We start from the raw sequence: 230,686 nt of genomic DNA on the forward strand, positions 1-230,686 counted from the left end.
TATCGCAATCATTAGATATTAAGCCACCAATTGTAACGCGTCATATTCAAATGTTAGAAGCAGCAGGTATCGTTGGAAGTGAACTAATCGCAGGACAAAGGGGGCAGCAGAAAAGATGTTTCCTACAGCTGGACAAGATGGTTTTAGATTTTACATTGCCGTCACAACAAGCAATATTGGATATTACGGCTAATCAAGGAAAACGGTATGAGGTTGATGTACCGGTAGGGATGTATACTACATATGATGTGAAACCAAGTTGTGGCTTAGCTTCCCAGACGACTATGCTTGGTATGTGTGATGATCCACGATATTTCGCTGATCCTATTCATCGCGATGCAAGCATAGTTTGGTTTAGCTCAGGATATGTAGAGTATCGCATACCGAATTATATGATCTACAATGATCAATTATTAGCGCTTGAAGTTGCTTTGGAAATATGCTCGGAAACGCCATGCTCATCTTCACAAATGCTGCCATCAGATATTGTATTCAGTATTAATGGAACGGAAATTGGTGTGTGGACCTATCCTGGTCGCTTTGGCAAAGAGCAGGGGGTATTTACTCCTAGTTGGTGGTACAAAGATATTCAGCACGGCATTATGAAGCATATAAGGGTGACAGAACAGGGCTCATTTATCGATGGCGTGCAGTTATCTGATATAACGATTTCCGATCTTAATATTGATTGCGATAAAGAAATATTATTGAGAATTAGTTGCAGTAGCGATGCGAAAAATTGTGGTGGGGTTACGATATTCGGTGAAGGTTTTGGTAACTATAATCAACATATTCAAGTAGCGTTACAATGTAAGTGATAGATTACGATCAGCGTTCTTATTATGAGACTGCAAACAAACTAGTTGAAAAACTTTGTTAAATTAGGATGAACTGATGAAATCTCTACATCGACAAAGGTGGTTCGGAATAATTTATTCCGAATCCCCCTTTGTCGAGAACTCTAGCAATGTATGAAATTCATACATTGCTAGAGTAATTATGGAAGAGGTAATGTTTGTACGTAATGTTCAATAAGCTCGAGCGCTTTTTCTGGATGTGGCGCATCAGCACGAATACCGACAATTAATTTGGAATGTGCGATTGGCAAATCTTTATTAAGTGAGCTGTCTGTTAGGTCGATCGCATAGATATGTTCCTCGATGATCACATTATTTACATCGGTTAAAGCAGCAGTAATAGCATACTTACTATCTAGTACATCGCTCAGTGATGTTACTTCTTCAAGTGGTATTAATATCTCTTGTGGTGCGATATAGTTGAACATCGCATCATCTACAATGTAGAGATCGGGCGACTCTGCTAAAAGCATGACAAATGCCTTCTGTATATAAGCGTGTTGCATAGCTTGATCTTCTGGAACATAAATAATATCAGTTTTAACTCTTTGGAACTCTGGGAAATCAGCGAGGAATTTAGCATTTGTAGACTCGAAGGACTTATCTTCACTCGTGTCAAAATAGTTACCTAAAAACGACATTTGAACATCAATCGGCGGTAAGCTAGCTAAGTATCTTTTCTCTTCTTGCTTGTCTATGAAAGCGACAACACCGTATATTATGGCAATGATAAGACCGATGGCAACATAGGTATGTATTTTATAATAGCGCCAAAAATGGTCGAATTTCTTTGCTTGTCCAGCCATTTTTTTATACTTTCCGTATTCTTGCTCTTCGAAGGCATCGGTATATTTCTTTGTTTCGTAATCTAATATCGTACGGTATGCTTCAGTTATTTTGTGAAAATCAAAATCAGGATCATTACTTCGTTCTTCTGCCGTTTGTTTGGAACGGGAACGATCTTTGCGTAATAAAGTAGAGTATCTTTTTTCTACTAGATCTTTATCTGCAAATGGTTCAAGGCCTAATTGCTCATAGGCCAGCTTAATGTCTTCCATTGTGTCACCCCTAATAGTAATTGCTCCATTGCTTATTTATCATATTTCATTTAGTATACGATATTTTGTAGCAGGAGTACATTTTTCAATCTAATATTTTCTACTTACTATATTATATGTTGTCGAAATTTGAAAACGCTATTATATAATACGCTAATGTTAGGACATCGGTTGCATCCGTTTACTATATAAGGATACAAATAAACACAAAAGGATTTTCACGAATAGGTTATACTATTGTTATGAAATACGATAGTAAAGGATGGTATGGTAGCAGATGTTTGATCCAACAGTTTTTGAAAATTTGAAAATAGCTTTTGAAAACCAACTTTATGACCTAGATAATGTGGATGATGTTATTTCTATAATAGATCGGAAAGACAATCTTGATCTTGCGGTAATGTCGCGTACATGGACGCTTACTTTCATACTGACCCAATTGGAGCTAGACCAAGTTCCAATCTCTGCTGAAATTGTATTGTCGAGCTCAGTACAAGATTTGGCGGGTGAAATATTAGAACAGGCAGCAGCATATCCAGCTTGTAATTTGCTGCTGCGGTTTCATTGCCTGATCGACAATCCACTTGAACAATGCCCAAAAATAGAGCGTGCGATTCGCGAGATTTGGGAACGAGATATGGTACCACATCAATTATTAAGTTCGATGTACGACACCGAATTGCACCCCATTGAAGGTTCATCGATATGGTTACCGATCGTCTATCGTAATACGATAGAACTCCCTTTCAACCGTCGTATTAATGAGGATCAGATGGAAGATATTGAGCAGTTGATTCAATATACAATAAATACACTTGAAGCTGTAGGACACGCTGTGCTATAGTAGCTGATGATAAATGAATAGGAAAATCTGGCGTTATGCTACTTTGGTATAATGTAGCCAGGAGAGGTTCGCGAACTCCCTCGATAAAAAACTAGACGAAACGATTGCTATTATCTGGTAAAAGATAATAAGCGTCGTCGTTTTGTGTTCGGCGTGTATTGCCCATTAGGGGTAATGCTCGCCTTTTTTAGTTGCCATTAGGGGAAAAGATGCTGAAATATAATAAATAAGAAAATTTTTAGTGTATGCTTCCGATGTAACTTTCCGTTGCAAGGAAGTGTAATCAAGAAGTAAACGAAAATTTTTTAGGAGGATTATGATGTTACACGAAGAGAAGGCTGTTGTTGTATTTAGTGGTGGACAGGATAGTACGACTTGTTTGTTCTGGGCGCTAGAAACCTTTGCAGAGGTTGAAGTCATTACATTTAACTATGGTCAACGTCATATGCTAGAGCTTGAATGTGCAGCTTCTATTGCGCAGGAGCTAGGGGTTAAGCAGCATGTACTAGATATGGGGCTATTGAACCAGCTTGCTCCTAATGCTTTAACACGATCAGATATTGATATTGAAACGAAGGATGGCGAGCTACCGAATACTTTTGTTGATGGTCGTAATTTGCTATTCCTTTCTTTTGCGGGCATTGTGGCGAAAGGGATCGGTGCAACGCATATTGTGACGGGTGTTTGTGAGACTGATTTCAGTGGCTATCCTGATTGTCGCGATATATTCGTGAAATCATTGAATGTTACATTAAACCTTTCGATGGACTATCCATTTGTGATCGATACGCCTTTAATGTGGTTAGATAAAGCTCAAACCTGGGAGATGGCTGATCAGCTTGGCGCGTTTGAATTTGTACGTGAGCGTACATTAACATGCTACAACGGAATTCCAGCAGATGGTTGCGGGGAGTGTCCAGCATGTGAACTTCGTCGTAGAGGGTTGGAGCAATATCTTGAAAGACGACAAGTAACTGAGGCTGGAGGTGCAAAGTAATGCTACAGCAAATATATCCTCAAGTCGAGCATCCCTTTGAATATGAGCTCAATAAAGATTTTCAATTCGCTGCTGCTCACTATGTACCTTCATCCAAAGCGGGGCAATGTCAGCAGATGCATGGGCATACGTATTTTGTTAATGTGACGGTTGCTGGTGATCAATTAGATGATACAGGTTTTCTTGTCAATTTTTCATTTATCAAAAAGCTCATTCATGACCGTTACGATCACACATTACTGAACGATCATAATAAAGATTTCAATAATAATGAACCTAACTATTTTCCTACTACGGAAGTCGTTGCACGTACTATTTATGAGCTTGTTAATGATTTCCTAGCCACAACAGATAATAAGGCAACTTGTGTGCAAATATTTTTACGTGAAACACCAACAAGCTACTGTATCTATCGTCCGCGTAAGTTATTGCGTCAGTTAAATGCGGCTGGAGGTATACGATGAACGCTGTACGTACCATTCCTGTACTTGAAATATTCGGTCCTACTGTACAGGGAGAAGGGATGGTTGTAGGGCGAAAGACGATGTTTGTCCGAACAGCAGGCTGTGACTATCGTTGTAGCTGGTGTGATTCAGCATTTACATGGGATGGCACAGCGAAAGATGAGATCCAGCAACTATCTGCTGGGCAAATTATTGTTTCATTAGATGAACTTGCTGGTGATGCGTACGATCATGTCACGATCTCTGGAGGAAATCCTGCGCTATTGCCGCAGCTAGATTATTTTATTGATGAGCTTCATGAGCGTGGGAAGAAAGTTGCACTAGAAACACAAGGCAGTCGTTGGCAGGATTGGTTTGTAAACATCGATGATATGACGATTTCTCCAAAGCCGCCTAGCTCGGGGATGGAGACGAATTGGGAGAAGCTAGATGAGATTGTAAGTAAACTAGTTGAGCATGGCTCGCATTTCTGTTTGAAGGTCGTTGTGTTCGATGATGCTGATCTTGCGTATGCCAAATTAGTACATCAACGATATGCTGGTGTTCAATTCTATGTGCAAGCTGGTAACGGTAATTTGACGGAGCAAGAGCCAGCGCGTATGCTGCCTTATTTGCTAGAGCGTTATGAATGGTTGATTGAATTAACGATGGCTGATAGCCAGTTGAACGCGGTGTATGTGCTGCCGCAGCTACACACCTGGATATGGGGCAACAAAAAAGGCGTTTAGAGGTAGTTCAAAAAGCGGACTTTGATAACGATGAGTATGCTGACGTAGCATATTCGACTTCGCATCTGAAACGAACTTGGAAAGTACGGTTCGCGTGTACGTAATCATGTACACTTGCGCTTCCGCCTTTCTCAAGTAGCGTTTCACCTGCTTGGTTCTGAAAGCCCACTTTTTGAACTCTCATTGTAAAGGGTAGTTCAAAAAGCGGGCTTTGATAACGATGCGTATGCTGACGTAGCATATTCGACTTCGCATCTGAAACGAACTTGGAAAGTACGGTTCGCGTGTACCAATAACGTACACTTGCGCTTCCGCCTTTCTCAGGTAGCGTTTCACCTGCTTGGTTCTGAAAGCCCACTTTTTGAACTCTCATTGTAAAGGGTAGTTCAAAAAGTGGACTTTGATAACGGTGTGTATGCTGACGTAGCATATTCGACTTCGCATCTGAAACGAACTTGGAAAGTATAGCGTAATCTTCCGATGTATGTTTCTTGCAGAAACATTGTAGGTTCGCGTGTACCAATAACGTACACTTGCGCTTCCGCCTTTCTCAAGTAGCGTTTCACCTGCTTGGTTCTGAAAGCCCACTTTTTGAACTCTCATTGTAAAGGGTAGTTCAAAAAGTGGACTTTGATAGCGATGTGTATGCTGACGTAGCATATTCGACTTCGCATCTGAAACGAACTTGGAAAGTATAGCGTAATCTTCCGATGTATGTTTCTTGCAGAAACATTGTAGGTTCGCGTGTACCAATAACGTACACTTGCGCTTCCGCTTTTCTCAAGTAGTGCTCCATCTTCTCGGTTCTGAAAGCCCACTTTTTGAACTCTCATTGTAAAGGGTAGTTCAAAAAGTGGACTTTGATAGCGATGTGTATGCTGACGTAGCATATTCGACTTCGCATCTGAAGCGAACTTGGAAAGTATAGCGTAATCTTCCGATGTATGTTTCTTGCAGAAACATTGTAGGTTCGCGTGTACCAATAACGTACACTTGCGCTTCTGCCTTTCTCAAGTAGCGTTTCACCTGCTCGGTTTGCGAAAGCCCACTTTTTGAACTTTTATTTGAAGTTTCGAGCATTTGATCGCTCGTGTACTCAAACAGTACACATTGCTGGGTTTTGTTTCATTGTTCAAACGTAGCGCACTCGGCGTCGAATATGAAGTGAATTGATACTTTCGAGGAATGTTTCTTCCAGGAACATTGTATATCCGCGTGTACTAATTACGTACACAGGGCTGTAACGCCAAAATTGGTGTTACAGATCGAGAGTGTCTCCGAAAGTGTGGCTGTAACGCCAAAATTGGTGTTACAGATCGAGAGTGTCTCCGAAAGTGTGGCTGTAACGCCAAAATTGGTGTTACAGATCGAGAGTGTCTCCGAAAGTGTGGCTGTAACGCCAAAATTGGTGCTACAGATCGAGAGTGTCTCCGAAAGTGTGGTTGTAACGCCAAAATTGGTGCTACAGATCGAGAGTGGTTCCGAATGTTTAGCTGTAACGCCAAAATTGGCGTCACAGTGACAATTTACTACGAACAGGGTTTGAAGTATCATCGTATCTGAAGTGAATTTATGCAGATATAACATAATGAAAGCAGGGGTTATTAATGGAAGGCAGAAAAAAAGAAGAGCTTGATCGTATTACATTGCTTGGCAATCAAGGTACGCAATATTCGTTTAATTACACACCGGAAATACTTGAATCGTTCGATAATAAGCATCCAAATCGCGACTACTTTGTTAAATTCAATTGTCCTGAATTTACGAGTCTATGTCCAATTACAGGGCAGCCAGATTTTGCAACGATCTACATTTCTTACATTCCCGATGTAAAGATGGTAGAGAGTAAATCATTAAAGTTATATTTGTTCAGCTTCCGTAATCATGGCGATTTCCATGAAGATTGCATGAATATTATTATGAACGATCTTATCGAATTAATGGAGCCACGTTATATTGAAGTGTGGGGTAAATTTACGCCACGTGGTGGTATTTCGATCGATCCGTATACGAATTGGGGTCGTCCTGGCACGAAATATGAACAAATGGCTGACTATCGTCTGTTGAATCATGATCTATACCCTGAGAAAATTGATAATCGCTAATCGCGGCTTATATCGTTAGTATAATTAGGTCGAAGTCCCTCCTAAATTAATAGTAACTGAAAATATGAGGGGGGCGACGATCATTTCTAATGTAAATAAAGCATTATATACGACATCTTAATCGACTTAGGCTAAGCTTTGGCAATCCTGCAATTGTTGAAGCTTATTTATGTGAAAAAGGTGTACGACCTCTTCACTTGCATAAATAAACATCTATGGGATATAATGAGATCGTATGTTCTGTTATGTCCGAGGTTTTTGTAAGGGACGAGTATTAAATGAAAATATGTCTGCATAATTCGCGAAATGTTCATCATTTTGTCATAATTCCCAAAAAAAATTCAAGTTATATTAGTTATAGGTTGAGCAGATTGGGTATTGTTAGGTAATATAGAAATTAGACATTATGAGTATAAAGGGGAGCACTTTGCAATGCAAAAATGGATTATGTTCACATTAGTATCAATTGCTACAGTTATGGCTGTAAGTTTACTTGCTTTCGGCTTACCAGATAAGCCAAAAGATGAAACAGCAGATCTACCAGAAGGCGTAGAACTAATGAAGATTATTGCTGCAGATGATTTTACGTTTAACCAAGAAGAATTTACAGCTAAAGTTGGCGAAACTGTTAGAATGAAGTTCTCTAACAAGAGCGGTCTACACGGTATTGATATTAATGATCTAGTTGACGTTGATGGTGTGGCAATATCTTTGAACAAAGAAAACCCAGAAACAGATGTGACATTTGACGAACCAGGTGAATATCTAATTGAATGTAATATTCCTTGCGGACAAGGTCACTTAACAATGACTGCAAAGCTGATTATTACTGCAGCTTAATAAGGTAGAAGTAGAAGAGGCTGTCGAGTTGATCTCGACAGTCTTTTCTGTCGAAATGGTATATTCGTTGCCGAATCAACTCTAGCATAATCTGCGTGATCACAAGCATTATAACAATACCCAGCAACGTGTACGGTATGAGTACACGAGCGGTCAATATTAAGCACGAAGCTTCCAAAAAAGTTCGTTAACTGAGTTTTCACTTCCAATAGAGGTTCAAAAAGTGGGCTTTCAGAATCGAGAAGATGGAGCGCTACTTGTGGAAGGAGGAAACGCAAATGTACGTTATTGGTACATGCGCGCACCGGACTTCCCAAGTTCGCTTCATATTCGATGTCGAATATACTACCTGCGTTACTTCGTTATCAAAGTCTACTTTTTGAACTTCCTCTAAAGTAGATAGTTGTCGGCTAGAAGCAACATAGGGTATCATTAGACTAGTACTAGCGTCATATAGACGTAATTATCGTGAATTTTAGGAGGCAATCTCATTGATTACACACATTGTATTTTTTAAGTTAAAGGATAATAGCCCTGAGAAAGTGGAAGTTACTGCTGAAGTGCTTCGCAATATGGAAGGTAAAATTGAGCAATTGAAATACATTGAAGTTGGAGTAGATATTATCCACTCTGAACGTTCATACGATATTGCACTTATTACGAAATTCGATACTATGGCGGATCTTGATGCATATCAAGTGCATCCCGTTCACCAAAAGGTGATCGAGCATATGAGCACTGTGCGTGAATCTTCTGTAGCAGTTGACTACGAAAGCTAAGAGGTAATTTATGCGCGATGTATATGAAATGGCCACATATCTTGTTATCATTATTGTAAGCTGTATTGTGATGGGAGTTTGGCTAAAGCGTAAAGCGAAAAAGAAAAATAAGTCTAACAACAATTAATGACTTGCTAGAGGCGGTGAATTTGTGTACTTCGTCAATCATGAACAAATAGCTGTTCGGCTCGCGACAATTCCGACGCTAACTGCATCAATGGAACAATTAAATGAGCAATGGGATGGCGCGGCACTACAAGCATTAGCGCAAGAGCGAGCATTACATCTAGCGATAGAAATTGTAACGGATATTGGTAGCTACCTGATAGATGGTTTTCTGATGCGCGATGCAAGTAGTTACGAGGATATTATAGAGATTACTAGTGGCGAGGGTGTCTATCCAGAAAGTATGGTTCCGGATCTATTGGAATTAGTACGTCTTCGCAAGCCGCTTGTACAGGATTATTATAAATGGAAAAGTTCAGAGTTACATCCGTTATTAGGGAAGCTACCGGCTGTATTAATTGGCTTCAAAGCAGCGGTCGAGCAGTATGTTGAGAAAGAGCTAGCTTAATAGATTAGCTCGTATTGCAATGGAAGCGAGGTGGGCAATAATGAAGCCGACGAGTTCAACCCGTGACGCTATACTGTACAAATTACGTAGTCAAGGGCGAATGCAAATTAGCATATTATCCCAACAACTTCAGCTGACAGAAATGGCGATACGAAGACATTTACACGAGTTAGCAAAGCAAGATTATGTGCAAATTATTTCAGTGAAGCAAAGTATGGGGCGGCCAAGTCATGCTTATGAGCTAACGCGTAAATCTGAAGAACTGTTTCCGCGAAATTATCATATGCTTACGGTTGACCTGCTTAGTGAACTAGATAATAATCCTGAAACTGCACCATATATCGATATGATGTTTCAAGGGCGTAAGCGTAAGCTATTAGATCGCTATGAAGCTAGAATGAGGCAGAAGGATTTGGCCGAGAAGGTTGATGAGCTTGTTGCTATTCAGAATGCTGGCGGTTATATGGCTGAAGCGAAGCGGGATCAGCATTACTACTATATCGAAGAATACAATTGCCCGATAAAAGGTGTTGCAGATCGTTATCACCAAGCATGCCAATGCGAGCTAGAGTTGTTTCAGGACTTACTTGGAACAAAGATAGAGCGTACGGAATGTCTAGCTAAAGGTGGAACGAAATGCAATTATCGTATTCAAATGTCCAGTAACGCCGTAGCTGAAGCTTGAAGCTAAGATGAACAGCGCCTACACATTGCGCTAGAAATAGATAAAGAGTAGCAGCCAAAAGTCATGGAATGATGACGAGTTGGGCGCTGCTCTTTTTTTACTTTTTCTCTCCGGAATCCGTGCTCCTGCACGAAACAAAGCAAAAAGTTACCTTATTCCCTCCCAAACCCATGCTTTCGCCCGAAACAAAGCAAAAATTTACCTTATTCCCTCCCAAACCCATGCTTTCGCCCGAAACAAAGCAAAAATTTACCTTATTCCCTCCCAAACCCATGCTTTCGCCCGAAACAAAGCAAAAAGTTACCTTATTCCCTCCCAAACCCATGCTTTCGCCCGAAACAAAGCAAAAAGTTACTTTATTCACTCTCAAACCTATGCTCCCGCCCGAAACAAAGCAAAAAGTCACCTTGTTCTTCATCCCTGCACCTTCGCCTTAGCAGAGAGAACTAATCACACCCTCCGCACTAGCAATTAGTTCTCGGAGCAGCCTCCACATATTGGGTTAAAAACATGTACATGAAGTAGCTACTAATACTGATTTGAAAAATAAAATAAATTGTTGTGTCAACACAAGCCCATTCTGCTTATAATGTGTTACGCGAATAGGCATATGTCTAGTTAATAGAAAAATGGTTGCAAAAGTGTAATCGATGACTATGTCCAAATTTATCGGTATGAGGAGGAGCTATGTTAACGATTGAATATAGTATTTGGATCGCTACAGGAGCCTTTGTCATTCTCGTTATTGCTTTAATTGTGACATTACGATCATTAGTTGTTCGTATGAACGTATTAACAGCAACTGCGACTGATATGAAGCAAGACATTAGTAGACTTTCACTTGAGTGCAGTATTCTCATTCAATCAACGGATGAGACTGTTAAGGCAATCTCGAGCAGCGTGCAAGCCGCACAAGGAATTGTTCAGGCAACAAAACAGATTAGCCAAACGATTGAACATACTGCTGCAATGGTAGATGAGGTAACAGGTAAGCTTTCACATCGAGCATTGAAGTATGTGCAGCAAGAGAAGGCTGAGCGTCAAGTAGAGGATGCTATACAATGGGCTGAGCTAGCGGTGTCTGCGTGGCAATTATGGCAGGGTAGTTCAAAAAAAGGACTTTGATAACGATGTGATGCGTTGTAGCGTAGTCGACATCGCATCTGAAATGAACTTGGAAAGTATAGCATCAGCTTCCGATGTATGTTTCTTGCAGAAACATTGTAGGTTCGCATGTACCAATTACGTACACTTGCGCTTCCGCCTTTCTCAAGTAGCATTTCACCTGCTCGGCTTGCGAAAGCCCAATTTTTGAACTTTCATTGGAAGTTTCGAGCATTTGATCGCTTGTGTACTCGTACACGTTGCTGGGTTTTGTTTCACAGCTTGTGGCAAGTAAAAAAAAGATGGGGAGTGTTAACGATGAAATTAACGAAACGTGGAACAGCATTTTTGGCAGGAATCATTACGGGTGGGGTAGTAGGTAGCGTAACGGCGTTATTATTCGCACCGAAAAGTGGCAAAGAATTGCGTTCAGATATTAAAGTAGGAGCGGAAAAAGTTGCGGAAGTAACGGTGAAGGCAGTTGATCATGTAACAGAAACGGTCTATGAAACGAGCAGACAACTTGAGGATCGCACGGTGAAGTTCGTGTCAGAAGCGAAGCATGGTGTGCAAAATATTATGAGCGGCAGGAAGCAAATTTGTCATACGACCGAACAGGAAGAGCCACAGCAAGAAATTCCTCATAATTAATTCTTGCATATTAAAAGGCAATAATTAATACTACTTAAGGGCAGAGTCAAGAACGGAGAAAGCGGTGGAATTGTGCAACGACCAATAGCAGTGTTAGATTCTGGTGTAGGTGGTTTAACGGTAGTGAAGGAATTGATGAAGCAATTGCCGCAAGAAGAAATTGTCTATTTCGGCGATACACTTCGTGCACCTTACGGGCCAAGATCCAGCGATGAAGTTATGCAGTTTACGAAGGAAGTTGTACAATATTTACTTCAGTATGATCCGAAGCTTGTCGTCATTGCATGTAATACAGCAACTGCAGTAGCGCTTGATCATATTCGTGCGAGTCTTTCAATTCCGATTATTGGCGTGATCGAGCCTGGTGCTAGAGCCGCACTTCGTGGCACAAAGACAGGTTATATTGGGGTAATCGGTACAGAAGGTACGATTAAGAGCAAGGCTTACGATCAAGCACTGCTTCAGCTTGCGGAAGATATCCAGATTGTAAGTGAGGCATGTCCAGCTTTCGTTCCACTTGTAGAGAAGGGTGAGTATGAATCAGCCAAGGCATACAAGATCGTATATGACTCCATTATGCATATGCGTTCATATCCAATTGATTGCTTAATATTAGGCTGTACACACTATCCATTTCTAGCGGATACGATTGCCGAGGTCATGGGAGAAGCAGTTACACTTATTCATTCTGCTGAAGAAACAGCGATAGAAGTCATTGCCATATTGAATAAGCAAGGTCAACACGAGCAAGTTGAAGCTAATAATGAACATAATACAAGCGTGACGACAAATTCATTTGTAGATAAGACTGTAGATGATGAGTTTTCCAATATAACACTGGAAAAAAGCGAGATTTGCTTTGTATGCAGTGGAGATCTGATTAAGTTTCAAGCTATAGCAAGGCAGTGGCTAGCCGAAGAACTTCGATCTTATGAGCCACAATGGATAAATAGCGTGAATAATATTCATTTATAATAATATATAAAAGCAGGGGGTAGTTTTGGGCAAGATGCCCAGAATTATCCCCTCTATAATTTCGCAACGGAAGTTCATAATGATTAACTAGCTAAAAGTCCAGTACGCAATCGCATAAATAGTAGGATATACTAAATAACATAAAAGATGGAGAACATAACATGAAATTAACTCAGTAAGTTTATGCTTACGTAGTTACTTTTCATATGCAAGAAGTATTCCATTATCCCAATGAAAAGTTTTAGGAGCGATTATATGAGAAAATTATTGTCACTTGGACATTGGAAGCATACGTTCCAATTAATATATAAAATTATTACTTCTCCGACGGTAGCGTTATGGGAGAAAGGTTTGTTTGTTATACCTGTCCTTATTTATTGGATTGCACCTGATTTTATGCCGTTTCTACCCGTTGATGATATCGCATTTACAATGATTATTGCAGAATGGTTTGCGAGTAGAATGGCTAAGAAGTATAATATAACAAGATAGATCCATGTTTATTACATACAACTAAAGGAGCGGACAAGCAATGAAATGCAAAATTTCTCGTAACGCAGCAAAAATGTTGAAGGTTGAATTAGACAAGCCAGAAAGTGCAGGTAAGCTATTACGCGTATTTGTTACTCATGCCCATGGCGATCATGCCCATTATGGTTTAGGCGTTGATGAGCCTACAGATAAAGATGTCGTTGTATCGACGGATAGTGGAATTGATGTTATTCTAGAAAAAGATAATGAGTTTTTGGATGGTATTCGTGTAGATTATTTCTATGCGCCAGAGGAAGGCTTTGAGATTTCAAATCCTTCAAAAGGTAATCACGGGGACCATTAATCGGAATATTAAGTATAATGGGAAATGGGAAGAGGAACGATGGCGACGAATGACATCAGAGTCTGTGATGAATGCAGACATATGAAAATGAAGACGACAGTTGCAAAAATAGAGAAGCTTGCACCGAACGCTGAAATTAGAGTAGGCTGCAAATCATATTGTGGACCATGCAAAAGAACTCCATTTGTATTCATTAACGGTCGATACATTAAGGGTGCAACTGAAGATGAAGCGATCGAAAAAGCGTTGGTTTATCTGAAAAAATAATAGCGTAGCATAAAGTCCTTCACTTAAATGGTTGTCCATAAGCTGAAGGACTTTTTATCTGCCGATAGAGAGCGAGCGTAAAGATGAATAGAGGCTGGTACATTAGTGGGTTTGTTAGTATTCTATGTGCAATCATTATATTTCAGCTAATGTGGCTGCCTGCTTCTTTCTTTTTTGCGAGTGGAAAGGAATGGATACAATATATTGATCAATTATATTATGTGGTTAATCTCATTCCGCTATGCTGGATCATTGGCGCGATATGGCGGAGTATGCAGAATGTACAACGTAGTCTAGGCGTAACGATATTACGGATCATTGTAATGATCGGATCAGTGACGATGATCGTCATTCTAACTCAACCATTACAGTATTTGCTATTGCTTATTGTTGTAGCGATGATCACGGTCGGCTGTATTATTGGGGAGTTACTATGGTGTGCGATCATTGCTATGCGAAGTAATAAATACAGTAGAAGTCATACTATGATGCGCGCTGATCAACCGAAACCAACATATCGTTCAATCATTCAACTGATTGTGTTATACGGCATTATTCTGCTCGTACTGCTCTGTCCAACTGGTTATAATGTGACGTACCCAGGGATGACGATGAATATGAATACATATGCTACAATTGGAGAGCCGTCTTCAGAGAACAATGGAATTATTGAAGGTGTGCTTGTATTCGAACGACCTGCGTTTCCGGTTGATTGGCTCTACGCAGCAATGTTTCCTGCTTACAAGATGGAAAAACAAGCAGAAAACGAGCCAAGTATATCTGAAACATACAGTCAAGTCGCAGCGATGAAGACGAATGCGAATCAGCTTGCAGCTGCAGTAGCATGGGAACGCGCTGGTCTAGGTGAGGCGATTATTTATGATGGAGTTCAAGTGATGGCTATCGTAGCGAATTCGCCAGCAGATGGAGTCATTCAAGCAGGTGATATTGTTACTCGAATTAATGGAGAGCTATTACACGATGCTGCAGCACTCATTACGTATATGAGTTCACATGTAGTCGCGGGCGATGAGGTTCAATTAGAGTTGCTACGAGATGGTCAGCCTGCGAATTATACTGTTTCTACTATTGCATCAACGGATGGGGATAATAGAGCAGTGCTTGGCGTAGCTGTACAAAATGCGTATCGTACAGAGCTGGAGGAAGAGCTTACCTTTCAGTCATACCTTGCTCATGCTGGCGGACCATCGCATGGCGCGATGCTAACGTTAGCTTTTCTCGACCAACTAACAGAAGGTGATCTAACCGGTGGGCTGAAAATAGCGGGCACAGGTACGATAGAACCGGATGGAACAGTTGGTATGGTAGGTGGGATTGCACAGAAGGCTTATGCAGTGAGTCGCACGACAGCTGATGTGTTTTTCGTGCCGACAGATGGGATGGATGAAGCGTTTTTGTCGGCGCCAACGCTCAATATTGTGGCTGTAACTTCATTTGAAGATATATTGCTGTGGATAGAAGAGCACCAACCTAATACAACATTGTAATGAAACAATTGGGATAAATCGGAATTTATAGCGTAATGTAAGTAGTGTAACTACATAAGAATTCAATAGAAAAAGGGATGCGACGAGACGATAGCCAGGCTGATCATCTCGTCGCATCCCTTATTTATTTGGTTTTCTATTTATTACGAGGTGGCAACGGACCAAAGAACTGTACTAAGTTACATTGAATTCGACCATTGTAAAGCTTACGTTTTTTGTCTGCTATTTTGCCCATATAATGTTCAACTTCAAGAGAAGGACTGAATATGAAATGTGACCAAGTTGGATAATAAAGTGATGCTTTACCAAGTTGACGCAGCGCTAATTCCGCTTCAGTCTCATCACCAAGTCGCTCACCGTATGGAGGGTTAGAGATTATAACACCATAGTCTCCTTCAGGCTTAATTTTAGCTACAGGTAAGACATGTAGCTTAATTTCTTTGCCGAAGCCAGCACGACGAACTGCTTGCGTCGCAATATCAATCGCATGCGGATCAATATCAGATCCTGTAATTTGCAGCTTAACATCGTCCTTAACAGAATCTAATGCCTCTTCACGAGCTTTCTCCCAAATTTCGCCTGGGATGTTGTCCCATGCTTCACTATCAAAGCTACGGCGCGTCCCAGGTGCGATATTCCAAGCTTGCATAGCAGCTTCAATAAGAATAGTGCCTGATCCACAGAATGGGTCATATAGTGGACGGTCAGGCGTCCAACGAGATAGTGAAATAATAGCAGCAGCCATCGTTTCACGTAGTGGTGCGGCTGTTGCCGCAATACGATAACCACGTTTATGCAATCCAGAACCTGAGGTATCGATCGTCAGTAATGCTTCATCATTCAGTAATGTTACTTCGAGAACATACAGTGGACCGTCCTCTGGAAACCATTCGGTATTATGCTTTTCTTTCAATTTCTCTACGATTGCTTTTTTTACGACACCTTGTACAGCCGGTACGCTTGTTAGCTGTGATTTGTGAGAGCGACCATTGACAGGGAACTCCGCATTAGCAGGTAACCATTCATCCCAATTAAGTGCTTTTACCCCTTCAAATAAGTCATCGAAAGTCGTCGCTTGAAATCTTCCCATATTAACGAGTACACGACCAGCGGATCGTAACCATAGATTTGTACGAGCAATATCAAGGAAATCACCTGTAAAATTAACTCGACCATTCTCCGTTTGTGTATCTGTATATCCAAGCTCTTTCAGTTCACGAGCTACAATTGCTTCTAGTCCCATTGGAGCAGTAGCGATTAAATTCAGTTTAGCCATCTGTTAACACTCATTTCTTTTTTCTATTAGCTTATAATCTTATAAAGATATTGTATCTTAAATTAGCTTAATTACAAAGTGATATGCTAATAATAGCGCTTCTTGTCACAATGCCTTTAAAATCATACAATAAAGTGTAGGCAAAAATATAGCTTTTTGCATAAATATTTAAAAATGAAGGGAAATATTATTGTGAACATAGAAGAACAGTATATAGATGGTTTATTCGAGCGTGATGAAGTACTAGAAACGATTCGTGAAGGAACAGTAGCGCAAGGCATGCCCGACATTGCCGTAGCTGATGGATATGGGAAATTACTAACGATGCTCGTAGCGATGAATCGAGTGACGAACGCATTAGAAATCGGAGCTTTAGGTGGCTATAGTGGTGTCTGTCTTGCTCGTGGATTGCAAACAGGAGGTCAGCTTACTTGTCTTGAGTTACTACCTCAGTATGCAGAAGTTGCACAAAAGCATGTGACAGAAGCGGGCTTTGGTCATTGTATTAGCTATAAAGTTGGCGATGCAAAGGCTAGCTTGGAGGAGTTATATCAATCAGGACAGAAATATCAACTGTTCTTTATTGATGCTGATAAGGAAGGGTATCCGATCTATTTGGAGTATGCGATCAAGATGGCAGATCCAGGTGCATTAATTATAGCCGATAATATATTACTACGTGGTCGTACAGTGAATGAAGCGAAGCAAGGTCCAGCAGTTCAAGCAGTTCGAGCATTTAATAAGCAACTCGTGAGCGATCCTCGATTAGAGAGCACACTTCTGCCGGGGTATGATGGGTTAGCGATTGCGAGAGTGAAGTAAATATCGAACAAAGCTGGTTATAATGTGAAGTGTGTAATTACACCACTGCTATATAGTTCATATTTAGAAAAGGTAATCCTAGAAATGGTGAAAAAAACTATTCGAGGATCACCTTTTTATTGAGTAAGCTTGTATTTTGGATAATAGAATGACTGCCACGGTTAGGTATTCATAACATAGAACATAGGAGGATGACATGTCCTGGAGCAAATTGAAGCAACAACTGGAGAGTTTTCTCAGTCCTACGTTACATGGAAGGGTCGAATATCGTTCAACTAGCTACCGTTATTTACTTGATAAAGCGGGAATTTGTTATATTGCAGTAGATAAAAAGAATATACTCAATATGAGTGATAAAACGTCATTAATTAAATGGTATCAGACGGATCTGGAAATTAAAAATGATCCAGCTATCCAAGTTCCGATTACCAATGAAGAAATTGAAGCTGTTAGAAAAGATACAAAGGGGCTAGTTCCGGAGGATCGTCTAAAAGTAATTGCGAGAAGTAGAAAAATATCAGAAGTTGCCAAGGAGCTTCTGTCAGCACAGTCAACATTAAGTAAATCGAATTTTGTTGTTGTAGCTAATAAATTTTTATCCATGTCCATAGAGGAAGGTATAGAGAGCCCTGATATCTTATTGAACATTCTAGCTTTGGTGGATAGACGAGTTGGAAAAAAACGAATTTTGAACATGTCCGAGAAGATGAAGTTAAAGCATCCGATTGTGCAGTATTTTTATGAATTACGGCTTAGTACGTTTTGAATATCAATAACTGACCTTATGTCTATGGTGAAAACAATGATTTGGGAACGACATTCACATAAGAATAGAAGTTTATACAGTTCTTTTCACATTCACACACAACAAAGGAGCTAAGTAGCGAGTATGCTACTTAGCTCCTTTCAATTTCCACTCGGTTTCGGTTGCTGTTTATGTAAAAGTGCAAACCATACCCATACACCATTAAGAGTCATAAGAATTGCCGAAGCGACAAACAATCCATGAATACCAATCCATCCTGAGAAGAATCCCCCTGCAATAGGAGCGATAACATTTCCTAGACTAATCATACTGCTATTGAAGCTATACGTTCGCGTTGTCATTCCAGCAGGTGAGTATTTTGCTAGCAAAGAATTAACGGTTGGTACTAGACCTCCAAGGAAAAATCCGAGGAAAAACCTAGCGATAAGCAATTGCCATACCGTATTTGCAAGTGCTTGCGGAATGAAGCTAACTGCTGAACCGATAAGACAACACGCTAATATTTTTTCAGAGCCGATACGATCACCTAATTTGCCTAATATAGGTGAGGCGAGCATATTAGATAAGCCTGTAGCCGAGGCAACTAATCCTGCAAGAAAAGCAATATTAGCAGCATGAGGACTTAATTGCTGTATATAAAGCGGAATTAATGTCATCGGGCTCATATTTGCAAATTGAATGAGCAATGTAACAGCAAACAATGCAGTAATTTGTGGAATAGATATAATTTTTTTGAAACCTTCCATAACGCTCATCTGAACTTCAGTCGCAGCTTGCTTACGATCAAATTTTTCTTTGACAATGAACAGCGAAAGTAGTGAAGCGATAAATATGGAAATTCCCGTTACATAGAAAATTGGGCGATAGCCGATAGAGTCTGCAAGAATTCCACCAATAAGTGGACCAAGAATTGTACCTGCAATTCCTCCAGATTGCAGCGTTCCCATAGCGAATCCTAACTTATTCTTTGGTGTAGTAGCAGAGACTAGTGCTATAGATGCTGGATTAAACCCTGAGATTACGCCGTTAAGTAAGCGGAGTAGCAACAAATGCCATGGGTTTGTTGCGAACCCCATAAGAACCATCACGATTGCCATACCGAATCCAGAGCGAAGAAGCATTAACTTACGCCCGTAACGATCGGACAGCTTTCCCCATAGTGGCTGAAATAAAAACGCAGTAATGAAATTACCTGCAAAAATAACACCAGCCCATATTCCTATTTCATGAGGATCAGTGACACCGAGCTCACTTTGCAAATACAGCGTAAGAAAAGGCATGATCATGGTCATTCCAGCCATAACTAAAAATTGACCAAACCATAAAACGACAAGATTCTTTTTCCATTGTGTCATGTATATAGTATAGCATGTTTGAAAATTATTATTTATGTACGGTAGAAAAAGAGAAGTGTCATGGGATTGTCATACGTAGTCAGGATGAAGAGTTGTTAGATAATAACAAAAGGGGCATAATAAAAGATAGAGATTAATACATAGAGAAGAGGTTTTAGCAATGGCTTATAATGACCTGTTCATACGTGCTTGTATGAAAGAAGAAGTTGAACGTATACCTGCATGGTATATGCGTCAAGCTGGTAGATATGATCCCGAATATCGTAAAATCAAAGAAAAATATACACTTCTCGAAATTTGTAAGCAACCAGAATTGGCTGCAGAAGTAACATTGCTGCCAGTTAAAAAGCTTGGTGTTGATGCAGCAATTTTATATTCAGACATCATGAATCCGGTAGCCTCACTCGGGATTGACTTTGATATTGTAGCCAATGTCGGACCGGTCATTCATAATCCGATACGATCAGCTGCAGATGTGGAAAAGCTAAAGCCAATTGATGTTGATAAAGACTTATCCCATGTGATTGAAACGATAAAAATATTAGATCGTGAGTTAGATGTACCGTTAATTACGTTTGCAGGTGCTCCGTTTACGATCGCTAGTTATCTCATAGAAGGTCGTCCTTCTAAAAATTACTTAAAAACAAAACAATTAATGTATAGTGAGCCACAAGTATGGCATCAATTGATGGACAAGCTTGGTGACATGGTCATTACGTATTTACGCGCTCATATCGCAGCAGGCGGTAAAGCGTTCCAAATATTTGATAGCTGGGTAGGCGCGCTTTCTCCTGCAGATTTTAGAGTATATGTGTTACCGACGATTGAACGGATTTTTGCTGAGCTTGATGATATTGTACAGCCGAAAATTTATTTCCCTGGTGTAGCTTCGGGTGAATTGCTACCTGAGCTATCCAATGTGAAGACAAACGTTATTGGCCTAGACTGGCGTGTTTCGATTGCCGAGGGACGTAGAAGATTGGATCACCAATTTGCGGTACAGGGTAACTTAGACCCTACGATTTTACAAGCTCCGCAGCATATTATTGAGCAATATGCGGCAGAAATTATCGATCAAGGAATTAAAGAACCAGGCTTTGTATTCAATTTGGGGCATGGATTATTCCCAGAAGCATCACTTGAAAAGCTGAAGGAGCTTACTGACTTTGTTCATAGTTATTCAGAGCAGGCTATTGCAAGGTTGGTCAAATAGTATCCCAAGCAGCAACAAAAAGTTTAGTTAATGCTTCCGAAGTAACTTTTTGTCTCAAAGAAGTTATATCTGGTAGCAACAAAAAGTTTGTAGAAGGAGCAAGTGAATGGTACAGCAAAAAATAGGTGTGTTAGTAATGTCGTACGGTACTCCCCAATCTCTAGATGATGTAGAAGCATATTATACGCATATTCGTCGTGGACATGCTCCTACAGCAGAACAACTGAAAGAGCTAACTGATCGCTATGAAGCTATTGTGGGCGGCGTATTTCCATTACGTGAAAATACGAATGCGCAAGTCGCAGGGTTGCAAAAAAGACTGAATGAGCTTGCAGCAGACCGCTACGTTTGCTATCAAGGCTTAAAGCATGCAGCACCATTGATCGAAGACGGTGTAGAGGAAATGGCCCAAGACGGCATTCAACAAGCGATTGGTATTGTACTTGCACCGCATTATTCTGTGATGAGTGTTGGCGGCTATGTAAAGCGTGCGAAAGAAAAGGCAGCTGAACTAGGTATTAAGATGAAATTCGTCCAGTCGTACCATTTACATCCTAAACTTATCGAAGCGCTAACGGCCAGAGTGAGTGATGTATTTGAACAGCTGGCGCCATTGCAAGGGGATAAGCCGGTTAAAGTGTTATTCAGTGCACATAGCTTGCCTGAGAAGATTAGAGAATTAGGCGATCCTTATGAGCAGCAATTGCTACAAACATCAGAAGCGATTGCTGAAAATACGGAAATTGAGGATTGGCAATTTACTTGGCAAAGTGCAGGTCGCACCCACGAGCCGTGGTTAGGTCCGGATATATTAGATACGATGGAGCAATTGGCTCAAGAAGGCTATAAAGCGATTTTGTCAGCACCAATTGGTTTTGTATCGGATCATCTTGAAGTGTTATACGACCTTGATATTGAAGCAAAAGCAAAAGCGGAGCAGCTTGGCGTAGCATTTAAGCGGATCGCTATGTTGAACACCGATCCATTATATATGGAAACATTAGCAGAGTCTGTTATTACAATAAGTGCGCAACTAGGGAAGGACTGACAAAATGCGGAGTGCAGAAACGATTGATACAGTTGTCGTGATAGGCGGAGGGATCAGCGGGCTGAGCTCCGCTTTTTACTTGCAAAAATTAGCAAGAGAAAGTGGTCAGGAGATTCGGATTGTACTTGTTGAAGGTGAAGATCATCTCGGCGGTAAAATTAATACGCTGCAAAAAGATGGATTCGTTATTGAAAAGGGTCCAGATTCTTTTCTTGCTCGTAAATTAGCTATTATTGACCTCGCGCATGATCTGGGCATAGAGGACGAACTAGTAGCAACAAATCCGAATGCTTCAAAAACATATATTATGAATAAGCTACATTTACACCCTATGCCACCAGGCTTAGTACTAGGAATACCGACAGACATCATTCGGTTTTTGCAAAGTGATCTCATTAGTCCTGAGGGGAAGCTTGCAGCGTTGGCTGATCTATTAAAAGAAGCGACACCAGCAGAGCGAGATGAATCACTTGGTGGTTTCCTCGCTAGACGGATTGGTACCGAGCTTGTTGCCAAAATTGCTGAGCCACTACTTGCAGGAATCTACGCAGGGGATCTATACAAGTTAAGTCTCAATGCAACATTCCCGCAATTTGCCCAGTCGGAACAGCAATTCGGTAGTGTCATTGTTGGTTCCCGTCATAATAAGCGTGTAGCAGATGCACAGAATAACGGTAAAAAGCCAGTGACATTTATGACGTTCCGTAAAGGTCTCGTCACAATGGTAGATGCGTTAGAGAAGGCATTGACTAATATTACGATACAACTCAATAGTAAAGTGGAGCGGTTAGAAAAGTCGGCAGACGGCTATATCGTTCATCTACAAGGTGGAGAACAATTACAGGCCAAAGGTGTTATTATGACCACGCCTGCCTTTGTATCTAGTGAGTTATTGAACTCTTATATTAATACTGAAGCGCTTGCTAATATTCGTTATGTATCTGTCGCTAATGTAGTGATGGCGTTTGACAGAGCTAGCTTTGGTGTGGACTTCGATGGATCGGGATTTTTAGTTCCTCGTTCTGAAGGTTTGCACATTACGGCATGTACTTGGACGTCGAATAAATGGTTACACTCCTCACCTGGAGATAAAGTATTATTACGATGCTATGTTGGACACTCTGAGGATCAACAGTCAGTTAAACTCGATGATGAATCATTAATTGCTGCTGTTCGTGAGGATATTAGAAAATCAGTTGATGTAACAGCAGAGCCGATATTTACTGAGATTACTAGACTTAATCACTCGATGCCACAATATCCGATTGGTCATGTCGATGCGATTAGAAATATGCGGATCGAGCTGAGTGACCAGCTACCAGGAGTATGGGTAACAGGTGCAGCATTTGATGGTGTAGGATTGCCAGATTGTATTCGCCAAGGTAAAGCAGGCGCACAAATTATGCTAGACTATTTAGAAGAGATTGCAATACGAAAGTAATAAGATAGAATCACGAAGAGAGCTAGTTTATTCGTCATGTAGTAGAATGATGAATCAGCTAGTTTTTTTGCGTCAAAAATAATTTATTCTACTTCGATAGATGGACTGAGAATTAAGCAAATTAGAAAATATTAACTCAGACTGCCAAATAAACGATATAATGAGGGAAGTTCTGGAATATATGAATCTATTACATAGGTAAAGGAGTTCTCTTATGTCTTTATCGAGAATGGAAACGAAGCAGCACGAGCAACAACGCCGAACAGGAAATAAAAGAAAAAGGCGTCGATTATGGCTTCTGAATACGACGATACTAGCCATTATAATTATTGTCGTTGCCGTATTTTATCGTGGAGATCAGCTTTGGTCTACTGCAAAAGAGCAAGTTAGTAAATTGTCGATGTTCAAAGAAGCGACAAAGAATAGTGCTGCCGACAATGCTGTAACGATTAACGAGGAAGTCAAGCCGAATGATTCGCTAGCAGATGGTAATGAAGCTAATGATGAGGGTACGATTGTAATTGAGGATGGTCCAGTCATCGACAACACGCCAATCGAAGCTACACCAATGATTGATCAAGATGAGCTGACACCGATAGAAATAGCTTCTAGCACGGTCAATCTAGCCTTTGTCGGAGACATTTTACAAGGGGAATATATTAATGGTTGGCTACAGCAAGAAGGATATAGCTATCCTTTTCAGAAAGCATTATTACATCTAAGCTCAGCTGATATTACTTCGGGAAATCTAGAAATGCCGATTACAACACGAGGCATAGCCCAAGATAAGACATATGTATTTAAAGGAGCACCAGAAGGACTTCAGGGTCTTGTTGATGCGGGGATAGATGTCGTTTCATTAGCTAACAACCATACGTTAGATCAAGGCGTTGAAGGTATGCTTGATACGATTACTCATTTGGATGAGTACGGAATTAAGCATACAGGTGCAGGTAACAATGATACGGAAGCTTATACACCTGTTATTCAAGAGATTAATGGGATTAAAGTAGCTTATCTTAGTATTAGTCATGTTGTGCCTGTTCCAGAGTGGAAAGCGAATAAGTATACTGCAGGTGTTGCTGAAGCATACGACTTAACTCGGGCAATACAGGCTATTGAAGAAACTGAGAAATTAGCCGATGTGACGATACTAATGATCCATTGGGGAATAGAGCGGAAAAGTAAGCCTACTGAAGCACATTTGCAAATGGCGCGACAACTGATAGATGCTGGAGTCGACATTATTGTCGGAAGCCATCCGCATGTATTGCAAGGCTTTGAACAATATAATGGAAAATGGATCGCATACTCATTGGGTAATTTTGTATTTGCTTCACATCCAAAGGGAAAACAAGCGGAAACAGGAGTATTAAATGCGACATGCAATATTAATGCGGAATGTGAGATGACGTTTTATCCGATGAAAATTGTCAATGCACAGCCTACACCAGTAGAGGATGAAGAAGCTGAAGAAATACTCCAATTTTTACAGGATGTATCTTTCGGTGGTGTTACTATTGATAAACGTGGCAAACTTTCAGTAAAGTGAGGATAAATTCGTGGTATCAATCGTTTCAGAATGGTGGATAAGAATCGTTCTAGGTTTATTAGGCAGTGGACTAGTGGGCTATACTGCATATCGAAAGCAATCATTATCTTTATCAGGTATGTTGTCGGCAATTGTGATGGGAACGGGTTTTGTATTATTTGGAGAGCCAATCTGGTTCTCGTTATTAATCGTATTTTTCTTAAGCTCAACAGTATGGTCTAAGTGGAAGCGTTCTGTAGCTAAGAAGCGGGAAGCCGAGGCTAGCTATGAGAAAAGTGGTAGACGTGACGCAGGGCAAGTATGGGCCAATGGTGGAATAGGCCTAATGCTCTGTATTGGAAATGCGATTATACCACATGAAGGCTGGTTATATGCTTATATTGGCGTCATGGCTAGTGTAACGGCAGATACATGGGCAACGGAAATTGGTGCACTAAGTAAAAGTGAGCCAATTTCCGTTATTACTTGGAAGCGAGTACGAGCAGGTACAAGTGGTGGTATAAGTTGGCTAGGGAGCTTAGCGTCATTAGCAGGGGCTACATTGATCGGAATAGTTAGTAGTCTCTACATACAGCTTGATTACCGTTATATCGTAGCGGGAGCGATTGCAGGCTTTGCAGGAGCAATGGTTGACTCGATCATCGGCGCTAGGCTGCAAGTAATGTATCGCTGTGAAATATGTAACAAAGTAGTTGAACGTACAACTCATTGTAGTACTGAGACGCGATATTCACGAGGGCTAGCATGGATGAACAACGATCGGGTTAATGGCATATCAAGTATAATAGGTGGATTAGTTGCTATATTGCTTATGGTTATGATGATTCAATAATAATTAAGAATAAGCATCAACAGTGGGAAAATACAACATCTCAGCTTGATTATTTCTAAATCAAATCCTTGGTGGAGAAGAGGGATAATTAATGGTATTTTTTCTTATTGCGGTACCTATTATAGCTATGATCTGGTTCGGGTTGAGTTTTGTTATATTGCAGAAAATTATAAGACGTGACGAACTGACGAAAGCAGATATTCCTATGAATATTTGTATAGCTTCTATACTATTTGGGATATTGGTGTTTGCTTTATTTATGGCGATATTATCGAATGTGTAAATGAATCAAAACAAAAGGCTTCCGCCTTATGTTCTCGCGAGTTGCGAAACATAAGGTGGAAGCCTTTTTATAATGCAGAGTTTATTTAACTAGCTCTTCCATTTGCGTAATAAGATCTTCGAACACGCTCATCGCCTGTTGAATTGGTTCTGGAGAAGACATATCTACACCAGCGCGTTTCAAAATCTCGATCGGATAGTCACTGCCGCCACTCTTTAGGAAGCCAAGATAGCGTTCAACCGCTGGCTCGCCCTCGTCAAGAATTTGTTTGGAGAAGCTTGTTGCAGCAGAGAATCCGGTTGCGTATTTATAGACATAGAAGCTTGTGTAGAAATGCGGAATTCGTGCCCATTCCATCGCAATATCTTCATCAACTTTAACACCTTTACCATAGTACAAGACGTTTAAGTCGTAGTAGATGCTGCTTAAATCTTCAGGTGTTAATGATTCGCCTTGCTCTGTACGCTCATGAACAATTTTCTCGAACTCTGCAAACATCGTTTGACGGAATACTGTTGTGCGGAATTGATCAGCATAGTACGTAAGCAGATACAACTTCTCTTTGGGATCTGTTGATTTCTTCAGCAAGTAATCCATAAGTAGTGCTTCATTCAATGTCGAAGCAACTTCTGCTAGGAAGATCGGATATTGCGCATCACGATAATTTTGTGCTTCATCTGAATGGTAAGAGTGAAGGGCATGACCCATCTCATGCGTCAACGTGAACATACTATTCAAATTATCATTGTGATTCAATAGTACATATGGATGTGTACCGTAAGCACCCCAGCTATAAGCGCCACTACGCTTGCCTTCGTTCTCATATACATCAATCCAACCGCTATTTAATCCTTCTTTCAATACAGTTAAGTATTGCTCGCCAAGCGGCTGTAAGCTTTCCTCGACAATCTCTTTGGCTTGGTCATATGTAATTTTCATATCGAACTCATCGACTAATGGAGCGAATAGATCATACATATGTAACTCGTCTACACCAAGCAGTTTTTTGCGAAGCTCCATATAACGGTACATTAATGGTAAACTTTCATGAATCGTGTCGATTAGATTTGTATATACAGTAGTAGGCACATTATCACCATACAGGTACATATCTAGCACAGAATCGTATTTTCTTGCTTTTGCATAAAATAGATTTTTGTTCACATTGGCGCTAAATGTTGCACCAAGTGTGTTTTTCAATGTGCTGTAAGTCGCATATACCGCTTTAAATGCTTCACGGCGAACATCACGGTCTTTACTTTCAAGAAATTGAATGTAAGTACCATGCGTTAGTTCAACTTCAACACCTTGTTCATTTTTCACTTTAGGGAACTTCATATCGGCATTATTCAACATACTGAAAATATTGTTTGGCGAAGAGCTAATGCTGCCGACTTGAGCTAGTAATGCTTCTTCAGCTTGTGATAGAATATGAGCCTTTGAACGCTTCATTTCTTCAAGCGAATGACGATATTTCTTCAGCTGTTCATTATTAATTAATGCATCTAGTTCTTCGTTAGATAATGCAAGGATTTCAGGAGTGACGAAAGATAATGCTTCACTCGCTACGACGTTAATTTTACGAGCTTTTTCAGATAAAGCTTGATACTTTGTATTCGTCATGTTTTGATGCAAACGCATATTAGCGTATACATATAAGCGCTCAAGTGAGATGGACAAAGTATCTTCTAGCTCGAAGCAATTATTAATTTCTGCAGCGGAAGAAAGCTTACCTTGGAAGGCAGCGAATTGTGGGATTAATGCTTTTACTTGTTCGTATTCTTGATCCCATGCTTTCTCGCTTTCAAAGATATGTTCAAGCGTCCACTGGAATTCGGGTGCAACCTCTTCACGTTTAGGTACAGTACTCATACTATTCCTCCTTAGATCCTTTTTGGATTGACTTATGTACACATCGCTGGAAGCTTGCAATGTCGTCGATTGGAGCAATGCTACCAGCGTAATGCAACAAACTAATTTGGCAACTGTTAACTTATTCATAGGTTCACCTCAGATAGCATATATACCCATATACTATTTCCGAAATGAACAAAACTATGCGCAAGTTGGGGACTATTCAATATACTGACCTTGAACAATCATAATTTGTGGTCTTCACTTAGATTATGTGCCTAGAGTGAATAAAGAATATACAATAATGAAAAATGCGAATCCAATCATCACGATTGCAAACAAAGCTAACCATTTCTTTATTCGAGCTGGAATGGTATCCTTATTCATCACTAACACTAAACCTAAAGCAATGGCAACAATAATGAAAATAAGACTAATCGATGGATCCATATTACTATTCACCTCCGTTATCAAGCATGAGAATGAATTGCGATACCATTAGACATTACGGAAGTTATCGAGAATTGCTTGTCGTTCATCTTCGCGCCCAACAAAGTCTTCGGCACGGAAGCGATTTTCAGCCCAATGAAGCATTTCAGGACGACTAATGAATTGATATCCTTGTTCACCCCACTGATCGGATATTTCACGAATAACAAGAGTTTTTCCTTGGACTTCGACTGTGAGCATATTGTATTTATCGCTTTTGTAAATTACATGTTTTTTGAACATAATGATCTCTCTTCCTCATTGAAATGCGTTAATATTAACATCATAGCTATTATTGAGGTGACAATCAACAAAAGACAGTGAATTTACTAGTAATTCGTAGGCATAACTTTATATCATCACCAATATAATAGAAAATATTCATAAATTGTAAAAATTGCAATCAATATGGATTAATCGTATAATGACCGTATTCACTGTAATTGCAGTGGTCAATTTTAGGAGGTTGTTTATTTTGAAAGGTACAGTAAAATGGTTTAATGCAGAAAAAGGTTATGGTTTCATTCAAGCTGAAAATGGTGAAGATGTATTTGTTCACTTCTCAGCGATTCAAGACGAAGGCTTTAAGTCTTTAGATGAAGGACAATCGGTTGAATTTGATGTTACTGAGGGCAATCGCGGTGCACAAGCAGCGAATGTTATTAAGTTATAATAGATCGAAAATCGAGTGAATTTAAGTAAAGAGGGCTGCTGCCATCAGTTATTGATGGTAGTAGCCCTCTTTTTTAGCTAACGTTCTGCGTATTTGACATTGTAGAGGAAGAATCCGATTGCTCCTACAATAGCAAACGCGGTGGCGATTTGATAGAAAAGTTGATGACCAAAGCTGGCATAGATTTGTCCGCCTACTAGCCCACTCATACTACCTGCTATACCCATCCATACAATGGTGAATATCGCTTGGCCTGAGGCACGAAATTGGTCAGGAAGTAGCCGAGACATGTAGCGCAGCGCCGTTGTGAAGTAAATACCAAAGGTAATGCTATGCATTAGCTGAGTAACAACGACCCATTGTGGCTCGGTAATCGATGAAAGCAGAAACATCCGCAGCGCATACATCATGGACGCAAAAATTAATAATGGTATCTCCTTGAACTTGTCTCCGTATTTACCTAATAGAAAGAGGACGGGGATTTCGCTCATTGCTGAAATTAACCATGCTAGTCCAACGAATGAATCAGAAGCTCCAATCTGACGAAGGGTTACAGCAAGAAATCCTTCATACATACGGTGTGCTGTCGAGATGAAAAAGAGTAAAATGAAAAAGTATACTACTTTAGGTTGTTTTATTATCGTAACTAGTCCAGAAAAATCGAATTTCTTCGAGCTGCCATAATAATCTTTAATAAATAGGGTGCCAATTATTGAGGCGGCAATCGTGATAAGCAGCAGATTCAACGTCTGGCCAGTCCCAGCTTCTTTCAGGATTAGACCGAAGCTATAGGCACTTAAAGCAAAGCCCAATGAACCAAATATGCGAACTAAAGCATAGGGGGTACCCGTATACTTACTGGAAAGTAATATTAAACTATCATTTAACGGATTAATGGGAGTTTGGCAAAAATAGAATAAGGTCATAATGAAACAAGTAATGGAAAAAGAATCAACCTGATGTAATAATCCAATGGCAATAAATTGGAAAATAAATAAAATACGAACTAATTTCACAATCGTTTGATTTTTGTCGCTAATGAAGCCGGTAAACATATTTGCAAAGATAGAGATCATCGGTCCTATAGAGTAGAGAAACCCAATTTGGCTGGCGTTATAGCCTTTATCAAGAAAAAATAACGGTAAAAAGCTAACGACTAAAGCTTGTGTAGAATAAGATATAAAGCTGTAACTTCTTAGAGCTAGAGTCTCACGCTTCGCGTTGTGACTGGGGTGACTAACTGAGTCTTGCATGCTTGCGTTCACTCCAATATGATTATAATTAAGCAATTGTAAATTAACTATAACAGAAATTGTGTAGGATGATGGCTAGATTATTGCAGTAATTATATGTTACATTACATGTAGATGATCTCTTATAGAAGTTTGCACTTTTCATCTGCATGTGCTGATCTAATTGATCAAGGAGGTGCATTGGGATTCTTATCACTAAAAGTCGAAGAAAGGCACCTAATGGTGCCATTAGATTAATGCATCGTGTGTACAAATATGTACTCCCAGATGTGGCACAAGAGCTAGAAAAGCTTAAAAACCGTGCAAAATTGATACCTGATCCAGAACTTAGAATGCAAGCCCTTAATAGTATTCAAGATAAGAAATTTCATTGTCAGGGCGGTGGCGTATACGCCGCAGCTAATTTGCAATATCGTACAGTTTTAATTCCGCTAATTGTAGCGCTGCAAACGATTAGTGATTATTTGGACAATTTGTGTGATAGAAGTACATCACTAGACGCTGAAGATTTCAGGATGCTACATCAATCAATGTTAGATGCTGTAACGCCAGGTGCTACATTGAAGGACTATTATGCATATCGTGAGGAAAAGGATGATGGTGGATATTTGCATCATCTCGTTTCACAATGTCAACAACAAATTAAGTTGTTACCTTCCTATAGTGCTGTGCAATTTCATGTTATTCATTTGGTATCATTGTATGGTGACTTGCAAGTGTACAAGCATATTGCTAAAGATCTCCGTGAGGAGAAATTGCTAGGTTGGTGGGAAGAACATAAGTTTGAGTATCCACATTTGCAGTGGAATGAGTTTGCGGCAGCATCGGGATCTACTTTAGCTATGTTCATGCTTTTTCTGACTGCTACAGAAGAGGGAATTACCGAGGAAGATGGTATAAGAATCAAAAATATCTATTTTCCACATGTGTGTGCATTACATATTCTACTTGATTATCTTATCGATCAAGAAGAAGATAAGGTAGGCGGAGATCTGAACTTTTGTAATTACTATGAAAGTGAAGCTACACTTGTTGACCGTATCGCTACGATAGTGAATCGAGCTAGGAAGGATGTACAACAGCTTCCTGCATCGGGCTTTCACCGCTTAATTATAGAAGGCTTACTTGCTTTATATTTGTCAGATCCGAAAGTGCAGCAACAATCTGATGTTCGTAAAGTATCGAAGCAACTTATGAAGAAAAGCCCATTAACTCGATTATTCTTTTTTGTGAATAGTGTGTGGATACGTAAGCAACAGGCTTAATATACAAAAGAGGAAGTTCAAAAAGCGGGCTTTTTGAACATTTACCTTAAGGAAATTGGAGGAAGATTTATGTCATCAGTCAAAAAAATTGCAGTGTTAACTAGTGGTGGAGATTCACAAGGGATGAACGCAGCCGTACGTGCTGTCGTTCGTAGTGCTATTTTCCATGGTATTGAAGTATTTGGAGTACAACGTGGTTATCAAGGGTTATTGAACGATGATTTGCGTCCAATGGATCTTCGTAGTGTTGGTGATATTATTCAACGCGGAGGTACGATCCTGCAAACAGCTAGATGTAAAGAATTTACAACGGCTGAAGGTCAACAACGCGGTGCGGAGATTTTGAAAGCAAGAGGAATCGATGGTCTAATTGTTATTGGCGGAGATGGTTCTTACCACGGAGCAAATAAATTAAGTAAATTAGGAATTAAAACGATGGGTATCCCAGGTACAATCGATAATGATATTCCATACACAGATTTCACAATTGGTTTTGACACTGCGGTTAGTGTAGTTGTTGATGCGATTAATAAAATCCGTGACACAATGTCTTCTCATGAGCGTACTTCTGTTGTGGAAGTAATGGGACGTCATTGCGGTGATATCGCACTTCACGCAGGACTTGCAAGTGGTGCAGAAACAATTATCGTGCCGGAAGTTCCATATGATCTTACGGTAGTAGCTGAACGTATGAAGGCAAATTTTGAAAAAGGTAAACGACATAGTATTATTATCGTTGCTGAAGGCGCTGGGAAAGGCGAAGATGTTGCGCAAAAAATTACTGAAATTAGTGGTATTGATGCACGTGTAACTGTACTTGGTCATATTCAACGTGGAGGTACGCCAACTGCACAAGATCGTATCCTTGCAAGTCGTCTAGGTGATTTTGCAGTGCGACAGCTTATGGAAGGTGTTTCAGGTAAAGGCTGTGGCGTTGTTAATGGCGAACTTGTTATTAATGATATTGATCTAGTTACAGCAACGAAACGCCCATTCGATATGGAAATGTATGATTTAGCACTTCGATTGTCTCAATAATTTTTCTGTGAAAAACGAAAAATCCTATGCCGCACTTCAGGCATAGGATTTCTTTATTATTCAAGCAATAAGCGAAGTTCATTCCAGTTAATGCAAAATAGTACTCGTTTGACCTCGGCAAATACTAAATTGTACAATTTCCATTGCATCTTCAGTATCAAGCAGCTCGATGCCATCACGTAATACAATTTTCGTATCTAGTTCCTGGTTGGTCAAGAAGTTAACTAATTCAGGTGCTAGACGTTCTACAATTGTTGCAAGTGTAACAGTTTCGATATCCATTCAACAACACCCCAATCGTTAAAGTGTTACTCGCGAAAGAAAACTACATCTCGAAACAATTGATTAGAAGCGGAAGTTCAAAAATCCTGCTTTTTGAACATACACCGGAAACGTCTTTAGTATATCATAACGCTGACGATAAAATACAGAAAGTTCAAAATATAGGCGGTAAATTGTGCTATCTTTCCTTCATCTTTTGAAACTCCCCAAGCACGCCTACCGTCTCGACAATGGTGACAAATGCTTGCTTATCAACGGAATGAATATTCTTCTTCAGTTCAGAAAGCTCGTATCTAGTTCTAACGGTCATCAGCATATCGCGATCACTAGATGTATATGCACCTCTCGTTTTAATTATCGTTATTCCTCTTGGGTGTGATAATAAAATTTGCAGCATTTCTTCAGTACGAGTTGTAATAATAAATACGGTAACCTTTAGATGCTTAATATGAATACCATCGATAAGCTTACCAACACAGAAAATTGCTACAAGAGAATATAGCGCAAGCTCCCAATTGTGCGTGAAGAGTATATGCATAGCGATGACCAGTGCATTTAGTCCAGAAAGTATAACACCTATAGGCATATCTTTCTTTTGCGTAATGATGGAAGCGATAATATCGAATCCACCTGTAGAGCCACCGCTTCTGAGAGTGAGTCCACTTGCAAAGCCGACGACAATACCTCCAAACACGGATGCAAGTAAAATATCATCTGCCAGAGCGTATACCGGTATAACTTGCATAAATATCGTTGAAGTAATAACTGAGTAAATACTCCATACGACAAATTTTTTGCCTAATGAGAACCAGCCCCATATTAATATTGGTAAATTAAGTGCTAAGTAAAGCCAACCGATGTTGCTATTGCTAATATATCCGATAAGCATGGCAACACCTGAAACGCCTCCGCTAAGCAGTTGGCTTGGAATGAGCAGCATATTAAAGCCGAAAGAAAGGCAAGCTGAACTTAGCGTGAAGATAATGAGACGCAATAAAAATTGTTTTTTGTTGAAATTAACTACAGTCATTGGCACTCGCTCATTTCGTTATGTTATATTAGTTATATTATAGTATAGGTAACAAACCGCAACTAGTATTCATGTAGTAATCTGTGCTATAATAGTAAAGACGTTTTTTTAGAGGCTTTAAAATAGAAGGAGTATGAGAAAAGTTTGAAAACATTTGCTGAATTTGGCTTGGAACCTAAAGTGTTACAAGCAATTACAGAGCTTGGATTTGAAGAGTCAACACCTATACAGGATAAAGCGATTCCGATTGGATTAACTGGTAAAGACTTGATTGGCCAAGCTCAAACAGGAACGGGAAAGACAGCGGCATTCGGGATTCCGCTTATTAACAAAATTCCGGTTAGCGAAGTGCGCATTGTCGCGCTTATTATGACCCCTACACGTGAGCTTGCAATACAAGTTTCAGAAGAAATCGGAAAGCTTACGAAATACAAAGGACTTCGTTCATTGCCGATTTATGGTGGACAAGAAATTGGCCGTCAAATTCGTGCTTTGAAAAAGAACCCTCAGATCATTATTGGTACACCTGGTCGTCTACTTGACCATATTAACCGTAAAACCATTCGTTTGGATGATGTTCGAACTGTTGTACTTGATGAAGCGGATGAAATGTTGGATATGGGCTTTATGGAGGATATTCAAAACATCCTTAAGCAAGTTCCAGCAGATCACCAAACAATGTTGTTCTCAGCTACAATGCCTGCGAACATTCAACGTCTTGCACAACAATTTTTACGTGAGCCTGAACATGTGTCTGTTATTCCCACACAAGTAACTGCACCGTCCATTGAACAATCGTACATCGAAGTTCATGAACGCCAAAAATTTGAAGCGCTAAGCCGCTTGCTTGATATGGAGTCTCCAGATCTTGCTATTCTATTCGGTCGTACAAAACGTCGTGTAGATGAACTTAGTGAAGCATTGCAAAAACGTGGATACAGTGCAGATGGCCTTCATGGTGATCTATCTCAAAATCAACGTGACGCAGTAATGCGTAAATTCCGTGACGGAAGCATTGATGTTCTAGTTGCTACTGACGTAGCAGCACGTGGACTAGACGTTTCAGGCGTAACGCATGTTATCAACTTTGACCTTCCACAAGATCCTGAAAGTTATGTACATCGTATCGGTCGTACTGGTCGTGCAGGTAAAGAAGGTAAAGCTTGGTCATTCGTAACACCTCGCGAAGTGGATCATTTACACTTTATTGAAAAGGTTACTCGTCAAAAAATGGTTAAAAAACCTTTGCCAAGCTTAAGTGAGGCAATTGAAGGTAAGCAACGTATTACTGCTGAACGTGTAATCGAATTAGTCGATAATGATGATGTTGCAGAATACAAAGGTCTTTCTATCCAATTACTTGAGCAATATGATTCTGTGCAATTACTTGCTGCAGCAATGAAATTGCTTACTGGGGACAAGAAAGAAATTAATGTTGAATTAACTCCTGAAGAACCGCTTCGTGCGAAAAAACGTAGACCTGATGTTCGTTCAAGTGGTCGTCCGTTCAATCGTTCTGGTAGTGGATCAGGTGGTTCAGGTGGCGGTTACCGTGGTGGTAACAGCGGTTCAAGAGACCGTCGTCCAGGTGGCGGCTATAAAGGTAATAGTAGCGAAGGTTCTAAAGATGGCGCGCGCGGTGGCTACGGTAAACGTACTAGCAGCAGCAGCAGTGAAGGTCGTTCAGAAAACCGTCGTCCTCGTCCAAACACAACAACTAGTAATGAGTAAAATCGGAAAAGTCCGTGCTGCCTAGCGGGCAGCACGGACTTTTTCTACATATTATTTAGTAACTAAATTAATTAACAACCACCAAAGCCAAATCCACAGCCAAGAGTACAAGCGATAATTACAAGAAGAATGAATAATACTAAAATTCCAGCGAATGAATTATTTTGATTACCACAGTTTCCGTATGATGCGTTGCCCATGTTAGCAACCTCCTTTAAGTTTTCTTGTTGGGGAACATACCATATACTATGCTATAGTTGCTAATTGGATTAGACGGATACCTAGATTACTCATTTTTGGGCATAATTATTGAATTTTACTTGGTAATGAAAATGGAGGCGTATTCAATGGAACCTAGAGGCATAATGGGTGGCTTATATCGTGCATCTGAATGGATTATGAGACTATCCTGTATTAACTTACTGTGGATATTATGTGGTTCTCCATTCTTTATATTTTTGGCGATGAGCTTACTATCCATGTTAAATGGCGGCGTACCTGAAGATCAGCTGCTTAGTTTTGTACAACAAACTTCAATATTGTTGGCGATATTAGCACCGTTCACATTTTTCCCAGCTACAGCTGCGATGTTTGCCGTTGCTCGTAAATGGGTAACAGGTGATGGGGATGTACCATTGTTTAAAACTTTCTTCCGAGGATACAAAGAAAACTTTAAGCAAAGTATGTTGACTGGAATTGTTTATTCTATTTTAATTGTCGTGCTAGTAGTAGATTATTACTTCTTCTTTAGTAGTGCTGGCGGGAAAATTGTTTCTAGTATTTTCATTGGTCTTATAGTTTTGGTTGTTATTTCTATGTTAAATTTCTTCTCTATGTTAGTTCATTACCATATGAAGACTTTTCAATTAATTAAAAATTCGATTCTAATTACGATCGGAAAACCATTCCGTTCGTTATCAACTGCGATCTTATGCGGAACTGTACTATATATTAGTGTGTTCACTCAATTTACTTGGCTGTTAATCTTTTTCACGGGTAGCATCATTGCGACGATCGCTTATTGGAACTTCAACACGATTTACAATAAGCTGCAACAACAACTAGATGATATGAAGAAGAGTGAAGAAGAAGAGCCTGAAATTACTGCAGAGCTAGATCGTGAAGATTTAGTGAAAACAGATTATAAGGATTCCAAATAATTACAAGCTATTCTTCGTTTACTTTTTTGTTAATTCGGTCTATAATTACAATACATCCTGCGGTGTTCGTAAAGGCTCTTCGTTGTTTTGAACCATTGGCTGTTTCGAGGGAGCTCGAATTTTTGTACTGCTGACATGCCCTGCACATGGGATCTCAAATGTATAAATGAGGGCACCCACCTGCTTAGAGCGGGTTCAGAAACATTTGGGCTTAACGGCATTGCGGGTATTTATTTGTAGATCGAGAGCGATTAACTGGTGACTACCAGTGAAAGCTCTTTTTTCATAGGTGGAAACATGTTATTATGGATGAAAGCGTAGAGATAAGAGGGGGAGATCTTAGTTGTTAAAGCGTACCTTAATCGGAATCATTCGTAGCTTTGAAGGAACGGGTGATAGAGTTAAAGATCCAGCACTGAAATCACATCTATATAAGCTTTCTAAAGATAAAGCTTGGGATGAAGTGGTTTCCGTTTTGAAAAAAATGCAAGGATACCGTCTATTACACGAGGTTCAATCTGTAGGGGAAATTGTGCTTGAGAAACGTACAGTGTTTGGAAGAACGATGGATATTACTGTTTCTGTAATTGGTGTAGATCCATTACGTTCTGCAGTTGATATCTATTCGGCATCTCGTGGCTCATTAGGGGATTTAGGTTCTAATTATCGAGTAATTATGGATATATACCGAGTGTTAGACAAAAAGCTAGCTGCTTATAAATTGCATAACAACTAATGAAAAAGCGAGGAAGGTGATTACCTTCACTCGCTTTGTTTTGAGCAAAGACCAATTAAGTAAGTTGCTTAGCAGCAGCTAGGGCAGCTTCATAATCTGGGTGGTTCGTCATTTCACTTAAATATTCAACATATTGAATAACATTATTTTGATCAACAACAAAAATAGAGCGCATATCGATAGCGAATTCCTTAATGAATACACCGTAAGCAAGACCGAAATTGTTATCTCTGTAATCGGATAATAGGATGACATCATTAATGCCTTCAGCACCACACCAGCGTGCTTGTGCGAATGGTAGATCTGCACTTACAGTTAGAATAGCAACATTGTCGCCTAGCTTAGCTGCTTCTTCGTTAAAGCGGCGAGTCTGAGCTTCGCAAACACCAGTATCGATGGAAGGAATAACACTAATAAGTTTTACTTTTCCAGCAAAATCTTCAAGTGAAACAATTTCACCAAGTGACTTGTTAAGTTTGAAATCTGGAGCTTGGTCGCCAATGTTTAATTGAGGACCAACTAAAGTAAGAGGACTACCTTTAAATGCTGCAACACCAGTACGTTCTTGAGACATATTAGAATTTCCTCCTTGGATTAAGGTTAACTACGTTCATATTATAAGCCTTCATGCATCACCTTGTCCAATTACGTTAAAGGAAGTGTTTGTTTCTATGATATTTTTGAGGTATGAAAGTTTTCGTGGATATCTGAAAAGTTTTCCAGTAACTTCGACGATTGTTGCCCTTTGTACAGTGTACTTTCTGTTTATATTCATTATGGGTGACCTAACTAACATGTTTGGATATGGAGTTTTTTATGCACACCCTATAGACAATCCATTTGGCTTGGACGAGCCGTGGAGATATGTCACTTCTATTTTCATGCATGCAAATGGAATGCATCTCATCCAAAATATGATCATGTTAATCATAATGGCTCCACCGCTTGAACGTATTATGAAAAGTGGACGTTACCTCATCTTCTATCTTCTGTGTGGTATTGGTGGCAACTTTATTTCAGCGAGTGTTAATAATCTTGTGGGTGATGTGGGCATAGATGGTATACATATAGCTGTTGGAGCATCTGGGGCAATCTATGGTGTCTTAGGAGCGTATCTGTTTCTAGTTGTATTCCGCAAGAAATGGCTTGATCCTGCATCGATTAGGACCATCTATTGGATTGTAGGTACTGGTATTGTCTTTTCGCTTGTATATCCTAGTGTAGACTTCTGGGGGCATGTTGGAGGCTTAATAACGGGTTTTGTGTTATACCGATTGTTTGATCGAATACATGTAAAAAAGAGAATAGGATAAAAGTGGAGTAGGAGAGATTGTAACTTATGGAATTGCGACAGCTTTATTACTTTGTAAAGGTGGCACAAAAGGAACATGTAACGCAGGCTGCTGAAGAGCTACATGTTGCGCAATCGGCGGTGAGTAGGCAAATTCATCAGCTAGAAGAAGAGCTTGGCGTAAAGCTCTTTGTGCAAAAAGGACGTAATCTACAATTAACACCTGTAGGTCAATTGTTTCTAAAGCGTGCAGATGAAATCTTACGTGAACTAGACCGTGCCGTGCAGGAAGTTCATGAGTTTCTTGATCCAGAAAAAGGTGAGATTCGGCTAGCGTTTCCTCACAGCTTAGGTATTTCTTTGGTGCCACAAGTAGTAGCTGCCTTTAGACAACACCATCCTGATGTAAAGTTTAGATTCCGACAAGGAATGTATCCTACATTAATTCGTGATCTAGTTAAAGGTGATATTGATCTGGCGTTTATCTCTCCAGTGCCTAATGAACAAGATCAGGTAACGGGCAAAGTATTGATTACTGAAGAACTTTTTGCGATCTTGCCGAGTAATCATCGTTTGGCTGACCGGGAAGAAATCCGTCTAGGTGAGCTAAAGGATGATCAGTTTATTGTGTTTGGTGAAGGGTATTCTTTACGACCTATCGTCATGAATGCCTGTGAAACTGCTGGATTTACACCGAATATTGCGTTTGAAGGCGAAGAAACAGATACTATTCGTGGACTTGTTGCTGCCGGAATGGGGGTAAGTTTATTGCCTAAAATGGCGGTTGAATTTGTTGCCCCAATTCCGATTGCGATCGTTAAAGTAATAGATCCAATCGTTACTCGAAATGTTGGGATTATACATCGGACTAATGAAAAGCTGCCACTTGTAGCAAAAGTATTTTATAATTTTCTTATGACCTACTTCGCACGAAAGCCATAATAATAATCGATAATACGTAACGAAAATCAAAGAGCAGCTATTGCCCTGGGGCAATAGCTGCTCTTTGATTTTCGTTTATAATGGTGCGATATTATTCGCGGTTTTGCGTAACGATCATAACGTAACGGATTAGCTCTAGTAGTGAAAGTAGCGCTGCTGCAACATATGTAAGAGCGGCAGAGTTCAATACTTTAGCTACTCCTTTTTCTTCATCGCTGCGAATGAATCCCTCTGATATCATAACATCACGTGCTCTGTTACTTGCATTGAACTCAACAGGTAATGTAATAAGTTGGAACAAAACAGTACAAGCGAAGAAAATAACACCAAGCTGAGCAAGGCCTAACATATTGAATAGGAATCCAGCGATCAATAGAAATGGCGCTACACCGGACGCGAAATTAACGATTGGAAAGATTCTGTGACGTGCAACTAGAAAAGGATACGATTCTTTATGCTGAATGGCATGCCCAATCTCGTGACAAGCAACTGCAATGGCACTAATTGATGTTTCGTAATAGACAGGCTCAGATAGTCTTACGACCCGATTGATTGGATCGTAGTGGTCTGTTAACGCTCCAGCGACAGGCTCAATTGGAATGTCATGCAATCCATTGCTATCTAGCATACGACGCGCTGCCTGGTAACCAGTCAAACCGCTAGAGGTTGGAACTGTTGACCATTTTTTGAATGTACCCTTTACTTTGAATTGGGCCCAGATGGTTAATCCAAAGGCTAGAATAACAAGAAATATCATCATAATAAATTCCTCCAAGTTCAAGATGAATACGTTACATAAGTGAGCTTTTGTTCATTAATAGCATTAACGCTTCTATACAAGCTGCCGTTTGCGGCAGCAATCGAGTATAAAGATGTTTTGCTTGTAGTGGCTTAAGTTGGTCTAGAACGGGCTCTAATTGCTTAACCTCACGTTGAAGCACGGAGAGTTGTTGTTCCAGTTCTGAAAGCTTCAGACTTAAGTCTTTTTGGGAAGTAATGCTTTCCCATTGCGCCAAAATCTCTTTTATCTCATCTAACGTATGTTTATCTTTTTTCAATGATTCAATACGTTCTAATCGCTGTAAGGTTTCAATATTATACAATCGATATTTATTATCTGTGCGCATAGTAGGTAGAATGAGTCCGATAGATGTATAGTAATCAATCGTTCGAGAGCTTATATTTGCAAGTTTCGAAAGCTCACCAATTCGATATAATATTGCTTCATTCAAAAAAAACACCGTCCTTATTCGTAGCCTCTCTACCAATTTTAATAGTAAAGGGTGGTTCTCGTCAAACGTCTCTTCATATTCATCTTAAATTTAACTATCTATTACATTTAAGTCCACGAAAGAAACTCTTCCGATTATGTTCCCAATAGCTATAAAGTGCAATAGGAGTTCCTTAGAAAACAGAAAAATTATATTGGAAAATGTAAGATAATGAAGGGTTTGATGACATTAAATTGTAAAGGTGTATTAAAGTGCAAACATCAGTACATATAATATATTCTCTGATCACTCCGATAAGCATACAATAACATTAATTCTTACGAAACATGTTAGATAACATTACATCAGATTGAAGGAGTGGTTGTTATGATTAAAAAAACATTACTGGCTTTAGGATTAATATCGATGGTCTTCCCGCTTGCAGCATATGCTTCTGAAGCAGACATCAGTAACCTTACTATGGGATTAGATTCACTTTGGATCATGCTGGCCTTTATTCTAGTACTGTTAATGCAAGGTGGATTTATTCTACTTGAAGCTGGTTCCACTCGAATGAAAAATGCTGGGCATGTTGCAGGTAAAACAATGTTCACAGTAGCTTTGGCAGCCATTGTGTATTGGGCAGTTGGTTATGGTGTAGCTTTTGGTTCAAGTGGTGTGAATGGGTTTATGGGTTGGGGTGAATTTTTCTTCTCCCCAGCAACAACAGTTTTAGAAGGGGAAAGTTTTCCAACGGCAGTATTCTTCTTATTCCAATTAGCGTTCGCTGCAATTTCGCTTTCGATTGCTTGGGGTGGTTTTGCAGAAAGAGCTAAATTAGGCTCATATGTAATCTTTACATTATTTTATGTATCCTTTATATATCCGATTGTTGCTCACTGGATCTGGGGCGGCGGCTGGTTAGCTCAACATGGTGCACAAGATTTTGCAGGTTCGACAGTAGTTCATTTATCTGGTGCAGTAGCGGCTTTAGTTGCAACGATTTTACTTAAACCACGTATCGGTAAATTCAATAAGGACGGTTCTCCAAATGAAATACTAGGGCATAATCAAGTATTTACAGCGCTATCAGTTCTTCTATTATGGGTAGGTTGGTTCGGTTTCAATGCAGGTTCAACTGTAGCGATAGGCGATGGTTTTTTCGCATACGTGGGCTTCACTACGATGATTGCTGCTGGTGCTGGTGGTGTGGCAGCACTGTTCATCTCTTGGGCAGTAAGTGGCAAAGCGGACATTACATCAATGCTTAACGGTATACTGGGAGGCTTGGTAGCCATTACAGCGTCGTGTGCGTTCGTAGACCCTTGGGCGGCTAGTGTTATCGGTCTTATCGCGGGTGTACTTGTATTCTATAGTGTGAAGATGTTTGAAAAACTTAAAATCGATGATCCGATCTATGCATTATCAGTTCACGGTATGGCTGGTATCTGGGGTACGCTTGCTAATGGTATCTTCGCTACTCAAGAACTAGCTGAAAAAGTTGGTGTTGGTCAAGGTGGTTTGATTGATACAGGTAGTTTCAAGCAACTGTGGGTACAAATCGAATCAGTTGTGTTCGCTGGTTTATTCGTAGCACTTGCTTCATTCATCGTACTTGGTGTTATGAAAAAAGTAATGGGCTTCCGTGTTACAGAAGAGCAAGAGATTGTTGGTCTTGATTTATCTGAACATGGTGCATATGGATATCCTGAGCAATTAACTAAAACTGAAAAAGCATAATACGATATAGGATAACTATGATTGGATAAGGAGTCGATAATGTTGGTTCCTGCTAAATTAGCTAAGCTGAAAGAAGAAATTTCAAGTGCGAAAAATATAACCCAGCTACGCGGCTTGAGAGATCGATTTCAACAATCAACACGGCATATAGAACAAACGCATGGAGCATACGACATTGAACGATGGAATGTTGAAATCAATGATGTACATGATACTTTGATTAGAAAAACAGTGGCATTAGCAGAATTAACAATGGTAGGAGAGGGCTTAGGGCCCCCTCCTACCTCATATTCATATGTACTACTTGGTAGTGGTGGTAGAAGTGAGCAAACATTAGCAAGTGATCAAGACAGTGCTCTAATTTATGAGGATACGTTGCATAGCGAGGAAGTGAGGAGTTATTTTATCAATTTCGCGCATCGAGTGGTAGATATGCTGATGCAATTAGGCTATCCGCCGTGTGATGGAAAAGTGCAAAGTAATGAATTGATGTGGTGTCAATCCGTATCGGAGTGGAAAAACAAGCTAGAAAATTGGTTTACAGATGCCAGTTGGGAATCGATTCGCTATTTACTTATATTTGCCGATGGGAGATGTATTGCCGGTAACGATTTGCTTTTTAATACTATTCGTGACTATTACCGATTAGGTTTAGTTCGTCATGTTACTATAATGGAACGAATGATTGAAAATACAGTACAGCATCAAATGTTAGTGGGGATTTTTGGTCAATTGATTACAGATCGCTATGGTGCTCATGTCGGCAGTATAGACATCAAATATGGCGCCTATTTACCTATTGTCAATTCTATTCGTTGGTTAGCACTGCGTAACAATATTTCCAGTACATCTACGCTAATTCGAATGGATCATTTGGTTGACAAAGAAGTCATCTCGGTACATGAATATGATCAATATAGAGCGGCTTTTTTGCAGATGCAAAGCTTACGGTTGAGAGCAGGGCATCATTTGGAAGCGGGGTATTATGAAGGCAATAGCAAGCTCAATCCAAAGAGGTTAGATCCAGATGAAATTCGAGATCTTAAGAAAAACTTGAAGATTGGCAAAGACATTCAAAAATATGTGTCAAGGGGATTGGGTCGGATAAAGTAGGACGGTGTAAACGATGAAAGAGCCCAATAGCGTTGGCAGAATGTGGAGTCTGTATCGAACAGGTGGCTTTACGCCAGCTATCGCTTCCATGTTTGGAGCTCAAAATGCCCAACATATGGCGCAAATTCGAAATATGAATCGCGAACAACGCGGTATATCGGCACTTGAAACGACATTAGAAAGCTTAGAAATTGTGGTGTTTGATTTGGAAACAACGGGATTCAGTCCAACTAACGGTGATGAAATTATTTCGTTCGGAGCAGTTATTGTTCGTGGAGGTGTAGTAATGGAAGAAGAAAGCTTCTATTCATTAGTTAATCCGGAACGTTCTATTCCTCCTGCCATTACGCAATTAACAGGTATTAGCAATGAAATGGCGCAAGCTGCTCCCGAGCTTATCCAAGTATTAAGTAATTTCATGTCCTTTATTGGGAAAAGAATACTTGTTGCACATGCATCAGGGCATGATAAGCAATTTTTGAATCAAGCATTATGGCGAACTTCTAAGACAAAATTGAAGCATAGAGTCATTGATACGATAATGCTAGCAAAATGGCTTGAGCCTGGACTTGGTCAATATGATCTCGATACATTATTACTTCGCAATGACATTCCAATCGCCAATCGCCATCATGCACTAGCAGATTCCATTCAAACGGCAAAGCTGTGGAATAAATATGTAGAAAAAATAGTTTCTAAAAAAAACATTGTGACACTAGGCGACATGTACGCCTATTTAAGTCAACATTAATGGATAGTCCTTCATTCCAGTGGTCGGCAGATGCTGATACATGCGCAAATGCGGGCTATCTTTTTGTTTATAACTAACGATACACAATAAATGTCCACTTTGGTCATCGAAACCTAGTAGATCGGAGGAAGAAGGAATGGCCTCTTCAGTCGGATGGGTGTGAAAATATCCGATCAATTGCAACTCGGCACGCTGAAGCTCATATAAAGTATTAATCCAAGCTTGAGGCTGAAACGAAAAATAGTGTACCGGGTTAGGATGATCGTTAATGATCGGAATGAATGTATCGATATGATTGCCATTACTGCCATTACTGCTAGCTAATATGCCACATGCTTCATACGGGAGCTGGGCAAGACCATAACTAATTATTTGCTTATAGCATGTTGAAGTCATTGTAAGATGCTGCAATATATTCACCTCTAGTTTTATTATTGAACATTAGTATAACGATCACTTGGTCTGTTAACAATAGAGTTATGTTCATCATTCTGCTATATCGTTATCTTGTTGCCGGTTGCAACTCATGATAGGATAAGAATAGAGTACTGTCTAGAGGAAAGGGACGACATGAAAAAAATATATTCCATTATTGTTGTAGCGTTGTTGCTTGCGAGTTTGGGGATTTATAATTACATAGATGGACGTCAGTCGGAAGCGATGGTCTCTAATGGCGGCGTATCTCTACAGGATTTCAAGCCTAAAGCAGGACAATTATCACCGACTCAACAACTGCCTGATCTGAATGATCAAATCATTAGTTTTGGCTCTGCGCAACCCAAGCTGCAATTAGTTAATTTTTGGGCATCGTGGTGTGGTCCTTGTGAGCTTGAAGCACCGGATTTACAAAAAATTCATGAGAAGTATAGTGATTCTCTTGTTCTATATGGTGTAAATGCTACTCATAATGATCGTGAGCGACAAGCGAGACAATTCGTAGAAGATTATAAGTTTACGTTTGATATTTTATTTGATCGCGAAGGCGAGATTACAAATTTATATAAAGTGGGAACATTTCCAACAAGCTTCTTAATTGACCAAGATGGTGTTATTCGTGAACGTATTAACGGAGTCATTACGCTAACAGAATGGGAAAGAATTATTGAGCAATATATGTAATCTAAAAGGGTTGTCTCATTGTCATTTACAAATGATATCTGAGACAACTCTTTTTTTATGGATGAAACAAAGGGTGACATTTATAGACGATGATGAATAGGCTAATGCATAATTTTGTAATAAGAAGGTGGATATTATGGGAACTAAGATTGGCCAGCCCATGATTAAGATCCGAAGTGAACACGATATTGTCATTATACTGGTTCTGTTTTTTTCGGCTTTATTTGTTTTATCAGCAGTTTATTTCACGGTTCCAATTATTGATGAATTGAAATTAGCTTGGAATATTAATAATGTTGAAGCGGCATGGAGTAGTTCTGTATTTTCTATTTGTTTTGCTGTAGGTTGTCTTATATACGGACCAATCTCTAACTACTTCGGTCGTAAGCCAGTTATTGTTATCGGTTTAATTTCATTGTCAATTATTACGATATGTTGCTATTTTGTGAAAGCGTACGGGGAGTTTCTATTATTACGTGCATTACAAGGTGCTGCAGCAGCAAGTTTTTCTCCAGTGGCACTTACTTATATTGCTGAACGGTTTACATTACCGAAGCGAGTACTCGTCGTTGGGTACATTAGTATGGGATTTCTACTAGGTGGAATTATAGGGCAACTCATAGCTAATTATTTTGCGACTTATCATTACTGGAAACAACTATATAGTTGGATGGGGATCATATATGGCTTGCTAGCAATAATTGTTTTCATATGGTTACCGAACATCGATCGTAGATCGAAAGATAAAATGAGGATTCGTCATTTTAAAATTAATCAGTTAGTGAAGCGAGCAACACTGGACAATACTCTAGAACGTATTGTTATTGCCCTAGAAGTCTTTCGGAATAAAAGGTTGTTATTGGTATACGTAATTACGTTTACGGTCTTATTTGGCTTTGTAGGCTGTTATACGATCTTCGCAAATGTGTGGCAATATCAATTATCAAGTACTCAATTACTGTGGTTTCGTGCGTATGGTGCAATTGGTATGTTAATTTGTCCATTTGTACGATTTATCCCATTGTCACTTGTAATGATGTTGCGACTTGCTTTATCACTAGCTATACTAGCTCTTCTGCTATTGACTTTTGAACAACAATTGAGTATCTATATATTGATTAGTATCGTCTTTACCTTCTCTATTGCATGTATTGTTCCGATTGTCATTTCTTTAGTTGGAATTTATGGACAGTTACATCGTGGATTATCGACATCGATATATACATTTATTTTATTTCTTGGAGCAGCACTGGCACCAATTGTTGCAACTAATGTCGTCAATAGTTCTTATCGAGAGTTTTCATTTATATTGTTTGCCCTATCCTATGGGATAAGTCTAATTTGTGCGATGCATTTGCCAAGGTTGAGCTATAAGTAGATGGATTAGTGGAAGTCAAACCATAAAAAAGCTTGAATCTCTTTGATGAGATTCAAGCTTTTTATGTTATAGATTTGCAAGTCCAGCATGTTCTAGGGAAGCATTAGGCAGTGAATGAATATGAGCTTTTTCCAAACTGATTAATGCATAGTGGAAGCTGTCAACGATCGCAGCCCAGCTTGCATCAATAACATTGCCGGATAAGCCCACGGTATTCCAACTATTCAGCTTACCAGTTGATTCAATTAACACGCGAACTTTAGCCGCAGTTGCATCTTTTTCATCAATAACACGAACTTTATAATCAGTCAGATGAACATGCTCAATATCAGGATAATGCTGAATAAGCGCTTTACGAAGTGCAGTATCAAGTGCATTAACAGGTCCATTTCCTTCGGCAACGGTATAGATCTGTTTTCCATCAACAGTAATTTTCACAATAGCTTCAGAAATCATAACATCGTTTTTATTATCACTATGGATCTTGTAAGAATCTACTTGGAATGCAGGCTCCCAATCACCGAACGCTTTGCGAAGTAACAATTCAAGCGAAGCATCAGCAGCTTCAAATTGATATCCTACATGCTCTAGTTCTTTAATATGATCCATAATTTCTTTGGTTTTTTCGTTATTAGCATTAATATTAAGTCCGAGAGCAGACGCTTTAGCAATGATATTACTTTGACCAGCAAGCTCAGAGACGAGTACACGTTGCTTGTTGCCTACTAATTCAGGCTGAATATGTTCGTAAGTTTTTGAATCCTTCATAATAGCGGATACATGAATGCCGCCTTTATGGGCGAACGCAGCATTGCCGACGTAAGCTTGACCAACAGGCATGTGAACGTTGGCAATTTCACTAATATAACGAGCGGTATTCGTTAACGTACTTATTTTATTGTCGGGCAGACAATCATAGTTCATTTTCAACTGTAGATTAGGAATAATAGAGCATAGATTTGCATTGCCACAACGCTCACCATAGCCATTAATTGTACCTTGAACTTGAGTAGCGCCAGCACCAACGGCAGCAAGTGTATTGGCAACAGCTAACTCACAATCATTATGAGTATGAATACCAATCGGCACATTAAGCTCGGCTTTCACACGAGCAACAATCTCAGCGATTTCATTCGGAAGAGTTCCGCCATTCGTATCACAGAGAACTAGCCAATCGGCACCGCCTGCTTGTGCGCTTTTCAATGCTGCAATTGCATATTCAGGATTGTTTTTATAGCCATCGAAGAAATGCTCTGCGTCGTACATTGCTTCCATACTATGACGCTTCAGAAATGCGAATGAATCTTGGATCATCGCTAAGTTTTCTTCAAGCGTTGTTTGCAAGGCAATATGTACATGGAAATCCCATGCTTTACCGACTAGTGTTGCTGCAGGAACGCCGGACTCAATAATTCTGAGTAAACTAGCATCGTGTTCGGCAATACTATTTTTACGACGAGTACTTCCAAAAGCAGTCAGCTTGGCATTCAAATTCAACGATTTTACACGCTGGAAAAATTCAATGTCTTTTCCATTGCTACCTGGATTTCCGCCTTCAATATAGTTAACTCCTAAAGAGTCGAGCTTTTGAGCGATTTTAAGTTTATCATCTGCGGACAGGCTAATACCTTCACCTTGTGTACCGTCGCGCAGCGTCGTATCGAAAATAAATATTTTAGATGACATAATTAAGATTGACGCCTCCTTAAATGCTATATTTAAGTATTATAGCACTATCTCCATTTTAAGGGGTAGTTCAAAAAGCAGACTTTAATAACGAGGTGAATTTTTATCTATATTGACTCAAGCGAAATGGTTGTCTATTCTGATAATATAATATAATGATCGGTTTGCATACTTGTTATAATGATGGCGGTGAAATTAATGGAGCATGTTAATGAATATTATCCAGCAAAAGGGAGAGTAATTTTGCATTTAGATATGAATGCTTTCTATTGCTCCGTACATGAAGCGGAGGAACCGGAAATCTATGCAGGGAAAGCAACAGCTGTGGCTGGAAGTGTAGAGAAGAGGACTGGAATTATTGTTACCTGTTCCTATGCTGCTAGAAAACTTGGTATTCGTACAGGGATGAATGTACGAGAAGCGCTACGCATTGACGCAAACCTTATTCTAATTAGTCCGGACTTTGATTTGTACCGTCGATATTCAAAGGGGTTTATGTCGATTGCAAACCAATATACACCACTTATCGAACAAGTTTCCATTGATGAATGTTATCTCGACATTACTGGCTCGAAGTTATTTGGTACGCCACTTCATATTGCGGAAATGATGCAGGAGCGAATTAAACAAGAATGGAATCTTCCTTGTTCGATAGGAGTTGCCCCTAATAAATTATTAGCAAAGATGGCTTCTGATATGAAGAAGCCGAACGGGATTACTGTGTTACGTCGCAGAGATGTACCACAAATATTATGGGAAAAGCCCTGTGTTGAACTATTCGGAATTGGTCAGAAAACAGCAGAGAAGCTAAAAAAACTACACATTCATACGATCGGTGAACTTGCCAAAACGGAGGAGTCTTTATTACTTAAGTCTTTTGGCGTGATGGGTGCATGGATGAAGGATGCTGCTAACGGCATAGATCATAATGAAGTGAAGGCGGAACGGGAACTTAATAAGTCGATCGGACACACGACAACATTACCAGCAGATTTGACGAATAGCGAAGATATTAATCGCGTATTACTCAACTTATCAGATCAGACATCAAGAAGGTTACGCCATCAAGGGCTTGTAGCTGGAACGATACAAGTAACGATTCGAAAGCCTGACATGGCAACGATTACTCGCTCGTATACAATGGATACACCGACTCATAATATGGAGGAGATTCATAAGCAAGCATTACGATTGTTCGCGCAGCATTGGCGATATGGTGATCCTGTGCGCTTATTAGGTGTGACGTTGCAAAATTTACAGCCTTTACAATCATCTGCGATCCAGTTGGATCTGTTTAGTTATAATGAAGAACCGAAGAAGGAAGCACTTACGAAAGTGATGGACAAATTACGCGATAAATTTGGTGAAAGTGCTATATTGACGGCAGGGATGTTAAGTGATGATCCTTCCAGCCTCATTCGCGACAAAAAAAATCGTGGTACATCTCTTCAAAAACTCGAAAAAAATGATGAAAATAACGATAAAAGTAAGTAAGCAAATTAAATATTTTTGTGTTATAATGTTTTTTGATATATATACAGCTTTTTTTATTTTGCTTTCTGTGATTGAACTAGGAGGGAATGGCATTGGCTAAGTTTACTTGGGTTGATAAAGACACTTGTATCGCATGTGGTGCTTGTGGTGCAACTGCTCCCGACATCTATGATTACGATGACGAGGGTTTAGCAGAAGTTATTTTTGAAGGTGACGCTAACAAAGGGATTACTGAAATCCCTGAAGATATGTTTGAAGATATGCAGGACGCTTGTGATGGTTGTCCAACAGATTCTATTCGCATTGCTGACGAGCCCTTCAACGCTTAATAATATAGCGTAAAGTAACAGCCCTACTTCGCTTGCGAGGTAGGGCTGTTCGTATGTATACATATTATTAATTATGAGAACACAATAAGCAGTACAGAAATAATGATTACGACAACAACTGTAACGCCAACGGTCCAGAATAGAGCCTTTTTGTTAACCTCTTCTTTTGGTTTTACTTTCATTGTTGCTGGTTTGCGTTTAGGTGCGCTCATATTCATTCAACCCTTCTCTATCTTTATTGGAATACATGTGTGTCTATTGTAATGCTTTTAAGTTCGACTGGCAATATGATAGCGTCGTCATTGTGTCAATTCAGTGTAGAATACTTTCTTTTTTGTGTTAAAAAGGATACAATTATTGTTATAGCGGTGATACTGAAACGGAGTGGACTAGATGTTATATAGTAAAGTATTAAAACCTTTTTTCTTTAAGATGGACCCTGAAAGGGCACATCATCTTGTAATAGATGGACTTGCAATGGGAAGTAAAGTGCCTGGCGCGCTGGCAATTATGAATGGAATGTACGGTGTGAAGCCTTCAGCTCAATTGAAATCGAATGTATTGGGCTTAACTTTTGAACATCCTGTAGGCCTAGCTGCCGGTTTAGATAAAAATGGTGTATCAACAGATGGTTTTTCTAATATTGGATTCTCATTTGCTGAAGTAGGGACGGTTACTCCAAAGGCTCAAACTGGAAATGAACAGCCGCGTTTGTTCCGTTTGCCACCAGATGAAGCGCTTATTAATCGTATGGGCTTCAACAATGAAGGTGCCGAGGCAATGTCCAAATCACTGCAACATCGTAAACAACATAAAATGCCGATTGCTGTAAATATCGGAAAAAATAAAGTTACTGCTAATGAATTAGCGTATGAGGATTATTGTTCTTGTATTCGAACATTATATGATGATGGAGATTTCTTTGTTGTCAATATTAGCTCACCTAATACGCAAGGACTACGGGACTTGCAGCATGGTAATGAATTACATAACTTGCTAGTTCATGTTTGTGAAGAGATGGATATTCAAGCGCGTAAGCGTAAAGCTCCTGTCAAGCCGATATTTGTGAAGATTGCCCCTGATATGACCGATGAACAGCTAGAGCATACGGTTGCAACGATCCAGAATAGTCAAATATCTGGTATTATAGCTACGAATACAACATTATCGCGCGATGGACTTTCGCATCAGAATCAAGGGGAAACTGGTGGATTAAGTGGAATACCATTACGGGATCGTTCCACTGAAGTGATTCGCAAAGTGTATCAATTAACGAACGGAAATCTCCCAATTATCGGTTCAGGTGGAATCTTTACTGCTCAAGATGCATACGATAAGATTCGAGCTGGTGCTTCATTGGTAGAAATATATACTGCATTAATTTATAAAGGACCTGAAGTGTTGCGCGAGCTGACAGATGGTTTAAAAGAATGTCTACGTAGAGACGGCTTTAGTAATATTGCTGAAGCAATTGGTGCAGAACATCGATAAAACAGGAGGCGGCCAAATGGATGGCAGAGATTGGAGCCTATTTTTGCAGCCGTACGAGCAAGCGGTTGAAGAGTTGAAGGTAAAACTGAAAACGATGAGATCAGAATTAAAGGCTAGAGAGGATTACACGCCAATTGAATTCGTTACGGGACGTGTGAAAAGAATTTCTAGCATTCTCGATAAAGCAAAGCTATTGAATGTTAGTGAAGATCGACTGCATCTTGGAATAGAGGATATAGCAGGAATTCGTATTATGTGTCAGTTCGTAGATGATATTTATCGAGTAGCATCACTTATTCGTACGCGTAAAGATTTGAAATTAGTATATGAAAAAGATTATATTACTAATTATAAGGAAAGTGGTTATCGTAGCTACCACATGATTATAGAATATCCAGTGCAAACTGCGCTCGGACATACTCTTATATTAGCTGAAATTCAAATACGTACATTAGCCATGAATTTTTGGGCGACAATTGAGCATTCCTTGAATTATAAATATAAAAAGGCATTGCCTGAAGAAGTTCAACAACGTCTGCAAAAAGCAGCAGAAGCCGCATCTCAGCTAGATAATGAGATGACTAGTATTCGTAAGGAAATTTTGGATGCTCAGACGACTTTTGAAGATAATTCGAATGTCGTATCGTCCATACTTTGGGGCATTCAAAAATTATATACATTCCACGAGGTACGCTTAGCTGCGCAATATCAGCATAAGTTCAATGAATACTATGATATCGAAGATTATTGGGCATTAGAACAGCTATCGCTAGATCTTGCAGCAGAAATCGCGAAGGCCAAAAAGAATCAAAATCCATAATCTTTCCTGTTCGCTCATTATGCGAACAGAATTTGCTATGTTATATAAGAAAAAGCACCGCTTTGGCCAATATGGCTGAGGCGGTGCTTACTTTTCGTTATGGTTGCTTATATTTTACGTTAATCGCTTGCTTAATTTCGTCTAATGAACTACCGCTGTCCGACATTTCTATGACCATTTCCATCTCATGCTTACATACTCCACATGTTGTACTATGATCAGTCCATGTCACCGATCCGTCATCGGCAGGATGCTCCGCCCAATAACACCTTAGAAGTGAATCATGTGCCTCATCTGTCTCAGTACCGTCCATACAGCCACAATAGCAAGGAAGATCACCCATCATATGGGCATGTTCTCCAACATGACTATATAACTCAGAAGTAAGTTCTGTATGATTACTTAGGAAAGTAGGTAGTTCATCTGTTGCAGCGGTTGTTTCCCATGTTTCTGATCCAACCGTATGAATATGCTCTTCCTTGTCCATACCGCATGCTGCTAATAATGTAATTAGTGCGAAACCTACTAGAAATAGATACATGAATGAAGATGAATTACTTTCTTTCGATGGTGTGTGATTTGAATTTGTCGTTTGTTCAGTAGTTTCCATTATGAAACCTCTTTACTTATTATATTTTTCGAAAAATGCTTGGAAATCGCTAAGTGTAGCTCCTTCTGGAGAGCCCTCTGCCACGATACCACCTACGAGACGTTCAACTTCAACGCCATCTTCAAAAGCAATAAGTGTTGGTGTATATTCCACACCGTATTTCGCTTGATAGTTAGGGGATTCTAATAAGTTGAATTGCGGTAAGTCCATACCTAATTCATTAACGATGGGCATGATTTTCGGCGTTGTGTCTTTACAGTAATTACAGCTTGCTGAGAACATATAGACAACAAAATCTTCTTTATCCACTATCTTTTGATCTAGTTCTTCGGGTAAAATAATATTCTGGTAATCCGGATCGTTAAGTAATGCACGTGTTGCAGCATTGAGATCACTAGTAGGCTTATTATATAACGGGTTGTCCTTTTCTAGCTTTCCAATTGCAAAAATCCCTACTAGCAGTACTACAATAATTCCGATGTAGACGAATACCATGTTTGATTTTTTTTTCTTTTTATTATTCACTTTATGATTCCCTCCAACGTGTTTTTCAAGTACTTGTAAGTAATAATGTTACTTACTTACTTTTTTATATTATACACGATTTTATACGTAGATGAAATATTTCTACACTATTGGAGGAAACTACATGTACGTTCTCTCCAGAAATGAATTATGAAGCCATATGCTATGGGAATCGTGTATACTTACAATCAGAGGGTATATCTTCATTAGCGGGCTTGAAAGTCGTGCGTGCTGGCTGGTATATCGGCGAACTGAAAATGAAGGTTCGTACCTTCTCATCCACTAGCAATGGGGATACGCAAACAGGAAGCGATTAGAAGTGTTAACTTTGAAAGTGCTGCTGATTTGTTACCCCGTTATTTGAAAGGTGAAACGATATTTATTCAATCAGATCAGCTCACAATAAAGGATGGGGCCAAACAAAATGGCTACGTATTGATTTGTTTAGATCATTGTCCTGTAGGGTTTGGTAAATATGTAGATGGTATGATTAAAAATGAACTTCCAACAGGATGGAGACTGATATAGTGTTAGAAAAATTAAGAATAGACAAGCTACTTTCTCATGCAGGCTACGGTACGCGTAGTGAAATCAAAAAGGCAGTAAAAGCAGGTCGTGTATTCATTGATGGTGTGAAAGTTAAAGATAGTGGGATTATAGTTCAACCCAATACTCAAATGATAAAATTTGATGAAGAGCAGGTACAATATCGCTCAACAATTTATCTTATGTTGAACAAGCCTCAAGGGGTTATCTCAGCGACTGAAGATGGTCGCGAACGAACTGTAATTGATTTGTTGTTACCAGTAGATAAGCTGTTAAGTCCTTTTCCTGTAGGTCGTTTGGATAAAGACACGACAGGATTACTATTGCTAACGAATGATGGCCAGTTAGCCCATGAGCTACTGTCTCCGAAAAAACATGTAAATAAGACATATGAGGCTTTAGTGCTGGGGGAAGTTACTGAGGCAGACAAGATCGCTTTCGAGCAAGGTGTAACGTTTGATGATGGCTACGTGACTAAGCCTGCACAACTTACGATCCTCGATGGGTCACTGACTGATGAAGGACAATGTACTAGAATTCAGCTTACAATTACAGAAGGGAAATTTCATCAAGTAAAGCGAATGTTTCGGGCTGTAGGTAAGCAAGTATTAACTTTAAAACGATTGAGTATGGGACCATTATTATTAGACGAAAACTTACCTTTAGGTCAATATCGTGAACTAACGGATCAAGAAGTAGATTTACTCAGGCAGCATCGTGGAATAGGGAAATAATTTATGTCAAATATAGTTCCCATTTATTTGACATAAATTATAAATTAGTCGATAATTGTTAAGTGATATTGCTTAAAAGTAAATCGAGATACTTTGATGGTGCTAGAGTAATAGAAGGAAGGACTATAGTAATGAATTCAAGTTTGACAAAAAAGAATAGTATGATCCCTGAACTTTCGATAGTGAGAGCGATAGCGATTATTGGAGTATTATCCGTTCACTCGACATCGGTTGCGGTAAGTACTGGAATGATAGATTCTAATTTGTTTTTTCTATACAATTTCGCTAATATCTTTTTGAAATTTGGTACTACAACCTTTATTTTCTTAAGTAGTTTTGTTTTATTTTATAATTATTACTCAAGACCGATTACAAAGCAGTTAATAGGAAGCTTTTACAAAAAGAGAATGCTATATATTATTGTTCCATATATCGTATTTTCACTGTTTTATTTCTTCCTTAAATACTATCTTGGCTCAGCGGACCTTTCGATTGGTGAACTATTAACTAAGCTAGGGAATCAATTACTTAATGGAAATGCTCATGCTCATTTGTACTTTGTCTTTATAAGTATTCAATTTTATATTATGTTTCCACTTTTTCTATGGATTTTTCAGAAGAAACCGAAACTTACTAAATGGCTAATTGTAATTGGGATTCTCATCCAATGGAGCTTCATACTTATTAATAAGTATGGGTTGGAAACGCCAGTGCTTAGAAGAGGTAGCTGGTCATTGAGCTATTTCTCTTATTATTTCATGGGTGCATACATTGGAATCTACTTTAATGAGTTAAAACGATGGATCTTCGTAGCGAAGGATAACGTCACAAAAAAACGACTAACGATCTGGATTTCTACACTGTGTCTATGGCTAATTGCAGGACTATATCACGTCTATATTTACTATCAAATTCGTCAACATTCAACTAGATATAATACGACATGGATGGATTTCGTATGGAATGCACATGCACTATTAACAGCTATTGTGTTGCTACAACTCGCTTTTATATTGTACCGCAAGCTACCAAGTTTTATACGAGGATTCGTTACCCAATTGGGAGACTTTTCATTCGGGATTTATCTTTTCCACCCGTTCTTATTATTGATTTATCGTAAAATACCTCCAGTAACAGGTAATATCTATGTTCATCATCTTTGGTATTTAGGTGGATTTATAGTAGCATTAGTAGGATCATGGGTGATAGTTAGCTTATTCGCTAGATTTGTTCCGCATCATTGGATAGTGTTCGGCAAGTTACCGAAGATCAAACGTAAGAAGACCTTGATAGAGAAAGAACAAGGAGTTCAATTATAGAAAAGAATATGGAGTGGAGAGCATTGAGTAAACGGAAAATATCGATTATTGTTCTTATTGTCGCAATTGTAATTGTTTGTATTCCAAGTGTTTATGCTAGTCAAATGAAAAAGGATAAAATATATTATAAAAACAAAGTTATTGTCCTTATGTATCATCATATTGATAGAACAGAAAGCGGAGCAACGATTTCACCAGCTAGATTTGGCACTCATATGAAATTACTAGCTGAGAAGGGCTATAATGTTATTAGCATTGAGCAATTTGCTGAATTTATGAAGAAGAAGGAAAAAGTACCTAATAACGCGGTAGTTATTACATTTGATGATGGCTATGATAGTTTCCGTCAATACGCGGTGCCTATTATGGATAAATATAATATGGTAGCAACTCACTTCATTATTGGTAAAAGTTCTGATCTGCATAATGTCAAAACTGCTCACTTGACGTGGGAAGATATGCGGGATATGAAACAGGCTGGCCATAGCTTCTATAGTCATACATATGACCTCCATGATTACGGTCCACTTAATGAAGATGCAAGTAAAACAGGTCCAAAGCTATCTAATCCTTTATACTTAGCGGATAAAGGAAGAGTAGAGACAGATCAGGAATATCTAGCACGTATAACTGAAGATTTATCACTGATTGAGAACCGTTTGAAAGAAGAGTTGAATAATGAGTATCAGATAATTGCCTTCCCTTTTGGTTCATTTAATGAAAAATCCAAAAAGGTACTGTCTGATCTTGGTGTCTCATTATTCTTGACGACTCGTCCAGGAATTAATAAGCCTGGAAGCGACGAAGTATATCGTATCAATGCTGGAACACCGAAATTGACAGCGAACAAGTTTTTAGAAAGACTTAAAGAATTTCACAACTAATTATCAGTAATGATGTACGTTAAAAACAGTCTAATGCGGAGGATTATCCTTGAGCGTTAGACTGTTTTTGTTGTTGGGATACGATGCTTAATACTTCTGCGGCAAAAAAATCTAGTAAAGTAGGAATATATTAGAATCTGAACGCATTAAATATAAGAGATTCACCACTGAATCAGTGTGGATACTACTTATACATGTGGAGGAAAATATAATGGCAAAAAATAAACGAGGAAAATTATTATATAAACAACCTCAACGCAGTCGAGGTATTTGTCCGATTTGTCTAGCTACGAGAATAAAGCTACTTGAGACTCAGAAAAAATCAGACGGTACAGTGCTTAAAGTGTGTAAACGTTGTGTGCATGCATCCCAAGCTAGAGTGGAAGCTGCGCTAGATGTGACTGCTCCAATTGCATTCCGCAGAAGACATAAGACAGTATTTCATCAGTTGAAAGCGCAGTAATCAACATAAGCATTAAAGAACTAATCACTTTAATGGAAATATAAAGCGGGCTATCCTATCGTCATGACAAATGATGGGGTAGCCCGCTTTAAGTTGAAACCTATATTAGTGGATAAATTTGAAGTTTATTCCAAATGGATGATCTAGATCATGAAGTTACGTAATAATGGTCCAATTGTTCTCAACATGGGCATGAATAACTGGATGCTCTCGTAAGTAAGTAGCGATCACTTCTGTCATATCAATCTGCATATCAGAAATAACAGGACAGCTTGAAAAATAAGGGAAGTTTCCTGCTCCTGTAGCACGATAATTATTCATGACTACGTGGAAGATTTCCATAGGTTCAATCGGAAGTTCGTTAATTGTAGCTTGAACAATTCTAGAACCAATCGGCTTCGATATATCTATCGTATAGTTAATCCCTTCCCACATATCATAATTGTAAGGTTGTGCTTTAGGGTAAAGGAATGAAGGAGCTACAGTAATTTCCCCATTTTCCAATGAGAAATAGGAAGCACATTGCTCTAAAGCTAATAATAACTTTTCCCCTGTCACAGCAAGAACTTTAAGTGTGTTCGGATATATATAATTTGTTACAATATCACGCATTGTAACAATTGGCTTAAAGCCACCTGGTTGATCGTGAAATAATGAAGTGCAAGAGATTGGAGCACCTGTAACATCCATTTGAAGCTGTTGAAGAAACTGTACGTATGGATGCTTATGAATTCGTACATCCAATGCATTCTCATAGAGCATAATTCCTTGAACAGTAGCAATTGGTTCGTCGAGCCATTGTTCTGTCACATTATGCAAGTCAATTACTGAAGCTACAACTTTAGGATGAAGATGGTCGTATTCATCAATCGATATTAAAGTCGGTTCATGATGAATTTGAATAACTTTATCTTTCTCGATCGTCAAATCTAACATAATCCGACCTACTTTTACCGCTCTCGATCCAGGCTGCACAATTGATTTTCCATAAGCTTTTGTGCTAATCTCACGATGTTGGTGTCCAGTAATTAATATATCAAAATCAAGTTGTTGCAACATCTGAAAGCCTTGATTCTCGCCAGAATCAGTTTCCTCTAATTCTCCGGTCTCTAATGAATGTGAAAACCCACCGTGATAACTAATAACCGATACATGTACTTTTTCTTGCTCCTTCATAACCCCAAGCCAATAAGTCACTGATGACAACGCATCATCAATTTGCAGTCCTGTTAAATGAGCAGGATCTTCCCAAGTCGTAATGAAATGTGTCGTTACGCCAACGACTCCAATACGTACGCCATCAACTACAAATATTTGATAAGGCTTAACCCAATTTGTGCCATCCTCGTTTCTAATATTACAGCTGAGCCAAGGGAATTTTGATTGTTCAATGATGCGATTTAAATTATCCATTCCATAATTGAATTCATGATTTCCGAATATTGCTGCATCGTAATCAAGTTCATTGACAGCTTGAATAATTGGATTGGATTCTAACGGGCGATAAGCTTGTTGGAAATAGGTAAGTGGACTTCCCTGAATAAGATCACCGTTATCAATCAATATGGTTGGATAGGAGGAACGTAGCTCTTCTATTCGGGTGGCTAATTGAGCAAGACCAAGTGGCTCATGCACACCACGGTATGCTGTAGGCATCATATATCCATGAACATCACTTGTAACGAGTAATTGAATCTTGTGTGACGACATTCGTTCACCTCTTAGTTCTTTATTGAATATGAAATGTTCTTCTAATTATAAGATCTAAAGTTGATCACACCTTAATTTTACAAAAAAATATTATTTATTATGAATGTCCTAATATTAATCAAAAATTAAGATGGGGATGACATTCCGCTTACAAATAATTGTTATATTACTCTAGTATTAGAAAACTAGGAGGGAAATATCGATGAGAAAATTAGGAATCGGATTAAGCTTATTAATGATTATTGTATTGTTAGCGGCATGTGGGGGCAATAACAACGGAACTGCTACAAATGGAGGAAAAGACAAAAAAATAGATAAGCTATCTATAAGCTTCGTTCCTTCTCGCGATCCACAAGAAATCATTACGGCAACTGAGCCTTTGAAAGAATTATTGAAAACGGAACTTACCGCACAAGGTTATGAAGTAGGGACGGTGGATATTACAGTAGGAACGAACTACGAGGCTGTAGGAGAAGCGTTATCCGCTGGAACGACAGATGTAGGATTAATTCCCGGCGGTACTTACGTGCTTTATGATGACGGTGCAGAAGTAATTCTCACTGCAACACGTGCCGGACTAAATAATGATTCAGATAATCCGGTAGATTGGAATAAAAACGAACCGACAGAAGGAACAGAAGTACAAGCTACTTCCTATCGCGCGTTATTAATCGCTGGTCCTTCAGAAAAAGGTCAAGCATTAGCGGCAAAAGTTAATGCTGGAACAGCTTTAACTTTTGAAGATTTGAATGATGTCTCATGGAATGTTATGTCTTCATCTTCTCCTGCTGGTTACATTTATCCGGCACTATGGTTGCAGGAAAACTTTGATAAAACGATTACTGATCTTTCTAAAGTTGTCCAAGCAGATTCATATGCAAATGCATTTGCCCGATTAGCTCTAGGCCAAACAGATGTAATGGTCACTTATGCGGATGCTAGACGTGACTATGTTGACACATGGAATTTAGAATATAATCGCAAGGCATCGATATGGGAAGAAACTGATCTAATAGGGGTAATGCCGGCGATTTATAATGACACAATTAGTGTAAGTAAAAACTCGGCAATTATGAATGATGATCTAAAGGCAGCACTACAACAAGCATTTATTAATATCGGTAATTCGGAAGCAGGGAAAGAAGTCATTGCGATCTATAGCCATGGTGGATATCAGATTGCAAAAGATAGTGATTACGACAATGAGCGAAAAGCACAAGAGCTTGTACAACAATTGCAGTAGTAGGATCTATTAACTTAATACTAGGGGGAAATGAGAACGATACTATATGTTCTCATTTTTTCAATGATTGGAGAGTCAAATAATGATCCAATTTGATCATGTTAACAAGCAATATCCGAATGGCTACCAAGCGTTAAAAGACATAAATCTATCCATCGAACAAGGAGAATTCGTAGCCATAATCGGATTATCTGGCGCAGGGAAATCTACATTGTTACGTTGCATAAATCGTATGCATCACATTACGGATGGTTCTTTGAAAGTGAACGGTACGGAAATAAAGCAGCTTAAAGGAATAGAAATTCGTAAGTTAAGACGTAGTATCGGCATGATTTTTCAATCTTTTAATTTAGTGACTAGAATTTCAGTAATCAAAAATGTGTTGGTAGCTTTTGTTCCTGAGATATCTTGGTGGAGAAAACTTCTTGGCGTATTTAGAGAGGAAGAGAAAAAGAAGGCTTTGATGGCTTTAGACCGGGTGTCTATACTTGATAAAGCTTTCGTCCGAGTAGACCAGCTATCAGGTGGGCAACAGCAACGAGTTGCACTTGCAAGAACGTTAGCACAGCATCCGAGTATTATACTTGCTGACGAGCCAGTCGCATCATTAGACCCGATCACTGCCCATCAAGTCATGGATGATTTCAAAAGAATCAATGAAGAGATGAATATGACCATACTTATTAATATTCACCATGTTGATTTAGCGCTTGCTTATGCGTCTCGTGTCATTGGTATTCGCGCAGGTCAAGTCGTATTTGACGGAACTGCTTCAGAGGTGAATGATGAGGTGTTGCAATATATTTATAACGGGAAAGTTGAGGAGGGGGCTTAGCATAGCATGCAAAGTAGTAAGTTGTTAACTAGAACGATTACTTTACCTAATGGAAAAGTCGTATATGAACGTCGTTCATTATTTCTATTATATCTCATTGTTTCGTTAGTTCTGATCTATTACTCGATTCAATTAACAGGCTTTAATATGGAGATTTTATTGAGGAGAATTCATGAATTTTTTGTTATTCTTCGAGATATGATTCCACCGACTTGGGGGTATATGCCACAATTATGGACACCACTTATTGCAACGATCAAGATGTCACTTTTTGGCTCACTACTGGGTTCATTATGTGCTCTGCCACTTGCAATATTAGCTTCAAGCAATATTAATGGTCTGAAGTGGCTATCAATAACGATGAAGTTCATACTCAGTTTGCTACGGACTCTTCCTACATTAGTCGTTGCATTGATTGCTACATTCGTATTTGGACTAGGAACAATGGCAGGTACTGTTGCTATTTTTCTATTCTCTATCGCTTATGTAGGGAAATTATTATATGAACAAATTGAAAATGCAAATATGGGCGCATATGAAGCGATGCATGCTATGGGGTTAACGACAGTTCAATCGTTCCGTTATGCGATATTTCCACAAGTTCTCCCGAACTATTTGTCTACATCTCTATTCTGCTTTGAAGGCAATGTTCGATATGCGGCAATTCTTGGTTATGTAGGTGCAGGTGGTATTGGATTAATGTTGAAAGAAAGTATAGGGTGGAGAAACTACAGTAACTTGGGGATGATTCTTATTATGCTTGTTATAACAGTATATATTATTGAGTCTATTAGTGAATATTACCGCAAAAAACTGACGTAGGAGAAACGCAATGAATGCGATTGATAAGCAATACTTAAATCGGCCGACGATGACTTGGATGCAAATTGTCTCAACGCTTGTTGTAGTTTTATTATTTCTTTGGTCGACATCAGCAATACAATTGAATAATTTGACGGCGAATGGGCTTGAAATAGCAGAAAATATATTGAAAGGTCTAGTTAATCCAGACCTTGATCTACTTTTTAACTTCACGCAAAAAGGTGTCCCATATTTGTTGCTGGAGACGATGGCAATTGCTTTACTTGGTACGATTGTTGGGGGCGTACTAGCGATACCACTTGCGTTTCTATCAGCATCTAATATCGTTCCCAAGCCAATATCCATTATTGTTCGATTTATATTAATAATCATTAGAACGATACCTGCAATTGTGTACGGACTTATGTTCATTCGTGTTACAGGTCCAGGTCCGTTTACAGGTGTACTTACTATGTCACTGACAAGTATCGGTATGCTCTCTAAATTATATGTTGACGTTATAGAGGATCTTGATACTTCAGTATTAGAATCAATGGAATCAATCGGCTGTACGACCATTGAAAAAATAAGGTTCGGCATTATTCCGCAGCTAACAGCGATGTTTCTATCTATCTTTATATATCGCTATGATATGAATTTACGGGATGCAGCGATACTCGGAATAGTAGGAGCGGGTGGTATCGGAGCTCCTTTAATTTTTGCTATGAATTCATATCGTTGGTCTGAAGCTGGCTCAATACTCATTGGCCTAATGATACTGATTCTAATTATTGAAATGATATCTAATAAAATAAGAACAAAACTAGTCCAAGGCTAGTTAACTTAATGCGCCCTTACGATTTCATGGAATGTATCAATTCTACATGAAATTGTAAGGGCGTATTTGCATTATGGGTCTCTTTATGATTCTATTTGCATGGTTCCGTAGACAAGAACGAGTGTTTTTTGTGTTTGGCTTATTGCTGAATGGTATAAGCAGCAATTTTCTGAAAAAGTTTTGGTCGTAACGACATATGTTATATCAGCATTAATGATAGTTACTTTTTTTACAAAGCCAGTATTTTTTCAAGTGCTTTACTTTAACGTATTATATATTGGTATTGCTTTAGTAGCTTATTTTATCGTGTTAATTATGAGAGGATTCTTCACTGGTAGTAAGCGTGATTTTGTTAATATGGTAGGATTAATTCTTGTAAGTGCAGGTTCATTGAACGATTCCTTAATTCAACTTAATGAAACACTAGATGAAACGGTTAATCGTCGAACGGAGGAATTGCAGAAAGCGAATGAATTGTTAGAGAAGCAAGCGTTGCACGATGGCTTGACTGTTATCTATAATCGACATCGCTTTAGCCACACAAAATAATAGGGATGCCTTCTCACTCTTCATTACGAAGCTTGAGAAGGCATCCCTATTTGTATTATTTATTTACGGCGAGTGCCGCTACTTCTTGAACTGCTTCTACCGCCAGAACGTCCACCGCTTGAACGATTGCTACTAGAGCTATCACCGCGCGAGCTAGTGCTGTTACGAGAAGAACCATATGATTTGCCACCAGAAGGCTTAATACCTTGAGCAAGCTCTAGATCAGATTTTGAAATGCCCCAAGGGTTAGTATTGTCTTTGGCTCTTGGCTTAGACGCTTCAGAAGAGGCTGATGCAGAAACCGGGCGAGGGAATACTTTACCACTCCGTTCCGCTGGTCCTTTGCTATTGCGCTCAGCAGATCCTCTGCCAGTGCGTTCTGAAGATCCTTTACCGCCTTTGTTGAAGCGATTAGAATCGTTTCCATTACTACGACCTCTAGACTCATAGCCGCTACCAGGTTTGCTCTTTCTATTACGGTCACGAGAGCCTTGACGATCTTCGCTATATTGACGCGGAGCAACTTCAAGTCCATCAACTCTACGAAGTGGTAATCGAGCTGAAATACCACGTTCGATCGCTTCAAGCTTCAATCTATCATGTTGTGTTACGAAAGTAATGGCAGTGCCAGTATGACCAGCACGACCAGTACGACCGATACGATGAATATAACTTTCAGCATCTAGTGGAATATCGTAGTTGTATACATGAGATACACCTTCAACGTCTAGTCCACGAGCAGCAACATCAGTAGCTACTAATATTTGCAGTTTCATATCGCGGAACTTCTTCATAACTTGTTCACGCTTCGCTTGTGTCAAATCACCATGTAACTCATCTGCATTATAGCCTGCATCCTGCAAAGCTTCTGTGAGCTTTTTGGCACGAAGCTTCGTACGGCAAAATATAACTGCAAGAAAAGGACTGGCCGTTTGTAATAGATGTAGAAGAGCATCCTGCTTCTCGCGATCTGTTGTTTCGATAGCACGCTGCTTAATGTTATCAAGCGTTACGCGCTCTGATTTAATATGAACGTTGATAGCATTTTTCGAATATTGTACCGCTAATTTGCGAATTGCTTCTGGCATAGTTGCCGAGAATAGCATCGTTTGTCTTGCTTTTGGCGTCTGCATAATAATGGACTCTACCTCAGGAAGGAAACCCATATGAAGCATTTGATCGGCCTCATCCAGTACAAGGTGAGAAATTTTACCGATATTGATACTACCTCTTCGCATATGGTCCATTAGTCGTCCAGGTGTTGCAACGATAATATGAGGTGCGTTTTTCAGTCTTTTTACTTGAGCGGCAACATCTTGTCCACCGTAACAAGCAAGTACAGTAGAGCCAATGCTGCTCGCAAGTTTTTTAACTTCGGCAGTAATTTGAATAGCTAATTCACGTGTTGGTGTAAGAATTAATGCTTGGACATGATCCTTGTCGGGGCGGATCAACTGTAGAATAGGAAGTGTGAAAGCTAATGTTTTTCCTGTTCCTGTTTGTGCTTGGGCAATCATATCTATACCATTGAGTAGTTCAGGTATAGCAGTCTTTTGGATAGGAGTCGGCTCGATAATTCCTTGTAGCTTTAACTGCTCCGCAAGCTGCTCTGCTACTCCTAATTGGGTAAATGAATTTGTCATTAATTGATATCCTCATTTCTACTTATCTTTTGATAGTATACCAGTTGTAATCAAGAAGTGCATCATATGCTTTCATATGGTATGCTAAACTATAGGGATTTTTATGCGAATAATAAGAATCGACAGATTTAATGAGTAACTTTTCTGTTTTTTTGAAGTATTATTGTAGGTGGAGAAGAGTATCAAGAGGCGATGAAAAGTTAGCTATATGCTTCCGTAGTGACTTTTCATTACAAGAAGAGTATCAAGAGGCGATGAAAAGTTAGCTATATGCTTCCGTAGTGACTTTTCATTACAAGAAGAGTATCAAGAGGCGATGAAAAGTTGTAGGAGGCGTTATGTATCGCTTTTGGTATTACCAGAGCTGAATTAGAAGGCTGGAAAGCGGCTGTTGAACAAGGTCATATCGCGTATTTGACGCATTATTGGCTAGATGAAAGATTTCCTGAAGCGCGAACGGTTACGAAGGTTGGCTGTAAGGACATTTCCAAATTAGTCGCTTGGTGTGAGCATTTTCAATTGAATCCGCTATACATTCATTATAGAGACCGCTACCCGCATTTTGATTTAGTTGGACCGTATCAGTATGAGGTGTTGAAAGCCGTTGGATTGCATGATCATATTTCCCGTTTTCATCTACATAAGAGCAATGAATAAAATGTGGAAAATAAAATTGGAAAGTTTGGTGTAGCATATGTTCTACCGAATCTCTCAAGTGGCCTTAGTAGCAGTGCTTACCTGTTTGGCGGGAATTAACTATACGTGGTATTCATGGTTTGATTATATGCTTTTAGGTATAGGTAAAGGCTTTTTATTACAAAGCTTAACGATATGGGGCTATGCCTCAATAGTGCTTGGAATTCTAGTGTTTGGGACATTGGCGTTTCGTAAGGTGATTAATGTTATTATGATCGATAAGCCATTAGAAATATTTATGGCGATTATATTTGTTATTCAATTGCCAATATTAAGCTTATGGTTTATGGCTGTAATTATGCAAGGGGCAGAAGCTTTAATCGGAGTAGTGGTACATTCTACTTTATTAATAATGATTGGATACAGGTTTTTGACAAGTCACCGTACACCTCGAAAACAGAAAGATCAGCAACAAGAAGAGGCAAGCGACTTGACACTATAGTATTCGATTTATATAATCAGATTATCTGTAAATATGTAATGCGTAGATGAGGAGTAGTACAATCGATATCAAGATCCCAGAGAGCCGGCAGTTGGTGCAAGTCGGTACTTGATCGAACGGAACTCGCCTCGGAGCAGTGTATGAATGTGATCTATAAATACACCGTATACCTGCGATAAAGGTGAAAAGTGAGTAGTAGATCAAGTAGATCACTACTAACTAGGGTGGTACCACGTGAGCATATCCTCTCGTCCCTAGCGTTAATCCGCTAGGGATGAGAGGATTTTTTTATAGAAGATGCTTCAAAAAGCGGATTTTGATAACGATGGTTATGCTGACGTAGCGTATTCGGCATCGCATCTGAAACGAACTTGGAAAGTACGGTTCGCGTGTACGTAGTAATGTACACTTGCGCTTCCGTCTTTCTCAAGTAACGTTCCACCTGCTCGGTTCTGAAAGCCCACTTTTTGAAGCTTCCATTGAAGCCTCGTGCTAAGGCTGGTCGCTTGTGTACTCGTGCCGTACACCTTGCTGGGTATTGCTTTGTTGACTGAAAAGATACGTTATAAACAAAAAGATTAGCGAATGCTTGCGATGTAACTTTTCATTAACTGAGAAGTTACATCGTGAAGACAATGAAAAGTTTTAGGAGGAATTCACAATGAATACAGAGCAATCACGTAATGGATATAGTCCGTTAACGATTGAACCAAAGTGGCAACAATATTGGGATGCCAATAAAACATTTAAGACGGGTGAAGATAAAGATAAGCCTAAGTTCTATGCACTAGATATGTTCCCTTATCCATCAGGATCAGGTCTACATGTAGGGCATCCTGAAGGTTACACGGCGACAGACATTATGTCTCGCTACAAAAGAATGCAAGGCTATAACGTCCTTCATCCAATGGGCTGGGATGCATTCGGCTTACCTGCTGAGCAACATGCTTTAGATACTGGCCAACATCCTCGCGATATTACGTTTGTAAATATCGATAATTTCCGTCGTCAGATCAAATCTCTAGGCTTTTCGTATGACTGGGATCGTGAGATTAGTACTACGGATCCTGAATATTACAAGTGGACACAATGGATTTTCATCCAACTTTACAATCGTGGTCTGGCTTATGTTGCAGAAGTTCCAGTTAACTGGTGCGAAGCGCTTGGTACGGTTCTAGCCAACGAAGAAGTTATCGATGGTCTGAGCGAACGTGGTAATCATCCAGTTGTTCGTAAGCCAATGCGTCAATGGGTATTGAGAATTACAGAATATGCTGAACGTTTACTTGAAGATCTTGAAGAGCTTGATTGGACGGAAAGTATTAAAGATATGCAGCGTAACTGGATTGGTAAGTCTACTGGTGCGGAAGTGACTTTCCCAATTGAAGGCTACGATGAATCACTAGTTGTATTTACAACTCGTCCAGATACATTATTCGGTGCAACGTATTGCGTATTAGCACCAGAACATGAGTTAGTTGCTCAAATTACTTCTGCTGAGCAACAAGATGCAGTTAAAACGTATCAAGAGCTAGCTTCGCGTAAGAGCGATCTTGAGCGTACAGATCTTGCCAAAGAAAAAAGCGGTGTATTTACGGGGGCATATGCAGTAAACCCTGTGAATGGAGCTAAAGCTCCGATCTGGATTGCTGATTATGTTCTTGCAGGATATGGTACTGGTGCAATTATGGCTGTTCCTGGTCATGATGCTCGTGACTATGAATTTGCCAAACAATTTGACCTTCCGATTATCGAAGTTGTATCTGGTGGCAATGTAGCTGAAGAAGCTTATGCTGGCGATGGTCCACATGTTAACTCTGATTTCTTGAATGGTCTTAACAATGCGGATGCGATGGCGGCAATGATCAAGTTCCTTGAAGAGCATGGTAAAGGGGCAGCAAAAGTAACGTATCGTCTACGTGATTGGTTGTTCTCTCGTCAACGTTATTGGGGAGAGCCGATTCCAATTCTTCACCTTGAAGATGGCACGATGAAAACTGTTCCTGAAGATCAATTACCATTATTGCTTCCAGATATGGATGCAATTAAACCATCAGGTACTGGTGAGTCACCACTTGCTAACGTAACGGAATGGGTGAACACGATTGATCCAGAGACAGGTATGAAAGCACGTCGTGAGACGAATACAATGCCTCAATGGGCTGGTAGCTGCTGGTATTACCTTCGTTATATCGATCCGAAGAACAATGAGCAGCTTTGTTCGCCTGAGAAGCAAGCGGAGTGGCTTCCAGTTGATCTATATATCGGTGGCGCTGAGCATGCTGTACTTCACTTGCTGTACGCCCGTTTCTGGCACAAAGTACTATACGATATCGGGATCGTAAATACGAAGGAGCCATTCCAAAAATTGGTTAACCAAGGTATGATCCTTGGTACTAATAATGAGAAAATGTCCAAATCTCGTGGTAATGTTATTAATCCCGATGAGATTGTTAATGAGTATGGGGCAGATACACTACGTATGTACGAAATGTTTATGGGACCGCTAGAAGCAACAAAGCCATGGAGCTCTAATGGTGTTGAAGGCTCTTACCGTTTCTTAGGTCGTGTATGGCGTCTATTCGTAACAGAAGGTGGAGAGCTTAATCCACGTATTTCTGATGATGCGCAAGCTAGTGATGCATTTATGCGTACATGGCATCGCTCGATTAAGAAAATTACTGATGATATGGATCATTTACGTTTCAATACGGCGATTAGCCAAATGATGATTTTCGTTAATGAGGCATATAAAGCAGAAGTTCTACCACGTAAAGCAATGGAAGATTTTGCGCAAATGATTTCACCACTTGCTCCGCATATATCTGAAGAACTATGGGAATTGCTTGGACACACAGGTACAATCACATACCAATCGTGGCCAACCTATGACGCAGCTTGGACTGTTGACCAAGAGGTCGAGATTGTTGTTCAAGTTAACGGTAAAATTGTCGAGCGTCTGTCAATCGCAGCTGATCTTGATCAAGCAGCGATGGAAGCAGAAGCAAAAGCGTTACCGAAAGTTGCAGAACTGATCGAAGGCAAAACGGTTCGTAAAGTTGTTGCAGTAAAAGGTAAGCTTGTTAATATCGTAGCTAATTAGTACAAAAAGAGATGGCGGACAATAATTATTGTCCGCCGACCTCTTCTTTATCAAATGTTTGATTGACTACTTCTAAATCCTCGTAATATTTGGCGTGTGTCGTCCTAATTAACTGATTGAAAATGCCAGTTGTTTCTTTGTTGAGCATATGGAGTGCCTTTGCAGTAATTCCACCAGGCACAGCAACCCGCTTTTGAACCTCTTCTGTGGTCATACCACCTTCAGTAAGGAGTAATCCTGTCCCAAGCAGCATATTGCTGGCAATTTTCATTGCCCCTTCTCTTGAAATTCCAGTTTCCTCCACCGCAGAATCAATAAACTGTTGCAGTAAAAAGGCGAAAAACGCAGGGCCACAGCTTGAAATATCCGAAACAATTCTAGTATAGCTTTCCTCAATTTTGATTGGCTCACTTATATAAGAAAGTAATTTTTCTAATTTTACTCGATAGCTCTCTTCGATTTGCTTCCCATAAATACAAAGCGTAGCGCCACTCCACATTTTATTCGTAATGCTCGGTATTATTTTGGCTACTCTACAATTTAATTCTCCTTCAAGATGAGATAATAGAACAGGACTCGTAATGGAAACGATAATTTGCTCCTCATGCACATAAGGCTTAATTTCCGAAATTACTGTGGCGAATTCATGAGGCTTAATGCATAAAAACACAATGTCAGTTTCACAGACAACATGTACATTATTACTTTCAACTTCAATACCGGGGTATTTATATGCTAATGCTTGAGCTTTCGCTATACTTCGATTGCTTACTTTAATTTGTATCGGTTCAACTGCTTCCGATAAAATAAAAGATTCAATCAATAGGCTCCCCATACTTCCTGCTCCGATAAATCCAATTTTCATCGCGATAACCTCCTAAAACTTTTCGAACGAATTATATTTACTTCTATGCAGCGAAAAGTTACCTCGTAAGTATAAGCAATTGTGAACGTGACGAAAGCTCTATTCTTTTATTTAACGTATTCCCTATGGCTTGTATGTTATGTCAATAAATAATGACAGAAGGTTGTGATTGTATTGAAACAAGATGGAACAAATATGTCACCATTAACATTTATCATGATCGGAATGCTCGTAACGGGGTTATTATTAGTAATTGTTGCGATTTTTGTGCAAGTTTCTGGAAATGAAAAAGTGGATGATGTATCGTTAACAGTTCTAATCGAAGAGCAAATTAAGGGGCAAGAGGAAGCTATTGGCGAACTTATATTGAATAAAGCGGATAATGAGGAACAACTAGCTGACCCTACAGCTAACAGAGCGGTAAGCGTAGAACAAAGCAATAGTGCAATAACTGATGTTGATTCTACGACAAATTCAACGAACACAAGCATTGTTGTAGAAGAAATAATAAGCGCACCACAATCTAATAAAATAGATATCAATACAGCTACAGTCGACCAACTACAACAGTTGAAAGGTATTGGTCCTTCAAAAGCAGCCGCGATTATTGCAGATCGAGAACAAAAAGGGAAGTTTAAAAATATTGCTGACATTAAACGAGTGAAAGGTATTGGCGAAAAACTTTATAGTGGAATAGAAGAAAGTATTGTAGCAGAGAGATAGTTCGGTCATAATGGAATTGGAAGCAGTTACAAAAAAAAGTTTACGCTTACGAAGAGACTTTTTATTAACTTAAGAAGTTATTCGAGAAGCGACAAAACGTTTAGGAGGAATTATTTATGACTGAAGAAAAGAAACTTTCCCTTGAAACGATATCGGTACACGGTGGTCAAACGATTGATCCAACAACGATGTCACGTGCAGTACCAATCTATCAAACGACATCTTATGGATTCCGAGATACAGACCATGCGGCTAATCTATTTGGACTTGCCGAGTTTGGTAATATTTACACACGAATTATGAACCCAACATCAGATGTATTCGAAAATCGTGTAGCGCAACTTGAAGGCGGAGCAGGTGCGCTAGCGGTTTCTTCTGGACAAGCAGCGATCACATATTCAATCTTCAACATCGCTGGTGCAGGAGATGAAATCGTATCAGCAGCTAGTTTATACGGTGGTACATACAATTTGTTTGCCCATACATTTAAAAAGTTAGGTATTACAGTGAAGTTCGTCGATCCATCTGATCCTAACAATTTCAAAGCTGCAATAACTGACAAAACAAAAGCTGTTTTTGCAGAAACGATCGGTAATCCGAAAGGCGATGTTATTGATATCGAAGCGATAGCAGCGGTTGCTCATGAGCATGGTATTCCGCTTATTGTAGATAATACATTCCCAAGTCCATATCTATGCCGTCCGATTGAACATGGCGCCGATATTGTCGTTCATTCTGCTACGAAATTTATTGGAGGTCATGGTACATCTATTGGTGGTATTATCGTTGACAGTGGTAAGTTCGACTGGGCAGCAAGCGATAAGTTCCCAGGGTTGAATGAACCAGATCCTACCTATAACGGCATTGTATATACAGAAGCGCTTGGACCAATCGCTTATATTATTAAAGCTCGTGTGCAATTGTTGCGTGATATGGGGGCTGCATTATCTCCGTTCAATTCATTCTTGTTATTACAAGGTCTTGAAACATTACATTTGCGTATGGAGCGCCATTGCTCGAATGCACAAGCAGTAGCTGAGTATTTGGAAGCACATGAAGCGGTTGAGTGGGTGAACTATCCAGGCTTACAAAGTCATCCTTCCTATGAATTAGCTCAAAAGTATTTACCTAAAGGTCAAGGGGCAATTATGACTTTTGGCATTAAAGGCGGCATAGAAGCAGGTAAAAAATTAATTAATGCCGTTGAACTATTCTCTCATCTTGCTAATGTTGGTGACTCTAAGTCACTTATTATCCATCCTGCTAGTACGACGCATCAGCAGTTGAGTGCAGAAGCACAAGCAGCAGCAGGTGTTGAGGCCGGAATGGTCCGTCTTTCTGTTGGTACGGAAGGTATTCAGGACATTATCGCTGACCTAGAGCAAGCAATTGCAGCAAGCCAACAAGCGTAGTCATTGCTTCGGTTACTTTCTTTGCAAAAATGTTCGCTCAGCGCTTATAATAGAGCAATATATTATAGTGCACGTTCAAAAAGTGGGCTTTCAGAACCGAGAAGATGAAACGCTACTTGAGAAAGGCGGAAGCGCAAGTGTACGTTATTGGTACACGCGAACCGTACTTTCCAAGTTCGTTTCATATTCGATGTCGACTATGCTTCATGCATGACTTCGTTATCAAAGTCCGCTTTTTGAACATCCTCTTATAGTGGACATGCAGCAGGGGAAGGAAGATTATTATGTTGGTCAATAGTAAAGAATCGGTCCGTAAAGACTGGGATACCTACTTTATGGACATCGCCTATATGGTTTCAACTCGTTCAAGATGTCATCGTCGTCATGTGGGATCTGTACTTGTTCAAGGCAAGAAGTTATTAGGAACTGCTTATAACGGTGCTCCGATGGGAGTGGAAGATTGTGAAGAAGCTGGTTGTATGATAATGGAAGAATATGAGGTTGTCGTTGATGATCAAGGTATTGAGCAAATGATCAAAAAACAACGCTGCATCCGCACCATTCATGCTGAACAAAATCTACTGCTGTTCACTGATCGGATAGACCGAGAAGGTTCAGTCGTCTATGTGACGGATCAACCATGCTGGACATGTGCTAATATGCTTGCGAATAGCGGAGTTAAAGAAATCGTATATCATCGACCGTATAAAAAAGATGATATTAAAGTTCGTCACTTAATGGAGCAAGTAGGAATTCTTTTCCGCTGTCTTGATCGCTATGAGCCACCTGCACATGCTGCGATGGAAATTCAGCAATAATACAATTATATTTTGTAATAGGAAGAACCTAATCACTACTCTTTGGAGTGGCTGATTAGGTTCTTTTTTTGTTGGGAGGCAAGGGTCAATGATGAATACACGACCAATTATAGTGATTACAAGTTGCTGGTTGCTTGGGAATATAATAATAAGTAGCTTCAATACTAACATTGCTCTTCTTTGGCTGGTAGCTTTTCTAATCAGCGTAATTATTGCAGTATTATTCCGTCAATGCACAACTATTCTGGCGGTGATATTAATCGCTTGCTTCGTAGCAGGAGCGGGTCAACGATATATTGTTGACCTACATAACAAAACTCAACTAGCTGAAGAGTGGAATGACAGTAATATTGAAGCATTTGAAACGAAAGTGATCGGAACGATAACATCAATAGTGGAAATTGATGGTGATCGGGTATCGTTTGATCTGCTATCATCTCAACTATATCGGACGGGTCAACTAGTACCTAATAATATGACTGAAAAGTTTAAAGTGTACGTAACATTAGAAGCAGAGGAAGAACTAGTTATTGCAAAACAATGGAAACGAGGATTGACGATCCAATTAATAGGTGAAATATCGCGTCCGGCCACAAGCAATAATGATGGCGGATTTGACTATAGAAAATATCTTAATTACAGTCGTATACATTGGTTGTTCAAAAGTAAAGGAATACAATCGTTGCAACAGCTTCCAGAAGATAAAAGATTTTCTACTCCTCGCTTTAAGGCAATGATAGATGACCTACGAATTATCGTTAGTGCGCCCCTTGACGAACTTTTTCCGAAGCAACAAAGCGGCTACTTAAAGGGACTAATATTAGGAATTCGCGAAGAACTTGATCCCGAACAATTCCGTCAATTTTCCACGCTTGGATTAACTCATATATTAGCGATATCAGGGCTGCATGTTGCCGTATTTATGTATATGGTCACAGCGATGCTACGGATTTTTCGATTCAGCAAAGAACGGATAATATATGTTCTACTTATCATTATTCCACTATATGTTGCCATAACGGGGGCTTCTCCATCTGTACTGCGAGCCGGCTTAATGGCGATGCTTGGACTTATTGCCGCTAGAATGAATATATTGAAAGATGGGCTCCATTTAATAGCTATCGTAGCATTAGCGCTCGTTATCATTGATCCATATATGATCCATAATATTAGTTTTCAATTATCATTTATCGTTACGCTTGGACTTATTATAGGTGTTCCTGCACTAAGTAAAGCTTTGCCACGAACGAAAAAAAGTAAATGGTTGATGGATACATTATCTGTAACTCTCGTTGCCCAGTTTGTGTCATTTCCGCTTACGATATATTACTTCAATCAATTTCATCTACTTTCTTTTCTAGCTAATCTCGTTCTAGTACCCTTTATTAGTTTTATTGTTATGCCATTAGCGAGTTTTGTTATGATAATCAGCCATATTCATCTTGCCATTGCAAAGCCGTTCGTATTAATCGTCCAATGGTGTAATCATGCTTCATTCGAAATTGTCGCATGGCTTAGTAAAGTACATCAACTACATTTTATATGGGCGACTCCACCGATTTGGTGGATTATTGGATGGTATACATTACTGTTATCGTTTTTTACGGTATTACAAACGCAGTATAGTAAGCTAGTCGATGAAACAAAAACAGCGAATGAAACGAATAAAGTGACTGAGCCGCTACATGGTATTGATGAGCTTGAAATTCTGTTTCCAATGAGAAAGACATCATACTGGCACAGACATCGGAAATTAATAATGCTCATACTTTTAACTGTAGGTTTTCTAGTTTACGCATATGAACCATTAATGTTTAGTCGCTCTGCTTATGTAAGCTTTTTGGACGTCGGTCAAGGGGATGCGAGTTATATACGCACTCCTTCGGGGAAACATATATTAATTGATGGCGGAGGCACGATACAATTTGGCAAAGAAGAATGGAAGCTACGACAAGATCCATTTGAAGTAGGGAAGGATGTTCTCGTTCCACTGTTAATGAAGCGGGGAGTACATCGCTTAGATGTGCTTGTTATATCACATCTTGATTCTGATCATATTGGTGGTTTGATCGAAGTATTAAGGACCATACCGGTTAAAGAAATATGGTGGAATGGCAGCTATAAGGATACGAAGGATATTGAGCGCCTATTTACACTTATTACAGAGAAAGATATTACTTTGCGAAGTCCGATTATGGGAGAGCAGATCGAACTTGATAAAGCAACTAGTATTGAAATTATTTGGCCGTCAAAAGAAAAAACAATGACGTTACCAATAATTACCGATCAAAATGAGTATAGCCTTGTCTTTGTGATGCATCTATTCGATCATACATTTTTGTACACTGGAGATATTGGAGAGCAGGCAGAAGAGAGTATTGTTAATCATTTATATAAAGGTACGGATCAGCTCAACAATATTTCAGTTATGAAGGTCGCACACCATGGAAGCAAATATTCTACAAGCTATAATTGGCTTTCCTATTTTGAGCCGAGAGCGTCTATCATCTCAGTTGGTCGGTACAATGTATACGGTCATCCTAATCCATTAGTATTATCTCGATTAGAACAATATAATTCTCTTATTTGGCGTACAGATCAACTCGGAGAGGTGAAGCTTCGGGTTGCAAATGACGATATCTATTATGTGGACTGGAAATAAGAAGTGTACGGGAGTCGTTATATTTGATATGCTTTTATGGAGTGTTTTTAAAGGTTGTTCAAAAAGCAGACCTTTTGAGTGTCCACTTTTAGGTCAAAACTGAAAATTAGCTGAAAATAATAAATATATTTCATAAAAAATTATAATTATTGCAACCTTCTTTTCTATTGTTCCGTCAATAAGGTTGCATGAGAGGGGGAGCTTTCGCGTGGTAGAGCCTTCACTGATTAAAGCTGCTCAATCGGGAGACCGAGAAGCGTTAGTCACTCTTTTGCGAGAGATCGAAAACCATGTGTATCGAACCGCATATTATATATTGAACAATGAGCAAGATGCGTTAGACGCTTCGCAAGAAGCATTGATTCGCATATATACTAAAATTGAAACATACGAAGAAAAAGCTCAATTCAAAACATGGGTTCAACGCATTGTAACTAATATTTGTATTGATAAGTTCCGTAAAACTAAGCCAACTATATCTATCGATGAGCATGAAATTGTTTTTCAAGATAAAAGTTGTGTTGAGCATGATGTAATGTCAGGTTTTGCAATTGAAGAAATTAAACAAGCCATTGATCAATTACCGGAACATCATCGTACAGTCGTAATTTTAAGGTATTTACAAGATTTCTCATATAATGAGATTGCTGCATCGCTTGATTTACCCTTGAATACTGTAAAATCTTATTTATTCCGCGCAAGGCAACAGCTACAACATTTACTTCAAGATTATCAGAAAGGTGGTGTAAGAGGATGAATTGTACAGAGGTTGGTGAATTGATGCAACGGAATTTGGATCGCGATTTGAATGAGCTAGAACTAGAAACATTAATGGCTCATTTAAGCGACTGTGCACAATGTACAGTTCTATTCGATAAATTAGCGTTATTGTCAGGAAGTTTAGAGCAATTACCTCGTGTAGTCCCTTCCATCAGCATTGTTGATGCTATATTGCCAGAACTTGAACGAATTGATAAAGCAAAGGCTAATTCATTAATTGTAGCTAAGCAAAGACGTACAAGATGGTTAACTACAGCTGGAAGTATAGCGACTGCTGCGGCGATTATTGTACTGATGGTCAATTTGAATGGCACACCTACTTCGAATAATGCATCTATTGCTGATTTGGCGATGAAAACGGGGCACCCAAATGAGACGGCTAACGATCTAGCGCCTGCAAATTTATTTGTAACTACTGGAGAGAAGGAAGAAGCTGCAGATAGCTCATCTGAGAGGTTAAGATCAACAGATGCGGTTGAGCAATATAGTATTTCATCGGGTGCAGTTTATGATGGATTTAAAAGTATTGGGGAACAATCGATAGAGGATAATCCTATTGAAGATGGTACGTCCTATACTTCGACATTTCCTAGCATTAATAACAATAGCGCTGCAGAAAAAACTCCTGGTGCTACAACTGATCCAGTTTTACCTGAGCAAGTAGACTCATTAACAGAAAACATTGATAAATTAGGCGGTTTGAGTGAGTTTACGGTGAAGGTTCAAGATCAGACGGGTTATGATGCCGATACTGATGCTAATACTACAACGATACCACAATATTTTAGTATCGATGAACAGGTATATTTACAGTTCGAAGAGCATACAATAGCGTTGTATGAGACAAGTTCGCAGCAAGTGTTACAACAATGGGAGTTACCGCAACAAGGCTTGTTTGAATTTATCCAATGGGAAAATGAAGGAAAGAGTTTTACTTTCCAAGTTACGGATGAAACAGGAGAAATTACTAGTTATACATGGGAAATAAGTGAACGACAGTAGTCACACAAAAGAACTACCGTGCGTATATTACACTATGTCAAAGTCTACGACAGGGAATCTACCGTCGTATGACCATTCTATAGCTAGTACCATGGAGCTAGCTAAGAATGTTAACATAATAACAAAGGGATGTTTTCATTGTTATGAAACATCCCTTTGTTTTGTGCTGTAATAGTATGGCAAGAAGCTGGAGCTGAAATATGAAATTAGACCGATTGTTAGCGATCGTAATTATGCTATTAAATCGCAATATTATACAGGCAAAGGAGCTGGCTGAGCGCTTCGAAGTTTCGATCCGTACCATTTATCGGGATATTGAAGCGATTAATCAGGCAGGTATTCCTATTGTCACTTATCAAGGGATGAACGGAGGCATTGGGCTTGCTGAAGGATACAGGCTCGATCGCAATGTATTAACTAATGATGAATTAGCTGCTATTATTACGGCGCTGCGGGGCATGTCCAATTCATACATTAGTGATAGCAATGAACGACTAGTTGAGAAGATCAATAGTATTGTTCCTTCAGCACAGGCAGCGGAGTTTAAGTTAAAGTCGGATCATCTATTGATCGATCTTTCTCCTTGGGGAGGTTCGGTACGTCTTGAATATAAGCTACAGCTAATTAAGCAAGCGATCGAGCAATTTAATCGTATGACCTTTGCATACTCCGATGCGAATGGAGAGCTAACAACTCGAATCGTCGAGCCATATACGCTCGTGTTGAAGGGAAGACATTGGTATGTTGAAGCGATTTGCCTGAAACGTGGTGAATTTCGGCTGTTCAAACTGCTTCGCATGAAAGAACCAACGCTGTTGGATGAAAGCTTTACAAGAGGTACAGCGCCTTCAAGAGAGAACAGCTTTGGTCAAAAATGGATTTCTCCACAACAATCAATTCAAATTACACTGCGTTTCCCTTCTCATCGACAGTTTGTCGCTGAGGAATGGTTCGGTGTTGAGGAGTTGCTCTTTCAGGAAGATGGAACGATTATTGTTAAGCCAAATTTCCCTGAAAACCAATGGCTGTATAGCTTTATATTAAGCTTTGGTGCTGATGTTGAAGTCGTTGAACCACTCCATCTACGACAAATGATTTACAACTATGCGAAGCAAATAACAAATATATATGAATCAACGAAAGAAACCTGACAGATAGCTGTCAGGTTTCTTTCGTTATACTTACATTATAAGTGGTAATTCAAAGTTTGTTCTTTGAACTACCATTATAACTAAAGAGGAGTGCAGAACATGACACAGAAGGCTAACAATCAAGTGGAGTCTAACAAGCAGGGAGGTTGTTTCGAGCCAGTACGTATTGAACATAAGGGCAGTATGAGCTTGGCAGGGATTAGCGTCGTTACAACGAATGCAGATGAGCTTAGCGGAAACGGACAGCTTGGATCGCTATGGACGAAGTTTTACGCTGATAATATTAGCGCGCTACTGAAAGAGGGGGCTGACGATCACGCGATTTACGGTTGCTATACGGATTACGAGAATGGTGCTGCAGGACGATATCGGCTACTCATTGGTATGAGAATTCATAATGCAGCCGATAAGCCAGTTGGACTAGATGTTGTTACAACTCCCGCAGCAAAATACGCTGTATTTACGACGTCTTGGGGTGCGATTCAAGAGGTTGTGGCTCAGGCATGGGTTGCAATTTGGCAATGGTCGGCGTCATCTAGTATGAATCGTACATATACTGGAGACTTTGAATACTACGATGAGCGCTGTGCCGATCCAACTAATGCGCAAGTTGATATTTATATTGCAATTGAGTAATCTAGTTGCTATTAATCAATAAAGAAGAGCTATCCCACGTCGTAAATATTGATTGCGTGGGATAGCTCTTTACTTATTAATGTCGCGGATAGCTTTGTTCATACTATCAAAGCTAATTGCTCCAACCTGCTGTTTTCGTATAATACCCAGCTCATCCAAAATGAATGTTGTTGGATAGGCGTTTACTCTGTAGCTCTTACTAGCTACGCCTGCTTCGTCCAATAGGATAGGGAAGGTTAGTTGTTGTTCGTCCACATATCGCTCAATGTCCGCTATATTGCGCTCTTGACTCGTTACATTGACCGATAATATGACAACATTATCTTCTTTATAATGTTCATAGAGCTTCTCTACATGGGGCATTTCTGCTTTACATACACGGCACCATGTTGTCCAAAAATTAATGATAACCTTTTGTCCGCGATAATCTTCCAAATTTACAACATTCTCTTGTAAATTAGTAAGCTGAAAGTTAGGCGCGCTTTGATCTGTTCGAATACCTATGACTGCTTGGTTCTGTTCATCTACAATTTGATTAGACGTTTTCTTCGAGAAGCGACCGTCTTGGATCTGGCCATGTATCATACTACCTACTAAGCCAATAACAAGAGCGAGTGAAAGTAGCTGCACAGTGTAGCGTGCAGTCATCTTTCGCTTTGAATTTTCTAATAATAGTAATAGCACGACCGAAAGTAGAAATGCTACATAGTGAATAAGCTGAGTAGAGCTAGACAATACAAGCTGTGCTCCGAAAAAGATTAGTGACCAGCCTGCAAGCATGATCACGATAGAGGCAGCTGTTTGGCGAGTACCTGCAATACGCTGATAGCGGTAGCCCATATAGCTTATTGCAACGAACGTAGCTAGCCAGATTCCCTTCGTACCTCCATCGAAAAATAGTAATGATTGAGGATAACGAATGACGCTCATCGGATCGAAGAGAAGAAGACTGCCCTTCCAAATCATTATCCATAAGAAAATGGAATTCCAAGCATACGATAGCAGTAATTCCCTGTCTACATTACCTCTGCTTCTAAGGCGTATGGCTAGCACTCCAGCAATTCCCGCCATTAAATATACGAGTAGGTCCATATTTAATACTAAAGGACCGAGCTGCAGATTTGGCATTTCACACTCTCCCTTCTTCGATGGCATATCCGATTATTAATCATCCTTCATCGGCTGTGTATCCGATCAATACGCTCTTTGTTATAGTCACAAACGAAACGTTTGATCAATCACTTAGCGGCTCATTGTCTGAAAATAAATCTGGGTCTTTCTGCAGCATAGTAGTTAATACATCGGTAAGCTTCACAGTGTCGCATACCCACATCTCAGCATCACCAAATTCAGCTAGATAAATCGCTCTTTGCTGCTCAAGAATTCCTTCTACTTTCCAAAAATGCTCTGACCAAGGTAAGCCATGGTGTCTGCGAGATGGTACTTCTATTTCTGTTCCATCAGGTAAAATGGTATATAGCATTTCATGACCATCTGTGAGTCTTCCTGGTATATCAACCCATTCCTCGATTCCATGAATGAATGTATTTCTTTTTTGGTCTACTCCGACTAATAATATTTTTGCTTTCCGATCTAGTAGCTTGCCCCATGCTGATTCGCGATGGCAAGGTGTATCGAACCGCTCGTCACCTGCCACGAATGAAGCTGCATCATGACCTAAAGCAGCAACGGAATGGGTTGGATGGTATGACCGAAGTACATTTTCGCGCTGGCGAAACAGTTCAGGCAGAATTCCTACACATACGGGAGATGATTCTACATAGAATCTAGGATTATTTGCGTTAATATCGGCCCATGTATGGGTTGGCAAAACAAGTAGTCCCTCCTGCATATATTGTGACAGTGCATCGAGAACGGTATCTGCTCCGTTTTCAACGTCACCGATACTTTTCATCGAGGAGTGCATGAGCACGGTACCCAATTTATCAATACCTGCCCGTTCAAGTTGTTCGATCAAACTATGTTTCGTATGCATTTCAATTCCTCCAATGTATAAAATAGTGAAAGCCTCGCTACCATTATACCTAATTATGCCGGTACAAACGACCTTCATTATAATAGATAGATTGAAAGAAAGCTGCTAGTTCAGCAGAATAGATCAATGATTGCACTTTTAGTTGGACAATGTTACACTTTGTGTCGATAAAACGAATGCTATAGCGTTTCCGCTATTGAATAGTAGGTTGTTATTAGCCGCATTTATATAAGAAAATACATATTTAGGTGGTGATCAGGTGGATGCAAAAGATGTAATCAAGGATGTTCAAAATGGCAACTATAAACCATTTTATGTTGTATACGGAAAAGACCGTTATCGTATGGAGCAGTTTATTGAATTGGTGAAAAACAAAATATTCACTATGGAAGAGCAGGGTATGGGGATTATTAAGTTTGATACATCGGAGACGCCATTGGAAGAAATTGTACTAGAGGCAGAGTCTCCATCATTCTTTCTTGATAAAAAGCTCATTATTGTACGTGATAGTTCAATTATGTGTGCTGCAGTTAAGGAAAGTAATAAGATAGAGCATCGTGCAGATTCTTTATTGAAGTATATGGAGTATCCGCTAGAAAGTTCTATTATTATTTTTGCAGTATACGCTGAAAAGCTAGATGAACGTAAAAAGCTTGTGAAGCAGATGAAGGAAAGAAAATGTGTTGTTCATTTTCCGGAGCTAGATCATACTCAATTGAAGCAATGGCTTACGAAACTAGCTAGTGATCAAGGGAGAGTCATGCGAGTTGAAGCTGCGGAGCTATTGATTACCCGTGTTGGTGTATCGATGCAGCAGCTTTCACAAGAATTGAATAAGCTATGTCTGCATGTTGGTGAAGATGGAACGATTACGGAGCAATTAGTGGCACAGCTAACAACGACCACTGTAGAAGAGGATGTATTCGCGCTAGTCGATGCTATCGTCAATATTAAGCTAACGGATGCACTTTCTATGTATCACCAATTATTAATTCGTAAAGAAGAGCCGATCAAGCTAGTTGCCTTAATTGCTCGCCAATTACGAATGATGCTTCAGATTAAAGAGCTAGAGCAGCACCACTATAGCCCGCAGCAAATGGCAGGCATTATTGGTGCCCATCCATATAGTGTAAAGCTTGCAGCTGAGAAGGCACGACATTATGAAATAAAGCAATTAGGTTTGCTATTAAGTTCATTAGCTGATCTAGATTATGGGATGAAAACAGGTCAAGTGGATAAGGCGCTGGGGTTGGAGTTGTATATTCTTTCACTAGGAAGCGCATATCGCATGCAATTCTCTTCTAGATGAAGTTCAAAAAACGGGCTTTGATAACGATGAAACGCGCTGTATCTTATTCGGCATCGAATATGAAGCGAACTTGGGAAGTCCGGGTCTCGTGTACCAATAACGTACACTGGAGCTTCCTCCTCCCTCAAGTAGCGCTCCATCTTCTCGGTTCTGAAAGCCCACTTTTTGAACCTCTATTTGAAGTTTCGGGCATTTGACCGCTTGTGTACTCGTACCGTACACGTTGCTGGGTTTCGTTTCATAGCTTCTTTGCTAACGTAGTATAGTCGGCGGCGAATATGCCCCCATCTAATAGATAGCAATTAAAAATAAGCATAAAAAAATCCTCTCCTTGAATAAGGCGAGGATTTTATCGTTCATTAGCTATTATGCTTGAGCGCTAAGAGCGTTCAGTCTTTTAGCAAGACGAGATTTTTTACGAGCAGCAGCATTTTTATGAATTAGGCCTTTAGTAACAGCCTTGTCCAATTTTTTTGAAGCATTGATCAAAGCAGATTTAGCTACTTCAACATCAGTGCCTGCGATTGCTACATCAGCAATTTTAACTACAGAACGAAGTGCAGAACGTTGAGAAGCGTTCAAAGCGCGACGTTTTTCATTCGTTTTAACACGTTTAATAGCGGATTTAATGTTTGGCATGGAATTCACCTCCTAGACTAGTCAAGCGTTTCTTTCCAGAAACCTTATCAACACAACTTAAAATATATTATCATGATGGATTCTAAAAAGCAATAGCAGGGCGGTTCTTAATCAATAATTTCAATATTGCATGAAAAGGATATAGATCGCTAACAATATGTTTATTACGTATTGTAGGGTATGCTTCCGATGCTACTTTTTGTTACAAAGAAGTATATCCGAAAGATACAAAAAGTTTTGGGAGGGAAAATAATGAGTTCAATCGATATGCAGCAATATAATGTCCGAACGGATCTCGCATTAGAAGCTGTTGAGATGGCAGTTGAGCTAAGTGGTGATGCGATTACCGGTGTTGAGATGGAAACGGTTGAGGATGATGGGATTAAGATTACTAGACTACATGTTCAGGATCAGGCTGGTTCTGATGCAATTGGGAAAATGATCGGGCATTATGTCACTCTTGAGGTGCCAGAATTACGCAATGGGGATACTACATTACAGGATCGAGTTGCGACATTTATGGCAAAGGAGTTTGAACAGTTTCTCATTCGTTTAAACATTCCAAAAGACGCAAAAATACTTATTGTTGGACTTGGAAATTGGAATGTCACACCTGATGCGCTAGGTCCGGTCGTCGTAGAAAATGTGATGGTGACGAGACACTTCTTTGAATTAATGCCTAGCGATGTTGCACCTGGATATCGACCTGTAAGTGCAGTCTCGCCTGGGGTATTAGGTATTACTGGTATTGAATCCAGTGAAATAGTGAAAGGGATTGTCGATCAATCGAAGCCTGATGTCATTATTGCAATTGATGCTCTCGCTTCTAAATCGATTGAACGAGTAAATACGACGATCCAAATTGCAGATACGGGGATTCATCCTGGTTCAGGGATTGGCAATAAACGAAAAGGTCTTACTTACGAGACGCTGGGCGTTAAGACGATTGCGATAGGGGTGCCAACGGTTCTCTATGCAGCTACTATTGTAAATAACACAATTGATCTAATGCGCAAGCATCTCTCCGAAGAAAATGGGGATAATGATCGCATATTTGGTTTATTGAACAAGATGAGTGAAGTGGAACGGCTAACACTTGTTAAAGAGGTATTAGATCCAATCGGACACAATATGCTTGTAACGCCGAAAGAAATCGACGAATTTATCGAGGATATTGGAAATATTATTGCGAGTGGATTGAATGCCGCTTTGCATGAAGCGATTGATTCTAGTAATGTAGCAGCCTACACACATTAATCTAAAGGAAAGTTAAAAAGTGGACTTTGATAACGATGCGTATGCTGACGTAGATTATTCGACGTCGCATTTGAAACGAACTTGGAAAGTACGGTTCGCATGTACCAATTACGTACATTTGCGCTTCCGCCTTTCTCAAGTAACGTCTCAACTGCTCGATTCTGAAAGCCCACTTCTTGAACTCTTATTGAAAGCAGAAAGTTAAAAAGTGATTACCGTTGTAAATGAAAAGCGACCAAAAGCAATAGCTGTATGCTACTGTTTTTGGTCGCTTTTTTGGTTTGCGCATCATTGTGAGAAAGCCACTAATGAAAGATTTTGTTCTACTATATTATGTTGTTTCATAGAGTGTTAATAGATTACTAGACAATGTAGTAGAGAGAGAGGGAGACCTATAATGGAAAAAAGATTGACGATTCCACGCCATGAACAAGATTGGAACGAATGGAATGAAATTTGGAAGCATACAAAGCGGTTCATAATATTGGTATTTCTGACAATGCTTGCTGTTGTTGTCATTGGCGCAGGGGCATTACTACGAGTTAATTTAGCAGAAGCGAATACTCAAACGGAATCTGGACTTACTCTTCAAGTGGAAAATCAATATGTACAAGCAGTGCTAGCTGAGGAGTTACCTATATATGCTTCATATCAACCGACACAATTATCTTTAATGGATCAACTAGGTCAATGGCTATTAGAACAAATGTCAGGTAGCAGAGTAAGTGATCCTAATATAGCTGCTATTGACGATCATCGATATACTGATCATGGGCTTGACCAACAGCAGATGAATGATCTACTTAACGAATGGAACGAACCTAATAATAGCGGCGACATTGAAGCCATTACACCTATAGAATCAACAGTACAACCAAGTAACACTACTCAGGCGGAAAATGATGACAGTGTAGTGTTTATCTATCATACGCACAATCGTGAGTCGTGGACTAATGAGGTTGAAGAAGGAGAAAGCAATGCTAGCTCTAAATCGAAAAATATAACTTTAGTCGGTGAGCGTTTAGCAAAGCAGCTTGAGGAACGGGGAATGGGCGCAATGGTGTCTAATACCGATTATCCAACTACCATTCCTAATTATGAATGGAGTCACAGCTATAAATATTCGAAAAAGACGGTAAAAGAAGCTATTGCTAGTAATGATAATCTCAAATACTTCTTTGATCTGCATCGCGATTCGCAATCCCGCAAATATACAACGGTAGATATTGATGGAGTTAGTTATGCCCAAGTATATTTTGTTATCGGGGAACGTAATCCTCATTGGAAAGAAAATGAAGCATTTGCTAAGCAGATGAATGAAAAAATAGAGGAGAAGTATCCAGGTTTATCCCGAGGTATATTAGGGAAAACTGCTGCTACTGGTAACGCGGAGTACAATCAATCTCTTGCCGATCAAAACGTATTGATTGAGGTGGGTGGTGTAGATAATACGCTAGAAGAATCATACCGTACAGCTGACGTGCTTGCCGAAATCATCGCTGAATTATATGAAGAAAGTAAAAAATAGCTGGGATTGACAATGGATTAGAAGGGATGGGTGAACGAAATGTTTCGAGGTAAAGCTTGGAAATGGCTATTAGTAGGAAGTGCTATGACAATTATCATTCTTTATATGTTGGAAATGACTACAGCAGGCATCGAGCGTGTATACGGACCTTTAGCTCCATTACAATCGGTTGGGCTGCAACCCAATGAAGCGTATCAAGCTCCAACTACGATTACTGAGCGTTTAGAAACGACCATCATTGATCCTTCACTTTCGCCCATTGATCAAGAGATTGCCGCACTAGAACAAGAAGTAGCTCGCTTGAAGAAGCAAACTTTGGAAAATGAAAAGATGCAGCTGCAATCACAATTACTTCTGAATGAAGCTGCGCAGCAACCTGCTGTTAACCGTCTAGCTGATACAACTTCGGGCGTACTGCAGAATGCATCTAGTTCTGGGATGCAGTACATCGCCCAGCTATTCAGCAAAGTCATAAATTAGGTAATTCAAAAAGTGGACTTTGATAACGATGATTAGCTTCGGAGTTTATTCGACGTCGAATATGAAGCGAACTTGGAAAGTATAGCATAAGCTTCCGATGTATGTTTCTTGCAGAAACATTGTAGGTCCGCGTGTACCAAACACGTACACTTGCGCTTCCGCCTTTCTCAAGTAGCGCTCCATTTTCTCGATTCTGAAAGCCCACTTTTTGAATTTTTATTGGAAGGGAAGTTCAAACCTTCATTGAAAGTTTCGGGCATTTGGCCGCTTGTGTACGTGCCGTACACGTTGCTGGGTACATAGCTTAGTTAGCGGCGAATTTGAATAGAAATTGGATATATTTCAATTAAGCGATATTCTTCCAGAATATCGCTTGAAAAGTTTTCAGTCTTGTCCATTGATGTACCTTACGCTTACTGTTATAATAGGTTGATTGATTTCATACAAGGAATGTGTGGGGGTTTAGCATGACCGACGTTCGTGAAAGACAGAAGAAAATTAGAAACTTTTCTATTATCGCTCATATTGACCATGGTAAGTCAACATTGGCAGACCGATTATTAGAAATGACGGGTTCGTTAACTTCCCGTGAAATGCAAGCTCAGTTTCTCGATAATATGGATTTGGAACGTGAGCGCGGAATAACAATTAAATTACAATCTGTTCGTTTATCGTATCGTGCAAAAGATGGAGAAGATTACATTCTTAATCTTATTGATACGCCAGGGCATGTCGATTTTACATATGAGGTTTCACGTAGCTTAGCTGCTTGTGAAGGGGCATTGTTAGTCGTGGATGCGGCACAAGGAATTGAAGCTCAAACTTTGGCCAATGTATATTTGGCATTGGATAATAATCTTGAAATCCTTCCGGTTATTAACAAGATTGACTTGCCAAGTGCAGAGCCTGAGCGTGTTAGGCAAGAGGTAGAAGATGTTATCGGGATTGATGCTAGTGAAGCTGTACTCGCTTCAGCAAAAGCAGGAATCGGAATTATTGAGATTCTTGAGCAAGTTGTTGAGAAAGTACCAGCGCCTAATGGTGATCCTGATCTACCGTTGAAAGCACTAATCTTTGACTCGCATTATGATCCTTATAAAGGTGTCATTGTAAATGTACGTGTAATGGACGGTGGAATTAAAGCAGGTCAGAAAATTCGCTTTATGGCGACAAAAGCGGAATTTGAAGTGCTCGAGGTTGGCGTATTTTCTCCAAGAGCTACAGTTATTGATGAATTACGTGTCGGCGATGTAGGTTTTGTTATAGCGGGCGTTAAAAATGTTAAGGATACTCGTGTCGGTGACACAATTACTAATGCAAGTAAACCTGCATTAGAGGCCTTGCCAGGCTATCGTCGGATTAATCCGATGGTATACTGTGGTCTTTATCCGATTGAATCTACAGATTATAATGCACTTCGCGATGCGCTTGAAAAGCTTGAACTTAACGACGCATCATTACGCTATGAACCAGAATCTTCAACAGCGCTAGGTTTTGGATTCCGTTGTGGTTTCCTTGGACTATTGCATATGGAGATCATTCAAGAACGTATTGAGCGTGAGTTCAATATCCCGTTAATTACGACGGCGCCGAGTGTTATTTACCAAATCACGTTAACTAACGGTGAGCAGTATAATATTGACAATCCATCTAACTATCCAGAAGTTGGGAAATTAGATCATGTCGAAGAGCCTTATGTTAAAGCGAGTATCATCGTTCCTAATGATTTTGTGGGAACTGTTATGGAACTTTGTCAAAACAAACGCGGTGAGTTTGTTAATATGGAGTATTTGGATGAAAACCGAGTTACGATCATTTACGAAATGCCGTTAGCAGAAATTGTATATGATTTCTTTGATCAATTGAAATCAGGTACGAAAGGCTATGCATCATTTGACTATGAGCTGTCTGGCTATCGTCGCTCTAATCTTGTGAAGATGGATATTATGTTGAACGGAGAACAAGTTGATGCATTGTCTGTCATTGTTCACCGTGATCGTGCCTTCCATCGCGGACGCATCATTTGTGGCAAGCTTAAAGGGCTTATTCCAAGACAAATGTTTGAAGTGCCTATTCAAGCTTCGATCGGAACGAAAATTATTGCTCGTGAAACAGTAAAAGCGATGCGTAAAAACGTTCTTGCAAAATGTTATGGCGGTGACATTAGCCGTAAACGTAAATTGCTAGAGAAGCAAAAAGAAGGTAAGAAACGAATGAAGCAAATAGGTAACGTTGAAGTGCCTCAAGAAGCTTTCATGGCTGTTCTGAAGATCGACGAGGATTAATGGAATAACATATACTTCATTGTAAGCTGAAGTAGCTATTGAGGGTTGCCCAATCGTCGTTTCGAGGAGCGATAATGGGCGGCCCTTTTTATATTTTAAGTGAATGCTTACGAAGCTACTTTTCGTTTTGCAAGAAGTAGTTTATGAAGGTTAACGAAAAGTTTTAGGTGAATGCTTACGAAGCTACTTTTCATTCGCTTGAAGAATAACAAGAAGTTTCATGAAAAGTTTAAGTGAATGCTTACGAAGCTACTTTTCGTTTTGCAAGAAGTAGTTTATGAAGGTTAACGAAAAGTTTTAGGAGGGTAGCATATGCAACCGATACCAGAAGCGTTATATATTCACATCCCATTTTGTACGAATAAATGTCACTATTGCGACTTTACTTCCTATATATTGAAGGGACAACCAGTTGACGCTTACTTAGATGCGTTGGAGCTTGAGATGCAACGAACAGTGGAAATCTGGAAGCCAGAAACAATCAAAACCGTATTTGTTGGTGGTGGTACACCTACGGTATTAACACCGCCACAGATGGAGAAGTTTCTTGCTTCTGTAAGACGTTGGTTCCCACTTGCTAATGATGTAGAATTTTCGATGGAAGCTAATCCAGGTACAACGGACAAGGATAAGCTACAAGCGATGTTCGATGGTGGAGTCAATCGTCTTAGCTTTGGCGTACAATCATTTGATAACGAGCTGTTGAAGCGGATTGGTCGTATACATGAAGTAGAAGATGTCTATCGTAGCCTAGAAAATGCGAGGGCAATCGGTTTTACGAATATGTCGATTGACTTAATGTTTGGCTTGCCTGGTCAAACTGTGGAATTATTAGAAGATAGTGTGCGTAAAGCATTAGAGCTTGATTTGCCGCATTATTCACTTTATAGCTTGAAAATAGAAGAAAATACATTGTTCCACAAGCTTTATGAAAGTAATCAACTCGTACTTCCTCATGAAGATGATGAGTTTCAGATGTTTCTACTATTGATGGAGCGGATCAAAGAACGTGGCTATAAGCATTATGAAATTAGTAATTTCGCTAAGCCTGGTTTTGAGAGTAAACATAATTCTACCTACTGGCGGAATGAGCCTTACTACGGGCTAGGTACTGGTGCGCACGGCTATGTCAACCGAGAACGTCATGTTAATATTAAAGGCGTACAGCCTTACATTGAAGCATGCAAAACGAAGCTACCTCGTCTAGATCAATTTGAAGTATCTGAGCAAGAAGCGATGGAAGACTTTATGATGGTTGGCTTAAGACTGGCTGATGGCGTGAAATCCTCCGTTTTCCATGAACAATTCCCTAATGAGACACTAGAACATCATTTTGGAACGATAATCAAGGATCAGATGGAAAAAGGGCTGTTAGAACGTGTAGAAATACAAGATGATGCGATCTATCGATTGACGGATAAAGGTTTGCTGCTGGGTAATGAAGTGTTTGCTGCATTTCTTGAAGATCGGGAATAAAATAGTGAATAAATAGGATTGCATAATCTTCCGAGATGATGTATATTCATTCATATTGACTGTATAATTATGAATGAGTATTTTTTCGGAGGTGAAGGCAGCTATGCAAACACTACATGTATTATGTAGAAATGCGACATCGAATGATGTTGATTCTTTGTATCAATTAATTAAAGGTTACGCTGAGAAAGGAATTATGCTGCCTCGTTCGAAGGAAGCGCTAATTCGTAGTATAGATACGTTCGTTGTAGCTGAAGTAGACGGGAAATTTGTAGGATGCGGAGCATTGACAAGACTTGGTGAAGACTTAGTAGAAATTCGTTCATTAGGTATGACCGAAGGCTATAAAGGATATGGCATCGGCGGAAAAATTGTCGACAGCCTCATTGAAAATGCGCAAGCCCAAGGCATTAGTAAAATTATGGCCTTAACATATGCAGTATCTTTCTTTTTGAGAAATGATTTTCATGTTGTTGAGAAAGAGATTTTTCCTGAAAAGGTTTGGACAGATTGTATGAACTGTCCAAAGCTTCATGCATGTGATGAAATCGCAGTCATGAAAAAAATACTATAAAATATTAAGATAAATGCCAAATCGACTTGACAATAATCAGACCGATTTGGTATTTTTGTATTAACGATTAGCACTCGGAGTTGATGAGTGCTAACGAAATGGTTATAATAGAATTATCAGCCTAGTGAATGGAGGAATGTGAAGTGCTAACAGAACGACAAAGGTTGATTTTAAAAGCGATAGTGGATGACTATATCCGATCTGCTGAACCGGTCGGATCAAGAAGCATTTCCAAGCGCGATGATATTGGTTACAGTCCAGCTACCATTCGTAATGAAATGGCGGACCTTGAGGAACTTGGATTTCTTGAACAACCACATACATCTGCAGGCCGTATTCCTTCAACAAGAGGTTACCGTTATTATGTAGATCATCTGATTAATAAAACTGAGACTTCGGAAATTGATCATTCCGTCATTCGCTCTTTTGTAACTGATGAGATGAATCGTATGGAACAAGTTATTCAGCATGCAGCACTTGTATTGTCTAATTTAACGAATTACACATCGATTTTACTTGGACCTGAATTATTTACTAATTCATTACAGCATTTTGGTTTAATACCATTAACCGATACGTCCGCAGTCGCGATTATAGTGACGAATACGGGACATGTTGAAAATCGTACGATCCAATTGCCTCAAGGGTTATCGATGGACCAGCTACAGCAGGTTACTAATATTTTGAATGCTAAGCTTGCAGGAGTGCCGCTATTCCATTTGAAAGCAAAACTTTATGCTGAAGTAGGTCAGGAATTAGAACGTTATGTAGGCCATTTTGAAGGCTTACTTAATGTCATCGATGATGCATTGAAACAAGGGGACGAGCATCGCGTATTTATGAGTGGTGCAACGAATATGCTAATCCAGCCTGAGTTCAAGGATGTTGATAAGATTAAGACGATTCTGGATATGCTAGAGGAGACACCTACAGTCATGAAGCTGTTTTCTGCATCTCCACAAGGGATACAAGTTCGCATTGGATCTGAAAATGATCATATAGCCATTACAGATTGTAGTTTAATTACGGCAACTTATGCGCTAGACGGAAATGTGCTTGGAACGATTGGAATTCTTGGCCCAACAAGAATGGAATATGAAAAAGTAATTCGTTACTTAGATCTCATTTCCAAAGATGTGGGTACAGCAATGAGTCGTTGGTATAAATAAGTAGGTCCGAACTAATTCAAGGAGGTGATAGGGTGAGTACGAATGAGCAAACAAAAGAATTCGTTGATACTGCTGCTGAGCAGATCGATTCAGATATGAATCATGATGAAGTAAATGAGACTACCCAATATGCTGCTGAAGAGCCGCAAATTAATGAGGTGACTGAGGCAGATTCGCAAACAGCTGAGTTGCTAGCGCAATTGGATGAAGCAGCGCAAAAATTACTTCGAGTTCAAGCAGACTATGATAATTTCCGTCGTAGAACTCAAAAGGAAAAAGAAGAGCTTGCGAAATATGCATCATCTAAATTAGTCGAAAATTTACTTCCAACTGTTGATAATTTTGATCGAGCTATTGTAGCTTCTGCTGCTAATCAAGACTATGATGCTTTGGCAAAAGGTGTAGACATGATCTTCCGTCAGCTGATGACAACAATGGAAGCTGAAGGCTTAGTGACGATGGAAACGGTTGGTCAACCATTCAATCCTGAATATCATCAAGCAGTTATGACTGTAGAGACTGATGAATATGAAGAGGGAATTATCGTTGAAGAGCTTCAAAAAGGATTTATGATTAAAGACAAGGTAATAAGACCAGCAATGGTAAAAGTAAGCGGGTAAGGTAGTTCAAAAAGCGGACTTTGATAACGATGAGGTTGCGTTGTAGCTTAGTCGCGTCGAATATGAAGCGAATTTCGAAAGTACGGTTCGCATGTACGTAATCATGTACACTTGCGCTTCCGCCTTTCGAAAATTAGCTCCATCTTCTCGGTTCTGAAAGCCCACTTTTTGAACCTTTATTGGAAGCTTCGGGCTAAAGGTTTTTCGCTTGTGTACTCATGCCGTACACGGTGCTGGGTTTCGTTTCAACGTAGTTTTTGAACCTCTATTTGAAATAAAGTGCTTTAAGAAATATACAAAAAAATTAGATTATGCTTTCGAAGTAACTATTTGTTACAAAGAAGTTACGTCGTGAAGCCACAATAGTGTAGGAGGAATTTAAAATGAGTAAAGTTATTGGTATTGACTTAGGTACAACAAACTCTTGCGTTGCGGTTATGGAAGGCGGAGAAGCGGTAGTAATTCCAAACCCAGAAGGTAGTCGTACGACTGCATCTGTTGTAGGATTCAAAAAAGATGGTGAGCGTATTGTAGGTGAAACTGCAAAACGTCAAGCGATTACTAACCCTGATCGTACAATTATGTCTATTAAGCGTCATATGGGTAGTAACCATAAAGAAACAATTGATGAAAAAGAATATTCTCCTCAAGAAATTTCTGCAATCATTTTGCAAAAGCTTAAATCTGATGCAGAAGCTTATCTTGGACAGACTGTAACTCAAGCAGTAATTACAGTTCCTGCTTACTTTAATGATAGCCAACGTCAAGCTACGAAAGATGCTGGTAAAATTGCTGGCCTTGAAGTACTACGTATCGTTAACGAGCCTACTGCAGCAGCACTTGCATACGGTATGGAAAAATCAGAAGATCAAACGATTCTAGTGTATGATCTAGGTGGCGGTACGTTTGACGTATCTATCCTTGAACTAGGCGATGGGTTCTTCGAAGTTAAAGCGACAAGCGGTGACAACATGCTTGGTGGTGACGACTTTGACCAAGTAATTATTGATTATATCGTTGCTGAATTCAAAAAAGAACAAGGTGTAGACCTTTCTAAAGATAAATCAGCTGTACAACGTCTTAAAGACGCTGCTGAAAAAGCGAAAAAAGAACTTTCTGGCGTTGTTACAACGACAATTTCATTGCCGTTTATTACGATGGTAGATAGCGTTCCTCAGCATTTAGAGATGAGCTTGACTCGTGCGAAATTTGAAGAAATTTCTGCTGAACTTGTTGAGCGTACAATGGTTCCAGCTCGTCAAGCATTGAAAGATGCTGGTTTGTCTACAAGTGAAATCGACCGTGTTGTACTAGTTGGTGGATCTACTCGTATTCCAGCTGTACAAGATGCAGTTAAAAAACTTATCGGTAAAGACCCTCATAAAGGCGTTAACCCGGATGAAGTAGTTGCACTTGGTGCAGCTGTTCAAGCTGGTGTTTTAACTGGTGAAGTGAAAGATGTTGTACTTTTAGACGTAACTCCACTATCTCTAGGTATTGAAACAGCTGGTGGTGTGTTTACTAAAATGATCGATCGCAATACGACGATTCCAACTAGTAAATCTCAAGTGTATTCCACATATGCTGATAACCAGCCTGGTGTAGAAATTCATGTTCTACAAGGTGAGCGTTCAATGGTAGCAGGTAACAAAACATTAGGTCGTTTCCAATTGAATGATATTCCTCCAGCACCACGTGGAGTACCGCAAATCGAAGTTACATTTGACATCGATGCGAACGGTATTGTTAATGTTTCTGCACTTGATAAAGGTACAGGTAAGAGCCAAAACATTACAATTACATCTTCTGGCGGTTTAAGCGACGCTGACGTTGAAGCAATGATGAAAGAAGCAGAACTTCATGCTGAAGAAGATAATAAACGTAAAGAACTAGTTGAAGCGAAAAATAGCGCTGACCAACTTGTATATCAAACAGAGAAAACATTAAAAGATCTTGAAGGTAAAGTTGACGAAGCTGAAGTAGCTCAAGCGAACGAAGCAAAAGAAAAAGTTGTAGCAGCTCTTGCTACTGACGAGCTTGAAGCGATCAAATCAGCTACTGATGCATTGATGGAAATCGTGCAACAATTGTCTACAAAGCTTTACGAACAAGCAGCGCAGGCTGAAGGTCAAGGCGAACCAGCTCAAGAAGAAGGTTCTGCAAAAGGTAAAGATAATGTTGTTGATGCTGACTATGAAGTGGTAGATGACAACAAGTAATAAGTAATGGGTGAGAGGTCGAGGTGGGCTAACCCTACCTTCGACCTCTCTCTGCTTGTTACCTGTGAACACGATGATTATGCGAACAGATAACAATATTGCACTCATATTAATAGAATAGGTACGGAGGTGAGATCAGTTGGCAAACAAGCGCGATTATTATGAAGTGCTGGGAGTTGGTAAAGACTCCTCGGCAGATGATGTGAAGAAGGCGTATCGTAAATTGGCGCGTCAATATCATCCGGACGTTAATAAAGAAGCGGATGCTGAGACGAAGTTCAAAGAAGTGAAAGAAGCTTATGATGTACTAAGTGATGATGGCAAACGTGATACGTATGATCGTTATGGTCATGTTGATCCTAACCAAGGCATGGGCGGCGCAGGTGGCGCTGACTTCGGTGGTGGTTTTGGAGATATATTTGATATGTTCTTTGGTGGTGGAGGTAGACAACGTGATCCTAATGCCCCACAACGTGGTAATGACTTACAATATACGATGACTATTGAATTTAAAGAAGCCGTATTTGGTAAGGAAACTGAAATTACAATTCCACGCACAGAAAATTGTGACCCATGTCATGGTTCAGGTGCGAAGCCAGGGACATCACCGAAAACATGTTCGACATGTCATGGTTCTGGACAACAAGAAGTGGTTCAGAATACACCATTTGGTCGTATTGCTAATCGTCGAGTATGTCAAACTTGTCGTGGAACTGGTAAAATTATTCCAGAGAAATGTACAACTTGCCAAGGCGAAGGTCGTGTGAAGAAGCAACGTCGTATTAAAGTTAATATTCCTGCAGGTGTTGATGAAGGTTCTCAAATTCGCATTAGTGGCGAAGGTGAGGGCGGTTCAAAAGGCGGCCCAGCAGGTGATCTATATATCGTTCTGCGTGTGAAGAGTCATGAATTCTTTGATCGTGAAGGCGATGATATCTATTGTGAAGTGCCGATTAACTTCGTGCAAGCTGCATTGGGTGCTGAGATCGAAATTCCGACATTGAATGAACGAGTTAAGTTGAAAATTCCAGCAGGCACGCAAACAGGCACATACTTCCGCCTAAAAGGGAAAGGTGTACCTAAGCTTCGCGGAATAGGTGCTGGTGACCAGCATGTGAAGGTTACGGTTGTCACGCCAACTAAGCTATCAGATGAACAGAAAGAATTGCTTCGTCAATTCGGTGGTTCTAGCGAACCAGCTACAGTGACTGAAGAACATCACGAATCGATTTTCGATAAAATGAAAAAAGCATTTCGTGGAGAGTAATCAATCCAAATAAGGGAGAGGATTCTGTACCTATACGTAGGTAGAGGTCCTCTTTTTTCTTTCTATGTTAATCTGACTACACAGTAAAGATGAATAAATTCGTTTCGATGTGCGCCAATCGATAATTCGGGTGATCCAAGAGTCTTTTACGAATGCACTAAAGCATGGAAAAGCATCGGAAATTGAGTTGGTGCTCCATTTTACTGCATCAACTTTACGTGTTGTCATTCAAAATAATGGAAATCCTTTGGATAAAATGGAGTATGGGTTCGGCCTGACCACAATGAAGAATCGGATAGAGATGCTGGGAGGCACCTTTTCAATCTCTGCCCTGGCGATCGCTGGCACTGAAATCAGATGCGAAATACCACTGAAAGGGGTAAGTTGTATGCCTAATATCAAAGTACTCATAGTTGATGATCAGGAATTGATCCTTGAAAGTCTCAATATAGTACTAGGGATAGAAGACGACATCGAGGTTGTGGGATTGGCTAAGAATGGTGAAGAAGCCATCATCTATTGTGAAAAATTCCAACCGGATATCGTCCTTATGGATATAAATATGCCTATTATGGATGGCGTTGTGGCAACCGAGAGGATCAAACAACGATTCCCGTTAACGAAAATTATTATTCTGACTTCGTACAAAGAGGTTGATTACGTTCTGGCAGCGTTAAGCCACGGAGCTGAAGGCTTCCTGCTCAAAGCTATCCATCCCAAAAACCTTATAGCCGGCATACGGGTGGTTCACACAGGCGGCACATTGATTTCGCAAGAAATGGCAGACAAGATGATTAAAAACTTGCTGAAAAGTGGTATTCCATCGACTATGGATACAAGGGCCTTTGAACCCGAATTGCTTGAGAGAAACAATGAGTACGGACTCATTACCCGCGAAGTCGAAGTTCTTCACAAGCTGACACCGTAACGGATGTCAGCTTTTTTGTTGATGTAGATTACCTGTCCGATGGTGTGAGAGGTCGGGGCTAGTCGTCCCCATTCTAATAATCTATTTCGCTAAAGTCATATGACCATGATATGACTAAATGGCACTCCTGATATATGACTTTTTTAAAGTATAGTATGATTTGTTACCGGTAATATCGAAATATGAATAGAGATCCTGTAAGAGGAAGAGGAGAGATTATTTATGATGAGAAAGACTAATACACCCGATAATGAGGTGCTTAGCAGTAAGAGAATATCTAAGTTTGTTTCGTTCTTTCAATTCCCTCTCATCTGGATGCTTGTGGGAGCGCTTGGTATCGTCCTCGCCAATGTGACATTCAGCTTGTTTTCCGAAGATTCAAAAGCACTAGGGTCCTTCGTACTGACACTTGTCGGAAGCGTTGTTGCAATCGTTCTCTATTGGCTCGTAATGAAATTTCTGGCGCAGCGTCTGGTTACTGAACTTCTGGTACAACGTGCGGTATCGGAAGCAATTTCCGGTGCTGTCGTCGGTCTGATCTTTATCATCGTTTCAACGGTTCTCATCATCTCATTTGGTGGCTATTCATTCAAATGGTCACCCGAAAACGCTGGCTCTGTCGTTCTGCCTATCATCACCACAGCACTTAGCGCTGCCTTGGTAGAAGAGTTGATCTTTCGGGGGCTTGCCTTTCAAGCAATTGAAAAAATGTGGGGAAGTTGGATTGCATTGGCCGTGACATCCCTCTTCTTCGGGATCGCTCACCTCGGCAACCCCGGAGCTACAATTTGGGGAGGTTTCGCTATTGCCATTGAAGCTGGTGTATTGCTAGGTGCAGCCTTCCTTTGGCGGCGCAATGTTTGGTTTATCATTAGCCTCCATTTCATTTGGAATACAACGGTGGGACTCTTAGGTATCCCCGTCTCGGGGCATCCCTCCTCCGGTCTCTTCACGGTCGAAGTTACGGGCCCGGCCCTTCTCACTGGAGGCGAATTTGGTCTTGAAGCTTCGATAGTACCCGTCATAATCAGTCTGTTTATTGCCATCCCTATGCTGATCTTTGCTCGCCGCAAAGGGCATCACGTATCTCTCCGTCATGATCGAAAGTAACATTCGAACCCGTTGGAAGTAATTATGTACGGTGTTGACTATTCTCCCGAAATGTTAGGTCTTTTCGGAATCGTTGTGACAAACGTGAATTACATTAAACATGATTTTAAATTCATTCCCTGCGTGCAATCTTAGCTTTGATTTGGATTTGTCGGTTCCGGTGTTGATGTTGGCGTTGTTGTTGAGCTGACTGGAGGCTTGGTCAATGTAACCGGGATCTTATTACTTTCATCGTTTTTCACATCGTTACCGAATTGTGTCTTCAGGCCGTTCACGGCGATGACTGGTGTCTTGGACGTATTTAACTGGAAGCCATCATGCAACTTGATAATAATCGTTTTCTTGTCTTCAGACAGAGCAAAGCTGTCCAACTTGGGATTTAACGCCACTCCGTTGATCGTAATCTTAGACAGGTCGATAGAGTCTACATCGATGCCCACTGTCAGATACCAAAGTTAACTAATACCGTATCATCAGACTTAAAAAGATTTGTCTGAATACCGTATCCCGTTTCTGGAAATTAACTCTTGTGGCGGGGGTGCAGTATTTTGAATATGTATTATAATGGAAGAGCACATGCCTTAGATGAAAATTAAAAAGATGGATACGATCCAACTTTAAGGAGCGGTTACATGCGCAGAAAGATTTCAAAAATATTAAAACGTAGCTTGTTAATCATCATTATAATAGCTGTACTAGGTTTGGTATTTCCTACATGGACACCACAAATTAAAGGCAAGAACAGCATCAGTGTACTAGATCAGGTCCAAATCAACGGTGCAGGACATGAGATCATGATTAGAGGAGTCGATCGGAGCAATCCGATCATGATCTTTGTACATGGAGGTCCAGGCGTCTCCGAGATTCCGTATGTGAGAAAATATCAGGAAGAGCTTGAGCAGTATTTTACTATCGTTCATTATGATCAGCGCGGAAGTGGGAAGTCTTATCATTTTTTTGAGGACTATTCGAACCTGAGAACCGATTTACTTGTTGATGATTTACTGGCATTAACAGATTATGTTACAAAGAAATTAGATCAAGATAAAGCTCTGCTGATTGGACATTCGTTCGGAACCTATATTGGGATGAAGGCTGCTGCTAAAGCGCCAGATAAATTCCAAGCATATATAGGAATAGGACAAATGGCTGATACGATTCAGAGTGAGCTGGATGGCTTGGAATACACCATTGAACAGGCAAAGCAAGCGGGAAATTTGGATGATGTGGAAAGCTTAGAGCTTCTTCGAGACCCCATCGAACGAGGGGAGCAGTACACACCCAGAAATCTTGTTCGAAAATATGGCGGTGCAGCTAGACTCATCAACGATAACCAGGATTATTACTTGGGGTTACTGCTGAATCCTGAGAATAATGGGCTGGATGTGATTCGCTCAATCAAGGGGATATCCAATTCACAAAAATCCTTGATTAAGGAAGTATCAACTAACCATATCACCGATATTGTTGAGCGCTTGGAAATACCCACTTATTTTGTTATGGGACAATATGATTACATGACATCTATGGAAGCGGCAAAAGATTACTTCGATATACTAGATGCACCAGTAAAGGAATTCGTACGATTTGAAGAATCAGCTCATTATCCGCAGTTTGAGGAGAAGGAGCGCTTTGTTGAATGGATAATGAGGTTGGGTTTTTAGGTTATTAGTCATTGGTCAATGGGCGGAAGAGGAAAGGGGATGCGTAGCGACGTATCGTCGCCGCAGTCACCCTATCCTGCACAACTTCGACATTCAGTGAATAGTTATACCAAGTTGTAAAGGTTTCTTTCCATCCCCAGCACATTCGTAGGAGCGGAGAGTAATCCTTCGCTTACCCTACTATCAGATGGCGTCTCTTATTCAATGTTGAAACTCTTTTATTCTGATAACTAGAAAAGCGAAGATCATGAGTCAGATGTAGCTTGTTTCCCGCTGCAAAGTCTGCTCCAGACACTTCAAGAGGTTTGGTATCTTCAAACGTTCTAACTGTTTCGAAGCCTCCAGTAGCAAGCAGCCCGCGCCTCGCCTCCTCCTTACCGCCGAATGTACCGTCCGGAGCGTTCTCTAGCAAGCCTAGATCGAGCGCCTTCTGGACATATCCAGCAGCCCAATTGGAGTCGATTCAACTTTCTCCTCGATACCTAATCCTCGAACTAGGAATGTGGCCAATTGCTCCTTATTCACTAAGCCCTCTGGGTTGAACTCTCCATTACCCATACCACTCGTTATTCCCGCCGCATGGATCGCCTCAATATAAGGCAGCGTAGGATTGTCTACTTTTACGTCACTGAACGACGACTTCCTTGGAGTAGTATCAACTTTCAGGTCAAAAATAAGCGCAGCTACCCTTGCAAATTGGGCCCGATTCATTTCGTCATTCAGTCCGAAAGTGTTATCGGAGGAACCTAGGATGATACCTGCTGAAATCATCGCATCGAACTTCGCCTTCGTAGCCGCATCTAAATCTTTTAGATCGGTAAAAGCATTGGGATCCGTCGGCCGTCCAAAATAAGAAACATAAAGAGATTGAATAACTTCTGCTTCTGCTGCTTGAACCGGTGTTACAGATAAACATAAGACCAATGCCATGGAGCTTAATACCGTGCGTTTAAACATAACCAACCTCCTCATTTTAGATAACTCAAAAATCATTCTTCTTATAATAGCAAAATACCAATGTACTTTTCTTAATGAAATCTTAATGAATTCTTAATGCTTGTTATAAAATATGTATTTCACTATTTATTATTGTTATGATTTGATCATGATTAGGATTGGTTTCATGTCACTTACGAAGGAGGAATGATCCACCATTATTAAAATTTTAATTGTAGATGATGAACCCGAAATTCGTCAGTTAATTCGAATACATTTAGAACAAGCAGAACTGTCAGTCATTGAAGCCAGTTCAGGACGACAAGCTATTCAATTGTTACAGAAATATACGATCGAATTATTGATACTGGACCTCATGATGGATGATGGCAACGGGTTTGAGGTGCTGCAATATTTACGAGAAGCAAATACTAAAGAACGTCATATATGCTCATACTATAGTTGAACAGAAAATTTACTTCAGGTTCACTTAATTAAGATGAGAAGTTTGCTCGTCGATTATGGGAGGGCATCGTATGTATGACGAAAAAAATGAAATGAAAAAAGTTAATTTCGGAGATTTGCCTGTTAATTGGGATGAAGAAGAGTTTGCAGAAGAATTGACAGTGGAAGATCACGAGGATAGCCGTTCATTAGATGTGAACAGAAATAGGGTTAGTGTGATAGTGCGAAAAACTAATAAAAAGTTGTAACATAACGACCTACAAAAAAACATTTCCCAGTATTATCCCCTTATGGTAGACGGTGAGAATAAAGTTCGGATAAGATGGACTTAACACTGTTAACTATAGGGGGATTTTTTATGGATAAGAAGAATGTGATCATTGTATTATTAGTTTTGAATCTAATAGTAATGTTGTATTTCGGCAATTCTCTCGGAAAAAAAATCGGAAATTACCAAGCACAAACTAGTGCAGACATGAACTTTATGCAAAATAATATGATGTCATTAGAAAACAGAATTATTAACGGTGTAGGTAACGAGCTAAGGGCTCAGACAGACAAGATTTCCCAGGTTGACTATACGGTGCTGGATGTTGATCCCGTGCAGAAAAAGGTACAGATCGAGTTAAAGGTCACTTTAAAAGAGGTGGCGCCATTAGCCGAAATTTGGATTTCTTATAGTGCTCAGGATGATGATCAGCAGAAGGAAGTTGCTTTAGTTGAGCAAAGCGGGTTGATTTATGGGACCAAGCTAGACGTTTCCCTTGAACATAATTACCAATTCGATGTGTGGGAGAAAAGTGCTACAACAGGGCAAAAGCAATTGAATGTTTCTGAGCAACAACTTCCGCTATATGATGAATTCTACACAAATCGAGTTACGATGAACGGTGGCGGAACGGCGATTTTACAAGATCAACAGGAGACGTACTTCGCATTTACAATCAATGATTTGGGAGTTAGTGGAACGGAAATGGAACAAGTGCTTATTCAAGTATGGAAAGATAATGTGCAGTATGATGAGGTCGATGTGACCAAGCGAGTAGAACAACGCGCGGCCAATTACGCCCAGATAGAAGATAAATATAAGGTTGCGCTTGCAGGTGGGCTAATTGAACAATCCGTTAGCTTGGAGCAGTTCGCGATCGACAACGGATATAAACCTGATCTCAGCGATGTAGACAACAACTTAAAATATTCCTATACGCATGCCATCATATTCGCGGAGGACTACCCAGAGTTAAAGCTAGATGCGGAATCAGCCAAACAACTTAGCAGTCGATTAATTATCAAGTTCAAGGACGGATATACGTATACAGAGTACTAAACTACTTATTCATAGTGACGATAATCATTCTCAATGTCAATCGAAAAAGAATAAGATACTCTTTCAATATTTCTAGCAAGCCTTTGTCAAGAGCATCTAGCTGTTGTACAATAGAGATTAGGCTTACTGTAATTTGCCGTAAAAAGATGGAGGTTTACATAATGAAATGGTATGAACTAACGATTGCAACAACTGAGGTTGCAACTGAAATGATATCGAATTTTTTGCATGAGCATGGTGCAGGCGGCGTCTCAATCGAAGAGTCTGAAAATATGAATAAACCTCGTGATACGAAGTATGGTGAGTGGTATGATCGTGCGCTTAATGATATTCCTGAAGGTGTAGCTATTCTAAAAGGCTACTTTACAGAAGAAATCGATATGGATCAGCTTATTGCAGACATCACACCTCGTGTAGAGGAACTTAGAGAATTTGGCATCGATCCTGGTAATGTCGAGTATAGCTACTTGGAAGTTGATGATGAGGATTGGGCTAATGCGTGGAAGGAATATTTCCACCCGATTAAAATTACAGATCGAATCACGATCAAGCCAACCTGGGAGCAGTATGAGGCTTCCGAAAATGAACTAATTATCGAGCTTGATCCAGGAATGGCCTTTGGAACGGGTACACATCCGACAACATCACTTTGCTTGAAAACACTTGAAGCCGTCATTAAAGGTGGAGAGGAAATGATTGATGTAGGAACGGGGTCAGGAGTGCTAGCTATTGGAGCGTTGAAGTTAGGTGTGAAAAATGTGCTAGCTCTAGACCTTGATCCAGTTGCCGTATCAAGTGCGATCGAAAATATTAGCTTGAACAATTTATCCGATCGTGCAGAGGTGAAGCTTAGTGATCTGCTAGGCGTACTTGAAAGTAAGGATAATACCGATGAATTAACAGTGAAACTACCGGTTGATCTTGTTGTAGCAAATATATTGGCAGAGATTATTATGTTATTTGTTGATGATGTATTTGCAGCGTTGAAACCGGGGGGGATTTATATTGCATCTGGTATTTGGAAAAACAAAGAAGAATTAGTGGAACAAGGATTAATTGCAGCAGGATTTGAAATTGCCGATAAACATCGCGATGAGGATTGGCTTGCTTTCGTTGCTCGTAAGCCACAGGTGAACTAATGAATTTTAGTAATTATCCGTTTGACGAACTTCCGTTTATCGTATTAGTTTTACTTATTGCATTTACTGTACATGAGTTCGCTCATGCATATACTGCTTATAAATTTGGTGATGACACGGCTTATCGTGAAGGGCGTGTCTCACTGAATCCAATGGTGCATTTGGATTGGTTTGGCTTCATATTAATTCTTATTGCTGGGTTTGGTTGGGCTAAGCCGGTACCTGTTAGAGCTAGTCGCTTCAAAAACCCTCGGGTCATGAGCGTTATCGTGTCACTAGTTGGACCGCTCAGTAACTTAATATTAGGTATTATTTCGATTATTGTTTATGTTGTTTTTATAAAAACAGGGTGGTTATTTGCAGGGTCTGAAGGCGTTACGAATGCAATTTCGTTATTTTTTTTGAAAATGATTCAATATAACTTTTTGCTATTCGTATTTAACTTAATTCCATTGCCACCACTTGATGGTTATCGAATTGTATCAGAATTTCTACCATTACGTACACGCTTCAAATTGGAACAGAATGCTCATTGGGGTTCAATTATATTTTTATTAATGGTATTTATACCACCTTTGAGAGCCGTTACCATTAGTCCTGTATTAATGCTAGGGGAGAACATGAGTGTTAATATATATATTTTCTTTATGTCTATTTTATAGAGGTTGTTCAAAAAAATGTGAACATGCACTTATAGATGTTTAGTAAATGAATGAACTGTGAGCATCGGTATATATATTGATTAAAGGATGAATGAAATGCAAAGATATTTTGTAAGTAAAGAGCAGTTCGTGGATAATGGCATTATCATTCAAGATGAAGATGCTCATCATATCATTCGTGTCATGCGGATGAAGGAAGGCGATCAAGTTATTGTAAGCGACGGACAGGAGCGAACGGTTCTAGCGGAAATTACAGAGCTTGAAGCAAAGCAGGTTCAGCTTACGGTTGTTGAGTCACTACCACTTGATGCAGAGGCAAAGTGGAAAGTTTCGATAGCACAAGGACTGCCGAAGGGCGACAAGATGGAATTGATTGTCCAGAAATGTACTGAAATAGGCGCATTTTCGTTTATTCCATTTGAATCTGAACGAGTCATTGTGCAATATGATCGTAAGAAAGAAGCCAAACGACTTGAGCGTTGGAGCAAAATTGCCAAAGAGGCAGCTGAGCAAGCGCATCGAAATAGCGTTCCGACGATTGCCGAGCCATTGAGCTGGAAGCAACTACTTAATAGTTTTGATTCATACGATCTTGTTCTATTCTGCTATGAAAAAGTAGATGGAGATGGTCAAGGTATTCATCTAAGAAATGTACTGCTACCATTCAAAGAGCAATGTATAGCCGATGGTATAAGTTCTCCGACTGTATTGCTGATTGCTGGTCCAGAAGGTGGATTTGCCCAGCGAGAGGCTAGTCAAGCTGAAAGTGCAGGAGCTAAGCTAGTAGGGTTAGGGAAAAGAATATTGCGTGCTGAAACAGCGGGAATAGTTGGACTATCCTGCGTACTATATGAATCAGGTGAGATGGGGGGCGTGTGACCTTATGTCAACGGTCGCATTTTATACGCTAGGCTGTAAAGTAAACTTTTACGATACAGAGGCAATTTGGCAAGTTTTTAAGGACAATAACTATGAGCAGGTTGAATTTGAATCAACCGCTGATGTATATCTGATTAATACTTGTACTGTAACGAATACTGGTGACAAAAAAAGTCGCCAAATCATTCGTCGTGCAGTTCGTCGTAATCCTGATGCAATTATTGCTGTTACAGGTTGCTATGCTCAAACTTCTCCAGCGGATATTATGGCGATCGAAGGCGTCGATCTTGTTATTGGTACACAAGATCGCGATAAAATAATGACGTATGTGAAGCAAATTCAAGAAGAGCGCCAGCCAGTTAATGCTGTCCGCAATATTATGAAAACTCGTCATTTTGAGGAGCTTGACGTGCCGAACTTTACGGAACGCACACGAGCATTTCTGAAAATACAAGAAGGCTGTAATAACTTCTGCACATTCTGCATTATTCCATGGTCACGTGGCTTGTCTCGTTCTCGTGAGGCCGGGACGGTTATCGAACAAGCGAAGCAATTAGTCGCTTCTGGTTATAAGGAAATCGTACTGACTGGCATCCATACTGGTGGGTACGGGGATGATATGGAAGATTACAATCTAACACGTCTACTATGGGATTTGGATAAAGTAGAAGGTTTGGAACGTATTCGTATTAGCTCCATTGAAGCTAGTCAGATTGACGATGAGATGATTGAAGTATTGAACAAATCAACAAAAATGTGCCGGCATCTACATATTCCACTTCAAGCGGGTGAGAATAGTGTCTTAAAGCGAATGCGTCGTAAATATACAACGGAGCAATTTGCAGATAAAGTGAGACGGTTGAAAGAAGCGATGCCTGGCGTTGCGATTACAACAGATATTATTGTTGGCTTCCCAGGTGAAACGGATGAGTCATTTGAAGAGGGCTATCGCTTTATGGAAGAGCTAGGTTTTTCCGAGATGCATGTATTCCCATATTCTAAGCGTACAGGAACTCCTGCTGCACGTATGACTGATCAGGTTGATGAAGAAGTGAAAAATGAGCGTGTCCATCGTCTCATTGAACTATCAGAAGAGATGCAATTGAAATATGCGCAGAAGTTTGTAGGGGAACTGTTAGACGTTATCCCTGAACGAGAGCATAAAGGCCATGAAGGTAGAGGTCTAATTAGCGGTCATTCTGATAACTATATTACTGTCGTATTTGAAGGATCAGAAGAACTTATCGGTCAAATTTGCCGCGTAAAAATAACTGAAGCAGGCGTGAACGAATGTAAAGGTCAGCTTGTTCGTGTGCTAGATAGTTACGTAAATGAGAATGATGCACATAAAATCGCTGCTCAGGCATAATAGATTAAGGATTTCTTATGGACTTCTTGAAGAGAAGGAATAAGGAATCCTTTCTTCTCTTTGTAGAGGTTGTTCAAAGTCCGCCTAGTCGAGGCGTTTGAACCATTTCAGATAACAAATCGGTAATGCGATGAATGAACAGATGATGTTGAATAACGTTTGTGCATGTGCGATCGCTGTTGCTATAGAGGTTGTCGTCCACATTACGGCAGTTGCAAGTATGTCGATAAATGGGAAGAATAGTAATGCTCCTCCTATATTAAGAACGAGATGCGCTATAGCGACGTATCGACCCCCTTTTGAACCGCCAAGTGAGGCGATGATCGCAGTTACACATGTACCTATATTACAACCTAGAACGATTGCAATACTTAGATCTAGCGGGAGTACACCAAGTGCGGCAATCCCCATAATCATACCGATGACAGCTGCTCCACTATGGATAAGTGCTGTTAGTACTGCGCCCGATAGTATGCCCCACCAAAGGGTAGTCTGCGCTTGTGCTAGAAACCAATGAAATAATTCTGAGCTTTGAATAACAGGTCCAATTCCTTGCATAACGGTTAATCCAAGCAGTAGCGTACCAAACCCGAATAATACAATGGAAAGTGATCGGATAAATTCGCTGCCTTTCCATTGATATAGTGAAGGTATAATGCGATACTCGACAAGTAGAACTGTGATCCCCCAAAGAATAAGTGCACCAATCATTAACGGTTTGGCAAGGTGATGAATATTTAGTCCTATTAACTCAGTCGTTAGGCATGTCCCGATATTAGTACCGAGAATAATGCCTAAAGTGCGTGAGAAGGGAAGTAATCTGCTATTAACGAAACCAATCGATAACACCGTTACGGCAGTGCTACTTTGTAAGAAGGCGCTACTTGCAGTGCCTAGCATAAGACCATGAAGTGGAGTACGAGTAGAACGCTCTAAAAGGCGTAGAAAAGTAGGTCCACCTAAGCGGAATAATGCTAATTCCATTAATTTCATCCCACACATAAAGATTGAAAAGCCTAAAACACTATGAAAGATTATGGCGCTTATCATGTCCCGTTTCCTTTCACTAACATATTGTCATTGATTTAACGTATGCGAAAAAGTAGACAAGCATGACAAGGTTGAGATAAAAGCAAAATGCAGCATTAATAACAATTTGTAAACACGAGAGGAACATATACAATGGCAAATGCAATTGTGAAATTAATTAAAGCACGTAAAAAGAGAATAGAAGAAGCTCATCCTTGGGTATATGCAAGTGAAATTGAACAAGTAGATCAGGAAGGTCTTGAACCTGGTAGCTTGGTAGATGTCGTTGCCCATAATGGGAAATATTTGGCGACAGGATATTGGAACCCTGCTTCACAAATTACAGTACGTATCGTTTCCTATGAATCTATTGAGACAATGGATCAAGCCTTTTTTGTAGAACGACTTACTCGTTGTAAAGTACACCGTGCTCGTTTTGTGAAGGATCAAGATTGTCGGTTAGTATATGGCGAGGCTGATTTCTTACCAGGTCTTATCGTCGACCGTTTCGAAAATGTATTAGTATTACAAATTTTGTCTTTAGGTATGGAAAAGCATAAGGAAGCACTGATCGCAGCTCTGATTGAAGTGTTTCAACCAAAGGGCATTTATGAGCGTAGCGATGTAAGTGTTCGTAAGCTTGAAGGATTAGAAGAGCGCACAGGTGTTATTTATGGTGAATGTCCTTCGATTGTTGAAATTAGTGAAAATGGTTTATTGATGGAAGTCGATATCGTTCAAGGTCAGAAAACCGGCTATTTCTTCGATCAACGTGAAAATCGTGCATCACTTGAGCCGTTAATGAAAGGCTGGGGAGATCGTAGTGGAATTGCGCTCTCAACGCTTGAGGATGGTCGTACTGCACCAGTTAATCGCAATGGAAAAGAAGTTACATTCCCCTATTGGGATGGTGCAACCGTATTAGAATGCTTTGCGCATACAGGAAGCTTCACATTGCATGCTTGCAAATATGGTGCCAAACAAGTCACTTGCTTAGATGTATCCGCACATGCGATTGATACGGCAAAGCGTAATGTTGAACGTAATGGTTTTACTGATCGTGTAGAATTCGTAGTTGCCGATGCATTTGAATATTTACGTACACAAGTTAAAGGGTTAGATGATCGCAAACAGCGTGCTAACGGCGGTGTTGATACATCGAAAAAGCTGGAAAATGAAGGACGTTCATGGGATGTAGTTATTCTTGATCCGCCAGCATTTGCAAAAACTCGTTCTGCAGTTGAAGGAGCAAAGCGTGGCTACAAAGATATTAACCTACAAGGACTTAAGCTTGTGAATGAAGGTGGCTATCTTGTAACAGCAAGCTGTTCATACCATATGCGACCCGAATTGTTCCTTGAAGCGATTCAAGAAGCGGCCAAAGATGCTGGTAAAGTACTGCGCCTCGTAGAATGGCGTGCAGCAGGCAAGGATCACCCACAAATTTTAGGCGTAACTGAAAGTCATTACTTGAAGTTTGCAATATTTGAAGTAACTTCAAAACGTAATTAATATAAAGGTTCAAAAAGATGAGATAATGAAACCCAGCAACGTATACGGTACGAGTACACAAGCGGCCACGCCCGAAGCTTCAAATGAAGGTTCAAAAAGTGGGCTTTCAGAATCGAGCAGGTGAAGCGCTACTTGAGAAAGGCGGAAGCGCAAGTGTACATGTTTGGTACACGCGAACCTACAATGTTTCTGCAAGAAACATACATCGGAAGCTTATGCCGTACTTTCCAAGTGCGCTTCACCTGCGATGCTGAGTATGCTACGTCAGAATACGCATCGTTATCAAAATCCGCTTTTTGAACTACCTATATAGGGAGGGGGAGAGAGAATGTCTATTAGATTCGTATTAGGCCGTGCAGGAAGCGGTAAAACACATTACTGCCTAGAACAAATAAGAAATGAATTAAAGAGCGACCCACTCGGTTCTCCCCTCATTTTACTTACGCCAGAGCAAGCTTCATTCCAAATGGAATATGAATTAATTGATCAAGGTGAACCTCAAGGGATGCTGCGAGCGCAGGCACTTAGCTTTCGCAGACTTGCGTTTCGAGTGATGCAGGAAACGGGTGGTACTGCACTTGTTCCGATTACAGAGACGGGTAAGCATATGCTTCTATACAAACTTGTTAATCGCTATGCCTCTGAGCTGCAATTATTCAAAAACAGCGAAGATCAAGCGGGCTTTATTGAGCGGCTAGTTAATATGATTACAGAGTGGAAGCGGTATGGCGTTTCAGCGGAGCAAGTGCAGCAATTAATTCAGACTGATCAATCTGATTACTCTCAGCTGCTGCAGAAAAAACTACATGATATGGGCTTGCTTTATGCGCATATGGAGCAAGAGCTTCTGCAAAAGTATGTGGATTCTGAAGATTACTTATCGTTTATGGTTCAAGGATTACCACATGCTAGCTCGCTCAAGGGCTGCCGTGTATGGGTAGATGGCTTCCATGGTCTAACGCCAACGGAATATGAAGCGCTTGGCGCGCTAATGGCTAATAGTGCCCATATGACGATCGCATTGACACTTGATCGTGAGTATGGCGTTGATGAACCAATTGATGAATTGAATTTATTCCATCAAACTGCGGAGACTTATCAAAGGATTACGCAATTAGCCGAGCAGTATGGGGTTGAAGTTGAAGAGTCGATCATTCTAGAACCTACTTCAGCTTCTAGATTTGGAAATGTAGAGTCACTTGCTTTTCTCGAGAAAAGTTACGGTACTCGCAAAGTATACCAACCATCGGAAACGCAGCAGAATGAAGGTATAGCTATTCAATTAGCAGCCTCGGCCAATCGACGTACTGAAATTGAAGAGATCGCTCGTCAACTATTAATTCAAGTCCATGAACATGGTTATCGTTGGCGCGATATGGCCGTATTAGTACGGAATCTAGAAGGCTATAGTGATTATATTGAACTTGTTTTCCGTCGTTACCAAATTCCATTCTTTATGGATCAGAAGCAGAAAACATTATATCATCCGTTTGTTGAATTTATTTCATCTGCTTTGGAAAACATCGTTCATGGTTGGCAATATGATGCGATGTTCCGTTGTATTAAGACGGAAATGTTATTTCCACAAGATGAATCGATCCCTCGTGAATGGTTTGATATATTAGAAAATTATGTACTCGCTTCCGGTATTAATGGCTGGAAATGGAATGATACGAACTACTGGAAGGCGTTAGCCACCGTATCACTCGATGAAGAAGAAGAGACGGCTTATCATATATCAGATAAAGCGCAACGTGAATTAGATATTTCAATAGCTGCTAGAGGATGTATTATGCCTCCACTTGAGCAGTTAGCCGAGAAGCTGGCACAAGCAAGTAATGTGCGGCAAATGTGTCAGGCGTTATATGAATTACTTGATTATGCACAAGTCGCGCAGCGGTTAGAGCGTTGGAGTGATGCAGAGCATGAACGTGGCAATTTGATGATGGCTCGTACACATCGCCAGCTTTGGGGTAATGTGATGGGGCTATTAGATGAACTCGTAGAGCTAGCAGGTGACGAACAAGTTTCAACGGAATTATTTGCCGGAATGATTCAAGCTGGATTAGATAGTCTACAGTTAGCATCTATACCGCCAGCAATGGATCAAGTTGTGATTGGCACGATGGAGAGAACTCGTCTATCGAATGTGAAGGCATGCTACATTATCGGAGCATCAGATGGTGTATTGCCGATGAGGATGCAAGAAGATGGCTTATTATCTGAGGCAGACCGTGAGCAATTAGCTACAGATGGACTTGCTATGGCACCTAGTTCTCGCCGTAAATTGCTTGATGAACGCTTCTTGATCTATCAAATATTAACGAGAGCCTCCTCTAAGTTATGGATAAGTTATCCGCTAGCAGACGAAGAGGGGAAAAGTATTCTACCTTCAGAAATTATTCGCCAAATGCGTTATCAGTTTCCGATGGTACATGTTCAGCATATTGCAATTGAACCTCATTTGACGATGAGTGAGCAAGACCAACTTGCCTTTCTAGCTCATCCAGATGCGGCAATGACATATCTAATCGTGATGCTGCGTGAATGGAAACAAGGGAAAAAGCTCCCTCAACTATGGTGGGATTTGTATAATTGGTATGCGATACGACCACAATATGCTCCCAAATTAGTAGCGTTGCTTCGTTCGCTACAGTTCCAAAACATTGAATTGCCCCTGCAAATAGAAACGGCTAGAGGGTTATATGGTGCACAAATGCGAATGAGTGTGTCGCGCGTAGAACGCTTCGTCTCATGTCCATTTCAGCATTTCTCGATCTATGGACTACGTCTCAAGGAACGGAAGCAGTATCGGCTAGAGGCGCCTGATATGGGGCAATTATTCCATGCTGCGCTCGGTAAACTTGCCAATCAACTCGGTAGTAGCTGGGGTAGAATGTCTCAAGATAAGGTGAAGCAAGAAGTTAGTCTTATCGTTGATCAGCTAGTACCTAGACTGCAATCGCAAATATTATTAAGTAGTGAGCGATTCCGATATATCGCACGTAAATTGAAAGAAATTGTGATGCAAGCTGCGATTATGCTTGGCGAACATGCGGGACGCGCAGAATTTAACCCTGTAGGTACGGAAGTTGATTTTGGACCAAATGGTAGCATGCCTTCCTTGCAAATAAAGCTTGATAACGGCAATGTATTAGAAATTGTCGGTCGCATTGACAGAATAGATGCCGCGCAGAGTGATCAAGGACTTTTGCTGCGTGTATTAGATTATAAATCTAGCAGTCAATCGTTGAAGCTAGATGAAGTCGTTCACGGTTTATCCCTGCAAATGTTAACTTATCTTGATGTATTGATGACGCATGGTGAAGGATGGCTGAAGCAGAAAGTATCACCAGCCGGAGTTCTATATTTCCATGTTCATAATCCACTACTACAAGTGAAAAATAGAATTAGCAGTGATGAAGCAAATGAGCTTATGTTGAAGCGCTATAAGATGAAGGGTTTATTGACTGCTGATACAACCGTTGTACGCATGATGGATAGTGAGCTAGAAACAGGTTATTCGCAAATTCTTCCTGTTGCGGTGAAGAAGGATGATAGCTTCTATAGTAGTGCATCGGTTGTTAGTCATGATCAATGGGATACGTTACGTGGATTTGTGAAAGGGAAGATCAAGAATATTGGACAAGACATTCAAGCTGGCGTCGTTTCTATTGAGCCTTATCAATTAGGAGATCGAACACCTTGTCAATTTTGCGACTATAAAGCAGTATGTCAGTTTGATCCAATGATTGAAGGAAATCATCATCGTAAATTAGCTAAAACGTCTGAGGATGAGATTTGGCGTGAGTTAGGGGAGTGACTGTAATGAGTGGACAATCATCGGCGAATGCACCTCGCTGGACAGATGAACAGTATGAAGCGATCGTGTCTGATGGATCTAATATATTAGTAGCTGCGGCGGCAGGTTCTGGAAAAACAGCCGTATTAGTGGAGCGGATTATTCGAAAAGTCGCTTCCAACACTGACGTCGATCGCTTACTTGTTGCTACGTTTACTCACGCGGCAGCAGCAGAGATGAAAGATCGTCTGAAAATTGCATTGGAGAAGAAATTGGAGGAAGAACCCGATTCTGATCATTTGCGCAAGCAGCTGGCATTGATGGGGAAATCGTCCATTACAACGCTCCATTCCTTTTGTATGGAAGTGATTCGCAAATATTATTCATTGATTGATCTTGATCCCGGCTTTCGGATTGCCAACGAGACGGAAATTGAATTAATTCGTGCTGATGTGATGAATGAGCTATTTGAGCAGCGTTATAGTGATGTGGATGGAGCGGGAGGTGGAGATTTTCTTAGGCTAGTTAATAGCTATGGTGGAGAGAAAGGTGATGATCCACTATTTCAGCTTGTGGAACGGCTTTATCTATTCTCGCGATCGCATCCGTGGCCAGCTCAGTGGCTTAACGATACACTTAAGCCTTATCACATTTCGAGTATCGATGAGCTAGAACAAAGTGTATGGGTGCAACAAATTACGGATGATGTGCATTTGAAGCTTGAAGGAGCGATAAGTGCTTTCGAGCAAGCACTATCATTAACAAAGCTACCAGCAGGTCCGTATGCGTATGCCTCAACTTTCGAAGCTGATATTGAAGTGATCACAGCATTGCAACATCAATTGCAACAGCTGCCTTGGCGAGAATGGGCTGATCTATTCGCTAACGTTCAATTTGCAAAATTAGCACCGTTGCGCGGGAAAGATCATGATAAAGATTTGCAAGATCGCGCCAAAAATTATCGTGAGCAAGGGAAAGATACAGTTCAATCGATTGCCAGCGATTACTTTGGAAGAAGCGCAGAGCAATTTCTAGAAGAGTTAACGGAGCTTGCTCCGCTAATGAAAGCATTGGTAGCGCTCATTCATGACTTTAGTTCGGCATTTGAAGCGACGAAACGTGCAAAAGGATTGCTTGATTTTGGTGATCTAGAGCATTACAGTCTAGCTATTTTATTAGATAAAGCGTCAACTTCAGAACGTCTCATTCCATCAGAAGCGGCAAAGGATTATCAGCAGCAATTTGATGAGATATTGTTGGACGAATATCAAGATACGAATATGGTACAGGAAACCATTGTACGACTAATTGCTAATCAGCACATAGGAAATCGCTTTATGGTTGGCGATGTGAAGCAAAGTATATATCGTTTTCGCTTGGCAGAGCCTAAGTTGTTTCTAGAGAAATATAAGAAGTATAGCGCGGAATCAGCCTCTACTACTGAGGGTGGAAAACGCATTGATCTTGCTCGTAATTTCCGTAGTCGCTCACAAGTTGTTGATGCAGTGAACGAAGTATTTCGAGCGATAATGAAAGAAAAAGTAGCTGAGATGGAATATGATCATCGTGCAGAGCTTGTGCACGGTGCTACTTATTATGAAGCTCCAATATCAATGGAGCAATGCAAAGTTCAGCTTACAATCATTGATCGTGGAGAGCGTGTTGCCGAGGAACAATCGAGTGAGCAAGATGAGCGATCGGATAGTTCTACTGCTGAGCAGGTAGAAGAATTGAATGTTGCACAACTAGAAGCACGCTATATCGCGCAACAATTATTAGCGCTGCGAGAACAACAAAGTATGGTTTTCGATAGTAAATTAGCATCTTATCGTCCTATGAAATGGCGCGATACCGTGATACTATTGCGCGCCACTTCAGCATGGGCGCCCGTCTTTCTTGAAGAGTTACAATTAGCAGGGATACCTGCCTACTCTAGTATTGGAAGTGGCTATTTCGAAGCGATTGAAGTACAGACGATGTTATCTTGCTTACAAGTTATTGATAATCCCTATCAAGATATACCACTAGCAGCAACTTTACGTTCACCGTTATTCAGTCTAACCGCTGAACAATTATCGCAAATTCGAATTCTTTCCATGGAACGGAATTTCTATGACGCGATTATCCATGCAGCTGGAAGTGATAACTATGAACTAGAAGGTCGTCAGAAGTTGTCTTTCTTCTTACATAAGCTTGAGCAATGGCGTAATCGTGCACGCGAGGGCTCGCTATCTGATCTGCTTTGGTTGATCTATGAAGAAACAGGATACTATGATTTTGTAGGCGGTCTTCCAGCCGGAGTGCAACGGCAAGCGAATTTACGAGCACTACATGACAGAGCACGCCAATATGAGGCTACTTCATTCCGAGGGCTGTTCCGTTTCTTGAAATTCATTGAGCGGATGCGTGCGAATGGTAATGATCTTGGTACTGCACTGGCAATTGGTGAACAAGAAGATGTTGTAAAGATTATGACGACACATGCAAGCAAAGGACTGGAATTTCCGATTGTGTTCGTTGCAGGTCTAGGTAAAAAATTCAATGAACAAGATTTGAATGCTTCATTTCTCTACCATAAGGAATTAGGCTTCGGTCCGAAATATGTTGATTCTACAATGCGCATTAGCTATCCATCATTGCCCTATTATGCGATTCGACGTTCAATGAAAATGGAATTGTTAGCTGAAGAAATGCGCATATTGTATGTGGCTTTGACGAGACCGAAAGAAAAGTTGTACTTGCTTGGGACAAGTGGTAGATTACCGAAGCAACTACCGAAATGGAGCTCATCACTAGCTACTGACGGCACATTACAACAATCTAGTATTGCTGCCGCATCTTGCTACTTAGACTGGATTGCACCGCTAGTTGCATCAGAATTGCAATTATCCGCAGACGAGCCAATGAAAGGGCCAGTCGTTAGTCCTCTAGACTGGATCGTATCTATTGTGGGTGCTGAGTCACTTATTATAATGGACGATGCTGAAGCTGAGACAGCTTCAGATGATGAGCTTGTAAGAACAGAGAGAATGACTGCCCTGCAAGTGTTAGCTCAGTTAGATGATGTTGTTGAAGATCAGCAATTGCGTGCTCAGTTGGATCGAGAATATGCTTATATCGGGGCGACGACGATTGGCTCGAAGGCATCGATTACAGAGATGAAGCGACTTCAGGCTGCCTTTGCAGAGCAAGCGGAAACGTTCTATGAAGCAGGTAACGGTATAGTTAAAGATGGAACTAGCGATGGAACTAGTAATGAAAATGGTGCCGGAGAACATACTGGAGCTACTATAGCAAAAGAGTATACACTACATCTTGAACGACCATCTTTTATGGAAGCCAAAAAGATTACAGCTTCAGAAAAAGGTTCAATCAATCATTTGATGATGCAGCATATTCCGTTGACATTGAATATAGATGAACAAGTAATTAAGCAAAGTATAGAGCGAATGTTACATTTGCAAATTATTACGATGACCCAAGCTCAAGTTATTAACATAAAGGCAATTGCAGAGCTATTTCAAACGGAGCTAGGCTATCGTATGCAGCATGCTACTTGGCTGAAACGAGAGCTTCCATTCAGCTTTATGTTGCCTGCACACGAAGTTCATCGTAATATGGATGTAACGATAGTTAACGAAAAAGTATTTATCCAAGGTATTATTGACTGTATATTTGAAGATGAACGTGGTCTAGTATTAGTCGATTATAAGACGGATCGCATATTTAATGGAAATTGGGCAGAGCAGGCAGAAGTACATCGTTTCCAATTAGAAATGTATGCTCGTGGCTTAGAGATGATTTTGAATCGTAAAGTTGATGAGATTTATCTGTTCTTCTTCGACGGGGGCCAAGCTATACAATTATAGTATTAAGTATTCACAGTAATCGGAGGGAAAAAAGTGAGTCAACAGATTTCAGAAAAGCAGGTTGAACCAACAGGGAAAAAGCCAATTGCATTGGCAGTAACGTTAGTTCTGTTAGTAGTTTGTGCAATGCTTACTGTTTTGTTTGCAACAAAAAATATGAGTTATGGTCAAGATCAAAAAGTCGAAACTGGCAAACATATTTTTGCTCATTTAGCTACGATCAATGAGAAAAACACACTGCTGCTTCAGTACAATTACGACATTGTAGATTTTTCATCAGAAGATTATAAGCTGGCAAGATTAACGGCAGAACATGCTATTCCGCTAGTGGTTGAAGTGAAACAAGAACTGTCTCAATTAATTGCAATTGCTCATGATTATGAAAAAGCTGCTTTTACTGCTCAAGCTACAGAGGAGCTTCAATGGATGACATTAACTGAACAGCATCTACGATCGATTTCGAATCAAGAAGGTGAGCTTACGCAAGCGGAGCTTGATGAATTGAATGCGATAATTGATGGATCTGAACTTTTATTTCGAATTATAAAAAGCTTTAACTTTAATGTTGAAGGCAACAAAAATGCGATGATCAGATTAGCTAACGGTTTTGATTGGATTGAGCAAGTCCAGGCGATCGAGCAATATGTCAATGTTGAAGCAGTACAATAAAATCAACTAAACTAGATGTATAGGTTACATAATGATAACCGACAATAAGGAGGGAAAAACAATGGATTGTTTATTTTGTGAAATTATAGAAGGTACGATTCCTTCGACTAAAGTATATGAAAATGAGCATGTACTTGCGTTCAGAGACATTTCGCCGGTAGCACCTACCCATATTTTAATCATTCCGAAGAAGCATATTGCTACGATGAATGATGTCTCGCGCGAGGATGATCTAGCTGTTGCTGAGATTTTTGCAGCTGCTCGTCATATTGCAGAAACTGAAGGTTATGCCGAGGCTGGATATCGTCTAATTAACAATGTTAACGCTGATGGTGGGCAGGTTGTATACCATTTACATTTCCATCTATTAGCTGGAAAAATGATGGGTCCTTTATTAGCAGAATAAGTTCTGATTAAGAAGTTGACATAGCCTTGTTTTTTAACGTATAATTAAGGTTGATAAACCGTGTAATAAACTCTGGACGGTCTGTTTCGGAGGGAGGGATAACTGGTGTCTGAAATTAAAGTTCGTAAAAACGAAACTATTGATGCTGCGCTTCGTCGCTTTAAGCGTTCCACTGCAAAAGATGGTATCTTGGCAGAGGTTAAGAAACGTAAGCACTATGAAAAGCCAAGCGTAAAGCGTAAGAATAAGTCTGAGGCTGCGCGCAAGAGAAAGTTTTAGGAGGATCCTTCCATAATGAACCTGAGCGATAGATTGATCGATGATATGAAACAAGCAATGAAAAGTCAGGACAAGTTGAGACTCAGTACAATTCGTATGATGCGTGCATCTGTTAAAAACTTGGAGATTGATCTAAAACGTCCGTTGGACGATAGTGAAGTGCTTGATGTATTGAGTCGTGAGATCAAACAACGTAAAGATTCCCTCCAAGAATTTGAGAAAGCTGGTCGTGATGACCTTGTCGTAAATCTTGCAACAGAAATTGATATTATTAGTAAATACCTTCCCGAACAGCTAACTGAAGAAGAGATTCAAGAGATAGTAAGGCAGACCATCCAAGAACTCGGTGCTTCTTCGAAAGCCGACATGGGAAAAGTGATGGGCGCCCTTATGCCAAAAACTAAAGGACGCGCTGACGGTAGACTAGTAAATAATGCAGTGCAACAATTTCTGCAATAGAATACGTGCGGACTCAAAAACACCCCTTTTGGGGTGTTTTTTTTACTCGTAATAACAAGCCAACTTTATATGAACAATGTGTTATAATAGATGAAACATTTAACTAAGATAGACGTATATAGAAGAGTGGTAAAAGAGGAGGGAAAGTATGTCTAGCAAATTTTTTACTCATCGCTTCCGTGAACTGCTTACTGTTTTTGTTATATGTTTATTTGCGACATTACTTGTTGCGGGATTAATTGTCCCAACTGTGGCTCAGGCGCAGGTCAAATCCGCGGGTCCAGCAGTATATGAAATACCTCTGAAAGGAAAAGTAGACCAAAGTATGGTTTCTTTTCTTGAAAGAGCTTTCAGCGATGCTGATGAAGCTCGTGCGAGTCATATCGTTATCGTCCTTAATACATATGGGGGACGTGTCGATTCCGCAAGTGAAATAGGCGAGTTATTACGAGCGCAGCAAATTCCTATTACTGTATTTGTCGAAGGGAAAGCAGTTTCAGCCGGTACTTATATTGCGCTGAATGCTGATTACATCGCGATGCAATCAGGAAGTACGATTGGTTCAGCAGCAGTTGTCGATGGCAGTGGTGCATTAATCGATAATCCCAAAACAATTAGTTTCTGGGTAGATCAGATGCAAGAAGCAGCAAGACTTCATGGTCGCGATGTCAAAGTTGCAGCAGCGATGGTCGATCCTCGATTTGAAATCGATTTATCAGACACATTAGGAAAAGTTAAGTCTGTAGGCGATGTCATTGCAATATCAGCAAGTGAAGCATTGCGAATTGGATATTCTGATTTCAATGCGGAGAATGTTGCTGATGTACTGAGTTTTCATGACCTTGCCGGTCGCGATATTATAACGATGGCGCCGAGTGCAGCTGAAAATGTGGCGAGTTTTCTTGTTAATCCTATTGTATCCACGATATTATTAATATTAGGTTTTGCCGGTCTAGCCATTGAATTATTCGTGCCTGGCTTTGGATTACCTGGTATTCTAGGAGCGATTAGTATGGGTTTATTCTTCTTTGGTTCATTCGTGTCAGGATTTGCAGGAATGGAAACAGTCGTACTCTTTATTATTGGTATTATTTTGGTTATTTTAGAATTAATAGTTCCGGCTTTTGGTATACTGGGATTATTGGGAGGAGGAGCTATTATCGCAGGCATATTACTTGCTTCACCGGATTGGAAGTCTGGACTTACATCCATCGTTATTGCATTAGTGATTGCTATTATTTTAGTCGTTATTGTTTCACGTACGAAAAAAGGTCGAGGGGTTTGGAATAAATTCGTTCTACGTGAGAAACTTACAACAGAAGAAGGATTTATATCTGCAGACTCGAAAGATTCACTATTAGGATTACAAGGCATTACGGCAACCCCACTTCGACCAGCAGGAGCAGCATTCATCGGCAATGAACGCGTTGACGTTGTAACTGAAGGTGGATTCGTAGAGTTGAATCGACCAGTCGTTGTTATAAAGGCTGAAGGTACATGGGTAGTGGTTAGAGAAGTGAAGGAAAACGTTTAAGTTGATTACAAATTGAGAGGAATGATTGGATGTTAGGTTTAGACTCAGGATTGATGGCGATATTTGGATTAGATCCAGGTTTAGTAGCAGTGATTTTTGTAATATTGGCAGTTATTGTAATAAGTGTGTTATTAAGTTTCTTCCCGATTATGCTGTGGATTTCAGCACTTGCTTCTGGCGTTAAAGTAGGAATTATTACACTATTTGCGATGAGATTACGTCGCGTAGTTCCTAGTCGTATCGTAAACCCATTAATTAAAGCTACAAAAGCAGGACTTGGTTTATCAATCAATCAGCTGGAAAGTCATTTTCTAGCAGGTGGTAACGTAGACAGAGTAGTTAATGCATTGATTGCAGCACAGCGTGCAAATATCCCATTGCCATTTGAACGTGCAGCAGCTATTGATTTGGCTGGTCGTGACGTACTACAAGCAGTACAGATGAGTGTTAACCCGAAAGTTATTGAAACTCCAATTGTTTCAGCAGTAGCGAAAGACGGTATCGAAGTTAAAGTTAGAGCGCGCGTAACTGTTCGTGCAAACATTGAACGTTTAGTCGGTGGTGCTGGTGAAGATACCATTATCGCTCGTATTGGTGAAGGTATTGTCTCCACAGTCGGGGGCTCAACCTCACATAAAGATGTTCTAGAAAACCCAGATAAGATTTCCCGTACCGTTCTTGAAAAAGGTCTTGATGCGGGTACGGCGTTTGAAATTCTGTCGATTGATATCGCAGACGTAGATGTCGGTAAAAATATTGGTGCACATCTTCAAACGGAACAAGCTGAAGCGGATAAAAAGATCGCTCAAGCAAAAGCTGAAGAACGTCGTGCAATGGCTGTTGCCCAAGAACAAGAAAACAAAGCTAAAGTTGTTGAGATGGAAGCTCGCGTAGTTGAATCTGAATCTCAAGTACCGTTAGCGATGGCAGAAGCATTGCGTAATGGAAAAATTGGTGTTATGGATTATTTGAATTTGAAAAACATTGAAGCTGATACATCTATGCGTACATCACTTAGTGATTCTACTGATCCGAAAAATAAATAAGGCTAATTCTTATCTCAAACGTTCACAAAATGTGTAACATAGTTGAGGCAGATAGGAGGTGCTAGCCTTGAAGATTATTGAATTTGTGCAAAATAATATTTATATTGTAATAGCTGTTGTTTTTTTTATCTTTAAGATGTTTGGTGGATCGAAAACCAAAAAGGGCAACTCGATGCCTACTTTTGGTGGTGGAACGGATCAGACGAATCGCGATCAGCGTGAGCATGACTATGATGAGGACGAGGAAGATGATCATTCTCGCCAACAATATGACGATGAGAATAGCCTTGAGCAGCGACGAAGAGCGGAATTACAACGACTGCAAGAAGAGGAAATGCATAGGGAGCGTCAAATGCAACGTGCGGATCAGTTGCGTGAAGAGCAAAGGATGCGTTATGAACAGCAGCAACGACTTCAGCAAGTGGCTACAACGCGCCAGGCGCAACAGGGCGCTCAGTCGCTTGATTACTTCGCTCAGAATGAATTGGGTGGGGAATCGCAGGCTGTGGACCCCTTTGCTAGTCGTGAGAATACACTTCATAGCTCAGTACTAAAAGCTAATGAGCTGCGAAAAGCGGTATTATGGTCTGAGGTTTTAGGTGCTCCTAGAGCGAAACGACCATACAGAAGATAGAAAACGTGTAATCCATAGGTAATTATCATTCAAGCTCCAAATAATTTTCTTCGCTATGAAGAGAATTGTTTGGGGCTTTTTTGGTTTTGAATTTGAAACTATTTCATTTTTTCATATTTACTGTCATTGCTGCATATTTTGGTATAGTACCGATGTGTCTCTTGGCAGGTAACAAATCGATGTTTGAGAAAGGGGAACCTTCATCAATGCGACAAATTAAAAAGAAATTACATAGATTAACTGCGGCTATGCTAGATATGCCAGAGGACGTTGTATTTGAATTGCCGAGAATGACTTTGATCGGAGATCGTCAACTATATATTGAAAACCATAGAGGAGTTATTCATTTTAGTGAGGATGTATTACGACTTTCGCTGAGTAAAGGCGAATTAGAAGTTACAGGTAAGGGATTAATTATACGTACGATATGGACTGATGAAGTATTTGTGGAAGGTGTTATTAAAGCTATTCAATTATTTCCATAACAAGCTAATGCTTTCGTAGCTACTTTTCAATTGCGAAGTAGCAATCCAAGATGAATGAAAAGTTTTAGGAGGGGTTGCAATGAAAGGATCAATAGTAGATTGGATGAAGGGCCGAGTTGAGGTCGAGTTGCACGGAGGAGACGTTGCTCGTTTCCTTAACGAGGTGTTATCTGCGAAATTAGCATTAGCTAATATTCGTTGGACAAGCTCAGAAGTTGTCAGATTTGAAGTAAGCTTGGCACAATACTTTGCACTCAAAAAATATATTCGAGTAGCTGGGAGTAAGATGCGACTGATCCGCAAAGAAGGGTTCCCATTTTTGTTGAATCGGATAGAAAAGCGGATCTGGTTTTCCGTAGGGGTAGCATTATTTTTCTCTATTATTTTTGTACTATCTTCATTAGTTTGGACTGTTGAGGTTGAAGGGAATGAGCGTATTCCAAAAGATGAAATCATTGCAGCTGCAAAGGCGGAGGGACTCTATCCGTTGCAATGGTCCTTCCGCTTGCAAGATACAGATATTATTTCGAAAAGTTTGGTTAATGCAATACCAGGTACGAATTGGATTGGCGTGGTGAAGGAAGGTACGAAGGTGAAAATACAAGTTGTAGAAATGACCATCCCAGAAGTACAAGAGAAGTATAGTCCGCGCCATCTTGTTGCAACAAATGATGCTGTCATTACGTACATAATAGCAGAAGAAGGAAAACCACTTGTTCGCAAAAATAATCGTGTGAAAAAGGGACAAACATTAATTTCAGGAATTATTGGAACTGAGGCACATTCTGAGGTTGTTGTTGCCAAAGGAAAAGTTACAGGGCTTGTCTGGTATGAATATAAAGTCTCTTCACCGTTAATACAGAAGTATAGAGCGTATACTGGTGAGAGACAGCAACGGAACTACTTTGTAATTGGTAATCGAGCGATGCAGATTTCAGGATATGGACAAACACCATATGAGAAGTCGGAAGTGCTCACTACAAGAGAGCAGCTTCACATAGGGCCATTCGAATTACCACTTGGTACAATGAAAGAAGTTGAGCATGAGTCCAATTTTGCACAAGTAGAGTTAACGGTGGAGCAGGCAAAACTTGCAAGTTTAGAGCAAGCACGAATTAATGTTAGATCTTTTGCTGGAGAAGATGCACGTATTGTTAGTGAAATTGTTTTGCATGAAGTGACGGACAATGGTAAAGTTGTTATGAAGGTGCTTTTTGAAGTGAATCAATTAATTACGAAGGAATTACCAATAGTCCAAATGCAGGGAGATTGAGTATAGTTGCAAACTGAAGCGAAAACAGTCAAAATTCTAGTCCAAAATGCGGAAGAAGCTTTAGCTATTTTTGGTCCGCAGGATAAATATTTACGTCTAATTGAACAAAGAGTTAATGCGAAAATTTCTTCAAGAGATGCAGAAATTACGATTAGTGGTCCTAGTAATGAAGTAGATTCTTTGGAGCAGTTGTATCAAGTACTACTACAATTAGTTCGAGAAGGATATACGCCTTCTGAAAGAGATATGACTTATGCACTGGATCTTGCATTGAAGATGCAAGCAGAGGAGCTATTAGATTTATTCAAAAAACCGTTAGCTACTACATATCGCGGTAAAAAGATTATGGTCAAAACGCTTGGCCAACGTCATTACGCAAAATTAATTCGCAAGCTTGATATTGTATTTGGTATCGGTCCAGCTGGAACAGGTAAAACATATTTAGCTGTTGTACTAGCTGTTGCGGCATTGAAAGAGAATTTAGTAAAGCGGATTATATTGACACGTCCAGCAGTAGAAGCAGGTGAAAATCTAGGCTTCTTACCAGGTGATTTGCAGGAAAAGGTAGATCCATATTTGCGTCCACTATATGATGCTCTTCACGATGTACTTGGAGCAGAACAAACGGTTAAAGCGATTGAGCGTGGAATGATAGAAATTGCTCCACTTGCCTATATGCGGGGTAGAACGCTTGACGATGCTTTTATTATTTTAGATGAAGCTCAGAACACAACGCCGGAACAGATGAAAATGTTTCTTACTCGACTTGGTTTCGGAGCGAAAATGGTTATCAATGGTGATGTTACGCAAATTGATTTACCAAGAGGGAAAAACTCTGGATTAATTGAAGCGAGGCGTGTTCTTTCAAATATCGATGAAATTGGCATGATGATTTTTACGGAACAGGATGTTGTTCGTCACACCCTTGTTCAAAAAATTATTATGGCATACGATCGTGATGCTGAATCCCAATCATAATCCATATAAATCTAGATTTTGAGGAAAGGATGATGGTGAATGACACATCAAAATAATAACCGAAATGTTAAGGATAGTAACTTAAAGTTCACGGGCTGGAGACAAAGCACTCTAGTAAAATGGATATTGATGGCGTTATTCGTCGTTCTTTTCTATTTCAATCTAGCATCTCATATTATCCCCGAGACGTACAATATTTCTGAGGGATCATTGAGTGACAAAGAGATAAAAGCACCTACACAAATTAGAGATGAGAAAGCAACGAGAGAAGCAGAGGAAGCAGCTGCCAATCAAATCGAGGATGCTTATTCGGTCGTTGCATTACGTAATGAATCTTTAGTTGAGTCTATATTTCTAAGAATTGAACATTTAAATGCGGATGATCAAGTTAGCAAAGAAGATAAAATAGATATTTATCGCTCAGAAATTCCTGGTCGCTATGAAACACATATTAATTCATTTGTGGAAACCACTCATGCTATTAGCACTTACAACGAACTATTGTTGGAAGAAATGAGTAATATTACGAAAGAGCAACGCTACACAATTCCTGAAGAGACCTTCTACAAGCTGCCACAGATGACACAAGAGCAGCTTGCTGAGATGAGAATGGTAGCCAAGGAAATTGTGCGAAAGCTGACAAGTGATCCAATTCGCAGCGCTGAAACGGTTCGAACTCAAGTAGCTGAAATGGTCAATTCGAGTGTCATTTCTAACCGTACAGCTCGTGAGATCGTTCAAGAAATGGCTCGGTTTTCAATTATGCCGAATAAGTTTTTTGACAAAACAATGACAGATGAAGCAAGAGAAGAAGCGCGTAACAATACAACACCGATCATTTACAAAGAGAATGAAGTGATTGTGCAGAAAAATCAAGAAATTACACCTGAGCTCTATGCCTTGTTAACGGAAGCGAATATGCTTCAAGGTACTGATCATCATTGGTCACGAGTAGGTGTAGTACTGTTATCCTTAATGCTAAGTGCGTTTCTCTATGTGTATTTATCACAAACGTCAGGCGTTGGCTTGAAATTGGCAAGATACAATAACACACAGCTACTTATGCTATTGCTGATCTTCCTAATTAATTGTGGTGTTCTTCAACTGACTTCACTCATTCAGGCGGAGACGGCAAATATTGCAGGTTACTTTGCTCCTGCAGCACTTGGCGTTATGTTAATCACACTGCTGATCGATGAACATTTGGCGATGGCAAGTACATTTATTTTCAGTATTGTAGGATCGGTTATATTGAATACAAGTACGACATTGCTGCTTGATTTCAAATTTGGAGTGTATATTATTGTTATTTCATTAGCAGCTATATATTCGATTAAACATGCTAGTCAACGATCTGCAATATTGAAAGCAGGAATAATGGTAAGCTTATTTGGAACGTTCTGTGTATTAACGATGCTATTAATGGCGGAACAATTAGAACGTATGTCAGTATTATATTCTTTGGGAGCAGCTTTTGGTGGAGGTTTAATTACATCTATTCTTGTCGTCGGTCTAATGCCGTTTTTTGAAATTTCATTTGGAATATTGTCTGCTTTGAAGCTTGTAGAATTATCTAGTCCGAATCATCCATTACTTCGCAAATTACTGACTGAAACACCTGGTACATATCACCATAGTGTAATGGTCGGAAATCTAGCAGAAGCTGCAGCAGAATCGATCGGGGCAAATGGACTGTTGTGTAGAGTAGGTTCCTTCTATCATGATCTAGGTAAGACGAAGCGTCCAAGCTATTTCATTGAAAATCAGACCAATATGAGTAATCCTCATGACACGATTGATCCAATGCTGAGTAAGTCCATTATTGTTGCGCATGCTAAAGATGGCGCGGAAATGTTGAAAGCTTACAATATACCTAAGCAGTTAAGAGATATTGCGGAGCAACATCATGGAACTACCTCTTTGAAGTTCTTCTATTACAAGGCGTTGCAAGAAGCCAAAGACCAAGATGTCGATCAAGACTTCACGGAGGATGATTTCCGTTATCCTGGTCCTAAGGCGCAGTCTAAAGAAGCAGCAGTTGTTGGGATTGCTGATTGTGTGGAAGCGGCGGTTCGAAGTTTGCGTAATCCTACGATTGTACAAGTTGAAGAAATGATTCACAAAATAATTAAAAACAGAGTAGATGACAATCAGTACAATGAATGTGATCTGACGATGAAGGAACTAGATAAAATAGCACAGTCATTAAAGGAAAGCTTAATGGGAATATTTCACTCACGTATCGAATATCCAGATGATGTGAAGCTGAAAACTAACGAGAAGGAGTAGAATTAATGAGCATAATATTAGATTGGAATAATAATCAAACACAATTTGATATTCCTGACGTATGGATCGAAAAATTAACTGCTATATTACAAATTGCAGCTGACAACGAAGGATTAACTTCGGGTGAAGTGACCTTAACATTTACTAATAATGAAGAAATTCAAGAATTGAATAAACAGTACCGCAATATTGATCGTCCAACGGATGTGTTATCTTTCGCGCTTAATGATGATGGTGTAGATGAATTGAATATCATTTTTGAAGTTGAGAGTGAAGATGAAATCGACCCAATATCAGGCATGCTTGGAGATATTATTATTTCTGTAGAGCGTGCGGAAGAGCAACGGATTGAATATGGTCATTCGCTTGAACGTGAAATAGGCTTCTTATTTGTACATGGGTTTCTACATTTGCTTGGCTACGATCATCAGGATGATGAAGCTGAAGAAGTAATGACTCAAAAACAAGAAGCAGTACTGCAACAAGTTGGTTTGACACGCTAATGATTAAGTTTGTTCGTAGTGTGGGCTATGCATTAGAAGGAATTTGGTATGGCGTTTCAACACAACGAAATATGAAAATCCATTTGACAGTGGCACCGATAGTTCTTATACTTGGTGCCATTGTTTCACTTTCTGCGCTAGAATGGTGTATTATAGTTTTAGTTATTGCGACAGTAATCAGCTTGGAGCTAGTTAATACAGCAATCGAAGCGTTAGTCGATCTTGTAAGTCCACAGCATCAGCAACTAGCAAAAGTAGCGAAGGATGTTGCCGCTGGTGCTGTTCTAATAATGGCAATTGCTGCTGTATGCATCGGGAGTATCGTTATTGTGCCGAAGCTATGGGAGCTGATTTTCTAATGGGTGTTTAAGCAACACATCCTGATCACAAGCGAGAAGAGGGATATTGATGGAGCTAGCGGCGCAACAGCATCTCCTTTCCCAAGCAAAGGAAGCGATGAAGCTTGCATACGTACCATATTCACAATTTCGAGTGGGAGCGGCCGCTTTAGATCAGGACGGACGTATCCATCTTGGTTGTAATATTGAGAATGCTGCGTACGGTCCTACGAATTGTGCGGAGCGCACAGCACTTTTCAGTGCTATTGCTGCAGGAGTTGCACCAAGAACATTTACAGCGATTGCAGTTGTTGGTGATACGATTGATCCAATAACCCCTTGTGGTGTTTGTCGTCAAGTGATGATAGAGTTATGTGAACCAGATACATTAGTTATTATGGGGAATTTAGCAGGGGAATGTAGAGTTATGACGGTAGGCGAATTACTTCCAGGAGCATTCTCTCCGTCCTCGCTTGAGAGGTAGTTAATAAATAGTATTAGAAGGAGCAATAATTAATGAATCAACAAGGAAATAACAGCAAGAATAAATTTCGCTCTGGCTTTGTAGCGATCATCGGTAGACCGAATGTAGGTAAATCTACGTTGATGAATAATCTTATCGGCCAAAAGATTGCGATTATGTCGGACAAGCCACAAACGACCCGTAACAAAATTCATGGTGTATATACGAAGGATAATATGCAAATTGTATTTCTTGATACGCCTGGTATTCATAAACCGAATTCCAAACTTGGAAATTACATGATGAAATCAGCGGAAAGTGCACTGCGTGAAGTTGAAGCGGTGATGTTTCTAATTGATGCATCTGAGCCAATTGGCGGTGGCGATCGTTATATTATTGAACAATTGCAAAAGGTTAAAACGCCGGTCTTTTTAGTTATAAATAAATTAGATAAAGTTGATCCAGAATCGTTAATGAAAACAATTATGAAATATAAAGATTTATATAACTTTGCTGAGATCGTTCCTATTTCTGCGTTAAAAGGAAATAACACTGAAACATTAATGGAACAGCTTGGGAAATATTTACCGGAAGGACCGCAATATTATCCAGCTGATCAAGTGACAGATCATCCTGAACAATTTGTTTGTGCAGAAATGGTTCGTGAGAAGATTTTACATCTAACTCGTGATGAGATTCCGCATTCTATTGCAGTTAATATTGAAGATATGCGTGTGCAGGACAACGGAGTTGTCTATATTGGCGCAGTTGTGTTTGTTGAGCGCGATTCACAAAAAGGGATCATTATTGGTAAACGTGGCGCACTTCTGAAGGAAGTTGGCCAAAACGCGCGTATTGATATTGAGAATTTACTTGGCTCAAAAGTGTTCCTTGAAATTTGGGTGAAAGTTAAGAAGGATTGGCGCAATCAGGACAGAGTATTGAATGATCTTGGGTTCAAGCACGATTAGTAAATGACGTAATTTACTAAGGATAGTTTTCGCTAATTTGTTCATCCTAATACCATCTGGAGTAGCATTTCCAAGGGCGGAAAGGATGGATACGAATGAGAGAATTTTCGTGGAAATATTTTGCGTTAACCGGGGATGTCGAATCTTACTTGCTGTTCAAAGCAATGGAGGAGCAACAAGATTCGATCAATACCGATGCAATTGGTATTCAGGATGATGTAGAAGAATTACCGCTTGAAGATGGGCAGTTGTAACTCCTCAAGCGCGTTAACTTTTGATCGTCCGTGGTTGGGGGAAGCAATATAATGCTGTATCGAGTTGAAGGTGTCGTAATAAGAACGATGGACTATGGTGAGACACATAAAATAATAACGCTCATTACGAATAATTCTGGTAAGGTAGGCGTGCTTGTACGCGGTGCCAAAAAGGTCCGTAGCAAGCACGCTTCGCTTGCACAGCCTTTTACATATGGAGAGTTCTCATTTGTGCGAAATACTGGTTTAGGCACATTACAAACTGCTGAAATTATTTCCTCAAATCATGCTCTGCGGTCAGATCTTGATCTGTCTGCCCATGCATCCTACATTGCAGAATTAACCGATCGTGGTATTCTTGATGAAGAAGTGAATGTTCAACATTTTGAACAATTGAAAGCATGTTTTGCTGCACTCTCTGACGGTAAAGACTACGAAGTAATTACGCAACTGTATGAATTGAAAGTGCTGCAAATGACGGGGTATAGTCCCGTTGTTGAAGAGTGCATTCATTGTGGTAATCATGTTGGTCCATTTAAAATGTCGTTCTATTCAGGTGGAATTGTGTGCTCCAGATGCTCATCTAATGATGCTTCTCTAATACTGATTAGTGAATCTGCACTAAAACTACTCAGATTTTTCAAAGGAATAGATATGCGTAGAATAGGAAATGTTTCGGTTTCGACAGAAACGAAAAAGGAATTAACAATACTTGTTCGTGGTTTAATCGATGCGCAATTAGGATTGAAGTTGAAATCTCGTCAGTTCTTAGATAACTTAGGGAAATTAGTTTGACATTTGACTCTTTGTTGAATAGAATATGAGAATATCAATATGAGGCTAAGAAAGAGAAACGTATAGATGTGTTCGCTCAATAAGCGAGTTAGGGGTGGTGAAAGCCTAACAGGTCGAACTCAATACGAGGCGCTCTGGAGCCGTTCGAATGAAAGTGGATTATTCAGTAGAATAGTCAAGTAGGGTGGAACCGCGGGAATAGAACTCTCGTCCCTATGTCTGGTAACAGGCGTAGAGGCGAGAGTTTTTTTGTTTGCCAAGATGACCTGAACCTGTGTTAGTTCTACGCAAGGAGCTCGACTAAATAATGAAAAGATTAAGGGGTTGAACGTGAATGAATTTTCAAAACATGATTTTAACACTGCAACAATTTTGGGCAGAGCAGAACTGTATTTTAGTACAGCCGTATGACGTTGAAAAAGGTGCAGGAACGATGAATCCAATGACATTTCTACGCTCAATCGGGCCTGAGCCATGGAATGTAGCCTACGTAGAGCCATCTCGTCGTCCAGCAGATGGTCGTTATGGTGAGAATCCGAATCGTCTTTACCAACATCATCAATTCCAAGTTATTTTGAAGCCTTCACCTGACAATATTCAAGAGTTATATCTTGAAAGTTTGAAACGTCTTGGTATCGATGCAAGAGAGCATGATATCCGTTTCGTCGAAGACAACTGGGAATCTCCAACGCTAGGTGCTTGGGGTCTTGGCTGGGAAGTTTGGCTTGATGGTATGGAAGTTACACAATTTACGTATTTCCAACAAGTTGGCGGCATCGATATGAGTCCGATCGCAGTTGAAATAACTTACGGTATGGAGCGTCTAGCTTCATATATTCAACAAAAAGATAATGTGTTTGATCTAGAGTGGGTAGACGGCGTTACGTATGGTGATGTATTCCACCAACCGGAGTTTGAACATTCCAAATATACATTTGAAACTTCAGATACAGCGATGCTATTCTCTTTATTCAATATGTATGAAGAAGAAGCCAAAAAAACAATGGAGCAAAGTCTTGTGTTCCCTGCTTATGATTACGTATTGAAATGTTCCCATACATTCAACTTGTTAGATGCACGTGGTGCAATTAGTGTTACCGAAAGAACGGGCTACATTAGTCGTGTTCGTAATTTAGCTCGCTCGATTGCTGCAACGTACCTAGAGGAACGTGAACGTCTAGGATTCCCGTTATTGAAGAAAGGAGAGAAATAAGATGGCTAAAGACTTATTGCTAGAGCTTGGTTTGGAAGAAGTTCCAGCTCGTTTTGTACGAGGAGCAATGGAGCAATTACAACAAAAATTCGAAAAATGGTTAGTTGACCATCGCATTTCTTTTACAGCAATTAATAGCTATGCAACACCACGTCGATTAGCTTTAATTGTAACGGATGTAGCAGACAAGCAAAGTGATATAGAAGAAGAAGCAAAAGGACCAGCTCGTAAAATTGCTCAGGATGATGCAGGAAATTGGAGTAAAGCAGCACTAGGATTCGCGCGTAGTCAAGGTGTTGAGCCGGAAGCATTGTACTTCCAAGAGCTTGCTGGTGTGGAATACGTTTATGCGAAGAAAAGTAGCATTGGCGTAGAAACATCCAGTCTTCTATCTCAAGGCTTCGTTGATGTTATTACATCGATGTCATTCCCGAAAAATATGCGTTGGGGCAATTATGAGATGCGCTTCGTTCGTCCAATTCGTTGGATGATTGCATTATTTGGTAATGAGGTTGTTGATTTCGAACTTGCCGGTGTAGCTACTGGAAGCATTTCTCGCGGACATCGCTTCCTTGGAGAAGAAACTACGATTGATAATGCTAGCGATTATGTTGCTAAGCTACGTGCGCAATCTGTCATTGTAGATGTAGAGGAGCGCGAGCAATTAATTGTTAAGCAGATTGAGGCACTTGCAACAGAAAAAAGTTGGAAAATTGCGATTAAGGATGATTTGCTAGAGGAAGTATTATTCCTTGTTGAATATCCGAGCACATTGTTTGGCACATACGATGAATCATTCCTGCATATCCCGCAAGAGGTTCTAATTACTTCGATGCGTGAACATCAACGTTACTTCCCGGTGCTAGATCAATCTGGTAAGCTACTTCCGTACTTTGTAACTGTGCGCAATGGTGATACTCATTCTATTGATGTTGTTGCTAAAGGTAATGAAAAAGTGCTTCATGCTCGTCTCTCTGATGCGAAATTCTTCTATGAAGAAGATCATAAATTAACGATCGATGCGGCATTAGCGAAGCTTGAAAATATTGTGTATCATGAGGAATTAGGTTCAGTTGGTGATAAGGTTCGTCGTACTGTAGCTACTGCCAATCTTATTGCTGAGCAATTACAGGTGGATGCGTCCATTCAAACAAAGGTAGAACGTGCAGCAGCTATTTGTAAATTCGATCTAGTATCACAAATGGTATATGAATTCCCAGAGCTGCAAGGCATTATGGGCGAAGATTATGCGAATCGTCTTGGCGAGGATGCTGAAGTTGCTAAAGCAATTAATGAGCATTATCAGCCACGCTTCTCAGGTGATCTAGTTCCATCACAAACGGTAGGCGCAATCGTCAGTCTTGCCGATAAGATTGATACTATTGTCGGATGTTTCTCGATTGGTATCGTACCAACAGGGTCTCAGGATCCGTATGCACTACGTCGTCAAGCTGCGGGTATTGTACAAATTTTATTAGCGCATGATCTTCCATTATCATTGAAGCAGCTATTTGAGCTTAGTCTAGCTGTTCACGAACAGCGTGGAATGAAGCGTGCGATTGATGAAATTGCGACAGATTTGCAGGATTTCTTCGGATTACGGGTGAAAAATTGGTTATCTGAGCAAGGTGCTAAATACGATGTGATCGATGCGGTTATGGTTGCAGGCTTCAGTGATTTGCTGCTTACGAAGAAACGTGCTGAATTATTAATGAAGCAATTGGAAGAATCGCATAAAGCGAATTTCAAAAACAATGTAGAAGCATTTAACCGTATATGCAATTTGGCTTCCAAAGCTGAAACGAAGCAAGTGGATGAGTCACTATTCCAAGAAGCTTCAGAACAAGCGTTATTTACTGCTTGGAACAATGTACATCCTCAATTTGTTGAGATGATGTCTAAGCGTAATGTAGAAGCTGCTTATGAGCTACTTTCATCGCTTCGCGAAGCGATCGTTGCTTACTTCAATTCAGTTATGGTTATGGCAGAAGATGCTGCAGTAAAACGTAATCGTCTAGCTACACTTGCATTAATTGCAGACGATATTCATCAAATCGCTGATCTTTCCAAATTAGTTTGGTAAGGTAGTTCAAAAAATGGACTTTGATAACGATGATTAGCTACGGAGGTTATTCGACGTCGAATATGAAGCGCTACTTGGAAAGTACGGTTCGCGTGTACGTAATCATGTACACTTGCGCTTCCGTCTTTCTCAAGTATCGCTCCATCTTCTCGGTTCTGAAAGCCCACTTTTTGAACCTTTATTTGAAGCTTCGTGCTCAAGAATATCCGCTTGTGTACTCGTACCGTACACGTTGCTGGGTATCACTTCGCTTTTTGAACCTTGATTTTAAAATTTTAGGGGGAATTTCAATGCCAGATACACAATCTGATGTCATTGTCTATGTTGTTTCAGATGCTGCGGGAGATACTGGCGAGCTTGTAGTAAGAGCAGCAATTGCACAATTTCATCCTATTCATGCAGATATTCGTAGAGCGCCATTCGTAACGAATGAAGCCGCCATTGATCAGGTAGCTTTAAAAGTGAAGCAGTTAGATGCTATCGTGATGTACACGCTTGTCATTCCACATTTGCGTGAGCGAATGAAGATGTTAGCTGAACAATTCGACATTCAAGCGATTGATCTACTTGGTCCCTTTATTGAAACTTTGGAAACTCGAACGGGTAAAAAATCTCGTGAAGAGCCTGGCCTTAACCATGTTCTTGACGCAGATTATTTCAAAAAGGTTGAAGCGGTAGAATTTGCCGTCAAATATGACGATGCGAGAGATACTTCTGGGGTAAGAAAGGCTGATATCGTTCTTATTGGGGTGTCTCGTACATCTAAAACTCCTTTATCTATGTATCTAGCACATCAAAAGTTTAAAGTGGCCAACGTTCCGCTTGTCCCTGAGATCAAACCACCTGATGAGTTATTTCAAGTGAACAGCTCTAAAATAATCGGTCTAACAATAGATTTGAATTATTTGAACATTATACGGAAAGAACGTTTAAAGGCATTAGGTTTACCCGATACAGCCTCTTATGCTACAACAGAGCGGATAAAGTATGAGCTTAATTACGCTGCATCAATTATGGAGCGAGTGCAATGTACCGTTATTGATGTATCTCATCGTGCAGTAGAAGAAACAGCAAGTCTTATTATGGAAAAGATCAGAAAAGGCTAATTCATGATAGAAGGATTTTTTACCGATATAACGTATATAATAATGAATACATTATATTTGAGCCTGCGATATCTAAGAAGGTGAATAAGTTGAAAATTATCGTTGATGGTGATGCATGTCCTGTCAAAACTGAAATCATCGAAACTGCTCGGAAATTTCAGACTTCAGTATGTATGGTTGCATCATTCGATCATCGTCTGCCTGATGTAGCCGATGTGGAAATGATTCAAGTAGACCGAAGCGATCAATCCGCTGATATGTATATTGCTAACTATGTAAAAAGAGGTGATATTGTTATTACGCAAGATTTCGGACTGGCATGTATTGTTATGGCAAAACATGCGATTACGATCTCATTTCGTGGAGAACAATATACTGAGGACAATATTGACTACTTATTAGAGCGGAGAGCGGAATCAGCGAAAAGACGTAGACAAGGCTTACGCAGCAAGGGTCCAAAGCCATTTACAGATGAAGATAGGAAAAGATTTCAACAAAAGCTGACAAATATTTTAGAGAATTAGCAGGAGAACTGTGAAGTTTAGCGAATATTAATATGGTGTTAATAGTGAAGGTGATGAACTATGGCTGGAGACTTAATACCAGATGAAGTCATTGATGCAGTAAGAAGACATCATGACATTGTAGAAGTGGTCGGGAAATACGTTCATTTAACTAAAAACGGTAAATATATGAAGGGGTTATGCCCATTTCATTCTGAAAAGACTCCTTCATTCACTGTTACCCCTGAGTTACAAATTTATCATTGCTATGGCTGTGGTAAAGGAGGTAACGTGATTCGATTCGTCGAAGAAATGGAGGGATATACGTTTCCGGAAGCCGTACGAATGCTTGCGGAAGATGCAGGATTACCAATCACGTGGTCTTCTAACACTAGTGCTCACTCTCATGCACAAGATAGTATTCGTCACAAAATTATTGAGGCTCATGAACTAGCAATTAAGTTCTATCATTATTTGTTGAATAATACACAACAAGGTGCTGATGCCAAAAATTATTTACTATCGCGAGGATTGAGTGATAAGCTTATCGATCAATTTATGATCGGCTTTGCACCAAGTGATTGGGACATTTTGACGCGGTTTTTAACAGGTCGCGGATTTGAACCTGCATTGTTGGAAAAAGCGGGATTAATTTCTGTCAAAAATGATGGGACAAACTATTTTGACCGTTTTCGTAGCCGGATTATGTTTCCGATATGGGATCGAAATGGTAAAGCTATCGCTTTTGGCGGCAGAATAATCGGAGAAGGACAACCTAAATATTTGAATTCTCCAGAAACGATGTTGTTCACGAAGAGTAAAATGCTCTACAACTTAAATCTAGCGAGACCTGCCATCAAAAAGTCGAAGCAAATTGTGCTATTCGAAGGATATATGGATGTTATAAAGGGGTGGTCTGCAGGAGTAAGTAATGGAGTTGCTACACTCGGAACAGCATTGACAGATGAACATACCTTGTTGTTGAAGCGTCATGCAGATGAGGTTATTGTTTGTTATGATGGCGATTCAGCTGGACAAGCAGCTGTCTACAAATCCATTCCTTCATTAGAAGCGGCAGGTGTTGTAGTCAAAGTAGCTTTACTTCCGAAAGGAATGGATCCGGATGAATATATAGAAGCATATGGAGCAGAAAATTTTCTCTATCAAGTTATAGAAGAAGCTGTCTCAGTTACAAAATTTAAGCTTATATATTCTAGAAAGAACCATATACTTTCTAAAGAAGAAGGCAAACGGGAATATATCGTTGATGCAATAAAAATTGTTGCGGAGTTAGATTCATCTACTGAGCGAGAAATTCATCTCAAGGAAATGTCAAAAGAATTTGAACTTTCTTTGGATGCATTGAAGCAAGATTGTAATGAATATCGAATTCAGCAGCAAAATTTAAAGCCTCAAAGGGATAATAACCAAGTTTCGTGGAATAATGGTAGGAATGAAAAGCGGAAAACAGAGATACGCTCGACTGTATTGCCTGCCTACGTGAATGCAGAACGTCGTTTATTGCATATTATGATGCGAGATCGTGATGTTGCCATGGCGGTCCATGAAAAATTGGGTGATTCCTTTAACGTATACAATCATGCAGCATTAGCTGCATATTTATATGCGTATTATGCATCAGGCTATGATGCAGATGCTTCACGCTTTATGGCTACATTGGAAGATGAGCAGTTAGAGCGAACAGCATCTGAATTGTTGATGATGGACGGTGGATTCCCGTTCGATGATGATATAATGAATGCTTGGATACAAGATATACGTAAAGTTCCGAGACAGCAAGAACTGGTACAGAAAAAAGAGTTAATGGTACGTGCTGAACGTGCTGGTGATGCAATATTAGCAGCGCAATTAGGTATTGAGATTATATCCCTTGAAAGAGAACTTAACAATTCTCTTAGTTAATTTCTAGGGAGGAGGGAGTCGTAAAATGGCGAATGATCAGCATACTGAATTAGATACTGAGCAAAAGTTAGATCACGCGAAGGATCAACTGATTGAAATAGGTAAGAAAAAATCTTCATTAACTTATAAAGAAATAATGGAGAAATTAGCTCCCTTCGATCAAGAACCAGAGCAAATCGATGAATTTTTCGAGCAATTAGATGACCTTGGTATAGAGGTATTGAACGAAAAAGAAGAAGTAAACCCTCTTGCGCCTTCTGGAGATGATCAGGAGCGTGAAGAAAAGGATGACTTTAATTTTGATGATGATCTAGCGTTGCCGCCAGGTATCAAAATTAATGACCCTGTACGTATGTATCTTAAGGAGATTGGCCGAGTTCCATTGCTATCTTCAGAAGATGAGATTGAACTTGCTATTCGGATTGAAAAGGGTGACGAAGAAGCGAAAAAACGTTTGGCAGAAGCGAACTTGCGACTTGTTGTAAGTATCGCAAAACGCTATGTTGGACGTGGAATGCTTTTCCTAGACTTAATTCAAGAAGGTAATATGGGGCTACTTAAAGCAGTTGAGAAATTTGACCACGAGAAGGGCTTTAAGTTCAGTACGTATGCTACATGGTGGATTCGTCAAGCCATTACACGCGCAATCGCTGACCAAGCACGTACGATTCGTATTCCTGTTCATATGGTGGAAACAATCAACAAACTAATTCGTGTTTCTCGTCAATTACTACAAGAACTTGGGCGCGAACCAACTCCAGAAGAAATTGCTGCTGAGATGGAATTAAGCACTGAAAAAGTTCGTGAAATTATGAAGATCGCTCAAGAGCCAGTGTCACTTGAAACACCTATCGGTGAAGAAGATGATTCTCATCTTGGTGACTTTATTGAGGATCAAGAAGCACTTGCACCAGCAGATGCAGCTGCTTATGAATTATTAAAAGAACAGCTTGAAGATGTACTAGATACTTTAACTGAGCGTGAAGAGAACGTACTTCGCTTACGTTTTGGTCTAGATGATGGTCGTACACGTACATTAGAAGAAGTTGGTAAAGTTTTCGGTGTAACTCGTGAACGTATTCGTCAAATCGAAGCAAAAGCGCTTAGAAAGCTTCGTCATCCAAGCCGCAGCAAACGTCTTAAAGATTTCCTTGAATAGATGATATATGATGAGATGACCTTTCTGCGCTGCAGTTAGGTCATTTTCTCAATAAAGCTAAGGAAAGGAATATGTCCATGAAAGCTGAACGCAGAACGATCATTGTTCGAGAAATTGAACATTGGCGAAGATCCAAATTATTGCCAGATCATTATTGCGACTTTTTAATTAACTTGTACGCTGATCCAGTAGCAGCTCCCAAATCGGAGGTGCCAGAGCATCTCGTAGGAAAAGCAATTATGGCTGTTTCTCAAGCAACAGGAAAACAGTGGTTTCTAACTTTTGGAATTTTCACCTTGATTTCGTTTGTTGTGCTTTATTTTAGCGTTTTTCACATTGTATTGCAAATCGCTCTCATCTTAGTTGGAACGGCGCTATTATTATGGCTTGGAGAAAGAATTAGGAAGAATAATGTACCGATCGGATTTTTAACGATTACATTAGGTCATTTATTGTTTTTATGTGGTGGATTATTTATGATCCATGATCATGAATTTACAGGTTGGTATTGGAATGGCGGCTTAATCGTTATTTGCGCACTCATTTGGATTGTATATGGAATTAAACAAAAATTAAGTGCTCTGCACTTTAGTGGCTGGCTCGCATTTCTTTTTGCCTATTCGTTAATGTTATATCAGCTTACAACAGCTCAAGCGTGGTACGAGGTTCAACTGTACTGGGTTCCGCTAGCTATTCTATATGGTTGGTTATCATGGTTTGTTCATCGCTTTAGCAGGCCTGTAGCGGGCGTGATGTTATTAACAGCAATCTTTACTTGGTTCATGCCTGAAATGTTCCAATTTATGTTCATTGATCAAACAGACTTTCTTCATCTTCAACTTATTGCTAAAATGATTACTGGTGGATTAACGTTATTTTTACTTCGAAAACAATGGATGGTGTGGGTAATTTAATGATTCAACTTTCAAAAAGACTTCAAACCGTTGCAAATTACATAACAGCAGGCAATAAAGTAGCAGATATCGGTTCTGACCATGCGCTATTGCCGGTTTATCTCGTTCAGTCAGCAAAATGCCCATCGGCAATTGCTGGAGAGTTGAATGAAGGCCCGTGGCAAGCGGCCCGTAAGCAAATTGCGAATGCGGGCTTAACCGCGAAAATTGATGCTAGACGTGGTAATGGATTAGTTATTCTAGAGCAGAATGAAGTAGATACGGTTACGATTTGTGGCATGGGCGGCGTATTAATGTCCGACATTCTTGAAGCAGGTCTTCTAGCTGGTCAATTAGAAGGAGTAAAAGAATTAGTTCTTCAGCCTAATGTAGGAGAGGATACAGTTCGAAGCTGGCTAGTTCGTCATGAATGGGCACTTATCGATGAGATGATTATCGAGGAAGAAGGTAAAATCTACGAAGTGCTTCATGCCATCAAATCAGTTGAGGCGCTACAACATAACAAGCAATTATTCAGTGGTACACATATGACATTACCATTTAACGATACGATGAATGAAGCATTGATGTTCAGAATGGGACCACATCTGTTGCCTAAACGCGATAAAGTGTTGCTACAAAAGTGGGAATCTGAATTACAAAAGCTTGATTACATTATCAATTCGCTGCAGCTATCTACCCTAGATTCTGCAAAAGCGAAGCTTGAAGCTACAGAGCGAGAGAAAAATCACATTTCGGAGGTACTGGAATGGCTGTTCACGGACAAACAATAATACAATATATGGAGCAGTTTGCACCGAAGTATTATGCAGTTGAGCACGACAATATTGGATTGCAGCTCGGATCACTCGATAAAAAAATCGATATTGTACTCGTTGCACTTGATGTTACATTAGCGGTTGTGGAAGAGGCCATTTCTATTGGGGCACAATTAATTATTGCGCATCATGCGATCATTTTCAGACCCATTGCCAAAATAGATACATCTACCCCTGCCGGGAAATTGTATGAATTATTAATTAAAAATGATATTGCTGTATATATTTCACATACGAATCTTGATGTTGCAATTGGTGGTGTTAATGACTTATTGGCAGATGCTGCTGGAATGGTGTCAGACGGGCGTAAAACACTTGAAACAACTTATGTCGATCCAATGTACAAATTAGTCGTATTCATTCCTCAGAAGTCCTTAGAGAACGTTCAGCAAGCAATATGGCGTGCAGGCGGGGGACATATAGGCAATTACAGTCACTGCAGTTATCAATCTGCGGGTATAGGTACTTTTATGGCTGAAGAAAATAGTAATCCACATGTTGGGAAGAAGCATGAGTTACATCAGGAACAGGAAGTCCGATTTGAATGTATTGTACAAGGTAGCAATCAACGTAAAGTTGTGCAAGCGATGATTAAGGCGCATCCTTATGAAGAAGTAGCTTATGATCTCATTCCAATTCATAATCAAGGCATTCAATATGGCTTGGGTCGAAGTGGAGCTCTTGTTGAACCAACAACACTTGGTCAGCTAGCTGAGAAACTAAAAAAAGTTTATGATGTGCCTGCATTACGTGTTGTAGGTGAGCTTAATACGCCGATCAAAAAAATCGCTGTACTCGGTGGTATGGGAGCCAAGTATGTGAAATCTGCCAAATTTTCAGGTGCTGATGTATTAATTACTGGAGATATAGATTTTCATACTGCTCAAGATGCGCTTGCAGATGGCATGACCATTATTGATCCAGGTCATCATATTGAGAAGGTTATGATTCAAGGTGTTACAAGCTGGCTTACGAACAAATGCAGCAAAGAAAAAGCGGATGTAAACATTGTAGCTTCTTCAGTAGATACTGAGCCTTTTACTTTTGTATAGTTATATTGATTGAGACATTATCTGAAATGCGACGTTGAATATGTTTCAACGCGTTACATCGTGATTACAAGCAATGAAACAAAACCCAGCAATGTGGACGGTGCGAGTACACAAGCGAACAATGCCCGAAACTTTAAATAAAAGTTCAAAAAGCGGGCTTTCGAAAGCCGAGGAGGTGAAGCGCTACTTGAGAAAGGCGGAAACGCAAGTGTACATGATTACGTACACGCGATCCTACAATGTTTCTGCAAGAAACATACATCGAAAGCTTATGCTTTACTTTCCAAGTTCACTTCAGATGCGATGTCGAATACGCTCCGCCAAGCATACCCATCGTTATCAAAGTCCGCTTTTTGAATTTCCTAACCTTTACACTTGAGTTATTGTGCGGAAATAGGTATACTGTAATCTGCATCGGAAAGTTTGACAGACAATCGCTGGTAGCCTAAATGCTACGAGAGGAAAGTCCGGGCTCCGCATGGCAGGATGCTGGATAACGTCCAGTCGGCGCAAGCTGAAGGATAGTGCCACAGAAATGGACCGCCGATGGCTGACTTTTTGTCAGTACAGGTAAGGGTGGAACCGTGGTGTAAGAGACCACGAGGGGCGTGGGTGACTACGTTCCTGGTAAACCCCATCTGGAGCAAAACCGAGAGAATGCAGTAGCTTCGAGCTACAGCCTTAGCCTGAGGCGCGTTCGGGTGAGTTGCTTGAGCCATATAGCAATATATGGCCTAGATAGATGATTGTCACTTGTAGTGGGAGGGTCGTTCCCGTTAATACCACTTACAGTACAGAACCCGGCTTACGGCAAACTTTCCGCACGACTAATGCTAACAACAAAGAGCCATCCACATATCTATTTCGCGATTGCGAAATGTTATGTGGATGGCTCTTATTGTTCTACTGATTAATTAGTCTATCTAATTTGTGTTTAACGGATTGGGGATACGTTTGAAGCGTTCCTTCAAAGGCAGCTGCCATTGTTAATGCGCGATAGACATCGATTTCGCCGTAGCCAAAGTAATCATCTTTTCCAGTATCACCTAGATCAGTTGCGCTTTGTCGCATAATTTCCATAACTTGCACATTGGTAAGTGCAGGATTAAGTGTTCGAATTAATCCGGCCAATGCTGCGACATGAGGAGAAGCCATGGAAGTGCCAGACAAGGATGCATACTGACCACCGATGTATGTGCTCGCTATGGAATCGCCTGGGGCAACGACATCGATATAATCACCATAATTGGAAAATGCTGCGCGCTGTCGATTATTGGAGGTAGCCCCAACTGCGAATACTTCTGGATAGGCTGCAGGATAACCAGGGCGACTCGTATTATCGTTTCCGCTTGCTGCAACAAGCACGACATCATGATTGTAGGCGTATTGGATGGCCTCATGCAAAAAATCAGCTGATGCGTAATTACCTAGGCTCATATTAATAACTTTCGCTCCGTGATCAGTAGCCCAAATAATGCCTTGAGCAACACTATATGTTGAGCCAGCCCCACTACTATTGAGTACTTTCACTGGTAATATTTTGTTATACCAAGATACACCTGCAACTCCTTCATTATTATTAACTGTAGCTCCAATAATACCTGCAACATGAGTACCATGGCCAAAATCATCGTTTGAATTGGTGGAAGAATCGTTTGCGTTATACCCTTCAAGCAGGCGATTAGCTAGGTCAGGGTGATCTGATTGAACTCCAGTATCTAGAACAGCGATAATAACATCCTCGGTACCCTTAGATATATTCCAGCCTGTTGTTGCTTTAATATTTGAAATATTCCATTGATATTTCGCAAACAACACATCATTAGGGATGGTTTCATTATTAGTCTCCTCGTTCGTCATATACAAATAGTGAGGCTCAATAAATTTTATTTCATATTTTTCTTTGAAATGAGCAATTAATTGTTCTGTACTTAATTCGCTCGACTTGAAAATAAAGGTAGAATTCATTTTTAAAACTTGCTCACAATGAATATCTTGCTTTAACGACTCCAATTGCTGCTCATTAAGCGCATTTATAAATTGGACAACGACTTCGTTTTTGTAATAATGACTTGCATCGCCGTTATCTTCGCCGTCAATAACTGTAGTATCTACTGTTGAATTGGGTTTTACGGATTCAATTTTCATTTGTCCTTCAGCAGGATACGGAATTAAGCGTAAATTGTTCCGTTGATGCTGTTCCACTTGCGGAAGGATGGATTCTTTCACAACAGCAATAACTTTTGTTTGATCTTTAATTAGACCAAGTACTCGATATTTCACATGATCTAATCCATAAAAACTATCCGAGTCATACCGATCGCCGTTCATATATAATTGAGCAGCTTTTTTCATATATGAATTAGCAAGAGCTTGTTCGGACGAGGGAATATCGCCGCGTTGAATTTTTGTCCTATCACTTTCCCAGCGAATATAAACATAATGCGGATGCTCAGCTTGGAAACGAGACATGATGATTGAAGCTTTTTTTGCTTGCTTTTCATTGGCGAGTAGCTCCAAATCAGATTGCAGCTCAGCAATGACAAGCTGTAAACTGGTGTCCATATTTTTTTGTAGTATCGTCAGCTTTTGACCTTCTTCAATGGCGGCATGCTCACTATCACTTTTTACATTCAATTGAGGCAATTGCGCGATTTCATTGCTTCTTTTATTATTAGGCAAAAGCTGCATTATTAAAATGACAGCTACGATTGCGCCAATAATGGTATACCATTTTTTGGACATTTCATTACACTCCTTAGTGATCTGTTTTGACGTATCCTTATTTTTAGTAAAAGTCAGTATTTTATGCAGAAGAAAGAGTTAAATAGTACCGCTTTGGCACAATTTGTGATAGTATGTAAATGTTATAGTTTTGGTTTGGAATATGAAAGGGGATCTACCAACATGCCTTCGACTAATGTTAAGGGGCTGAGTGAATCAGCTCGTGAGAAACTAAAGGAAGCGATTGCTCAACTTGAACCTTTCCTTAACAATTTCTCACTCGATCAACTAATAAGTGAAGAAAAAACAGAAGAAGAACAATCATTTTACAGAGGTTTTCTAGCTGATCTTCGTCATTTGCTTGTATACTCAGAGGTTTCTTTTGAGAAGCTAGGAGTACTACTTAGAAGACCGAATTTTGATACAGATTTTGCTGAACGCGCATTGTATGAAGTATATCATAATTGTGTAAATGCCTTTTTCTATCCTAAAAATGAATGCTATTCCGAGGATGGCCGTTATGCATATACAGGTCAAGATGCGATTCGTTTTCGTTTCAAGCCGAAGCGGGAAGCAAGAAATATTATTATGAATATTACCAAATATTACGAAGACCTACGTGACGAATTGGCATATTACGAAAGTGATTACATGACTCAGCGTCGCATGATGGGGAAAAAATAGGATCGAATAAATCATCTCGATATCAGGGCAAACTGATAGTGGAGGTGATTTTTTTATGCCAAAAGGCGTAGCTTGTAGTGTATCGAATTGTAATTTTTGGGAAGAAAACAACCAATGTGGTGCAGCATCTATTCAAATTGAAATTGACGCACATGCAAATCGGAATTTTATGAATGAGTTTGCCGATGAGCTACTATCCACTGAACATCAGGATGCTGCGAATGAATCAGCAGAAACCTGTTGTCTAACATTCCGTCCAAAGGAGTGATTGTAGATGGCAAGAAATCGGAAATATGGTGGGTTGAGTCGTAATTTTCGTAATCTACCGATAACGCACCGCAGTAATATCCCTCATGATGATACGGCAGTATTGCAGCATGAGCCAATCCCACCATTAGAGCATGGCGGCATATATGAAGAGATGGGTGCAGACTTTACGTATGAGGAAATGGCAGCTTACGATCATGCACCGCGGAAGCTAATGAGCTTCAACGAATCTGATCAGCGTGTAAGTGCTATTGGTTGGTATGTCGGGGTATTAGCATTAGTTATTGCAATAAGTGCATTATTTATTTGGCCATTTTGGACAGGGTTATCGGCATTAGCGTTATCGTTTATGTCTTATTCACAAGGAACAAAAGCAATTGCATGGCTTACAGGAACGATCGCTGTCGTTGCTATTGCATCATCGATTATTGAATATTTTATCTTATTGTAGTAAGTGATTGAAAAAGCAGGCAGAAGTTCACTTTTTGCAGTGAACTTCTGCCTGCTTTTTGTGTATGGAAATTGAATAAAGGGTTAGCTATTATTGTTAGATTAGTTGAACAATCGATGGACGCTCCATACATAATTTGGTACACTTGATCCATAAAATTGAACGGAGGCGGTTTACATGAAAAGTAATACGGAATCTTTTGGGCAAATCAACTGCGGGGGAATAATGCATAGCTAGCCCGATAAACTGCAGCTTCCCCCTTAATTTGAGAGGGGTACTAATTTGGATAATCCTTTTTTATCTTTTGACAACGCTAAGCCGCTTGGTGCAGGCTCGTATGAAATGGCACTTCCATTAATAAATGCATTGAACTTAATACCCGGCATGCGAGTTTTAGAGATAGGTGGCGGTACAGGTCAAGTAGCCGCAATATTGGCTAAAAATTGGGGAGTAACCGTCATTACCCTTGAACCATGGGAAAGTTTAAACGTTATTCAAGATTTCGCGGCTGAGCATAGTGTGGAAAATGACGTTCTTGCAATAAGCGCAAATGCACAGCTCATGCCATTCCCAGATGAATCATTTGATGCTGTTTTTGGAATTGGTTCTTTTTTTATGATTGATGATAGAGAACAAGCATTGAAAGAAATCATAAGAGTTACGCGTAAAGCAGGGCATATAGGAATTGCAGAGCCTATGTGTACCAGTAATCCTATTCCGTCTGACTTGGGAAAGTATGAAATTTTTAATTCGTATAAGAAATGGCTAAGATCATTGAAATGGAACTATGACTTATATAGAAATCAGGGATTATCAGTTACAGAAGGGTACTACTTTCCAGAAGCGTATCAATGGACGATTGATAATTTTCAATATTATGATGGTGAGAGAGATTTTATACTAGAAGATAACGGTCGTTGGTTATCTTTAGGACTTGTTGTAGGGCAGAAATGATAAGCTTAGAAAGCCCGCCTTCATAGGCGGGCTTTCTAAGCTAGGAGATGCTAGCTGCTCATTTTATTGGACGGAAGATTGGCTTGAAAAAGTGGAAAGGATTGTGAACTTAATATGAAGATTTTAATTGTCGGCGGAACAAGTTTTATCGGTCCTAACGTAATTAATCAGCTTAATGAAATGGGTCATCATGATATAACCTTATTCCATCGCGGTCAGACAAAATGTGAACTTCCACCAAATGTACAACACATCTATGGAGAAAAAATGCACTTGGAACAGTTTAGAGGTGAGCTTGCAAAATTATCTATTGATGTAGTTGTTGATATGATTTCGTATACTGAAGCTGATACCCAAATAATGATTAACACGTTTAAGGGAATAACTGATCGGTTAATTACAATAAGTAGTCAAGATGTTTACCGTGCTTATGGAATAGTGAGAAAGGCTGATAATGGGCGATTAGAAACTATACCAATTACTGAAACTTCACCCTTACGCATAAATCGGTTTCCCTACCAAGACGCCTCGAAAGATCCCAATGATTGGTGTAACTTGTACGATAAAATACTGGTCGAAGATATAGTTATGAACAATCCATACATAAAGAGCACCATTCTGCGTCTCCCTGCTGTCTACGGGCCTAATGATTCACAACATAGACTATTTAAATACCTTAATTTGAAGCATATCAGTGATAATCGACCATTTATCTTGATGGATAAAAGTTTTTCAAATTGGTTTTGGACTCATGGTTATGTGGAAAATATAGCTAAAGCTATTGCATTAGCTGTTACAAGTGAACGGGCAATTGGACGCATGTATAACGTAGGTGAACTACAATCTTATTCAATGCTTGATTTCGTTAAAGAAATCGGAGAAATTTTTCAATGGAAAGGACAAATAATTGTTGTTCCTAATGGTCGTCTACCTGAAGAGATGACTATCCCTTTCAATATGGAGCAACAGTTGGTTGTAGATTCTAATCTCATTCGTAAGGAATTGGGTTTTAAGGAGCCGATCTCATTCAGAGATGGATTGAAAGCAACTATCGAATGGGAACTTGCCAATCAACCAGATGAAGCCTTTGATTATGTTAAAGAAGATGAGATTATACGTGAATTAGGACGCATGATTTAAATTAACGGAAATAGTAACAGTAATGTCGTTTTAAATTGGGATGGATTAGTAGGGGTGAGATCTTATTGCAATCAATACGTTATAAGCTAGAAGATTATATTAATAACTATATGAAATTATGGGATTTTTACGGTGTTGTTCAAGTCATCAAGAAAGGCGAAGTGCTTTTTGAGAAGGCGTACGGAAATGCAAGTATCGAATTTGGTATTAAAAATGAGATAAATTCATGCTTTTCACTCGCTTCCATCTCAAAACAGTTTACTGCCTTCGCGATTATGCTCTTACATGATGAGAAATTGCTGAACGTCGATAACTCTGCACAATTATACCTCCCTACTGATATTAAGATTGACGAGTCGATCTCTGTACATCATTTACTGTCGCACACTTCTGGATTATTGAAAATGTTTCAGGACAGAAATATGAAAATTATATTCGAAACAACATCTTTCTACCACTGAATATGATGAATAGCGATGTTAATGACGGAAGTAAACCAATAAAAAATAGGTCATGTAATTATTCAAAAGATTTTGATGCGAATATCAAGAGTCCTTATCATAACGAGAAATTTAGTGTCGGTGCCGGCGCCATCGTTTCTAGCTGTGATGATTTGTTCAAATGGTATACTTGTTTACGGGATCGTAAAATATTGTCTCCAAAAATATATATTAGGTTTTTCGCGGAGAACCAAGATAATTACTGCTATGGACTGGAACATCATCATGTTTACGGCACAGATAGGTATTCCCATGGTGGTGATCATCTTGGGGTTAGCACATATGTACAGCATTATTATGATGAAGATATTTGTATTAACATTCTTTCAAATAATGAAGCTATTGATCAGTACAGACTAGGTAATGCAATTTCAAATATTTTGCATCAAGTGGATGTTCCGATCAGATCCATCCTTACACAATTGCAGAGAATGAAAACGGGAAAATGGAATTTTTCGGTTATGAAAAAAATGATCCTGAAATATACACCAAACAATTGAAAGAACACCTAACTTAAGTGTAGAAGAACAATTCAGATTAGTTAGTGAACATTTTGGAATATTAATTAAGTAACCGATAGTTCAATAAAGCAGCAGCAGTCAGTGACTTTAATTATTAGTCGCTGGCTGCTGCTGTTTCTATTATTGTGGTCAGTCTACTCCTATAGTCTCATCAAACATCAGAGAAGCTCAAATTGCTAGTTGATTTGAGAGCAAAGTCAACTATATCGTGGTAGAATGAACATAATACATATGGCGTTATTGGAGGAATTATTATGATTGTAGAAATAGATAATGTAACTTGGGAACGAGAAGATAAAGTAATACTGCAAGATGTAAATTGGTCCATTCAGCAAGGTGAACATTGGTGTTTGCTAGGATTGAATGGTTCTGGAAAGACTACATTACTCAATATGATTAATGGTTATCAGTGGCCAACATCTGGTGCAATTAGTGTATTGGGGCATCGCTTCGGCACGTACGATTTACGTGAGCTTCGGAAAGAAATTGGATGGGTAAGTACGGCACTACAGCAAAAACTATATGGCAGCGATGATGCGCTTAACATTGTTTTGAGTGGAAGAGAAGCATCAATAGGAGTATATGATCAACCTTCTGAAGAAGAAATCGAGAAAGCGATGAATCTTTTGCGAACATTACGTTGCGATAATCTCGCGCAACGCGCTTATCGCACATTATCACAAGGTGAGAAGCAAAGAGTACTTATTGCTAGGGCATTGATGAATGAGCCTAGATTATTAATATTGGATGAGCCTTGTACAGGTCTTGATATTATTGCAAGGGAACAATTACTGGATATGATTGATAACCTATCAAGACATCCTAATTGTCCAACGCTAATCTATGTGACGCATCATGTAGAAGAAATTTTACCTTGTTTCAGTCATACTTTACTATTAAAGACGGGGAAAATATTTGCACAAGGTGAAACTTCAGATGTGTTAACCCCTCAGACGATGAGTCAATTTTATGAGGTTCCCGTACATTTAGAAAAGGAGAATGAGCGGTTTTGGTTAACGATTTCGAAGAGGTAATGGAAGAACAACATGTTCAAAAACCATTGAAACAGAAAATGTGCGATTGGGTGGAAAGAAGATGGAATCATGTTCGCCTTAAGGAATCTTCTTTCGTTACATCGTTTTCGCTTGTTTTCTTGCTTGCACTTTGTGTGGAGTGGGTCGTTGTTATTCCAGGGATACCTACGGGACTGGGAATTATATTTGATTATGTCATATTTGGAACAGTGTACGTAATCTCCTTATTGTTCGCATTCACTCTTATGAGGGCGATATTTTCATTTTTTTATCTACATAAATGTGCAAGTATGATCACAAGTATAATGATATTAATCGCACAAAGTTATATCGTAATGCAGAGATCGAATTGGGGCTGGAAAGTTGCTTTATTTGTGACGGCAATCATCATAGTTATTACTAGTCTCGTTGCTTTATATGCAGCTTATTTACGCGCCTTTCGCCAAAAATCACTTTATTTTGTGACGTGTAGTCTCGTTATACTGTTTCTAGTTATTGCGCTTACCAATGAAATACGTGAAACAATCGTTGGAGATGATGGAGATCAAATTATTCAATTATATAAAGATGTGCTGCTAAGCTCTGATTTGTATTCAAATAAGGAAGATAGTAGTGGCGACATCTCATCGAATGATGAGGATAGTAATGCTAAGCAAGATGATGGTGGGGATACAGAACAATCACTATTAACATTGGATCGATTGACTACTAATCCCGCAGAGCAAGGGACGTACGAAGTTAGACATTTCGATTATGAAACTTACGCAGACAATGCGGATCTAATGGCTGAAGAAGTGGATGACATTATTTATACGCTGCCGATGGATGGATCAGATGTGCTAAAGGATTGGAAATGGACGAAAGAATTATATTGGGGCTTCACAGAAGATCAAATTCCAATTAACGGTCAAGTGTGGACACCAGTTGGTGAAGGCCAATTTCCAATTGTGTTCATCATGCATGGCAATCATGTAGGAGAAGAAGATTCCTCAGATGGTTATGCTTATTTAGGTGAATTACTAGCTTCTCAAGGGATGATTGTTTGCTCCATCGATGCAAACTTTCTAAACTACTCTGTGTGGTCTGGCATCGTTGATGATGACCAATTATTGCGTTCTTGGTTAATGTTAGCCCATCTGACTTCATTCTATGAACAGCAATATGATCAGCTATCCATTGATTGGGATCAGGTAGCTTTAATCGGTCACTCACGTGGTGGTCAAGCTGCAGCGATGGCTGTAGATGCCAAAAAGTGGTTTGTAGATAATGAGATCACCGATATATTAGACAAAGTAGTTGTTAAAGCTGTAGTTGGTATAGCACCAACAGATTACCGGGTTGATAGTAAGCAAGCGAGTTTACACAATGTGAATTATTTGACCCTACATGGTACGATGGACTCCGATCTTACAGAATCGTTTGGTGATAGGCAGTATGAACGTACGAGATTCAATGAGTCTGGTCACTTTAAGGCTACTGTAGAATTGTATCATGCGAACCATGGACAATTTAATACGGTGTGGGGAAAGTATGATGAACAATTTCCGGGAGCTATATTGCTGAATACTGCTGATCTTATATCTGGCGATGACCAGCGATTAGCAACTCAAATATATATTAGCAGCTTTCTACGCGCAAGTTTATTGCAAGAAGCACAATATGAAGCGGTATTCCAAGATTTTCGCACGGTAGGGCAATATTTACCTATAACAGGATATGTTACTCGTTATAGTCATTCGAAAGAAACGTTGATATACGATTTTGAAAAAGAATATGGTGACACGGCGTGGAGTACAACAGCTGAACTAGAAGCAGAAGTTATTGATCTGAAGGGTCGAAGTGATGGAGACAAGCAGAACAGTGGGTTATGGCTGCAATGGCTGGGGAAACAACAGCGGATTACATTCAATCTGTCGCGACAGCAGCAATATATGTTGAATAAACAGATTGAGGCGATCACGATTTCGGTTGCCCGAACGAGCTATCGTCAAGACGAGGAAGCTAGTATTGATGAAGAACAACAATCTACCGCGAACAATGAAGAAATCGAACGTGGTGAATGGATACAACATATCGATCAGCTAGACGCAACGCTACCACTTGAGTTAGAATTGTATTCCGAGCAATTTGGGACGATTCGACTTGATCTCGCTTCCTATTTCAGCTTGTTAGCACCTGCGGAAAATGATTTTACGAAATCAAGTTTACTTGAAGGACGAATTAAAAAAGGCAAGTATGATGTTACGGTAGAGCCACTACTGCAAACGTATATTATACCAGTTGCTTTATTGGGAGCAGAAGCTTCGACGATGGATTTAGCAGATCTACAGCAAATGACACTACACTTCAAACAAATAGTAGGTAGCTTAATTGTTGATAACATAGGAGTTATTACAGAAGGAGGAACACATGTCCAATATAATAGATGATCGAAATAGCGAAGAGCAGCGTGTACACTATATTACACAATTAGTTCGAAAGCGCTTGGTAAATATAGAGGATGAAACAGGTGATGTCAAGTCAGAAATAGTCAATATAAAAACGAATTTCTGGGACGATGTGACGTTGAATTTCGAGGATTCTACAGAATCTGCTGAAAGCCATGCAAGTATGAAACAACAAGCAGAATTGCTTTCAGAACGAGAACGCAGTTATAGACTGATGTCAGAACAAATTCGTTTGCTGCATAAATTTGAGCAGAGTCCATATTTTGGAAGGATTGATATTTCAGAAGCGGGAGGACCTGTGGAGGCTATATATCTCGGAGTAGGCTCATTGCTTGATGATAATAATGAGAACTACTTGATCTACGATTGGCGGGCTCCGATCAGCAGCGTCTATTATGATTATGGACCTGGACCGATTACTTATCGTACTCCTAGCGGTGACATTGATGGCGAAATGACATTGAAGCGTCAATATATTATTCGCTATGGAAATTTATTAAGTATGTTTGATACTGGTGTAACGATTGGCGACGAGATTTTACAAGAGGTTCTTGGCAAACATTCCGATGCTCAAATGAAAAGTATTGTTGCGACGATCCAACAGGAGCAAAATGCGATTATTCGTAATGAACAAGCGAAGCTATTAATTGTTCAAGGTGCGGCAGGCAGTGGTAAAACTTCTGCTGCACTGCAACGTGTAGCTTATCTATTATATCGCTATCGCGAAAGCTTGAATGCCGACCAGATTGTATTGTTCAGCCCCAATCCAATGTTCAATAGTTATGTTTCAACAGTGCTACCCGAGCTTGGGGAGCAAAATATGCAGCAAACAACGTATCAACAATATTTAGAACGTAGATTAGGTCGTAACATTCGTCTAGAAGACCCATTTACTCAGATGGAGTATAGCTTAACCCAGTATGAGGATCCATCTTATGAAGCGCGTATGGCAAGCATTCATTTGAAATCTTCTACACAGTTTATGGGTGATATTGATGCCTACTTGAAGCATTTAAGTAAGCGGGATATGAAGTTTAAAAATATTGTATTCCGTGATAAAATTCTTATCTCGCATGAGCAAATAACGGAGAAATTTTATAGATTAGATTCTTCACAATCGATACCGCTTCGACTGAAGGAATTGACAGAATGGCTGCTGAAGGAATTAACATCGTTAGGGAAAATAGAGCAACGAGAAGCTTGGGTAGATGAGGAAATAGAATTACTTGATACCGAGCAATATGTCGAAGCATTTCAGCATTTGAACAATCGAAAACAATCTAATGAAAACTTGTTCAATGAATTCCAAGCAGAGCATGATTTTTTGGCAGGGAAGATTGTTCAGCAGAAGTTCAAAAAACTAAGAAAGCATGTGAAACTGCTTAGATATGTAAATGTTACAGGCATTTACAAGGAAATGTTTATTGGGCAGCAATGGAGTCGTGACTCCATTCCACTTTGGCGTGAAATAGCGGATTTAACATTAAAGGCATTGGCACAAAAAACGATGCTGTATGAAGATGCAACACCTTATTTGTATTTGAAGGAAAAATTGGAAGGCTTCCAGACCAATACGAGTGTGAAGTATGTATTTATTGACGAAGGTCAAGATTATTCGGCGTTCCAATTGCAATATATGAAGCATGTTTTTCCGAGAAGTAGGATGACAATCGTAGGAGATTTGAATCAATCTATATTTGTTCACTCGTCTTTGCAGGAAAAGTTCACTCCTTTCGAGAATTTATTCTCAGAGGAAGAAACGGAGCGTATGACATTGCTTCGGAGTTATCGCTCTACTCATGAGATTATTGCCTTCACAGCGTCGATGATTGAAGGTGGCGATCAGATTGTACCATTCAATCGTCATGGCAGGGTTCCAGAAATTACTGTGCTTGATTCCGTCGATCAGTATGATCAACAAATTGATGAAAAGCTACATCATTGGATTCGTGAAGGCTATACGTCGATTGCAATTATTTGCAAGACGGCTCATGAGAGTAAGTTCGTGTTTGAACGACTAGAAGATCGTTGGAAACGACTACGCTTAATTGATCAAGAAACGGTTACATTCCAGCAAGGTATTATGGTCATTCCTGCATATTTAGCTAAAGGTGTAGAATTTGATGCGGTTATGATCTATAATGCGAGTTCAACCCAATATCATTTGGAACGTGAACGAAAATTGTTCTACACAGCATGTACGAGAGCGATGCACGAATTACATCTATTTTCACTAGGCACCCCGTCGCCATTTATTCCAAGTAACTAGCATTATAGTACATGTTCAAAGTTTCTGTTTTGAACAATCTCTTATAGTTATTATGGCAAGCTATACGTTATTATATTATTGTAAAACGTATAGCTTGTTTCAATTATAAGTTGTAATATTGGGGGGAAGTGATGGATACTACTATGTTCGGTATTACAAAACAGGAGCTCTATTTGTTCAATCGTGGTTCATCGCATCATAGCTATAGGTTTATGGGAGCACATCCTATTCACTGGAAAGGCGAGGACGGTATTCGCTTTGCTGTATGGGCACCTCAGGCGAAAGCAGTTGCGGTTGTTGGTGATTTCAATCAATGGGATGGCAAGCTTCATAAATTGAGCCCAGTAGTGAGCTCAGGTGTTTTTGTAGCTTTTATTCCTCATTTGCAAGATGGTACACGATATAAGTATGAAATTTTAACGCAGCACAATGAACGAATGTTGAAAAGTGATCCATACGCTTTTTATAGTGAGCGGCGACCTAATACAGCATCGATTGTCGTAGGCTTGCCACGCTTTACATGGACTGATCAGCAATGGTACAAGGAGCAAGCGGTAAAGCCATCGTACGAAAAACCAATGCTAATCTATGAGGTTCATGCAGGATCATGGAAAATTAAAGGTAAAGAAGATTACTATACATATACTGAGTTAGCCGAGCAACTCGTTCCTTATGTAGCAGATTGGGGATATACTCATATCGAGCTGTTGCCAATTACAGAACATCCACTTGATCAATCTTGGGGCTATCAAGTTGTAGGGTTTTATAGTCCAACGAGTCGGTTTGGCTCACCCGAGCAACTGAAGCAATTGATTAATGCATGTCATCAACACCAGCTTGGTGTTATATTGGATTGGGTTCCTGGTCATTTTTGCAAGGACGATCATGGCTTAAGAAATTTCGATGGCACCCCAATTTTTGAAGGGGCGGATTGGAAGCGAGCTGAGCTGCCTTTATGGGGCACGTTAAGCTTCGATTATAGTAAGCATGAAGTTCAAAGCTTTCTAGTTTCCAACGCGATTTATTGGTTAGATCAATTCCATTTTGATGGCTTACGTGTTGATGCCGTTGCTTCTATGCTCGATCTACACATGGATAAGCCACCTGAATTACATACATTAAATGCTGATGGCGGACATATTAATTTACACGCGATCGCATTCCTCCACAAATTAAATGAAACGATATTTCATTACTACCCCGACGCATTGATGTTAGCGGAGGATTCCTCATCCTACGCATCCGTAACAAAGCCAACTTATATGGGCGGCTTAGGATTTAACTACAAATGGAATATGGGCTGGATGAACGATATGCTCAAATACATGTCGCTCCCGCCGTCAACCCGCACCCAGCAACATCATCTCATAACTTTTTCTATCTGGTACGCATTCAACGAAAATTATATACTACCACTTTCCCATGATGAAGTTGTTCATGGAAAACGTTCTCTACTTAATAAAATGTGGGGAAATTACGAACAGAAATTTGCACAGTTGCGATTATTCTATGGCTATTGGATGACCCATCCTGGTAAGAAACTACTTTTTATGGGTAGTGAATGGGGACAATTCGATGAGTGGAAAGATCAACATCATCTCGATTGGGACGTTTTAAAGTACGACTCTCATCAAAAAATGCATCATTATACGAAGCAATTGAATTGGTTATATCGTAATACTCCTATTCTTTGGGAAAATGAGTTTAATCCGAGTACATTCGATTGGATTGATGTGAACAATGCAGAGCAATCGATCATTTCCTTCAGTAGACAAAGTCAATCTGGAATGCTTGTTGTAATCGTGAATTTTTCACTTCAATATTACCCGGATTACCGTGTTGGCGTGCCACAAACAGGCATATATACGATATTACTGCATAGTAATGAACTGGAGTACGGTGGTACAACCGAACATGTTCAGCAGGAAATACAAAGTAAAGCGATCGGTATTCATGGTCGTGAGCAAAGTATTTCTATTGAACTCCCCCCATTCACATTTATGCTATACACACTTCATTCGGGGGACACCATTTAACAAGGAGATGATGTCTATGGTTCGAAAAGAAATGATAGCAATGTTACTAGCCGGTGGTGAAGGTAAACGATTAGGTGTATTAACGAAGGATTTAGCAAAGCCCGCTGTTTATTTTGGCGGGAAATATAGAATTATTGACTTTACATTAAGTAATTGCGCTCATTCAGGCATAGATACTGTTGGCGTGCTCACACAGTATCAGCCATTAGAACTGAATCGATATCTGGGAATTGGTACACCGTGGGGACTTGATCGTCGTGACGGTGGTATGACGATTCTTCCCCCCTATATGCAAAAGAATGGCGGCGTCTGGTACAAAGGGACAGCCAATGCCATCTATCAAAATATCCCATTTATAGAACGTTACGATCCTGAGTATGTGCTTATTATATCAGGCGATCATATATACAAAATGGATTATGATCTCATGCTGCAAAATCATAAACAAACAGGAGCAGCCGTGACGATCGCTGGTTTTGAAGTCGATTGGAAGGATGCTAGTCGGTTTGGCTTAATGCATATTGATGATGATTCGGTTATTACTGGCTTTGAAGAGAAGCCGAAAAATCCAACAAGTAATTTAGCGTCGATGGGCGTTTATATATTCAACTGGTGCGACTTGAAACGATATTTAGTTAATGATGAGGACAATGTGACATCGAGTAATGATTTTGGTAAAGATATTATTCCGGCAATGATGAATGATAGTTTGCTATGCTCATGCTATATTTTCGATGGGTACTGGAAAGATGTCGGAACGATTGCTAGTTTATGGGAAGGTAATATGGACTTGTTAGAAGACCAACCATCGCTTGATCTTGGTGATCCGAACTGGCGTATTTACTCGGTGAATCCCAATCAGCCTGCACAATTTGTAACTTCAACTGCCAAGGTAACCTCCAGTCTTATAACGGAAGGCTGCTTTGTCGAAGGCGAGGTTGACCGTTCCATTCTCTTCTATGGCGTCACTCTTGGGGAAGGTAGCATTGTGAAGGAATCAGTCATTATGCCTAAAGTAAAAGTAGGTAGAAACGTGCAAATCTATCGGGCGATTATCGGTGATGGAGCGATCATTGAGGATGGAGCAGTAATCGGTATGCCTGCTAACGAAGAAATAACAGTTATTCCAGTTGGTGAGCATGTGTTTCCACAGGATCAATTGTTGGAGGTGAAGTAATGAAGAATCAAAAAATTATGGGTGTTATTAATCTTATTCATGAAAAAGATGATCTTGATAAATTAACGCAAGGCCGTTGTACAGCAACTGTCCCTTTTGGTTCTCGCTATCGCATTATTGACTTCACACTTTCTAATATGGTTAATTCGCGAATGAATGAAGTAGGTATCTTTGTCCATCAAAAATATCGCTCACTAATGGATCATATCGGAAGCGGGAAAAGCTGGGATCTACAGCATCGTCAAAGTGGGTTATTTGTATTACCTCCGATTACAGATGATGTGCAGGAATTAAGCCGTGGTGATCTATTTCATTTTTACCAAAATCGTGATTACTTCCTACGCTCACAGCCAGAATATGTGCTAATTACTCGGAGTCATATGATTTGCAATATTGATTATCAACAAGTACTTACTTACCATCTAGAGCAAGAAGCTGATATTACGGTTGTATGTAAGGAAAGTATCGAGCCATTACTTGGTAGAGCAAGAAAAGTGCGGATGAATGAAGCAGGCCGAATTAGTGAAATTCAAGAATCTTATGGGCCTATGATTAGTGACTTTTCTAATATGGAAATGTATTTGATGAAGAAGGAATTACTGATGGATCTCGTAGAAACTTCATTGGCCAAAGGTCATGATCATCTTGTCCGTCATGCTATTGTGTCTAAGCTGGATCAATTGAAGGTGTATGGTTATATACATGATGGTTTTCTAGCATGTGTGAATACGATTAATAGTTACTATGCCAATAGTATGAAGCTACTTAATCCGCAAGTTTGGAGAGAGCTATTCTATGAACCAGGACCGATCTACACAAAGGTTAAGGATGGTCCACCGGCGCGTTATAAGCAAAATGCTGTTGTGGAGCAATCTATTATTGCCAATGGCTGCTTAATAGAAGGCACAGTTCGCAATAGTATTTTATTCCGCGGGGTACATGTTCATAAAGGAGCAGTCGTGGAAGATAGTATCATCATGCAAAATGGAATAATTTTACCAAATAGTGTAGTGAAATGCAGTATTTTCGATAAAGATGTTGTTATTAAAGAAAACAGAGAAGTCCGTGGGGTGGAGTCTGGCCCATACCTAGCAGCAAAGCGTCGCATCATCTAGGTAGGGAAGTTCAAAAAGCGGACTTTGATAACGATGTGATGCGTTGTAGCTTACTCGCATCGAATATGAAACGAACTTGGAAAGTACGGTTCGCATGTACCAATAACGTACACTTGCGCTTCCGTCTTTCTCAAGTAGCGTTTCATCTTCTCGGTTCTGAAAGCCCACTTTTTGAACCTTTATTGGAAGCTTCGGGCATTTGACCGCTTGTGTACTCGAAGCGTACACATCGCTAGGTTTTGCTTCGATGCTTGGGTAACTAGATAAAGTTATTGGAGGTAGAGAGGATGAATATACTGTTTGCAACTTCTGAAGCGGTGCCTGTTGCTAAGAGTGGTGGATTAGCTGATGTCGCAGGTGCACTGCCAAAGGCATTAGATGCACAAGATGTAAAGACAAGCGTCGTATTGCCGAAATACGATTCCATTCAGCCTCAATATTTAGAGCACTTCACACTTATCGCTGAATATGAGGTAGGCTTTGGTTGGCGAAATCAATATTGTGGTTTGTGGAAGGGTGAGCTCGAAGGAATCACTTACTATTTAATCGATAACGAGTATTATTTCAAGCGTGGCGGCTTATACGGCTATGATGATGACGCTGAGCGATTTGTATTCTTCTCAGCAGCCGTTCTTGAGGCGGGACCGTATTACGGCGAGAAATTCGATATTATCCATTGTAATGATTGGCAGACAGGTTTAATCCCGTTTTTATTGCGGACAAGATATGCTTATCACCCGGATTGGTCGCAATCTCGCTCCGTATACACAATTCACAATCTGATGTATCAAGGGATATACAGTATTGATAAGATGAAGGAATTGCTAGGGATTGGTGATGAGTATTTCAATGCAGAAGGTCTTGAATTTTTCGGGAATGCAAGCTGCATGAAAGCAGGCTTACAATATGCGGACAAGCTTACAACGGTAAGTCCATCATATGCCGAGGAAATTCAAACCGCCTATTACGGTGAGAAGATGGAAACATTGCTCCAATATCGCCGTGAAGATTTGATCGGCATCGTTAATGGTATCGATGAAAAAATGTTTGATCCAATGGTGGATACGCATCTCGTAGCACCTTATCGTAACTCGCTACCTCGCAAACAAAAAAACAAGCTAGATTTGCAGATTGAAATGGGATTGCCGCAAAATAGTGAGATTCCATTAATCGGTGTCGTATCAAGATTAGTGGAACAAAAAGGTTTTGATCTCATTATTGCTACGTTGGACGAGCTATTACAGGAAAATGTACAGATTGTTATTCTTGGTTCTGGTGATGAGCTATATGAAAAATATTTTTATGAGGCTTCATTACGTTACCCAGACAAATTAAGATTTTGGTTAGGCTATAGTGATCGGATCGCAAGCCGGATCTATGGTGGAGCGGATATGTTTCTAATGCCATCACGATTCGAACCTTGTGGCTTAAGCCAATTAATCTCGCTAAGATATCGTACGGTACCAATTGTTAGAGAAACTGGTGGGCTAAGGGACACTGTTCTTCCATATAATGAATATACTTATTCTGGGAATGGATTCACATTTACGAACTACAATGCACATGATTACTTATATACCGTTCGTTATGCTCTTCGCTTATACAATGACAAAGAGGTATGGAAACGCATTGTAGATAATGGAGCCCGTGAAGATTATAGTTGGAATCGCTCCGCAAAACGATATAAAAAGCTATATCAACAACTTAGCTAAGGAGAGGAGATGGCTTCATGGCACGTCACTTAGCTGTAGGTAATGGGAAGATGTTGCTTAATATGGATCAGCACGGCTTTATTAGAGATATTTATTACCCGTATGTAGGACAACTGAATCATGTAGGAGGGCATTATTGTCGAGTTGGTATTTGGGTACAAGGTGAATTTTCATGGTTGGATCATGCAGAGTGGAAGTTCGAGCTTGATTATCTGGAAGGCTCTCTTGTTACTAACGTTATTGCAAGGCATGACCGATTAGGCATTGAATTACAAATTAATGATGGCATTCATCAAAGAGAATGTATTTTCATTAAACAAGTGACAATCCGCAATTATCGTGATGAAGCTAGGGAAGTGAGACTTTTCTTCCATCAGGATCTAATGATCGAGGGAACAGAAGTTGGAGATACTGCAGTGTATTACCCGGAAAATCATACGATCTATCATTACAAGCGCTCTAATTACTTTATGTTTAATGGATTTTCTGATGAAGGTGGAATTTTACAATATTCTACTGGTGTGAAACGATTCAATACCGCTGAAGGTACTTGGAGAGACGCTGAAGATGGTACGCTTATGGGGAATACAATTGCTCAAGGCTCCGTTGATAGTACGTTAAGCTTCCGTACCATTGTTGGAGGGCATAGTGAAAAGACGATTTTCTACTGGATGTCAATCGGTGCCAATCTAGAGGAAGTGAAGCGTCTAGACCAATATGTTCGTGATCAGCACCCAGAGAAGCTATTAAGTCGAGTGGTTGTATACTGGAATCATTGGTTGCAACGCGCGGAGTCTGATCTCGGAGATTTGCCGAATGAGGTACGTAAATTATTCAAATTAAGCTTATTGCTCGTTCGCACGCAAACCGATGAGAATGGCGCTATTATCGCTGCTAACGACACAGATATTTTGCAGTACAATCGCGACCACTATAGCTATATGTGGCCTCGTGACGGTGCGCTAGTCGCTGATGCAATGTCATTAGCCGGGTATCAAAGTATGATAGCACCATTTTTTCAATTTTGTGCGGATACGATTTCTTCTGATGGCTATTTGTATCATAAATACAATCCAGACGGAACGGTAGGCTCCAGCTGGCATCCGTATATTGTGCAAGGAAATCGTCGCTTGCCGATCCAAGAGGATGAGACGGCATTAGTTCTGTTTGCATTATGGCAAGATTATGCTCGCCATCAAGTTATTGAATTGCCACAAGGGCTATATACGAAACTTATTCGCCCAGCAGCTAATTTCTTAAGCAGTTATATTGAAGAAGATATGAATTTACCGAAACCAAGCTATGATTTATGGGAAGAACGTTATGGCATATGGACCTATACGACGGCCTCTGTCTATGGTGGACTAATCTCCGCCGCTTCATTCACTGATTTATTCGGGGATTATGAGCGTAGTGATCATTATCGTAATATTGCTGAACGAATTAAAAGTGGTATGCTAGAGCATTTGTGGGATGAGGAAGCAGGACGATTCGCTCGCGGTCTAGTGATGAAGGATAATGTATGGGTCAAAGATATGACGCTTGAAAGTAGTATGTTTGGTATTTTGGATTTTGGTGTGTTGCCTGTCGATGATTATCGTGTGCAAAAGACGATGCTATCGATTAAGCAAGGACTACAAGTGAAAACAGAAGTAGGCGGAATTGCTCGTTATGTGAACGACTATTATTTCCAACAATCCGGTGATATTGAACGTATACCAGGTAATCCATGGATCATTTGCACATTATGGGTAGCTAACTTTGAGATTGCGTCAGCGAAAACGATTGCCGACCTTGAAAGCCCAAGACGTACATTGGAGTGGGTTGCCCAGCATACTTTATCAAGTGGGCTGTTAGCAGAGCAATTGAACCCTTTTGACGGTACACCATTATCGGTAGCGCCGTTAACATGGTCACATGCTACGGTTGTTCAGTCGGTATGTAAATACGCTGCAAAATACAAGCAATTAAACCAAATCGTATAGTAAGTAAAAATATAGTTATTCAGTAATAACAATATTTTTAACAGACGGTACCGAATTAATGATGAACTGAACCCCGAATAGTACACTTTTTTTATAGTGTCTACTATTCAGGGTTCAATTCACGAATGACAAAAAGGTATCCTTTCTTAACCGTTAAGGTGAGAAAGGATACTCTTTTTTGTGTGGTTGGGCAACGAAGTGCTGCTCAAAGCTTTTTGAGCGGTACTCGGAATACATTTGCTCGCCATTACCTATCTGGATATTCGACGAGTCAGAGTTAGATATTACTTTCAGTCGGCCGATGGTGATATCTGGTATGGCGTTAAGATCCAATGGTTGCTCCATATCAGATGCTCGTTCAACGATTTTGCTAGGGTAGAGAAGTCGCTTTAGATTGGGAGATGGCTTACAAAATAATTGATATTGATTAAAATCAGGCTCATCTCCCGTATTCCTTGTTACGTCTTGTAATACAACGATACTTCTACTGATCATCGAAGTATTGTCGCGATCACCCACTTGAATGATCGAGCTTGAGGAGTTACTAATAACATTTAAGTTGGTGACACTAGAAAGCGTATTATGACTCATAACGATATTTTCCCTTACTTATGGAAGGCTGAGGTAATTGGATTATTTTACCAGATGGACATAGTGCAGGCTTTGAAGCAGAATTAAAGGGGCCAATTTGACAGCCATCTGGTGGTGTTTCGATAGTGGAATAAAGTACAACTTGGTCGTTATCCCCAACTTGGATATTTGAACAACTTGAGTTAGCGATGACATTAACTTGGTCCACATGCAGATGTTGCTCTTGAATAATAATTTTCATTGGTAATCTCCTATCGTACAGCGTTCTCTTGTAAATAGTGCCTAATTGCAGTCTCTATATCATGCCATGTACGTTCACTTACCGATCTTTCTATCTTTTCCCATTCATGTTGTAGCTCTTGATCAGAAGAGGGAGCAATTCGATTCAAAGAGGGTGCCTCATCAGCTACGTAATGATGAATTCGAGCCTCAATTTGCTTTTCTAGATCAATAATGATTTGGGTGATATGATCGTCATTAATTGGGATGTCCAATCGTGAACTCATCTTGCGAATATAGCCTACTCCTTGTTCGTGAAGATAAGTGCGTAATTGATCACTCAAATGCTGCTCAAAACCGACGGGGAAGTTCGATGAATTTTCAGTTGGAGGGGTATTATTTGCCGAAGGAATGCTATTATGCACGGATGTTTTCATTGGTTTGGAAAGATCATGAGCGGTATTACCTTCCACAAATTTTGCCTTGGAATTGGGATGTGTTGAATTACTATGAACATTTTTCTGTTTCATAGCTAACTCTTCTATCATTGTCGGTAATTGACTGGCACTTGCTGTTGACATACCAATTTGTAAGGAACCTTCTAATGTTTCTACTTTTAATTGATCAAAATGATATTCAATTTTATCAACATGAAAAATTGGAGGGGTATTAGAGCTAGGAATTTGTTTTTGAACTGCTAGTTGTTGCTCAAGTTGGGATATTGTTGCTTGTAATGTATCAATCGTATCTTGTTGTTCTTGCAGTCGTTGTTCGATACGGAACGCCCATTGTTGCCATGGGTTCAACTGCGAAGATGACGAAGATTCAGAATTATACATCGTAGATCCAGCCCTTCTATAATTGAATTGTTATTATGTTGGATTGGGAAGTGGGACAAGAAAAGGTGTGAATTGATCCATGGGAGACATTCCATCAGGTCCTGTTGTTGAAGGTAATGATTGTGTAGATACATGAGAAATAGCAGAAATAGCTCCTGAAGTACCAATTTGAAAAACGGAGCTATTCGAAAGCGTCTCAATATGAATACTATGAATGTTAATTTGTTGCTGTACCGTTAACATAGCGATCACAATACTCCGCTGACATTGTCTACAAGATCATTATCTAATGAATTGGTAGCACTTAGTCCCGTATTAGAATTTGCTAAACTACCTGTTAAGAAAGAACCAGCGCCAGCATAGGTTTTGGAAGAGCTAGAAGGTGATACTTGAACAGCATCACCGAACTGTACGATTCCACTAGAGCCGTTACTAACTACATTTACAAAGCCAACGATTGATGGCATGAACTCACCTACTTCACTGTTTATTGTAGTTTATGCATCATAAGCCTAAGCGTTCCTTGTAGGGGAAGTTCAAAAAGCGAGCTTTGATAACGAAGAATATGCTGACGTAGCATATTCGACATCGAATATGAAGAGAACTTGGGAAGTCCGGGCCGCGTGTACCAATAACGTACACTGGCGCTTCCGCCTTTCACAAGTAACGCTCCATCTTCTCGGTTCTGAAAGCCCGCTTTTTGAACTTTGATTTGAAGAGGTAGTGCAAAAATCAGACTTTGATAACGATGATCGACTTCGTAGTTTATTCGACGTCGAAAAAGTCCTTGATCAGTTAATAACGAGTAGCCTACTTGTTAGCTGGTGCATAAGCTAATCTATACATGAAATAGATGAGGTGGGATTATTGAAAAATTGGGATGATTTCGAGAAGTGGTTTAGCAATGCTAATTTCCCCAAAAATCTGGAGAGCCTAAGGGAAATTCCAGTGGTCGATAATTGGATTAATCAGATTAAGCAAGCAACGGGTACTCCAGTCAATAAACATGAGCAAAGACCGAAAGCTAGCTATCAGATAAAAGAAGGAAAAGAGTCGCTTGAAGTGATTTATCAACTTCCGATAGGATATGATCAAGATGAAATCATACTCTTTGTTAGGGAAGACTTTGTGAAAATAGAAGGGTTACCAGATCAGCATATTGAATTGATTAAGCTGCCAAAATTAGTGAAATCTAGAGTGTGTAAAGCAAAAATTGAAGAAGATCAGCTAATTATTCGATTGGCGAAACGACCAAGACCAATAAAATTTTATCGACATTCTATAACAAACTAGCTAATAATCTCGCGATCTAGTATAATGTCTAATGATTACGATTAGATCGTGAAGGAGTGTCCACCGTGTCAGTAGTAAATGTAAGCGATGTTTCTGCGGATTTATTTATAATTGCCATTATTTTTATTTTACTTATTTTTGGATTGTTGAGCTTTGGGATTTTACAAATGTTTCAACAAAGATTCCGTTTGGGTTGGTACAATTTTGCCGGTGCTCTAGTTAGTTTTATTGTGCTAATGATTATTCTTAATATTTGGTACTTATAGCAACTGGAGGTGTCAGCATGTATTGGCAAGTCATATGGTTCGGTGTTAATCTATTGTTCGTCGCTTCGCTTATTACGACGTTATTTCTTCACCGATCTGTCTCGATGGCTCGTCTAGGGCGAGCGCCGGAGACCAAGATTCGACAGTTGACATTGATACGTAATTTGTTATGGGGATTAACAGCAGTGTTTTTCGTAGGTATGAGTGGTGCCTTTGTTGCAGATATGTATTATAACGGGTAGAATACGAAGCTCTCTTTGTACAAGGGGGCTTTTCTCAATACATGATAATAATATAGTTGTTGGGAGGTCAATTGATGCAAACATTTGATGAAATCGTTACGCTTATGTCAGCTAGAGGTTTACGAGTAACAGATCAGCGTAAAACATTAGCGAAGCTATTCTCAGAATCGGTAAGCTACTTGTCTCCGAAAGATGTATACGATCATATGGGGAAAACGTATACAGGACTTAGCTTTGATACGGTCTATCGAAACCTTCGCGTTATGGAGGAGCTAGGTGTATTAGAACAAGTGATGTTCGAAGAAGGCGTGAAGTTCAAAATTCATTGTCGTGCGCATGATCATCACCATCATATGATTTGTCTTGGCTGCGGAAAAACATATCCGATTAAATTTTGTCCAATGGATCAAACAGATGTTCCGACTGATTTTAAAGTGATAAGGCATAAATTCGAAGTATTCGGTCATTGTAAGGCTTGTGCTGAGGAAGAGCAAATTCAAGGCGGCGAATAATAATGAGTTTCGGTCATGTTATGAAATCAATCGTTAAGGCTCCTATTAAATTTTACCGCTTATTCATCTCGCCACATAAGCCACCGACTTGCCGATTTCATCCGACGTGCTCAGCCTATGGTCTTGAAGCGATTGAAAAGCATGGTCCGTTCAAAGGGACATGGTTAATGATTAAGCGTATTAGTAAATGCCACCCGTTTCATCAAGGTGGAATCGATTATGTTCCTGAACCTAAACCGAAGAACAGATAGCGTCACTTGACATTGGCGTCTACATTTTTTATATTAGAGATATATCATTTAATGAAAGTTAGTTTTTTTGAACTGCCTATTTCAATAAAGGTTCAAAAAGCGGACTTTCAGAACCGAGAAGATGGAGTTAATTTTTGAAAGATGGAAGCGCAAGTGTACGTAATTGGTACACGCGAACCGTACTTTCCAAAATTCCCTTCATATTCGATGTCGAGTAAGCTACGATAGCTACACATCGTTATCAAAGTCCGCTTTTTGAACTACCTATACAGTAATAGCCAGTGAAGAGATGAGTACAATACCCTTCCTTTGTAGAGAGTACGGCGCTTGGTGGAAGCCGACATGCTGAAGGTGTTGGAATATGGTCTTGGAGGCTCCTTGTTCGAGCGGATAACGTGAGGGCGAGGCGTATGTCTGCGATAAAGATATTGCCAGTTGGCAATCTAAGAAGCAAGACGAGCGCAATTTTTGCAAGTCTTGGAATTTGGGTGGTACCACGTGAGTATTAGCTCTCGTCCCATGTTGGACGAGAGTTTTTTGCGTTTTTTTCGGTATTAGAGGCAGTTCAAAATCGCTGACTGTGATCACGAGGTAACGCTGTCGTAGCGTATTCGGTGGCGAATATGCCTACTTTTTGAACTACAATATATTAAATTTAGGAGATGATCCAATGTCCAGCAACAACAGCTTCTACATCACAACACCAATTTACTATCCGAGTGATAAGTTACATATCGGTCATGCCTACACAACAGTAGCGGGAGACGCTACAGCACGTTATAAACGTCTACGTGGCTATGATGTATGGTATTTGACGGGTACAGATGAGCATGGTCAAAAAATCGAACGAAACGCTTTGAAAAGTGGTAAAACTCCGATTGAATTTGTTGATGAAATTGTTCATGGTATTCAACAGTTATGGGCTAAGCTAGAAATTTCCAATGATGATTTTATTCGTACAACAGAAGAGCGTCATAAAGTCGTTGTTGAAAAGTTATTCAAGAAATTACTCGATCAAGATGATATTTACAAAGGATCATATGAAGGCTGGTACTGTACACCATGTGAGTCTTATTTCTTAGAAAATAAATTAGTTAACGGAAACTGTCCTGATTGTAGTCGTCCCGTTGAATTACTGAAAGAAGAAAGCTATTTCTTCCGTATGAGCAAATATGCAGATCGTTTACTGAAATATTATGAAGATCATCCAACGTTCATTCAGCCAGAATCACGTCGTAATGAAATGATCAACAACTTTATTAAGCCTGGTCTAGAAGATCTTGCCGTATCGCGTACATCATTCGATTGGGGTATTAAAGTTCCAGGAGATCCAAAGCATGTGATCTATGTATGGATTGATGCTTTGTCCAACTATATTACAGCTATCGGTTATGGTGATGATACGAAAAAAGATATGTTTGAGAAATACTGGGCTGCAGATGTGCATCTTGTTGGGAAAGAAATTGTACGTTTCCATACGATTTACTGGCCGATTATGTTAATGGCATTAGATTTACCGCTGCCGAAAAAGGTATTTGCACATGGTTGGTTATTGACGAAGGAAGGTAAAATGTCAAAATCTAAAGGGACAGTTATTGATCCTGTTGTCCTTATCGATCGTTATGGTCTAGATGCACTTCGTTATTACTTGCTACGTGAAGTGCCATTCGGTTCTGATGGTGAATTTACACCGAATAACTTTATCGAACGTATTAACTTCGATCTTGCTAACGATCTAGGTAATCTGTTGAATCGTACCATTGCGATGATCGATAAATATTTCGCAGGAAATATTCCAACAGACTTTGGTGTGACTTCTACATTTGATGAAGAACTTGAAAGCTATGCGCTATCTACGCTGAAGCAAGTAGAGGAAGCAATGGATAAAATGGAGTTCTCTGTGGCGCTAACTGCGATCTGGAAATTTGTAAGTCGCACGAATAAATATATCGATGAGACTCAACCATGGGCATTGGCGAAAGATCCGGCAGAAGCTACTAAGCTAGCTTCCGTTATGGGTCATCTAGCGGAATCTCTTCGTTCGATTAGCATTATGATCCAGCCATTCTTAACACATGCACCGCGTCAAATGTGGCAGCAGCTTGGAGTTGTTGAAGGTGAATTAACTGCTTGGGATAGCATTGCCATTTATAATAAAATCCCAGCAGGTACGAAAGTAGAGAAAGCTGATCCTATTTTCCCTCGTCTTGATCTTGAAGAGGAAGTAACATTCATTACTAGCTCTATGAAGGGCGGCAGTGCTACTGTTGAACCTACACCTGCTATTGAAAAACCTGCAGATAGTAAAGAAGAGATCGGAATTGAAGATTTCGCTAAAGTAGAATTACGTGTTGCTCAGGTCATTCAAGCGGAACCTGTACCGAAAGCGGATAAATTGTTGAAGTTGCAGCTTGATCTAGGTTACGAGCAACGACAAGTCGTATCCGGTATTGCTAAGTTTTATAAACCAGAAGATCTTGTTGGCAAAAAAGTTATTTGTGTAACGAACTTGAAGCCGGTGAAATTGCGCGGAGAACTATCTCAAGGAATGATCCTTGCAGCTTCTGTAGATGATCAACTGACGTTAACAACGGTACCAGACAGTATGCCTAATGGTGCAATTGTGAAATAATAAAGTGTATGAAAGAGCTGTTTGTTGCTAATGATGGCAATAAACAGCTCTTTTTTTGCTCTGAATGAAACAGTTGACACTATTCTATTGAACTACTATAATGAAAAGCGTAATAGTAACGATTACTATTAAAAAACGCATTTATAGGAGATTATAATATGATTAAAGTAATGAGCAAGCGTCTAAGCGCACTTATTATTATCGCAATGGTTGTAGTAATTACTGGTTGTGGTAATGATATAGGATCAACGAATGCAAGTAAGGATCCCTCACAAATTCAAGTGGTAACTAGCTTTTATCCTATTTATTACTTAACGAAAGAAATTGGTGGAGAGCATGTAGATGTTACTAATCTCATTGCAACGGGTGTAGAACCACATGATTGGACACCTAAGAGTAAAGATCTTATTACAGCTTCCAATGCAGATCTTCTACTTTATCACGGAGCAGGACTTGAAACATGGATTGAAAATTTTCAGCAAGGGCTGGAATCTGATAGTGGAGTTACTGTAAAAGAAGTTAGTGCAGGCATGACGTTGATAGATACAGCTGACGAGGAAGCTGAGCACGATGCTACGACAGAAGAATCACATGACCATGAGCATGACGCTACAACAGAAGAAGCGCACGAGCACGAGCACGAGCACGAGCATGATGCTGCATCCGAAGAAGCACACGACCATCAGGAAGAAACCACTGAAGATGAAGGACATACTCATAGCCACACGACTGATCCACATACATGGGTGTCACCCAAATCGGCATTAATTCTTGCGAGTAATATTAAAGCAAGTCTAGTGAAGGTTGATCCAGACCACGCCGCACAGTATGAAGAAAACTATAATATTATTGTGGAAAAACTAACAACTATTGATCAACAATATACCGAAGCGTTATCTAATCTTACAAAACGTATAATTGTTGTATCACATCAGTCATTCGGCTATGTTGCACGCGATTATAATTTAGAGCAAATATCAATTATGGGCCTTAGTCCTAATGCAGAACCAAGAGCACAAGATATTCTTGAAATTACTAAGACAGTTAAGGCGAACGGTGTGAAATATATTTTCTTTGAAGAACTAGTCTCGGATAATTTAGCGAAAATGCTTGCATCCGAAGCAAAAGTTGATACTATGGTACTATATTCTTTAGAAGGACTAACGACAAGGCAAGAAAAGGCTGGCGAAGATTACATTAGTTTAATGGAGCTGAACTTGCAAAATTTAGTTCAAGCATTACAATAGTAGTATTGGATTGGTTGCGGAGCTTAATAAGCTCCGTTTTGCTGTCTTACAGTTAAACAAAAAGTTTTAGGAGGAAATGATGGCTACACAAATAGATGCTACATGCCACCGTGATGTTATTACAGTTGATTCGGTATCGTTCTCCTATCAGCAACGGGAAATATTGAAAGATGTTAGCTTTAGTGTGAAAGAGCGAGATTTCATTGGCTTAATCGGAACGAATGGAGCGGGTAAAACAACGACGCTGCGCATGATTGTTGGCTTGTTAAAACCAACATCTGGCGAAGTGAAATTATTTGGTCAGCCGCTTTCACAGTTCAAGGCGTGGGAGAAAATCGGTTATGTACCGCAAAAAAATTCGCTCAATCCTTTGTTCCCTGCTACTGTTCGCGAAGTAGTACTTTCAGGACTAGTTGGAAAGCGTAAATGGTTTGGGAGAAATTCGAAGGAAGATTACATAAAATGTGATGATGCTCTGATGGCAATGGGCGTAGAGGATTTGGCGGATAAAAAAATCGGTCAATTATCAGGTGGACAGCAGCAACGTGTATTTCTAGCACGCGCACTTATTAACACTCCTTCATTATTAATTCTCGATGAGCCGACGGTTGGGATCGATGCAGAGACACAAGAGAGTTTCTTCCATATGATCAAGCATATGCATCAGCATCATAATATGACGTTCTTAATGGTGTCTCACGATATGGATATGATCAAAGGATATCTTGGAGAGAAACCAGCAGCAAGCTCAGGCAAGCTGAATTTCTATGTGCGTCATTCTCATGAAACTCAAGACTGTGTGGAGCAAAATCTAGCTCATAGCTTGCGGCATTTGCGCACTCAATTGGAAAGTAAGAAAGAAGGAAAATAGATTGGATATTTTGATGAGTGGATTTTTCCAACGTGCACTAATTGGGGGAATACTAATCGGTATAACGGCTCCATTGATGGGAATATTTCTAGTATTGCGTCGCTTATCGATGATTGGCGATACATTGTCTCATGCAGCTATTGCTGGGGTGGCGTTAGGATTTGTTATTGGGAAGTCTCCGATTCTATTCGGATTGATCTTTGCACTAATAGCTTCATTTGCGATTGAGAAACTTAGAAAATCATATAAGTCGTATGCAGAATTGTCACTTGCCATTATTATGTCTGGGGGAATCGCGTTAGCATCGATCTTCTTTACACTAGGTCGCGACTTGAATATGGACCCTAATAGCTTCTTATTCGGCTTCATCTATACATTAAATTCGAGTGACCTATGGTTGATATTTGGTGTAACGGTTGTTGTGCTATTCATAATCGGTAAGCATATGCATGGATTGTTTCTACTTACATTTGATGAGGAAGCTGCATCAGTTAGTGGTGTCCCTGTAAGTTTTTATAATATACTTATTAGCGTAATGACTGCATTAGTTATAAGTGTTTCTATTAAAATTGTCGGAGGATTACTTGTTTCAGCTTTATTAACGATTCCTGCTGCATGTAGTTTACTACTTGCTCGAAGCTTCCGACAAAGTATATTTATCGTTGTATTAATCGGTGAGCTCGCAGTAATTATCGGTTTATTAGTTGCTGGTATATGGAATCTGGCAGCAGGAGGTACCATTGTTCTTGTATTAATTGCCTTCTTATTATTAATTTTGCTAGGTAAAAATTTATTGTTAAGAAGTAGATTATAAGCAGAAGAGGTGACTAGAAGTGAGTGAAATTTCGATTTGGGTAGCGTTTGGTGTAGGGTTTATATCATTTATTTCTCCTTGTTGTTTGCCATTGTATCCATCGTATTTATCCTACATAACGGGTATTTCAGTCGCAGGACTGAAAGAAAATGAGATGGGATCTAAAAAGAGATGGCTAATGATGAGCCACACATTCTTTTTTATACTTGGCTTTAGTATGGTATATTACGCACTAGGCTACGGTGCGAATGCATTTAGTGAATTTTTCGCCGAATATAAGGATATCATTCGCCAAGTTTCAGCAGTTTTGATTATTGTAATGGGACTTTTACTAGTTGGTATATTCCAACCACAATTATTAATGAAAGATACGCGCATGAACCTTATACCTAAAAAAAGCAGCTACATTAGCTCATTTATATTCGGAATAGGCTTTTCAGCAGGATGGTCACCTTGTATTGGACCAGCATTGGCTTCGATTATATTATTAGCGGCAGCAGAGCCAGGAACATGGTTCAAGCTAACTACTGCGTATTCCCTTGGTTTTGCAGTTCCATTCTTTATATTAGCATTTTTCTTAGGATCATCTAGGTGGATATTGAAATATTCAAATTTAGTAATGAAAATCGGTGGCGCTGTGATGATTTTAATGGGTATTCTGTTATTTACTGATCAGATGACCGAGATTACAATATGGCTTAATATCATTACACCAGATTGGCTGAAGTTCTAAACTGGACTAAGTAATCTACAAAAGGTTGCAGGCTTCCTATGAAAAAGTGTATCATAGTACGAGTGACACCAAGGCTAAACTGGTGATGAAGTAATGTAAGGGGGTTCTTCAATGCCGACTCCGAGCATGGAAGACTACTTGGAAAGAATTTATAAGCTAATGGAAGAAAAGGGATATGCTAGAGTCTCAGATATTGCGGAAGGTTTGTCTGTACATCCGTCTTCTGTAACGAAAATGATTCAAAAGCTAGATAAAGATAATTATTTAATCTATGAAAAATATCGTGGATTGATCCTTACACCCAAAGGTAAAAAAATGGGCAAACGCTTGATGGAACGCCATGAATTACTTGAGGAATTTCTAAAGACGATTGGTGTGAAAGAAGAAAATATATATGCTGATGTTGAAGGTATTGAACATCATTTGAGCTCTGATTCGATTACTTGTATCGAGACTCTAGTAGAATATTTCCGCAGAGACCCTGCTCGTATGGAACAATATAAGCAGCTAAGAGCTAAGCTGGATAATGAAGAATAATAGAGTGGAAAAAGGTTGTTCGAAGGTCATTGGAAAATGATTTTTGAACACATTAGAAAGTAGAAGTTTTTTTGGGGGGAGCCGATGGCTTTCCCTTTTTTAATTTTTATGTTAAGTGACCACTGTCTCAAAAGAGGTTATTGCGCTTCGAGTAGTAGGAATCTTAGTATCTCTAGCGTCAAAATAGATGTTACAGAGTTAGAATAGCTCGCTTAGTGTGGTCGTAGCGCCAAAATTGATGTTACAGAGTTAGAATAGCTCGATTAGTGTAGTTGTAGCGCCAAAATTGATGTTACAGAGTTAGAATAGCTCGATTAGTGTATCTATAGCGCCAAAATTGATGTTACAGAGTTAGGGTATCTCGAATAATGTAGTTGTAGCGCCAAAATTGATGTTACAGAGTTAGGGTATCTCGAATAATGTAGTTGTAGCGCCAAAATTGATGTTACAGAGTTAGAATAGCTCGATTAGTGTAGTCGTAGCGCCAAAATTGATGTTACAGAGTTAGAATAGCTCGATTAGTGTAGTTGTAGCGCCAAAATTGATGTTACAGAGTTAGAATAGCTCGCTTAGTGTAGTCGTAGCGCCAAAATTGATGTTACAGAGTTAGGATAGCTCGCTTAGTGTAATCGTAGCGCCAAAATTGATGTTACGGACTTTGGTGGGTGACGTAGGTGGGAAAGCAAGTTTATCCTACAATTGGATATTTATGATATTATATTTCTAAGTATTCTATGATACAATGTTTTCAAGTATATTGTGATGAAGCACATCCTGTACTCCAATTTGGGGTACGGGATTTTTTTGTTTTTGAAAACTTTTGTGAGGTGATGGGAGTGAAGTTCGAAGAGGTGCATGAAGATTGGCTATCTCAGCATTTGAGGAAAAGGTCGGGACAAAGTAAGGATAGATTGAAGCGAGGACATAGTCATGGCGAAAAGTTATTTTTGACTAAAGTTTGGTGGCCGTTATTTGGTACATTGGAAGATATGCATCCAGAGTACGAAGTTGCAGATTGGCGGGGATCGAAGTTTTATATTGATTTACTATATTGGAAAAATGATATCCGTATTGCTTTTGAAATAAAAGGCTATGGGCCTCACGTGGAACAAACTGATCGAACGAAATATCGGCGAGAGCTCGGTAGAGAGTTGTTATTACATGGAATGGGGTTTACAGTAATTTCAATTGCATATGATGAACTTGAGATTAATAGCGAGTTAGTCAAATCTATGGTTAAACTTATTGTTCATTCTCGTGTTGAAAATGTAAAACGTAAAAGTGGGGAATATTGTAAAGTGGAGCGAGATATTATTAAATTAGCAATTCAAAAAAATGGATTCATTCATCCAATTGATGTTATTCGTGTATTGGAAATCAGCCAAGGGACTGCATGTAAATATCTTAGACAGCTTGTTGTCAAAGAAATCCTTCGTCCTTATAATGAGAAGGCATTACATCGAGTGAAAAAGTATGAATTAATTGGTTCAATGTTGGGTGACTACTGAGTATATTAGAAAAGTTGCATGAGAATGTCAGTAGCGTCGAATGGTATTGGAACTAAAGTCGCTATGCTAATGGACAGGAGAGTGTGTAGTACTTCCAAAGTAACAGTAATAGACAAGGCTTTCTTTTTGGTAATTTGGAAAATTACGGGTATCCGTGTTATAATTTATGTATAACATTTGCTAGGGGGATGCACTATGGCGATAAGGAAAGATTTTGGTTATGGAACGTTTGCTTTAGTTCTACTGCTTTTTGGATTCTTAATGAACTGGAATTTTGGAAATGACTTTATTGTAAGCCATTCTCTTTTTAATATACTTGGACTAGATATATACTCAAATGGAACAGATGGTTTTCACTATCCTTTTTTAGCATCAATACCATTTTGGTTAGCTGCAGTATTAATATCTAAAAGGAACTACAATGATTTTGGGGCAGTCTTGGGAGAAAATATTGGAATGCTAATGCTTTCTATAAGCGTAATTGTTGCATTAATTTTTCTAGTACTCCCTATTTGGATTGAGATTTATTGAGAATTACAAAGCCAAGGATTTTCAGCGAGTTGGTAGATGCTCCTAGGAAGTCATTACGCTAACGCAACGATAGTCTAATGATGAGAACGGTGAAGCAGTCCTTTGAGGGCTGCTTTTTTTGAATTATACGTTGAAACTGACATAAAGCATAGCTCAGAGAAAAGGAGGTTATATGACCATGACCTTAATATAACAAAAAAACTTGAAAATTATTCCTTATTTTGTTATTCTATATACATAGAAATACTATGTAGAGAAGGTGCACTAAATGCGAAATGAAATGATAAAGGGATACGTAGATGCTATTGTTCTATCTGTACTGCAACGTGAGGATGCATACGGATATGAAATCTCGAAAGTCGTAAATGAAGAGACTGCGGGGCTTTTTGAGATGAAGGAAGGAACATTGTATCCGGCTCTGAAACGAATGGAAGCGAACAATTACATCGAAGGTTACTGGGATAACCGCACATCTGGTCCACGGCGCCGTTATTATCATATTACGAAGCAGGGCTTGAAGAAGTTGGAGGAAAGTAAGAAATCGTGGGAGGATAATTTGCGAATTATTAATCTTTTTCTAAGGAGTGAGACAGTTGGACAAGGTCAGACAGTACATAGACCACATCTTACAACGTAGTTATTTGACAAAAGGGGAGAAACGTCAATATGCTGAAGAGATGGAGAGCCATCTCGATTGCTCTATACAGCAATCAGTTGAGCAGGGCTTCTGCCGCGAAGAAGCGATCGACAGGTCAATAAAGCAGTTTGGATCTCCAGAAGAACTGAACGACCGCTTAACACAAGAAACCTTTGGGTTTTCCGGGAAGTTGATTCGTTTAGTAGCTATTGGCTTATTTCTTTCACTTATATTATCACTGATCGGAGGACCGATCTTAAGCCAATTTAGAATCCATAACCGTTATATCGAGCTTTTGCCTGCGGTATGCATCGTGATGCTATTGTTATGCTTATCATTATTACTAACGCGAAAGCATGCTGACCGGCTTTGTTTAGTATCGGTTCCACTATTGTTCGTTTGCGGGTATTTGCAGGTATATTTTCAATATTTAATTGTTACGTTTGGCAGCGGTTCTGAATTTACGATATTTCAAGTTCTGTTTTTTAGTGGCGAATATGATACTACAGCAGGCATTAATGACTTGAATTTACAGAGAATATTAGTTGGTAGTCTGTTTTTAGCGGTACAATCGTTTATTATTTATGCGATAAGTCGTAACCGGAATATTGCACTATTACCTTTCGGTTTGTCTATCGTATTGACGCTTACACATATGGCGACATTCAGACTTTATGCTCTGATTGGTTCATCCATACCATCTCCAGTTTATTATGGATATGAACGTTTCCTCAGTGGTGAACCTGTAAGGCTCGTTGACATGGCATTGAAGCTTTGTACAGCGCTGCTACTTTCCGCTCTTTTCCGTTGGTTAGAGAACTACGCATCTCATCGTAAACAACGAACAGTGCAGTAGGAAATAATAACTTCTAGTGAGGATGACTCAAGACCAAAATCAGTGGTTGAATATCAATCAAGGTTGATTTTGATCTCGTCAAGCACTGATTACTACGGTGAACCGTGATGATATATACAAAAGAAAAGGGAATGAGTTCGGCGTCAACCGAGCTCATTCCCTTTTTCGTTACAAACATAATTTAGTAGCGTCGCTAGTGTCGTACATCAGTGAAAGCGCGGTGTATCGTTATCGTCTCTGCCACCTTCAATAACTTTGAAAGGAACAGATTTTGAACGAGGACGATCTTTTTTCGGTTTACTTTGCTTTGTCGTCTTCACGCTGCTACGATAAGCATTCGCTTGTTTCTCATTGCGATTGAAGGACGGAGGACGTTTGATCAAATAGAATACTACGCCAAAAATAACTAATGGAATGATAACCATAAATGGCTGCTCTTTGATCGTTATGCCGATGCCAAATACTAATAAAGCAAATATGATTAGAGAACTGAACCTATGACGGAACTTCATTCAGTGATGCTCCCTTCACTTTATTTTGTAGGTGTAGTTCCTTGAGCAATCTTGTTGTCTAATTCTAGCATACGATTAAATGAAGCAATTGATACTTCAACTTGATCATCTTTTGGTTCTTTTGTAGTTAAAAGTTGTAACCACAGTCCAGGATAACCAAGGAAACGTAATACAGGTATTTCACGAACGGCATTAGTTAGACGAAGTACTTCATAAGAAATACCAAGCACAACTGGCAGCAATGCAAGACGAATCCAAATTCGTTCCCAAATCGTATCCCATGTAAACATTGGCATGGAGTATATGACTACTCCGACAATTACGGTGAAAATAATAAAGCTAGAACCACAACGATAATGTAATCGTGTATATTTCTGTACATTGTCTACAGTAAGTGGAACGCCTGCTTCATAGGCAGTAATAACTTTATGTTCTGCACCATGATATTGGAAAAGACGTTTAATCATTGGTGTTAATGAGAGAAAGTATAAGTAGGCTAGTAATAAAATAATTTTAATAAGTCCTTCTAATACCGTATGTCCGACTTTGCTTTCAAACATATTTTTGAAAAATAATTCCTCTAATGCTGCAGGAACAGCGGTGAAGATCAGTTTACCAAAAATGAAAGAAAGTACACCAATTGCAGCAACGCTCAGTATCATTCCAAGACTGAATTTCCCTTCACTTTTGGCTGCTTTAGCTCGTTCCTTCTCTTTTTCTTCTTCGGTCATTTCATCCATTTGATCTTCTGCAAAAGCATCCGCAGAATAATTTAGATGCTGAGACCCTTTTGCACTCGATTCAACAATACCAACGACTCCGCGTAAAAAAGGAATCTTCTTTAGATTTTGAACCCAACTTGTATACGTTCTAGGGACCTCTAAATATTCTATTTCTTTATTTTTTCGACGAACTGCAGTTACATTTACATGTTTTCCTTGAAACATTACGCCTTCAATGACGGCTTGTCCGCCATAAATACTACGAGATTTATCTGACAAAAAAAAGTCTCCTTCCTATGCTACAATCTATTGTTCTATTGTACTTGATTTTATTCGATATTACCAACGACTTACGAATGGGCGATGAAGGACTGGCAAACGGTAAATCGTCCATGTTTACATTAGCGAACGATTAAGAATAGTTGGAATTATCCATACTAGAACAAGAGAACTTTAGGAGGCTAGTATGATGAACAATATTTTTCGGAATTTCAAGAGAACAGGTGTAACTAAGCCATTGGCATATGCTGTATATATTGGTTTCTTTTCTGGTTTGTTTTGGAGTTGTATACGAATGATTAGTTATTATTGCAATTTCACTAAGGAACCAGTATCGTTTCTCATAAGCAATTGGTTACATGAAGAGCAAATTACAACTGGATTTGGTCAAACGTTAGGAAGTCTTTCATTTATTGCATTTTCAATAGTAGCAAGTGTTGTATATATGTGGCTTTTTCGTAATCGGCAAGGAGCTTGGCCAGGATTATGGTATGGCTTAGGATGGTGGGGCATCCTCTTTGGGCTTGGACCTATCATTGGAATTACACATATTCAAACGGGTGTAGGATTTACATTAGCTATGACTGATTTATGCTTATTTGTAGTATGGGGATTGTTCATCGGTTATTCCATTGCATTCGAATTTACAGATGAAGCTTCACGTGAGCCTGCTCAAACAACATAATTAACTAAGTTAGACTTCTCAACATGCTCGTTTTTGTGGTAAAATATCAAAGGCTCAATGTATGAGCTATTGAGGGCAATTTGGGAGGTGCAACATATGCATCGTATTGACGTGTTAAATGGACCGAATCTGAATATGCTTGGTATTCGTGAACCTGGTGTATATGGAGAACTATCTCTTTCGGCTATTGAGCAAATGATTTCCGAAAAAGCTTCGCAGCTTGGGGTGCAAGTTACTTTCTTCCAAAGTAATCATGAAGGTGCAATGATTGATCGTATTCATGCAGCATATGGGAATTTGGATGGAATTATTATTAACCCAGGGGCATGGACACACTATAGTTATGCTATACGTGATGCGCTAAGTACCGTTTCACTACCAGTTGTAGAAGTTCATATTTCGAATATACATAAGAGAGAAGAATTCAGACATCATTCTGTAGTTGCACCGGTCGCTGTAGGACAAATCGCCGGCTTCGGCCCGCTTGGCTACACGATGGGCTTAGAGGCGCTAGTCGCGCAATTGTCTCAACATAATGGTTGAGCTACTTTAATGAATGTTGAAAGAAGGTAATGACTATGACAAACCCAAGAACATCCGAGCTTCATTCTCTATTAGAGGAGAAGCAATTAGAAGCAATCATCATCGATAGCCCAATTAATCGACGTTATCTTAGTGGATTTACAGGCTCAGCAGGTACATTATTATTGACGACATCGGCGTCATATTTGTTAACGGACTTCCGTTATCGTACTCAAGCAGCAGAGCAGGCAACCGGCTATCAAGTACTTGAGTATACGTCACAACCAATGGTTGAAATTAAAGCTTTGCTACAAAAGCTTGGCCTACACAAAGTTGGATTTGAACAAGAACATATTACATTTGCCCAATACAAGCACTGGGAAAATGAACTAACTGGCATTGAACTCGTTCCAACCTCAGCACTCGTTGAACAAATTCGTATGATAAAAGTGCCAGCGGAGCTTCAAATTATTCAAGAAGCAGCTGATCTTGCTGATCGTACCTTTGCTCATATATTGAATTACATTAAACCAGGCGTTCGGGAGCTGGATATCGCTCTAGAGATAGAGATGTTTATGCGCTCCAATGGTGCAACGAGTTCATCCTTTGATACGATTGTTGCTTCTGGTGAACGTTCAGCATTACCGCATGGTATTGCCAGTGAGCGAATAATCGGTAATAATGAAATTGTTAAATTAGATTTTGGTGCTTACTATAAAGGCTACTGCTCAGATATTACAAGAACAGTTGTTGTTGGTAAGCCAAGTGAAAAACATCTTGAAATATACAACATCGTACTTGAAGCACAATTGGAAGCTTTGGCAAACATTAAGCCCGGAGTTACCGGTGTGCAAGCGGATGCGTTTACTAGAGATGTTATTACAAATTACGGATATGGTGAGCTGTTCGGACATGGTACAGGACATGGCATCGGGATGGAAATTCACGAAGCACCTAGACTATCACGCTTCAGCGATACAATATTAACACCTGGCATGACGGTTACAGTTGAGCCTGGTATTTACATCCCTGGTTTTGGCGGTGTAAGAATCGAGGATGATATTGTAATCACAGATTCAGGCATTGAAATACTGACCAAGTCACCAAAAGAACTAATACTTGTGTAAGGTAGTTCTGAAAGCCCGATTTTTGAACTTTCATAGTAATTAGGTAGTTCAAAAAGCGGACTTTAATTGTAATGAAAAATTATTTCAGGAGGGAATCATTCATGATTTCAGTAAACGATTTTAAAACAGGCTTAACAGTTGAAGTAGAAGGCGATATTTTCACAGTAATAGAATTCCAACACGTTAAACCTGGTAAAGGCGCAGCGTTTGTACGTTCCAAGCTGAGAAATCTTCGTAATGGTAACACAGTTGAAAAAACATTCCGTGCAGGTGAATCAATCGGTCGTGCGATCATTGAAAATCGCGAAGTACAATACTTATACGGCGCTGCTGGAGAGTACTCGTTCATGGATAATGAATCTTATGATCAATTTACGTTAAGTGAAGAACAACTGGAATGGGAATTACATTTCTTGAAAGAAAACATGAACGTTAATATTTCAAGCTATAATGGAGAAATTCTGGGGATTCAACTTCCAAACAGCGTTGAATTGAAAGTTATTGAAACAGAACCAGGCGTTAAAGGTAACACTGCTCAAGGTGCTACCAAAAGTGCTAAGCTTGAAACTGGACATAATGTTCAAGTGCCATTGTTCATTAACGAAGGTGATGTACTTATAGTAGATACTCGTGAAGGTAAGTACGTCTCTCGTGCATAATTAGTAACTACGGCTGCTTGGAATACTTCAAGCAGCTTTTTTTCGTGCTAGTGTATTCATTAGATGCAATGGGTGATATAATATATAACCGTATGCATATGTAAATAAAGGTTTAATTACCATGTCAAGGTTGGGAGTGAGCAGCTTTGTCTTTGATTGTGATGAAGTTTGGTGGTAGTTCCGTGGGAACGCCCGAGAGAATGCAACGTGTTGCACAACGAATTATTGAAAGACAACAAGAGGGTAATGAAATAGTAGTTGTTGTTTCAGCTATGGGTGATACAACAGACGATTTGATTGAACAATCGAAATTGTTAAATGCAAATCCATCGGCAAGAGAGATGGATATGTTACTTACAGTAGGGGAACAAATTTCTGTCGCACTTCTTTCGATGACGATTGAAGCTGCTGGTGGTAAAGCGAAGTCCTTTACGGGATGGCAAGTGGGTATGAAAACTAATTCTGTACATGGTAAGGCGAAAATTGTAGATATCCAGCCTGGACGTTTACAAGAAGCGCTTGAGTCAGGATATGTTGCGATTGTTGCTGGATTCCAAGGTGCTAGTGAAGCAGGCGAAATTACGACACTTGGTCGTGGTGGCTCTGATACAACTGCAGTAGCACTTGCAGCAGCAACTAACGCAGATGTTTGTGAAATATATACAGATGTTGATGGTGTATATACAACAGATCCGCGCGTCGTGAAAAATGCTCGTAAGCTTGATGAGATTTCATATGATGAAATGCTAGAGCTTGCGAATTTGGGTGCAGCAGTATTACATCCTAGAGCGGTGGAATATGCGAAGCATAATAATGTACCGTTAGTCGTTCGTTCAAGCTTTACAAAGAATGAAGGCACAAGCGTGAAGGAGGAAGCGATTATGGAACAAGGCGTAGTTGTTCGCGGTATTGCCTTTGATAAAAACGTAGCGAGAATTACTATTAATGGCGTGGAAGATGTCCCTGGTGTATTAGCAAATGTGTTCGGTGCACTTGCTGATAACGGTATTGATGTTGATATTATTGTGCAAAGTGGAACTCAAAATGGTAAAGCTGATTTTGCCTTTACTCTTGCTGGTAATGATAAAGAGAGAGCAATTTCAGTTATCGAAGGCATTAGAGATGTCGTTCCATATCGTGAGACCCTTTCCGAGGGCAATCTTGTAAAAGTATCTATCGTAGGTGCTGGTATGGTAAGTAACCCTGGTGTTGCAGCGAAAATGTTCTCTACTATTTCTTCACTTGGAGTTAGCATTAATATGGTAAGTACTTCTGAGATTAAAGTGTCATGTGTAATCAGTGCGGAAAAACTCACTGAAGTTGTCGTAGCGTTACACACAGCTTATGGTCTTGACGCAACGGAACAAGTTTTCGTAGGCGGACCTTCTGAAAGAAGATAAGCAGCATCATACAAATAAAAGTTTCCGTATCTACTCGTTATGAAGTCGAGTGAATACGGAAACTTTTTTATTTTGGGGAGAAGCCCTACGGTGTGCCCAAAGCGACGACAACTCCATTAAGATAGACGGGTACAATATCGTACACATCAAGTCTTGCACAATCTTCAATATCCGCTGTCATGTTAAGCTCTTGCAGCCTTGTTCCAGAAATGCCTTGGCTAATGACATGTGAAATGTTGTTTTTATTATGTTCATATAAGGCAAGCAGTGCTTTGCCGAAATCATCAATCTGGACGATTTGATCCGTAGTAGCAGCATTCTCTAATAAATAGGACAATATATACCCCGCACATAATCCATCCTCTAATGTAAACTGATCGTGGCTACCCGCGCATAAAATGACAAGGTCGTTATCACTACGAAGTGCAGCATTCGCACAAGCTTTGGCATTGTTTAGACTGGCAATGTATATATTTGAAGCTCTCTTTGAGCGATGGATGGCTCTAGTTCCATTCGTCGTTGTAAGAATGACTCTGCGATCCTGAAGCTGTGAACTTCGATACTCCATAGGTGAATTCCCATAATGAAATCCTGAAATACGCTTGCAAAATCGTTCCCCTCCAAGTAAGTCATGTTCTCTGTATATTTGCTTAGCATCCATTACCGTTTCTACTGGAATGACACATGTAGCACCAGAAGCTAATGCACTCACAATAGAGCTTGATGATCTGAAAACATCGATAACTATAGCAGTTTTTCCAATAAATTTCCCCTGATGTGCCTCACTTGCATTGGAAATAACTTGTACTCGCATAGACCATCCTTCTTTCTTTCGCTCTACTCATTATGTTGCTATTATATGCAGCAATAATTAGGCAGGTGTCAAACAAAACATAACCTTTATACGGTGGCGCAACCTAGCATTTCGGATACTCTCTAGCAAGCTATTAGAATGAATGAAATAAATAGGGATATTATTGAAAAGACAAGCATAAATATGTATCGTCAAGAGCATTTTGTAGGGAGTGACCATTACGATGCTAGCAGATATTGTTCAGCTACTTCCAATTGAAATAAAAAAGCTGCTGGAGAAACTACCAGCTGACATGAAGAATGGCATTGAAGAAATAAGGATTCGTGAGCACAGACCATTAGAAATTACGCTACAAGGGAGCTTCTATTTTGTAACGGAAGCGGGGCAACACGAGAAGGATTCGAGATTAGCCTATCATCCTACTACGGAGCAATGTCGTAAGCTACTTGAGAAAATTACGAATTTTTCTTTGTATACGATGGAGGAAGAATTACGACGCGGCTATATTACAGTTGCGGGCGGACATCGTATTGGTATTGTTGGTCGAACAATATTGGATGGTGGCTTTGTAAGAGGAATAAGAGATATTGGCGGCTTCAATATCAGAATCGCGCGCGAAGTAATCGGGGCATCGAATCAATTATTACCTAAATTATTTATGCCGATGCGAGGCGGTCTTCAATCCGTACTTATTATTTCTCCCCCACAGCAGGGTAAGACAACTATATTACGTGATATTGCTAGATCATTAAGCTACGGTGATGGCAACAAACGATTACCGATGAAGATTGGTATTGTAGATGAGCGTTCAGAAATTGCAGCTTGTGTGAGAGGAATCCCTACATTTGATGTGGGCCCTAGAACGGATGTAATGGATGCTTGCCCTAAGGCAGAAGGAATGATGATGTTACTCAGGTCAATGTCACCTGAAGTCATTGTCGTTGATGAAATTGGTCGCTTAGAAGATGCCGTATCTATCCGTGAAGCAGCGCACTCAGGAGTGAAGGTTATCGCTACAGCACATGCAAATGATGTGTTAGAAGTACTTGGGCGCCAAGAAATAATGAAATTAATTGATGAGAAAGTATTCGCTAATATTATTGAACTGCGCCGCAGTGATAAAGGGTTTATGCATCGCATTGTGCCGGTGGAGGAAATAAGGGAGGGAGGATAATGATTAAGTTATTGGGTGCTTTGCTCATTCTATTCGCTGGAACAGCCGTTGGTTTTTTGCAAGCTGCAAAATATGTAGATCGTGCGAAAGAGTTACGAATTCTCATCCATGCGCTGCAACGGCTAGAAACAGAAATCAATTATGGACGAACTGCTTTACCAGTAGCATGTCTTGTAACAGCAGAAGCAACCGAGCAACCGATCCGCGAGCTTTTTCAAATGACTGCGAATTTACTACAAGGGGAACAAGAGCTTTCGCTAAAGGAAGCTTGGACTACAGCGGTTGAACAATGCTGGTCTACCACTTCGATGAAAACAAGGGAGAAGGAAGTTTTGCTTAGAATGGGCTCCGTGCTTGGGATGAGTGACTCAGAAGATCAGCAGAAGCATCTCCAGCTTGCGCAATTGCAATTGAAAACTGAAGAGGTAACGGCAAGAGAAGAGCAAGATAAATTCGTGAAGATGTGGAGAAGCTTGGGGGCATTAGGTGCTGTACTAATCGTTATATTGATGGTGTAAGAGGGGTAGATGATAAAAATGGATGTGACAGCAATATTTCAAATTGCGGGGGTCGGCATTATTATTGCGATTATACATTCGGTATTGAAGCAAATGGGGAAAGAGGATATGGCGCATTGGGTGACGGTAATGGGTTTTGTTGTAGGATTGTTCATGGTCATCGATCTACTTGGAGAGCTATTTCAAGAAATTAAGGCGATTTTTCTATTTCAGTAGGTGAATGCTGTGGAAATCATTCAAATAGTAGGGCTTGGCTTAATAGCGACAATACTCGTCTTAGTGCTGAAGGATCAAAAGCCATTATTCGCATTTCTCATCACGTCATTTACAGGTGCTTTCATCTTTCTGCTCGTTATAGGGAAGATCGATGCGGTCATTACTGTAATGAATGAACTGGCAACGAAATCTGGAATTCCCGATGTGTACTTGAAGACGGTACTCAAAATAATAGGGATTGCTTATATAGCAGAATTTGGTGCGCAAATGGTGAGAGATGCAGGACAAGAAAATATTGCTTCGAAAATCGAGTTTGCTGGGAAAGTATTCATACTCGTCCTAGCAATACCTATTATAAATGTCATTATCGAAACATTGCTATCGTTACTTCCTACGGGAAGTTGATAGGAGGAAGACCAGATGAGAGTAGTAAGAAGCCTACTCGGATGGATGATCATGATCACAGTATTTAGCTGCTTCTCGCCAATTGTAGAAGCGAGCAGTACGCCAAATAATGAATATTCCTCCGATATGACATCTACCTGGGTTGAGGAGCAAGTTAATTCACTAGACACGAATACGATTGAACAGTATTGGGAGCAAATGGGCAAGGAATATAGTCAATATTTCCCTAATAAGCAGCTTCCTACTATTAATGAACTTATGTTCTCGGATCAAGGAAATCATTTTGAAATTAGTTCAGTCATTAAAGGACTGCTAGCATACTTTGTTCAAGAAATCATTTATAACGGTAAACTTCTTATCATTATTGTAATGTTAGCAGTATTCAGTATGATGCTAGAAACACTGCAGAACGCATTTGAACGAAATGCAATTAGTAAAGTTGCTTACTCCATCGTATTTATGGTGCTCGTAACGATCGCGATTAATAGTTTCAGTGTAGCAATTGGCTATGCGAGGGAAGCGATTGAAGAGATGATCACGTTTATGCTGGCCATGATCCCTTTATTGCTCACATTGTTAGCTTCGATGGGTGGGGTGGTTACTGTATCGGTTATGCATCCCTTAATCATTTTTATGATTCATATTGTAGGAACTTTAATCTATCTTGTTGTATTTCCATTGCTGTTCTTCTCAGCAGTTTTACATATTGTTAGTGCAATGACAGATCGTTTCAAAGTAACTCAGTTAGCCAATATGTTACGCGGCATTGCAGTTACAGTACTGGGAGTTCTACTAACGGTGTTTCTTGGAGTCATCTCCGTACAAGGAGCGACCAGTTCCATTACAGATGGGGTTGCACTTAGAACTGCGAAGTTTGTAACAGGCAATTTTGTACCCGTTGTAGGAAAGATGTTCTCAGATGCAGCGGATACTATCCTTTCAGCATCGTTGGTAGCGAAAAACGCGATTGGACTAGCAGGTGTAACTGTTCTACTCATAATTTGCGCTTTCCCTGCGATCAAAATAATTGCCCTGGCCATGATTTATCATATTGCAGGAGCGATTATGCAGCCGCTCGGAGATTCGCCGATTGCCGCCTGCCTGCAAACGATTGGTAAGACAATGCTCTATGTATTTGCAGCACTGGCAGCAGTAAGTTTAATGTTTTTCCTAGCTGTCACAATTATTATAACAGCAGGGAACGCTACCGTGATGGTGCGGTGACTGCCATATTCGCAGTCGAGTAAGCTTAGAGGTCATACATCGTAATCACAAGTGATCATTTTGAACTACTCAGGTCTTTGCAGAGAAGTGCTGATTTGTTGGTGTATAGACATCTGTAGCGCCAAAAATGGCGTTACAGAGCGAGAGTAGCACGGTATAGACATCTGTAGCGCCAAAAATGGCGTTACAGACCGAGAGTAGCACGGTATAGACATCTGTAGCGCCAAAAATGGCGTTACAGAGCGAGAATAGTGCGGTATAGACTTCTGTAGCGCCAAAAATGGCGTTACAGAGCGAGAAAAGCACGGTATAGACATCTGTAGCGCGAAAAATGGCGTTACAGAGCGAGAAAAGCACGGTGTATACATCTGTAGCGCGAAAAATGGTGTTACAGACCGAGAGTAGCACGGTATAGACATCTGTAGCGCCAAAAATGGCGTTACAGAGCGAGAGTAGCACGGTATAGACATCTGTAGCAGCAAAATTGGTGTTACAGAGCGAGAAAAGCACGGTATAGACATCTGTAGCGCCAAAAATGGCGTTACAGAGCGAGAATAGTGCGGTATAGACTTCTGTAGCGCCAAAAATGGCGTTACAGAGCGAGAGTAGCACGGTATAGACATCTGTAGCGCCAAAAATGGCGTTACAGAGCGAGAGTAGCACGGTATAGACAACTATGAAGAACAAAGTAGAAAGGAATAATTTGAACTACCGATAAGGAGGTGAGGATAATGTGTTAGCTTGGCTTGCAGACTGGCTACAAAGTATTATTGCAGTAGTTTTGTTGGCCGTTATTGTTGAATTAGTATTACCAAACAACAAGATGCTTCGCTATTCGCGATTAGTCATTGGATTAATATTGCTACTCACGATGCTCAATCCGTTATTGAATCTCTTCCAGAAAGATTTTCACTCACAATTGGCGGCAGGCTACTCCTTATGGGATGAACAGTTTCAAGCGGATAAGTTAAATGTCCCCACGCTCGATGAAATTAACGAGCGCGCCTCACAATTGGCAGCGGATCGCGAGCAAGCATCAGAACAATTGACAATTCGCGGATTAGAAGAAGCGATGAAGCAGCAATTGCTACACCAAAGTGATGCAAAGGTTCAACAGGTTTCGGTTCAATTAGGCTGGAACAAAGGCAGAGGTGCAGAGCAATCTCCATATATAGCTTCGATTACGGTTACGATTAAGCAAGAGCTAGCCGAGGATCAAGTGGAGGATGTTGCTACGCTAGAAGAGATTGTCGTGAACGATGTTCAAGTAAAGGTGGAAACATCTGATATTGAAGGTTCCGAAACTACAGAGCAGCAAGAAGTTGAACAATTACCAGAACTACAGCGTGGGTACTATGCAGTTCAAGATGAGCAAGCTATGCAAATCATATCCATCCTGACAGAAGGCTGGAATGTTAATGGAAATCAAATTTACGTACAAGCCAAAAGTTAGCGGTATATCAAATCGGGAGACATAAGGTGGTGAAATGGTTGAAATTTATTGAAAAGTGGTTTGGTGGCGGCCCGGGTGGAGAAAAACGGGTGAAGGTTATTCAAGGATTAGTTATCGTCGGAGCAATCGGCATATTCCTAATGCTTATTAACTCATTTTTCTCACTCGAAAAAATCGATACGGTTGACCAACAACCACCTACCGTTTCTGCTACAGAGGAAGTTTTCCGTAATGGCGATACCGCTGCTTCATCCTTTGCAACAGTTGAGGGACCATTAGAAGAAAGACTTAAGGAGATCCTTGAGAAAATGGTTGGTGTCGGAAAAGTCAGCGTTATGGTTACGGTTGAATCTACAGAAGAAAAAGTCGTTGAGCGAAATTTGAATACGAGTGAGAGCTCGACAGAAGAAAACGATCGTAACGGCGGAACGAGACATATTACGACAGTAACCTCAGATGGACAGGTCGTATTGTATCAGGCAAGTGGCGGTCAACAGCCTCTCATTACAAAAATTATTAACCCGCGCATTCGTGGAGTATTAATTGTAGCAGAAGGCGCAGAGGATGCAGCTGTACGGAAATTGATTATACAAGCTGTTGAAAAAGGAATGAATGTAGTACCGACAAGAATTTCAGTAGTGCCAAGCAAAAAATAATGATCATATGGAGGGTTTCATAATGAATACAAAAAGACAAACAATTTGGTTGGTTTCAATGCTTAGTTTGATGGTGGTATTATCCGCATACTATTTGTTCACACAAGATATTGGTGGGAAAGATCAAGTGACAGATGCTACTAATTTACAAAATGTAGCTGAAGTGAGTACGCCAGAAGATGGACTTGCGACAGAGGTATCAGGAACGAATGAGGACGGTTCTAGTTACATGATAAGTGAATTGGATCAAGAAGTTTTGCAGCAATTACAAGCAGAAGGCTATTTTGAAGGTGGTGAGTTCAGTGAATTGCTTACAAAGCGGGAGCAGCAATATGAGGCAGAAGAAAATCGTATTATGTCAGTTGTTGCCGATGTAAGTGTAGATGAAGCAACGTCTGTGGCGGCATTAGCTGAGATGGAGCAACTTGAAGATAAAATGGCTAAAGTAGCGGAGCTTGAAAACGATCTTATGGAAACGTATGAAATTGCTGTTATATCGAAAGAATTGAATGATAAATATAAAGTCGTCGTAACAAGTGATGTATTAGAGAAGAAGCAGGCTGCGCAAATTATTGATCAAGTCATTACAGTAATGGAAGTAAGACCAGAACAAGTGTCAGTAAAATTTGTTCCGAATCCATAGGGAACGGTAATCACTTCTGTTGATAACTCCAGTATCAAGTGGGTTAAATATGCTTATAATGGAGTTATCATCAACCCTCATAAAAAAAAATTCGTCTTATCGTCTATTTGTGCTATAATATTAGACGTTATGTGAAAAATGAGGAGTGATTACGTTCATGTTTAAGTTGAGCGAGATTAAAGAAATAATCAAGCTGGTAGATCAAACATCCGTTGAAGAGCTCGAGATCGAAAATGAAGGCATGCGTCTGCATATTCGTAAACCTAGCAAATCTGAAGTGGTTACTGTTCAAACGGCTCCAGTTATGCATACATATACGCAACCAGCTGTTTCACAGCAGTCTACTGTAAGTCAACCTGTCGTACAAGCTGAAGTAGCTCCTGTTCAAGAGGTAGCAGCTTCCGAACAGCATCACAAAATTACATCTCCAATGGTAGGAACATTCTACAGCTCACCAACACCTGATACTGCTGTGTTCGTTAAAGTTGGCGATCGAGTGAATACGAAATCAGTGGTATGTATTCTAGAAGCAATGAAGCTTATGAACGAGCTAGAAGCAGAAGTTAATGGCGAAATCGTTGAAATTTTAGTAACGAATGGCCAATTGGTTGAATTTGGTCAACCATTGTTCCTAGTGAAAGCGGACTAATCGTTTACACTACAAGAATTTAATGGTTGAAAGGGGTTCGTCATTCGTGAAATTTCAAAAAATATTAATTGCGAATCGCGGAGAAATTGCGGTTCGAATCATTCGTGCTTGTCGCGAATTAGGTATTCAAACGGTAGCCGTCTATTCAGAAGCAGATCGTGATTCATTACATGTGAAGCTGGCTGATGAGGCTTACTGCATTGGTCCAATTGCTTCTAAGGACAGCTACTTAAATCTAACAAATATTATGAGTGTTGCAACAATTACGGAATGTGATGCTATCCACCCAGGCTATGGGTTTCTGGCTGAAAACGCTGATTTTGCAGAGATTTGCGAATCATGCAATATTACATTCATCGGTCCTTCTCCTGAGGCAATTAGTAAAATGGGAGATAAAGCAGTTGCCAAGCTTACGATGAAAAGTGCTAACGTGCCAATCATTCCTGGTTCAGATGGTCTTATTGAAGATATGGATGAAGCTATTATGATTGCCCGTGATATCGGATATCCTGTCATTATTAAGGCTACAGCAGGCGGCGGTGGTAAAGGGATTCGAATTGCTGATGATGAAGATAGTTTGATTACACAAATTTCTACTGCACAACAGGAAGCTCAAAAAGCTTTCGGTAATGGCGGAGTATATTTGGAAAAATATTTGACTGGTATGAAGCATGTTGAAGTTCAAATTATGGCTGATAAGCATGGTAATGCGGTTCATCTGTTTGAACGAGATTGTTCTGTACAACGTCGTCGTCAGAAATTAATTGAGGAAGCTCCTTGTAGTACGCTTTCACCTGAACTTCGTACGAAGATGGGGCAAGCAGCCGTTCGTGCAGCACTTGCAGTTAATTATTCTGGAGCAGGAACATTAGAGTTTCTTCTAGGTCCGGACGATCAATTCTATTTCATGGAAATGAATACACGTATTCAAGTTGAACATCCTGTTACAGAGATGATCACGAATACTGATCTTATTAAAGAAATGATCTCAGTAGCTGAAGGTAATCTACTTTCTCTATCTCAAGATGATCTAAGTATAAATGGTTGGTCGATTGAATGTCGGATCAATGCAGAGGACTCTGAACGTAACTTCATGCCATCTGCAGGTCATATTTCATTCTATTTACCACCTGGAGGAAATGGTGTTCGTGTTGATAGTGCAGTATATCCTGGCTACACCATCTCACCACATTATGATTCTATGATTGCAAAACTGATTGTGTGGGCACCAACTCGTAATGAGGCGATTAGTCGTATGAAACGTGCCCTGCAGGAATTTGCAATTGATGGAATAAAGACAACTATTCCGTTCCATTTGAAAGTGCTTGAGCATGAGAAGTTCATTAGTGGCGATTTTGATATTAAGTTCCTTGAGGAATATGATATTAATGGTACTGCTTAAGCCGTCAATACACTATGCAATATAGTTTGTCATAATTCTTACTGAATGTTATAGTATAGAAATAAGTAACGAAGTAAGCAGGACCTTAGGCAGGTATTGATTATTTGGAGGTGTAACCAGCATGAGTATTATTGCTGAATATGAGAAAACAGACATGGGTACAATTCAAATTGCCCCAGAAGTCATTGAAGTAATTGCGGGACTAGCAACGGTTGAAGTTGACGGTATTGCAGGTATGAGTGGTGGCTTAGCTGGTGGTATTGCTGAGCTGCTTGGGAAGAAAAACGTTGCTAAAGGTGTTAAAGTTGAAGTTGGACAAAAAGAAGCAGCAGTTGATGTTTCTGTTATAATTCAATACGGCTATAAAATTCCTGAAGTTGCAAATAATGTTCAAGAAAATATTAAACGCTCCATTGAAGTTATGACCGGACTTTCAGTTGTTGAAGTGAACGTACATGTACATGATGTTCATCTTAAACCTGATGAGAAAGTCGACAATGATGATCAAGCAAAGCGTGTAAACTAGAACAATTAACCCCCTTAGAATTGGGCAGCAGTGCTCGGTAAAGGGGGTTGATTACATTAATCGAGAGGATGAAGAACATTGATCAGAGTAGTAGACAAGCTATTGTTGTTTTTATACAGCATTGTTATTGGAATCATCTCGGTAGTATTCGTATGTGTAGGCTTCGCTTGGATTAACGAAACACTTTCCGCTGATTTCATTGAAACGCTGTATTCCAATACTAATTATCTTATTGCGCTAGCTATTGTCGGTATCGTAATGTTCTTGATTAGTTTGCGATTTTTTGTAGTCTCACTTTCTCGCAGTACACTTTCTTCCCAATCTGTGGATCAGCGTACTGAGTATGGTGACATCCGTATCTCGATTGAAACAATGGAAAACCTTGCACTTAAAGCAGCTATGAAGATACGTGGTGTAAAAGATTTGAAAGCTAGGGTGAATGCTACAGATACGGGTATGGACATTGTGCTTCGTACTGTTGTGGACGGTGAAGTTTCTATTCCACAATTAACAGAGGAAATTCAAATATCTGTGAAAAATTATTTGGAAGAAATTACTGGTATCCCTGTGACTAATGTATCTGTATATATAGCGAACATTATTCAAACGAATACGATTAAAAGTCGCGTAGAATAGAGGTGAGCTATCTATGTGGAAGGATTTTTGGCCTGTATATTGGAAAAGAATAATAGGTGCTAGTGTTGGTCTTTTCTTTGGTATTCTTTATTTGATTGTTGGTTTTTGGGATATGCTATTTGTAGCATTGCTTGTAGCAGTTGGTTACTGGTTTGGAATAGAGAAGGAATATGCTTCGCATCCACTAGCACCACTAGAACGTCTATGGCAAACTTTCTTAAAGCTATTTAAGCCGTACCGTTAGAGCTGTGGTCTGCTCCGTACTTCGGATATTAATATATTCGGGGCAGGGATGAGATCATAGATTAGATGTTGATTTTCAGCAAATTGTTGTGGAGGGCATATGAAACGTAGATTAGCGAGAGAAATGGTAGTAGCAAGTTTATATCAATTAGAGCTTAACGATGTGCAAGTGTTTGAAGCTTTAGAAATGATTATCGAAGAAATTAAAGCAGACGACGAAGTTAGTGTCAAAGTAAGTGATGATGCGACTAATGAATTTGCACGTAAGTTATTGTTAGGTGTGAATGAACATAAAGTAGCGATCGATGATTTGTTAACGACTCATTTAACAGGTTGGCAGGTTGACCGACTTTCAAAAGTTGATTTACAAATTTTACGACTCGCATGTTTTGAAATGGTATTTAGCAAAGATGCCCCACCGAAAGTAGCTGTGAACGAAGCTATCGAGCTTGCAAAGCATTTTGGTACTGAGGAATCAGGTAAATTCGTTAACGGAGTACTTGCAAGACTACTGCAAAACCTAGATTCAGAAAAAGCATAAGCTTGTCGCGAATGATGCGATAAGCTTCTTTCGTTCTATATGTATATGAAAAGTTGGGGATTAAGCTTTCGATGTACTTTTCATTAACGAGAAGTATATTAAGAATGTATATGAAAAGTTGGAGGAGATAATTTATGAGTGCACAAATTATTGATGGAAAACAGATTTCTGCTGATATTCGTGGTGAGATGGTTAATGAAGTTGCTGAATTGAAACAAAAAGGAGTAACTCCTGGCCTAGCAGTAATATTAGTTGGCGAAGATGCTGCTTCTAAAGTATATGTAGGCTCGAAAGAAAAAGCTTGCGTTCAATTAGGGATGTATTCTGAAGTGCATCGTATGGCTGCTGACAGCTCGGAAGAGCAAGTGTTAACGCTTATCGATAAGCTGAATAATCAAGATTCTATTAATGGTATTCTTGTACAGTTACCTCTTCCAAAACATATTAACGAGAAAGCAATTATTGATGCGATTCGTGTAGATAAAGACGTTGATGGCTTCCATCCTGAAAGTGTTGGTAATCTAGTTATTGGTGATGATAGCTTATTGCCATGCACGCCAGCAGGCGTTATTGAATTAATTAAGCGCAGTGGAGTAGATATTGCAGGCAAGCATGCTGTTGTTATTGGGCGCAGTAATATCGTTGGTAAGCCCGTTGCAATGCTGCTGCTTCGTGAAAATGCGACAGTAACGATTTGTCACTCACGTACTGCTAATCTTGAAGAGATTGCGAAGCAAGCGGATATTTTAGTTGTTGCGATTGGACGAGCTAATGCGATTGATAGCAAATTTGTAAAACCAGGTGCGGTCGTTGTTGATGTTGGTATTAATCGACTTGATACTGGTAAATTAGCTGGAGATGCTGACTTTGAAAGCTGTAAAACTGTGGCTGGACATATAACACCAGTGCCAGGCGGCGTAGGCCCTATGACGATTACGATGTTAATGAAAAATACAATAACAGCTGCCAAAAAAGCAAACGGGATGTGAGACATTCATGAGAAATGAGCCTCATATTTATACGATAAAGGAAGTCAATAAATATATTCGGATGGCAATGGATGTAGATCCAGTATTGTCTGATGTATGGCTTAGAGGCGAGGTATCTAACTTTACGCATCATTCAAGTGGTCATATGTATTTCACGTTGAAGGATAAGGACAGTCGTATCAAATGTGTAATGTTTGCTTCTCATAATGCCAAATTGAAATTTATACCGCGAGAAGGGACGAAAGTTCTAGCTCGCGGTACCATTTCAGTATTTGAGCGAGATGGTGCATACCAGTTTTATGCGAATGCGATGCAGCCTGATGGTCTTGGTAGCTTGTATCTTGCATATGAACAATTGAAAGCTCGATTAGAAGAGGAGGGATTGTTTGCACAGACACGCAAACGAACACTTCCTCTTTTTCCTAAGAGCATCGGCATCATTACTTCGCCAACTGGCGCAGCAGTTCGAGACATCATTACTACGATACAACGTCGTTATCCGGTAGCGAATATGTTAATCGCACCTGTACAAGTGCAGGGGGAATTAGCTGCTCCATCGATTGTTAAAGCAATCCAAATGATGAATGAAGCTTCGCAATGCGATGTAATAATTGTCGGACGCGGTGGCGGTTCACTTGAAGAACTATGGGCATTTAACGAAGAAGTGGTTGTAAGAGCGATCGCTACTTCTCGTATACCGATTATTAGTGCAGTTGGGCATGAAACAGACTTCACGATTTCTGATTTTGTTGCTGATGTTCGTGCAGCTACTCCAACGGCTGCTGCAGAACTAGCGGTCCCTCATGTTAAAGAACTGAATGCTATCGTTACAAGACATAATGAAAAGCTTCATTATGCAATGAATACGAAGCTAGAAAGACTGACGGAGAGACTTCGTAGAGCGCAGCAAGCTCCGACATTTATCCAACCCAAAAGATTCTTTCTACAACAAGCAGAAAGAGTAGACTATTTGCAAACGGGACTTAAAGTGAATTTACGAAAACAATTGGATAGTCATAAACTTAAGCTGTCCGCACAAGAAAGCAAGCTAGCTCGACTACATCCAGAACATCGGATTAAGCTATTAGCACGGAATGTAAATGTGTTGAGAAATCAATTAGATGATCAGATGAAGCGTGTTCTTGATGGGAAAAAGATGCAAATTGTTACGAATATGAAGCAATTAGATGCACTAAGTCCACTTAAAGTAATGGCCCGTGGCTATAGCTTGACCTATACAGATAATGAACAACTGTTGAAAAATATAGATCAGGTTAAAGTTGGGAATCATATTGAAGTGAGATTAGCAGATGGAACATTGAATTGTGAAGTTCAGCAAATAAATAGATGATGTTCAAAAAGCGGACTTTGATAACGAAGTTATGCAAGGTGCTTAATCGGCATCGCATCTGAAGTGAATTTTGGTAGTCTAGCATAAGCTTACGAGGTATGTTTCTTGCAGAAACATTGTAGGTACGCATGTACCAAGTACGTACATTTACGTTTCCTCCTACTTAAAATTGACTTCACCTGCTCGATTCTGAAAGCCCGCTTTTTGAACTTGCACTAATAGTTAGTGAAAAAGGACGTTACTGGAATAAGTGAAAAGTCTTGGGAGGGATTCGTAATGAGTAAGAAGCAGGAGCAAAGCTTTGAACAGGCATTAGAGCGCCTTGAAACGATAGTCGCACAACTGGAAAATGGTGATGTGCCACTAGAGCAAGCGATTGAATTATATCAAGAAGGTATGCTGCTTTCTAATCTTTGTAACGGTAAATTAAAGCAAGTGGAAGCAAAAATAGAAATGCTGATTGAAACGGACAATGGTACAGAGACGAAACCATTTCCAACTGCTCAATTAGAAAAAGGAGAGTAGTCTAGTGAAGGACTCAATTACGATACAAGAGCATGTGAATACAATAGCAAAACAAGTTGGTCAGCAACTTCTATTGTCACTTAACGTACTGGAAGGAGCCCCTTCTACTCTTATAGAGGCGATGGAGTATTCACTAACGGCTGGCGGTAAACGTATTCGTCCTTACCTCGTATTGGCATCTGCTTATGCGATTCGCGGCGAAGCCGACATCTATGAAAAAGCATATGGTGCTGCATGCGCAATTGAGTATATACATACCTATTCACTAATTCATGACGATCTACCTGCAATGGATAATGATGATTTTCGTCGTGGTAAGCCAACCAATCATAAAGTTTATGGTGAGGCAATGGCTATTTTAGCTGGTGATGCTTTACTTACGCAAAGCTTTGGTTTTGTGACGGGCATGGCCAAAAAAGGTTATATTAGTGCTGCGGTCGCAATAGATATCATTGATGATCTCGTTAAGTATGCTGGTGCAAAAGGGATGGTTGGTGGACAAGTGGCTGATATTCAAGGAGAACAAGGGATAACCTCGATTACTCAGCTTGAATATATCCATGAACATAAGACAAGTGATCTTATCGTTTGTTCTGTACTTGCAGGTGCAAGAACTGCTGGTGCTAGTGCGTTCCAGATTGAAAAACTAGAATTATACGGTAGAAATATCGGCTTAGCTTTTCAAATTCAAGATGATATTCTTGATGTCGTTGGAGATGTACGAAAACTTGGCAAGCCGGTTCATAGTGATATCGAACAACAAAAAGTGACTTATCCTTATCTATTAGGATTAGACGAAAGTATTGCTCTTGTTCAGAGGCTTACTGAGCAAGCGAAGACAGCGATTATTGAAGCTAACTTAGAGCAACCGCAGCAGTTGCTTGATATCGCCGATTACTTAGTACATAGAGAGTCTTAATAGAGGTAGTTCAAAAAGTAGACTTTGATAACGATGAGATGCTAGTAGCTTAGTCGGCATCGAATATGAAGCGAACTTGGGAAGTCCGGTACTCGTGTACCAATAACGTACACTGGAGTGTCCTCCTTCCTCAAGTAGCGCTCCATCTTCTTGGTTCTGAAAGCCCACTTTTTGAACCTTTATTGGAAGTAGGTAGTTCAAAACATCCACTTGTGAGCTACTATTAGGCAGTATTGGATGAATGTGCTATAATATATGGTAATGAATAAAGGGATTGGGTTCACAATCTTTTTTGAAGGCGAGGAAAGTAATGTGCTTTTAGAACATGTAGATGGCCCCGAGGATTTGAAGCATCTATCTATAGACCAATTAGAACAATTAGCGGAAGAAATTCGTCAGTTTTTAATTAGTCAATTATCTAATACTGGTGGTCATCTCGCTCCAAATCTTGGAGTTGTTGAACTTACTCTAGCGATGCATTATTTATTTGACAGTCCTAACGATAAATTTATTTTTGATGTTGGACATCAGTCATACGTTCATAAAATTATTACTGGTCGTAAAGATCAATTTGATACATTACGGAAATATAAAGGTTTATGCGGGTTTGTAAAACGCAACGAAAGTGAACATGATGTGTGGGAAGCTGGACATAGCAGTACCTCACTATCTGCAGCGATTGGTATGGCAATGGCACGCGACTTTAAAGGTGAAGATAATCGCGTTGTTGCAATGATCGGTGATGGTGCTTTAACGGGTGGTATGGCTCTCGAAGCATTGAATCATATTGGTCATGAGAAGCGTAAATTGATCGTTATTTTGAATGATAATGAAATGTCAATTGCTCCTAATGTTGGTGCGCTTCATCAGTATTTAAGCAAGATTCGTACTGGTCGCCAATATCAGAAAGCTAAGGAAGAGGTTAATCAATTGCTCAATAGGATTCCTGCTATTGGCGGGAAGCTTGCTGAAACGGTAGGAAGATTCAAGGATAGCTTGAAATACCTATTAGTGAGCGGCATTCTTTTTGAACAATTTGGGTTATCTTACCTTGGACCTGTTGATGGGCATGATATGGAAGCATTATTAGAAACATTGAAGCAAGCCGATAACATCAATGGTCCTGTACTAGTACATGTCATTACGACTAAAGGTAAAGGCTATAAGCCTGCTGAAAATGATTCTCATACATGGCATGGTGCATCTCCTTATAAGATTGAATCAGGAAAAATGGTCAAAGCAGTTGGACCACCAATGTATACTAAAATTTTCGGTGATGTATTAATTGAATTAGCTGAAAACGATGATCGTATTGTTGCGGTAACACCAGCAATGCCAGGCGGTTCAGGCTTACTTGATTTTGCAAAACGTTTCCCAACTCGAATGATTGATGTCGGGATTGCCGAGCAGCATGCAGCTACAATGGCAGCAGCACTTGCAATTGAAGGAATGAAGCCTGTATTTGCAGTGTATTCTACGTTCTTGCAGCGTGCCTATGATCAAGTCGTTCATGATATTTGTCGTCAAAATCTTAATGTAATTTTTGCTATTGACCGAGCTGGATTTGTTGGACCGGATGGGGAAACTCATCAAGGTGTGTACGATATTCCTTTCTTACGTCATGTACCAAATATCGTTATTATGATGCCTAAAGATGAGAATGAACTACGTCAAATGATGAAAACAGCTGTTGAATATAATGATGGACCGATTGCTATAAGATATCCGCGTATTAATGTTGAAGGTGTTGAGCTACTGCCGGAACTAACAACGCTTCCGATTGGATCTTGGGAAGTGTTGAAAGAGGGAGAATCTGAATTCGCAATATTGGCGCTTGGTCCAATGATTAAAGTTGCGAAGGAAGCAGCAGAACAGTTGAAACGCGAAGGTATTGATGTTGAGATTATTAATACTCGTTTTGTTAAACCGTTGGATCATGAAATGCTTCAGCGATTAGCCAAACAACATAAAAAACTTATTGTTATTGAAGAAAGTGCTGAACTAGGCGGACTAGGAAGCGCAATTCTTGAACACTATTCACAACAACATATTGATGATATGGTTATTCGTCTGATGGGTATACCTGATCTATTTGTTGAGCATGGAAGTATTGCTGAGCAACGAGATGAGATTGGGTTGAATGCTACAAGTGTTATAAAAGTCGTTCAAGATATGTTGCCAAAGCGTAAGAAAAGTGCTAATTTGCACAATTGATAGGTAGGGATACAATGACAGCAGTTCCAAAGGAACGGATAGATGTATTACTTGTTGAGCTTGGTTACTTTGATAGTCGTGAGAAGGCAAAGAAAGCTTTAATGGCTGGACTTGTCCTTGTCGATGAAGAACCCGTTGATAAAGCTGGTATGAAAGTTGCTCGTTCTTCTGCTATTAAAGTAAAAGGCTCGATACATCCGTATGTTAGTCGAGGCGGTTTGAAATTAGAAAAAGCAATTAAAAGCTTTGAACTAAATATGCAAGATGTAACGATGCTTGATATTGGAGCCTCAACGGGTGGATTTACTGATTGTGCTCTACAGCACGGAGCTTCTTATGTGTATGCAATAGATGTGGGGTATAATCAATTGGACTGGTCACTTCGCCAGCATGAGCAGGTCAATGTAATGGAAAGAACGAATTTTCGTTATCTAACTGTAGATGAATTACAAGGTCCGAAGCCGAATTTTGCGAGCATTGATGTATCATTCATCTCATTGAAACATATTATGCCCACCTTATCTACATTATTCCCAGTTGGCTCTTCAGTAGTTGCACTTATTAAACCACAATTCGAAGCCGGTCGTGACAAAGTCGGTAAATTAGGTGTTGTGCGTGAGCCAAGTGTTCATAAAGAAGTATTAGTAAAAGTGCTTAGTATGGCTAATGAGATCGGCTATTCACTTAAAAACTTGACGTTTTCTCCGATTACAGGCGGTGAAGGAAACATTGAGTTTCTAGCCCAGTGGTTTTGGGAGAATACTCCTAACAGTGAAGAAGTACCTCTTGATCGTATTGAAGAAATCGTACGAGAAGCCAATGAAACATTTAAAGTAAGTTCAAAAAAATAATATACTCCAAGAAGGATGCTAATCGGTAATTATTTATCGTGAGGCATCTTTTCTCTTTACAGGTAGTTAGTCATTAAGATAAACTGTAAATAGAAACAAACGTTCTATTTCATGAAGTTTGGTGAAGGTTAGGAGGAGTTTTAGTTGGCGCCATACGGTGAATGGTTTATTATGATTGTTGCTTCAATTGTATTATTACTCATTGCTTATCGTTGGTTTTATCGGTGGCTACATACTCCTCAAACAATGTCTAGAATTAAGCTAGGCAAAGGTGGTACGATCAAAGAAGATGATCCAAATGTTGTATTTCTAAGGAAAAAAGGATATATCGTCATATCTGGACGGCATACGATCCCGATCGCGATTGAGTTAGACGATGTTGTATTGGATAAGGCATCCAATGTATATGTAGACTACGTTGTCGAGAGAAAAAGTCATATGTATCTTGTAAAGTATGAGCGGGAGCGGCATCCGATGGAGTGGACAAATAATGAAATACGTGATCGATTATTGATGTATTCGTTATTAGTTCCTAACATGTCGGGAATAATATATATTAACTATCGAGAAGGAACGCTAAGGAAAATCGCGTTTCATTTCATTGAATAATACGGAATAGGGGTCTTAATTGTGAAAGGTATAAGACAGTTTAGAATAAAAGAAATTATTACAGATCGAGATGTAGAGACACAGGAAGAATTAGTAGAGGCATTACGCCAAAGTGGCATGCAGGTTACGCAAGCGACAGTTTCTAGAGATATTAAAGAGCTAATGCTTATCAAAATTCTTTCGTCATCTGGAAGCTACAAATATGCAATGCCCGGCGAAAGTCAAAAGCCCAATCCCATTCATAAGCTGCGCAGAGCATTACAGGACCATTTTACACATATTGATTTTGCGGATAATCTTGTCGTAATGAAATGTTTACCTGGTACTGCAAATACGATTGCTGCATTAATTGATGCATTAGATAATTCCGATATTATGGGCACCATTTCTGGTGATGATACCATTCTTATTATTTGTAGATCAAGTACGCAAAGTCAGATTGTAGTTGAGCGCTTTATAGAAATGCTGAATTAATATATTCAATGTAAAGTTATATCTTATGCTTACGAAGTTACTTTTTATTTACAAAAAAGCTTATTTATTATTTAATAAAAAGTTTTAGGAGGCGTATGTTCATGCTACATGAACTTTCTATTCGCAACTTAGCGGTTATTGAAGAGGCAAGAGTACAGTTTCATAATGGCTTTCATGTTTTAACAGGTGAAACAGGAGCAGGTAAATCGATATTGATTGATGCATTAAGCTTAGTTGTTGGTGGTCGTGGCTCTGCCGATATGGTGCGGTATGGCTGCGATAAATCAGAGGTTGAAGCGATGTTTGATTTATCATTCGAACATCCTGTTTGGTCAAAATTAGCAGCTCTAGGTATTCAACATGATGCCAATGAAATGCTAATTGTTCGTCGTGAGCTAAGTTCAACTGGTAAAAGTAGTAGTCGCGTTAACGGTCAACTGGTGACAATTACGATGCTGCGAGAAATTGGTGAAAGCCTTGTTAATATTCATGGTCAGCATGAACATCAATCACTTCTCAAAAACGAGCAGCATCTGGAATGGCTAGATATGTATGGCGGTGCAAGTTTGCTGAATAATAAAAAGGCTTATGCACAACAATATGAACAATTATTACTTATTCGCTCACAATTACATGAATTAGAAAATACTTCTCGGCACAATGTTCAGATGCATGATTTGTATTTGTTCCAAATTGAAGAGATCAGTGCAGCCAAATTAAAACCAGGTGAAGATGAAGAGCTATTAGAGCAACGAAAGATGCTAATGTATGCTGAAAAACGTACTTCATCTGTAAAAGAAGCATATGGTCATCTGAATGATGGACAAGGGCTAGAAGCGTTAAGTCGAGCAATTAATCGCTTAACTGATATTGTTAGTTATGATGAATCTGCACTAGCTCCGATGCTAGAACAGCTGCAAACTGCCTATTATGGTGCGGAGGATGTGATGTACCAGCTTCGGAGTTATCGTGATGGAATTGAAACAGATCCAGAGCAGCTTACTAATGTGGAGGATCGACTTGATCTCATTCGTACATTGAAGCGTAAATATGGTGAGAGCATCGAAGAAATTATTGCTTATTTAGCAAAAATTACTGATGAACGTGATAAGATGGAAAATCGTGATGAACGATTACAGCAATTGAAGGATCAAGAAGAAGCGGAGTATAAGCAAGCTTATGTTTTGGCAGAGCAGCTATCTATTTTGCGTAAGGAAGCCGCAATTAAGCTTTCTAATGAAATTAAAGATCAGCTTACTGGATTACAAATGGGTGCAGCCAAATTCGAGGTTGAAATTAACCATGCTCTGCAGGATGCTGAAGAACGTATACGCTTAAGTGCTACTGGACTTGATCATGCCGTGTTTATGATGAGCACGAACCCAGGAGAGCCGTTGAAGCCGTTACATAAGGTAGCATCAGGAGGGGAAATGTCGCGTATTATGTTGGCATTGAAATCTATATTTGCGCAAATAGATCAAATTCCTGTACTTATATTTGATGAGGTGGATACGGGTGTAAGTGGACGTGCCGCACAAGCGATTGCTGAAAAATTATCGTCACTTGCAGAGAATTGTCAAGTTTTCTCGATTAGTCATTTACCGCAGGTTGCTTGTATGGCCGACCATCATTATGAAATACGTAAGCAATTTGTTGGTGAGCGAACATATACTTCGGTTACGCAGCTGATTGGCGATGAACGGATTAATGAATTGGCTCGTATGCTAGGTGGCGTAGAAATAACAGAAAAAACGAAACATCATGCTCAAGAAATGTTAGATTTGGCTCTAGGCTTGAAAGGTGCGTAATGAAAGGAAATTTGGGAATGTTTTTGTGGTCATAAATCTTGTCGCTCGGGGTAACTTATAGGTACGCCATTGGCGATCTACCTATCGTCATGAGATGGAATGACAGGAGCGTGAAAAGATTGGACCCAAAGCAACCTAGACGTATTTTTGGACTAATTCTTGTAATTATGGTTGGTTTAGTCGGGATTTCTACACCGATGCAACAGATTGTAGCTTTCCCCGATGAACTCAGGCTATTTACTGGGCAATTAAAAAACGTACAGTATAGTGCACCTGTGCACGCTCAGCTTACGGTCGATCCAGAAATACTGCAAGTGAATGGTTCAACAGAATCTTCATTATCTGTGAGTTTGAAAGAACCGTTATCATTACACTCTTATCAAATTGGCCAAACTCAGATGAAAGTGAAATTATTTGGTAAAATCCCATTCAAAACAGTCAAAGTAGATGTTGTCCCTGATCTTAAAGTTGTACCTGGTGGGCAGACGATCGGTGTGAAAGTGAATTCAGCTGGTGTATTGGTCGTTGGTCATCATCAAGTTTCTGATGAGACTAATGAAAAACAATCTCCTGGTGAAGTGGCAGGTCTTCGATTAGGTGATCTTATCGTTGCCATTAACAAAGATAAAGTAAGTAATGTAAAGCAGTTAGGCGAGTTATGTGAAAAGTATAGCTCTAACAAAAAGCCATTAAACATTACATTTATTCGTAATGGAAAATCGATGCAAACGAAGCTTAAACCAATTTATGATATGGGTGATCAAGCTTGGAGAATAGGACTTTATATTCGTGATTCTGCTGCTGGTGTAGGAACACTAACTTTCTACGCACCGGATCAAGGTGTTTATGGGGCATTAGGACATGTTATTACAGATATGGATACAGGAACTCCGATCACAGTTGGCGATGGAGAAATATTGCAATCAAGTGTAACATCGATTAATAAAAGTCAAAATGGTGATCCAGGTGAAAAACGTGCGATCTTTGTGAAAGAGAAAAGAATTTTAGGTAGTATTGAACGTAATACTCCATTTGGAATTTTTGGTAAGATGAATGAGATGCCTACGCATAGCTTTAATAGTGCTGCCATTCCGGTTGCCTTTGCAGAGGATGTAAAGGAAGGACCTGCACAAATATTGACCGTGTTGAATGGACAAAAGGTTGAGCGATTTGATATTGAAGTTGTTCATGTTGCTAAGCAGTCAGCACCTGCAACAAAGGGTATGGTGCTTAAGATTACCGATGAACGCTTAATTAGTAAAACAGGTGGAATCGTGCAAGGGATGTCTGGTAGTCCTATTATTCAAGATGGGAAATTAATTGGAGCAGTTACACATGTATTTGTTAATGATCCTACTTCAGGATATGGTTGTTTCATTGAATGGATGCTCCAGGACGCAGGAGTATTATTACATTCTGAAACTGAGCAAGCACAAAATATTGCTTCATAACGATAAAAAGGTCACCATTACATTGAAACATGTAAGGTGGCCTTCTCTTTAATGAGAGTAGCTAATCTTGGTAGCTCATGTCGAAAATTTTCGAAGTATGTAGTCAAATATTTATTATATCGAAATACTGAAAAAAAATAAAGAAAAATGATTTTCGACAGAAGGAAATCATATTCATATGTCGAAACTGTAGTTAAGACAGAAAAAATTGACTCGACATTCATATAATTTATAGGGAGGCTTACATCTTGCAAAAGATTGACGTTTTATTGGCAGATGACAACCGAGAATTTACTAACTTGTTATCGGAATTTATTTCTGAACAAAGTGATATGAATGTGTGTGGAGTAGCATTTAATGGAGATGAAGTATTAAGACATTTGGAGAGTGCTAGAAAGTTACCAGATGTATTAATTCTCGATATTATTATGCCTCATTTGGACGGATTAGGAGTACTTGAGAAGATCAGAGAAATGGATCTTAATCCTATGCCCAAAATAATTATGTTGACGGCATTCGGTCAAGAAAATATCACGCAAAAAGCTGTACAATTAGGGGCATCATATTACATACTGAAACCGTTCGATATGGATATGCTTTCTAATCGCATTAGACAATTGGTTGGTGTTCCATCTAGTTCTATGAGTTCTTCAACCTTCAATTCAAGTATGTTTATGAGTAGATCGAACGTAGTTCCGATGGGTAAAGGCAAAAATCTTGATGCTAATATTACAAGTATTATCCATGAAATCGGCGTTCCAGCACATATTAAAGGCTATCAATACCTACGTGAAGCAATTACTATGGTATATAACAATATTGAAATTCTTGGTTCTATTACAAAAACGTTATATCCAGCAATCGCCGAAAAATTCAAAACGACACCATCCCGTGTTGAAAGAGCAATAAGACACGCGATCGAAGTCGCTTGGACTCGTGGCAACATCGACAGCATTAGCCACCTATTCGGCTACACCGTGAATATTAGCAAATCTAAGCCAACCAATAGCGAATTTATCGCAATGGTGGCAGATAAGCTTAGGATTGAGCATAAGGTGTCTTGAAAGGATGAGGAGTAGGGGTTAGGGTATGTTGGGAATTGTTTACATCCAATATATGAAAACCAATAAACTTCTTTTGAATCCTATAAACTTTTTCCATCTCACCCAATAAACCTTTATGGTTTATTGGGTTTTGTATTTGTGGGAAAGAGAAGGAGGATTCACATGAAGTTATCGAAATTGGATTTTTATTTAGAAGATTTTCTAGCCTATTGTCAAAACAAGAATTTATCACGAAAGACGATTAGTTCATATGAACAATCATTGAAATTATTTGTTGCTTATTTAAAGAATCTGCATGATGTGGATAAGGTGAAGGGAGTTCTTGCAGGACATATTAGGCAGTATATTGCTTATGTACAAGAGCGAGGGAAGTATACGGTAGTGAATCGAGAATCATCGAAAGTAGTTAACTTTCCCGAAAACAGAACGGATTATAATAAAGAAGTTTCATCAATCACAATAAATAACTATATTCGTAACATTAAGGTTTTCTTTAATTGGTTAAAACAAGAAGGGGAACTAAACAAAAACCCAGTGGAGAATATTAGACAAATAAAAACAGTAAGACGACAGAAAAAAGGAATTAGCCAAGAAGAATTTAATAGATTGATTGAGAAGTTTGATTATACAAAATTTCATGGATATCGCAATAAAATAATTGTGTTAATATTGCAAGATACGGGCATGAGAATAGGTGAATGTTTAGAACTAACGGTAGATGCAATAGACTTTAAGTCTAAAATGATTCTATTGACAAAAACGAAAGGGAATAAAGAACGTTACGTCTATTTTTCGAGTGTTATGCAAAGGGAACTAAAACAATATCTGAAATTTAAAGATAGATATACAGAAAGTGAATTGCTATTCCCAACTACAAAAGGAACTCCTTTAAGTATTCAATCATTTGAGAAGCAATTAAGAGATACTAGCAAGATGGCTGGGATAGATGTACACCCTCACATGATTAGAAATAACTTTGCTAGGCATTATTTGTTGAATGGCGGGGATTTTTATACCTTATCACGCATTCTTGGTCATAGTTCTGTAACAGTGACTGAGCAAGCGTATATGGATTTAACCCGTGAGGAGATTGCGAAAAAGTATCAAAATCACAGCCCACTTAGTAAGTGGAAGCTACAAAATTAGTATTATATTTTTTGTGCAATAAAATGGGGTGCCTTCAATAGTCACTGAGACCTCGATAGAGAGGGTTGTAACTATATTTTGTGCATATGTGATTTCTTTCTTGGAAGCATGTAGATAGGCTAAAAAATGGAAATGAGAGCCTATCAATCGTTTTGTAAGCAACATTGGGGCAGTGTGAAGGAGTGTGTGTTTACACACAACTAACGGAAAACTCGTTCATGTTAGTTTTTAAGTATTTAAGAGAAAAAATGAACTTTACTGATGTTAGAGTATCACCGCATACATTCAGACATACATTTTGTCATAGGCTTGCTATGTCAGGAATGAGCGTATTTGCTATTCAAAAAGCTTATAAGGCATCAAAATGCAAAGGTTTCAATGCGCTGCGTGAGCAGAATGATAAGTATAATCCGTTGAATAATTTGGATATATAGTTCATTGTCTTAATGTGAGTTATTTCGGTGGCTTCATAGTACTATAACGAGTTATGGGAGAACGGAGTGTTTGTTCTTCCTTTTTATTATGGTTGTTGTTAATATAAGAGTTATTGGATATTTTTATGTTATTTTAATAAGTACTGAAATTTAATATTAGTATTTCGTAAATAATATGTTAGGCGAAACCTGTAAAATAAAGAAAACACGCTATAAGAAGGAGAACAATAATGAAAAGAAAGAAAATAAATATTGGATATATTTTATTTATATTGGAAGGCATGCCTTTATTAATTTATCCTTTTATCATATTAGCTAACATAATGAGTTTGGCTGCTGAAAGTTCAGGGAAAGAAAACTTTCTATTAGAATTTGTTGTGATGGCTTTTATATTTTTAACTACTACGTATCCAGTCACATATTTCGTATGCTTAATACTTTATAAAAGTGAAAATAAAATTTGGAAGTCTCTTGTACCATTAGTTCATATAATGTTGTGCTTTCTATTTATTTACTTATGGATGGTTATCGGGGAATGATTTTTAATAATAGGATTAAGAGTCGAAGAAGCCACAGGCATCGCCTAACACAGTATTCACGTTGTGGCTCCGCCTTGGTCACAGGGAGGTTTTGACAGAGTAGTAGATTGATATGACAACTTCCTGCGGAAGTTCGTGTATACCTGAACGTTGTCTGAAAGATACGCAAACAAAATAGGAGGTAATTCTATGGAAAAAATTATATCAAAGATTTTTCTGGTGCCAGTATTATTTTTCTTTATGTATCTCTTCTTATTTACACTAGGAATACAATTAATTGGGAAATTTGAAACTAGGGAAAATGCATTGTGGATATTGGCAGGATCAATTTTTCTAGCAAATGTTTTATCTTTTTTTATTACACTAATAATATATAAATTATTTCAGAGATTTTCTAATGTAATCACTTTTAGAAGATGGTATCACTATTCACATTTGATATATATATACATTTCTGCTGTAATTACTGCAATTGTTTCTATAGAACCGATCTTATTAAACAAAGGAGTGATTTTAACGCCCCTTGATGATAACTCTAAAATAATAATGCTTATTTTCGTAGTGATAATAGCTAATTATACGCTTTTTAACAGTCTTGTATTTAATCATGATTTCAAAAGAGATATTGGTGGGAAATAACAATGGGGGCATATCCTTCGGATAACACAGTATGAAAATTGGATTTTTATTTAGAAGATTTTCTAGCCTATTGTCAAAACAAGAATTTATCAAGAAAGACGATTAGTTCATACGAACAATCATTGAAACTATTAGTTGCATTATCTCAATAGATAATTGGATTATGTTCGATGTAAATATATTTAACATGCAAGAACTACTTAGTACACTCGTACTAAATAAAATCTGAGTTTTATTGAGAAACGAAGAAGAGGAAATAATGAGTTTACGCTGTCAACTGGCGTAGAGTGTGCCTTTGGTAGTAACAACTGTATGCTCTAGTCGATTTTTATGAACAACGCATAACTGCATGGTTAACATCTTTCTTATTTATTAAAACATTTTTATCATTATCAACCTGATGCATAATTTCTTCGCTAGTTAAGCAATTGAACAGAGATTCCCTCAATGCATCATTCATATTTTGGTGGTGTGCAAATACAACAAATTCATCCTGTTCGGTGTTTTGCTGGTTACATGAAGTAACTAAACTTAGTAATATTATACAACCAAAAATTAACCTAAATGTTTTCAAATTTCTCTCCTCCTGAATCTGATAGACTAAGAAAAGCTTTATTTATTCAAGTGTTTCTACATTTTCATGAGAGTGTGGAATTTAACAAAGCTACGTGGATTGTATACCTATGATAATAGTTCCACCCAGCAACGTCATACTAATTATAGCTGATACGTTTCGGCTTGAAACGCCATAATGCATTGTATTCGTTATCTATTAGCCATTAATAATCGACTTAAAAAATGGAGACAACGATGTTAGTGAATGCCTGTAAATATAAGAGGTAATTCTGTATGCACGAGAAATACTGATAGCGAACCGATACAACTGCGAAAAGGATAAAAAGTATGAAATGACTAATACAACACTTGATGTAGATGAAAAAACGTCCTCTAGGGACGTTCAATTTGATTTCTGCTTGTACTCTAATAAGCTATTACGAAGGTTGAAAGATCAGGATTGGTTAGTCTACGGTGGTGATTCAGTTAAACGGAGGATTAGGAAAAAGGCTAAGGAGCAATCAGTTAATCTGTTTGATCTCTTTGTCGCTCATGGCGCAGAAAAGGATATTATATGGAAAGTAAAGACACTCACTGCATAAAGGGGTGGGTGTCTTTGCTTTTAACTCATATTATTGAACTATAGTTCCCCGATAGCGTAAACCTTTAACTGTGATACTATTGTTTTTAGTTCAATTAAGTCATCTATAACTATATCAGCCTGAGAAAGTTCATCTTCTTGTGCAAAATCAAAATTACATCCTATTGCAACTAACCCATTATCTTTAGCCGCATTTATATCTGAAAGGCGATCTCCTACTACTGCTCCATGGGTAATACCATACTTTTTTACAATAGTCTTAACTAAATCTGATTTATTCAACGATTCAATCTGCTGAATACTAAATGTTTCAGTAATACAATTATCCAAATTATAGTGATTAACAATCGTTGTTAAATATTCCGTTAAGCCATTACTTGCTATATAAATTGAACAATTACTCTCAGTTAAATAACTGAAAACTTCCTTTACGTTAGGATATAAAGCACCTTTTCCACTTCTGATATTTTCAATTAATCTTTCCAGAAAATAAGCATCAGTTCGTTCTCTTACTTCAATGGAATGATTGGGTAACAAAGCTTCCCATACTTTTGGCAAAGGTACGCCCATTATTTCACGGTATTTATCAATAGGAGTTTCTCTATCCCATTCATTTAGTGACCTCAAATGATTAAAAGCATCTTCGAGTGATATTTCTAAAATCTTATCTGTTTGAAAAAGTGTTCCATCCATATCAAAGATGAGTGATTGAACCATAGACTTCCTCCTTTTCTAGTCCCCAACAACAAAATATGGTTTCCTTATATTACCGATATAAACTAAATATGTACAAATATATTGTTACAGAAACTTGTCCGTTAGCTTATTGAACTTTGATAGAGTCAAGTGATTACATTACGACAATAACAGACCCACCCAGCTACCCATGTTATTAATCACGATAGCGATAACAAAATAAAGGTAAATAACCGTATATTAACTATATTCTAACGGTGAGTGAATCGTAAATCAATCAATTTTCCTGGAATTGAAAAAGCTAATGCACACAACGGTTTTTTAGGCACAATAAAATTTTGCCGATAGCACCACGATAGGATTGTCGTTAGACTTACAACTTAATATTTGCGTAGAATTATTTATCATCATTTTAAGGGAGGAAAGGTGTATGTTAACCAAGTATATTGATGAAGGACTTCGAGGTAAGTCAGCAACAACAATTAAGACCTACCATCATGCATTACTACAGTTTGAAAAATGGTTAGATGGTGCAGGAACAGACATTGCTAATTATGCAAGGTCTGATGTTCAACAATATATAGACTATTTAACTGCTAAAAAGAAATCAGCAGCCACAATCAATAAGATATGGAATGCTATAAAGTCATTTTCTAAGTGGGCTGGGAAACACGATACTATTGAAGATATTGCAGTTGTCAAAGTAACCGATATAAAGAAACAAGCACCTAAAGCAATGGATAAGCTTGAACGTAACAAGTTGATAAGAGACATAGATCGTACTGGAAATAAAAGAGATTTTGCAATTCTCATGACGTTGCTTATGACTAGTATCAGAGTGTCAGAATTAGTCGCTTTAGACCGATCAGACGTTGATGTAAGCGAGCGTAAAGGCTCGTTGGTTGTTAGGTTGGGTAAGGGAAACAAAGAGCGAAAACTACCACTGAACGTTGAGGCTAGAAGAGCAATTGAAAAGTATTTAGAAGAACGAACAGATAGCCATCCAGCTTTATTTTTGAGTAATAGACAAGAACGAATTAGCATTAGAAGCGTACAACATCTAATGCAGAAGAATGGACATAACGCCCATCAGACACGACATAGCTTCATTACTGGTCTTGTACGTGCAGGAGAAGATATTAGTGTAATTCAAAGTATTAGTGGACATATGAGTGGCTTTTTGTATGGGGACACACTGAGGGATAGTTTAATTCAAAATTATGCTTTTAATAAGTTGAGAAACCCATAGCATATCCTGTCAGCTACCCATGAGTTGAATTTGAAGCGAAATGACAAAGACGTTTGTTCCAGTATATGGTACTATTACTTTGTTGAAAGAATGATTTTATATAAATTGGGAAGTGATGATTGTTGGATATAACAAATGAAAGTATCAATGATATTTTTTATGATGACGGCAGTCTAAGAGATATATATGTATTAAATTGCGATTTGCACGACTGGCAATCCTTCTTGGATTTGGTGACTAAATCAAAATGGCATATTGAAATGTTTAAAGATGGTAATCAAATTGATTTTTCATATCTTGAAGCACAAGAACTCTTTGAAAATAAGAAGAAATTTAGTATCTACATCTCAGTTGAATTTAAAGGAGTTACAATTAACAGTCATTTCTTTTATGAGAAAGAACTTCAATTTGATATATCTCCTAGACAGATAAAAAAGCTTGAAAAAGCTAAAGAAGTTTTTGAATATATGAATATTATTGCCAGACTGCTCAAAAAACAAGTTATTCTTACTCCTGAAAACAGTCCTGATGCCCCTTTAGTAACTATTGACCCAGATGGACAACACAATAACTCAATTCAATGATAGCACGATATTATATATAGAGGTGAAAACGATTGGATACAGAAACCCTAAGTGATTTCATTGTAAAACATAGTGTGTTTCAACGAACAATAGATGGGTTTTGGATTTACATAAAAAATTTGAAGTTAGAAGACCCAGAAGATTTTGAAACTACTTGGAAAGATGCTGACTTTGGTTTATTAAAAATTGTACTTAAAAAAGTATCTCTAACAATTAACTATCGTTTTGATGCTCCGATTGAGTATGTTCAGGCTTATGCCAGTGTCATTAGAGATGGTGAAGAAATTGCAATTTATCATTCTTTATTTAATCTTGATGGAACAGACAATGACGATGTATTGAGTTTCACTGTCTTTGAATGAAAGAGCAATTTTTATGGAAAGGAAAAACACAATGGATACAAAGGCGAGTAAGGCAATCTTGATTAAGGTTAGTTATTTGGTAAATCTAAATGAAGATGAAACTGATTTACTCGATAATGTTACTAGTGAAATTTCGCATGACCAAAAAATAGTGATTAATAGTGAAGTAAAGAACATTGAATGGGTAGAAACTTCTTCATTAGAACTTACCCCGAACGAAATGAATTGTGCAATGGTGCAACTGTCGATGGACGACTGTTATGTGATGAGTGTTTACCTGAAAATCATAGATGGGCTTTCTAATAAAACATGGATTCCTTGGGGAAAGAAGAGTGAAACCAGTTTATACAAATTTAAGTTTTGCTGACTGTATGGGTAACCAATTGAAATCAGAAGTAGAAAGGCAATTATCAAAGGACTTAAAGTGTTATGGAATAATCCAAGATGAATATAAGTTTGATTGGTCTGATTGTTGTATAGAAGGGCATAGAACCAAATATTTAGATGGTGCAGTTGAGAATTTCTCTAGTATTATGGTATTTAATGCTAATGATGAATTAGTTGCCGATGGATGGATGGAGTTTATACACGAAGATGATGTATTTATTGCATATTGGAAGTTTCTTGATAAATATCAAGACGGTCAAGAAATAACACCTAAAGGACTAGGGTTATCACCAAGGGGTTCAAATATTTTCACAAAAAGAGCAATATTAAATGTAGGCTTTATGCTCGAACAATCTAAGGTAGCATTGGAAGTCCGTAATCAAGCATTAAACATCATTCTCAACGCTACAGACGAACAAAAGGTATACGACATTATCCAAGAGAAAGAGTTATACATGAATATCATGTTCGCTCAAACTGAGGTTGAACGTGCAACATTACTAATCTATTCATTTGCTAGGAACAACGAACAGGCTCATAGTATCATTACAAGCCGATTGGAAGCCTTATTGTTCATCGTAGACCTAGATGAAATGGTAGAGTGTTCGGATTATCTGATGCGTTCATTCGGAGTTATACAGCGTGATGTGAACAAGATTAACAAACTTAAGAAGCGTAAGAACCCCCTTAGCAGATTTGAAGCGTGTAGCAAAGATCAACAGGTTCAACTTTGAATTAGCTTATAGCGACAATCATAGCAAGCTCATAGAAGCGTTTGCCATGCCTGTGTTTAGTGAGAATAAAGTAGAGGAAGATTAACAGAGGTTGTCTAATCGTTAATACTGGGCTATCTGTGGGCTTGTAATGGTGTAACAAAGGACTTGCATATATGGAAATCAAAACATATACGCAAGTCCTGTTTTGATTGAACTAAGCACCATGATAGTTGAATATCAAATTAAGAACATTCAATTTGATAATAAAATAGATGAATATAGCAGAGAACACTAAACTACATAATGTCATGATATATTCTCTAGATTCTTTTTGATATTTCCATTCCATAAATGCACGGTATAAATTTAAAACAAATATAAACATAATCAATATAATAGGAGATTCAAAGTACGGAGACGAGTATACTAACTGAATAAATAAGCTAATAATAAATAGGACTAGCAATATTCTTTCAACTATTTTTTGACTTTTGTTTACTGGTTTGTATATAAAACTTTTTCGTTTTTCTACATTGAGGACTCTTCGTAACATCTTCTCACCAAAAAAAGGAAGAAGGAAGGCAAGAAGAAGTACAATGAAAAATTTTAATAATAACATGTATCTATATCTCCCTTTCGCTTCAACTTTACCTGCTCCGTTTGTTTAATGACTAAATAATCTGATGGTTAAGTCTAGTTTACCATATTTACAAATATTAGGTTGTATGAATAAGTATACTTTTTGACACTGTTGTTAAATAGAAGCGGGCTGTGAAGATTTCTTACGATGCCAGCTAAAGCTTTTGGCGAGGCTCAATACTCATTAGAAGTCCCCTGAAGGTGGTTTACCACTGCTTTGTGCTTAGCACTTTCAGAAAAAGCGTAACCACTTCCACCTATGAATGACTATGTGTTGTTTTTTAGTGATGGTATTGAAAATATTGTAAATATATAGATGGTATGATAAAATGAAAATATGTTTAATTGATTAAAGTTACTTAAATCAAATGGTGGAGCGAAGCAAAATGAACAATAATAAGATCAAAGTTGGAGTCTCTAATAAGGAAGGTCAGTTAGGCTTTGTATTTACAAGAGGTGGTCTTCGAGAGGGTTCAGGAAGAAAGAGTATAGGTGTGACTAAGAAAGTATCGTTAACCCTGACGGAGGAAATTTGGAGTAATATCGAAAAAAATTGTACAGACAATAAGCTATCTCGCTCCGAAGTTATGCGTAACATTCTTGAGTCCTTTTATTCAAATTAATCTAATTCGAGGTTAGGTGAGGTCTTTGCTAGTTGAGATAACGAAAGATTCTCTAATGAATGCTGTGCAACACGTAATAAAGGCTGTAGCAGTGAACAGCCCGATACCTATACTTGCAGGAATATATATTCAAGCACGTGCAGATGGCATTATTTTTACTGCAAGTAATACAAGTATGACAATACAGTCTATGATTCCTCAAGACGGTGTTTCTGTGATTATTCAAAGAACAGGGGCTGTAGTTATACCATCACGCTATTTTTACGACGTTATTCGTAAACTTAATGATGGAATGATTGTACTTGAAATTAAAGGGCAATTAATTCTTACAGTCATGTCAGGTCATTCTCAAATACGTTTATGCGGAATGGATTCGAAAGAGTTTCCGTCTATTAACAATCGAGAGCAACATCCACCTAATAAACTTCGAATTAACAATGCTTTGTTTAGGTCGGCTATTAAACAGGTAGCGACAGTGGCATCTACGTCCGAGACTAGACCAGTATTAACGGGAGTCTCCCTTAATTGTAATAATGATTTCCTAACCCTTATTGCTACTGACGGAGTTCGCCTTGCTTCTCGAACTTTACATATAGAAAATAATACAAACGAGAGTTTTAATGCTATTATTCCTGCAAGAAATATTTATGAAGTATCAAAAATGTTGAGCAATGAAGATGAAACAACTGAAATTGAAGTGAGCAATAATCGGATAAGATTTATAGCAAATGGACTGAAAGTCGAAACTGCTCTAATTGAAGGAACTTTTCCATCTATAAAGAATGTGATCCCACAATCTTATTTGTGTGAAATCTTAGTTGATAAAGCTAGTTTGTTGACAGCGGTTGAATGCGTATCTGTATTGGCTAGCGAGAATATTATTAGGCTAGTAGTTGATACTGATAAATTAAAACTATTATCCAGAACAGCGGAAATTGGGGATGTTGAGAATGAAGTTCCTTTACTAGAGATGAGTGGAGAAGAATTTATCATTTCATTAAACGGAAAGTTTTTAATGGATATACTTCGTAACAGTGATAGTGCGAGTGTCAGAATACGATTTGCAGGGAAAACTAGTCCCATTGTCGTACTTCCTAACGAAACACAAATGTCTACTTTATTCTTGATTACTCCTCTGAGGACACATAATTGATTGTTTTGGTTTGTGAAATGTGGTCGTTCCTAATAAGTTTACTTCTATTAGAAAGCATCACTTAACAAGAATAAATATTATATCTATCATAAGTTGATCCCCTACATTTGTAAGGGGTTTTTACTTGTAATGGAATACTACTTCACAACAATGACCACTTCTTAATATTCATTAAGGAGTAATCATTGTTGAAATTATCTTTAAAATAAAAGGATAAAAGTAGCAATCCTGATAGGTAAAGTGATATATTTATGTGGACAATCCATTAAATATAGATCCGAGTTTTTGTAAGTGTGAACTTACAAACTTTTATCTCAATAACAATTATTACGCAAACTAAATAACTTCAAGAAGACTAGAACTCAATGCATCTGTTTGAGTACTAGTCTTTTTTGTTGAGAATAAAGTTTAGTGAGTTTCGTTGTACAATATGAAAAAGCTTTTTCAAAAATGAAGGAGATATTAATATGAAAAGTTCTTCTGAAAATTTTATAGCAAGGTTAAAAAAACAAAGAGAAGATGCACTTGAGTACATCATTGATAGGTATATGCCACTCGTTAAAGTTATTGCAACTAAAATTTTGTATACTTCGAATCCATCCGCTATAGATGAATGTATCAATGATGTGTTTTTAATGGTGTGGAACAACGCTTATCAGTTTCATGGTGATGCCAACGATTTTAAAAAGTGGATTGGCATCATCACGAAATATAAAGCGATTGATCGTTATCGTCAGGCTGAAAAAAGAATGGTACGCGAACAGTCAGATGACAAGCTTATTCAAAAAGCAAGTACATTAAATACAGAAGAGAACATTTTGAAACAGGAAGAAAGAAATACATTATTAATGGCTCTTAGTCAACTAGGCGAATTAGATTGTGAAATTTTTGTTATGAAATATTATTTGGAGTTTTCCAATAGTGAAATTGCTGAGCAGTTAAGCTTATCGAAAGCTGCTGTAGATAATCGCCTATATAGAGGCAAAAAAACTCTTGCATCAAACACAACATTAAAGGAGTTATTTATATGAGTATGAATGAATGGGTCAATATAGATATTGAAAGTTTAGAGCTGTTAGAGGTCACTGAAATCGAAAAACAGCGAGTGAAGCACTATGTGTTGAATAAGCATAAAAAGCCATCGTTGTGGAAAAATATCGCTATTATTGCTGCCCTTATGGCTGGTATTACGACTGTTACAGGATTTGCATTTCCGACTATAGCGGCACAAATTCCAATTGTTAATAGTTTAATGAGTTATATAAAAGACGATTTCAATCGCTTCACTAAATTTGAACAATTTTCTAATGATATTGGTCTTGTTCAATCGAGCAATGGTATCACAATTATGATTGATAAAGCTGTATATGACGGTAGAAATATTACTGTTTCTTATATCGTTGAAACGGAGAAAGATTTTGATACTGATTTAGCACCATCTAGTTTAAATTGGTTTATTGTAAATGGTGCTAGCATGTATATTGGAGGTGGAAGTATAAGAAATATTAGCGATACACAATATAGTGGTTTGATTAACTATATACCACTCTTTCCTAATGATGAGTTTCCAGAAACAGTACAGATTACGATGAACCCAGATTATTTTTACAGTAGTACACATAATTTAGTTGTAAATGGAGACTGGTTATTTGAATTTTCGTTAACGCGTTTAGATAGTGATATAAAGTTAATGAATGAAACAACGATGCATCCAGAAGTGAATTTTACAATCAAATCGCTTGAATACACTGATGTATCTACAATTATGGAATATGAGCAACTCGTTACACCTGAGTTACTAGCGCGTTGGGGGACTGTATACCCTACTTTTCATATTTCAGATAATCTTGGTTATGTGTATATGGATGGAATAGAAGAATCAGGTGGGGGTATTACAGTTGAAAATGAAGTATTGCATACAGGAACGACCTCATTCGGAGCAGTTGATAAACGGGCGAGCCAGCTTATTATTAAACCGATTTCCGTTCAGAGTATTTTTAATAGTGAAAGCCAATCTAAAATAGAACTTGAACCGATTGTAATTGAGTTTGAATTAATCGACTAAATAGGTTCTAATGAAGGGACATAATATTTGACGCGATACAAAAAAACGATTCCAACATATGGTATTATTAACTGACCACCACAATTTTAATAATAAATCGAAGGTAGGAAATTATATTGAAAAAACGAATTGGATGCTTACATGCTCATTACTCTAATATAGAGTATATAGAGCAATCACTGTCTGCATACGAAGTTGAATTACTCCATTTTGTAGACCCTGCTTTAGTATTGCGAATATCATCTGATGATAATTTTAGCTTGGAACAAGCACAAGAAAAGGTTAAGGAACAGATTGAATGGATTGCTGGGAATAAGGTTGATGCAATTCTAATTACTTGCACGAACTACATTGCGTTACTCCAAGAAAATCAGCTAACAACATCAGTTCCGATCATTAAGATTGATGAACCATTCTTTAATTACATTTGTAATCATGAGCAACCTCACATACTAGTTTTTACAAATCCTGCAACGGTTGAAGGAACAATGAAGCGACTCTATAGCTTCGCCCATACTTACGGAAAATCGCCGTTAATCGAAACTCAAGTCATTGACAATGCTTTTGAATTAATAATGCAGGGTAAGAAAGCGGAATATCTTAATGTACTTTCCCAATACATTAGGAATTTAATAGAATCAGATTCAAATAAGTTAAAGTCTATTTCTGTAGCCCAATTATCAATGGTTGATGCTGTCAGGAATATTTATAAAGAAATCAATGTAAGTGTTGGTAGTCCATTAGAGCCATTGGTATCTTACATTGAAGAAATCTTACAATTACAAAAGAAAATGCCACTCCATAATTAGGAGAGGCATTTTCTTTATATGCTGATATAAATCATATAGTCAAAATTTTGAATACTAAGTCTGATTCCTTATACCAGAGGGTAATAGTATAATTTATAAAAACATACTTTTTAAGGAGGGAAATTAATGAAAGCTCAAGAACAAGTAGCAATGCAATCTATGATTGACTGGCTGGCAGATGAACACGAACTCGGGCGACAACCCAATAAAATAGAAATTGCAGGAGAATTTGATTTACATAATATGCATTACTACATATTCAGATATAAAAAAACAATGCTCGGAACATGGCTCCTTGGTGTATGCGGAGGCTATGATAATCCGTCTGATACCGAGCATTGCGGACATGTATTCAGCGAGATGCAACGTTATGACCCTGCGACTGCAGAGCAAGAAGCTGTTAAGATGGTAGAAATGATCCGTGAGTACTGGATGGAGCAGGCTGCAGCTTATGAAGCTGAGCAATCCCAAGGAGACCAGACGGCAACGGAGGACAATGAATCTGGTATTTTTAACGGGTTCGTTTTGTTGAACTCCGCAGAATGTGATCTTGATCAGATCAAAGCCAACCTTCTGAACGACTGGAATATCTCCTGCTCGCCGGCAGAGGATGAGGAAAGCTCCGAAGAGACAAAGGAAGGAATTCTGGTCTTTGAAGTGGACGGCTACATGTTAGCGGCAAGCTTTGTCAATGCTCCCATACCAGACGGTGAGGCAGAGCATTATGCAGGGGGAAACTACCTGTGGAAGGAAGCAGTGGAAGTTACTCGAACTCATGTATCTCAAATCATTCTGGCTGTATTTACCCGTTCAGGCACCCCGCTGGACAGCGGCAGGCTATATACGAAGTTGGCGGCCAGTTGTCTAAAGCTTCCTAACGCATTAGGGATTTATACATCTGGCACCGTATTTCAGCCTGAACTTTTTCTAGATATGGCTGAACTTATGAAGGATAAAGATATGTTTCCTTTACTGAATCTGGTTTACTACGGTCTGGTTGGGACGGAAACTGGGCTCAATGGTTATACCTATGGGCTAAGGGCCTTTGGTAAGGATGAAATCGAAATCCTGGACAGCCAAGCATCCCCTGCCGATCTGCGTGACTTCCTGATTACTCTTTCTGGATATATTGTTGAAGAGAACGTCACTTTAAGGGATGGAGAAACGATCGGCTTCTCAGCAGAACAAAAGCTGTCGATTTCCCGTTCCGAGGGCGTCTATGTCGATGGGGATACTCTCAAAATCCAATACTAATCTACGATAGTAACTATATCTATCGTTTTCCCTAACTTAACATATTTATTATAATAGGAGAGTTTACCATGAATATATTTAAAGTTTTATCATCCAACGATGGTTCTATTAATGAACCAAATTTAACATCATTTGTAGCATACTTGTTAGATCCTAATGAAAATCACGGTTTAGGATCCAAGTTCGTTGAAAAATTTCTAACACCGATAGTACTGGAAAATAGAGAGCAGTATAAGGATCTTATTTATCATAATAAGATACGAGATTTGTCTAGAAATTCAAAGTATGAAGTAAGAGTTCAAGCAGAAGTGAAAGTAATAAGCTCAGAAAGAGGGCTTACAAAAAAAACAAGAGATATCGATATTGTTATTGAGCTATATGACAAGTTATTTTCTGAAAACGTTCCTAGATATTCGTTCTGTGTTGAAAATAAAATAAATGATGGAGCCATTCAACATGGAGATAATCAGCTTTTAGAAGAAATTATTGGATTAGATAATTACTACAGAGGCTATTTATTGGAGAAAGAACAGCCCATAATTTCCTTTATATTTTTAACCCACAGTGGGAGTAAGCGAGCGATAAATGAATTTAATGCACTATTGTCTGCATTGGAGAAAGAAAAATTATTAGTACCTTGTTTTCACTTATTCTGGGGGGAAGAAGAACAGCATGATGAAATAGAGATTACTATCGTTCATTTGCTAATTGGGATTCTTACAGAAGAAGCGGTTGGCAAGATTGAACCTATCTATGACTATACTAAGCATACAATCAAGTCATTTATTTCCTTTATTTATTCAGGATTTAAATCCTATAAGGAAGAAAAAAATCTGTTAATTGAGAAATCGAACTATGGTAAACCAGTTATTCAATACATCGCTGATTTTTATGATATTACAGAATATGAGAAAGATATAGATTATGATGAATTAAAAAGCTGGGTAAGTAACAGAGTGAAAGAAAGATCAGGAAAAATATTAAAAAGCGCAAACTTTGATCGTTCGTATATTGTTAACGATCGAAATAGAAAACATTATGGAGTTACTAGTCCGTTTAAAGTGGAGAAAAATCTATTTTACTATCCTAATGAGAATAATAAAAAGGTGATTAGAAAGATAGACCTAGCCAATACACCTGAAAATGTGATGATTTATTGGAAGAATAATAATAATCCAGACGGCACGGGTTCTGCTTTACTAACAGAAGTATATGCTGATAGCGATGTAAATTAATTATATAACGGAAGGTTAAACTATAACCTAAAAACCCGAAAAATGGACACTGGGAGAAAAGCGTCCGTTCTCGGGTTTTTGCATTATAACTAATACTTCAATACAGAAGTCAACTACTACCTTATAATTAAAACGGTTTGTGAAGCATTGTCCCAGTATACTTGTGATCCTAATGCTTCGGCTACAAACCTTATAGGAACCATGGTGCTGCCATTAATAATAGCAGGCTCAACAGATAGAGTTACTTGCTCCCCGTCAATATAGGCGAGCTTGGAACCGATTTGAAGAGTAATTTCTTTGCTGCTTCTAGTTGCAGTTACCGTACTTGTTTTCTGATTCCACTTAATGTCAGCTCCTAAAGCTTCGAAAATATCTCTCATAGGAACACTAACACTGCCCTTTTTCAATACAGGCGGTTGTTTGACTGCCAGTCCTTGTCCATCAATGGTAACCATAATGCCGTCGCGCTTTTTAATTTCATTCTTTCCTGTTTCGTCATAAAACTTAAGATCGACTCTGTTAGCACTTTTATCATTGACTACCATTTTCAGATCATAAGTAGAATTGCTGAATGCAAAGCTTGATTTTGTTAGAATGTCTAATTCTTTTCCATTGACGGTGAACGGAGTTACTTTGGACATGATCTGCTGCGACTTGTCACCATTCTTTAAAACGGAAGTGACGATGAGTTTTCCATCTTTTATGTATGTTCCATAATCAACCAAATAGGTCTGATCATCAACGAGCACGAGAAACTGTACTTTAGCGATATCATTAACGGCTTCAAGTTTAATCTTGTAAATTAGAATAGTTTGATCAAATGCATGACTTCCGGTCCCTCTAACTTCAACGATCTTACCATTTTTATTAATCCCCTTGGCAACTATATTCATTTTTTGTGACATAGGTCCGTTTTTTACAGCGACCACAGCTTCCACATGATCTTTGTGTATAATAGTGGTTTGGGCTAAGATTTTATAAGGTTCTTCAGTCGCTCCTAGAGCCTGAATGTCAACATTGTCGAGCTGCTCTCCGTTGTCCATGGTCAGTTGAAATACGTGCGTATTGCCACCGAATATGTGAGTACTAGTCTGTTTGATTGCGATAATGTTGTCAGATTTATCATAACCAGTAACTAAGAGCGAAACTTTCTCACCTACTTGAACTCGCACGTCAGCGGTTACTTTCATTTTGCCATCGATTATCTTGTAGTCGGAGCGTAATAATTCAACATTTGTTGAGTCGACGTTAGGAGAGGAATTTGCCATTCCAGGTGTCGGATATACCAGCATCAGTAGGACAAATAAAACGATAGTTAGGCTTAATACAATGTTCTTATTTTTGCTTATGATCATTTTGATACTTACCTCCAGTAATTACTAGTTATTAGATATTATTTATAATTGTTACAAAAATCTAATCATTGGTAAATAGAAAGAAAGAACTATTTAATAAATACTTTAATACCGGATATAGAAAAATACGTGTTTATTACAAATACAATTCTATAATTAGAGCAAATTGATCCCTGATTCCGTGACTTTAGACGGAACTAATGAGATTAAAAGACGAAAAAAAGTTACTACTTAGGTCTCCTAAAAAAAGTAAGCAAATCGAAAAGCAAGCGATGGCCTTAGTAAACCAACGTCCACAATTCTGTAACTATCCATTATGAAATTGCTTCAAGTATATTATTTTTTTTGAAAATAGGGTAAGTGCTTAACTTGTTAGGCTAAGCTCCCATCCGAATTGAAGAAGGCTTGGAATGAAGTGTTTGCAACGAAACGGTTTTGTTAATGACGAGAACGCCTTCTTGCTTATCCGCAAGAAAAGGAGCTGCCAAATTGGTAGCAGTAAGTATTGCAAGCACATATAATTTCCTTTCGAAGTTAGTTCTCTTGTTGCTCTAATGCTATAATGTAATATACTTACTTAATAGTACAGAAATAATTCGAATAGATTGAGGGTTGAATATGAAGGAATCATCTGAAGCGGCATTATATCACGCATTGAATATAGAATATGCGATCCATAGTGAAGCTAAGTACAAGCTAGCTGAGCTGTTAACAGAAGTTAAAAAAGACGAGTTAATACAATTTGCGAAGAAAGTAAAACTTGTAGGTTACTCTAAATTGAATAAAGAAAATTTAGCGTCCGCATTAACGCAACATCTTGCAAGTGTTGAATATTTAACAGAAAGTCTAATGTTATCGACGGATCAAGAACTTGAGTTTTGGCAAGCTGTGTACCACAATCCAGAACAATTGACGGTAGAGATTATACCTGGAAAGTATCGCTTCCTTCAAATGCAAGGTATCTTGTATTCATTCTATCATCAAGAGAAGCTTATCTACGTCATCCCTGAAGAGATTAAAGTTCTGTATGATGAGTTAAATTGGAATGAATTAATGAAAGATCGTGAATCAAAGCAGTTAGTTTTACAATATACATTAGCAGCTGCTCATTTGTATGGAACAATTAGTTTACAGGAACTCGTTGATATATATAATGGACACAATGAACAACCGATTTCGATGGAAGAGTTTGAGAATATTGCTAATTACTATTTACAAAGACCTCAAAGCTATGATTGGTACAATGGTCAATTCATTTGTACTTATTTTGAAGAGGACAATATGGAGGAATATGAGGACTTACTTGAGTTAGTGCAGGATAAGCCTAGATATGTGCCGAGCAAAGAGAGCTTCTTAAAGTACGCGGATGATTTGTATTTCGAGATTACTCCTAGCTATAAGCAACTTTATCAGTACTTAGTTGATGAGCTACATGTGAATGTTATGCTAGCTACGGATATTACAGATGATGTACAGCTTGCTTGCTCAATGGAAGAACCGTTAAATGAAATTGTGTTCGAAATTGAGAGAAGAGATATAGTATTCAAAGGCAGGAAGCAAATACAAAAAGTAACGGCGTTGGTCATTGAACTATATAATGATACTAGGCTATGGTCCAATGTTGGATTTACTCCGGCCGAGCTAGCGAGTTTCTCGCAAGAGGTACAATCAAAACCGCCTGTACTATCTCTGGTAGGTCCCTCCAATAAGATTGGTAGAAATGATCCTTGCCCATGTGGTAGTGGCTTGAAATATAAAAAATGCTGTGGAAAGTAATACAATATAACAATGACAAATAGCTAGTTATCAGCTATGATGAACAAATAATTGTATATCCAACGATAGGTGCCGATATTGATCCTTTAAGGATTCGTTATTGGTTAAAAGGGAAGTGGGTGCAAATCCCACGCGGTCCCGCCGCTGTAAAAGAGGAGTTTATGCTTAATGCCACTGGGAAACTGGGAAGGCGGCATAAATGATGAATCTTGAGCCAGAATACCTGCCTATCGTGTCACACCAATTTTTCTACGATGGATAGGAAGGTGTTTATTTTTGCGTGCAAGTGACAACCTATCGCAATTTTAAACCTCTTATCCCATGGTAAGAGGTTTTTTGTTGTGATTAGGATGCAACTAGAGAAGCTTGAGAGGAGTTTTTGGAAGTGAGAAGAAACAAATGGTTAGCATGGTTATTGATTGTCAGTTTGATTTTATCGACATCTATGACCAATGGATCTGTAGCATTGGCAAGTGTTGGTGAAAGTATTGAGGTCGGACAAGTTGAGGTAAGTAATGACGCTATATTAATTAATACAGAGGGTCTATCTGCGGCTATTGATGCAATCGATAATAGTGCGATACAAGCGAAGCTCTTATCGAAATCTTATGTGCTTGAAGCATATGATCAGGCTAATATAGTTCTTAACGATTTGGAAAGTGATCAAGTGAGTGTAGATCTAGCTCAATCTGAACTTGAAGATGCTATATTTCTTGCTAATCAACTAGAACTTAATCTAGCATATATTCTTCGCACAGTAACTAATCCGACGTTTGGTACTGGTGGTGGTGAATGGTCAATCCTTTCACTTGCTAGAGCCAATTATGATGTGCCAGAAGGTTACTATGATATTTATTATGAAAATATCGAGAAAAATGTAGCACAGCTAATGGTTGCCAACAAAGGACTACTACATAAAGTCAAAGGAACAGAACATACCAGATTAATACTTGGTCTTACATCTATAGGAAAAGATATATATGATGTTGCCGGATATGATATTTCATATGCTCTTGCAGACTATAGTTATGTTGTTAAGCAAGGGATTAATGGTCCAATCTTCGCACTTATTGGATTGAATACATATCAGTATCCTTTCCCAATCAATGACTCTGTCGCTGTCCAATCAACTGAGGATATGTTTATTGAATATATTTTGGGTAAAGAGATTAATAAGGATTCAGTTTCCGCTGGTGGATGGGCATTAGGTGGTGCAGTAGCTGATCCTGATATTACAGGGATGGCGATTCAAGCACTAGCTCCATACTATGAAACCAATGCTGAAGTTCGAGAAGTAATAGATCGTGCAGTAATTTGGCTTTCTTCGGCTCAATTAAAGACTGGTGGATATATGACTTGGGGAGCAGAAAATGCAGAGAGCACCGCACAAGTAATTGTTGCGTTAACGGCAATTGGCATTAATCCACATTCTGATGATCGTTTCATTAAAAATGGATTATCAGCAGTCGATGCACTTGTGGAATACACGATTCCTAGCGGAGGATTTAAGCACACACTTACTACTGGTGTTAATGGGATGGCGACAGATCAAGGAACATATGCTTTAGTTGCCTACGAGCGTTTCCTAGAAGGAAAGACTGCGCTATTTGATATGACGGATGTTGTATTGGAAAAAGAGGAAGCTCCTGATACACCTGATACACCTGATGAAGATGATGGTTCTATTAAAGTTCCAGAAGGTAATACGCCTGAAATTAAGATCGCAGATGATGGTAAGCCGTATGAAATTGCTATTACAGCGGATGATAACAATAAAGAGATTACTATTCTAATAGATAGTCAGAAAGTTGACCCTGTTCGTATCAATGTTACTCCTGAATTAGCATTGCCAGCTATTACAGCTACAAAAGGGAATATATCCATTGCAATTGCTAAGGATACAAAAGTCGAAAATAATACGACAAGTTCAATTGAGCTTCTTACGACTGCTACATTCGATGCTGATGCGCTAAGTCAACAGATTAGTACGATTATGGCAGTAAATAAAAAACTCGAAGATATCGCGTATTTTGTTACGATGGGTGGTTCTTCAAAAGTAGAATTTAGCAACTTTGTCACAATGACCTTTACTGGAGCGGCAGGTCAAGAGGCTGCTTATATTCAAGAGAATTCTATTTACCCTATTACGAAATTTGCTACAAAAGCTGAAGGGATAGCGAGTGGCTTATCAGAATTTGCTTATGATCGAGGTAATGATTTAATTATCGAAACGAATCACTTTACACATTTCGTTGCCTACTCTACTGCTACCATTGATCAATCTGGTGGTGGAGGAGATGGAGGGAATTCCAGCAATCCAGGAAACGGTGGAGTTACTACAGCTACAGTAACTTTATCCGTTGATAAATTAACGATCGATAAAGGTTATGTTGTTAGTCCAATTATTGTCGAGCTGCAAACTGGTGATACAGCTTGGTCGGTGTTGAAACGAGTGTTAGATAGTAAGTCTATTGCTTATAACTATCAATGGACAGAAAAATACAACAGCGTCTACATTCAATCTATTGTTGGTGATGGTGAATTTGACCATGGCGAAGGCAGCGGTTGGATGTACAATGTCAACGGGATCTATCCGAATTATGGCGCTAGTCTATATAATCTTCAAGGTGGAGAATCCCTACAATGGCGATATACGACTAATTTGGGTGATGATCTAGGTGTCGATCCATGTGAGTGGGACGACGATAATGCCGCTTGTGATAGAGATGATGATTCTGCCGAAGATGGAGACGATAATTCTACTGAAGGCGGAGCCTCTGGAGATGGTAATAATCAAACAAATGGTAACAATTCAAATACGAATAATGGTAATATCGCTAATTCTGAGACTGACCAGGAGCAAACGAATAAGCCTTCAATTAAAGCACTCTACAGTGATTACAATACAATTTCAGCTTGGGCAGTTGATGCTATTCAGCAAGCAACAAATCAAGACTTTATTCAAGGTAGTAATGGTAAGTTTAATCCGCAATCATCGATAACTAGAGCTGAATTCACTAAAATATTAGTATCACTATTAAATCTCGAAACTGAAGTAGATCAAGCGATAACATTTACCGATGTAGCAAGTAGAGATTGGTTCTATCCTTATATTAATGTAGCTTACAAAAATGGTTTAATTAATGGCTACAACAATAAATTCAATCCGCAAGCAATAATTACACGTGAAGAAATAGCAGTAATTATAGCGAGAGCGTTGGAACTGACTAAGGGTGTCTCTACAAGTTCCATTAAAGATATTGATAAAGTATCAGCTTGGGCTAAGCCAGATGTTGAAGCGGTAGTTGCCTTAGGTTTAATGGTTGGTGACGCAACAGGCTTTAATCCACAAGCAGCAGTGACAAGAGAAATGGCAGCTGTTGTAGCTGTCCGATCTTATTTATATAAGCAGGATACTGCTGCTTATCAAGCATCGCTAGAAGTTACTAATATTAATAATCAGCTTAGAAAAACAGCTTCGTTCTTACAGGCATCTGTAACCGCCCCTGTTATTGCTAGCATTGGCGGCGATTGGACTGTGCTTGGTTTAGCCCGTTCTGGACAGCAAATTGATCCAGCTTATTATGCTAACTATTATGTAAATGTGGTACAGACACTTACAGACAATGCTGGGAAACTTCATAATGTAAAATACACGGAATATGACAGAGTGATCTTAGCACTTACTGCGATTGGAAAAGATATCAAGGATGTAGCTGGCTATGATTTGAGAAAGCCACTTGCTGATTATGAAACAGTAATTAAGCAAGGGATTAATGGTCCAATCTTTGCACTTATTGCTTTGGATAGTAGCAACTATGAAATTCCTGTAGTTGAAGATGTCAAAACGCAAACAACTAGAGAGTTGTTAATTCAATTTATTTTGGATAGGGAAGTATCTGGTGGGGGCTGGGCACTTGGAAGTAAACCTAAGGGTGCAGACCCGGATATTACTGCGATGGCTATTCAAGGTTTGACACCATATTACAAGAGTGATGTGAAAGTGAAAGCTGCAGTAGACCGTGGACTTGCATGGTTATCTCAAGCACAACAATCCGATGGTGGTTATACAAGCTGGAATGCACTGAACTCTGAAAGTATTGCACAAGTGATCGTAGCCTTGACTGGACTTGGAATTAATCCTGATCAAGATTCAAGATTTGTTAAAAATGGTCATTCTGTCGTAGACTCACTATTGGGCTACGCTGCATCTAATGGCGGATTCTATCATGTGAAATCTGATGGAGCAGATAATGGCGGTGCGAAGCCAGGTGAGGTTGATCTAATGGCGACAGATCAAGCTTTCTATGCACTATCTTCCTATGAAAGATACCTTACCGATAAGAACAGACTTTATGATATGACCGATGTAAAATAATACATTTACACAATAAGCAGAGGCGCAATGAAGCGCCTTTGCTTCATTGTTTCATGTGGAGGTTTTAAGATGAATAGAAAGAAATGGGTAACAGCGATTGTAATCGTTAGTATTCTTGCTGCCGCATTTTTCTGGGGAGGAGATTTTCAGAAAAAACCGATAACTACGATTGATCCTCCTACAGATATTGCTAACTTGGCTACCAATAATGAAGAATTCGAATCGACAATTACAGGTGAAGATTCTGAAATGATTGAAGAAGATGAAATAGTTGATGACACTGTAAATTTGGATGACTCCATTGCGATAGAGGATATAGCGAGTGAAAATATTGCGAACACTGGCTCCATAGAGCCAAAATTAACAGATGCGGTTGATAGTGGAACTAAGCAAGGAGTAGAAACTGAGCAACAGGCGAAGTCTGATGAAGTAACTGTGAAACCCACTACTACTCCGAAGGTTAAGCCAACTACAGTACCAGTTGCTACGCCAAAAGCTACTGTAGCACCTCAGGAAAAGGAAAAAGAAAAGTATGAAACGGATCCTATACCAGCTGGAAAACCAAAGCCTGTCGAATGGCAAGATGTTGACATTGACACGGAGAAAGAGCTAACCGTTACATTATCTGTGTCAGCTGCAACGATACTTAATAATCTTAATATTTTCAATGAGGATAAGCTTGAAGTACTTCCGAAGGATGGCAACATATATGCAGCCCGAAAAGTTGTTTTCTATGAAGGTGAATCGGTGTTCGATGTTTTACTGCGAGAGATGAAAGCAAATAAGATTCATATGGAATTCGAGATGACACCCATCTACAACAGTAACTACATTGAAGGAATTAATAATTTATACGAATTCGATTGCGGAGAATTAAGTGGATGGATGTATAAAGTTAATGGATGGTTTCCAAATTACGGAGCTAGTAGATATGCACTACAAGATGGAGACATCGTGGAGTGGGTATACACTTGTGATCTGGGCCGAGATGTTGGAGGCTATGTTGCAGTAGCGGGAGATAAGCAATGAGTAGAGATACATTCTCAACCTATCATCCAATTGTTAATTTCACTTATTTTGCTGCAGTTTTATGCTTTAGTATGATCTTTATGCACCCAATTCTGCAAATTATTGCATTGATAAGTGCCGTGACCTATTCGATCTTGTTGAAGGGGAGAAAAGCAGTCATGTTCAACTTTATCTTTATGCTACCGTTAATGCTATTCATGGCAGTGCTCAATCCAGTCTTTAAT

250 protein-coding genes, 2 other RNA genes, 1 pseudogene, 2 riboswitches and 2 other annotated features (2 of these 257 only partly in view) are annotated in these 230,686 nt (G+C 39.3%); of the genes and pseudogenes, 199 read left to right on the forward strand and 54 right to left on the reverse strand.

Going from position 1 to position 230,686, the window contains the following annotated elements; genetic code table 11:
• Positions 1-818 carry the 3' portion of an ArsR/SmtB family transcription factor gene (locus tag AC1TPB_RS00560; protein WP_482074714.1) on the forward strand. It extends 112 nt beyond the left edge of the window, so 818 of the gene's 930 nt are visible here — the last part of the coding sequence; its start codon lies off the left edge, out of view; its stop codon occupies positions 816-818.
• A 179-nt stretch (positions 819-997) separates the two neighbouring features.
• Here AC1TPB_RS00560 and AC1TPB_RS00565 read toward each other — a convergent pair whose 3' ends face one another.
• Positions 998-1,915 carry a J domain-containing protein gene (locus AC1TPB_RS00565; protein WP_482074715.1) on the reverse strand — a complete coding sequence of 306 codons (918 nt, stop codon included), beginning with the start codon at positions 1,913-1,915 and terminating at the stop codon, positions 998-1,000.
• A 277-nt stretch (positions 1,916-2,192) separates the two neighbouring features.
• On the opposite strand from AC1TPB_RS00565, the gene AC1TPB_RS00570 reads away from it, so the two are divergent.
• From AC1TPB_RS00570 to queE, 4 genes are all read left to right on the forward strand, one after another.
• Positions 2,193-2,759, forward strand: a complete 567-nt coding sequence (locus AC1TPB_RS00570; RefSeq protein WP_482074716.1) for a hypothetical protein — start codon at positions 2,193-2,195, stop codon at positions 2,757-2,759.
• 57 nt (positions 2,760-2,816) lie between these two features.
• Positions 2,817-2,860, forward strand: a riboswitch (PreQ1 riboswitch).
• Between the two features lie 218 nt (positions 2,861-3,078).
• A complete protein-coding gene (gene queC / locus AC1TPB_RS00575) occupies positions 3,079-3,756 on the forward strand; it encodes a 7-cyano-7-deazaguanine synthase QueC (protein ID WP_482075069.1) in 678 nt (225 codons plus the stop codon).
• On the forward strand, positions 3,756-4,220 hold the full coding sequence (gene queD, locus AC1TPB_RS00580) for a 6-carboxytetrahydropterin synthase QueD (RefSeq protein ID WP_482074717.1): 465 nt from the start codon (positions 3,756-3,758) through the stop codon (positions 4,218-4,220). The genes queC and queD overlap by 1 nt, the downstream gene beginning before the upstream one ends.
• Positions 4,217-4,948 carry a 7-carboxy-7-deazaguanine synthase QueE gene (gene queE, locus AC1TPB_RS00585; protein WP_482074718.1) on the forward strand — a complete coding sequence of 244 codons (732 nt, stop codon included), beginning with the start codon at positions 4,217-4,219 and terminating at the stop codon, positions 4,946-4,948. Before queD ends, queE begins: the two co-directional genes overlap by 4 nt.
• Before the next feature lie 7 nt (positions 4,949-4,955).
• Here the strand turns inward: queE and AC1TPB_RS00590 are convergent, their stop codons facing one another.
• From AC1TPB_RS00590 to AC1TPB_RS00605, 4 genes are read right to left on the reverse strand one after another with little or no spacing between them, the layout of a single operon-like run.
• Positions 4,956-5,321: a hypothetical protein gene (locus tag AC1TPB_RS00590; RefSeq protein ID WP_482074719.1), complete on the reverse strand. Its 366-nt coding sequence runs from the start codon at positions 5,319-5,321 to the stop codon at positions 4,956-4,958.
• Positions 5,318-5,551, reverse strand: a complete 234-nt coding sequence (locus AC1TPB_RS00595; RefSeq protein WP_482074720.1) for a hypothetical protein — start codon at positions 5,549-5,551, stop codon at positions 5,318-5,320. Before AC1TPB_RS00595 ends, AC1TPB_RS00590 begins: the two co-directional genes overlap by 4 nt.
• The gene (locus AC1TPB_RS00600) at positions 5,548-5,781 is read right to left on the reverse strand and encodes a hypothetical protein (RefSeq protein ID WP_482074721.1); all 234 of its coding nucleotides are present in this window, start codon (positions 5,779-5,781) and stop codon (positions 5,548-5,550) included. Before AC1TPB_RS00600 ends, AC1TPB_RS00595 begins: the two co-directional genes overlap by 4 nt.
• A gap of 13 nt (positions 5,782-5,794) precedes the next feature.
• Positions 5,795-5,962, reverse strand: a complete 168-nt coding sequence (locus AC1TPB_RS00605; protein WP_482074722.1) for a hypothetical protein — start codon at positions 5,960-5,962, stop codon at positions 5,795-5,797.
• Between the two features lie 593 nt (positions 5,963-6,555).
• Here AC1TPB_RS00605 and queF point away from each other — a divergent pair.
• From queF to AC1TPB_RS00670, 13 genes are all read left to right on the forward strand, one after another.
• Positions 6,556-7,053, forward strand: a complete 498-nt coding sequence (gene queF, locus AC1TPB_RS00610; RefSeq protein WP_482074723.1) for a preQ(1) synthase — start codon at positions 6,556-6,558, stop codon at positions 7,051-7,053.
• A 432-nt stretch (positions 7,054-7,485) separates the two neighbouring features.
• Positions 7,486-7,893 carry a cupredoxin domain-containing protein gene (locus tag AC1TPB_RS00615; protein ID WP_482074724.1) on the forward strand — a complete coding sequence of 136 codons (408 nt, stop codon included), beginning with the start codon at positions 7,486-7,488 and terminating at the stop codon, positions 7,891-7,893.
• A 491-nt stretch (positions 7,894-8,384) separates the two neighbouring features.
• The gene (locus AC1TPB_RS00620) at positions 8,385-8,672 is read left to right on the forward strand and encodes a Dabb family protein (RefSeq protein WP_482063217.1); all 288 of its coding nucleotides are present in this window, start codon (positions 8,385-8,387) and stop codon (positions 8,670-8,672) included.
• A gap of 151 nt (positions 8,673-8,823) precedes the next feature.
• The gene (locus AC1TPB_RS00625) at positions 8,824-9,246 is read left to right on the forward strand and encodes a DUF86 domain-containing protein (protein WP_482074725.1); all 423 of its coding nucleotides are present in this window, start codon (positions 8,824-8,826) and stop codon (positions 9,244-9,246) included.
• A 40-nt stretch (positions 9,247-9,286) separates the two neighbouring features.
• A complete protein-coding gene (locus AC1TPB_RS00630; protein WP_482074726.1) occupies positions 9,287-9,931 on the forward strand; it encodes a helix-turn-helix transcriptional regulator in 645 nt (214 codons plus the stop codon).
• Between the two features lie 68 nt (positions 9,932-9,999).
• Complete coding sequence (locus AC1TPB_RS00635; RefSeq protein WP_482074727.1) at positions 10,000-10,368, forward strand: hypothetical protein; 369 nt, start codon at positions 10,000-10,002, stop codon at positions 10,366-10,368.
• 250 nt (positions 10,369-10,618) lie between these two features.
• Positions 10,619-11,056: a DUF948 domain-containing protein gene (locus tag AC1TPB_RS00640; RefSeq protein WP_482074728.1), complete on the forward strand. Its 438-nt coding sequence runs from the start codon at positions 10,619-10,621 to the stop codon at positions 11,054-11,056.
• Between the two features lie 297 nt (positions 11,057-11,353).
• Positions 11,354-11,686: a YtxH domain-containing protein gene (locus AC1TPB_RS00645; RefSeq protein WP_482074729.1), complete on the forward strand. Its 333-nt coding sequence runs from the start codon at positions 11,354-11,356 to the stop codon at positions 11,684-11,686.
• Between the two features lie 72 nt (positions 11,687-11,758).
• Positions 11,759-12,661 carry a glutamate racemase gene (gene racE / locus AC1TPB_RS00650; protein ID WP_482074730.1) on the forward strand — a complete coding sequence of 301 codons (903 nt, stop codon included), beginning with the start codon at positions 11,759-11,761 and terminating at the stop codon, positions 12,659-12,661.
• 255 nt (positions 12,662-12,916) lie between these two features.
• Complete coding sequence (locus tag AC1TPB_RS00655) at positions 12,917-13,153, forward strand: hypothetical protein (protein ID WP_482063223.1); 237 nt, start codon at positions 12,917-12,919, stop codon at positions 13,151-13,153.
• 40 nt (positions 13,154-13,193) lie between these two features.
• Positions 13,194-13,496 (forward strand): iron-sulfur cluster assembly accessory protein, encoded by a 303-nt coding sequence (locus tag AC1TPB_RS00660; RefSeq protein WP_482074731.1) that lies wholly within the window; start codon positions 13,194-13,196, stop codon positions 13,494-13,496.
• A gap of 39 nt (positions 13,497-13,535) precedes the next feature.
• Positions 13,536-13,763 (forward strand): YuzB family protein, encoded by a 228-nt coding sequence (locus AC1TPB_RS00665; protein WP_482063225.1) that lies wholly within the window; start codon positions 13,536-13,538, stop codon positions 13,761-13,763.
• Positions 13,764-13,846: 83 nt separating this feature from the next.
• Positions 13,847-15,271 carry a PDZ domain-containing protein gene (locus tag AC1TPB_RS00670; RefSeq protein ID WP_482074732.1) on the forward strand — a complete coding sequence of 475 codons (1,425 nt, stop codon included), beginning with the start codon at positions 13,847-13,849 and terminating at the stop codon, positions 15,269-15,271.
• A gap of 136 nt (positions 15,272-15,407) precedes the next feature.
• Here the strand turns inward: AC1TPB_RS00670 and AC1TPB_RS00675 are convergent, their stop codons facing one another.
• Entirely contained in the window at positions 15,408-16,547 is a 1,140-nt protein-coding gene (locus AC1TPB_RS00675; RefSeq protein ID WP_482074733.1) for a THUMP domain-containing class I SAM-dependent RNA methyltransferase, read from the reverse strand.
• A 174-nt stretch (positions 16,548-16,721) separates the two neighbouring features.
• On the opposite strand from AC1TPB_RS00675, the gene AC1TPB_RS00680 reads away from it, so the two are divergent.
• Entirely contained in the window at positions 16,722-17,369 is a 648-nt protein-coding gene (locus AC1TPB_RS00680) for an O-methyltransferase (protein WP_482063644.1), read from the forward strand.
• Between the two features lie 196 nt (positions 17,370-17,565).
• Entirely contained in the window at positions 17,566-18,135 is a 570-nt protein-coding gene (locus AC1TPB_RS00685) for an SF0329 family protein (RefSeq protein WP_482074734.1), read from the forward strand.
• A gap of 140 nt (positions 18,136-18,275) precedes the next feature.
• Here the strand turns inward: AC1TPB_RS00685 and AC1TPB_RS00690 are convergent, their stop codons facing one another.
• A complete protein-coding gene (locus AC1TPB_RS00690; protein WP_482074735.1) occupies positions 18,276-19,490 on the reverse strand; it encodes an MFS transporter in 1,215 nt (404 codons plus the stop codon).
• 160 nt (positions 19,491-19,650) lie between these two features.
• On the opposite strand from AC1TPB_RS00690, the gene hemE reads away from it, so the two are divergent.
• From hemE to AC1TPB_RS00720, 6 genes are all read left to right on the forward strand, one after another.
• A complete protein-coding gene (hemE, locus tag AC1TPB_RS00695; RefSeq protein ID WP_482074736.1) occupies positions 19,651-20,703 on the forward strand; it encodes a uroporphyrinogen decarboxylase in 1,053 nt (350 codons plus the stop codon).
• 106 nt (positions 20,704-20,809) lie between these two features.
• Positions 20,810-21,751: a ferrochelatase gene (gene hemH, locus AC1TPB_RS00700; protein ID WP_482063232.1), complete on the forward strand. Its 942-nt coding sequence runs from the start codon at positions 20,810-20,812 to the stop codon at positions 21,749-21,751.
• Between the two features lie 4 nt (positions 21,752-21,755).
• The gene (gene hemG / locus AC1TPB_RS00705; RefSeq protein WP_482074737.1) at positions 21,756-23,192 is read left to right on the forward strand and encodes a protoporphyrinogen oxidase; all 1,437 of its coding nucleotides are present in this window, start codon (positions 21,756-21,758) and stop codon (positions 23,190-23,192) included.
• Between the two features lie 214 nt (positions 23,193-23,406).
• On the forward strand, positions 23,407-24,744 hold the full coding sequence (locus tag AC1TPB_RS00710; protein WP_482074738.1) for a CapA family protein: 1,338 nt from the start codon (positions 23,407-23,409) through the stop codon (positions 24,742-24,744).
• A 10-nt stretch (positions 24,745-24,754) separates the two neighbouring features.
• Positions 24,755-25,576, forward strand: a complete 822-nt coding sequence (locus AC1TPB_RS00715) for a DUF92 domain-containing protein (protein ID WP_482074739.1) — start codon at positions 24,755-24,757, stop codon at positions 25,574-25,576.
• 91 nt (positions 25,577-25,667) lie between these two features.
• Entirely contained in the window at positions 25,668-25,859 is a 192-nt protein-coding gene (locus AC1TPB_RS00720; RefSeq protein WP_482074740.1) for a hypothetical protein, read from the forward strand.
• Positions 25,860-25,940: 81 nt separating this feature from the next.
• On the opposite strand, the gene pepF is transcribed toward AC1TPB_RS00720, so the two are convergent.
• The 3 genes from pepF to AC1TPB_RS00735 all read right to left on the reverse strand — a co-directional run bounded on the left by pepF (position 25,941) and on the right by AC1TPB_RS00735 (position 28,445).
• Positions 25,941-27,731, reverse strand: a complete 1,791-nt coding sequence (gene pepF, locus AC1TPB_RS00725; RefSeq protein WP_482074741.1) for an oligoendopeptidase F — start codon at positions 27,729-27,731, stop codon at positions 25,941-25,943.
• A gap of 252 nt (positions 27,732-27,983) precedes the next feature.
• Complete coding sequence (locus tag AC1TPB_RS00730; RefSeq protein WP_482074742.1) at positions 27,984-28,163, reverse strand: hypothetical protein; 180 nt, start codon at positions 28,161-28,163, stop codon at positions 27,984-27,986.
• A 48-nt stretch (positions 28,164-28,211) separates the two neighbouring features.
• Positions 28,212-28,445: a hypothetical protein gene (locus AC1TPB_RS00735; RefSeq protein WP_482074743.1), complete on the reverse strand. Its 234-nt coding sequence runs from the start codon at positions 28,443-28,445 to the stop codon at positions 28,212-28,214.
• Positions 28,446-28,677: 232 nt separating this feature from the next.
• Here AC1TPB_RS00735 and AC1TPB_RS00740 point away from each other — a divergent pair, with 232 nt between their 5' ends.
• A complete protein-coding gene (locus AC1TPB_RS00740) occupies positions 28,678-28,875 on the forward strand; it encodes a cold shock domain-containing protein (protein WP_482063239.1) in 198 nt (65 codons plus the stop codon).
• A 77-nt stretch (positions 28,876-28,952) separates the two neighbouring features.
• On the opposite strand, the gene AC1TPB_RS00745 is transcribed toward AC1TPB_RS00740, so the two are convergent.
• Positions 28,953-30,128, reverse strand: coding sequence for an MFS transporter (locus AC1TPB_RS00745; protein ID WP_482074744.1), 1,176 nt, complete (start codon positions 30,126-30,128; stop codon positions 28,953-28,955).
• A gap of 236 nt (positions 30,129-30,364) precedes the next feature.
• On the opposite strand from AC1TPB_RS00745, the gene AC1TPB_RS00750 reads away from it, so the two are divergent.
• Both AC1TPB_RS00750 and pfkA read left to right on the forward strand, forming a co-directional pair.
• Positions 30,365-31,393 carry a tetraprenyl-beta-curcumene synthase family protein gene (locus AC1TPB_RS00750; protein WP_482074745.1) on the forward strand — a complete coding sequence of 343 codons (1,029 nt, stop codon included), beginning with the start codon at positions 30,365-30,367 and terminating at the stop codon, positions 31,391-31,393.
• Between the two features lie 69 nt (positions 31,394-31,462).
• Complete coding sequence (gene pfkA, locus AC1TPB_RS00755) at positions 31,463-32,431, forward strand: 6-phosphofructokinase (RefSeq protein WP_482063242.1); 969 nt, start codon at positions 31,463-31,465, stop codon at positions 32,429-32,431.
• Between the two features lie 87 nt (positions 32,432-32,518).
• Here the strand turns inward: pfkA and AC1TPB_RS00760 are convergent, their stop codons facing one another.
• The gene (locus AC1TPB_RS00760; protein WP_482063243.1) at positions 32,519-32,713 is read right to left on the reverse strand and encodes a hypothetical protein; all 195 of its coding nucleotides are present in this window, start codon (positions 32,711-32,713) and stop codon (positions 32,519-32,521) included.
• 178 nt (positions 32,714-32,891) lie between these two features.
• A complete protein-coding gene (locus AC1TPB_RS00765) occupies positions 32,892-33,743 on the reverse strand; it encodes a YitT family protein (RefSeq protein WP_482074746.1) in 852 nt (283 codons plus the stop codon).
• A 144-nt stretch (positions 33,744-33,887) separates the two neighbouring features.
• Here AC1TPB_RS00765 and cshA point away from each other — a divergent pair, with 144 nt between their 5' ends.
• The gene (gene cshA / locus AC1TPB_RS00770) at positions 33,888-35,474 is read left to right on the forward strand and encodes a degradosome RNA helicase CshA (RefSeq protein ID WP_482074747.1); all 1,587 of its coding nucleotides are present in this window, start codon (positions 33,888-33,890) and stop codon (positions 35,472-35,474) included.
• A 71-nt stretch (positions 35,475-35,545) separates the two neighbouring features.
• On the opposite strand, the gene AC1TPB_RS00775 is transcribed toward cshA, so the two are convergent.
• Entirely contained in the window at positions 35,546-35,674 is a 129-nt protein-coding gene (locus AC1TPB_RS00775) for a YjcZ family sporulation protein (protein WP_482074748.1), read from the reverse strand.
• 147 nt (positions 35,675-35,821) lie between these two features.
• Between AC1TPB_RS00775 and AC1TPB_RS00780 the strand changes: the two genes are divergently transcribed.
• The 3 genes from AC1TPB_RS00780 (at position 35,822) to AC1TPB_RS00790 (ending at position 37,370) form a co-directional block, all read left to right on the forward strand.
• Positions 35,822-36,634 (forward strand): YesL family protein, encoded by an 813-nt coding sequence (locus tag AC1TPB_RS00780; protein ID WP_482074749.1) that lies wholly within the window; start codon positions 35,822-35,824, stop codon positions 36,632-36,634.
• Positions 36,635-36,685: 51 nt separating this feature from the next.
• Positions 36,686-36,867, forward strand: a non-coding RNA gene (gene ssrS, locus AC1TPB_RS00785) — 6S RNA.
• Between the two features lie 110 nt (positions 36,868-36,977).
• The gene (locus tag AC1TPB_RS00790) at positions 36,978-37,370 is read left to right on the forward strand and encodes a DUF1499 domain-containing protein (RefSeq protein WP_482074750.1); all 393 of its coding nucleotides are present in this window, start codon (positions 36,978-36,980) and stop codon (positions 37,368-37,370) included.
• 55 nt (positions 37,371-37,425) lie between these two features.
• On the opposite strand, the gene tpx is transcribed toward AC1TPB_RS00790, so the two are convergent.
• Positions 37,426-37,944 (reverse strand): thiol peroxidase, encoded by a 519-nt coding sequence (gene tpx, locus AC1TPB_RS00795; RefSeq protein ID WP_482063249.1) that lies wholly within the window; start codon positions 37,942-37,944, stop codon positions 37,426-37,428.
• 220 nt (positions 37,945-38,164) lie between these two features.
• Between tpx and AC1TPB_RS00800 the strand changes: the two genes are divergently transcribed.
• Both AC1TPB_RS00800 and gltC read left to right on the forward strand, forming a co-directional pair.
• Positions 38,165-38,683, forward strand: a complete 519-nt coding sequence (locus AC1TPB_RS00800) for a rhomboid family intramembrane serine protease (RefSeq protein WP_482074751.1) — start codon at positions 38,165-38,167, stop codon at positions 38,681-38,683.
• 26 nt (positions 38,684-38,709) lie between these two features.
• Positions 38,710-39,603, forward strand: coding sequence for a glutamate biosynthesis transcriptional regulator GltC (gltC, locus tag AC1TPB_RS00805; protein WP_482074752.1), 894 nt, complete (start codon positions 38,710-38,712; stop codon positions 39,601-39,603).
• Positions 39,604-39,694: 91 nt separating this feature from the next.
• On the opposite strand, the gene AC1TPB_RS00810 is transcribed toward gltC, so the two are convergent.
• Together AC1TPB_RS00810 and AC1TPB_RS00815 are read right to left on the reverse strand one after the other, a co-directional pair.
• Complete coding sequence (locus AC1TPB_RS00810; protein ID WP_482063252.1) at positions 39,695-40,363, reverse strand: zinc metallopeptidase; 669 nt, start codon at positions 40,361-40,363, stop codon at positions 39,695-39,697.
• A 31-nt stretch (positions 40,364-40,394) separates the two neighbouring features.
• Entirely contained in the window at positions 40,395-40,835 is a 441-nt protein-coding gene (locus AC1TPB_RS00815; protein WP_482074753.1) for a MerR family transcriptional regulator, read from the reverse strand.
• A gap of 366 nt (positions 40,836-41,201) precedes the next feature.
• On the opposite strand from AC1TPB_RS00815, the gene AC1TPB_RS00820 reads away from it, so the two are divergent.
• The 3 genes from AC1TPB_RS00820 to AC1TPB_RS00830 are packed head-to-tail and all read left to right on the forward strand — an operon-like array spanning position 41,202 to position 44,418.
• Positions 41,202-42,554: an ammonium transporter gene (locus AC1TPB_RS00820; protein ID WP_482074754.1), complete on the forward strand. Its 1,353-nt coding sequence runs from the start codon at positions 41,202-41,204 to the stop codon at positions 42,552-42,554.
• Between the two features lie 39 nt (positions 42,555-42,593).
• Complete coding sequence (locus AC1TPB_RS00825; protein WP_482074755.1) at positions 42,594-43,667, forward strand: DUF294 nucleotidyltransferase-like domain-containing protein; 1,074 nt, start codon at positions 42,594-42,596, stop codon at positions 43,665-43,667.
• Between the two features lie 13 nt (positions 43,668-43,680).
• Positions 43,681-44,418 carry an exonuclease domain-containing protein gene (locus AC1TPB_RS00830; protein WP_482074756.1) on the forward strand — a complete coding sequence of 246 codons (738 nt, stop codon included), beginning with the start codon at positions 43,681-43,683 and terminating at the stop codon, positions 44,416-44,418.
• Here AC1TPB_RS00830 and AC1TPB_RS00835 read toward each other — a convergent pair.
• A complete protein-coding gene (locus AC1TPB_RS00835) occupies positions 44,404-44,829 on the reverse strand; it encodes a M67 family metallopeptidase (protein WP_482074757.1) in 426 nt (141 codons plus the stop codon). The genes AC1TPB_RS00830 and AC1TPB_RS00835 overlap by 15 nt on opposite strands.
• Before the next feature lie 159 nt (positions 44,830-44,988).
• Between AC1TPB_RS00835 and AC1TPB_RS00840 the strand changes: the two genes are divergently transcribed.
• Positions 44,989-45,537, forward strand: coding sequence for a TlpA family protein disulfide reductase (locus tag AC1TPB_RS00840; protein ID WP_482074758.1), 549 nt, complete (start codon positions 44,989-44,991; stop codon positions 45,535-45,537).
• A 136-nt stretch (positions 45,538-45,673) separates the two neighbouring features.
• Positions 45,674-46,915 carry an MFS transporter gene (locus tag AC1TPB_RS00845; RefSeq protein WP_482074759.1) on the forward strand — a complete coding sequence of 414 codons (1,242 nt, stop codon included), beginning with the start codon at positions 45,674-45,676 and terminating at the stop codon, positions 46,913-46,915.
• A gap of 66 nt (positions 46,916-46,981) precedes the next feature.
• On the opposite strand, the gene cimA is transcribed toward AC1TPB_RS00845, so the two are convergent.
• Entirely contained in the window at positions 46,982-48,601 is a 1,620-nt protein-coding gene (cimA, locus tag AC1TPB_RS00850) for a citramalate synthase (RefSeq protein ID WP_482074760.1), read from the reverse strand.
• A gap of 198 nt (positions 48,602-48,799) precedes the next feature.
• Between cimA and AC1TPB_RS00855 the strand changes: the two genes are divergently transcribed.
• The gene (locus AC1TPB_RS00855; RefSeq protein WP_482075070.1) at positions 48,800-50,095 is read left to right on the forward strand and encodes a DNA polymerase IV; all 1,296 of its coding nucleotides are present in this window, start codon (positions 48,800-48,802) and stop codon (positions 50,093-50,095) included.
• Between the two features lie 92 nt (positions 50,096-50,187).
• Positions 50,188-50,424, forward strand: coding sequence for a ferredoxin (locus AC1TPB_RS00860; protein ID WP_482063262.1), 237 nt, complete (start codon positions 50,188-50,190; stop codon positions 50,422-50,424).
• A gap of 71 nt (positions 50,425-50,495) precedes the next feature.
• Here AC1TPB_RS00860 and AC1TPB_RS00865 read toward each other — a convergent pair whose 3' ends face one another.
• Positions 50,496-50,636, reverse strand: coding sequence for a hypothetical protein (locus AC1TPB_RS00865; protein WP_482074761.1), 141 nt, complete (start codon positions 50,634-50,636; stop codon positions 50,496-50,498).
• A gap of 181 nt (positions 50,637-50,817) precedes the next feature.
• Between AC1TPB_RS00865 and AC1TPB_RS00870 the strand changes: the two genes are divergently transcribed.
• Together AC1TPB_RS00870 and yjbM are read left to right on the forward strand one after the other, a co-directional pair.
• On the forward strand, positions 50,818-51,915 hold the full coding sequence (locus tag AC1TPB_RS00870; protein WP_482074762.1) for a quinone-dependent dihydroorotate dehydrogenase: 1,098 nt from the start codon (positions 50,818-50,820) through the stop codon (positions 51,913-51,915).
• Positions 51,916-51,931: 16 nt separating this feature from the next.
• Positions 51,932-52,735: a GTP diphosphokinase gene (gene yjbM / locus AC1TPB_RS00875; protein WP_482063265.1), complete on the forward strand. Its 804-nt coding sequence runs from the start codon at positions 51,932-51,934 to the stop codon at positions 52,733-52,735.
• Positions 52,736-52,832: 97 nt separating this feature from the next.
• On the opposite strand, the gene AC1TPB_RS00880 is transcribed toward yjbM, so the two are convergent.
• The gene (locus AC1TPB_RS00880) at positions 52,833-53,345 is read right to left on the reverse strand and encodes a PCYCGC motif-containing (lipo)protein (RefSeq protein WP_482074763.1); all 513 of its coding nucleotides are present in this window, start codon (positions 53,343-53,345) and stop codon (positions 52,833-52,835) included.
• A gap of 12 nt (positions 53,346-53,357) precedes the next feature.
• On the reverse strand, positions 53,358-53,870 hold the full coding sequence (locus AC1TPB_RS00885; protein WP_482074764.1) for a thioredoxin family protein: 513 nt from the start codon (positions 53,868-53,870) through the stop codon (positions 53,358-53,360).
• A gap of 143 nt (positions 53,871-54,013) precedes the next feature.
• Between AC1TPB_RS00885 and AC1TPB_RS00890 the strand changes: the two genes are divergently transcribed.
• From AC1TPB_RS00890 to AC1TPB_RS00915, 6 genes are all read left to right on the forward strand, one after another.
• Positions 54,014-54,187, forward strand: coding sequence for an RsmF rRNA methyltransferase first C-terminal domain-containing protein (locus AC1TPB_RS00890; protein WP_482074765.1), 174 nt, complete (start codon positions 54,014-54,016; stop codon positions 54,185-54,187).
• Complete coding sequence (locus AC1TPB_RS00895) at positions 54,159-54,398, forward strand: methyltransferase RsmF C-terminal domain-like protein (RefSeq protein ID WP_482074766.1); 240 nt, start codon at positions 54,159-54,161, stop codon at positions 54,396-54,398. The genes AC1TPB_RS00890 and AC1TPB_RS00895 overlap by 29 nt, the downstream gene beginning before the upstream one ends.
• Positions 54,383-55,150, forward strand: coding sequence for a pseudouridine synthase (locus AC1TPB_RS00900; RefSeq protein ID WP_482074767.1), 768 nt, complete (start codon positions 54,383-54,385; stop codon positions 55,148-55,150). The genes AC1TPB_RS00895 and AC1TPB_RS00900 overlap by 16 nt, the downstream gene beginning before the upstream one ends.
• Before the next feature lie 131 nt (positions 55,151-55,281).
• Positions 55,282-56,469: an acyltransferase gene (locus AC1TPB_RS00905; protein WP_482074768.1), complete on the forward strand. Its 1,188-nt coding sequence runs from the start codon at positions 55,282-55,284 to the stop codon at positions 56,467-56,469.
• A gap of 23 nt (positions 56,470-56,492) precedes the next feature.
• Positions 56,493-57,353: a polysaccharide deacetylase family protein gene (locus AC1TPB_RS00910; protein ID WP_482074769.1), complete on the forward strand. Its 861-nt coding sequence runs from the start codon at positions 56,493-56,495 to the stop codon at positions 57,351-57,353.
• 211 nt (positions 57,354-57,564) lie between these two features.
• Positions 57,565-57,816, forward strand: coding sequence for a hypothetical protein (locus tag AC1TPB_RS00915; RefSeq protein WP_482074770.1), 252 nt, complete (start codon positions 57,565-57,567; stop codon positions 57,814-57,816).
• A 156-nt stretch (positions 57,817-57,972) separates the two neighbouring features.
• Here the strand turns inward: AC1TPB_RS00915 and AC1TPB_RS00920 are convergent, their stop codons facing one another.
• Positions 57,973-59,526, reverse strand: coding sequence for a bifunctional metallophosphatase/5'-nucleotidase (locus AC1TPB_RS00920; RefSeq protein WP_482074771.1), 1,554 nt, complete (start codon positions 59,524-59,526; stop codon positions 57,973-57,975).
• Positions 59,527-59,728: 202 nt separating this feature from the next.
• Here AC1TPB_RS00920 and AC1TPB_RS00925 point away from each other — a divergent pair, with 202 nt between their 5' ends.
• The 5 genes from AC1TPB_RS00925 to AC1TPB_RS00945 all read left to right on the forward strand — a co-directional run bounded on the left by AC1TPB_RS00925 (position 59,729) and on the right by AC1TPB_RS00945 (position 63,792).
• Positions 59,729-60,769 carry a phosphate/phosphite/phosphonate ABC transporter substrate-binding protein gene (locus tag AC1TPB_RS00925; RefSeq protein WP_482074772.1) on the forward strand — a complete coding sequence of 347 codons (1,041 nt, stop codon included), beginning with the start codon at positions 59,729-59,731 and terminating at the stop codon, positions 60,767-60,769.
• Between the two features lie 82 nt (positions 60,770-60,851).
• Complete coding sequence (gene phnC / locus AC1TPB_RS00930; protein WP_482074773.1) at positions 60,852-61,604, forward strand: phosphonate ABC transporter ATP-binding protein; 753 nt, start codon at positions 60,852-60,854, stop codon at positions 61,602-61,604.
• A gap of 6 nt (positions 61,605-61,610) precedes the next feature.
• The gene (gene phnE / locus AC1TPB_RS00935; RefSeq protein ID WP_482074774.1) at positions 61,611-62,426 is read left to right on the forward strand and encodes a phosphonate ABC transporter, permease protein PhnE; all 816 of its coding nucleotides are present in this window, start codon (positions 61,611-61,613) and stop codon (positions 62,424-62,426) included.
• A gap of 10 nt (positions 62,427-62,436) precedes the next feature.
• Positions 62,437-63,243 (forward strand): phosphonate ABC transporter, permease protein PhnE, encoded by an 807-nt coding sequence (gene phnE / locus AC1TPB_RS00940; RefSeq protein WP_482063277.1) that lies wholly within the window; start codon positions 62,437-62,439, stop codon positions 63,241-63,243.
• A gap of 213 nt (positions 63,244-63,456) precedes the next feature.
• A complete protein-coding gene (locus tag AC1TPB_RS00945) occupies positions 63,457-63,792 on the forward strand; it encodes a hypothetical protein (RefSeq protein WP_482074775.1) in 336 nt (111 codons plus the stop codon).
• A 59-nt stretch (positions 63,793-63,851) separates the two neighbouring features.
• Here the strand turns inward: AC1TPB_RS00945 and AC1TPB_RS00950 are convergent, their stop codons facing one another.
• Positions 63,852-65,435, reverse strand: coding sequence for a DEAD/DEAH box helicase (locus tag AC1TPB_RS00950; protein WP_482074776.1), 1,584 nt, complete (start codon positions 65,433-65,435; stop codon positions 63,852-63,854).
• A gap of 342 nt (positions 65,436-65,777) precedes the next feature.
• Between AC1TPB_RS00950 and AC1TPB_RS00955 the strand changes: the two genes are divergently transcribed.
• A complete protein-coding gene (locus tag AC1TPB_RS00955) occupies positions 65,778-66,092 on the forward strand; it encodes a hypothetical protein (protein ID WP_482075071.1) in 315 nt (104 codons plus the stop codon).
• A gap of 37 nt (positions 66,093-66,129) precedes the next feature.
• Complete coding sequence (locus AC1TPB_RS00960) at positions 66,130-66,573, forward strand: hypothetical protein (protein WP_482074777.1); 444 nt, start codon at positions 66,130-66,132, stop codon at positions 66,571-66,573.
• Positions 66,574-66,607: 34 nt separating this feature from the next.
• Positions 66,608-66,832, forward strand: a binding site (T-box leader).
• A gap of 9 nt (positions 66,833-66,841) precedes the next feature.
• On the opposite strand, the gene AC1TPB_RS00965 is transcribed toward AC1TPB_RS00960, so the two are convergent.
• On the reverse strand, positions 66,842-67,003 hold the full coding sequence (locus tag AC1TPB_RS00965) for a hypothetical protein (protein ID WP_482074778.1): 162 nt from the start codon (positions 67,001-67,003) through the stop codon (positions 66,842-66,844).
• A gap of 231 nt (positions 67,004-67,234) precedes the next feature.
• Between AC1TPB_RS00965 and leuS the strand changes: the two genes are divergently transcribed.
• The gene (gene leuS, locus AC1TPB_RS00970) at positions 67,235-69,676 is read left to right on the forward strand and encodes a leucine--tRNA ligase (RefSeq protein WP_482074779.1); all 2,442 of its coding nucleotides are present in this window, start codon (positions 67,235-67,237) and stop codon (positions 69,674-69,676) included.
• A 25-nt stretch (positions 69,677-69,701) separates the two neighbouring features.
• Here leuS and comER read toward each other — a convergent pair whose 3' ends face one another.
• Positions 69,702-70,541, reverse strand: a complete 840-nt coding sequence (gene comER / locus AC1TPB_RS00975; RefSeq protein WP_482074780.1) for a late competence protein ComER — start codon at positions 70,539-70,541, stop codon at positions 69,702-69,704.
• Positions 70,542-70,715: 174 nt separating this feature from the next.
• On the opposite strand from comER, the gene AC1TPB_RS00980 reads away from it, so the two are divergent.
• From AC1TPB_RS00980 to AC1TPB_RS01020, 9 genes are all read left to right on the forward strand, one after another.
• Positions 70,716-71,264, forward strand: coding sequence for a ComEA family DNA-binding protein (locus tag AC1TPB_RS00980; protein WP_482074781.1), 549 nt, complete (start codon positions 70,716-70,718; stop codon positions 71,262-71,264).
• Between the two features lie 116 nt (positions 71,265-71,380).
• On the forward strand, positions 71,381-72,676 hold the full coding sequence (locus tag AC1TPB_RS00985; RefSeq protein ID WP_482074782.1) for a homocysteine synthase: 1,296 nt from the start codon (positions 71,381-71,383) through the stop codon (positions 72,674-72,676).
• Positions 72,677-72,743: 67 nt separating this feature from the next.
• Entirely contained in the window at positions 72,744-72,890 is a 147-nt protein-coding gene (locus AC1TPB_RS00990; RefSeq protein ID WP_482074783.1) for a hypothetical protein, read from the forward strand.
• A 70-nt stretch (positions 72,891-72,960) separates the two neighbouring features.
• The gene (locus AC1TPB_RS00995; protein WP_482074784.1) at positions 72,961-73,494 is read left to right on the forward strand and encodes a deoxycytidylate deaminase; all 534 of its coding nucleotides are present in this window, start codon (positions 72,961-72,963) and stop codon (positions 73,492-73,494) included.
• A gap of 88 nt (positions 73,495-73,582) precedes the next feature.
• Entirely contained in the window at positions 73,583-76,156 is a 2,574-nt protein-coding gene (locus AC1TPB_RS01000; RefSeq protein WP_482074785.1) for a DNA internalization-related competence protein ComEC/Rec2, read from the forward strand.
• A gap of 208 nt (positions 76,157-76,364) precedes the next feature.
• On the forward strand, positions 76,365-76,913 hold the full coding sequence (locus tag AC1TPB_RS01005; RefSeq protein ID WP_482063286.1) for an RNA polymerase sigma factor: 549 nt from the start codon (positions 76,365-76,367) through the stop codon (positions 76,911-76,913).
• Entirely contained in the window at positions 76,910-77,938 is a 1,029-nt protein-coding gene (locus AC1TPB_RS01010; protein WP_482074786.1) for an anti-sigma factor family protein, read from the forward strand. The genes AC1TPB_RS01005 and AC1TPB_RS01010 overlap by 4 nt, the downstream gene beginning before the upstream one ends.
• A gap of 200 nt (positions 77,939-78,138) precedes the next feature.
• Entirely contained in the window at positions 78,139-79,089 is a 951-nt protein-coding gene (locus AC1TPB_RS01015) for a helix-turn-helix transcriptional regulator (RefSeq protein ID WP_482074787.1), read from the forward strand.
• A 99-nt stretch (positions 79,090-79,188) separates the two neighbouring features.
• A complete protein-coding gene (locus AC1TPB_RS01020; RefSeq protein WP_482074788.1) occupies positions 79,189-79,725 on the forward strand; it encodes a GyrI-like domain-containing protein in 537 nt (178 codons plus the stop codon).
• 69 nt (positions 79,726-79,794) lie between these two features.
• Here AC1TPB_RS01020 and AC1TPB_RS01025 read toward each other — a convergent pair whose 3' ends face one another.
• Positions 79,795-80,853, reverse strand: coding sequence for a TlpA family protein disulfide reductase (locus AC1TPB_RS01025; protein ID WP_482074789.1), 1,059 nt, complete (start codon positions 80,851-80,853; stop codon positions 79,795-79,797).
• 106 nt (positions 80,854-80,959) lie between these two features.
• Positions 80,960-81,721 (reverse strand): AAC(3) family N-acetyltransferase, encoded by a 762-nt coding sequence (locus AC1TPB_RS01030; RefSeq protein WP_482074790.1) that lies wholly within the window; start codon positions 81,719-81,721, stop codon positions 80,960-80,962.
• A 259-nt stretch (positions 81,722-81,980) separates the two neighbouring features.
• Here AC1TPB_RS01030 and holA point away from each other — a divergent pair, with 259 nt between their 5' ends.
• A complete protein-coding gene (gene holA / locus AC1TPB_RS01035; RefSeq protein WP_482074791.1) occupies positions 81,981-83,030 on the forward strand; it encodes a DNA polymerase III subunit delta in 1,050 nt (349 codons plus the stop codon).
• 3 nt (positions 83,031-83,033) lie between these two features.
• Here the strand turns inward: holA and AC1TPB_RS01040 are convergent, their stop codons facing one another.
• A complete protein-coding gene (locus AC1TPB_RS01040) occupies positions 83,034-83,252 on the reverse strand; it encodes a hypothetical protein (RefSeq protein ID WP_482074792.1) in 219 nt (72 codons plus the stop codon).
• A gap of 144 nt (positions 83,253-83,396) precedes the next feature.
• Positions 83,397-83,669 (reverse strand): 30S ribosomal protein S20, encoded by a 273-nt coding sequence (gene rpsT, locus AC1TPB_RS01045; RefSeq protein WP_482063293.1) that lies wholly within the window; start codon positions 83,667-83,669, stop codon positions 83,397-83,399.
• A 252-nt stretch (positions 83,670-83,921) separates the two neighbouring features.
• On the opposite strand from rpsT, the gene gpr reads away from it, so the two are divergent.
• Complete coding sequence (gpr, locus tag AC1TPB_RS01050; protein ID WP_482074793.1) at positions 83,922-84,926, forward strand: GPR endopeptidase; 1,005 nt, start codon at positions 83,922-83,924, stop codon at positions 84,924-84,926.
• On the opposite strand, the gene AC1TPB_RS01055 is transcribed toward gpr, so the two are convergent.
• Complete coding sequence (locus tag AC1TPB_RS01055) at positions 84,923-85,099, reverse strand: hypothetical protein (RefSeq protein WP_482074794.1); 177 nt, start codon at positions 85,097-85,099, stop codon at positions 84,923-84,925. The genes gpr and AC1TPB_RS01055 overlap by 4 nt on opposite strands.
• Before the next feature lie 224 nt (positions 85,100-85,323).
• Between AC1TPB_RS01055 and AC1TPB_RS01060 the strand changes: the two genes are divergently transcribed.
• Both AC1TPB_RS01060 and AC1TPB_RS01065 read left to right on the forward strand, forming a co-directional pair.
• Positions 85,324-86,454 (forward strand): stage II sporulation protein P, encoded by a 1,131-nt coding sequence (locus tag AC1TPB_RS01060; protein WP_482074795.1) that lies wholly within the window; start codon positions 85,324-85,326, stop codon positions 86,452-86,454.
• Positions 86,455-86,493: 39 nt separating this feature from the next.
• On the forward strand, positions 86,494-86,934 hold the full coding sequence (locus AC1TPB_RS01065; protein WP_482074796.1) for a hypothetical protein: 441 nt from the start codon (positions 86,494-86,496) through the stop codon (positions 86,932-86,934).
• Here the strand turns inward: AC1TPB_RS01065 and AC1TPB_RS01070 are convergent.
• Positions 86,924-87,139 (reverse strand): hypothetical protein, encoded by a 216-nt coding sequence (locus AC1TPB_RS01070; protein WP_482074797.1) that lies wholly within the window; start codon positions 87,137-87,139, stop codon positions 86,924-86,926. The two genes, AC1TPB_RS01065 and AC1TPB_RS01070, sit on opposite strands and share 11 nt — an antisense overlap.
• Before the next feature lie 262 nt (positions 87,140-87,401).
• Here AC1TPB_RS01070 and lepA point away from each other — a divergent pair, with 262 nt between their 5' ends.
• From lepA to AC1TPB_RS01115, 9 genes are all read left to right on the forward strand, one after another.
• Positions 87,402-89,219, forward strand: a complete 1,818-nt coding sequence (gene lepA / locus AC1TPB_RS01075; protein WP_482074798.1) for a translation elongation factor 4 — start codon at positions 87,402-87,404, stop codon at positions 89,217-89,219.
• A gap of 312 nt (positions 89,220-89,531) precedes the next feature.
• Entirely contained in the window at positions 89,532-90,695 is a 1,164-nt protein-coding gene (hemW, locus tag AC1TPB_RS01080; protein WP_482074799.1) for a radical SAM family heme chaperone HemW, read from the forward strand.
• Positions 90,696-90,768: 73 nt separating this feature from the next.
• A complete protein-coding gene (locus tag AC1TPB_RS01085; protein ID WP_482074800.1) occupies positions 90,769-91,269 on the forward strand; it encodes an N-acetyltransferase in 501 nt (166 codons plus the stop codon).
• 143 nt (positions 91,270-91,412) lie between these two features.
• On the forward strand, positions 91,413-92,438 hold the full coding sequence (hrcA, locus tag AC1TPB_RS01090; RefSeq protein WP_482074801.1) for a heat-inducible transcriptional repressor HrcA: 1,026 nt from the start codon (positions 91,413-91,415) through the stop codon (positions 92,436-92,438).
• 32 nt (positions 92,439-92,470) lie between these two features.
• Positions 92,471-93,058: a nucleotide exchange factor GrpE gene (grpE, locus tag AC1TPB_RS01095; RefSeq protein WP_482074802.1), complete on the forward strand. Its 588-nt coding sequence runs from the start codon at positions 92,471-92,473 to the stop codon at positions 93,056-93,058.
• A 383-nt stretch (positions 93,059-93,441) separates the two neighbouring features.
• On the forward strand, positions 93,442-95,277 hold the full coding sequence (dnaK, locus tag AC1TPB_RS01100; RefSeq protein WP_482074803.1) for a molecular chaperone DnaK: 1,836 nt from the start codon (positions 93,442-93,444) through the stop codon (positions 95,275-95,277).
• 139 nt (positions 95,278-95,416) lie between these two features.
• Positions 95,417-96,544: a molecular chaperone DnaJ gene (dnaJ, locus tag AC1TPB_RS01105; RefSeq protein WP_482074804.1), complete on the forward strand. Its 1,128-nt coding sequence runs from the start codon at positions 95,417-95,419 to the stop codon at positions 96,542-96,544.
• 109 nt (positions 96,545-96,653) lie between these two features.
• A complete protein-coding gene (locus AC1TPB_RS01110) occupies positions 96,654-97,472 on the forward strand; it encodes an ATP-binding response regulator (RefSeq protein WP_482074805.1) in 819 nt (272 codons plus the stop codon).
• A gap of 222 nt (positions 97,473-97,694) precedes the next feature.
• Positions 97,695-98,582 (forward strand): CPBP family intramembrane glutamic endopeptidase, encoded by an 888-nt coding sequence (locus AC1TPB_RS01115; protein WP_482074806.1) that lies wholly within the window; start codon positions 97,695-97,697, stop codon positions 98,580-98,582.
• A 131-nt stretch (positions 98,583-98,713) separates the two neighbouring features.
• On the opposite strand, the gene AC1TPB_RS01120 is transcribed toward AC1TPB_RS01115, so the two are convergent.
• Positions 98,714-99,022 (reverse strand): hypothetical protein, encoded by a 309-nt coding sequence (locus AC1TPB_RS01120; RefSeq protein WP_482074807.1) that lies wholly within the window; start codon positions 99,020-99,022, stop codon positions 98,714-98,716.
• 192 nt (positions 99,023-99,214) lie between these two features.
• Between AC1TPB_RS01120 and AC1TPB_RS01125 the strand changes: the two genes are divergently transcribed.
• Positions 99,215-100,246, forward strand: coding sequence for an alpha/beta fold hydrolase (locus tag AC1TPB_RS01125; RefSeq protein WP_482074808.1), 1,032 nt, complete (start codon positions 99,215-99,217; stop codon positions 100,244-100,246).
• Positions 100,247-100,418: 172 nt separating this feature from the next.
• On the opposite strand, the gene AC1TPB_RS01130 is transcribed toward AC1TPB_RS01125, so the two are convergent.
• Both AC1TPB_RS01130 and AC1TPB_RS01135 read right to left on the reverse strand, forming a co-directional pair.
• On the reverse strand, positions 100,419-100,709 hold the full coding sequence (locus tag AC1TPB_RS01130; RefSeq protein ID WP_482075072.1) for an S-layer homology domain-containing protein: 291 nt from the start codon (positions 100,707-100,709) through the stop codon (positions 100,419-100,421).
• On the reverse strand, positions 100,661-101,203 hold the full coding sequence (locus tag AC1TPB_RS01135; protein WP_482074809.1) for an S-layer homology domain-containing protein: 543 nt from the start codon (positions 101,201-101,203) through the stop codon (positions 100,661-100,663). The genes AC1TPB_RS01130 and AC1TPB_RS01135 overlap by 49 nt, the downstream gene beginning before the upstream one ends.
• Positions 101,204-101,414: 211 nt before the next feature.
• On the opposite strand from AC1TPB_RS01135, the gene AC1TPB_RS01140 reads away from it, so the two are divergent.
• From AC1TPB_RS01140 to mtaB, 7 genes are all read left to right on the forward strand, one after another.
• Positions 101,415-101,648, forward strand: coding sequence for a response regulator (locus AC1TPB_RS01140; protein WP_482075073.1), 234 nt, complete (start codon positions 101,415-101,417; stop codon positions 101,646-101,648).
• A 70-nt stretch (positions 101,649-101,718) separates the two neighbouring features.
• Positions 101,719-101,895, forward strand: coding sequence for a hypothetical protein (locus AC1TPB_RS01145; protein ID WP_482074810.1), 177 nt, complete (start codon positions 101,719-101,721; stop codon positions 101,893-101,895).
• Positions 101,896-102,005: 110 nt separating this feature from the next.
• On the forward strand, positions 102,006-102,974 hold the full coding sequence (locus AC1TPB_RS01150) for a hypothetical protein (RefSeq protein WP_482074811.1): 969 nt from the start codon (positions 102,006-102,008) through the stop codon (positions 102,972-102,974).
• Positions 102,975-103,135: 161 nt separating this feature from the next.
• The gene (gene prmA, locus AC1TPB_RS01155; RefSeq protein ID WP_482074812.1) at positions 103,136-104,113 is read left to right on the forward strand and encodes a 50S ribosomal protein L11 methyltransferase; all 978 of its coding nucleotides are present in this window, start codon (positions 103,136-103,138) and stop codon (positions 104,111-104,113) included.
• A complete protein-coding gene (locus AC1TPB_RS01160) occupies positions 104,113-104,775 on the forward strand; it encodes a site-2 protease family protein (protein WP_482074813.1) in 663 nt (220 codons plus the stop codon). The genes prmA and AC1TPB_RS01160 overlap by 1 nt, the downstream gene beginning before the upstream one ends.
• 96 nt (positions 104,776-104,871) lie before the next feature.
• Positions 104,872-105,654, forward strand: coding sequence for a 16S rRNA (uracil(1498)-N(3))-methyltransferase (locus AC1TPB_RS01165; protein ID WP_482074814.1), 783 nt, complete (start codon positions 104,872-104,874; stop codon positions 105,652-105,654).
• A gap of 4 nt (positions 105,655-105,658) precedes the next feature.
• A complete protein-coding gene (mtaB, locus tag AC1TPB_RS01170) occupies positions 105,659-107,023 on the forward strand; it encodes a tRNA (N(6)-L-threonylcarbamoyladenosine(37)-C(2))-methylthiotransferase MtaB (RefSeq protein ID WP_482074815.1) in 1,365 nt (454 codons plus the stop codon).
• Positions 107,024-107,107: 84 nt separating this feature from the next.
• Here the strand turns inward: mtaB and AC1TPB_RS01175 are convergent, their stop codons facing one another.
• Positions 107,108-108,073: a Na/Pi cotransporter family protein gene (locus AC1TPB_RS01175; RefSeq protein WP_482074816.1), complete on the reverse strand. Its 966-nt coding sequence runs from the start codon at positions 108,071-108,073 to the stop codon at positions 107,108-107,110.
• Between the two features lie 132 nt (positions 108,074-108,205).
• Between AC1TPB_RS01175 and AC1TPB_RS01180 the strand changes: the two genes are divergently transcribed.
• The 23 genes from AC1TPB_RS01180 (at position 108,206) to glyS (ending at position 133,907) form a co-directional block, all read left to right on the forward strand.
• Complete coding sequence (locus AC1TPB_RS01180; protein WP_482074817.1) at positions 108,206-109,564, forward strand: class I SAM-dependent rRNA methyltransferase; 1,359 nt, start codon at positions 108,206-108,208, stop codon at positions 109,562-109,564.
• 83 nt (positions 109,565-109,647) lie between these two features.
• A complete protein-coding gene (locus AC1TPB_RS01185) occupies positions 109,648-109,818 on the forward strand; it encodes a hypothetical protein (RefSeq protein WP_482074818.1) in 171 nt (56 codons plus the stop codon).
• Between the two features lie 74 nt (positions 109,819-109,892).
• Positions 109,893-113,387 carry a helicase-exonuclease AddAB subunit AddB gene (gene addB, locus AC1TPB_RS01190; RefSeq protein WP_482074819.1) on the forward strand — a complete coding sequence of 1,165 codons (3,495 nt, stop codon included), beginning with the start codon at positions 109,893-109,895 and terminating at the stop codon, positions 113,385-113,387.
• 5 nt (positions 113,388-113,392) lie between these two features.
• A complete protein-coding gene (gene addA, locus AC1TPB_RS01195) occupies positions 113,393-117,235 on the forward strand; it encodes a helicase-exonuclease AddAB subunit AddA (protein WP_482074820.1) in 3,843 nt (1,280 codons plus the stop codon).
• 33 nt (positions 117,236-117,268) lie between these two features.
• The gene (locus tag AC1TPB_RS01200) at positions 117,269-117,904 is read left to right on the forward strand and encodes a hypothetical protein (protein WP_482074821.1); all 636 of its coding nucleotides are present in this window, start codon (positions 117,269-117,271) and stop codon (positions 117,902-117,904) included.
• 61 nt (positions 117,905-117,965) lie between these two features.
• Entirely contained in the window at positions 117,966-118,310 is a 345-nt protein-coding gene (locus AC1TPB_RS01205) for a histidine triad nucleotide-binding protein (protein ID WP_482074822.1), read from the forward strand.
• Between the two features lie 105 nt (positions 118,311-118,415).
• Positions 118,416-118,589: a 30S ribosomal protein S21 gene (gene rpsU, locus AC1TPB_RS01210; RefSeq protein WP_482063317.1), complete on the forward strand. Its 174-nt coding sequence runs from the start codon at positions 118,416-118,418 to the stop codon at positions 118,587-118,589.
• Between the two features lie 15 nt (positions 118,590-118,604).
• On the forward strand, positions 118,605-119,048 hold the full coding sequence (locus tag AC1TPB_RS01215; RefSeq protein WP_482063318.1) for a GatB/YqeY domain-containing protein: 444 nt from the start codon (positions 118,605-118,607) through the stop codon (positions 119,046-119,048).
• A 148-nt stretch (positions 119,049-119,196) separates the two neighbouring features.
• Complete coding sequence (locus AC1TPB_RS01220; protein ID WP_482074823.1) at positions 119,197-120,582, forward strand: NfeD family protein; 1,386 nt, start codon at positions 119,197-119,199, stop codon at positions 120,580-120,582.
• Positions 120,583-120,635: 53 nt separating this feature from the next.
• Entirely contained in the window at positions 120,636-121,628 is a 993-nt protein-coding gene (gene floA, locus AC1TPB_RS01225) for a flotillin-like protein FloA (RefSeq protein ID WP_482075074.1), read from the forward strand.
• Positions 121,629-121,695: 67 nt separating this feature from the next.
• Positions 121,696-122,262: a hypothetical protein gene (locus AC1TPB_RS01230; protein WP_482074824.1), complete on the forward strand. Its 567-nt coding sequence runs from the start codon at positions 121,696-121,698 to the stop codon at positions 122,260-122,262.
• Between the two features lie 206 nt (positions 122,263-122,468).
• Positions 122,469-122,747, forward strand: coding sequence for a sporulation protein YqfC (yqfC, locus tag AC1TPB_RS01235; RefSeq protein ID WP_482074825.1), 279 nt, complete (start codon positions 122,469-122,471; stop codon positions 122,745-122,747).
• Positions 122,748-122,826: 79 nt separating this feature from the next.
• On the forward strand, positions 122,827-124,020 hold the full coding sequence (gene yqfD / locus AC1TPB_RS01240) for a sporulation protein YqfD (RefSeq protein WP_482074826.1): 1,194 nt from the start codon (positions 122,827-122,829) through the stop codon (positions 124,018-124,020).
• Between the two features lie 6 nt (positions 124,021-124,026).
• Complete coding sequence (locus tag AC1TPB_RS01245; protein ID WP_482074827.1) at positions 124,027-124,998, forward strand: PhoH family protein; 972 nt, start codon at positions 124,027-124,029, stop codon at positions 124,996-124,998.
• Between the two features lie 39 nt (positions 124,999-125,037).
• Entirely contained in the window at positions 125,038-127,287 is a 2,250-nt protein-coding gene (locus AC1TPB_RS01250; protein ID WP_482074828.1) for an HD family phosphohydrolase, read from the forward strand.
• A gap of 5 nt (positions 127,288-127,292) precedes the next feature.
• Positions 127,293-127,790, forward strand: a complete 498-nt coding sequence (gene ybeY / locus AC1TPB_RS01255) for an rRNA maturation RNase YbeY (protein WP_482074829.1) — start codon at positions 127,293-127,295, stop codon at positions 127,788-127,790.
• On the forward strand, positions 127,790-128,149 hold the full coding sequence (locus AC1TPB_RS01260) for a diacylglycerol kinase family protein (protein WP_482074830.1): 360 nt from the start codon (positions 127,790-127,792) through the stop codon (positions 128,147-128,149). The genes ybeY and AC1TPB_RS01260 overlap by 1 nt, the downstream gene beginning before the upstream one ends.
• Positions 128,150-128,198: 49 nt before the next feature.
• Positions 128,199-128,612, forward strand: coding sequence for a cytidine deaminase (locus AC1TPB_RS01265; RefSeq protein WP_482074831.1), 414 nt, complete (start codon positions 128,199-128,201; stop codon positions 128,610-128,612).
• A gap of 32 nt (positions 128,613-128,644) precedes the next feature.
• Positions 128,645-129,562 (forward strand): GTPase Era, encoded by a 918-nt coding sequence (gene era / locus AC1TPB_RS01270; RefSeq protein WP_482074832.1) that lies wholly within the window; start codon positions 128,645-128,647, stop codon positions 129,560-129,562.
• A gap of 95 nt (positions 129,563-129,657) precedes the next feature.
• On the forward strand, positions 129,658-129,816 hold the full coding sequence (locus tag AC1TPB_RS01275) for a YqzL family protein (RefSeq protein WP_482063329.1): 159 nt from the start codon (positions 129,658-129,660) through the stop codon (positions 129,814-129,816).
• A 51-nt stretch (positions 129,817-129,867) separates the two neighbouring features.
• Positions 129,868-130,611 (forward strand): DNA repair protein RecO, encoded by a 744-nt coding sequence (gene recO, locus AC1TPB_RS01280; protein ID WP_482074833.1) that lies wholly within the window; start codon positions 129,868-129,870, stop codon positions 130,609-130,611.
• Between the two features lie 334 nt (positions 130,612-130,945).
• On the forward strand, positions 130,946-131,824 hold the full coding sequence (glyQ, locus tag AC1TPB_RS01285; RefSeq protein ID WP_482063331.1) for a glycine--tRNA ligase subunit alpha: 879 nt from the start codon (positions 130,946-130,948) through the stop codon (positions 131,822-131,824).
• A gap of 1 nt (position 131,825) precedes the next feature.
• A complete protein-coding gene (glyS, locus tag AC1TPB_RS01290) occupies positions 131,826-133,907 on the forward strand; it encodes a glycine--tRNA ligase subunit beta (RefSeq protein WP_482074834.1) in 2,082 nt (693 codons plus the stop codon).
• On the opposite strand, the gene AC1TPB_RS01295 is transcribed toward glyS, so the two are convergent.
• Entirely contained in the window at positions 133,874-134,107 is a 234-nt protein-coding gene (locus AC1TPB_RS01295) for a hypothetical protein (RefSeq protein ID WP_482074835.1), read from the reverse strand. The genes glyS and AC1TPB_RS01295 overlap by 34 nt on opposite strands.
• A 90-nt stretch (positions 134,108-134,197) precedes the next feature.
• On the opposite strand from AC1TPB_RS01295, the gene AC1TPB_RS01300 reads away from it, so the two are divergent.
• The 8 genes from AC1TPB_RS01300 (at position 134,198) to rnpB (ending at position 142,205) form a co-directional block, all read left to right on the forward strand.
• Positions 134,198-135,013 carry a pyruvate, water dikinase regulatory protein gene (locus AC1TPB_RS01300; RefSeq protein ID WP_482074836.1) on the forward strand — a complete coding sequence of 272 codons (816 nt, stop codon included), beginning with the start codon at positions 134,198-134,200 and terminating at the stop codon, positions 135,011-135,013.
• A gap of 80 nt (positions 135,014-135,093) precedes the next feature.
• Entirely contained in the window at positions 135,094-135,537 is a 444-nt protein-coding gene (locus AC1TPB_RS01305) for a YaiI/YqxD family protein (protein WP_482063334.1), read from the forward strand.
• Positions 135,538-135,597: 60 nt separating this feature from the next.
• Complete coding sequence (gene dnaG / locus AC1TPB_RS01310) at positions 135,598-137,439, forward strand: DNA primase (RefSeq protein ID WP_482074837.1); 1,842 nt, start codon at positions 135,598-135,600, stop codon at positions 137,437-137,439.
• A gap of 25 nt (positions 137,440-137,464) precedes the next feature.
• Positions 137,465-138,598 (forward strand): RNA polymerase sigma factor RpoD, encoded by a 1,134-nt coding sequence (rpoD, locus tag AC1TPB_RS01315; RefSeq protein WP_482063336.1) that lies wholly within the window; start codon positions 137,465-137,467, stop codon positions 138,596-138,598.
• Between the two features lie 77 nt (positions 138,599-138,675).
• Positions 138,676-139,512, forward strand: coding sequence for a hypothetical protein (locus AC1TPB_RS01320; RefSeq protein WP_482074838.1), 837 nt, complete (start codon positions 138,676-138,678; stop codon positions 139,510-139,512).
• Complete coding sequence (locus AC1TPB_RS01325) at positions 139,512-140,285, forward strand: tRNA (adenine(22)-N(1))-methyltransferase (RefSeq protein ID WP_482074839.1); 774 nt, start codon at positions 139,512-139,514, stop codon at positions 140,283-140,285. Before AC1TPB_RS01320 ends, AC1TPB_RS01325 begins: the two co-directional genes overlap by 1 nt.
• Positions 140,261-141,382, forward strand: coding sequence for a Nif3-like dinuclear metal center hexameric protein (locus tag AC1TPB_RS01330; protein WP_482074840.1), 1,122 nt, complete (start codon positions 140,261-140,263; stop codon positions 141,380-141,382). The genes AC1TPB_RS01325 and AC1TPB_RS01330 overlap by 25 nt, the downstream gene beginning before the upstream one ends.
• Positions 141,383-141,800: 418 nt before the next feature.
• An RNA gene (rnpB, locus tag AC1TPB_RS01335) (RNase P RNA component class A) lies at positions 141,801-142,205 on the forward strand.
• 80 nt (positions 142,206-142,285) lie between these two features.
• Here rnpB and AC1TPB_RS01340 read toward each other — a convergent pair.
• A complete protein-coding gene (locus AC1TPB_RS01340; protein WP_482074841.1) occupies positions 142,286-144,127 on the reverse strand; it encodes a S8 family peptidase in 1,842 nt (613 codons plus the stop codon).
• A 162-nt stretch (positions 144,128-144,289) separates the two neighbouring features.
• Between AC1TPB_RS01340 and AC1TPB_RS01345 the strand changes: the two genes are divergently transcribed.
• The 12 genes and pseudogenes from AC1TPB_RS01345 (at position 144,290) to glgD (ending at position 158,701) form a co-directional block, all read left to right on the forward strand.
• Positions 144,290-144,790: a YpuI family protein gene (locus AC1TPB_RS01345; RefSeq protein ID WP_482074842.1), complete on the forward strand. Its 501-nt coding sequence runs from the start codon at positions 144,290-144,292 to the stop codon at positions 144,788-144,790.
• A gap of 55 nt (positions 144,791-144,845) precedes the next feature.
• Positions 144,846-145,058 carry a DUF1540 domain-containing protein gene (locus AC1TPB_RS01350; protein ID WP_482074843.1) on the forward strand — a complete coding sequence of 71 codons (213 nt, stop codon included), beginning with the start codon at positions 144,846-144,848 and terminating at the stop codon, positions 145,056-145,058.
• 6 nt (positions 145,059-145,064) lie between these two features.
• Positions 145,065-145,508: a hypothetical protein gene (locus tag AC1TPB_RS01355; protein ID WP_482063343.1), complete on the forward strand. Its 444-nt coding sequence runs from the start codon at positions 145,065-145,067 to the stop codon at positions 145,506-145,508.
• A gap of 282 nt (positions 145,509-145,790) precedes the next feature.
• Positions 145,791-146,462, forward strand: a complete 672-nt coding sequence (locus AC1TPB_RS01360; protein WP_482074844.1) for a class I SAM-dependent methyltransferase — start codon at positions 145,791-145,793, stop codon at positions 146,460-146,462.
• A 114-nt stretch (positions 146,463-146,576) separates the two neighbouring features.
• Positions 146,577-147,602 (forward strand): NAD-dependent epimerase/dehydratase family protein, encoded by a 1,026-nt coding sequence (locus AC1TPB_RS01365; RefSeq protein ID WP_482074845.1) that lies wholly within the window; start codon positions 146,577-146,579, stop codon positions 147,600-147,602.
• Between the two features lie 110 nt (positions 147,603-147,712).
• Positions 147,713-148,602 (forward strand): annotated as a pseudogene (locus AC1TPB_RS01370) (serine hydrolase domain-containing protein).
• Positions 148,603-148,877: 275 nt separating this feature from the next.
• On the forward strand, positions 148,878-149,657 hold the full coding sequence (locus AC1TPB_RS01375; RefSeq protein ID WP_482074846.1) for an ABC transporter ATP-binding protein: 780 nt from the start codon (positions 148,878-148,880) through the stop codon (positions 149,655-149,657).
• Positions 149,633-152,086 carry an alpha/beta hydrolase gene (locus AC1TPB_RS01380; protein ID WP_482074847.1) on the forward strand — a complete coding sequence of 818 codons (2,454 nt, stop codon included), beginning with the start codon at positions 149,633-149,635 and terminating at the stop codon, positions 152,084-152,086. The genes AC1TPB_RS01375 and AC1TPB_RS01380 overlap by 25 nt, the downstream gene beginning before the upstream one ends.
• Complete coding sequence (gene helD / locus AC1TPB_RS01385) at positions 152,067-154,373, forward strand: RNA polymerase recycling motor HelD (protein WP_482074848.1); 2,307 nt, start codon at positions 152,067-152,069, stop codon at positions 154,371-154,373. Before AC1TPB_RS01380 ends, helD begins: the two co-directional genes overlap by 20 nt.
• A 131-nt stretch (positions 154,374-154,504) precedes the next feature.
• On the forward strand, positions 154,505-156,409 hold the full coding sequence (gene glgB / locus AC1TPB_RS01390) for a 1,4-alpha-glucan branching protein GlgB (protein ID WP_482074849.1): 1,905 nt from the start codon (positions 154,505-154,507) through the stop codon (positions 156,407-156,409).
• Between the two features lie 16 nt (positions 156,410-156,425).
• Positions 156,426-157,586, forward strand: coding sequence for a glucose-1-phosphate adenylyltransferase (locus AC1TPB_RS01395; protein WP_482074850.1), 1,161 nt, complete (start codon positions 156,426-156,428; stop codon positions 157,584-157,586).
• Positions 157,586-158,701, forward strand: a complete 1,116-nt coding sequence (gene glgD / locus AC1TPB_RS01400; protein WP_482074851.1) for a glucose-1-phosphate adenylyltransferase subunit GlgD — start codon at positions 157,586-157,588, stop codon at positions 158,699-158,701. The genes AC1TPB_RS01395 and glgD overlap by 1 nt, the downstream gene beginning before the upstream one ends.
• On the opposite strand, the gene AC1TPB_RS01405 is transcribed toward glgD, so the two are convergent.
• Positions 158,675-159,007 (reverse strand): hypothetical protein, encoded by a 333-nt coding sequence (locus AC1TPB_RS01405; RefSeq protein ID WP_482074852.1) that lies wholly within the window; start codon positions 159,005-159,007, stop codon positions 158,675-158,677. The two genes, glgD and AC1TPB_RS01405, sit on opposite strands and share 27 nt — an antisense overlap.
• Here AC1TPB_RS01405 and glgA point away from each other — a divergent pair.
• Together glgA and AC1TPB_RS01415 are read left to right on the forward strand one after the other, a co-directional pair.
• Entirely contained in the window at positions 158,989-160,413 is a 1,425-nt protein-coding gene (gene glgA, locus AC1TPB_RS01410; RefSeq protein WP_482074853.1) for a glycogen synthase GlgA, read from the forward strand. The genes AC1TPB_RS01405 and glgA overlap by 19 nt on opposite strands.
• A 17-nt stretch (positions 160,414-160,430) precedes the next feature.
• A complete protein-coding gene (locus AC1TPB_RS01415; RefSeq protein WP_482074854.1) occupies positions 160,431-162,398 on the forward strand; it encodes a glycoside hydrolase family 15 protein in 1,968 nt (655 codons plus the stop codon).
• Positions 162,399-162,551: 153 nt separating this feature from the next.
• Here AC1TPB_RS01415 and AC1TPB_RS01420 read toward each other — a convergent pair whose 3' ends face one another.
• From AC1TPB_RS01420 to AC1TPB_RS01445, 6 genes are read right to left on the reverse strand one after another with little or no spacing between them, the layout of a single operon-like run.
• Entirely contained in the window at positions 162,552-162,989 is a 438-nt protein-coding gene (locus AC1TPB_RS01420) for a spore germination protein GerPE (protein ID WP_482074855.1), read from the reverse strand.
• Positions 162,979-163,230: a hypothetical protein gene (locus AC1TPB_RS01425; protein ID WP_482074856.1), complete on the reverse strand. Its 252-nt coding sequence runs from the start codon at positions 163,228-163,230 to the stop codon at positions 162,979-162,981. Before AC1TPB_RS01425 ends, AC1TPB_RS01420 begins: the two co-directional genes overlap by 11 nt.
• Positions 163,231-163,240: 10 nt before the next feature.
• Positions 163,241-164,047 (reverse strand): spore germination protein GerPC, encoded by an 807-nt coding sequence (gerPC, locus tag AC1TPB_RS01430; RefSeq protein WP_482074857.1) that lies wholly within the window; start codon positions 164,045-164,047, stop codon positions 163,241-163,243.
• A gap of 33 nt (positions 164,048-164,080) precedes the next feature.
• Positions 164,081-164,290, reverse strand: coding sequence for a spore germination protein GerPB (locus AC1TPB_RS01435; RefSeq protein WP_482075075.1), 210 nt, complete (start codon positions 164,288-164,290; stop codon positions 164,081-164,083).
• 5 nt (positions 164,291-164,295) lie between these two features.
• A complete protein-coding gene (locus tag AC1TPB_RS01440; RefSeq protein WP_258202207.1) occupies positions 164,296-164,514 on the reverse strand; it encodes a spore germination protein in 219 nt (72 codons plus the stop codon).
• 20 nt (positions 164,515-164,534) lie between these two features.
• The gene (locus AC1TPB_RS01445; RefSeq protein WP_482074858.1) at positions 164,535-164,708 is read right to left on the reverse strand and encodes a hypothetical protein; all 174 of its coding nucleotides are present in this window, start codon (positions 164,706-164,708) and stop codon (positions 164,535-164,537) included.
• 206 nt (positions 164,709-164,914) lie between these two features.
• Here AC1TPB_RS01445 and AC1TPB_RS01450 point away from each other — a divergent pair, with 206 nt between their 5' ends.
• The 15 genes from AC1TPB_RS01450 (at position 164,915) to AC1TPB_RS01520 (ending at position 176,977) form a co-directional block, all read left to right on the forward strand.
• On the forward strand, positions 164,915-165,340 hold the full coding sequence (locus AC1TPB_RS01450; RefSeq protein WP_482074859.1) for a hypothetical protein: 426 nt from the start codon (positions 164,915-164,917) through the stop codon (positions 165,338-165,340).
• 65 nt (positions 165,341-165,405) lie between these two features.
• Positions 165,406-165,606 (forward strand): hypothetical protein, encoded by a 201-nt coding sequence (locus tag AC1TPB_RS01455; RefSeq protein ID WP_482063357.1) that lies wholly within the window; start codon positions 165,406-165,408, stop codon positions 165,604-165,606.
• 17 nt (positions 165,607-165,623) lie between these two features.
• The gene (locus tag AC1TPB_RS01460) at positions 165,624-165,848 is read left to right on the forward strand and encodes a hypothetical protein (RefSeq protein WP_482074860.1); all 225 of its coding nucleotides are present in this window, start codon (positions 165,624-165,626) and stop codon (positions 165,846-165,848) included.
• Between the two features lie 74 nt (positions 165,849-165,922).
• Entirely contained in the window at positions 165,923-166,360 is a 438-nt protein-coding gene (locus AC1TPB_RS01465; protein ID WP_482063359.1) for a Fur family transcriptional regulator, read from the forward strand.
• A 20-nt stretch (positions 166,361-166,380) separates the two neighbouring features.
• The gene (gene yidD / locus AC1TPB_RS01470) at positions 166,381-166,611 is read left to right on the forward strand and encodes a membrane protein insertion efficiency factor YidD (protein WP_482075076.1); all 231 of its coding nucleotides are present in this window, start codon (positions 166,381-166,383) and stop codon (positions 166,609-166,611) included.
• A 272-nt stretch (positions 166,612-166,883) separates the two neighbouring features.
• Positions 166,884-167,134, forward strand: a binding site (T-box leader).
• Positions 167,135-167,281: 147 nt separating this feature from the next.
• The gene (gene metG / locus AC1TPB_RS01475; protein WP_482074861.1) at positions 167,282-169,243 is read left to right on the forward strand and encodes a methionine--tRNA ligase; all 1,962 of its coding nucleotides are present in this window, start codon (positions 167,282-167,284) and stop codon (positions 169,241-169,243) included.
• 158 nt (positions 169,244-169,401) lie between these two features.
• Entirely contained in the window at positions 169,402-170,490 is a 1,089-nt protein-coding gene (locus AC1TPB_RS01480; RefSeq protein WP_482074862.1) for a metal ABC transporter solute-binding protein, Zn/Mn family, read from the forward strand.
• A 79-nt stretch (positions 170,491-170,569) separates the two neighbouring features.
• The gene (locus tag AC1TPB_RS01485; protein WP_482075077.1) at positions 170,570-171,361 is read left to right on the forward strand and encodes a metal ABC transporter ATP-binding protein; all 792 of its coding nucleotides are present in this window, start codon (positions 170,570-170,572) and stop codon (positions 171,359-171,361) included.
• 1 nt (position 171,362) lies between these two features.
• A complete protein-coding gene (locus AC1TPB_RS01490; RefSeq protein ID WP_482074863.1) occupies positions 171,363-172,175 on the forward strand; it encodes a metal ABC transporter permease in 813 nt (270 codons plus the stop codon).
• A 19-nt stretch (positions 172,176-172,194) separates the two neighbouring features.
• Positions 172,195-172,908, forward strand: coding sequence for a cytochrome c biogenesis CcdA family protein (locus AC1TPB_RS01495; RefSeq protein ID WP_482074864.1), 714 nt, complete (start codon positions 172,195-172,197; stop codon positions 172,906-172,908).
• Between the two features lie 111 nt (positions 172,909-173,019).
• Positions 173,020-173,445, forward strand: coding sequence for a transcriptional regulator MntR (mntR, locus tag AC1TPB_RS01500; protein WP_482074865.1), 426 nt, complete (start codon positions 173,020-173,022; stop codon positions 173,443-173,445).
• 836 nt (positions 173,446-174,281) lie between these two features.
• A complete protein-coding gene (locus AC1TPB_RS01505) occupies positions 174,282-174,953 on the forward strand; it encodes a hypothetical protein (protein ID WP_482074866.1) in 672 nt (223 codons plus the stop codon).
• A 195-nt stretch (positions 174,954-175,148) separates the two neighbouring features.
• A complete protein-coding gene (locus tag AC1TPB_RS01510) occupies positions 175,149-175,484 on the forward strand; it encodes a hypothetical protein (RefSeq protein ID WP_482074867.1) in 336 nt (111 codons plus the stop codon).
• Between the two features lie 268 nt (positions 175,485-175,752).
• Positions 175,753-176,121, forward strand: coding sequence for a PadR family transcriptional regulator (locus tag AC1TPB_RS01515; protein WP_482074868.1), 369 nt, complete (start codon positions 175,753-175,755; stop codon positions 176,119-176,121).
• Positions 176,078-176,977 carry a permease prefix domain 1-containing protein gene (locus AC1TPB_RS01520; RefSeq protein ID WP_482074869.1) on the forward strand — a complete coding sequence of 300 codons (900 nt, stop codon included), beginning with the start codon at positions 176,078-176,080 and terminating at the stop codon, positions 176,975-176,977. Before AC1TPB_RS01515 ends, AC1TPB_RS01520 begins: the two co-directional genes overlap by 44 nt.
• A 206-nt stretch (positions 176,978-177,183) precedes the next feature.
• Here AC1TPB_RS01520 and AC1TPB_RS01525 read toward each other — a convergent pair whose 3' ends face one another.
• Positions 177,184-177,489, reverse strand: a complete 306-nt coding sequence (locus tag AC1TPB_RS01525) for a hypothetical protein (RefSeq protein ID WP_482074870.1) — start codon at positions 177,487-177,489, stop codon at positions 177,184-177,186.
• 20 nt (positions 177,490-177,509) lie between these two features.
• The gene (locus AC1TPB_RS01530) at positions 177,510-178,490 is read right to left on the reverse strand and encodes a DUF1385 domain-containing protein (RefSeq protein ID WP_482074871.1); all 981 of its coding nucleotides are present in this window, start codon (positions 178,488-178,490) and stop codon (positions 177,510-177,512) included.
• Positions 178,491-178,677: 187 nt separating this feature from the next.
• On the opposite strand from AC1TPB_RS01530, the gene AC1TPB_RS01535 reads away from it, so the two are divergent.
• The 5 genes from AC1TPB_RS01535 (at position 178,678) to AC1TPB_RS01555 (ending at position 182,883) form a co-directional block, all read left to right on the forward strand.
• Complete coding sequence (locus AC1TPB_RS01535) at positions 178,678-179,175, forward strand: YqhR family membrane protein (RefSeq protein ID WP_482074872.1); 498 nt, start codon at positions 178,678-178,680, stop codon at positions 179,173-179,175.
• A 96-nt stretch (positions 179,176-179,271) separates the two neighbouring features.
• Entirely contained in the window at positions 179,272-179,718 is a 447-nt protein-coding gene (gene aroQ, locus AC1TPB_RS01540; protein WP_482074873.1) for a type II 3-dehydroquinate dehydratase, read from the forward strand.
• Between the two features lie 35 nt (positions 179,719-179,753).
• Entirely contained in the window at positions 179,754-180,824 is a 1,071-nt protein-coding gene (locus AC1TPB_RS01545) for a M24 family metallopeptidase (RefSeq protein ID WP_482074874.1), read from the forward strand.
• A gap of 101 nt (positions 180,825-180,925) precedes the next feature.
• Entirely contained in the window at positions 180,926-181,483 is a 558-nt protein-coding gene (efp, locus tag AC1TPB_RS01550) for an elongation factor P (protein ID WP_482063374.1), read from the forward strand.
• Positions 181,484-181,629: 146 nt separating this feature from the next.
• Positions 181,630-182,883: an aspartate kinase gene (locus AC1TPB_RS01555; protein WP_482074875.1), complete on the forward strand. Its 1,254-nt coding sequence runs from the start codon at positions 181,630-181,632 to the stop codon at positions 182,881-182,883.
• Positions 182,884-182,968: 85 nt separating this feature from the next.
• Here AC1TPB_RS01555 and AC1TPB_RS01560 read toward each other — a convergent pair whose 3' ends face one another.
• Entirely contained in the window at positions 182,969-183,697 is a 729-nt protein-coding gene (locus AC1TPB_RS01560) for a 2-phosphosulfolactate phosphatase (protein ID WP_482074876.1), read from the reverse strand.
• A 223-nt stretch (positions 183,698-183,920) separates the two neighbouring features.
• On the opposite strand from AC1TPB_RS01560, the gene spoIIIAA reads away from it, so the two are divergent.
• From spoIIIAA to spoIIIAE, 5 genes are read left to right on the forward strand one after another with little or no spacing between them, the layout of a single operon-like run.
• A complete protein-coding gene (gene spoIIIAA / locus AC1TPB_RS01565) occupies positions 183,921-184,871 on the forward strand; it encodes a stage III sporulation protein AA (RefSeq protein WP_482074877.1) in 951 nt (316 codons plus the stop codon).
• Positions 184,871-185,389, forward strand: coding sequence for a stage III sporulation protein SpoIIIAB (gene spoIIIAB, locus AC1TPB_RS01570; RefSeq protein WP_482074878.1), 519 nt, complete (start codon positions 184,871-184,873; stop codon positions 185,387-185,389). Before spoIIIAA ends, spoIIIAB begins: the two co-directional genes overlap by 1 nt.
• A 9-nt stretch (positions 185,390-185,398) precedes the next feature.
• Complete coding sequence (spoIIIAC, locus tag AC1TPB_RS01575) at positions 185,399-185,605, forward strand: stage III sporulation protein AC (RefSeq protein ID WP_373425830.1); 207 nt, start codon at positions 185,399-185,401, stop codon at positions 185,603-185,605.
• A gap of 9 nt (positions 185,606-185,614) precedes the next feature.
• Positions 185,615-186,010, forward strand: a complete 396-nt coding sequence (spoIIIAD, locus tag AC1TPB_RS01580; protein ID WP_482063379.1) for a stage III sporulation protein AD — start codon at positions 185,615-185,617, stop codon at positions 186,008-186,010.
• 15 nt (positions 186,011-186,025) lie between these two features.
• A complete protein-coding gene (gene spoIIIAE, locus AC1TPB_RS01585; RefSeq protein ID WP_482063380.1) occupies positions 186,026-187,234 on the forward strand; it encodes a stage III sporulation protein AE in 1,209 nt (402 codons plus the stop codon).
• Positions 187,235-187,303: 69 nt separating this feature from the next.
• On the opposite strand, the gene AC1TPB_RS01590 is transcribed toward spoIIIAE, so the two are convergent.
• Entirely contained in the window at positions 187,304-187,921 is a 618-nt protein-coding gene (locus AC1TPB_RS01590) for a hypothetical protein (RefSeq protein WP_482074879.1), read from the reverse strand.
• A 46-nt stretch (positions 187,922-187,967) separates the two neighbouring features.
• On the opposite strand from AC1TPB_RS01590, the gene spoIIIAF reads away from it, so the two are divergent.
• The 13 genes from spoIIIAF (at position 187,968) to AC1TPB_RS01655 (ending at position 197,767) form a co-directional block, all read left to right on the forward strand.
• On the forward strand, positions 187,968-188,687 hold the full coding sequence (gene spoIIIAF / locus AC1TPB_RS01595; protein WP_482074880.1) for a stage III sporulation protein AF: 720 nt from the start codon (positions 187,968-187,970) through the stop codon (positions 188,685-188,687).
• Positions 188,688-188,716: 29 nt separating this feature from the next.
• On the forward strand, positions 188,717-189,343 hold the full coding sequence (gene spoIIIAG / locus AC1TPB_RS01600) for a stage III sporulation protein AG (RefSeq protein ID WP_482063382.1): 627 nt from the start codon (positions 188,717-188,719) through the stop codon (positions 189,341-189,343).
• A gap of 22 nt (positions 189,344-189,365) precedes the next feature.
• Positions 189,366-189,986 carry a SpoIIIAH-like family protein gene (locus AC1TPB_RS01605; protein ID WP_482074881.1) on the forward strand — a complete coding sequence of 207 codons (621 nt, stop codon included), beginning with the start codon at positions 189,366-189,368 and terminating at the stop codon, positions 189,984-189,986.
• A gap of 157 nt (positions 189,987-190,143) precedes the next feature.
• Positions 190,144-190,635: an acetyl-CoA carboxylase biotin carboxyl carrier protein gene (accB, locus tag AC1TPB_RS01610; RefSeq protein ID WP_482063384.1), complete on the forward strand. Its 492-nt coding sequence runs from the start codon at positions 190,144-190,146 to the stop codon at positions 190,633-190,635.
• 46 nt (positions 190,636-190,681) lie between these two features.
• Complete coding sequence (accC, locus tag AC1TPB_RS01615; protein ID WP_482074882.1) at positions 190,682-192,037, forward strand: acetyl-CoA carboxylase biotin carboxylase subunit; 1,356 nt, start codon at positions 190,682-190,684, stop codon at positions 192,035-192,037.
• 121 nt (positions 192,038-192,158) lie between these two features.
• The gene (locus AC1TPB_RS01620) at positions 192,159-192,563 is read left to right on the forward strand and encodes an Asp23/Gls24 family envelope stress response protein (RefSeq protein ID WP_482063386.1); all 405 of its coding nucleotides are present in this window, start codon (positions 192,159-192,161) and stop codon (positions 192,561-192,563) included.
• Between the two features lie 78 nt (positions 192,564-192,641).
• On the forward strand, positions 192,642-193,199 hold the full coding sequence (amaP, locus tag AC1TPB_RS01625) for an alkaline shock response membrane anchor protein AmaP (RefSeq protein WP_482063387.1): 558 nt from the start codon (positions 192,642-192,644) through the stop codon (positions 193,197-193,199).
• Between the two features lie 13 nt (positions 193,200-193,212).
• Complete coding sequence (locus tag AC1TPB_RS01630; protein WP_482074883.1) at positions 193,213-193,443, forward strand: DUF2273 domain-containing protein; 231 nt, start codon at positions 193,213-193,215, stop codon at positions 193,441-193,443.
• A 99-nt stretch (positions 193,444-193,542) separates the two neighbouring features.
• Positions 193,543-193,983, forward strand: a complete 441-nt coding sequence (nusB, locus tag AC1TPB_RS01635; RefSeq protein WP_482063389.1) for a transcription antitermination factor NusB — start codon at positions 193,543-193,545, stop codon at positions 193,981-193,983.
• Positions 193,984-194,117: 134 nt separating this feature from the next.
• A complete protein-coding gene (gene folD, locus AC1TPB_RS01640) occupies positions 194,118-194,972 on the forward strand; it encodes a bifunctional methylenetetrahydrofolate dehydrogenase/methenyltetrahydrofolate cyclohydrolase FolD (protein WP_482074884.1) in 855 nt (284 codons plus the stop codon).
• 7 nt (positions 194,973-194,979) lie between these two features.
• The gene (xseA, locus tag AC1TPB_RS01645) at positions 194,980-196,323 is read left to right on the forward strand and encodes an exodeoxyribonuclease VII large subunit (protein WP_482074885.1); all 1,344 of its coding nucleotides are present in this window, start codon (positions 194,980-194,982) and stop codon (positions 196,321-196,323) included.
• A 276-nt stretch (positions 196,324-196,599) separates the two neighbouring features.
• On the forward strand, positions 196,600-196,848 hold the full coding sequence (xseB, locus tag AC1TPB_RS01650; RefSeq protein ID WP_258202243.1) for an exodeoxyribonuclease VII small subunit: 249 nt from the start codon (positions 196,600-196,602) through the stop codon (positions 196,846-196,848).
• 4 nt (positions 196,849-196,852) lie between these two features.
• Positions 196,853-197,767 (forward strand): polyprenyl synthetase family protein, encoded by a 915-nt coding sequence (locus tag AC1TPB_RS01655; protein WP_482074886.1) that lies wholly within the window; start codon positions 196,853-196,855, stop codon positions 197,765-197,767.
• On the opposite strand, the gene AC1TPB_RS01660 is transcribed toward AC1TPB_RS01655, so the two are convergent.
• Positions 197,747-197,935 carry a hypothetical protein gene (locus tag AC1TPB_RS01660; RefSeq protein ID WP_482074887.1) on the reverse strand — a complete coding sequence of 63 codons (189 nt, stop codon included), beginning with the start codon at positions 197,933-197,935 and terminating at the stop codon, positions 197,747-197,749. The genes AC1TPB_RS01655 and AC1TPB_RS01660 overlap by 21 nt on opposite strands.
• Before the next feature lie 93 nt (positions 197,936-198,028).
• On the opposite strand from AC1TPB_RS01660, the gene dxs reads away from it, so the two are divergent.
• The 11 genes from dxs (at position 198,029) to AC1TPB_RS01715 (ending at position 208,996) form a co-directional block, all read left to right on the forward strand.
• On the forward strand, positions 198,029-199,981 hold the full coding sequence (gene dxs / locus AC1TPB_RS01665; RefSeq protein ID WP_482074888.1) for a 1-deoxy-D-xylulose-5-phosphate synthase: 1,953 nt from the start codon (positions 198,029-198,031) through the stop codon (positions 199,979-199,981).
• 14 nt (positions 199,982-199,995) lie between these two features.
• A complete protein-coding gene (locus AC1TPB_RS01670) occupies positions 199,996-200,832 on the forward strand; it encodes a TlyA family RNA methyltransferase (protein WP_482074889.1) in 837 nt (278 codons plus the stop codon).
• A gap of 144 nt (positions 200,833-200,976) precedes the next feature.
• Positions 200,977-201,441 carry a hypothetical protein gene (locus AC1TPB_RS01675; protein WP_482074890.1) on the forward strand — a complete coding sequence of 155 codons (465 nt, stop codon included), beginning with the start codon at positions 200,977-200,979 and terminating at the stop codon, positions 201,439-201,441.
• 21 nt (positions 201,442-201,462) lie between these two features.
• Positions 201,463-201,915 carry a transcriptional regulator AhrC/ArgR gene (gene ahrC, locus AC1TPB_RS01680; protein ID WP_482074891.1) on the forward strand — a complete coding sequence of 151 codons (453 nt, stop codon included), beginning with the start codon at positions 201,463-201,465 and terminating at the stop codon, positions 201,913-201,915.
• A gap of 101 nt (positions 201,916-202,016) precedes the next feature.
• On the forward strand, positions 202,017-203,723 hold the full coding sequence (gene recN, locus AC1TPB_RS01685) for a DNA repair protein RecN (protein WP_482074892.1): 1,707 nt from the start codon (positions 202,017-202,019) through the stop codon (positions 203,721-203,723).
• 89 nt (positions 203,724-203,812) lie between these two features.
• Complete coding sequence (spoIVB, locus tag AC1TPB_RS01690; RefSeq protein WP_482063399.1) at positions 203,813-205,174, forward strand: SpoIVB peptidase; 1,362 nt, start codon at positions 203,813-203,815, stop codon at positions 205,172-205,174.
• Between the two features lie 248 nt (positions 205,175-205,422).
• Entirely contained in the window at positions 205,423-206,238 is an 816-nt protein-coding gene (gene spo0A, locus AC1TPB_RS01695; RefSeq protein WP_482063400.1) for a sporulation transcription factor Spo0A, read from the forward strand.
• Positions 206,239-206,400: 162 nt separating this feature from the next.
• Positions 206,401-207,384, forward strand: coding sequence for a tyrosine-type recombinase/integrase (locus AC1TPB_RS01700; protein WP_482074893.1), 984 nt, complete (start codon positions 206,401-206,403; stop codon positions 207,382-207,384).
• A gap of 248 nt (positions 207,385-207,632) precedes the next feature.
• Positions 207,633-207,818 carry a hypothetical protein gene (locus AC1TPB_RS01705; protein WP_482075078.1) on the forward strand — a complete coding sequence of 62 codons (186 nt, stop codon included), beginning with the start codon at positions 207,633-207,635 and terminating at the stop codon, positions 207,816-207,818.
• A gap of 230 nt (positions 207,819-208,048) precedes the next feature.
• The gene (locus tag AC1TPB_RS01710; protein ID WP_482074894.1) at positions 208,049-208,357 is read left to right on the forward strand and encodes a hypothetical protein; all 309 of its coding nucleotides are present in this window, start codon (positions 208,049-208,051) and stop codon (positions 208,355-208,357) included.
• Between the two features lie 189 nt (positions 208,358-208,546).
• Positions 208,547-208,996 carry a hypothetical protein gene (locus AC1TPB_RS01715; RefSeq protein ID WP_482074895.1) on the forward strand — a complete coding sequence of 150 codons (450 nt, stop codon included), beginning with the start codon at positions 208,547-208,549 and terminating at the stop codon, positions 208,994-208,996.
• Positions 208,997-209,324: 328 nt separating this feature from the next.
• On the opposite strand, the gene AC1TPB_RS01720 is transcribed toward AC1TPB_RS01715, so the two are convergent.
• Positions 209,325-209,570: a hypothetical protein gene (locus AC1TPB_RS01720; protein ID WP_482074896.1), complete on the reverse strand. Its 246-nt coding sequence runs from the start codon at positions 209,568-209,570 to the stop codon at positions 209,325-209,327.
• A 334-nt stretch (positions 209,571-209,904) separates the two neighbouring features.
• Between AC1TPB_RS01720 and AC1TPB_RS01725 the strand changes: the two genes are divergently transcribed.
• Complete coding sequence (locus AC1TPB_RS01725; protein ID WP_482074897.1) at positions 209,905-210,153, forward strand: hypothetical protein; 249 nt, start codon at positions 209,905-209,907, stop codon at positions 210,151-210,153.
• A gap of 38 nt (positions 210,154-210,191) precedes the next feature.
• Here AC1TPB_RS01725 and AC1TPB_RS01730 read toward each other — a convergent pair whose 3' ends face one another.
• On the reverse strand, positions 210,192-210,869 hold the full coding sequence (locus AC1TPB_RS01730; protein ID WP_482074898.1) for an HAD hydrolase-like protein: 678 nt from the start codon (positions 210,867-210,869) through the stop codon (positions 210,192-210,194).
• 409 nt (positions 210,870-211,278) lie between these two features.
• Between AC1TPB_RS01730 and AC1TPB_RS01735 the strand changes: the two genes are divergently transcribed.
• From AC1TPB_RS01735 to AC1TPB_RS01755, 5 genes are all read left to right on the forward strand, one after another.
• Positions 211,279-212,097 carry a tyrosine-type recombinase/integrase gene (locus tag AC1TPB_RS01735; protein WP_482074899.1) on the forward strand — a complete coding sequence of 273 codons (819 nt, stop codon included), beginning with the start codon at positions 211,279-211,281 and terminating at the stop codon, positions 212,095-212,097.
• Positions 212,098-212,219: 122 nt separating this feature from the next.
• Positions 212,220-212,681 (forward strand): hypothetical protein, encoded by a 462-nt coding sequence (locus AC1TPB_RS01740; RefSeq protein WP_482074900.1) that lies wholly within the window; start codon positions 212,220-212,222, stop codon positions 212,679-212,681.
• A gap of 32 nt (positions 212,682-212,713) precedes the next feature.
• Positions 212,714-213,043, forward strand: coding sequence for a hypothetical protein (locus tag AC1TPB_RS01745; RefSeq protein WP_482074901.1), 330 nt, complete (start codon positions 212,714-212,716; stop codon positions 213,041-213,043).
• 31 nt (positions 213,044-213,074) lie between these two features.
• Entirely contained in the window at positions 213,075-213,410 is a 336-nt protein-coding gene (locus AC1TPB_RS01750; RefSeq protein WP_482074902.1) for a hypothetical protein, read from the forward strand.
• Complete coding sequence (locus tag AC1TPB_RS01755) at positions 213,376-214,164, forward strand: hypothetical protein (RefSeq protein WP_482074903.1); 789 nt, start codon at positions 213,376-213,378, stop codon at positions 214,162-214,164. Before AC1TPB_RS01750 ends, AC1TPB_RS01755 begins: the two co-directional genes overlap by 35 nt.
• 196 nt (positions 214,165-214,360) lie before the next feature.
• Here AC1TPB_RS01755 and AC1TPB_RS01760 read toward each other — a convergent pair whose 3' ends face one another.
• Entirely contained in the window at positions 214,361-214,765 is a 405-nt protein-coding gene (locus AC1TPB_RS01760) for a DUF4181 domain-containing protein (protein WP_482074904.1), read from the reverse strand.
• 406 nt (positions 214,766-215,171) lie between these two features.
• On the opposite strand from AC1TPB_RS01760, the gene AC1TPB_RS01765 reads away from it, so the two are divergent.
• From AC1TPB_RS01765 to AC1TPB_RS01795, 7 genes are all read left to right on the forward strand, one after another.
• Positions 215,172-215,408 (forward strand): ribbon-helix-helix domain-containing protein, encoded by a 237-nt coding sequence (locus tag AC1TPB_RS01765; protein ID WP_482074905.1) that lies wholly within the window; start codon positions 215,172-215,174, stop codon positions 215,406-215,408.
• Positions 215,409-215,424: 16 nt separating this feature from the next.
• On the forward strand, positions 215,425-216,561 hold the full coding sequence (gene dnaN, locus AC1TPB_RS01770; protein WP_482074906.1) for a DNA polymerase III subunit beta: 1,137 nt from the start codon (positions 215,425-215,427) through the stop codon (positions 216,559-216,561).
• Positions 216,562-217,028: 467 nt separating this feature from the next.
• Positions 217,029-217,592 (forward strand): sigma-70 family RNA polymerase sigma factor, encoded by a 564-nt coding sequence (locus AC1TPB_RS01775; protein WP_482074907.1) that lies wholly within the window; start codon positions 217,029-217,031, stop codon positions 217,590-217,592.
• A complete protein-coding gene (locus tag AC1TPB_RS01780) occupies positions 217,589-218,626 on the forward strand; it encodes a DUF4179 domain-containing protein (RefSeq protein ID WP_482074908.1) in 1,038 nt (345 codons plus the stop codon). Before AC1TPB_RS01775 ends, AC1TPB_RS01780 begins: the two co-directional genes overlap by 4 nt.
• A gap of 110 nt (positions 218,627-218,736) precedes the next feature.
• Positions 218,737-219,435: a hypothetical protein gene (locus AC1TPB_RS01785; protein WP_482075079.1), complete on the forward strand. Its 699-nt coding sequence runs from the start codon at positions 218,737-218,739 to the stop codon at positions 219,433-219,435.
• A 126-nt stretch (positions 219,436-219,561) separates the two neighbouring features.
• Positions 219,562-220,689, forward strand: coding sequence for a DUF4261 domain-containing protein (locus AC1TPB_RS01790; protein WP_482074909.1), 1,128 nt, complete (start codon positions 219,562-219,564; stop codon positions 220,687-220,689).
• A 68-nt stretch (positions 220,690-220,757) separates the two neighbouring features.
• Positions 220,758-221,924: a PD-(D/E)XK nuclease family protein gene (locus tag AC1TPB_RS01795; protein ID WP_482074910.1), complete on the forward strand. Its 1,167-nt coding sequence runs from the start codon at positions 220,758-220,760 to the stop codon at positions 221,922-221,924.
• Positions 221,925-222,040: 116 nt separating this feature from the next.
• On the opposite strand, the gene AC1TPB_RS01800 is transcribed toward AC1TPB_RS01795, so the two are convergent.
• Positions 222,041-223,279 carry a copper amine oxidase N-terminal domain-containing protein gene (locus AC1TPB_RS01800; RefSeq protein WP_482074911.1) on the reverse strand — a complete coding sequence of 413 codons (1,239 nt, stop codon included), beginning with the start codon at positions 223,277-223,279 and terminating at the stop codon, positions 222,041-222,043.
• A 618-nt stretch (positions 223,280-223,897) separates the two neighbouring features.
• On the opposite strand from AC1TPB_RS01800, the gene AC1TPB_RS01805 reads away from it, so the two are divergent.
• The 4 genes from AC1TPB_RS01805 to AC1TPB_RS01820 all read left to right on the forward strand — a co-directional run.
• Positions 223,898-225,055, forward strand: a complete 1,158-nt coding sequence (locus AC1TPB_RS01805; RefSeq protein WP_482074912.1) for a YecA family protein — start codon at positions 223,898-223,900, stop codon at positions 225,053-225,055.
• 50 nt (positions 225,056-225,105) lie between these two features.
• Positions 225,106-225,300: riboswitch (cobalamin riboswitch) on the forward strand.
• A 140-nt stretch (positions 225,301-225,440) separates the two neighbouring features.
• Positions 225,441-229,433, forward strand: a complete 3,993-nt coding sequence (locus tag AC1TPB_RS01810) for an S-layer homology domain-containing protein (protein WP_482074913.1) — start codon at positions 225,441-225,443, stop codon at positions 229,431-229,433.
• Between the two features lie 69 nt (positions 229,434-229,502).
• The gene (locus AC1TPB_RS01815; RefSeq protein ID WP_482063444.1) at positions 229,503-230,462 is read left to right on the forward strand and encodes a DUF4430 domain-containing protein; all 960 of its coding nucleotides are present in this window, start codon (positions 229,503-229,505) and stop codon (positions 230,460-230,462) included.
• On the forward strand, positions 230,459-230,686 hold the beginning of the coding sequence (locus tag AC1TPB_RS01820; protein ID WP_482074914.1) for an energy-coupling factor transporter transmembrane component T. Its footprint extends 666 nt past the window's final position; only the first 228 of its 894 coding nucleotides appear in the window; the start codon lies at positions 230,459-230,461; its stop codon lies off the right edge, out of view. Before AC1TPB_RS01815 ends, AC1TPB_RS01820 begins: the two co-directional genes overlap by 4 nt.

It is taken from the genome of Paenibacillus sp. Y951 (genome assembly GCF_056786395.1).

Excerpts from the sequence above, each read along its gene's own strand:
- AC1TPB_RS01165 (WP_482074814.1), top strand. The coding sequence starts at position 104,872 with ATGCAAAGATATTTTGTAAGTAAAGAGCAGTTCGTGGATAATGGCATT.
- AC1TPB_RS01330 (WP_482074840.1), top strand. The coding sequence starts at position 140,261 with ATGGCTGTTCACGGACAAACAATAATACAATATATGGAGCAGTTTGCA.
- AC1TPB_RS01560 (WP_482074876.1), bottom strand. The coding sequence starts at position 183,697 with ATGCGAGTACAAGTTATTTCCAATGCAAGTGAGGCACATCAGGGGAAA.
- AC1TPB_RS00670 (WP_482074732.1), top strand. The coding sequence starts at position 13,847 with ATGAATAGAGGCTGGTACATTAGTGGGTTTGTTAGTATTCTATGTGCA.
- AC1TPB_RS01760 (WP_482074904.1), bottom strand. The coding sequence starts at position 214,765 with ATGTTATTATTAAAATTTTTCATTGTACTTCTTCTTGCCTTCCTTCTT.
- AC1TPB_RS01605 (WP_482074881.1), top strand. The coding sequence starts at position 189,366 with ATGAATACAAAAAGACAAACAATTTGGTTGGTTTCAATGCTTAGTTTG.
- AC1TPB_RS01275 (WP_482063329.1), top strand. The coding sequence starts at position 129,658 with ATGAGAGAATTTTCGTGGAAATATTTTGCGTTAACCGGGGATGTCGAA.
- AC1TPB_RS01525 (WP_482074870.1), bottom strand. The coding sequence starts at position 177,489 with ATGAAGTTCCGTCATAGGTTCAGTTCTCTAATCATATTTGCTTTATTA.
- AC1TPB_RS01220 (WP_482074823.1), top strand. The coding sequence starts at position 119,197 with ATGTCTAGCAAATTTTTTACTCATCGCTTCCGTGAACTGCTTACTGTT.
- queF (WP_482074723.1), top strand. The coding sequence starts at position 6,556 with ATGGAAGGCAGAAAAAAAGAAGAGCTTGATCGTATTACATTGCTTGGC.
- AC1TPB_RS00865 (WP_482074761.1), bottom strand. The coding sequence starts at position 50,636 with ATGAGCGCACCTAAACGCAAACCAGCAACAATGAAAGTAAAACCAAAA.
- AC1TPB_RS00960 (WP_482074777.1), top strand. The coding sequence starts at position 66,130 with ATGTTCTACCGAATCTCTCAAGTGGCCTTAGTAGCAGTGCTTACCTGT.
- AC1TPB_RS01025 (WP_482074789.1), bottom strand. The coding sequence starts at position 80,853 with ATGCCAAATCTGCAGCTCGGTCCTTTAGTATTAAATATGGACCTACTC.
- AC1TPB_RS00680 (WP_482063644.1), top strand. The coding sequence starts at position 16,722 with ATGAAGGGAAATATTATTGTGAACATAGAAGAACAGTATATAGATGGT.
- AC1TPB_RS01250 (WP_482074828.1), top strand. The coding sequence starts at position 125,038 with ATGACACATCAAAATAATAACCGAAATGTTAAGGATAGTAACTTAAAG.
- AC1TPB_RS01300 (WP_482074836.1), top strand. The coding sequence starts at position 134,198 with ATGCCAGATACACAATCTGATGTCATTGTCTATGTTGTTTCAGATGCT.
- AC1TPB_RS01345 (WP_482074842.1), top strand. The coding sequence starts at position 144,290 with ATGCCTTCGACTAATGTTAAGGGGCTGAGTGAATCAGCTCGTGAGAAA.
- gltC (WP_482074752.1), top strand. The coding sequence starts at position 38,710 with ATGGAATTGCGACAGCTTTATTACTTTGTAAAGGTGGCACAAAAGGAA.
- AC1TPB_RS01780 (WP_482074908.1), top strand. The coding sequence starts at position 217,589 with ATGAGTATGAATGAATGGGTCAATATAGATATTGAAAGTTTAGAGCTG.
- gpr (WP_482074793.1), top strand. The coding sequence starts at position 83,922 with ATGAGTTCAATCGATATGCAGCAATATAATGTCCGAACGGATCTCGCA.
- AC1TPB_RS01510 (WP_482074867.1), top strand. The coding sequence starts at position 175,149 with ATGGCGATAAGGAAAGATTTTGGTTATGGAACGTTTGCTTTAGTTCTA.
- AC1TPB_RS00640 (WP_482074728.1), top strand. The coding sequence starts at position 10,619 with ATGTTAACGATTGAATATAGTATTTGGATCGCTACAGGAGCCTTTGTC.
- ybeY (WP_482074829.1), top strand. The coding sequence starts at position 127,293 with ATGAGCATAATATTAGATTGGAATAATAATCAAACACAATTTGATATT.
- AC1TPB_RS00735 (WP_482074743.1), bottom strand. The coding sequence starts at position 28,445 with ATGTTCAAAAAACATGTAATTTACAAAAGCGATAAATACAATATGCTC.
- AC1TPB_RS00880 (WP_482074763.1), bottom strand. The coding sequence starts at position 53,345 with ATGGAAACTACTGAACAAACGACAAATTCAAATCACACACCATCGAAA.
- AC1TPB_RS01185 (WP_482074818.1), top strand. The coding sequence starts at position 109,648 with ATGAAGGTTCAAAAAGTGGGCTTTCAGAATCGAGCAGGTGAAGCGCTA.
- AC1TPB_RS01085 (WP_482074800.1), top strand. The coding sequence starts at position 90,769 with ATGAGTATTTTTTCGGAGGTGAAGGCAGCTATGCAAACACTACATGTA.
- recN (WP_482074892.1), top strand. The coding sequence starts at position 202,017 with ATGCTACATGAACTTTCTATTCGCAACTTAGCGGTTATTGAAGAGGCA.
- aroQ (WP_482074873.1), top strand. The coding sequence starts at position 179,272 with ATGCATCGTATTGACGTGTTAAATGGACCGAATCTGAATATGCTTGGT.
- rpoD (WP_482063336.1), top strand. The coding sequence starts at position 137,465 with ATGGCGAATGATCAGCATACTGAATTAGATACTGAGCAAAAGTTAGAT.
- spoIVB (WP_482063399.1), top strand. The coding sequence starts at position 203,813 with ATGAGATGGAATGACAGGAGCGTGAAAAGATTGGACCCAAAGCAACCT.
- AC1TPB_RS01415 (WP_482074854.1), top strand. The coding sequence starts at position 160,431 with ATGGCACGTCACTTAGCTGTAGGTAATGGGAAGATGTTGCTTAATATG.
- pfkA (WP_482063242.1), top strand. The coding sequence starts at position 31,463 with ATGTCATCAGTCAAAAAAATTGCAGTGTTAACTAGTGGTGGAGATTCA.
- yqfC (WP_482074825.1), top strand. The coding sequence starts at position 122,469 with ATGCGACAAATTAAAAAGAAATTACATAGATTAACTGCGGCTATGCTA.
- AC1TPB_RS01125 (WP_482074808.1), top strand. The coding sequence starts at position 99,215 with ATGCGCAGAAAGATTTCAAAAATATTAAAACGTAGCTTGTTAATCATC.
- AC1TPB_RS01765 (WP_482074905.1), top strand. The coding sequence starts at position 215,172 with ATGAACAATAATAAGATCAAAGTTGGAGTCTCTAATAAGGAAGGTCAG.
- spoIIIAA (WP_482074877.1), top strand. The coding sequence starts at position 183,921 with ATGCTAGCAGATATTGTTCAGCTACTTCCAATTGAAATAAAAAAGCTG.
- AC1TPB_RS01800 (WP_482074911.1), bottom strand. The coding sequence starts at position 223,279 with ATGATCATAAGCAAAAATAAGAACATTGTATTAAGCCTAACTATCGTT.
- AC1TPB_RS00690 (WP_482074735.1), bottom strand. The coding sequence starts at position 19,490 with ATGACACAATGGAAAAAGAATCTTGTCGTTTTATGGTTTGGTCAATTT.
- dnaG (WP_482074837.1), top strand. The coding sequence starts at position 135,598 with ATGGCTGGAGACTTAATACCAGATGAAGTCATTGATGCAGTAAGAAGA.
- AC1TPB_RS00710 (WP_482074738.1), top strand. The coding sequence starts at position 23,407 with ATGTCTTTATCGAGAATGGAAACGAAGCAGCACGAGCAACAACGCCGA.
- AC1TPB_RS00565 (WP_482074715.1), bottom strand. The coding sequence starts at position 1,915 with ATGGAAGACATTAAGCTGGCCTATGAGCAATTAGGCCTTGAACCATTT.
- AC1TPB_RS01150 (WP_482074811.1), top strand. The coding sequence starts at position 102,006 with ATGGATAAGAAGAATGTGATCATTGTATTATTAGTTTTGAATCTAATA.
- AC1TPB_RS01000 (WP_482074785.1), top strand. The coding sequence starts at position 73,583 with ATGATGAATACACGACCAATTATAGTGATTACAAGTTGCTGGTTGCTT.
- folD (WP_482074884.1), top strand. The coding sequence starts at position 194,118 with ATGAGTGCACAAATTATTGATGGAAAACAGATTTCTGCTGATATTCGT.
- AC1TPB_RS01015 (WP_482074787.1), top strand. The coding sequence starts at position 78,139 with ATGAAATTAGACCGATTGTTAGCGATCGTAATTATGCTATTAAATCGC.
- AC1TPB_RS01325 (WP_482074839.1), top strand. The coding sequence starts at position 139,512 with ATGATTCAACTTTCAAAAAGACTTCAAACCGTTGCAAATTACATAACA.
- hemH (WP_482063232.1), top strand. The coding sequence starts at position 20,810 with ATGGTACAGCAAAAAATAGGTGTGTTAGTAATGTCGTACGGTACTCCC.
- prmA (WP_482074812.1), top strand. The coding sequence starts at position 103,136 with ATGAAATGGTATGAACTAACGATTGCAACAACTGAGGTTGCAACTGAA.
- queC (WP_482075069.1), top strand. The coding sequence starts at position 3,079 with ATGTTACACGAAGAGAAGGCTGTTGTTGTATTTAGTGGTGGACAGGAT.
- AC1TPB_RS01465 (WP_482063359.1), top strand. The coding sequence starts at position 165,923 with ATGCAAACATTTGATGAAATCGTTACGCTTATGTCAGCTAGAGGTTTA.
- AC1TPB_RS01375 (WP_482074846.1), top strand. The coding sequence starts at position 148,878 with ATGATTGTAGAAATAGATAATGTAACTTGGGAACGAGAAGATAAAGTA.
- floA (WP_482075074.1), top strand. The coding sequence starts at position 120,636 with ATGGCGATATTTGGATTAGATCCAGGTTTAGTAGCAGTGATTTTTGTA.
- phnC (WP_482074773.1), top strand. The coding sequence starts at position 60,852 with ATGATCCAATTTGATCATGTTAACAAGCAATATCCGAATGGCTACCAA.
- AC1TPB_RS00590 (WP_482074719.1), bottom strand. The coding sequence starts at position 5,321 with ATGAGAGTTCAAAAAGTGGGCTTTCAGAACCAAGCAGGTGAAACGCTA.
- AC1TPB_RS01715 (WP_482074895.1), top strand. The coding sequence starts at position 208,547 with ATGGAAAAAATTATATCAAAGATTTTTCTGGTGCCAGTATTATTTTTC.
- glgD (WP_482074851.1), top strand. The coding sequence starts at position 157,586 with ATGAAGAATCAAAAAATTATGGGTGTTATTAATCTTATTCATGAAAAA.
- AC1TPB_RS01395 (WP_482074850.1), top strand. The coding sequence starts at position 156,426 with ATGGTTCGAAAAGAAATGATAGCAATGTTACTAGCCGGTGGTGAAGGT.
- AC1TPB_RS00750 (WP_482074745.1), top strand. The coding sequence starts at position 30,365 with ATGCATCGTGTGTACAAATATGTACTCCCAGATGTGGCACAAGAGCTA.
- AC1TPB_RS01705 (WP_482075078.1), top strand. The coding sequence starts at position 207,633 with ATGAACTTTACTGATGTTAGAGTATCACCGCATACATTCAGACATACA.
- AC1TPB_RS00760 (WP_482063243.1), bottom strand. The coding sequence starts at position 32,713 with ATGGATATCGAAACTGTTACACTTGCAACAATTGTAGAACGTCTAGCA.
- lepA (WP_482074798.1), top strand. The coding sequence starts at position 87,402 with ATGACCGACGTTCGTGAAAGACAGAAGAAAATTAGAAACTTTTCTATT.
- phnE (WP_482063277.1), top strand. The coding sequence starts at position 62,437 with ATGAATGCGATTGATAAGCAATACTTAAATCGGCCGACGATGACTTGG.
- AC1TPB_RS01620 (WP_482063386.1), top strand. The coding sequence starts at position 192,159 with ATGAGTATTATTGCTGAATATGAGAAAACAGACATGGGTACAATTCAA.
- AC1TPB_RS01515 (WP_482074868.1), top strand. The coding sequence starts at position 175,753 with ATGCGAAATGAAATGATAAAGGGATACGTAGATGCTATTGTTCTATCT.
- AC1TPB_RS00600 (WP_482074721.1), bottom strand. The coding sequence starts at position 5,781 with ATGAGAGTTCAAAAAGTGGGCTTTCAGAACCGAGAAGATGGAGCACTA.
- AC1TPB_RS00780 (WP_482074749.1), top strand. The coding sequence starts at position 35,822 with ATGGAACCTAGAGGCATAATGGGTGGCTTATATCGTGCATCTGAATGG.
- AC1TPB_RS00745 (WP_482074744.1), bottom strand. The coding sequence starts at position 30,128 with ATGCAAGACTCAGTTAGTCACCCCAGTCACAACGCGAAGCGTGAGACT.
- queD (WP_482074717.1), top strand. The coding sequence starts at position 3,756 with ATGCTACAGCAAATATATCCTCAAGTCGAGCATCCCTTTGAATATGAG.
- AC1TPB_RS01425 (WP_482074856.1), bottom strand. The coding sequence starts at position 163,230 with ATGAAAATTATTATTCAAGAGCAACATCTGCATGTGGACCAAGTTAAT.
- AC1TPB_RS00645 (WP_482074729.1), top strand. The coding sequence starts at position 11,354 with ATGAAATTAACGAAACGTGGAACAGCATTTTTGGCAGGAATCATTACG.
- xseB (WP_258202243.1), top strand. The coding sequence starts at position 196,600 with ATGAGTAAGAAGCAGGAGCAAAGCTTTGAACAGGCATTAGAGCGCCTT.
- AC1TPB_RS01725 (WP_482074897.1), top strand. The coding sequence starts at position 209,905 with ATGACTAATACAACACTTGATGTAGATGAAAAAACGTCCTCTAGGGAC.
- AC1TPB_RS00730 (WP_482074742.1), bottom strand. The coding sequence starts at position 28,163 with ATGGATCCATCGATTAGTCTTATTTTCATTATTGTTGCCATTGCTTTA.
- AC1TPB_RS01420 (WP_482074855.1), bottom strand. The coding sequence starts at position 162,989 with ATGAGTCATAATACGCTTTCTAGTGTCACCAACTTAAATGTTATTAGT.
- AC1TPB_RS01350 (WP_482074843.1), top strand. The coding sequence starts at position 144,846 with ATGCCAAAAGGCGTAGCTTGTAGTGTATCGAATTGTAATTTTTGGGAA.
- AC1TPB_RS00630 (WP_482074726.1), top strand. The coding sequence starts at position 9,287 with ATGAAGCCGACGAGTTCAACCCGTGACGCTATACTGTACAAATTACGT.
- AC1TPB_RS01030 (WP_482074790.1), bottom strand. The coding sequence starts at position 81,721 with ATGCATACGAAACATAGTTTGATCGAACAACTTGAACGGGCAGGTATT.
- AC1TPB_RS00895 (WP_482074766.1), top strand. The coding sequence starts at position 54,159 with ATGGGGATACGCAAACAGGAAGCGATTAGAAGTGTTAACTTTGAAAGT.
- AC1TPB_RS01670 (WP_482074889.1), top strand. The coding sequence starts at position 199,996 with ATGACAGCAGTTCCAAAGGAACGGATAGATGTATTACTTGTTGAGCTT.
- mtaB (WP_482074815.1), top strand. The coding sequence starts at position 105,659 with ATGTCAACGGTCGCATTTTATACGCTAGGCTGTAAAGTAAACTTTTAC.
- AC1TPB_RS01180 (WP_482074817.1), top strand. The coding sequence starts at position 108,206 with ATGGCAAATGCAATTGTGAAATTAATTAAAGCACGTAAAAAGAGAATA.
- AC1TPB_RS01790 (WP_482074909.1), top strand. The coding sequence starts at position 219,562 with ATGAAAGCTCAAGAACAAGTAGCAATGCAATCTATGATTGACTGGCTG.
- spoIIIAE (WP_482063380.1), top strand. The coding sequence starts at position 186,026 with ATGAGAGTAGTAAGAAGCCTACTCGGATGGATGATCATGATCACAGTA.
- accB (WP_482063384.1), top strand. The coding sequence starts at position 190,144 with ATGTTTAAGTTGAGCGAGATTAAAGAAATAATCAAGCTGGTAGATCAA.
- AC1TPB_RS01135 (WP_482074809.1), bottom strand. The coding sequence starts at position 101,203 with ATGTTTAAACGCACGGTATTAAGCTCCATGGCATTGGTCTTATGTTTA.
- AC1TPB_RS01010 (WP_482074786.1), top strand. The coding sequence starts at position 76,910 with ATGAATTGTACAGAGGTTGGTGAATTGATGCAACGGAATTTGGATCGC.
- spoIIIAB (WP_482074878.1), top strand. The coding sequence starts at position 184,871 with ATGATTAAGTTATTGGGTGCTTTGCTCATTCTATTCGCTGGAACAGCC.
- AC1TPB_RS00915 (WP_482074770.1), top strand. The coding sequence starts at position 57,565 with ATGGCAAAAAATAAACGAGGAAAATTATTATATAAACAACCTCAACGC.
- AC1TPB_RS01545 (WP_482074874.1), top strand. The coding sequence starts at position 179,754 with ATGACAAACCCAAGAACATCCGAGCTTCATTCTCTATTAGAGGAGAAG.
- AC1TPB_RS01265 (WP_482074831.1), top strand. The coding sequence starts at position 128,199 with ATGGAGCTAGCGGCGCAACAGCATCTCCTTTCCCAAGCAAAGGAAGCG.
- AC1TPB_RS01485 (WP_482075077.1), top strand. The coding sequence starts at position 170,570 with ATGGCTACACAAATAGATGCTACATGCCACCGTGATGTTATTACAGTT.
- AC1TPB_RS01795 (WP_482074910.1), top strand. The coding sequence starts at position 220,758 with ATGAATATATTTAAAGTTTTATCATCCAACGATGGTTCTATTAATGAA.
- AC1TPB_RS00720 (WP_482074740.1), top strand. The coding sequence starts at position 25,668 with ATGGTATTTTTTCTTATTGCGGTACCTATTATAGCTATGATCTGGTTC.
- AC1TPB_RS01480 (WP_482074862.1), top strand. The coding sequence starts at position 169,402 with ATGATTAAAGTAATGAGCAAGCGTCTAAGCGCACTTATTATTATCGCA.
- AC1TPB_RS01730 (WP_482074898.1), bottom strand. The coding sequence starts at position 210,869 with ATGGTTCAATCACTCATCTTTGATATGGATGGAACACTTTTTCAAACA.
- dnaK (WP_482074803.1), top strand. The coding sequence starts at position 93,442 with ATGAGTAAAGTTATTGGTATTGACTTAGGTACAACAAACTCTTGCGTT.
- AC1TPB_RS01365 (WP_482074845.1), top strand. The coding sequence starts at position 146,577 with ATGAAGATTTTAATTGTCGGCGGAACAAGTTTTATCGGTCCTAACGTA.
- AC1TPB_RS01020 (WP_482074788.1), top strand. The coding sequence starts at position 79,189 with ATGACACAGAAGGCTAACAATCAAGTGGAGTCTAACAAGCAGGGAGGT.
- AC1TPB_RS01145 (WP_482074810.1), top strand. The coding sequence starts at position 101,719 with ATGTATGACGAAAAAAATGAAATGAAAAAAGTTAATTTCGGAGATTTG.
- queE (WP_482074718.1), top strand. The coding sequence starts at position 4,217 with ATGAACGCTGTACGTACCATTCCTGTACTTGAAATATTCGGTCCTACT.
- yidD (WP_482075076.1), top strand. The coding sequence starts at position 166,381 with ATGAAATCAATCGTTAAGGCTCCTATTAAATTTTACCGCTTATTCATC.
- AC1TPB_RS00775 (WP_482074748.1), bottom strand. The coding sequence starts at position 35,674 with ATGGGCAACGCATCATACGGAAACTGTGGTAATCAAAATAATTCATTC.
- AC1TPB_RS00840 (WP_482074758.1), top strand. The coding sequence starts at position 44,989 with ATGAAAAAAATATATTCCATTATTGTTGTAGCGTTGTTGCTTGCGAGT.
- tpx (WP_482063249.1), bottom strand. The coding sequence starts at position 37,944 with ATGTCTCAAGAACGTACTGGTGTTGCAGCATTTAAAGGTAGTCCTCTT.
- AC1TPB_RS00820 (WP_482074754.1), top strand. The coding sequence starts at position 41,202 with ATGATTAAAAAAACATTACTGGCTTTAGGATTAATATCGATGGTCTTC.
- hemW (WP_482074799.1), top strand. The coding sequence starts at position 89,532 with ATGCAACCGATACCAGAAGCGTTATATATTCACATCCCATTTTGTACG.
- AC1TPB_RS01700 (WP_482074893.1), top strand. The coding sequence starts at position 206,401 with ATGAAGTTATCGAAATTGGATTTTTATTTAGAAGATTTTCTAGCCTAT.
- AC1TPB_RS00900 (WP_482074767.1), top strand. The coding sequence starts at position 54,383 with ATGGAGACTGATATAGTGTTAGAAAAATTAAGAATAGACAAGCTACTT.
- AC1TPB_RS00870 (WP_482074762.1), top strand. The coding sequence starts at position 50,818 with ATGTTATATAGTAAAGTATTAAAACCTTTTTTCTTTAAGATGGACCCT.
- AC1TPB_RS00660 (WP_482074731.1), top strand. The coding sequence starts at position 13,194 with ATGAAATGCAAAATTTCTCGTAACGCAGCAAAAATGTTGAAGGTTGAA.
- AC1TPB_RS00920 (WP_482074771.1), bottom strand. The coding sequence starts at position 59,526 with ATGTCGTCACACAAGATTCAATTACTCGTTACAAGTGATGTTCATGGA.
- AC1TPB_RS01815 (WP_482063444.1), top strand. The coding sequence starts at position 229,503 with ATGAATAGAAAGAAATGGGTAACAGCGATTGTAATCGTTAGTATTCTT.
- metG (WP_482074861.1), top strand. The coding sequence starts at position 167,282 with ATGTCCAGCAACAACAGCTTCTACATCACAACACCAATTTACTATCCG.
- glyS (WP_482074834.1), top strand. The coding sequence starts at position 131,826 with ATGGCTAAAGACTTATTGCTAGAGCTTGGTTTGGAAGAAGTTCCAGCT.
- AC1TPB_RS01435 (WP_482075075.1), bottom strand. The coding sequence starts at position 164,290 with ATGTTAACGGTACAGCAACAAATTAACATTCATAGTATTCATATTGAG.
- AC1TPB_RS01320 (WP_482074838.1), top strand. The coding sequence starts at position 138,676 with ATGAAAGCTGAACGCAGAACGATCATTGTTCGAGAAATTGAACATTGG.
- AC1TPB_RS00615 (WP_482074724.1), top strand. The coding sequence starts at position 7,486 with ATGCAAAAATGGATTATGTTCACATTAGTATCAATTGCTACAGTTATG.
- glgB (WP_482074849.1), top strand. The coding sequence starts at position 154,505 with ATGGATACTACTATGTTCGGTATTACAAAACAGGAGCTCTATTTGTTC.
- yjbM (WP_482063265.1), top strand. The coding sequence starts at position 51,932 with ATGGATGGCAGAGATTGGAGCCTATTTTTGCAGCCGTACGAGCAAGCG.
- efp (WP_482063374.1), top strand. The coding sequence starts at position 180,926 with ATGATTTCAGTAAACGATTTTAAAACAGGCTTAACAGTTGAAGTAGAA.
- addA (WP_482074820.1), top strand. The coding sequence starts at position 113,393 with ATGAGTGGACAATCATCGGCGAATGCACCTCGCTGGACAGATGAACAG.
- comER (WP_482074780.1), bottom strand. The coding sequence starts at position 70,541 with ATGAAAATTGGATTTATCGGAGCAGGAAGTATGGGGAGCCTATTGATT.
- cimA (WP_482074760.1), bottom strand. The coding sequence starts at position 48,601 with ATGTCATCTAAAATATTTATTTTCGATACGACGCTGCGCGACGGTACA.
- hemE (WP_482074736.1), top strand. The coding sequence starts at position 19,651 with ATGGCTTATAATGACCTGTTCATACGTGCTTGTATGAAAGAAGAAGTT.
- AC1TPB_RS01775 (WP_482074907.1), top strand. The coding sequence starts at position 217,029 with ATGAAAAGTTCTTCTGAAAATTTTATAGCAAGGTTAAAAAAACAAAGA.
- AC1TPB_RS00570 (WP_482074716.1), top strand. The coding sequence starts at position 2,193 with ATGTTTGATCCAACAGTTTTTGAAAATTTGAAAATAGCTTTTGAAAAC.
- glyQ (WP_482063331.1), top strand. The coding sequence starts at position 130,946 with ATGAATTTTCAAAACATGATTTTAACACTGCAACAATTTTGGGCAGAG.
- AC1TPB_RS00765 (WP_482074746.1), bottom strand. The coding sequence starts at position 33,743 with ATGACTGTAGTTAATTTCAACAAAAAACAATTTTTATTGCGTCTCATT.
- AC1TPB_RS00830 (WP_482074756.1), top strand. The coding sequence starts at position 43,681 with ATGAAAGAGCCCAATAGCGTTGGCAGAATGTGGAGTCTGTATCGAACA.
- AC1TPB_RS01115 (WP_482074806.1), top strand. The coding sequence starts at position 97,695 with ATGATGAGAAAGACTAATACACCCGATAATGAGGTGCTTAGCAGTAAG.
- phnE (WP_482074774.1), top strand. The coding sequence starts at position 61,611 with ATGCAAAGTAGTAAGTTGTTAACTAGAACGATTACTTTACCTAATGGA.
- AC1TPB_RS01355 (WP_482063343.1), top strand. The coding sequence starts at position 145,065 with ATGGCAAGAAATCGGAAATATGGTGGGTTGAGTCGTAATTTTCGTAAT.
- AC1TPB_RS00945 (WP_482074775.1), top strand. The coding sequence starts at position 63,457 with ATGATAGTTACTTTTTTTACAAAGCCAGTATTTTTTCAAGTGCTTTAC.
- AC1TPB_RS00665 (WP_482063225.1), top strand. The coding sequence starts at position 13,536 with ATGGCGACGAATGACATCAGAGTCTGTGATGAATGCAGACATATGAAA.
- AC1TPB_RS00925 (WP_482074772.1), top strand. The coding sequence starts at position 59,729 with ATGAGAAAATTAGGAATCGGATTAAGCTTATTAATGATTATTGTATTG.
- AC1TPB_RS01805 (WP_482074912.1), top strand. The coding sequence starts at position 223,898 with ATGAAGGAATCATCTGAAGCGGCATTATATCACGCATTGAATATAGAA.
- glgA (WP_482074853.1), top strand. The coding sequence starts at position 158,989 with ATGAATATACTGTTTGCAACTTCTGAAGCGGTGCCTGTTGCTAAGAGT.
- era (WP_482074832.1), top strand. The coding sequence starts at position 128,645 with ATGAATCAACAAGGAAATAACAGCAAGAATAAATTTCGCTCTGGCTTT.
- AC1TPB_RS01215 (WP_482063318.1), top strand. The coding sequence starts at position 118,605 with ATGAACCTGAGCGATAGATTGATCGATGATATGAAACAAGCAATGAAA.
- AC1TPB_RS01440 (WP_258202207.1), bottom strand. The coding sequence starts at position 164,514 with ATGCCATCAATCGTTGGCTTTGTAAATGTAGTTAGTAACGGCTCTAGT.
- AC1TPB_RS01205 (WP_482074822.1), top strand. The coding sequence starts at position 117,966 with ATGGATTGTTTATTTTGTGAAATTATAGAAGGTACGATTCCTTCGACT.
- AC1TPB_RS01630 (WP_482074883.1), top strand. The coding sequence starts at position 193,213 with ATGTGGAAGGATTTTTGGCCTGTATATTGGAAAAGAATAATAGGTGCT.
- AC1TPB_RS01710 (WP_482074894.1), top strand. The coding sequence starts at position 208,049 with ATGAAAAGAAAGAAAATAAATATTGGATATATTTTATTTATATTGGAA.
- yqfD (WP_482074826.1), top strand. The coding sequence starts at position 122,827 with ATGAAAGGATCAATAGTAGATTGGATGAAGGGCCGAGTTGAGGTCGAG.
- AC1TPB_RS01175 (WP_482074816.1), bottom strand. The coding sequence starts at position 108,073 with ATGATAAGCGCCATAATCTTTCATAGTGTTTTAGGCTTTTCAATCTTT.
- AC1TPB_RS00890 (WP_482074765.1), top strand. The coding sequence starts at position 54,014 with ATGAATTATGAAGCCATATGCTATGGGAATCGTGTATACTTACAATCA.
- AC1TPB_RS00595 (WP_482074720.1), bottom strand. The coding sequence starts at position 5,551 with ATGAGAGTTCAAAAAGTGGGCTTTCAGAACCAAGCAGGTGAAACGCTA.
- AC1TPB_RS01340 (WP_482074841.1), bottom strand. The coding sequence starts at position 144,127 with ATGTCCAAAAAATGGTATACCATTATTGGCGCAATCGTAGCTGTCATT.
- AC1TPB_RS00950 (WP_482074776.1), bottom strand. The coding sequence starts at position 65,435 with ATGACAAATTCATTTACCCAATTAGGAGTAGCAGAGCAGCTTGCGGAG.
- spoIIIAC (WP_373425830.1), top strand. The coding sequence starts at position 185,399 with ATGATAAAAATGGATGTGACAGCAATATTTCAAATTGCGGGGGTCGGC.
- AC1TPB_RS01260 (WP_482074830.1), top strand. The coding sequence starts at position 127,790 with ATGATTAAGTTTGTTCGTAGTGTGGGCTATGCATTAGAAGGAATTTGG.
- leuS (WP_482074779.1), top strand. The coding sequence starts at position 67,235 with ATGAATACAGAGCAATCACGTAATGGATATAGTCCGTTAACGATTGAA.
- AC1TPB_RS00800 (WP_482074751.1), top strand. The coding sequence starts at position 38,165 with ATGTTTGGATATGGAGTTTTTTATGCACACCCTATAGACAATCCATTT.
- gerPC (WP_482074857.1), bottom strand. The coding sequence starts at position 164,047 with ATGTATAATTCTGAATCTTCGTCATCTTCGCAGTTGAACCCATGGCAA.
- addB (WP_482074819.1), top strand. The coding sequence starts at position 109,893 with ATGTCTATTAGATTCGTATTAGGCCGTGCAGGAAGCGGTAAAACACAT.
- hemG (WP_482074737.1), top strand. The coding sequence starts at position 21,756 with ATGCGGAGTGCAGAAACGATTGATACAGTTGTCGTGATAGGCGGAGGG.
- AC1TPB_RS00985 (WP_482074782.1), top strand. The coding sequence starts at position 71,381 with ATGACTGAAGAAAAGAAACTTTCCCTTGAAACGATATCGGTACACGGT.
- AC1TPB_RS01060 (WP_482074795.1), top strand. The coding sequence starts at position 85,324 with ATGGAAAAAAGATTGACGATTCCACGCCATGAACAAGATTGGAACGAA.
- xseA (WP_482074885.1), top strand. The coding sequence starts at position 194,980 with ATGAGAAATGAGCCTCATATTTATACGATAAAGGAAGTCAATAAATAT.
- AC1TPB_RS00905 (WP_482074768.1), top strand. The coding sequence starts at position 55,282 with ATGAATTCAAGTTTGACAAAAAAGAATAGTATGATCCCTGAACTTTCG.
- AC1TPB_RS00685 (WP_482074734.1), top strand. The coding sequence starts at position 17,566 with ATGTCCTGGAGCAAATTGAAGCAACAACTGGAGAGTTTTCTCAGTCCT.
- recO (WP_482074833.1), top strand. The coding sequence starts at position 129,868 with ATGCTGTATCGAGTTGAAGGTGTCGTAATAAGAACGATGGACTATGGT.
- AC1TPB_RS00675 (WP_482074733.1), bottom strand. The coding sequence starts at position 16,547 with ATGGCTAAACTGAATTTAATCGCTACTGCTCCAATGGGACTAGAAGCA.
- pepF (WP_482074741.1), bottom strand. The coding sequence starts at position 27,731 with ATGAGTACTGTACCTAAACGTGAAGAGGTTGCACCCGAATTCCAGTGG.
- AC1TPB_RS00995 (WP_482074784.1), top strand. The coding sequence starts at position 72,961 with ATGTTGGTCAATAGTAAAGAATCGGTCCGTAAAGACTGGGATACCTAC.
- mntR (WP_482074865.1), top strand. The coding sequence starts at position 173,020 with ATGCCGACTCCGAGCATGGAAGACTACTTGGAAAGAATTTATAAGCTA.
- AC1TPB_RS01460 (WP_482074860.1), top strand. The coding sequence starts at position 165,624 with ATGTATTGGCAAGTCATATGGTTCGGTGTTAATCTATTGTTCGTCGCT.
- AC1TPB_RS00655 (WP_482063223.1), top strand. The coding sequence starts at position 12,917 with ATGAGAAAATTATTGTCACTTGGACATTGGAAGCATACGTTCCAATTA.
- AC1TPB_RS00810 (WP_482063252.1), bottom strand. The coding sequence starts at position 40,363 with ATGATGATATTTCTTGTTATTCTAGCCTTTGGATTAACCATCTGGGCC.
- AC1TPB_RS00855 (WP_482075070.1), top strand. The coding sequence starts at position 48,800 with ATGGAGCATGTTAATGAATATTATCCAGCAAAAGGGAGAGTAATTTTG.
- rpsT (WP_482063293.1), bottom strand. The coding sequence starts at position 83,669 with ATGCCAAACATTAAATCCGCTATTAAACGTGTTAAAACGAATGAAAAA.
- AC1TPB_RS01160 (WP_482074813.1), top strand. The coding sequence starts at position 104,113 with ATGAATTTTAGTAATTATCCGTTTGACGAACTTCCGTTTATCGTATTA.
- AC1TPB_RS00825 (WP_482074755.1), top strand. The coding sequence starts at position 42,594 with ATGTTGGTTCCTGCTAAATTAGCTAAGCTGAAAGAAGAAATTTCAAGT.
- AC1TPB_RS01065 (WP_482074796.1), top strand. The coding sequence starts at position 86,494 with ATGTTTCGAGGTAAAGCTTGGAAATGGCTATTAGTAGGAAGTGCTATG.
- AC1TPB_RS01735 (WP_482074899.1), top strand. The coding sequence starts at position 211,279 with ATGTTAACCAAGTATATTGATGAAGGACTTCGAGGTAAGTCAGCAACA.
- AC1TPB_RS01535 (WP_482074872.1), top strand. The coding sequence starts at position 178,678 with ATGATGAACAATATTTTTCGGAATTTCAAGAGAACAGGTGTAACTAAG.
- AC1TPB_RS00635 (WP_482074727.1), top strand. The coding sequence starts at position 10,000 with ATGATGACGAGTTGGGCGCTGCTCTTTTTTTACTTTTTCTCTCCGGAA.
- AC1TPB_RS00845 (WP_482074759.1), top strand. The coding sequence starts at position 45,674 with ATGGGAACTAAGATTGGCCAGCCCATGATTAAGATCCGAAGTGAACAC.
- AC1TPB_RS01750 (WP_482074902.1), top strand. The coding sequence starts at position 213,075 with ATGGATACAAAGGCGAGTAAGGCAATCTTGATTAAGGTTAGTTATTTG.
- dxs (WP_482074888.1), top strand. The coding sequence starts at position 198,029 with ATGAATAAAGGGATTGGGTTCACAATCTTTTTTGAAGGCGAGGAAAGT.
- nusB (WP_482063389.1), top strand. The coding sequence starts at position 193,543 with ATGAAACGTAGATTAGCGAGAGAAATGGTAGTAGCAAGTTTATATCAA.
- helD (WP_482074848.1), top strand. The coding sequence starts at position 152,067 with ATGTCCAATATAATAGATGATCGAAATAGCGAAGAGCAGCGTGTACAC.